232 protein-coding genes and 1 pseudogene (2 of these 233 cut by a window edge) are annotated in these 222273 nt (G+C 67.2%); 120 read left to right on the top strand and 113 right to left on the bottom strand.

Going from position 1 to position 222273, the window contains the following annotated elements; genetic code table 11:
- Both BV210_RS09255 and BV210_RS09250 read right to left on the bottom strand, forming a co-directional pair.
- Positions 1-716 carry the 5' portion of a diaminobutyrate--2-oxoglutarate transaminase gene (locus BV210_RS09255; protein WP_077206391.1) on the bottom strand. The gene continues 655 nt to the left of window position 1, outside the view, so the window shows 716 of its 1371 coding nt (coding positions 1-716); the start codon lies at positions 714-716; the stop codon falls past the left edge of the window.
- A 118-nt stretch (positions 717-834) separates the two neighbouring features.
- Positions 835-2313 (bottom strand): amidase, encoded by a 1479-nt coding sequence (locus tag BV210_RS09250; protein WP_077206390.1) that lies wholly within the window; start codon positions 2311-2313, stop codon positions 835-837.
- 236 nt (positions 2314-2549) lie between these two features.
- On the opposite strand from BV210_RS09250, the gene BV210_RS09245 reads away from it, so the two are divergent.
- Positions 2550-3242, top strand: a complete 693-nt coding sequence (locus tag BV210_RS09245) for a GNAT family N-acetyltransferase (protein ID WP_084802607.1) — start codon at positions 2550-2552, stop codon at positions 3240-3242.
- Between the two features lie 53 nt (positions 3243-3295).
- Here the strand turns inward: BV210_RS09245 and BV210_RS09240 are convergent, their stop codons facing one another.
- From BV210_RS09240 to BV210_RS09230, 3 genes are all read right to left on the bottom strand, one after another.
- The gene (locus tag BV210_RS09240; RefSeq protein WP_157525951.1) at positions 3296-4591 is read right to left on the bottom strand and encodes a HAMP domain-containing sensor histidine kinase; all 1296 of its coding nucleotides are present in this window, start codon (positions 4589-4591) and stop codon (positions 3296-3298) included.
- Between the two features lie 277 nt (positions 4592-4868).
- Positions 4869-5192 (bottom strand): hypothetical protein, encoded by a 324-nt coding sequence (locus tag BV210_RS09235; protein ID WP_077206387.1) that lies wholly within the window; start codon positions 5190-5192, stop codon positions 4869-4871.
- Positions 5192-5551: a helix-turn-helix domain-containing protein gene (locus tag BV210_RS09230; protein WP_077206385.1), complete on the bottom strand. Its 360-nt coding sequence runs from the start codon at positions 5549-5551 to the stop codon at positions 5192-5194. The genes BV210_RS09235 and BV210_RS09230 overlap by 1 nt, the downstream gene beginning before the upstream one ends.
- 371 nt (positions 5552-5922) lie before the next feature.
- Here BV210_RS09230 and BV210_RS09225 point away from each other — a divergent pair, with 371 nt between their 5' ends.
- Positions 5923-6915 (top strand): hypothetical protein, encoded by a 993-nt coding sequence (locus tag BV210_RS09225; RefSeq protein ID WP_157525949.1) that lies wholly within the window; start codon positions 5923-5925, stop codon positions 6913-6915.
- 2 nt (positions 6916-6917) lie between these two features.
- Positions 6918-8675 carry a carbamoyltransferase C-terminal domain-containing protein gene (locus BV210_RS09220; RefSeq protein ID WP_077206383.1) on the top strand — a complete coding sequence of 586 codons (1758 nt, stop codon included), beginning with the start codon at positions 6918-6920 and terminating at the stop codon, positions 8673-8675.
- Between the two features lie 116 nt (positions 8676-8791).
- Here the strand turns inward: BV210_RS09220 and BV210_RS09215 are convergent, their stop codons facing one another.
- A complete protein-coding gene (locus tag BV210_RS09215; protein ID WP_077206382.1) occupies positions 8792-9784 on the bottom strand; it encodes a radical SAM protein in 993 nt (330 codons plus the stop codon).
- A 105-nt stretch (positions 9785-9889) separates the two neighbouring features.
- Between BV210_RS09215 and BV210_RS09210 the strand changes: the two genes are divergently transcribed.
- Both BV210_RS09210 and BV210_RS09205 read left to right on the top strand, forming a co-directional pair.
- Positions 9890-10972, top strand: coding sequence for a DUF373 family protein (locus BV210_RS09210; protein ID WP_077206381.1), 1083 nt, complete (start codon positions 9890-9892; stop codon positions 10970-10972).
- A gap of 81 nt (positions 10973-11053) precedes the next feature.
- Positions 11054-11302 (top strand): HicB family protein, encoded by a 249-nt coding sequence (locus tag BV210_RS09205; RefSeq protein ID WP_077206380.1) that lies wholly within the window; start codon positions 11054-11056, stop codon positions 11300-11302.
- Between the two features lie 269 nt (positions 11303-11571).
- Here the strand turns inward: BV210_RS09205 and BV210_RS09200 are convergent, their stop codons facing one another.
- From BV210_RS09200 to BV210_RS09180, 5 genes are all read right to left on the bottom strand, one after another.
- The gene (locus BV210_RS09200) at positions 11572-12414 is read right to left on the bottom strand and encodes a polyprenyl synthetase family protein (RefSeq protein ID WP_077206379.1); all 843 of its coding nucleotides are present in this window, start codon (positions 12412-12414) and stop codon (positions 11572-11574) included.
- A gap of 84 nt (positions 12415-12498) precedes the next feature.
- A complete protein-coding gene (locus tag BV210_RS09195) occupies positions 12499-13560 on the bottom strand; it encodes a zinc-dependent alcohol dehydrogenase family protein (RefSeq protein WP_077206378.1) in 1062 nt (353 codons plus the stop codon).
- Between the two features lie 483 nt (positions 13561-14043).
- Positions 14044-15015 carry an electron transfer flavoprotein subunit alpha/FixB family protein gene (locus tag BV210_RS09190; protein ID WP_077206377.1) on the bottom strand — a complete coding sequence of 324 codons (972 nt, stop codon included), beginning with the start codon at positions 15013-15015 and terminating at the stop codon, positions 14044-14046.
- A complete protein-coding gene (locus BV210_RS09185; protein ID WP_077206376.1) occupies positions 15012-15806 on the bottom strand; it encodes an electron transfer flavoprotein subunit beta/FixA family protein in 795 nt (264 codons plus the stop codon). The genes BV210_RS09190 and BV210_RS09185 overlap by 4 nt, the downstream gene beginning before the upstream one ends.
- 109 nt (positions 15807-15915) lie before the next feature.
- Positions 15916-17118: a hypothetical protein gene (locus tag BV210_RS09180; protein ID WP_077206375.1), complete on the bottom strand. Its 1203-nt coding sequence runs from the start codon at positions 17116-17118 to the stop codon at positions 15916-15918.
- Positions 17119-17304: 186 nt separating this feature from the next.
- Here BV210_RS09180 and BV210_RS09175 point away from each other — a divergent pair, with 186 nt between their 5' ends.
- On the top strand, positions 17305-18570 hold the full coding sequence (locus BV210_RS09175; RefSeq protein ID WP_077206374.1) for a hypothetical protein: 1266 nt from the start codon (positions 17305-17307) through the stop codon (positions 18568-18570).
- 27 nt (positions 18571-18597) lie between these two features.
- On the top strand, positions 18598-19065 hold the full coding sequence (locus BV210_RS09170; protein ID WP_077206373.1) for a type IV pilin: 468 nt from the start codon (positions 18598-18600) through the stop codon (positions 19063-19065).
- An 18-nt stretch (positions 19066-19083) separates the two neighbouring features.
- Here the strand turns inward: BV210_RS09170 and BV210_RS09165 are convergent, their stop codons facing one another.
- Complete coding sequence (locus tag BV210_RS09165) at positions 19084-19707, bottom strand: methyltransferase domain-containing protein (protein WP_077206371.1); 624 nt, start codon at positions 19705-19707, stop codon at positions 19084-19086.
- Positions 19708-19878: 171 nt separating this feature from the next.
- Here BV210_RS09165 and ahaH point away from each other — a divergent pair, with 171 nt between their 5' ends.
- The 11 genes from ahaH (at position 19879) to BV210_RS09110 (ending at position 30154) form a co-directional block, all read left to right on the top strand.
- Positions 19879-20211 (top strand): ATP synthase archaeal subunit H, encoded by a 333-nt coding sequence (gene ahaH, locus BV210_RS09160; RefSeq protein WP_077206370.1) that lies wholly within the window; start codon positions 19879-19881, stop codon positions 20209-20211.
- The gene (locus tag BV210_RS09155; RefSeq protein ID WP_077206369.1) at positions 20198-22462 is read left to right on the top strand and encodes a V-type ATP synthase subunit I; all 2265 of its coding nucleotides are present in this window, start codon (positions 20198-20200) and stop codon (positions 22460-22462) included. The genes ahaH and BV210_RS09155 overlap by 14 nt, the downstream gene beginning before the upstream one ends.
- A 197-nt stretch (positions 22463-22659) precedes the next feature.
- Positions 22660-22920, top strand: a complete 261-nt coding sequence (locus BV210_RS09150; protein ID WP_077206368.1) for a F0F1 ATP synthase subunit C — start codon at positions 22660-22662, stop codon at positions 22918-22920.
- 22 nt (positions 22921-22942) lie between these two features.
- Positions 22943-23527, top strand: a complete 585-nt coding sequence (locus tag BV210_RS09145) for a V-type ATP synthase subunit E (protein ID WP_077206366.1) — start codon at positions 22943-22945, stop codon at positions 23525-23527.
- Positions 23524-24588, top strand: coding sequence for a V-type ATP synthase subunit C (locus tag BV210_RS09140; protein WP_077206365.1), 1065 nt, complete (start codon positions 23524-23526; stop codon positions 24586-24588). The genes BV210_RS09145 and BV210_RS09140 overlap by 4 nt, the downstream gene beginning before the upstream one ends.
- The gene (locus BV210_RS09135; protein ID WP_077206364.1) at positions 24585-24911 is read left to right on the top strand and encodes a V-type ATP synthase subunit F; all 327 of its coding nucleotides are present in this window, start codon (positions 24585-24587) and stop codon (positions 24909-24911) included. Before BV210_RS09140 ends, BV210_RS09135 begins: the two co-directional genes overlap by 4 nt.
- Positions 24912-24914: 3 nt before the next feature.
- Complete coding sequence (locus BV210_RS09130) at positions 24915-26675, top strand: ATP synthase subunit A (RefSeq protein WP_077206362.1); 1761 nt, start codon at positions 24915-24917, stop codon at positions 26673-26675.
- Positions 26675-28096: an ATP synthase subunit B gene (locus BV210_RS09125; protein ID WP_077206361.1), complete on the top strand. Its 1422-nt coding sequence runs from the start codon at positions 26675-26677 to the stop codon at positions 28094-28096. The genes BV210_RS09130 and BV210_RS09125 overlap by 1 nt, the downstream gene beginning before the upstream one ends.
- 96 nt (positions 28097-28192) lie before the next feature.
- Positions 28193-28912 carry a DUF998 domain-containing protein gene (locus BV210_RS09120; protein ID WP_077206359.1) on the top strand — a complete coding sequence of 240 codons (720 nt, stop codon included), beginning with the start codon at positions 28193-28195 and terminating at the stop codon, positions 28910-28912.
- A gap of 33 nt (positions 28913-28945) precedes the next feature.
- Complete coding sequence (locus BV210_RS09115) at positions 28946-29641, top strand: V-type ATP synthase subunit D (protein WP_077206358.1); 696 nt, start codon at positions 28946-28948, stop codon at positions 29639-29641.
- Positions 29642-29761: 120 nt separating this feature from the next.
- Positions 29762-30154, top strand: coding sequence for a DUF6276 family protein (locus tag BV210_RS09110; RefSeq protein ID WP_077206356.1), 393 nt, complete (start codon positions 29762-29764; stop codon positions 30152-30154).
- A 1-nt stretch (position 30155) separates the two neighbouring features.
- On the opposite strand, the gene prf1 is transcribed toward BV210_RS09110, so the two are convergent.
- Complete coding sequence (prf1, locus tag BV210_RS09105; RefSeq protein ID WP_077206355.1) at positions 30156-31409, bottom strand: peptide chain release factor aRF-1; 1254 nt, start codon at positions 31407-31409, stop codon at positions 30156-30158.
- Positions 31410-31676: 267 nt separating this feature from the next.
- On the opposite strand from prf1, the gene BV210_RS09100 reads away from it, so the two are divergent.
- Both BV210_RS09100 and BV210_RS20765 read left to right on the top strand, forming a co-directional pair.
- Positions 31677-32519 (top strand): AAA family ATPase, encoded by an 843-nt coding sequence (locus BV210_RS09100; RefSeq protein ID WP_077206354.1) that lies wholly within the window; start codon positions 31677-31679, stop codon positions 32517-32519.
- A gap of 84 nt (positions 32520-32603) precedes the next feature.
- Positions 32604-32729, top strand: coding sequence for a hypothetical protein (locus BV210_RS20765; RefSeq protein ID WP_256385535.1), 126 nt, complete (start codon positions 32604-32606; stop codon positions 32727-32729).
- Here BV210_RS20765 and argS read toward each other — a convergent pair whose 3' ends face one another.
- From argS to BV210_RS09085, 3 genes are read right to left on the bottom strand one after another with little or no spacing between them, the layout of a single operon-like run.
- Complete coding sequence (gene argS / locus BV210_RS09095; protein WP_077206353.1) at positions 32730-34493, bottom strand: arginine--tRNA ligase; 1764 nt, start codon at positions 34491-34493, stop codon at positions 32730-32732.
- Positions 34494-34547: 54 nt separating this feature from the next.
- A complete protein-coding gene (locus BV210_RS09090) occupies positions 34548-35111 on the bottom strand; it encodes an HTH domain-containing protein (RefSeq protein WP_157525947.1) in 564 nt (187 codons plus the stop codon).
- 41 nt (positions 35112-35152) lie between these two features.
- Entirely contained in the window at positions 35153-35671 is a 519-nt protein-coding gene (locus BV210_RS09085; RefSeq protein WP_084802606.1) for an HTH domain-containing protein, read from the bottom strand.
- Between the two features lie 186 nt (positions 35672-35857).
- Here BV210_RS09085 and twy1 point away from each other — a divergent pair, with 186 nt between their 5' ends.
- From twy1 to ribB, 3 genes are all read left to right on the top strand, one after another.
- Complete coding sequence (gene twy1, locus BV210_RS09080) at positions 35858-36823, top strand: 4-demethylwyosine synthase TYW1 (protein WP_077206350.1); 966 nt, start codon at positions 35858-35860, stop codon at positions 36821-36823.
- Between the two features lie 501 nt (positions 36824-37324).
- Positions 37325-38026, top strand: a complete 702-nt coding sequence (locus BV210_RS09075) for a DUF120 domain-containing protein (protein ID WP_077206349.1) — start codon at positions 37325-37327, stop codon at positions 38024-38026.
- Positions 38010-38687 (top strand): 3,4-dihydroxy-2-butanone-4-phosphate synthase, encoded by a 678-nt coding sequence (ribB, locus tag BV210_RS09070; protein WP_077206348.1) that lies wholly within the window; start codon positions 38010-38012, stop codon positions 38685-38687. Before BV210_RS09075 ends, ribB begins: the two co-directional genes overlap by 17 nt.
- Positions 38688-38847: 160 nt before the next feature.
- On the opposite strand, the gene BV210_RS09065 is transcribed toward ribB, so the two are convergent.
- Positions 38848-39717, bottom strand: a complete 870-nt coding sequence (locus tag BV210_RS09065; RefSeq protein WP_077206347.1) for a universal stress protein — start codon at positions 39715-39717, stop codon at positions 38848-38850.
- 261 nt (positions 39718-39978) lie between these two features.
- Here BV210_RS09065 and BV210_RS09060 point away from each other — a divergent pair, with 261 nt between their 5' ends.
- On the top strand, positions 39979-40908 hold the full coding sequence (locus BV210_RS09060; protein ID WP_077206346.1) for a branched-chain amino acid transaminase: 930 nt from the start codon (positions 39979-39981) through the stop codon (positions 40906-40908).
- Here the strand turns inward: BV210_RS09060 and BV210_RS09055 are convergent.
- The 3 genes and pseudogenes from BV210_RS09055 to BV210_RS09045 all read right to left on the bottom strand — a co-directional run bounded on the left by BV210_RS09055 (position 40905) and on the right by BV210_RS09045 (position 42841).
- Entirely contained in the window at positions 40905-41147 is a 243-nt protein-coding gene (locus BV210_RS09055; RefSeq protein ID WP_084802687.1) for a hypothetical protein, read from the bottom strand. The genes BV210_RS09060 and BV210_RS09055 overlap by 4 nt on opposite strands.
- Positions 41148-41300: 153 nt before the next feature.
- Entirely contained in the window at positions 41301-41975 is a 675-nt protein-coding gene (locus BV210_RS09050) for a DUF502 domain-containing protein (RefSeq protein ID WP_077206343.1), read from the bottom strand.
- 35 nt (positions 41976-42010) lie between these two features.
- Positions 42011-42841 (bottom strand): annotated as a pseudogene (locus tag BV210_RS09045) (proline dehydrogenase family protein).
- Positions 42842-42928: 87 nt separating this feature from the next.
- On the opposite strand from BV210_RS09045, the gene BV210_RS09040 reads away from it, so the two are divergent.
- Positions 42929-43471, top strand: coding sequence for a CDP-2,3-bis-(O-geranylgeranyl)-sn-glycerol synthase (locus BV210_RS09040; protein WP_077206341.1), 543 nt, complete (start codon positions 42929-42931; stop codon positions 43469-43471).
- Between the two features lie 78 nt (positions 43472-43549).
- Here BV210_RS09040 and BV210_RS09035 read toward each other — a convergent pair whose 3' ends face one another.
- Positions 43550-44761: an RNA-guided endonuclease TnpB family protein gene (locus BV210_RS09035; RefSeq protein ID WP_077206340.1), complete on the bottom strand. Its 1212-nt coding sequence runs from the start codon at positions 44759-44761 to the stop codon at positions 43550-43552.
- A 235-nt stretch (positions 44762-44996) separates the two neighbouring features.
- On the opposite strand from BV210_RS09035, the gene hemC reads away from it, so the two are divergent.
- Genes hemC through BV210_RS09020 form a run of 3 tightly spaced genes read left to right on the top strand, consistent with a single transcriptional unit; the run spans position 44997 to position 47678 of the window.
- Positions 44997-46133, top strand: coding sequence for a hydroxymethylbilane synthase (hemC, locus tag BV210_RS09030; RefSeq protein ID WP_077206339.1), 1137 nt, complete (start codon positions 44997-44999; stop codon positions 46131-46133).
- A 25-nt stretch (positions 46134-46158) separates the two neighbouring features.
- The gene (gene cobA / locus BV210_RS09025; protein ID WP_077206337.1) at positions 46159-46941 is read left to right on the top strand and encodes a uroporphyrinogen-III C-methyltransferase; all 783 of its coding nucleotides are present in this window, start codon (positions 46159-46161) and stop codon (positions 46939-46941) included.
- Positions 46938-47678, top strand: coding sequence for a uroporphyrinogen-III synthase (locus BV210_RS09020; RefSeq protein ID WP_077206336.1), 741 nt, complete (start codon positions 46938-46940; stop codon positions 47676-47678). Before cobA ends, BV210_RS09020 begins: the two co-directional genes overlap by 4 nt.
- Positions 47679-47690: 12 nt before the next feature.
- On the opposite strand, the gene BV210_RS09015 is transcribed toward BV210_RS09020, so the two are convergent.
- Positions 47691-49049, bottom strand: a complete 1359-nt coding sequence (locus BV210_RS09015) for a HEAT repeat domain-containing protein (RefSeq protein WP_077206335.1) — start codon at positions 49047-49049, stop codon at positions 47691-47693.
- A 140-nt stretch (positions 49050-49189) separates the two neighbouring features.
- Here BV210_RS09015 and BV210_RS09010 point away from each other — a divergent pair, with 140 nt between their 5' ends.
- The 8 genes from BV210_RS09010 (at position 49190) to BV210_RS08975 (ending at position 55119) form a co-directional block, all read left to right on the top strand.
- Positions 49190-50602, top strand: coding sequence for a DHHA1 domain-containing protein (locus BV210_RS09010; RefSeq protein ID WP_077206334.1), 1413 nt, complete (start codon positions 49190-49192; stop codon positions 50600-50602).
- A 287-nt stretch (positions 50603-50889) separates the two neighbouring features.
- Positions 50890-51180, top strand: coding sequence for a hypothetical protein (locus BV210_RS09005; RefSeq protein WP_077206333.1), 291 nt, complete (start codon positions 50890-50892; stop codon positions 51178-51180).
- 35 nt (positions 51181-51215) lie between these two features.
- Positions 51216-51542 carry a DUF5783 family protein gene (locus BV210_RS09000; protein ID WP_077206331.1) on the top strand — a complete coding sequence of 109 codons (327 nt, stop codon included), beginning with the start codon at positions 51216-51218 and terminating at the stop codon, positions 51540-51542.
- Positions 51543-51584: 42 nt separating this feature from the next.
- Complete coding sequence (locus BV210_RS08995) at positions 51585-51977, top strand: RidA family protein (protein ID WP_077206329.1); 393 nt, start codon at positions 51585-51587, stop codon at positions 51975-51977.
- An 88-nt stretch (positions 51978-52065) separates the two neighbouring features.
- Positions 52066-53517 (top strand): NCS2 family permease, encoded by a 1452-nt coding sequence (locus tag BV210_RS08990; protein ID WP_077206327.1) that lies wholly within the window; start codon positions 52066-52068, stop codon positions 53515-53517.
- Positions 53518-53759: 242 nt separating this feature from the next.
- Positions 53760-54125 carry a NifU family protein gene (locus BV210_RS08985; protein ID WP_077206326.1) on the top strand — a complete coding sequence of 122 codons (366 nt, stop codon included), beginning with the start codon at positions 53760-53762 and terminating at the stop codon, positions 54123-54125.
- A 165-nt stretch (positions 54126-54290) separates the two neighbouring features.
- The gene (pyrE, locus tag BV210_RS08980; protein WP_077206324.1) at positions 54291-54827 is read left to right on the top strand and encodes an orotate phosphoribosyltransferase; all 537 of its coding nucleotides are present in this window, start codon (positions 54291-54293) and stop codon (positions 54825-54827) included.
- A 7-nt stretch (positions 54828-54834) separates the two neighbouring features.
- Entirely contained in the window at positions 54835-55119 is a 285-nt protein-coding gene (locus BV210_RS08975) for a hypothetical protein (protein ID WP_077206323.1), read from the top strand.
- 32 nt (positions 55120-55151) lie between these two features.
- Here BV210_RS08975 and BV210_RS19840 read toward each other — a convergent pair whose 3' ends face one another.
- The 4 genes from BV210_RS19840 to BV210_RS08960 are packed head-to-tail and all read right to left on the bottom strand — an operon-like array spanning position 55152 to position 58076.
- Entirely contained in the window at positions 55152-55328 is a 177-nt protein-coding gene (locus BV210_RS19840) for a hypothetical protein (RefSeq protein ID WP_157525945.1), read from the bottom strand.
- The gene (locus BV210_RS08970; RefSeq protein ID WP_084802605.1) at positions 55329-56789 is read right to left on the bottom strand and encodes a cytochrome bc complex cytochrome b subunit; all 1461 of its coding nucleotides are present in this window, start codon (positions 56787-56789) and stop codon (positions 55329-55331) included.
- Positions 56790-56791: 2 nt separating this feature from the next.
- The gene (locus BV210_RS08965; RefSeq protein WP_077206322.1) at positions 56792-57412 is read right to left on the bottom strand and encodes a ubiquinol-cytochrome c reductase iron-sulfur subunit; all 621 of its coding nucleotides are present in this window, start codon (positions 57410-57412) and stop codon (positions 56792-56794) included.
- 1 nt (position 57413) lies between these two features.
- Positions 57414-58076 carry a hypothetical protein gene (locus BV210_RS08960; RefSeq protein WP_077206321.1) on the bottom strand — a complete coding sequence of 221 codons (663 nt, stop codon included), beginning with the start codon at positions 58074-58076 and terminating at the stop codon, positions 57414-57416.
- A 317-nt stretch (positions 58077-58393) separates the two neighbouring features.
- On the opposite strand from BV210_RS08960, the gene BV210_RS08955 reads away from it, so the two are divergent.
- Positions 58394-59149, top strand: coding sequence for a plastocyanin/azurin family copper-binding protein (locus BV210_RS08955; RefSeq protein ID WP_077206320.1), 756 nt, complete (start codon positions 58394-58396; stop codon positions 59147-59149).
- Here BV210_RS08955 and BV210_RS20875 read toward each other — a convergent pair.
- Entirely contained in the window at positions 59146-60168 is a 1023-nt protein-coding gene (locus BV210_RS20875) for a halocyanin domain-containing protein (protein WP_077206319.1), read from the bottom strand. The genes BV210_RS08955 and BV210_RS20875 overlap by 4 nt on opposite strands.
- Positions 60169-60288: 120 nt before the next feature.
- Between BV210_RS20875 and BV210_RS08945 the strand changes: the two genes are divergently transcribed.
- Positions 60289-60537 (top strand): glutathione S-transferase N-terminal domain-containing protein, encoded by a 249-nt coding sequence (locus BV210_RS08945; RefSeq protein WP_077206317.1) that lies wholly within the window; start codon positions 60289-60291, stop codon positions 60535-60537.
- A 175-nt stretch (positions 60538-60712) separates the two neighbouring features.
- Here the strand turns inward: BV210_RS08945 and BV210_RS08940 are convergent, their stop codons facing one another.
- Entirely contained in the window at positions 60713-60970 is a 258-nt protein-coding gene (locus BV210_RS08940) for a hypothetical protein (RefSeq protein ID WP_077206316.1), read from the bottom strand.
- Between the two features lie 44 nt (positions 60971-61014).
- A complete protein-coding gene (locus BV210_RS08935; RefSeq protein WP_077206314.1) occupies positions 61015-61977 on the bottom strand; it encodes a transcriptional regulator in 963 nt (320 codons plus the stop codon).
- Between the two features lie 145 nt (positions 61978-62122).
- Between BV210_RS08935 and BV210_RS08930 the strand changes: the two genes are divergently transcribed.
- Positions 62123-63427: a tRNA(Ile)(2)-agmatinylcytidine synthase gene (locus tag BV210_RS08930; protein WP_077206313.1), complete on the top strand. Its 1305-nt coding sequence runs from the start codon at positions 62123-62125 to the stop codon at positions 63425-63427.
- A gap of 15 nt (positions 63428-63442) precedes the next feature.
- On the opposite strand, the gene BV210_RS08925 is transcribed toward BV210_RS08930, so the two are convergent.
- The 3 genes from BV210_RS08925 to BV210_RS08915 all read right to left on the bottom strand — a co-directional run bounded on the left by BV210_RS08925 (position 63443) and on the right by BV210_RS08915 (position 65619).
- Complete coding sequence (locus tag BV210_RS08925) at positions 63443-63898, bottom strand: hypothetical protein (RefSeq protein ID WP_077206312.1); 456 nt, start codon at positions 63896-63898, stop codon at positions 63443-63445.
- A 109-nt stretch (positions 63899-64007) separates the two neighbouring features.
- Positions 64008-64469 carry a hypothetical protein gene (locus BV210_RS08920; RefSeq protein ID WP_077206310.1) on the bottom strand — a complete coding sequence of 154 codons (462 nt, stop codon included), beginning with the start codon at positions 64467-64469 and terminating at the stop codon, positions 64008-64010.
- Positions 64470-64662: 193 nt separating this feature from the next.
- Positions 64663-65619 (bottom strand): succinylglutamate desuccinylase/aspartoacylase family protein, encoded by a 957-nt coding sequence (locus BV210_RS08915; RefSeq protein WP_077206309.1) that lies wholly within the window; start codon positions 65617-65619, stop codon positions 64663-64665.
- Positions 65620-65967: 348 nt separating this feature from the next.
- Here BV210_RS08915 and BV210_RS08910 point away from each other — a divergent pair, with 348 nt between their 5' ends.
- Positions 65968-66846 carry a hypothetical protein gene (locus tag BV210_RS08910; RefSeq protein WP_077206307.1) on the top strand — a complete coding sequence of 293 codons (879 nt, stop codon included), beginning with the start codon at positions 65968-65970 and terminating at the stop codon, positions 66844-66846.
- On the opposite strand, the gene BV210_RS08905 is transcribed toward BV210_RS08910, so the two are convergent.
- The gene (locus BV210_RS08905) at positions 66843-68075 is read right to left on the bottom strand and encodes a potassium channel family protein (protein WP_077206306.1); all 1233 of its coding nucleotides are present in this window, start codon (positions 68073-68075) and stop codon (positions 66843-66845) included. The two genes, BV210_RS08910 and BV210_RS08905, sit on opposite strands and share 4 nt — an antisense overlap.
- A 277-nt stretch (positions 68076-68352) precedes the next feature.
- Here BV210_RS08905 and citZ point away from each other — a divergent pair, with 277 nt between their 5' ends.
- Complete coding sequence (citZ, locus tag BV210_RS08900; RefSeq protein ID WP_077206304.1) at positions 68353-69489, top strand: citrate synthase; 1137 nt, start codon at positions 68353-68355, stop codon at positions 69487-69489.
- Between the two features lie 82 nt (positions 69490-69571).
- Here citZ and BV210_RS08895 read toward each other — a convergent pair whose 3' ends face one another.
- The 4 genes from BV210_RS08895 to BV210_RS08885 all read right to left on the bottom strand — a co-directional run bounded on the left by BV210_RS08895 (position 69572) and on the right by BV210_RS08885 (position 71259).
- A complete protein-coding gene (locus BV210_RS08895) occupies positions 69572-70144 on the bottom strand; it encodes an L-threonylcarbamoyladenylate synthase (protein ID WP_077206303.1) in 573 nt (190 codons plus the stop codon).
- A gap of 45 nt (positions 70145-70189) precedes the next feature.
- The gene (locus tag BV210_RS19835; RefSeq protein ID WP_157525937.1) at positions 70190-70345 is read right to left on the bottom strand and encodes a rubrerythrin-like domain-containing protein; all 156 of its coding nucleotides are present in this window, start codon (positions 70343-70345) and stop codon (positions 70190-70192) included.
- 93 nt (positions 70346-70438) lie between these two features.
- On the bottom strand, positions 70439-70972 hold the full coding sequence (locus BV210_RS08890; protein ID WP_077208021.1) for a redoxin domain-containing protein: 534 nt from the start codon (positions 70970-70972) through the stop codon (positions 70439-70441).
- A 5-nt stretch (positions 70973-70977) separates the two neighbouring features.
- Complete coding sequence (locus BV210_RS08885; RefSeq protein WP_077206301.1) at positions 70978-71259, bottom strand: glutathione S-transferase N-terminal domain-containing protein; 282 nt, start codon at positions 71257-71259, stop codon at positions 70978-70980.
- Between the two features lie 238 nt (positions 71260-71497).
- Here BV210_RS08885 and BV210_RS08880 point away from each other — a divergent pair, with 238 nt between their 5' ends.
- Positions 71498-72829 carry a hemolysin family protein gene (locus BV210_RS08880; protein ID WP_253741659.1) on the top strand — a complete coding sequence of 444 codons (1332 nt, stop codon included), beginning with the start codon at positions 71498-71500 and terminating at the stop codon, positions 72827-72829.
- A 64-nt stretch (positions 72830-72893) separates the two neighbouring features.
- Positions 72894-74621 (top strand): histidine kinase N-terminal 7TM domain-containing protein, encoded by a 1728-nt coding sequence (locus tag BV210_RS08875; RefSeq protein ID WP_084802604.1) that lies wholly within the window; start codon positions 72894-72896, stop codon positions 74619-74621.
- 24 nt (positions 74622-74645) lie between these two features.
- Here the strand turns inward: BV210_RS08875 and BV210_RS08870 are convergent, their stop codons facing one another.
- The gene (locus BV210_RS08870) at positions 74646-75830 is read right to left on the bottom strand and encodes an inorganic phosphate transporter (RefSeq protein ID WP_077206298.1); all 1185 of its coding nucleotides are present in this window, start codon (positions 75828-75830) and stop codon (positions 74646-74648) included.
- A 129-nt stretch (positions 75831-75959) separates the two neighbouring features.
- Here BV210_RS08870 and BV210_RS19830 point away from each other — a divergent pair, with 129 nt between their 5' ends.
- The 5 genes from BV210_RS19830 to BV210_RS08850 all read left to right on the top strand — a co-directional run bounded on the left by BV210_RS19830 (position 75960) and on the right by BV210_RS08850 (position 79636).
- Positions 75960-76103, top strand: a complete 144-nt coding sequence (locus BV210_RS19830; protein WP_157525935.1) for a hypothetical protein — start codon at positions 75960-75962, stop codon at positions 76101-76103.
- Positions 76104-76183: 80 nt separating this feature from the next.
- Entirely contained in the window at positions 76184-77146 is a 963-nt protein-coding gene (gene cysK, locus BV210_RS08865) for a cysteine synthase A (RefSeq protein WP_077206297.1), read from the top strand.
- Between the two features lie 89 nt (positions 77147-77235).
- A complete protein-coding gene (locus tag BV210_RS08860; protein ID WP_077206295.1) occupies positions 77236-77721 on the top strand; it encodes a DUF6789 family protein in 486 nt (161 codons plus the stop codon).
- Positions 77721-78476 (top strand): ZIP family metal transporter, encoded by a 756-nt coding sequence (locus BV210_RS08855; RefSeq protein WP_077206294.1) that lies wholly within the window; start codon positions 77721-77723, stop codon positions 78474-78476. The genes BV210_RS08860 and BV210_RS08855 overlap by 1 nt, the downstream gene beginning before the upstream one ends.
- A 158-nt stretch (positions 78477-78634) precedes the next feature.
- Positions 78635-79636 (top strand): hypothetical protein, encoded by a 1002-nt coding sequence (locus BV210_RS08850; protein WP_077206292.1) that lies wholly within the window; start codon positions 78635-78637, stop codon positions 79634-79636.
- Positions 79637-79733: 97 nt separating this feature from the next.
- Here BV210_RS08850 and katG read toward each other — a convergent pair whose 3' ends face one another.
- The gene (gene katG, locus BV210_RS08845) at positions 79734-81902 is read right to left on the bottom strand and encodes a catalase/peroxidase HPI (RefSeq protein ID WP_077206291.1); all 2169 of its coding nucleotides are present in this window, start codon (positions 81900-81902) and stop codon (positions 79734-79736) included.
- Positions 81903-82031: 129 nt separating this feature from the next.
- Complete coding sequence (locus BV210_RS08840; protein ID WP_077206289.1) at positions 82032-82757, bottom strand: DUF5828 family protein; 726 nt, start codon at positions 82755-82757, stop codon at positions 82032-82034.
- 102 nt (positions 82758-82859) lie between these two features.
- Here BV210_RS08840 and BV210_RS08835 point away from each other — a divergent pair, with 102 nt between their 5' ends.
- Together BV210_RS08835 and upp are read left to right on the top strand one after the other, a co-directional pair.
- Positions 82860-83546, top strand: coding sequence for a type 1 glutamine amidotransferase domain-containing protein (locus tag BV210_RS08835; RefSeq protein ID WP_077206287.1), 687 nt, complete (start codon positions 82860-82862; stop codon positions 83544-83546).
- A 79-nt stretch (positions 83547-83625) separates the two neighbouring features.
- Complete coding sequence (gene upp, locus BV210_RS08830) at positions 83626-84300, top strand: uracil phosphoribosyltransferase (RefSeq protein ID WP_077206285.1); 675 nt, start codon at positions 83626-83628, stop codon at positions 84298-84300.
- Between the two features lie 108 nt (positions 84301-84408).
- On the opposite strand, the gene BV210_RS08825 is transcribed toward upp, so the two are convergent.
- Positions 84409-85011, bottom strand: a complete 603-nt coding sequence (locus BV210_RS08825; protein ID WP_077206284.1) for a YigZ family protein — start codon at positions 85009-85011, stop codon at positions 84409-84411.
- Between the two features lie 99 nt (positions 85012-85110).
- Here BV210_RS08825 and BV210_RS08820 point away from each other — a divergent pair, with 99 nt between their 5' ends.
- Positions 85111-86487: an ATPase domain-containing protein gene (locus BV210_RS08820; RefSeq protein ID WP_077206283.1), complete on the top strand. Its 1377-nt coding sequence runs from the start codon at positions 85111-85113 to the stop codon at positions 86485-86487.
- A 20-nt stretch (positions 86488-86507) separates the two neighbouring features.
- On the opposite strand, the gene BV210_RS08815 is transcribed toward BV210_RS08820, so the two are convergent.
- From BV210_RS08815 to hisB, 4 genes are all read right to left on the bottom strand, one after another.
- Complete coding sequence (locus BV210_RS08815; protein WP_077206281.1) at positions 86508-87890, bottom strand: PAS domain S-box protein; 1383 nt, start codon at positions 87888-87890, stop codon at positions 86508-86510.
- Between the two features lie 69 nt (positions 87891-87959).
- Positions 87960-88463: an amino acid-binding protein gene (locus tag BV210_RS08810; protein WP_077206280.1), complete on the bottom strand. Its 504-nt coding sequence runs from the start codon at positions 88461-88463 to the stop codon at positions 87960-87962.
- Between the two features lie 170 nt (positions 88464-88633).
- A complete protein-coding gene (locus tag BV210_RS08805; protein ID WP_077206279.1) occupies positions 88634-88813 on the bottom strand; it encodes a hypothetical protein in 180 nt (59 codons plus the stop codon).
- Between the two features lie 6 nt (positions 88814-88819).
- On the bottom strand, positions 88820-89407 hold the full coding sequence (gene hisB, locus BV210_RS08800; RefSeq protein ID WP_077206277.1) for an imidazoleglycerol-phosphate dehydratase HisB: 588 nt from the start codon (positions 89405-89407) through the stop codon (positions 88820-88822).
- 93 nt (positions 89408-89500) lie between these two features.
- On the opposite strand from hisB, the gene BV210_RS08795 reads away from it, so the two are divergent.
- The gene (locus BV210_RS08795) at positions 89501-89686 is read left to right on the top strand and encodes a hypothetical protein (protein ID WP_077206276.1); all 186 of its coding nucleotides are present in this window, start codon (positions 89501-89503) and stop codon (positions 89684-89686) included.
- A 53-nt stretch (positions 89687-89739) separates the two neighbouring features.
- Entirely contained in the window at positions 89740-90579 is an 840-nt protein-coding gene (locus BV210_RS08790) for a rhodanese-like domain-containing protein (RefSeq protein WP_077206274.1), read from the top strand.
- Here BV210_RS08790 and hisA read toward each other — a convergent pair whose 3' ends face one another.
- Entirely contained in the window at positions 90580-91302 is a 723-nt protein-coding gene (gene hisA, locus BV210_RS08785; RefSeq protein ID WP_077206273.1) for a 1-(5-phosphoribosyl)-5-[(5-phosphoribosylamino)methylideneamino]imidazole-4-carboxamide isomerase, read from the bottom strand.
- 118 nt (positions 91303-91420) lie between these two features.
- Here hisA and BV210_RS08780 point away from each other — a divergent pair, with 118 nt between their 5' ends.
- The 3 genes from BV210_RS08780 (at position 91421) to BV210_RS08770 (ending at position 94218) form a co-directional block, all read left to right on the top strand.
- The gene (locus BV210_RS08780; RefSeq protein WP_077206272.1) at positions 91421-92632 is read left to right on the top strand and encodes an inorganic phosphate transporter; all 1212 of its coding nucleotides are present in this window, start codon (positions 91421-91423) and stop codon (positions 92630-92632) included.
- 90 nt (positions 92633-92722) lie between these two features.
- On the top strand, positions 92723-93112 hold the full coding sequence (gene fer / locus BV210_RS08775; protein ID WP_077206271.1) for a ferredoxin Fer: 390 nt from the start codon (positions 92723-92725) through the stop codon (positions 93110-93112).
- 83 nt (positions 93113-93195) lie between these two features.
- Positions 93196-94218 carry an A24 family peptidase gene (locus BV210_RS08770; protein ID WP_077208020.1) on the top strand — a complete coding sequence of 341 codons (1023 nt, stop codon included), beginning with the start codon at positions 93196-93198 and terminating at the stop codon, positions 94216-94218.
- Here BV210_RS08770 and BV210_RS08765 read toward each other — a convergent pair.
- Positions 94215-94730: a hypothetical protein gene (locus BV210_RS08765; RefSeq protein ID WP_077206269.1), complete on the bottom strand. Its 516-nt coding sequence runs from the start codon at positions 94728-94730 to the stop codon at positions 94215-94217. The two genes, BV210_RS08770 and BV210_RS08765, sit on opposite strands and share 4 nt — an antisense overlap.
- 196 nt (positions 94731-94926) lie before the next feature.
- On the opposite strand from BV210_RS08765, the gene hisI reads away from it, so the two are divergent.
- Together hisI and BV210_RS08755 are read left to right on the top strand one after the other, a co-directional pair.
- Positions 94927-95301 (top strand): phosphoribosyl-AMP cyclohydrolase, encoded by a 375-nt coding sequence (hisI, locus tag BV210_RS08760; protein ID WP_077206268.1) that lies wholly within the window; start codon positions 94927-94929, stop codon positions 95299-95301.
- Entirely contained in the window at positions 95294-96430 is a 1137-nt protein-coding gene (locus BV210_RS08755; protein ID WP_077206266.1) for a hypothetical protein, read from the top strand. The genes hisI and BV210_RS08755 overlap by 8 nt, the downstream gene beginning before the upstream one ends.
- Here the strand turns inward: BV210_RS08755 and glmM are convergent.
- The 6 genes from glmM to BV210_RS20255 form a co-directional block, all read right to left on the bottom strand.
- Complete coding sequence (gene glmM / locus BV210_RS08750; protein ID WP_077206265.1) at positions 96427-97791, bottom strand: phosphoglucosamine mutase; 1365 nt, start codon at positions 97789-97791, stop codon at positions 96427-96429. The two genes, BV210_RS08755 and glmM, sit on opposite strands and share 4 nt — an antisense overlap.
- Before the next feature lie 41 nt (positions 97792-97832).
- A complete protein-coding gene (locus BV210_RS08745; protein WP_077206263.1) occupies positions 97833-98720 on the bottom strand; it encodes a ketopantoate reductase family protein in 888 nt (295 codons plus the stop codon).
- A gap of 9 nt (positions 98721-98729) precedes the next feature.
- Positions 98730-99029: a hypothetical protein gene (locus BV210_RS08740; protein WP_077206262.1), complete on the bottom strand. Its 300-nt coding sequence runs from the start codon at positions 99027-99029 to the stop codon at positions 98730-98732.
- Positions 99030-99351: 322 nt separating this feature from the next.
- Positions 99352-105030, bottom strand: a complete 5679-nt coding sequence (locus BV210_RS08735) for a DNA polymerase II large subunit (RefSeq protein WP_077206260.1) — start codon at positions 105028-105030, stop codon at positions 99352-99354.
- Positions 105030-105452, bottom strand: a complete 423-nt coding sequence (locus BV210_RS08730) for a PPC domain-containing DNA-binding protein (protein ID WP_077206258.1) — start codon at positions 105450-105452, stop codon at positions 105030-105032. Before BV210_RS08730 ends, BV210_RS08735 begins: the two co-directional genes overlap by 1 nt.
- Before the next feature lie 96 nt (positions 105453-105548).
- Positions 105549-105713, bottom strand: a complete 165-nt coding sequence (locus BV210_RS20255; protein ID WP_172824887.1) for a hypothetical protein — start codon at positions 105711-105713, stop codon at positions 105549-105551.
- 192 nt (positions 105714-105905) lie between these two features.
- Between BV210_RS20255 and BV210_RS08725 the strand changes: the two genes are divergently transcribed.
- The 3 genes from BV210_RS08725 to BV210_RS08715 are packed head-to-tail and all read left to right on the top strand — an operon-like array spanning position 105906 to position 109092.
- A complete protein-coding gene (locus BV210_RS08725; protein WP_077206257.1) occupies positions 105906-106757 on the top strand; it encodes a CBS domain-containing protein in 852 nt (283 codons plus the stop codon).
- Positions 106754-108520, top strand: a complete 1767-nt coding sequence (gene glyS, locus BV210_RS08720) for a glycine--tRNA ligase (protein ID WP_077206255.1) — start codon at positions 106754-106756, stop codon at positions 108518-108520. The genes BV210_RS08725 and glyS overlap by 4 nt, the downstream gene beginning before the upstream one ends.
- Positions 108520-109092, top strand: a complete 573-nt coding sequence (locus BV210_RS08715) for a dolichol kinase (protein ID WP_077206254.1) — start codon at positions 108520-108522, stop codon at positions 109090-109092. Before glyS ends, BV210_RS08715 begins: the two co-directional genes overlap by 1 nt.
- A 3-nt stretch (positions 109093-109095) precedes the next feature.
- Here the strand turns inward: BV210_RS08715 and BV210_RS08710 are convergent, their stop codons facing one another.
- The 3 genes from BV210_RS08710 to BV210_RS08700 all read right to left on the bottom strand — a co-directional run bounded on the left by BV210_RS08710 (position 109096) and on the right by BV210_RS08700 (position 111998).
- Positions 109096-110649, bottom strand: coding sequence for a response regulator (locus BV210_RS08710; protein WP_077206253.1), 1554 nt, complete (start codon positions 110647-110649; stop codon positions 109096-109098).
- The gene (locus BV210_RS08705; protein ID WP_157525933.1) at positions 110642-111256 is read right to left on the bottom strand and encodes a hypothetical protein; all 615 of its coding nucleotides are present in this window, start codon (positions 111254-111256) and stop codon (positions 110642-110644) included. Before BV210_RS08705 ends, BV210_RS08710 begins: the two co-directional genes overlap by 8 nt.
- Positions 111257-111398: 142 nt before the next feature.
- Positions 111399-111998 (bottom strand): PaaI family thioesterase, encoded by a 600-nt coding sequence (locus tag BV210_RS08700; RefSeq protein WP_216640617.1) that lies wholly within the window; start codon positions 111996-111998, stop codon positions 111399-111401.
- 138 nt (positions 111999-112136) lie between these two features.
- Here BV210_RS08700 and BV210_RS08695 point away from each other — a divergent pair, with 138 nt between their 5' ends.
- Positions 112137-114803 carry a DEAD/DEAH box helicase gene (locus tag BV210_RS08695; RefSeq protein WP_077206252.1) on the top strand — a complete coding sequence of 889 codons (2667 nt, stop codon included), beginning with the start codon at positions 112137-112139 and terminating at the stop codon, positions 114801-114803.
- A 26-nt stretch (positions 114804-114829) separates the two neighbouring features.
- On the opposite strand, the gene BV210_RS08690 is transcribed toward BV210_RS08695, so the two are convergent.
- On the bottom strand, positions 114830-115603 hold the full coding sequence (locus BV210_RS08690; RefSeq protein WP_077206251.1) for an Sjogren's syndrome/scleroderma autoantigen 1 family protein: 774 nt from the start codon (positions 115601-115603) through the stop codon (positions 114830-114832).
- A 69-nt stretch (positions 115604-115672) separates the two neighbouring features.
- Positions 115673-117403, bottom strand: coding sequence for a histidine kinase N-terminal 7TM domain-containing protein (locus BV210_RS08685; RefSeq protein WP_077206250.1), 1731 nt, complete (start codon positions 117401-117403; stop codon positions 115673-115675).
- A 330-nt stretch (positions 117404-117733) separates the two neighbouring features.
- Between BV210_RS08685 and mdh the strand changes: the two genes are divergently transcribed.
- Complete coding sequence (gene mdh, locus BV210_RS08680) at positions 117734-118648, top strand: malate dehydrogenase (protein ID WP_077206248.1); 915 nt, start codon at positions 117734-117736, stop codon at positions 118646-118648.
- Between the two features lie 96 nt (positions 118649-118744).
- Here mdh and BV210_RS19825 read toward each other — a convergent pair whose 3' ends face one another.
- The 4 genes from BV210_RS19825 to BV210_RS08665 all read right to left on the bottom strand — a co-directional run bounded on the left by BV210_RS19825 (position 118745) and on the right by BV210_RS08665 (position 120764).
- A complete protein-coding gene (locus tag BV210_RS19825; RefSeq protein ID WP_157525931.1) occupies positions 118745-118903 on the bottom strand; it encodes a hypothetical protein in 159 nt (52 codons plus the stop codon).
- 106 nt (positions 118904-119009) lie between these two features.
- A complete protein-coding gene (locus BV210_RS08675) occupies positions 119010-119738 on the bottom strand; it encodes a Zn-ribbon domain-containing protein (protein ID WP_077206246.1) in 729 nt (242 codons plus the stop codon).
- A complete protein-coding gene (locus BV210_RS08670) occupies positions 119738-120130 on the bottom strand; it encodes a DUF2073 domain-containing protein (RefSeq protein ID WP_077206245.1) in 393 nt (130 codons plus the stop codon). The genes BV210_RS08675 and BV210_RS08670 overlap by 1 nt, the downstream gene beginning before the upstream one ends.
- A gap of 4 nt (positions 120131-120134) precedes the next feature.
- On the bottom strand, positions 120135-120764 hold the full coding sequence (locus BV210_RS08665) for an Era-like GTP-binding protein (RefSeq protein WP_077206244.1): 630 nt from the start codon (positions 120762-120764) through the stop codon (positions 120135-120137).
- Positions 120765-122083: 1319 nt separating this feature from the next.
- Between BV210_RS08665 and BV210_RS08660 the strand changes: the two genes are divergently transcribed.
- Complete coding sequence (locus tag BV210_RS08660; protein WP_077206243.1) at positions 122084-123730, top strand: Cdc6/Cdc18 family protein; 1647 nt, start codon at positions 122084-122086, stop codon at positions 123728-123730.
- 19 nt (positions 123731-123749) lie between these two features.
- Here the strand turns inward: BV210_RS08660 and BV210_RS08655 are convergent, their stop codons facing one another.
- Positions 123750-124445: a S26 family signal peptidase gene (locus tag BV210_RS08655; RefSeq protein WP_077206242.1), complete on the bottom strand. Its 696-nt coding sequence runs from the start codon at positions 124443-124445 to the stop codon at positions 123750-123752.
- A gap of 109 nt (positions 124446-124554) precedes the next feature.
- Between BV210_RS08655 and BV210_RS08650 the strand changes: the two genes are divergently transcribed.
- Positions 124555-126255 carry a DNA-directed DNA polymerase II small subunit gene (locus BV210_RS08650; RefSeq protein WP_077206241.1) on the top strand — a complete coding sequence of 567 codons (1701 nt, stop codon included), beginning with the start codon at positions 124555-124557 and terminating at the stop codon, positions 126253-126255.
- 23 nt (positions 126256-126278) lie between these two features.
- Here the strand turns inward: BV210_RS08650 and BV210_RS08645 are convergent, their stop codons facing one another.
- Positions 126279-126662, bottom strand: a complete 384-nt coding sequence (locus BV210_RS08645) for a hypothetical protein (RefSeq protein WP_077206240.1) — start codon at positions 126660-126662, stop codon at positions 126279-126281.
- A gap of 153 nt (positions 126663-126815) precedes the next feature.
- Between BV210_RS08645 and BV210_RS08640 the strand changes: the two genes are divergently transcribed.
- Positions 126816-128006 (top strand): aspartate kinase, encoded by a 1191-nt coding sequence (locus BV210_RS08640; RefSeq protein ID WP_077206239.1) that lies wholly within the window; start codon positions 126816-126818, stop codon positions 128004-128006.
- A gap of 130 nt (positions 128007-128136) precedes the next feature.
- Positions 128137-129816, top strand: a complete 1680-nt coding sequence (locus BV210_RS08635; RefSeq protein WP_077206238.1) for a hypothetical protein — start codon at positions 128137-128139, stop codon at positions 129814-129816.
- A gap of 14 nt (positions 129817-129830) precedes the next feature.
- On the opposite strand, the gene BV210_RS08630 is transcribed toward BV210_RS08635, so the two are convergent.
- Positions 129831-130490, bottom strand: a complete 660-nt coding sequence (locus BV210_RS08630) for a metallophosphoesterase (RefSeq protein WP_077206237.1) — start codon at positions 130488-130490, stop codon at positions 129831-129833.
- Between the two features lie 78 nt (positions 130491-130568).
- Here BV210_RS08630 and BV210_RS08625 point away from each other — a divergent pair, with 78 nt between their 5' ends.
- Positions 130569-131591, top strand: a complete 1023-nt coding sequence (locus BV210_RS08625; RefSeq protein ID WP_077206236.1) for an AI-2E family transporter — start codon at positions 130569-130571, stop codon at positions 131589-131591.
- A gap of 12 nt (positions 131592-131603) precedes the next feature.
- Here the strand turns inward: BV210_RS08625 and BV210_RS08620 are convergent, their stop codons facing one another.
- Positions 131604-132242: an IMP cyclohydrolase gene (locus BV210_RS08620; protein ID WP_077206235.1), complete on the bottom strand. Its 639-nt coding sequence runs from the start codon at positions 132240-132242 to the stop codon at positions 131604-131606.
- Between the two features lie 73 nt (positions 132243-132315).
- Complete coding sequence (locus BV210_RS08615; RefSeq protein ID WP_077206234.1) at positions 132316-132789, bottom strand: histidine kinase; 474 nt, start codon at positions 132787-132789, stop codon at positions 132316-132318.
- 169 nt (positions 132790-132958) lie between these two features.
- Between BV210_RS08615 and BV210_RS08610 the strand changes: the two genes are divergently transcribed.
- The 4 genes from BV210_RS08610 (at position 132959) to BV210_RS08595 (ending at position 134962) form a co-directional block, all read left to right on the top strand.
- Positions 132959-133381: a hypothetical protein gene (locus BV210_RS08610; RefSeq protein ID WP_084802603.1), complete on the top strand. Its 423-nt coding sequence runs from the start codon at positions 132959-132961 to the stop codon at positions 133379-133381.
- An 88-nt stretch (positions 133382-133469) separates the two neighbouring features.
- On the top strand, positions 133470-134123 hold the full coding sequence (locus tag BV210_RS08605; protein ID WP_077206232.1) for a lactate utilization protein: 654 nt from the start codon (positions 133470-133472) through the stop codon (positions 134121-134123).
- Between the two features lie 178 nt (positions 134124-134301).
- Complete coding sequence (locus tag BV210_RS08600; protein WP_077206231.1) at positions 134302-134547, top strand: BolA/IbaG family iron-sulfur metabolism protein; 246 nt, start codon at positions 134302-134304, stop codon at positions 134545-134547.
- Positions 134548-134620: 73 nt separating this feature from the next.
- Positions 134621-134962 (top strand): glutaredoxin, encoded by a 342-nt coding sequence (locus BV210_RS08595; RefSeq protein ID WP_077206230.1) that lies wholly within the window; start codon positions 134621-134623, stop codon positions 134960-134962.
- A gap of 129 nt (positions 134963-135091) precedes the next feature.
- Here BV210_RS08595 and BV210_RS08590 read toward each other — a convergent pair whose 3' ends face one another.
- Positions 135092-135298 (bottom strand): cold-shock protein, encoded by a 207-nt coding sequence (locus tag BV210_RS08590; protein WP_077206229.1) that lies wholly within the window; start codon positions 135296-135298, stop codon positions 135092-135094.
- Positions 135299-135464: 166 nt separating this feature from the next.
- Here BV210_RS08590 and BV210_RS08585 point away from each other — a divergent pair, with 166 nt between their 5' ends.
- Positions 135465-135734 carry a hypothetical protein gene (locus BV210_RS08585; RefSeq protein ID WP_077206228.1) on the top strand — a complete coding sequence of 90 codons (270 nt, stop codon included), beginning with the start codon at positions 135465-135467 and terminating at the stop codon, positions 135732-135734.
- Between the two features lie 43 nt (positions 135735-135777).
- Here BV210_RS08585 and BV210_RS08580 read toward each other — a convergent pair whose 3' ends face one another.
- Positions 135778-136956, bottom strand: a complete 1179-nt coding sequence (locus BV210_RS08580) for an LLM class flavin-dependent oxidoreductase (protein ID WP_077206227.1) — start codon at positions 136954-136956, stop codon at positions 135778-135780.
- A 226-nt stretch (positions 136957-137182) separates the two neighbouring features.
- On the opposite strand from BV210_RS08580, the gene BV210_RS08575 reads away from it, so the two are divergent.
- Together BV210_RS08575 and BV210_RS08570 are read left to right on the top strand one after the other, a co-directional pair.
- The gene (locus BV210_RS08575; RefSeq protein ID WP_077206226.1) at positions 137183-137764 is read left to right on the top strand and encodes a hypothetical protein; all 582 of its coding nucleotides are present in this window, start codon (positions 137183-137185) and stop codon (positions 137762-137764) included.
- A complete protein-coding gene (locus tag BV210_RS08570) occupies positions 137764-139134 on the top strand; it encodes a cytochrome P450 (RefSeq protein WP_077206225.1) in 1371 nt (456 codons plus the stop codon). The genes BV210_RS08575 and BV210_RS08570 overlap by 1 nt, the downstream gene beginning before the upstream one ends.
- A gap of 16 nt (positions 139135-139150) precedes the next feature.
- Here BV210_RS08570 and BV210_RS08565 read toward each other — a convergent pair whose 3' ends face one another.
- On the bottom strand, positions 139151-139681 hold the full coding sequence (locus tag BV210_RS08565; protein WP_216640664.1) for a hypothetical protein: 531 nt from the start codon (positions 139679-139681) through the stop codon (positions 139151-139153).
- A 23-nt stretch (positions 139682-139704) separates the two neighbouring features.
- On the bottom strand, positions 139705-140157 hold the full coding sequence (locus BV210_RS08560) for a cupin domain-containing protein (protein WP_077206224.1): 453 nt from the start codon (positions 140155-140157) through the stop codon (positions 139705-139707).
- A 93-nt stretch (positions 140158-140250) separates the two neighbouring features.
- On the opposite strand from BV210_RS08560, the gene BV210_RS08555 reads away from it, so the two are divergent.
- Entirely contained in the window at positions 140251-141144 is an 894-nt protein-coding gene (locus BV210_RS08555; protein WP_077206223.1) for a DMT family transporter, read from the top strand.
- On the opposite strand, the gene BV210_RS08550 is transcribed toward BV210_RS08555, so the two are convergent.
- The gene (locus BV210_RS08550; protein ID WP_077206222.1) at positions 141136-141639 is read right to left on the bottom strand and encodes a hypothetical protein; all 504 of its coding nucleotides are present in this window, start codon (positions 141637-141639) and stop codon (positions 141136-141138) included. The two genes, BV210_RS08555 and BV210_RS08550, sit on opposite strands and share 9 nt — an antisense overlap.
- Before the next feature lie 83 nt (positions 141640-141722).
- On the opposite strand from BV210_RS08550, the gene BV210_RS08545 reads away from it, so the two are divergent.
- Complete coding sequence (locus BV210_RS08545; RefSeq protein ID WP_077206221.1) at positions 141723-142025, top strand: hypothetical protein; 303 nt, start codon at positions 141723-141725, stop codon at positions 142023-142025.
- On the opposite strand, the gene BV210_RS08540 is transcribed toward BV210_RS08545, so the two are convergent.
- Complete coding sequence (locus BV210_RS08540; RefSeq protein ID WP_077206220.1) at positions 142020-142967, bottom strand: TIGR03571 family LLM class oxidoreductase; 948 nt, start codon at positions 142965-142967, stop codon at positions 142020-142022. The genes BV210_RS08545 and BV210_RS08540 overlap by 6 nt on opposite strands.
- Before the next feature lie 133 nt (positions 142968-143100).
- On the opposite strand from BV210_RS08540, the gene BV210_RS08535 reads away from it, so the two are divergent.
- From BV210_RS08535 to BV210_RS08520, 4 genes are read left to right on the top strand one after another with little or no spacing between them, the layout of a single operon-like run.
- A complete protein-coding gene (locus tag BV210_RS08535; RefSeq protein ID WP_077206219.1) occupies positions 143101-143682 on the top strand; it encodes a biotin transporter BioY in 582 nt (193 codons plus the stop codon).
- Complete coding sequence (locus tag BV210_RS08530; protein ID WP_077206218.1) at positions 143679-144377, top strand: energy-coupling factor ABC transporter ATP-binding protein; 699 nt, start codon at positions 143679-143681, stop codon at positions 144375-144377. Before BV210_RS08535 ends, BV210_RS08530 begins: the two co-directional genes overlap by 4 nt.
- Complete coding sequence (locus tag BV210_RS08525) at positions 144371-145075, top strand: energy-coupling factor transporter transmembrane protein EcfT (RefSeq protein ID WP_077206217.1); 705 nt, start codon at positions 144371-144373, stop codon at positions 145073-145075. The genes BV210_RS08530 and BV210_RS08525 overlap by 7 nt, the downstream gene beginning before the upstream one ends.
- 50 nt (positions 145076-145125) lie before the next feature.
- A complete protein-coding gene (locus BV210_RS08520) occupies positions 145126-146064 on the top strand; it encodes a hypothetical protein (RefSeq protein ID WP_077206216.1) in 939 nt (312 codons plus the stop codon).
- Here the strand turns inward: BV210_RS08520 and BV210_RS19820 are convergent.
- From BV210_RS19820 to BV210_RS08515, 4 genes are all read right to left on the bottom strand, one after another.
- Positions 146061-146210, bottom strand: a complete 150-nt coding sequence (locus BV210_RS19820) for a hypothetical protein (protein ID WP_157525929.1) — start codon at positions 146208-146210, stop codon at positions 146061-146063. The two genes, BV210_RS08520 and BV210_RS19820, sit on opposite strands and share 4 nt — an antisense overlap.
- A 1-nt stretch (position 146211) precedes the next feature.
- Positions 146212-146337: a hypothetical protein gene (locus BV210_RS20760; protein WP_256385565.1), complete on the bottom strand. Its 126-nt coding sequence runs from the start codon at positions 146335-146337 to the stop codon at positions 146212-146214.
- A 1-nt stretch (position 146338) separates the two neighbouring features.
- Entirely contained in the window at positions 146339-146488 is a 150-nt protein-coding gene (locus tag BV210_RS19815; RefSeq protein WP_157525927.1) for a hypothetical protein, read from the bottom strand.
- A 96-nt stretch (positions 146489-146584) separates the two neighbouring features.
- Entirely contained in the window at positions 146585-147379 is a 795-nt protein-coding gene (locus BV210_RS08515; protein ID WP_077206215.1) for an enoyl-CoA hydratase/isomerase family protein, read from the bottom strand.
- An 89-nt stretch (positions 147380-147468) separates the two neighbouring features.
- Between BV210_RS08515 and BV210_RS08510 the strand changes: the two genes are divergently transcribed.
- Positions 147469-147750, top strand: coding sequence for a hypothetical protein (locus tag BV210_RS08510; protein WP_077206214.1), 282 nt, complete (start codon positions 147469-147471; stop codon positions 147748-147750).
- Between the two features lie 14 nt (positions 147751-147764).
- Here the strand turns inward: BV210_RS08510 and thiE are convergent, their stop codons facing one another.
- On the bottom strand, positions 147765-148403 hold the full coding sequence (thiE, locus tag BV210_RS08505) for a thiamine phosphate synthase (protein WP_077206213.1): 639 nt from the start codon (positions 148401-148403) through the stop codon (positions 147765-147767).
- An 88-nt stretch (positions 148404-148491) separates the two neighbouring features.
- Between thiE and BV210_RS08500 the strand changes: the two genes are divergently transcribed.
- On the top strand, positions 148492-149370 hold the full coding sequence (locus BV210_RS08500; protein ID WP_077206212.1) for a homing endonuclease associated repeat-containing protein: 879 nt from the start codon (positions 148492-148494) through the stop codon (positions 149368-149370).
- A 381-nt stretch (positions 149371-149751) separates the two neighbouring features.
- Positions 149752-150003, top strand: coding sequence for a hypothetical protein (locus tag BV210_RS08490; RefSeq protein ID WP_077206211.1), 252 nt, complete (start codon positions 149752-149754; stop codon positions 150001-150003).
- Here the strand turns inward: BV210_RS08490 and BV210_RS08485 are convergent, their stop codons facing one another.
- Both BV210_RS08485 and BV210_RS08480 read right to left on the bottom strand, forming a co-directional pair.
- Complete coding sequence (locus BV210_RS08485; protein ID WP_077206210.1) at positions 150004-150822, bottom strand: hypothetical protein; 819 nt, start codon at positions 150820-150822, stop codon at positions 150004-150006.
- Between the two features lie 98 nt (positions 150823-150920).
- Positions 150921-151643: a hypothetical protein gene (locus BV210_RS08480; RefSeq protein WP_172824885.1), complete on the bottom strand. Its 723-nt coding sequence runs from the start codon at positions 151641-151643 to the stop codon at positions 150921-150923.
- A gap of 151 nt (positions 151644-151794) precedes the next feature.
- On the opposite strand from BV210_RS08480, the gene BV210_RS19810 reads away from it, so the two are divergent.
- Together BV210_RS19810 and BV210_RS08475 are read left to right on the top strand one after the other, a co-directional pair.
- Positions 151795-151959: a hypothetical protein gene (locus BV210_RS19810; protein ID WP_157525925.1), complete on the top strand. Its 165-nt coding sequence runs from the start codon at positions 151795-151797 to the stop codon at positions 151957-151959.
- Between the two features lie 45 nt (positions 151960-152004).
- The gene (locus tag BV210_RS08475) at positions 152005-153252 is read left to right on the top strand and encodes a hypothetical protein (protein ID WP_077206209.1); all 1248 of its coding nucleotides are present in this window, start codon (positions 152005-152007) and stop codon (positions 153250-153252) included.
- 23 nt (positions 153253-153275) lie between these two features.
- On the opposite strand, the gene BV210_RS08470 is transcribed toward BV210_RS08475, so the two are convergent.
- Positions 153276-156212, bottom strand: coding sequence for a PAS domain-containing protein (locus tag BV210_RS08470; RefSeq protein ID WP_077206208.1), 2937 nt, complete (start codon positions 156210-156212; stop codon positions 153276-153278).
- 136 nt (positions 156213-156348) lie between these two features.
- On the opposite strand from BV210_RS08470, the gene BV210_RS08465 reads away from it, so the two are divergent.
- The 4 genes from BV210_RS08465 (at position 156349) to BV210_RS08450 (ending at position 158654) form a co-directional block, all read left to right on the top strand.
- A complete protein-coding gene (locus BV210_RS08465; protein WP_077206207.1) occupies positions 156349-156810 on the top strand; it encodes a 6-pyruvoyl tetrahydropterin synthase family protein in 462 nt (153 codons plus the stop codon).
- The gene (locus BV210_RS08460; RefSeq protein WP_077206206.1) at positions 156810-157619 is read left to right on the top strand and encodes a 7-carboxy-7-deazaguanine synthase QueE; all 810 of its coding nucleotides are present in this window, start codon (positions 156810-156812) and stop codon (positions 157617-157619) included. The genes BV210_RS08465 and BV210_RS08460 overlap by 1 nt, the downstream gene beginning before the upstream one ends.
- Before the next feature lie 2 nt (positions 157620-157621).
- Positions 157622-158353 carry a 7-cyano-7-deazaguanine synthase QueC gene (gene queC, locus BV210_RS08455; RefSeq protein WP_077206205.1) on the top strand — a complete coding sequence of 244 codons (732 nt, stop codon included), beginning with the start codon at positions 157622-157624 and terminating at the stop codon, positions 158351-158353.
- 106 nt (positions 158354-158459) lie between these two features.
- Positions 158460-158654, top strand: coding sequence for a hypothetical protein (locus tag BV210_RS08450; RefSeq protein WP_077206204.1), 195 nt, complete (start codon positions 158460-158462; stop codon positions 158652-158654).
- 1 nt (position 158655) lies between these two features.
- On the opposite strand, the gene BV210_RS08445 is transcribed toward BV210_RS08450, so the two are convergent.
- From BV210_RS08445 to BV210_RS08425, 5 genes are all read right to left on the bottom strand, one after another.
- On the bottom strand, positions 158656-160260 hold the full coding sequence (locus BV210_RS08445; RefSeq protein ID WP_084802602.1) for a spermidine synthase: 1605 nt from the start codon (positions 160258-160260) through the stop codon (positions 158656-158658).
- Between the two features lie 660 nt (positions 160261-160920).
- Positions 160921-161262, bottom strand: a complete 342-nt coding sequence (locus tag BV210_RS08440) for a helix-turn-helix domain-containing protein (RefSeq protein WP_077206203.1) — start codon at positions 161260-161262, stop codon at positions 160921-160923.
- Positions 161263-161321: 59 nt separating this feature from the next.
- On the bottom strand, positions 161322-162506 hold the full coding sequence (locus BV210_RS08435; RefSeq protein WP_077208015.1) for an MFS transporter: 1185 nt from the start codon (positions 162504-162506) through the stop codon (positions 161322-161324).
- Positions 162507-162590: 84 nt separating this feature from the next.
- Entirely contained in the window at positions 162591-163727 is a 1137-nt protein-coding gene (locus tag BV210_RS08430; RefSeq protein WP_077206202.1) for an acyl-CoA dehydrogenase family protein, read from the bottom strand.
- A gap of 99 nt (positions 163728-163826) precedes the next feature.
- The gene (locus BV210_RS08425) at positions 163827-164432 is read right to left on the bottom strand and encodes a bifunctional 2-polyprenyl-6-hydroxyphenol methylase/3-demethylubiquinol 3-O-methyltransferase UbiG (RefSeq protein WP_077206201.1); all 606 of its coding nucleotides are present in this window, start codon (positions 164430-164432) and stop codon (positions 163827-163829) included.
- Positions 164433-164541: 109 nt separating this feature from the next.
- On the opposite strand from BV210_RS08425, the gene BV210_RS08420 reads away from it, so the two are divergent.
- The gene (locus tag BV210_RS08420) at positions 164542-165648 is read left to right on the top strand and encodes an NADH:flavin oxidoreductase/NADH oxidase (protein ID WP_077206200.1); all 1107 of its coding nucleotides are present in this window, start codon (positions 164542-164544) and stop codon (positions 165646-165648) included.
- 316 nt (positions 165649-165964) lie between these two features.
- Here the strand turns inward: BV210_RS08420 and BV210_RS08415 are convergent, their stop codons facing one another.
- Positions 165965-166723 carry a hypothetical protein gene (locus BV210_RS08415; protein ID WP_084802601.1) on the bottom strand — a complete coding sequence of 253 codons (759 nt, stop codon included), beginning with the start codon at positions 166721-166723 and terminating at the stop codon, positions 165965-165967.
- A gap of 121 nt (positions 166724-166844) precedes the next feature.
- Here BV210_RS08415 and BV210_RS08410 point away from each other — a divergent pair, with 121 nt between their 5' ends.
- A complete protein-coding gene (locus BV210_RS08410) occupies positions 166845-167960 on the top strand; it encodes a hypothetical protein (protein WP_077206198.1) in 1116 nt (371 codons plus the stop codon).
- 48 nt (positions 167961-168008) lie between these two features.
- Here the strand turns inward: BV210_RS08410 and BV210_RS08405 are convergent, their stop codons facing one another.
- On the bottom strand, positions 168009-168620 hold the full coding sequence (locus BV210_RS08405; protein ID WP_077206197.1) for a VOC family protein: 612 nt from the start codon (positions 168618-168620) through the stop codon (positions 168009-168011).
- Between the two features lie 105 nt (positions 168621-168725).
- On the opposite strand from BV210_RS08405, the gene BV210_RS08400 reads away from it, so the two are divergent.
- From BV210_RS08400 to BV210_RS08390, 3 genes are all read left to right on the top strand, one after another.
- Positions 168726-169736 (top strand): NADP-dependent oxidoreductase, encoded by a 1011-nt coding sequence (locus BV210_RS08400; RefSeq protein WP_077206196.1) that lies wholly within the window; start codon positions 168726-168728, stop codon positions 169734-169736.
- A gap of 99 nt (positions 169737-169835) precedes the next feature.
- A complete protein-coding gene (locus BV210_RS08395; protein WP_077206195.1) occupies positions 169836-170969 on the top strand; it encodes a site-2 protease family protein in 1134 nt (377 codons plus the stop codon).
- Positions 170970-171093: 124 nt separating this feature from the next.
- Positions 171094-171822, top strand: a complete 729-nt coding sequence (locus BV210_RS08390; RefSeq protein WP_077206194.1) for an SDR family oxidoreductase — start codon at positions 171094-171096, stop codon at positions 171820-171822.
- Between the two features lie 12 nt (positions 171823-171834).
- Here BV210_RS08390 and BV210_RS08385 read toward each other — a convergent pair whose 3' ends face one another.
- The 3 genes from BV210_RS08385 to BV210_RS08375 all read right to left on the bottom strand — a co-directional run bounded on the left by BV210_RS08385 (position 171835) and on the right by BV210_RS08375 (position 174002).
- Positions 171835-172269 carry a PaaI family thioesterase gene (locus BV210_RS08385; RefSeq protein WP_157525922.1) on the bottom strand — a complete coding sequence of 145 codons (435 nt, stop codon included), beginning with the start codon at positions 172267-172269 and terminating at the stop codon, positions 171835-171837.
- 58 nt (positions 172270-172327) lie between these two features.
- Entirely contained in the window at positions 172328-173050 is a 723-nt protein-coding gene (locus BV210_RS08380) for a DUF4396 domain-containing protein (RefSeq protein ID WP_077206193.1), read from the bottom strand.
- A 148-nt stretch (positions 173051-173198) separates the two neighbouring features.
- Complete coding sequence (locus BV210_RS08375; RefSeq protein WP_077206192.1) at positions 173199-174002, bottom strand: N-acyl homoserine lactonase family protein; 804 nt, start codon at positions 174000-174002, stop codon at positions 173199-173201.
- A 99-nt stretch (positions 174003-174101) separates the two neighbouring features.
- On the opposite strand from BV210_RS08375, the gene BV210_RS08370 reads away from it, so the two are divergent.
- The gene (locus tag BV210_RS08370) at positions 174102-175823 is read left to right on the top strand and encodes an acyl-CoA synthetase (protein WP_077206191.1); all 1722 of its coding nucleotides are present in this window, start codon (positions 174102-174104) and stop codon (positions 175821-175823) included.
- Positions 175824-175826: 3 nt separating this feature from the next.
- On the opposite strand, the gene BV210_RS08365 is transcribed toward BV210_RS08370, so the two are convergent.
- Positions 175827-177044, bottom strand: a complete 1218-nt coding sequence (locus BV210_RS08365) for an acyl-CoA dehydrogenase family protein (protein WP_077206190.1) — start codon at positions 177042-177044, stop codon at positions 175827-175829.
- Between the two features lie 145 nt (positions 177045-177189).
- Here BV210_RS08365 and BV210_RS08360 point away from each other — a divergent pair, with 145 nt between their 5' ends.
- The 7 genes from BV210_RS08360 (at position 177190) to BV210_RS08330 (ending at position 186795) form a co-directional block, all read left to right on the top strand.
- Entirely contained in the window at positions 177190-177768 is a 579-nt protein-coding gene (locus BV210_RS08360) for a SprT-like domain-containing protein (protein ID WP_077206189.1), read from the top strand.
- A 205-nt stretch (positions 177769-177973) separates the two neighbouring features.
- Positions 177974-179149, top strand: coding sequence for a CBS domain-containing protein (locus BV210_RS08355; protein WP_077206188.1), 1176 nt, complete (start codon positions 177974-177976; stop codon positions 179147-179149).
- Positions 179150-179691: 542 nt separating this feature from the next.
- Positions 179692-182370, top strand: coding sequence for a leucine--tRNA ligase (gene leuS / locus BV210_RS08350; protein WP_077206187.1), 2679 nt, complete (start codon positions 179692-179694; stop codon positions 182368-182370).
- 120 nt (positions 182371-182490) lie between these two features.
- Positions 182491-183219, top strand: a complete 729-nt coding sequence (locus BV210_RS08345; protein WP_077206186.1) for a hypothetical protein — start codon at positions 182491-182493, stop codon at positions 183217-183219.
- Positions 183220-183251: 32 nt separating this feature from the next.
- Positions 183252-185669, top strand: coding sequence for a penicillin acylase family protein (locus BV210_RS08340; protein WP_077206185.1), 2418 nt, complete (start codon positions 183252-183254; stop codon positions 185667-185669).
- Positions 185666-186019, top strand: coding sequence for a hypothetical protein (locus BV210_RS08335; protein WP_077206184.1), 354 nt, complete (start codon positions 185666-185668; stop codon positions 186017-186019). The genes BV210_RS08340 and BV210_RS08335 overlap by 4 nt, the downstream gene beginning before the upstream one ends.
- 86 nt (positions 186020-186105) lie before the next feature.
- Positions 186106-186795 carry a GNAT family N-acetyltransferase gene (locus tag BV210_RS08330; protein ID WP_077206183.1) on the top strand — a complete coding sequence of 230 codons (690 nt, stop codon included), beginning with the start codon at positions 186106-186108 and terminating at the stop codon, positions 186793-186795.
- 103 nt (positions 186796-186898) lie between these two features.
- Here the strand turns inward: BV210_RS08330 and BV210_RS08325 are convergent, their stop codons facing one another.
- Entirely contained in the window at positions 186899-187648 is a 750-nt protein-coding gene (locus BV210_RS08325; RefSeq protein WP_077206182.1) for a ribonuclease H-like domain-containing protein, read from the bottom strand.
- An 87-nt stretch (positions 187649-187735) separates the two neighbouring features.
- Here BV210_RS08325 and BV210_RS08320 point away from each other — a divergent pair, with 87 nt between their 5' ends.
- Both BV210_RS08320 and BV210_RS08315 read left to right on the top strand, forming a co-directional pair.
- Positions 187736-188116, top strand: a complete 381-nt coding sequence (locus BV210_RS08320) for a universal stress protein (protein WP_077206181.1) — start codon at positions 187736-187738, stop codon at positions 188114-188116.
- Positions 188117-188161: 45 nt separating this feature from the next.
- Positions 188162-189676 carry a hypothetical protein gene (locus BV210_RS08315; RefSeq protein ID WP_077206180.1) on the top strand — a complete coding sequence of 505 codons (1515 nt, stop codon included), beginning with the start codon at positions 188162-188164 and terminating at the stop codon, positions 189674-189676.
- 190 nt (positions 189677-189866) lie between these two features.
- Here BV210_RS08315 and BV210_RS08310 read toward each other — a convergent pair whose 3' ends face one another.
- The 6 genes from BV210_RS08310 to BV210_RS08285 all read right to left on the bottom strand — a co-directional run bounded on the left by BV210_RS08310 (position 189867) and on the right by BV210_RS08285 (position 194032).
- Entirely contained in the window at positions 189867-190316 is a 450-nt protein-coding gene (locus BV210_RS08310; RefSeq protein WP_077206179.1) for a TIGR00725 family protein, read from the bottom strand.
- Between the two features lies 1 nt (position 190317).
- Complete coding sequence (locus BV210_RS08305) at positions 190318-191058, bottom strand: beta-ketoacyl-ACP reductase (RefSeq protein ID WP_077206178.1); 741 nt, start codon at positions 191056-191058, stop codon at positions 190318-190320.
- Between the two features lie 68 nt (positions 191059-191126).
- Complete coding sequence (locus tag BV210_RS08300) at positions 191127-192572, bottom strand: alpha/beta hydrolase (RefSeq protein ID WP_077206177.1); 1446 nt, start codon at positions 192570-192572, stop codon at positions 191127-191129.
- On the bottom strand, positions 192569-193111 hold the full coding sequence (locus tag BV210_RS08295) for a poly(R)-hydroxyalkanoic acid synthase subunit PhaE (RefSeq protein ID WP_077206176.1): 543 nt from the start codon (positions 193109-193111) through the stop codon (positions 192569-192571). Before BV210_RS08295 ends, BV210_RS08300 begins: the two co-directional genes overlap by 4 nt.
- 50 nt (positions 193112-193161) lie before the next feature.
- A complete protein-coding gene (locus BV210_RS08290) occupies positions 193162-193713 on the bottom strand; it encodes a hypothetical protein (protein WP_077206175.1) in 552 nt (183 codons plus the stop codon).
- Positions 193714-193720: 7 nt separating this feature from the next.
- The gene (locus BV210_RS08285; protein WP_077206174.1) at positions 193721-194032 is read right to left on the bottom strand and encodes an AbrB/MazE/SpoVT family DNA-binding domain-containing protein; all 312 of its coding nucleotides are present in this window, start codon (positions 194030-194032) and stop codon (positions 193721-193723) included.
- 235 nt (positions 194033-194267) lie between these two features.
- On the opposite strand from BV210_RS08285, the gene BV210_RS08280 reads away from it, so the two are divergent.
- The gene (locus BV210_RS08280) at positions 194268-194888 is read left to right on the top strand and encodes a MaoC family dehydratase (RefSeq protein WP_077206173.1); all 621 of its coding nucleotides are present in this window, start codon (positions 194268-194270) and stop codon (positions 194886-194888) included.
- 167 nt (positions 194889-195055) lie between these two features.
- On the opposite strand, the gene BV210_RS08275 is transcribed toward BV210_RS08280, so the two are convergent.
- The 4 genes from BV210_RS08275 to BV210_RS08260 form a co-directional block, all read right to left on the bottom strand.
- A complete protein-coding gene (locus BV210_RS08275; RefSeq protein ID WP_084802600.1) occupies positions 195056-195940 on the bottom strand; it encodes an alpha/beta fold hydrolase in 885 nt (294 codons plus the stop codon).
- A gap of 40 nt (positions 195941-195980) precedes the next feature.
- Positions 195981-196697: a hypothetical protein gene (locus BV210_RS08270; protein ID WP_077206172.1), complete on the bottom strand. Its 717-nt coding sequence runs from the start codon at positions 196695-196697 to the stop codon at positions 195981-195983.
- A gap of 217 nt (positions 196698-196914) precedes the next feature.
- Entirely contained in the window at positions 196915-197433 is a 519-nt protein-coding gene (gene cgi121 / locus BV210_RS08265) for a KEOPS complex subunit Cgi121 (protein WP_077206171.1), read from the bottom strand.
- Positions 197433-199838, bottom strand: coding sequence for an ATP-dependent DNA helicase (locus tag BV210_RS08260; protein WP_077206170.1), 2406 nt, complete (start codon positions 199836-199838; stop codon positions 197433-197435). The genes cgi121 and BV210_RS08260 overlap by 1 nt, the downstream gene beginning before the upstream one ends.
- 126 nt (positions 199839-199964) lie before the next feature.
- On the opposite strand from BV210_RS08260, the gene BV210_RS08255 reads away from it, so the two are divergent.
- Positions 199965-200633, top strand: coding sequence for a chemotaxis protein CheC (locus BV210_RS08255; RefSeq protein ID WP_077206169.1), 669 nt, complete (start codon positions 199965-199967; stop codon positions 200631-200633).
- On the opposite strand, the gene BV210_RS08250 is transcribed toward BV210_RS08255, so the two are convergent.
- Positions 200630-201748: a M48 family metallopeptidase gene (locus tag BV210_RS08250; protein ID WP_077206168.1), complete on the bottom strand. Its 1119-nt coding sequence runs from the start codon at positions 201746-201748 to the stop codon at positions 200630-200632. The two genes, BV210_RS08255 and BV210_RS08250, sit on opposite strands and share 4 nt — an antisense overlap.
- A gap of 93 nt (positions 201749-201841) precedes the next feature.
- Between BV210_RS08250 and BV210_RS08245 the strand changes: the two genes are divergently transcribed.
- The 4 genes from BV210_RS08245 to BV210_RS08230 all read left to right on the top strand — a co-directional run bounded on the left by BV210_RS08245 (position 201842) and on the right by BV210_RS08230 (position 204778).
- Positions 201842-202087, top strand: coding sequence for a ferredoxin (locus BV210_RS08245; protein ID WP_077206167.1), 246 nt, complete (start codon positions 201842-201844; stop codon positions 202085-202087).
- A 66-nt stretch (positions 202088-202153) separates the two neighbouring features.
- On the top strand, positions 202154-203620 hold the full coding sequence (locus BV210_RS08240; RefSeq protein ID WP_077206166.1) for an MATE family efflux transporter: 1467 nt from the start codon (positions 202154-202156) through the stop codon (positions 203618-203620).
- A gap of 129 nt (positions 203621-203749) precedes the next feature.
- Entirely contained in the window at positions 203750-204544 is a 795-nt protein-coding gene (locus tag BV210_RS08235) for a hypothetical protein (protein ID WP_077206165.1), read from the top strand.
- Between the two features lie 30 nt (positions 204545-204574).
- Positions 204575-204778, top strand: coding sequence for a hypothetical protein (locus tag BV210_RS08230; protein WP_077206164.1), 204 nt, complete (start codon positions 204575-204577; stop codon positions 204776-204778).
- Here BV210_RS08230 and BV210_RS08225 read toward each other — a convergent pair whose 3' ends face one another.
- Together BV210_RS08225 and BV210_RS08220 are read right to left on the bottom strand one after the other, a co-directional pair.
- Positions 204779-205357: an ATPase involved in flagella biogenesis gene (locus BV210_RS08225; RefSeq protein WP_077206163.1), complete on the bottom strand. Its 579-nt coding sequence runs from the start codon at positions 205355-205357 to the stop codon at positions 204779-204781. It lies immediately after the preceding gene.
- Positions 205358-205404: 47 nt separating this feature from the next.
- Entirely contained in the window at positions 205405-205842 is a 438-nt protein-coding gene (locus tag BV210_RS08220; RefSeq protein WP_077206162.1) for a DUF2391 family protein, read from the bottom strand.
- 87 nt (positions 205843-205929) lie between these two features.
- Here BV210_RS08220 and BV210_RS08215 point away from each other — a divergent pair, with 87 nt between their 5' ends.
- Together BV210_RS08215 and BV210_RS08210 are read left to right on the top strand one after the other, a co-directional pair.
- The gene (locus tag BV210_RS08215; RefSeq protein ID WP_077206161.1) at positions 205930-206610 is read left to right on the top strand and encodes a class I SAM-dependent methyltransferase; all 681 of its coding nucleotides are present in this window, start codon (positions 205930-205932) and stop codon (positions 206608-206610) included.
- Positions 206611-206745: 135 nt separating this feature from the next.
- The gene (locus BV210_RS08210; protein WP_077206160.1) at positions 206746-207756 is read left to right on the top strand and encodes an AI-2E family transporter; all 1011 of its coding nucleotides are present in this window, start codon (positions 206746-206748) and stop codon (positions 207754-207756) included.
- A 169-nt stretch (positions 207757-207925) separates the two neighbouring features.
- Here the strand turns inward: BV210_RS08210 and BV210_RS08205 are convergent, their stop codons facing one another.
- A complete protein-coding gene (locus BV210_RS08205; RefSeq protein WP_077206159.1) occupies positions 207926-208723 on the bottom strand; it encodes a sulfurtransferase in 798 nt (265 codons plus the stop codon).
- A gap of 265 nt (positions 208724-208988) precedes the next feature.
- On the opposite strand from BV210_RS08205, the gene BV210_RS08200 reads away from it, so the two are divergent.
- On the top strand, positions 208989-209855 hold the full coding sequence (locus BV210_RS08200) for a sulfurtransferase (protein ID WP_077206158.1): 867 nt from the start codon (positions 208989-208991) through the stop codon (positions 209853-209855).
- A 253-nt stretch (positions 209856-210108) separates the two neighbouring features.
- Here BV210_RS08200 and BV210_RS08195 read toward each other — a convergent pair whose 3' ends face one another.
- The gene (locus BV210_RS08195; RefSeq protein WP_077206157.1) at positions 210109-211362 is read right to left on the bottom strand and encodes an MgtC/SapB family protein; all 1254 of its coding nucleotides are present in this window, start codon (positions 211360-211362) and stop codon (positions 210109-210111) included.
- 117 nt (positions 211363-211479) lie between these two features.
- Between BV210_RS08195 and BV210_RS08190 the strand changes: the two genes are divergently transcribed.
- Both BV210_RS08190 and BV210_RS08185 read left to right on the top strand, forming a co-directional pair.
- Positions 211480-212103 carry a hypothetical protein gene (locus tag BV210_RS08190; RefSeq protein ID WP_077206156.1) on the top strand — a complete coding sequence of 208 codons (624 nt, stop codon included), beginning with the start codon at positions 211480-211482 and terminating at the stop codon, positions 212101-212103.
- Between the two features lie 263 nt (positions 212104-212366).
- Positions 212367-213644 (top strand): MFS transporter, encoded by a 1278-nt coding sequence (locus BV210_RS08185; protein ID WP_077206155.1) that lies wholly within the window; start codon positions 212367-212369, stop codon positions 213642-213644.
- Here the strand turns inward: BV210_RS08185 and BV210_RS08180 are convergent.
- The gene (locus BV210_RS08180; protein WP_077206154.1) at positions 213629-214375 is read right to left on the bottom strand and encodes a HEAT repeat domain-containing protein; all 747 of its coding nucleotides are present in this window, start codon (positions 214373-214375) and stop codon (positions 213629-213631) included. The two genes, BV210_RS08185 and BV210_RS08180, sit on opposite strands and share 16 nt — an antisense overlap.
- Before the next feature lie 147 nt (positions 214376-214522).
- On the opposite strand from BV210_RS08180, the gene BV210_RS08175 reads away from it, so the two are divergent.
- On the top strand, positions 214523-215839 hold the full coding sequence (locus BV210_RS08175) for an MFS transporter (RefSeq protein WP_077206153.1): 1317 nt from the start codon (positions 214523-214525) through the stop codon (positions 215837-215839).
- 4 nt (positions 215840-215843) lie between these two features.
- Here the strand turns inward: BV210_RS08175 and BV210_RS08170 are convergent, their stop codons facing one another.
- Positions 215844-216194, bottom strand: coding sequence for a hypothetical protein (locus tag BV210_RS08170; RefSeq protein WP_077206152.1), 351 nt, complete (start codon positions 216192-216194; stop codon positions 215844-215846).
- Between the two features lie 96 nt (positions 216195-216290).
- Between BV210_RS08170 and uvrB the strand changes: the two genes are divergently transcribed.
- Positions 216291-218351 (top strand): excinuclease ABC subunit UvrB, encoded by a 2061-nt coding sequence (gene uvrB, locus BV210_RS08165; protein WP_077206151.1) that lies wholly within the window; start codon positions 216291-216293, stop codon positions 218349-218351.
- A 76-nt stretch (positions 218352-218427) separates the two neighbouring features.
- Here the strand turns inward: uvrB and BV210_RS08160 are convergent, their stop codons facing one another.
- The gene (locus BV210_RS08160) at positions 218428-218613 is read right to left on the bottom strand and encodes a hypothetical protein (protein ID WP_077206150.1); all 186 of its coding nucleotides are present in this window, start codon (positions 218611-218613) and stop codon (positions 218428-218430) included.
- 217 nt (positions 218614-218830) lie between these two features.
- Between BV210_RS08160 and BV210_RS08155 the strand changes: the two genes are divergently transcribed.
- Both BV210_RS08155 and BV210_RS08150 read left to right on the top strand, forming a co-directional pair.
- The gene (locus BV210_RS08155; protein WP_077206149.1) at positions 218831-219916 is read left to right on the top strand and encodes a sulfite exporter TauE/SafE family protein; all 1086 of its coding nucleotides are present in this window, start codon (positions 218831-218833) and stop codon (positions 219914-219916) included.
- 39 nt (positions 219917-219955) lie between these two features.
- Positions 219956-220393 (top strand): universal stress protein, encoded by a 438-nt coding sequence (locus tag BV210_RS08150; RefSeq protein ID WP_077206148.1) that lies wholly within the window; start codon positions 219956-219958, stop codon positions 220391-220393.
- 2 nt (positions 220394-220395) lie between these two features.
- Here BV210_RS08150 and BV210_RS08145 read toward each other — a convergent pair whose 3' ends face one another.
- Positions 220396-221382 carry an SPFH domain-containing protein gene (locus BV210_RS08145; RefSeq protein WP_084802683.1) on the bottom strand — a complete coding sequence of 329 codons (987 nt, stop codon included), beginning with the start codon at positions 221380-221382 and terminating at the stop codon, positions 220396-220398.
- Positions 221383-221703: 321 nt separating this feature from the next.
- A protein-coding gene (locus BV210_RS08140; RefSeq protein ID WP_157525920.1) for a hypothetical protein crosses the window boundary here: on the bottom strand, positions 221704-222273 show its 3' portion. It continues 996 nt past the right edge of the window; only the last 570 of its 1566 coding nucleotides appear in the window; its start codon lies beyond the right edge, outside the window; it ends in the stop codon at positions 221704-221706.

Below are 222273 nucleotides of genomic sequence, written 5' to 3'. Positions count from 1 at the left end.
CGGAGCCACGGATCCGGGGCGGGAATCGCCCCGCCTTCGCCCTGTACCGGTTCGAGGATCAATCCGGCGGGCTCGGTGATCCCCCCTTCGTCGTCGTCGAGCAGGTTCTCGACGTAGTCGCTCGCGATCTCGTGACCTCGCTCGCCGCCGACGCCGAACGGACACCGGTAGTCGTAGGGATACGGGAGGTGATGTACGTCGTCCATCAACCCCGGGAGCGGCGCTTTGGCCTCGGTATCACCCATCAGGGCGAGCGACCCGCTCGTCATGCCGTGGTAAGCGCCCTGAAAGCCGAGGATGCTCCGGTTCCCGGTGGCCGTCTTGACGAGTTTGAGCGCGGCTTCGACGGCGTCGGTCCCCGCCGGACTGCAGAACTGTATCTTCGCCCGGTCGCTGAACTCGTCGGGCAGGCTCGCGAACAGCGAGTCGACGAACCGCTCTTTCGCGGGCGTCGAGATGTCGAGCGTGTGTATCGGACGGGAGGCCTCCAGCGCATCCTCCATGGCCTCGACCACGCGCGGATGATTGTGCCCCAGCGCGAGCGTTCCCGCCCCCGCGAGACAGTCGTAGTACTCGTTCCCGTCCATGTCGGTCACCGTGATCCCCTCCGCCTCGCGGATGGCCAGCGGCAGATAGCGCGGATACGTGCGCGCGTTCGACTCCCGACGCGCCTGCTGAGAGAGGATCGCCCCGTTTCCGTGCTCCAGATACGTCACGGCGAACCACCCCGTACGCCGTCCGCCGAACCTGTTCGCGATCGGTTTAATTTTTCCAGCTGCATGCGGATTTTAGGCTAGCCTAAACCACCATAAAGCTGGCGGGTTTTAGGCCGGCCTAAATTCTGGCGGCCGTCTCAGTGCGATATCGATCGGCCCACGGTCGGACGCGCTCGAACGCGGCGCTGGCGGCGATGACCTGCGTGTCCGCGAACCGGGGACCGGCGATCTGCAGCCCGACCGGAAGCCCCTCACCGACGGTTCCTGCCGGGACCGACGCGGCCGGGTGGCCGGTGAAGTTGAGCAGGAAGGTGGGGCACCAGCCGATTCGCGGGTCGACCGGTTCGCCGTCGATCTCGGCCGGACCGAGCGTCGACCCCTCCGTCGCGTTCTCGACGGGGGGATGACAGACCGTCGGCGAGACGAGCAAATCGTACTCCTCGAAGACGTCCTCGATAGCGTCGTGAACCGCCGTTCGGACCACGTGGTGGTGGAGGTACTCCGTCGCCGTGGTGCGCGTTCCGGACTCCAGCAGGGCGACGAGACTGTCGGTCATCTCCTCGCGGTGGTCCCGGAGCAGATCGACGTCGTCGTGTCGTGCGAGCCACTCGTTCATCGCCGCGAGATTCGCACCCACGAGCGTCGTCCAGGCGTCTGTCAGTTCCGCGTGGGTGTATCCGATCTGAACCTCGACCGGTTCGACCGTGGCCCCCGCGTCACCGAACGCCTCGACGGCGTCCTCGACCGTCTCTTGGAGTTCGCGGTCGACCGGAAAGGTTCCGTAATCCGGGGTGTAGGCGACGGTGAGATCGTCGATCGGGCGTTCGACGGCGGCCCGATAGGACGCCGGCCCGTCCGGCAGGCTCGACGGGTCCCGGGGATGGTGGCCCCCGATCACGTCGAGCACGAGCGCGGCGTCGCGAACGCTCCGCGTGATCGGCCCGTGCGTGGACCGGATCCCGAGTTCGTCGGCGAACCCGTCCGGTCGCGTCACGTCCGGGACGCGTCGAAACGTCGGTTTGAACGCGTACACGCCGGACCACGCCGCGGGGATGCGGAGCGATCCACCGGCGTCCTTCCCGTGTGCCACGGGTGCGAGTCCGTCGGCGACCGCCGCGGCGCTGCCCCCGGAGGAACCGCCGGCGTTCCGCGAGAGATCGAACGGGTTCCGGGTCGGGCCACGGAGCGGGTTGTCGGTCGTCGCCTTGTGATCCAGTTCCGGCGTGTTGGTCGTCCCCACGATCACCGCCCCCGCTGCTTCCAGTCGGGTGACGACGGTCGAATCTGTCCGGGAAACGGTGTCACGAAAGGGGACCGATCCCATCGTTCGCAGTAGGCCTGCCTTCGAGGCGGCGGACTCCTTCAGCGCCACGGGAACCCCGGCGAGCGGACCGACCGGACGGCCGTCGTCGATCGCTCGCTCGATGTCGGCCGCCCGCTCCCGGGCCGCGTCGGCCGCGACCTCGGCGTAGGCGTTCAGCCTGTCGTTTCGGCGCTCGATCCGGTCCAGCACCGCGTCGACGACCGCGACCGGCGAACGGTCCCCGCGACGAACCGCCGCCGCGATATCCGACGCGGACGCGTACGCTACGTCCATGACTGGGGCTTCGCTGTGGCGACCTCGTCGGTCGCCCGTTCGTTGAAATCGGTCGATGCGTCCGGCAGTGCGGTTCCGTCGTACTGCGAAGGGCCCACTGGCATTCGGTAATTCACGCACGGGACGACACCCTTATTATGTTTTAGGTCGGCCTAAAACATGATGACAACCGAACGAACGTATCGGGCGGTCGGCCGACTGATCGCCGCCCCGTTGGCCGTTCTCGGGGGAGACAGATGACACCGACGGACGAGATACAGGACCCGACGGAGGCCAGGTCCGAGGGGACGCCCACTCTCGGCCCGGACGCGACGATCAGGTCGAACTACGCGTTCCAGCGGTACGACCGGGCGATAGAGCGGACCGTCTCCGTTCGCCCGGCGACGATGGACCGTGATCTCGGCAGATTGCACGCCTGGCTCGGCTACGACCACGTGGCGGAGTTCTGGAACCTCGATCTCCCGTTGCCGGCGTTTCGGGACCACCTCGCCGGGAAACTCGCGGAGGAGCACCTGACACCGTACGTGGGCTACATCGACCACGTCCCGATGAGTTACTGGGAGCTGTACTGGCCGGCCGAGTACGAACTCGATGCGTACTACGACGCCGAACCGGGCGACCGGGCCGGACACCTGCTCGTCGGCCCCCCGGAGTACGTCGGCAACGGCTACGCGAAGGCGCTCTTCCGCGCTATAGCCCGCATGATGTTCTCACACCCCGAGACGAACCGGATCGTGGGCGAACCCGACGTCGACAACGACGTCGTCATCCACCTGCTGAAGCAGTTCGGTTTCGAGGCTCACCACGAGTTCTACTTCGAGGAGGCCGAGAAAGACGCCCTGTTGATGATCTGTGAACGCGACGATTTCGAGGACGCGTTGTCCGAAGACACGAACGCCGGGATCGGTCACGGAAGGACGGACGGATGAGCCACACCGTCCCTGAGAAGGGAGCGCCCGAAACCCGTCTCGTGACGGGCACGTTACCTCGAAGTCGATACATCGGCTGGTTGCGTGGTGACGTCGGTGTCCGCTCCGGAGTCGGTACGCCGGGAGATGTCGTCGGTCGCGCCGACGAACTCGAACCGGGCACCGCCCGCGTCGCTCGCCACGATCCGCGGTTCCCAGCCGTGGGCCCTGGCGACCCGATCGACGATGGCTAGCCCGAGCCCGGTCCCGGAGTCCGACGTCGTGTACCCAGCGTTCAGTATCGCGTCGCGCTCGTCTTCGGGAACACCCGGACCGTCGTCCTCGACGTAGAACCCGTTCGGGAGCGACCCGACCCGGACGACGACGCTCGTCCCGTCCTGTTCGTCGGTGTCGGTGGACTCCGACGGACCGCTCGTGGAACCGTGTTCGACAGCGTCCTCGGGAGCCTGCGACCGAGGGCTTGTCGAACCGTGTTCGACAGCGTCCTCGGGAGCCTGCGACCGAGGGCTTGTCGAACCGTGTTCGACACTGTTCCGGAAGAGGTTCTCGAACAGTTGCTGGAGTCGGTCGGTGTCGCCCTCGACCGAACCCGGATCGTCCACCACGAGCTCGGCGTCCGCAGTCGCGACGTTCCGCCAGCTCTGTTCGGACAGCTCCGACAGGTCGATCGGTTCGGTTTCGTCGATCGCCGTCCCGGATCGTGCGAGCGCGAGCGACCGGTCCACGATGGCCTCGATCCGTTCCAGCGACGACACGACGTGGTCGACGTGTTCACAGTCGCATTCCTCGGAGGCCAGTTCCAGCCGCATCTGCGCGACGTTCAACGGGTTCCGGATATCGTGTGAGACGACGCTGGCGAATTCGTCCAGTCGGTCGTTTCGCCGCTCGACTTCCTGTCGCTCGACCCGGTGTCGTTCGGCCGCGACCGCGCGGTCGATGCCCCGCGCCTCGAAGATACCGATACCGAGCCCGCTGGCACTTCCCACGGCCGCGGCGAACTCCGCCCACGCGAAGTACTCGTACAGTGAAACCTGGTCCCAGACCACCATGATGAGCACGTTGAGAAGCAAAAAGCCCACTAGCCCGGCCAGGAACCAGACCCCGATACGAGGATACCGCCGACTCGGCAGTCGATCCCCCCGGAGCCAGTAGCCGCCGTAGAGGATCGCCGCGACGAACGGGCCGATGGTGGTGATATTCAGGAGCAACTGTTGCCATTGCTCCGAGGTCGTCGGGACCCCCTGGAACGCCAAGGAGACACCGAACAGCAGGAACGTAAACAGGAGCCCGACCGCCAGAACCAGTTCCGGAAGGTGGTTCCGCATCCGGGTACGGACTGGCCCAATCACGGTAACTGAACTCGTTTCTCCAGCGGTTTAACTGGCCACCCCAGAATATCAGCAGTGATTCTTCGAGTGGCGTAAAGAACCCAGATCGCCGAACGTCGTGTATAGAGGTTCGTTTCGCCAGCGGTTAACTAGCCGCCTAAAATATCAGCAACGATTCTCTAGGTGACCTGAAGAAGTCGGGCTGGTGCATGTCGTGCATAGAAGAATCACGTGAAAGACTAGTTCCGGTCTGAAATGTTTGCTGTCGAGAGTCTGTTCGCCGTTCACGGGAGACCGATCAGTCGACCTGTCCCGGGACGCCGTCTGGTGGTTCATCGCTCTCGGTAGCGGCCGTTCCGGGGACGAACAGGGAAACGGCGATGAGCCCCATTCCGACCCCGGTCAAACAGGTCTGGATCGCCCCGGAGAGCAGCGTCGACAGGTGGAACACGTTGTAACAGACGCCTTCGATGACCGAGCCGATGCTGAGGAACGCGAACCCGCCGGCGACGATGAGCATCCGCTGGCTCCGCTCTCGCCTGAACGCTCGATATCCCTGGACGGCGACGAACAGGCCGAGGACGACGATCACCGCCTTCGCGAGGAGGAGTCCGACGAACATCACTCCGCCCCCAGTTGCATCGCGTCCCAGATCGTGCTGAACCGGTCCGGCGCGTCGTCGCGCCTGTCGACGTCGATCTCGAGTGTCCCGTCTTCGAGGGTGACGGCGAGACGGTCGAGGTTCGACTCGTATCGTTTGAAGTGGTTACCGTCGTCCTGGATCTCGACTCGCTCGCGGAGTAAGCCGTGTTCGAGCAGGTCTTCGATACGCCGATAGACCGTCGCGAGCGATGCGTCACAGTGGTCTTCCAGCCGCTTTGCCGACATCGCCTGCTGGTCGGTCACCGTGAGAATTCGTTTGCCGATGTCGTCACTGAGCATGTCGATGATCCGATCGTCCGGTCGCTCTGCTTCGGCCACGGGATGGCGAGGCTACGACTGTCGAGTATATACTTACTCGGCGGATAAACCGGCTCGCGATCCCCGGGAACCGCCGCGGAGTGAGCGTGTCCGACCCGGGCGGGGAAGGCGACCGATCGGCGCGTTTGCAGCCAGTGCGAACGCGCTGGTGCGTTTATTCTGAAACGGCTCCACTGTCCGGGTACAGTGACCGCCAGACACGACGACTCGACTGCTGTGACCCAGAGCGAGCGACGGAGTGCCGGGTGCGGATCGGCCGGCCGATCGAACCGCCTCGGCACAGTGGCGAACACCCACTCGGGCGGGAGACGAGACGCGCACCGCGTCACGGGCGAGGGGAAGCCGACCACATTCGGCCCGGAGGTGGGCCGATGACGGACCGACGTGCGTCCCGACGGCGTGTGCTGGTGGGTACCGGCGCCCTCCTCGGGCTTGCCGGCTGTACCGAGCTATCCGATTCGAACGCCAGTTCGACTCGCTCGTCACCGACGGAGAACGCTCCGACGGAGACGGACACTGCGGACACGACGACGACCTCGGAGACAGACACGGAAACCGAGGAGGGGCCCGGTTACAAGCAGTACCACTGGCACGGACGGCTCTTCTTCGAGATCGACGGCACGCTCGTCGATTTCGACCAGCCGAAATACTACCTCGACAACATCGAAGACGAGCGTCCGGAGACGGTGTACTTCCACTTCCACGACGGGGCACACGGCCCCAACGAGTGGAGTAACGAGAAGCGGATCGTCACGTTCCAGCGGGCGTTGAATCTGCTCCCGGACATCGGATACGAACGACGCGACGGCGCTCACCGGATCACCTACGACGGCACGACGTACGATGGCTCCCGATCCGGAACGGACGTCTCGATCCACCGCGGGACGGAACGGATCGACCCGACGACGTACGAGGTGCAACACGACGACAACTTCTGGATCAGCATCCAGACCGAGACGGCGTCCGGGTCCGGAACCGACGAACGCAGCGGCAAGCTAATCGTCGACGTGAACAACCGTCGGCTCGATTTCGGCGCGGACGCGCGGCAGGCGGGTTCGGACCGGTTCGAGTTCAGGGACGACGGCCAGCCCTACACCTGGTACAGCGCAGGCGACCCGGTGACGCTCGAACACGCACTCGCCACCGTTCCGAACGTCTCGTACGAACAGCGTGACGGGAGCCACGTGGTCAGCTACGAGTCCGGCGGCGACCACGCGGGAACCTACCACGAGACCGACGACGCGACCCAGATCATCGTCCGCGAGCGGACCACCCCCGTCGATCCCACCTCGTACACGCTGCAGGACGGCGACGTCGTCTGGGTGTACGTCCACACAGCGAACGCCCCCGACAACGAGCACTGACCATGTCCAGTTACGTACTCGCGTTCAAGCCGGCGATCGATCTGTACGGACAGCACGACCCGAGCGCCGCCCTCTTCGAAGACGGGCGTCTCGTCTACGGAATCGAGGAGGAACGGCTCACCCGCCAAAAACACGCGGTCGACACCTTCCCGGAACGGGCGATTCGGGCGTGTCTCGACCATCGCGACCTCGCACTGTCGGACGTCGACCGGGTGCTCCTCCCCTACGACCCGTCTCTCCAGTCGAAGCTGCTCCCCCACTACGTGCGGGACGCGGTCCGGGTGGACGGCCCAGTCCGGACGCTCGCATCCGTCGAGAACCTCGTGAAGACCCAGGTGAAAAGCCGGTACTTCCCGACGCGTGAGATAGAGTCCAGACTGGCCGCACTCGGCGATTCGGTGCCGCCGATCGAGACGCGGGCACACCACGCCTGTCACGCGGCCAGCGCCTTCCACCCCTCGGGCTTCGAGGATGCGCTCGTACTCACCGTCGACGCCAAGGGCGAGTACGACTCGACAGTGGTCTGGCAGGGCGACTCGGGGGGCCTCGAACGCGTCCGGACCTACGAACACCCGAACAGCCTCGGCCTCTTTTTCGCCGTCGTCACCGAGTACCTCGGCTATCGCATGTTCAACGGCGAGGGGAAAGTGATGGGACTTGCCCCCTACGGGAGTGCGAACCCGGACATCGAGAGCACGCTCCGATCGCTGATCGACCCGGGCGTCGACTACGACGTCACAGAACTCACCCGTCGGTGGGGGACGGGCCACGGCGTCCGTCGCCTGGAGGCTGCATTCGGCCGCGACCGGGTCGAGACGCCCGAGGCGTTCAGCCAGTGGGAGAAGGACCTGGCCTATACCGCGCAGAAACTCCTCGAGGAGACGGTACTGGACATCGTCGAGGAGTACGCCGGGACGGTGGGGAGCAGCAATCTCGCGCTCGCGGGCGGCGTCGCCCTCAACTGCAAACTGAACAAGCGACTCCGGGAGTCCGAGACCGTCGACGACATCTTCATCCAGCCGGTGGCACACGACGCCGGCCTCGCCCTGGGCGCGGGCTGGCTCGATCAACCCCCCGCAGACGTCCCCCGCCTCGACACGGTGTACTACGGCCCGGAGTACGACACCGACGCGATTCGCGACCGCCTGGACACGAACAAGATCCCGTATCACGAACCCGAGGACACCGAGCGCGTCGTCGCCGAGCGGCTGGCGGACGGCGACCTCGTCGGGTGGTTCGACGGCCGGCTCGAACTCGGCCCCCGGGCGCTCGGGAATCGGAGTATCCTCGCCGATCCCCGGACCACCGAGTCCCGCGACCGCGTGAACCAGTTCGTGAAACACCGCGAGGAGTGGCGCCCCTTCGCGCCCTCGATACTGGAAGCCGCCGCGGACGACTACCTCGTCGACGGCGAACCGGCCCCGTTCATGATCTCGGCGTTCGACGTCGACCCCGACAGGCGCGAGGAGATCGAGGCGGTCTTACACCCCGCCGACGACACGACGCGCCCCCAGACGGTCAACGAGCGGCAGAATCCCCGATACCACCGCCTCATCTCGGAATTCGCCGACATCACCGGGGTCCCGGTGCTGCTCAACACGTCGTTCAACGACCACGCCGAACCCATCGTCACGACGCCGACCGAGGCGGTGAAGGACTTCTTCGGGATGGGGCTGGACGTCCTCGTCCTCGAGGACCTCGTCGTCGAGAAATCGGCCGCGAAGACCGCGCGACAGGCCGCGCCCGTCGGGAGTGTGTGAGGGGACCGGCCCCGAAGAGACCGACGGCTATCGTCTGTGATCGGGTCCGTGCAGCCCACGGTAGCCGGCGCGCACACGCTCGCCTTCGCCTCGCGTCCGGGTGAGCAGGGCGCCGGTCAGACCGGCGTCCGCTCGACGACCTGCCCGTCGTAGGTCGGGTACTGCTCGACGATCTCGCCTTTCTCCAGGTCGCCGTCTTCGATCATCTCCTCTAACAGCCACCAGGCCACCTCGACGTGGTCGGATTTGACGGTGTAGAACTCTTCGGGCACGCCCAGGGCCTCGAACCGCTCTGGTTCGGCCCACGTCTTCCCGTAGACGAGCGTCCCGTCGTCGGTCACCTCGTCGAACGAGCGGCGGATCTGCCGGGCCATGCGCTTGAGTCGGCGGCGGTGCTGGGCGGCGTCCTTGAAGACGGAGGTACAGAAGTAGACCTTCTCGTGGTCGCCCATCACCTCCAGAATCTCCTCGCGGGAGTCCTCGACGGCGCTCATGTGGCCCTCTTTCAGCTCGTAGCCTGCTTCCTGCATCCGCCGGTAGTTGCCGTCGGACATCTCGAACTCGTTGATGTTGCAAAAGTCGGCTGCGCCCTCGTCGAGAAAGTCCAGGAACTCCGTCTCGGGGCGGATGCCGGGAATCTCGAACGCCGGTGTGAGGCCTTCCTCCCGGGCGATGTAGAGGATGTCCTCCCACTCGGTGCCGTGGAGGTCGCCCCACTGCTCGAACGGCGGGTGGAATCGTATCTCGTCGAGGCCGGCCTCGCTCAGACGGCGCATGTTCTCGCGGCCGCCCGTGATGCCGGTGTAGAGGTGGGTGTGGAAGTCCTCGCCGTACTCCTCCTTGAGCAGGGAGAGGTAGCGAGTCGTTCGCTCCATCGCCTCCTGTGGTTCGCCGCCGGTGATGGACGCACCGAGGGCGTCCATGCGTTCGGCCTCCTCGATCACGTCCTGGTCGTCCTCGACGAGGCGTTCGTTCGCGTACACGTCGGTGACGTTCTTGCGGTTCTCGCCGAGCGGGCAGTAGAAACAGTCGCGCTGATCGCAGTAACCGTAGACGAACAGGACGAGCTTGCCGCCCTCCGCGCACTGTTCACAGCCCTTCGAGATCATCGGTTACCATCCTTTTCCGGTCGAGCGGCAAAAGCCGTGCGATAGGCGTCCGGGACGAGTCGCGGCCCCAAAAGCTGTTAAGCGCCAGCGGCGAAGTGGCCACTGATGCTGCTGGTCCTGTGTGTGGACCTCGACGACGACCTCGGACGCAAGACCGGCGTCGACACGCCGGTGATCGGCCGTGACGCCGTCGAAGAGGCCGCCGTCGCGCTCGCGACCGCCGACCCCGAGGACTCCGACGTGAACGTCCTCTTCGAGGGCCTCCACCTCCAGAACTCCATCGAGGACGAGGACGTCGAAGTCGCCGCAGTGACCGGCGTCGACGGCAAGGACGTGGCGGCAAATCGCAAGGTGGGCGAGGAAGTCGACACGGTGCTCGCGAGCATCTCCGCCAGCGACGACGTGCGTGCCATCGTCGTCACCGACGGGGCACAGGACGAGAGCGTCGTCCCCGTCATCCGCTCGCGAGTCTACATCGACGGCGTCCAGCGCGTCGTCGTCCGCCAGGCACAGGATCTGGAGTCGATGTACTACACCATCAAGCAGGTGCTCGACGACCCCGAGACCCGCGGGACGATCCTCGTCCCCCTCGGCATCCTGCTTCTGATCTACCCGCTGGCGATCGTCGCCGACTACTTCGGGATGCCCGGCGCGGTCTTCGGGATGACCTCCGGGCTGCTCGGGCTCTACATCCTCGGCCGCGGGCTGGGTGTCGAGCGGGCGCTGGACGCGGCCATCGACCGTCTGCGATCGGTGTTCTACGCGGGTCGCGTGACGCTTATCACCTCCGTCGTCGCCGCCGCACTCTTGCTCGTCGGCGGCGTCGAGGGCGTCCAGTCGCTGGAGGCCACCCAGACCGACCGCGGGACGTTAGGCGCACTGGAAGTCGCGGCGGCGCTCGTGTACGGGGCCGTCCGCTGGTTCGCCGCCGCCGGCATCACCTCCAGTCTCGGCCGCGTCACCGACGAGTTCCTCGCCGGCGAGTTCAAGTGGCACTACCTCAACGCCCCGTTCTACGTCGTCGCCATCTCGGCAGTCCTCTACGGGATGAGTGCCTACTTCCTCGATATGGTCTCCCTCTCCTTCCTCGCGGCGACGCTCACCGGCGGTACCATCCTCGGCCTCGTCAGCACGCTCGCCTTCGCCGTCGTCGAGTCCCGTGTCCAGACGGATCGGCCCCCGGCCTGAGCCGGCGCCCGAAACCACCCGGCGACGTCATCGACCGATACCGACAGAACGCTTATTCGACCCCCGGTCGTATGCCACCTCATGTCAAGCCGGGAGATCCGTCTCATCGAAGAAGCCGACGGCGAGTGGTCCGCGGTCGACGTCGAAACCAGCGTCGTCAGCCAAGGCGAGACCCGTCAGGAAGCCCTGGAAGTCCTCGACGAAGCCGTCGCGCTCTACACCGACGACGACGGCACGGCGATCGGCGACGAAGTCGCGTACCTCGAAGACCACGGAATCAACCCGGCCGAGGTCACCGATCCGCGGGACCTTCCGGATTTCATGCAGTAGCGAGGGCGAGCGATGCGAGGACGAACGCAGTGAGTCCTCGGAATAGCGAGCGGGGAGGCACGACCCGCGAGAAAGCGAGCCCTCGGAATAGCGAGCGGGGAGGCACGACCCGCGAGAAAGCGAGCCCTCGGAATAGCGAGCGGGGAGGCACGACCCGCGAGAAAGCGAGCCCTCGGAATAGCGAGCGGGGAGGCACGACCCGTGAGAAAGCGAGTCCTCGGAATAGCGAGCGGGGAGGGCGAGCAGCGAGGGTCGAAACGGAACGTCCGTTATCGCTCTCTGACCACGACGAACTCCGCCAGATCCTCCAGATACGCGAGTGCCTCGGAGTCCTCGGCGTCGACCGTCGACAGCGACGCCAGTGCCTCGTCCGACATCGCGCGTGCGCGCTCGTTGGCCTCCTCGGGGGTGAGGTCGGTCACCTGCACGAGCGACGGGCGGTCCATCTCCGCGTCGTGGCCCGTCGGCTTCCCCAGGTCGTCGGCCTCGGCGGTCGCGTCCAGCACGTCGTCGCGCATCTGGAAGGCGATGCCGACGCGCTCGGCGTACTGCCCGAACGCCTCGACCGTGTAGGCGTCGGCGTCGGCCGCGATCGCGCCCAGTTCGGCGGCCGCACGGAACAGCGCCCCCGTCTTCCGGCGGGCCAGTTCCATGTACTCGGCCTCGTTTTCCGGCTGGGCGACCAGTTCCGTGGCCTCCCCCTCGCCGAGTTCGACCAGCGACTCCGAGACGGCCTGCATCGCCCGCTCGTCGCCGGAAAACAGGGCGAAGGCCTCGCCAAGCAGGCCGTCCGAGGCGATGATCGCCGGGCCGAAGCCGTATTCGGCCCACGCGCTCGGGACGCCCCGCCGCACTTCCGAGTCGTCGATGATGTCGTCGATCACCAGCGAGGCGTTGTGAACGAGTTCGACCCCCACGGCGAAATCGACCGCGTCGGCCGGGTCACCCCCCAGCGACTCACAGACCAGCACCGTCACCGTCGGCCGGACGCGCTTGCCCCCCGAGAGCGTGACGTGGCCGAGTTCGTCGGCCAGTTCCGCCGGCTCGACCCCGTCGAGGACCGCCTCCAGCCGCTCCTCGACGCGCGCCCGTCGGCGCTCCAGATACTCCATTGGCGGACCGTTAGGACCAGGGCCCAATGAGGCTGACGAACCTGCACGTGCCCGCGACGGCCCGCTCACCACCGTGGCGACCGCTCAGAACGAGTCGACGACCGGGATCCCGTCCGTCTCGAAGTCCGTCATCGCCGCCAGCTTGTCCGAGACGTCTTCGAGTCCCACGGTCTCCGAAACCACGGCGCTGGGGTCGAGTTTCCCCGTCGCGACCATGCGGAAGATCTCGTCGTAGCGGGTCGGCGGCATCCCGAACGAGCCGACGAACTCGATCTCCTGCATCACCATCGCGTCCGTCGGGACCGCGACCATCCCCTCCTCCTCCTCGGTCGTCAACCCGATCTGGAGGTGTTGGCCGCGATTCCCCAGGCTCAGGATGGAGTTCCGACAGGTCTCGGCGACGCCCAGCGCGTCGACGCTGATGTCCGCGCCGCCGTCGGTGATGTCCTTCACGGTCCCGGCCACGTCCTCGGTCTCGGCGGCGTTGACCGTCTCGACCGCGCCGAGGTCCTCGGCGTCGGCCAGTTTCTCGTCCTTCAGGTCGACGGCCACGACGTTGCCACCGAGGGCGTCGGCGATGTGGACCGCCGACAGGCCCACGCCGCCACAGCCGTGAACGGCCACCCAGTCCCCGGCCGCGAGGTCGGCCCGGTGGGCCAGCGCGTGGAAGGAGGTCATGAACCGACAGCCCAGCCCGGCCATGTCCACCGAGGAGACACCGTCCGGGAGCCCGACCGCGTTGTGGTCGGCGAAGGGCACGTGGACCTCTTCGGCGAAGGCCCCCTGGGCCTGCTTGACGAACCCCAGCGGCATGCCGTTCTCGCAGGTGTTCGAGAAGCCGCGCCGACACTCCGGACAGGCCCCGTCGCCGAGGTTGAACGGGATCGCGACGTGATCGCCCTCGCGGACCCCCTCGACCTCATCGCCGACCGAGACGACACGTCCCGCGGGCTCGTGCCCGAGGATCTGGCCCTGTTCGGTCTCGATGTCCAGCCACGCCCAGTCGCCCTGCCAGCCGTGCCAGTCGCTCCGACAGATCCCGCAGGCCTCCGTCTCGACCACGACGCCGTGTGGCTCCGGGTCCGGGGCGTCGACCTCCTTGATCGCGAGCGGTTCGCCGTGTTCCTCGAGGACTGCTGCGCGCATAACGTAACATACGTTGTCTCATCAGAGCATAAAGGTTAACACCGGATTCGAGAGCGGCCAAACTGTCGTCAGGTGGAAACCTCTGCGCCGCGGTCGAGCGGGACCGAAACCGCCGCTCAGGGCTTCGCAGTCGCAGGTGAACGGCGATCCGCGAAAAATGAAGCGTGGTTTCCGACTTACACGTCCGGCACGGCGCCACCCCACCTTTTTCCGCTCGGGTGCCCTCCGGGCACCGTCTGCTCACGGGCGCTTTGTGCCCGTTCGCATGGTATGCGGGAGTGGTTCGAGAGAGCGAAGCTCGCTCGTCATCACGAGGGACTTCGTCCCTCGAACGACTTCGCTCCCGCACTACTCGCGCAAAAACGTCCCCAGAAATCAGAGATTTCTGGCGGGCTGCCCAAGAGCTTCGCTCTTGTGAACGTGGGCGAAAAAGCGGCCGCTCACGACGTTCGCGGCCGTCGAAAAAACGGAGATATTACCCGATCAGATGTCCGGCGCTTCGCCGCCGAACTCCTCGATGAGGGCCGGCACGACCTCGAAGAGGTCGTCTTCGATGCCGTAGTCGGCGATGTCCCAGATGGGCGCGTTGGGGTCGGTGTTGATCGCGACGATGGTGTCACTGCCCTTCATGCCGGCGACGTGCTGGACCGCCCCGGAGATCCCGATGGCGATGTACACGTCAGGCGTGACGACCTTCCCGGACTGGCCGACCTGCCGGTTGGCGGGCAGCCAGCCGTTGTCGACGATCGGACGGGACGAGGACAGCGTGGCGTCGGTCGCCTCGACCAGCGCCTCGATCAGCGGCAGGTTCTCCTCCTCGTCGATCCCGCGGCCGATCGAGACGAGGAACTCCGCCTCGCTGATGTCCACGTCGCCGCCGGCGACCTCCTCGAAGCCGGTGACCGTGGACTTGATCTCGCTCTCGTCGATGTCGGCGTCGAAGGCGGACACGTCGGCGTCGCCGTCGCCTTCCGCGACGGGCCACTCGGCCGGCCGGATCGTGACGGCGGCGTGGTCCTCCTCGACGTCGATGGTCGTCTCGACCTTGCCACCGTACTGCTCGCGGGTGACGGTGAGGCCACCGTCGGCTTCCAGATCGACCGCGTCGGTCACGAGCGGCAGGGAGAGGCCCTCGGCGACGGCCGGGGCGTAGTCCATCCCGTTGACCGAGTTGGGTGCCAGCAGGTACTGCGGGTCGACCTCGGCGTAGAGCTGCTCGATGGCCTGCGTGTAGACGTCGTGGTTGAACTCCTCACCGTACTCGACGGTGTGGATGGCGTCGACGCCCTCGCGGTTGACCTGGGAAGCGTAGTCGTCCACGTCGCCGCTGATGACGGCGAGGTGGAGGTCGCCGCCGGTCTGGTCGGCCAGGTCGCGGCCGGCCGTGATCATCTCGAGACTCACGTCGCGCAGTTCGCCACGGCGGTGCTCGGTGACTGCGAGGACGTCGCTCATCCCTCGACCACCCCCTTGTCCCGCAGGAAGTCAGCCAGTTCCCCGGCCGTCTCCTCTGCGTCACCGCTCCAGACCGTCGCGTCGCCCTCGGACTCGGGCTCGTACATGTCGGTCTGGTTCAGCGGACTCTCGAGATCGCCGGCGTCGAGGCCGACGTCGGCGAGGGTCTGGACGTCCAGCGGCTTGCTCTGGGCCTGACGGATACCGCGCAGGCTGGCGTAGCGGGGTTCGTTGATCCCGGACTGGATCGTCAGCACGGCGGGGCTCTCGACCTCGGTGAGTTCCTCGACACCGCCCTCCAGTTCGCGGTGGACGTTGGCGACGCCGCCCTCGACGTCGAGGTCGAGCTGGTTGACGACGGCGGCCCACTCGAAGCCGATCTTCTCGGCCAGTGTGACGCCGGTCGCGCCGTTGGACTCGTCACCGGCCTGGACGCCGGTCAGGACGAGGTCGGGGTCTTCCTCCTCGACGACGCCGGCGAGCAGTTCGGCCTTTGTGTCGACGTCGAGCTTGCCCGCGCTCTCGATCTCGTCGTCCCACACGCGGATCGCGCGGTCGGCACCCTTCGCCAGCGCCATCCGGATGGTCTCCTCTGCGCGCTCCGGACCGATCGTCGCGGTGACGACCTCCACGTCGTCGACGTCCTCGCTGATCTGGACGGCTTCCTCGACGGCGTAGTCGTCCCATTCGTTGAGGTCGTATTCGAGATACTGCTGGGCGATATCGCCGCCGGAGATCTCGAACTCGTCCTCGACTTCCGCCACCTCCTTTACCGTTACGAGAATCTTCATGCTCACCCGACAGTCGGAATTACTCCCCGTTAAACGTTTCCGAACGGCGGAACCGCAGAAAACCGTTCATCACCTGACCGACGCCAGGGAAATCCGCTACGTGTGCCGTTTACTGGTCGTTTTCCGGCCCCTCGCCGTTCGTGTCAGTGATGTCCTCGTCCGGGAAGGAGATGAGGTTCTCCCGACCGATCCGGAGTTTGTCGATCCGGCCCTCCTCGTCCATCGCGGAGAGCAACTGCGACACCTTCGCGTTCGACCAGTCGGTCTCGTCGACGATGTTGGCCTGTTTCATGCGCCCACCGTTGCGTTCGAGCAGGCGCTCGATGCGTTCCTCGTCGCTGAGCAGTTCCGGATCGATCCCGGAATCGTCCGCCGCCGTCCCGCCGTCCGTCGTCGATGCGGCAGTTCCGGCCGTCGCTGCTGGGGGCTCCTCGCCCCCACCGTCGCCACCGTCGCCACCGTCGTCGCCGTTCCCGGTCGGTGACGCGGGCGACGGCAGGTCGACGTCCCGCGACACGAGCAGGTACGCGATCACGGCGGCGAGAACGAGTACCCCGAGGCCCAGGAGCACGAGCGGGGGAACGCCGCCGGACTGCGAATCGGGGCTCCCGTTGGGTGACGTGACGGAACCGCTGTGCTCGTAGACGACCGTGGGCGGACTGGAACCGAAGCGGTTCGGCTCGATCCCGCTCCAGCGGAGGGACCCGTTCGTCACCGAATACCCTCTCGGCGACGCGCTGACCAGATCGTACTCCGCCGGCGGGGCGATGGTGAGCGTCTGGTTCGAGCCAAGGGTCGGGAACCACGTCCCCCCGGGCAAGCGGAACACGTCGTCGACGGACAGTCTGGTACCGGATTTGCGAGCGAACTCGGTCCAGGTGAACGTCAAGACGAGCTGGCCGGTCGAACCCACGACCTCGCTCCGGCGGGTCACGCCGGTGATCTCCATCGACCGGCCGGTGACGGTGCTGGCTCGTTCGCTGGCCGCACGGGCCGTCTGTACCGTCTGATAGCCGCGGCCGTCCTCGAACTCCTGTGCGACCGAATCGAACGCCTCTCGTCGCGCCTCGGTACCGAGCGTGTAGTTGCGCCTGATCGTCCACACCGCATCGCCGTCGGAACGGACCTCGATCCGGAACCTCGTGTCTGTCCGGTTGAGTTCGGTGTCCTGTGTCTGGAGGGGGGCGGCACCGCTCGAAACCGCGGGCTGGTGTGTCCCGGCCCCGTCGGCGAGCGCCGGGGCAGCCACCGGACCTGCGGTCAGGAGGAGGGCGAGTGAGGCGAGCAGGGCGGCATGTGCCCGCGTCAACATTAATCCTCTCTGCTCGCGCCTCGGGGAAAACACTTTCCATCAGGTGAGAAAACGTCAGACGTGGCTGTGAAAGGTCTAAGCGCCGCTCACACGTCGATAGAAAGGTAGGCTCGACTACAGGTGCCGGAAATGGTGGGGATCGGTCGGGTTTTTTGTAGTCCCGTCTCCATGTCACATGTACCCGCTATGCGATACGCATTCCCCGCACTCGTGGCCGTGCTCGTCGTCACCGCGACGGTGACCGTCGGCACGCCGGCCCTCTCCTCTCCGACACCGGCGGACACGGTGGCCTCCGAGACACCCGACTCGGCCGCCGCGCCGATAGCGACGACCGGAAACACGAGTAACTACCTCGAACTGGACAGGACCACGCGAAGCCAGTTCGGCAACGCCTCGCTCGATCTCGGTGCCGCTGTCGCCGCCGACAGCGCGCAACTCCGGGAGACGTTCGCGATCGAGACGGGAGTCGAGCGATTCCGCTCGGCACCCAACACCTCGGCCAAAACCGCCGTCCTCCGGGACCAGTCCGCGGAGATCAGGAATCGTACTGCAGCGCTACGCCAGTACCAGCGCCGCACCATCCAGCAGTTCGACGACGGACACATCCCCGCCGAGGTCGTGTTCAGACGGCTCGCGATGATCGATTCGCGCGCCCGAACGATCGAGGACAGTGCCCTGCGACTGCAGGGCATCGCCCAGTTCACGCCCCGGTACACCATCCCGTTCGAGATCGACAACCAGCTCACCAACGCCAGGGAGCGTGCGGGGCTGTTCTACACCGATCCGCGGGAGAACCTCCGCGCGTCCCTCGTCGGGACGCGGGATACGAAGCAGTACCTCGTCCAGACCGGCGGCAGTGGGTTCGTGCTGGCCGGTGCCGACAGTAGTCGGCAGTCGTACACGCGCGAAGGGTACATCGACAACCGGTTCCAGCAAAGCGGGAGCGACCGGTTCGACGGTGACTTCGGTGCCGCGCTCGATTACGTGAGCGACCTGTACCCCTGGGCCGGCACCGACAGGAACCAGCGCGGCTCCGAGGACGACATCGACTCGCTGCTCGCGAGTATCTACCAGGTCTCGATCACCCACAAACACGGCGAGTTGGAGACCTACCTCGACGGATCGAACGCCGACGTGTTCATGGAAGTACAGGACAAGCGGCTGTCGCGGCTCCCGGTCACCAGCACGGTCAGCGAGACGAACGCGACCGCCGACCTCACCGTCGACGCGAACCTGACACACGAGACCGGGCCGATGGAACTCACAGTCAGAGACACGACCACCGACGACCCCGTCGACGCCCGGATCACCGTCGACGGTCAGTTCGTCGGCGAAACCGGTGCCGACGGCACACTCTGGACGATCCAGCCCGACGAGACGGTCGACGTCGAAGCCCGCACCGACGACGGCAGCGTGGCGTTCTCCGTCATCCACGACACGAGCGGAGTTTGAAGTAGGAAGCCGGGACCACCGACCCGCGTGTCGACCCGTGCTCTCGGCTCCGTCGTCGGCGTCGTCCTGCTGGTCGGCGTCGCCGTCATCGCAGCCGCCGCCGTCGGTGCGACCGCTCTCGGCGCGGCACCGACCGGCGACGACGGCCCGACCCGGGCCGCCTTCGACCTCCGGGCCGACGCCGACGCGGACCGGCTGACGATCGTCCACCGTGGCGGTGACACCGTCGCTATCTCCGAGCTCCGGGTCCGCGTCCGGATCGACGGCCGTTCACTCGCCCACCAGCCACCCGTCCCCTTCTTCGCCGCCACCGGGTTCGAGTCCGGCCCGACCGGCCCGTTCAACAGCGCCGCCGACGGCGACTGGCGGGCCGGCGAACGCGCGAGCCTCCGGCTGGCCGGGACGAACGAGCCCACGCTGGAAGACGGGTCACGGGTGACCGTCGAGCTGTATCTGGACGGGCGGAAACTGGCGGAGCTGGAGGCGATAGCGTAGCGTCCTCGGATACCTGTGCTACTCCGGCACCGTCGCAACCGTCGTAATTGCGATCTCCGGGTTGTAGTCGGGGCCCATCGTGTGGTGTTCGAAGTCGGTGAAACCGGCCTCGCGGAACATCCGGTCTGCCTCGCGCTCGTCGTAGAAGAGCATGATCGCGTCGGCGAGTTTCTGGAACACCGAGGAGTTGGGGTAGTTGGGGCCGACGATGAGCACCTGGCCGCCGGGTTTCGCGACGCGGCGACACTCCTCGAGGGCCTCGACGGGGTTGGGCCAGTACTCGATGGAGCCCGAGGACCAGACCACGTCGAAGGCGTCGTCCTTGAAGGGGAGCCGTTCGGCGTCGCCCAGGTGGAAGTTCACGGGGCCGTCACGTTTGCCGAACTTCTCGTAGGCCTTCTCGAGCTGGTGGGGACTCTGGTCGAGACCGTAGACGGTGTCGACTTCCTCGAGCAGGCCCTCGGTCCCGAAGCCGGTGCCACAGCCGATGTCGAGCACCCTGTCGTCGCGTTCGATGTCGAGCAGGTCGATGGCTGCCGTCCGCATCTCCTCGTTCCAGATGAAGGGGTTGATCCGGTCGTACACCTTCGAGAGGTACTTGTAGAAGAGCCGGGCCCGGGACTTGTCTTCGAGGACTCCCATTGGCCGACGGTTGGGTGCTGTGAGTGATAATTCCCCGGATTTCCGGCCGCCGGCAGGGACAGTGTACCTCCGATCGGCCGTGAACGTGTCACACAGAAACGAACGGGCCGGTTGTGGCGGCAAACTTCGCAACTACCATATAGCCGCTTCTGTAATCTCCGGGTGATTCAAATGCCAAGGCCAGAGGTTCTCGATCGGATCAAAGAGACCGAGGAGGAGGCCGACGAAATCGTCGCCGAGGCCGAGGAGGAGGCCGACGCGACGATTTCGTCGGCCCGCGAGGAGGCCGAGGAGATTCGCCAGCAGGCCCGCGAGGAGGCCGAGGAGATGGCCCAACAGCGCCTCGAGGACGCCAGGGAGGAGATCGAGGCCGAACGCGAGAAGCTCCTCGCGGAGGGCGACGAACAACGCGAGGAACTCGAAGAACAGGCCGCCCAGCATCGTGACGAGGTGATCGAACACGTGACAGACCTGTTCGAGGAGGCGGTGCATGCTCAGACCTGAGCGAATGAGTCGGGTCTCGGTGACCGGCTCCAAACAGGTCATGGAGCCGGTCGTCGAGACCGTACACGAACTGCGTCTGGTCGACCTCAGCGACTACGACGGCACGTGGGAGGGCTTCGAGCCCGGACAGCCAGCCGAAGGCGGCGACGAGGCCTCCGAGAAGCTCGTCACCGTCCGCTCGCTGAAGTCCATCCTCGGCGTCGACGAGGCCGACGCCGGCCCGACGCGACTTGTGACCGAGGAGGCTCTCGACGAGGAACTCGAGGACATCCGCGAAGAAGTCAACGAACTCGACGACCGCCGGGATGAACTGAAGGACGAGCTCCGGACGGTCGAAGAGCGTATCGACAGCGTCGAGCCGTTCGCGGCGCTCGGAATCGATCTGGACCTGCTGACTGGCTACGACTCGCTTTCCGTCGCCGTCGGGGAGGGCGACGCCGAGGCTATCGAGGACGAACTCGCCGGAGCCGAGGGCGTCGCGGCCTTCGAGGTGTTCTCCGAGGGTGACGCCGTCGCGGTCTTCGTCTACCCCGAGGCGGCCTCGCCGACCGAACCCGGCACCGACCTCTCCGTGCAGGATCTCCTGGTCGGGGCCCGGTTCCAGGCCTACGAGATCCCCGACGCCGAGGGCAGCCCCGAGGAGTACATCTCGGAGCTGAACCACCGCAAACAGCAGCTCGAATCGAAGCTCGATACGGTCGAGGACGAACTCGGTGACCTGCGACTCGACGTGGCCGGCTTCCTGCTGGCCGCAGAGGAGACGCTGGCCATCGAGGCCCAGAAGGCCGAGGCACCGCTGTCCTTCGCGACGACGGAGAACGCCTTCGTCGCAGAAGGATGGCTCCCGACCGACGAGTACGAACGCCTCGAATCCGGCCTGCGAGAGGCCGTCGGCGACCGCGTCGAGATCGAGGAACTCGAACGCGCCGAGTACGACTCCGACGGGCACGTCCACCACACCGAAGACGTGAACGAGGGCGGTTCGGGTGGGGCCGAAGTCGCCTCCCCGGAGACCACCGACTCGCCCGAGAGCGCAGAGAGCGCCGAAAGCGAACGGGAAAAGGAGAAAGAGCCGGTCGCAGACGGCGGAAGCGTGACGATGGGCGACGATCAGCCGCCCGTCGTCCAGAAGAACCCCGGCGCCGCCAAGCCGTTCGAGGCGCTGGTCGGCGTCATCAACCGGCCGAAGTACTCGGAGTTCGACCCGACCGTGCTGCTCTTCCTGACGTTCCCGGCGTTCTTCGGGTTCATGATCGGGGACCTGGGGTACGGGATCCTCTACGTGCTGCTGGGTTACTGGCTGTACAGTAGCTTCGACAGCGACATGCTCCGGAGTCTCGGTGGCGTCGGCATCTGGGCCGGTGCCTTCACCGCGATATTCGGGATCCTCTACGGCGAGATCTTCGGCTTCCACTACATCGCGGAGTACCTGTGGGGCGGCAGCGCACCGATCCACAAGGGGCTCCAGCCGTACCACAGCGCGTGGGCCCAGGCCTGGCTCGTACTGAGTCTGCTGGCCGGGATGGTCCACCTCGCGATCGGCTGGATTCTGGACTTCGTCCAGAACTTCCAGCACCACGGCCTCGGTGACGCGATCGGCGAGAGCGGTTCGTGGCTGCTGATGCTGTTCGGTATCTGGGCGTGGATCTTCGGTGGCGCGTTCGGCAGCGCACCGGACCTGCTCTACGGGTCCGACAGCGTCTTCAACGGCAACCCGCTCCCGCTCGGCTTCGCCGGGCTCCCAGAGACGGTCGGGCTGGCCGGCCTCGCCGTGTTCTTCGTGGGGCTGGTGTTGCTCGTCAACGCAGAGCCCGTCGAGGGCGTCGAGTTCCTGAACGTGCTGGTCAACGTGCTGTCCTACACCCGGATCGCCGCGGTCCTGCTGGCCAAGGCCGCGATGGCGTTCGTGGTCAACCTGCTCGTGTTCGGTGTCTACGTCACCCAGGAGCACGGTGGTGAGGCGTGGCACTTCGGGACCGGCGGGATGCCCGAAGCCGGCACGACCTACCACGGCTACGAGGTCGTCGACATCATGTTCGGCGGGCTCGTCCACTCCGGGATCGCGGGGGTCCTGGCCGGCATCCTGATCCTCGTGATCGGGCACGTCCTCGTGCTGGCGCTCGGTGTCACGAGCGCCGGTCTGCAGGGCGTGCGTCTCGAGTACGTCGAGTTCTTCGGGAAGTTCTACGAGGGCGGCGGCCGGAAGTACATGCCGTTCGGCCACGAGCGGGAGTACACGGCAGAGGACTGAACCCTCCCGTTTCCGCCGTCGGTCGCCGGGGCGAATGTTGACGGTATCGTAACGTACCGGCCTATTCTATCGATGAACGAGGAGCCGTGAGACCGTCTCGCACGGCTATCTCACGTACTGACGACGGTATTTGAGAAGTTTTATGGGGGCGCTAGGGCCATATCCGGTTGTTCGGAGAGCCACTTGAGGACCCAACCATGAACGGAGTACTCGAAGCCACGACGGTGCTGGTAACGCTTCTTCAGAATTTCAACCCGCAGCCTGCGATTCCGACTGGCGCGGCAGCCGCGCTGGCGGTCGGTCTGGCGGCCCTCGGTGCGGGCTACGCGGAGCGAGGTATCGGGGCGGCGGCCGTCGGGGCCATCGCCGAGAACGACGAGATGTTCGGTCGTGGGCTCATCCTGACAGTCCTGCCGGAGACGCTCGTGATCCTGGCGCTGGTCGTCGTCTTCGTCTAAACCGCCCTTCCCATTTCTAACGATGAGCCTTGATACAGTCGTAGAGGACATACGGGAGAAAGCCCGCGCGCGTGCGGAGGACATTCGGTCAGAGGCGGAAGCCGAAGCCGAGGAGATCCTCGCCGAAGCCGAACGCGACGCCGAGGAGATCCGTGACGAGCGCGAGGCCGAAGTGGAATCGACCATCGAACAGGAGCGCGAACAGCGCCTCTCCAGCGCGAAACTGGAGGCCAAACAGGCCCGTCTCGAGGCCCGCCGTGACGTCCTCGGTGACGTTCGGGAGACGGCCGAGGAAGAGATCGCCGACATCGACGGCGACGACCGCGAGGAGTTGACCGCGGCGCTGCTGGAGGGAACCGTCGCGGAGTTCGACGACGACGCGACGCTGGAAGTGCGAGGCCGGGCCGACGACGAGGAGCTGATCGAGTCGCTGCTTTCGGAGATGGACTACGACGGGGAGTACGTCGGCGAGTACGACTGTCTCGGTGGCGTCGTCGTCACCAGCGAGCAGTCCCGCGTTCGGGTGAACAACACCTTCGACGCCATCCTCGAGGACGTCTGGGAGGAGAACCTAGGCGAGATCAGCGACCAACTGTTCGAGCAATGATCGACACCGAAAAAACGAGCGGCCCCGGAAACTACGAGTACGTGATCGCGCGGGTCCGTTCGCGCCGGGCGTCGCTGTTCGACGACGACGACTACCGGAAGCTGACCCGAATGGGGCCGGGCGAGATCGCCCGGTTCATGGAGGAAAGCGAGTACGAAAGCGAGATGAACGCGCTCGGCGCTCGCCACTCCGGGGTCGATCTCATCGAGTACGCGCTGAACCGCAACGTCGCCAAACACTTCGAGGATCTGCTGCGCTGGTCGGAGGGTGAACTGTACGGGTACATCGCCCGCTACCTGCGGAAGTTCGACGTCTGGAACGTCAAGACGATCATCCGCGGGAACTACTCCGGCGAGAGCCGCGAGAACATCGAGACCGACCTGATCAGGGCCGGCGAGTTCGACGAGGGACTGCTCGACGAGCTGCTCGCGGCCGGCTCGATCCAGGGGATCGTCGAGCGACTCGGATCGACCCGGTACGGCGACGCCCTCGAGGAGGCCTACGAGGTCTACGAGGAAAGCGACGTGCTGGTGCCCCTCGAAAACGCGCTCGACCGGTCGTTCTACGAGGACCTCCTGACCGGGCTCCCGACCGAGCCCAGTCGGCCGATGGAACTCTACGTGGAGTTCCTCAGCGCCGAAGTCGACTTCCGGAACCTCCGGAACGCCTTCCGGATCGCCCGGAGCGGTGCGGACATGGAGGCCGCGGAGTACTACATCGAGGGCGGGGACCTGTTCAGCCCCACCGAGATCCGCCAGCTGGCCGGCGACATGGACCGACTGGTCGAGCACGTCCGACAGAGCCGCTACGGCGAGGAGTTGCGTGACGGGCTCGACGCGCTCGAAGAGGCCGGGAGTCTGCTGGAGTTCGAGCGCGCGGTCGACGCGGCGCTACTGGAGTACTCGCGGCGGCTATCCAGCCGGTATCCGCTGTCGATCTGTCCGGTCCTGGCGTACGTGCTGGCCAAGGAGCGGGAGGTCGACAACATCCGCGCCATCGCGCGCGGCCGGGAAGGTGGCCTCTCACAGGAGGAGATCGAAAACGAGCTGGTGATACTATGAGCCAGGAGATCGCGGTGATCGGCAGCCCGGACTTCACGACGGGCTTCCGGCTGGCCGGCGTCCGCAAGTTCGCGGACGTGCCGGACGACGAGAAGGCGGCGGAGCTGGACGACGCGGTCGAAGAGATGCTTTCGGACGACGAGGTCGGCATCCTCGTGATGCACGACGACGATCTGGAGCACCTCTCGCGAGGTGTCCGCAACGACGTCGAAACCAGCGTCGAACCGGTGCTCGTCACCCTCGGCGGCGAGGGTGCCGGCAGCGGCGGCCTGCGCGACCAGATCAAACGAGCTATCGGTATCGACCTCATGGAGGAAGATTAGATTATGAGTCAAGCGACAGAATCCGACGTCCGCGAAGACGGACAGATCGAGAGCGTAAGCGGTCCCGTCGTGACGGCTGTAGACCTCGACGCGAAGATGAACGACGTGGTCTACGTCGGTCACGAGGGACTGATGGGTGAAGTCATCGAAATCGAGGGCAATATCACGACCATCCAGGTCTACGAGGAGACCTCCGCGGTCTCGCCGGGCGAACCCGTCGAGTCCACCGGAGCGCCCCTCTCCGTCGACCTCGGGCCGGGCATGCTCGACGCCATCTACGACGGCGTCCAGCGCCCGCTCGACGTGCTCGAAGAGAAGATGGGATCGGCGTTCCTCGACCGCGGTGTCGACGCACCGGGGATCGACCTGGAGAAGACCTGGGAGTTCAACCCCGAGGTCGAAGAAGGCGACGAGGTCGAGCCCAACGACATCGTCGGGATCGTCCCCGAGACGCCCAGCATCGACCACAAAGTGATGGTCCCGCCCGACTACGAGGGCGGCGAAGTCGTCGACGTGCAGTCCGGCGACTACAACGTCGAGGAGACGGTCGTCGAACTCGACAACGGCGAGGAGATCAAGATGCGCCAGGAGTGGCCCGTCCGCTCCCAGCGCCCCGCCGACGAGAAGCAGACCCCGACGACCCCGCTGGTCTCGGGCCAGCGCATCCTCGACGGCCTGTTCCCCATCGCGAAGGGCGGGACGGCCGCGATTCCCGGACCGTTCGGCTCGGGGAAGACGGTCACCCAGCACCAGCTCGCCAAGTGGGCCGACGCGGACATCGTCGTCTACGTCGGCTGTGGCGAGCGTGGCAACGAGATGACCGAAGTGATCGAGGACTTCCCGGAACTGGAAGACCCGACCACCGGGAACGCGCTGATGGACCGGACCTGCCTCATCGCGAACACCTCGAACATGCCCGTCGCGGCCCGTGAGTCCTGTATCTACACGGGGATCACCATCGCGGAGTACTTCCGTGACATGGGCTACGACGTGGCGCTGATGGCCGACTCCACCTCGCGGTGGGCCGAGGCCATGCGGGAAATCTCCTCGCGGCTGGAGGAGATGCCCGGTGAGGAGGGCTACCCGGCCTACCTCGCCGCCCGCCTCGCGGAGTTCTACGAGCGGGCCGGCTACTTCGAGAACATCAACGGCACCGAGGGCTCGGTCTCGGCGATCGGAGCGGTCAGCCCGCCGGGCGGGGACTTCTCGGAGCCGGTCACCCAGAACACGCTGCGGATCGTCAAGACGTTCTGGGCGCTGGACGCCGACCTCGCGGAGCGTCGGCACTTCCCGGCGATCAACTGGAACGAGTCCTACTCGCTGTATCGGAATCAGCTGGACCCGTGGTTCGAGGACAACGTCGCCGCCGACTGGCCCGAACAGCGCCAGTGGGCGATCGACGTCCTCGACGAGGAGACGGAACTGCAGGAGATCGTCCAGCTCGTCGGGAAGGACGCCCTGCCCGAGGACCAGCAGCTCACGCTCGAGGTCGCGCGGTTCCTGCGTGAGGCCTGGCTCCAGCAGGACGCGTTCCACGACGTGGACACCTTCTGTGAACCCGAGAAGACCTACGGGATCCTCGGGGCGATCAAGACGTTCAACGACGAGGCCTTCGAGGCGCTCGAGGCCGGCGTCCCCGTCGAGGAGATCACGGACGTCGAGGCACTCCCCCGCCTGAACCGCATCGGCGTGCAGGAAGAGTGGGAGAGCTACATCGAGGAACTGGAAGACGACATCACAGACCAGATCAGAGAGCTCTACTAATGCAGAAAGAATACCAGACCATCACGGAGATCAGCGGTCCGCTGGTGTTCGCCGAAGTCGACGAACCCGTCGGGTACGACGAGATCGTCGAGATCGAGACACCCGAGGGCGAGACTCGCCGCGGACAGGTACTCGAATCGACGAGCGAGTTCGTCGCGATCCAGGTGTTCGAGGGAACCGAAGGGATCGACCGGAACTCGTCGGTCCGGTTCCTCGGCGAGACCATGCAGATGAAGCTCACCGAGGACCTGCTCGGGCGCGTCCTGAGCGGGACCGGTGAGCCCATCGACGGCGGCCCCGAGATCGAACCGGACGAGGAACGACCGATCGTCGGCGAGGCGATCAACCCCTACTCCCGGGAGTACCCCGAGGAGTTCATCCAGACCGGCGTCTCCGCCATCGACGGCATGAACACGCTGGTCCGGGGCCAGAAGCTCCCCATCTTCTCGGCGTCGGGGCTGCCCCACAGCGACCTCGCGCTCCAGATCGCCCGGCAGGCGACCGTGCCGGAAGAGGAGGAGGGCGACGACGACGAAGGGTCGGAGTTCGCAGTGATCTTCGGCGCGATGGGGATCACCCAGGAGGAGGCCAACGAGTTCATGGACGACTTCGAGCGCACCGGCGCGCTGGAACGCTCGGTCGTCTTCATGAACCTCGCGGACGACCCCGCAGTCGAGCGGACGGTCACGCCGCGACTGGCCCTCACGACGGCCGAGTATCTGGCCTTCGACAAGGGGTATCACGTCCTCGTCATCCTGACGGACATGACCAACTACTGTGAGGCGCTGCGCGAGATCGGTGCCGCACGGGAGGAGGTCCCGGGCCGCCGTGGCTACCCCGGGTACATGTACACGGACCTGGCCCAGCTCTACGAGCGGGCCGGCCGGATCGAGGGCAACGAGGGCTCTGTCACGCAGATCCCGATCCTGACGATGCCCGGCGACGACGACACCCACCCGATCCCGGACCTGACGGGCTACATCACGGAGGGGCAGATCTACGTCGACCGTGACCTCAACAGTCAGGGTATCGAACCGCCGGTCAACGTCCTGCCCAGCCTCTCGCGGCTGATGGACGACGGTATCGGCGAGGGCCTGACCCGCGAGGACCACGGCGACATCTCGAACCAGATGTACGCCGCCTACGCAGAAGGTGAGGACCTGCGCGACCTCGTGAACATCGTCGGCCGCGAGGCCCTCTCCGAGCGGGACAACCTCTACCTGGACTTCGCCGACCGCTTCGAGGAGGAGTTCGTCCAGCAGGGCTTCGAGACGAACCGCGACCTCGAGGAGACGCTGGACCTGGGCTGGGAACTGCTCTCGATGTTCCCCAAGGAGGAACTCAACCGCGTCGACGAGGAACTCATCGAGGAGCACTACGTCGAAGGCGAGTCGGCCGAAGCCGTCGAAGCCGAGGAGTAACACCGCATTTTCCTTTCGCTGTCCCGGTGTCACGAGTCATGAGTACCCCACGTCACGCCCGAAACGGTTTGCCCCTGGCCACGTGACTGGGTACCGATGGTGGATCCGGTGACCGGGGCCGTCGTGGTACTCGCACTCGCCGCTGGCACGCAAGTCCTCAGGGGACACGGACTTGCGCGACTGGACGCGCGGTGGCTGGCAACCGTGGGTCGAGTCTCCGGCGTCGCCGCGCCGACGATCGCGCTGGGCGGAATCGCGGTCGCGATAGCGCTCTCGCCGTCGTTTTCGGTCGTCCAGCACACGCTGTCGGATCTCGGGGCGGGTCAGGGGCCGGCGGCGACGGTGTTCAACTACGCGATGATCGGGACGGGGCTGGCCGCGCTCCCGTTCGGGGTCGCCTTGCTCGTCGACGGGAACCGATACGAGCGGCTCGCGGTCGTCTTCCTCGCGGCGTCGATGAACGGCCTCAATATGGTCGGACTGTTCCGGAAGGGGCAGCGACTTCACGTCGTCGGTGGGGTACTGTACTTCGTCTCGTTCACGGTCGCGTTCGTCGTCTACGGGCTGAGAACCGAGGACCCTCGGCGCGGGCGAGTAACGCTGTGGCTGGCGGCGGTCCACGTGGGGGTCTGGACGCTGTGGGGGGTCGCGTTGCTCGCGACGGGGCTGGAGGGGCCGGTGGTGTACGCGCCGGGGTCGCTCGCGCCGCAGGTGGTCGGGGCCGTCGTCCTCTCGGGGTGGACGGTCTGGACGGCACTGGAGCGACTCGGTTCCCTGTCGGCGTCGGCGGCGAACGCGGGGGAGAGCGGTCTGTAAAGAGTTAACCGCCTGGGTCGGTAATCCCCGGTAATGGCTAAGGACGTCAAACCGACCCGGAAGAACCTCATGGCGATCGAGGACCGGATCGAACTCTCCGAGCAGGGCCACGACACCTTGGAGAAGAAGCGTGACGGCCTCATCATGGAGTTCATGGACATCCTGGACCAGGCCCAGGACGTGCGCTCGGACCTCAACGAGAACTACGAGCAGGCCCAGCGCAAGATCAACATGGCCCGCGCGATGGAGGGCGACGTGGCCGTGCGAGGGGCAGCCGCCGCGCTCAAAGAGCACCCCGAGCTCACGACCGAATCGAAGAACATCATGGGCGTGGTCGTCCCCCAGATCGAGTCCTCCAAGGTCAAAAAGAGCCTCGACGAGCGGGGCTACGGCGTCCTCGGGACGAGCGCGCGCATCGACGAGACCGCCGAGGCCTACGAGGAACTCTTAGAGACGATCATCCTCGCCGCCGAGGTCGAGACGGCGATGAAGAAGATGCTCGAGGAGATCGAGACGACCAAGCGCCGGGTCAACGCCCTGGAGTTCAAGCTTCTGCCCGAGCTCAAGGAAAACCAGGAGTACATCGAGCAGAAACTCGAGGAGCAAGAGCGAGAAGAGATCTTCCGGATGAAGAAGATCAAGGCCAAGAAAGAAGAGGAGGAGAAGGAAGCGCGTGAAGCGGCCGAGGAGGCCCAGAGCGAAGCGGCGCAGGTCTCGGCCGACGATTAATCGGGATCGCCGGGAGCGAAGCGACCGGGATACCGATTCAAGCGAGTCCGCCGGGCGAGCGGTGTCATGAGGAGACGTGTATCGGGATAGCCTTTTCAGCCGGCCGGTCCTTTCTCCGGTATGAACTGTCCACACTGCCAGACGCCGCTGGTGCGATTTCCGGTGGCCGACGAGTGGCGACCACACCTCCCCGAGGATTCCCCGGGCGCAGCGATCTGCCCGACCTGTCTCACGCTGGAACCCGACCCCGATCCGCCGGCTTCGGACCCGGATTTCGGGGAGATCGGTGAGCCGTTCCCGGAGGGTGCGGCGGCGGTCCCGATGGCCATCGCGCTCGGGCTGCTGGACTCGCTGGCCTTGAACCGGGCGGAGATCGCGGAGCTGTTCACGGCCGTCGAGGAAGCCGGGACCGACCCGCTGCTGGTGCTCGATCGGCTCTCGACGACGGGGAGTGTCGACAGTCGCGTCGATCTGCAGGGGCGGCGACAGCAGCTAGAACAGCTTCTCGACTAGCTTAGACGCCGGTGTCGTACCGGAGGATGCCGGCGACGCCACCGAAGGCGTTCAGCAGTTGTTCGCCCTTCTCGAAGTCGGTGGAGATGAACTTCGTCTCGGTGCCGCGCTGTTCGGCGATGTTCATGAGGTGGTCGATGAGGTCCTCGCGGTCGTCTTCGTCCGCTTCGACGGTCTCGCCACAGCGCGAACAGTCGTGCTCGGGCGTGTCCTCTCGGCGGTCGACGATCTCGCGTTCCTCGTGGCCGTTGGGACACTCGAAGGTGATCACGTCCCGGCGCATGTCCTCGGAGATGAGCAGGCGGTCGACCGCGCCCATGACGAGGTTCTCGCGGGTGGCCTCGAACCCGTAGGTCGCGAGGTCGCCGTCGTGGAGTTCCTTGAAGAACTCCTCCATCTCCGATTTGTCCTGCATCACCTCGTGTTCGTCGAGGATGTCCTGGGCGGCGTCGACCAGGTCGTAGAGACCGGACTCGTCGGTGTAGGACACGTCGAACTTCCCGAGCACCATGTCCCCGAGTTCGTGGTGGAGGTAGTCGCCGTCGAGGAACTCGTCTTTCGTCGGGGAGGGACCGCCCACGAGGATGCCGTCCATCTCGTGGCGCTGGTCGACGAACAGGTCGTCGGCCATGCCGGCGACCTCCTGGTAGAAGTTGTCGATGGCCTCCAGTCGCAGGCGGGCGAAACGCTGTGCGGACTGGCCACCTTTGCGCTGCTTGCCCGGGACGAGCGAGGAAGCGGACTTGACGGGTTCGACGCGTTTGCCCCGGAGCCAGCCGACGTTGGCCTCCCGCCGGTCCAGCACGATCAGGCCGAACAGGCCCTTGTCGCCGAGCATCTCTTCGAGCGGTTCGGTGAGGAAGTCCGAATCGCAGTGGTAGCGGAACGACTCGATGGACTGGGGCGGCGATTCGAGCACCTTGGTGACCATCTCGGTGCGGCCGCCGCCGGAGTCGATGGCACCCGAGAAGATGACCATGCCGTTGTCGGGCGGGTAGACGTCGTAGTAGCGCAGGCGGTCCTTGATGGAGGTCAGCGCGTCCTGCACGGCGGTGCGGGTCTGCTTGGACTTGATGTTGGAGGCCTCGCTGTGCTCCTGGGTGACGTGTTCGACGACGGAGCTGATCTGGCGATCCTCGGGGATGTAGATGGTGACGAGTTGCGTCCCCGACCCCTCGTACTCTTTGAGGTCCTCGATGACCTTCTGGAACTCGTATTTTTGTTTGTCCGTCTGGTCCTGCTCGGAGCTACTCATTACTCCTGTATAGCCGAATGCGAGGTAAGTAACTGTTGACCGGGCCGGGCCGACCACGGAACGCCGTATATCACTTCACGTAATCACGTATTGAAATAGACCGTGGCGCTTTTCAACCATTCGGGCGTGTGTTCACCTAGCAGACGTCCGGGTGTCGGTGGCGGCGGGTCCGTCGCCCCGGGCAGGGATGGCGTGGACGAGGGGAGAAAACCCGGCAGACGCACGGGTTTATATGTTTCCCTTGTCTGTAGCAAGGTAACAGGAAGTATGACGGGATACGTCTACACAATCGCAGGCGGGAAGGGCGGCGTCGGGAAGACCACGACGGCGATCAACGTCGCCGTGTCGCTCCAGGACGCCGGCCACGACGTGGTCGTGGTCGACGCCGATCTGGGGATGGCCAACCTGGGAGCGATGCTCGACGTAGATCACGAACCGAGTCTCCACCAGGTGCTCGCCGGCAAGGCGGCCGTCAGCGACGCGATCATCGAGGGCCCCGGCGGGATCACGGTAGTCCCCGGCGAGCGCAACCTGGAGGCCTTCGCCGACGCCGACCCCGCGAAGCTCCGGAAGGTCGTCAAGGCGCTCTCGACGGCCTACGAGATCGTCCTCATCGACACCGGGGCCGGGTTGAGCCACGAGACGACCGTCCCCCTCGGACTGGCCGACGGCGTCTTGCTCGTCACCACCGCCGACGAGGTCGCCATCGGCGACACCGTCAAGACAGCCCAGCTGGCCGAACGGATCGACGGCGACGTGGTCGGTGCGGTGCTGACCCGGGCCGACGACGACACCAACGTCTCCGAAGTCGCCGACAAACTCGACATGGAGATGCTGGCCGTCGTCCCCGAGGACCAGGACGCCACCCGGAACGAACCGCTGCTCATCAACGATCCCGACAGCTACGCCGCCGAAGCCTACCGGCGGCTGGCGTCCACCCTCGAAGAGATTTACGAGGCAAACACCGAGGGCGGCGTCGAACCCGAACAGGAGTTCGAGCCGAGCGCGACGCCCGACACCGACGACGACGGGGACAGCGACGACGAGGCGGCCGACACCGACGACGAGGACGAGGACGACGAGGAAGGCGTGTTCGGCCTGTTCAACTGATCGTTCGACCGGTCTCCCGTCAGGACCGACCTGCCCTTCTTTCGAAGCGGTACATCTAAACCGTCCCTCCTGCCACGTCTCGGTATGGCAGACGACTCCATCCGACTGAGCTGGGTGCTGATCTTCCTGCTGTTGACGCTCGGGCTCGGTCTCGCGGCCGTACAGTTCGCCGGGGGATCGGTGCTTCCGACCCTCTTCGTCCCGGTGTAGTCACATCGACTCGGGCGCAGCGACACCGAGCACACCGAGGGCGTTGCCCACGGTGTGACGTGCAGCGGCGACCAGCGCCAGCCGCGCGTCACGCACTTCCTCGTCTGCGTCGAGTACCGGACACGCCCGGTAGAAGCCGTTGAACGCCTCCGCGAACTCCCGGGTGTAGGTGGCCACGACGTGTGGGTGGTGGTCTTCGGCGGCCTCCTCGATCACCGCCGGGAAGCGGGCGATAGTCGCGAGCAGGTGGCGGGCTTCCGGTGTGTCGAGCGCGTCGGCGTCTACCTCGGCCGGATCGGGCACCTCGTGGCCGGCCTCGCGAGCCTCCTCCTGAATTCCACATGCGCGCGCGTGGACGTACTGGACGTAGGGGGCCGACTGGGCCTCGAAGTCCAGCGCCCGGTCCCACTCGAAGGTGATGGCCTTGGCGGGCTGTTTCGAGACGATGTCGTAGCGCACCGCACCGATCCCGACCTGGTGGGCGATGCGCTCGACGTCCTCGTCGTCTAAGTCGTCGTTCCGGAGGCGGTCCTCCAGTCGATCCTCGACTTCCTCGCGGGCGCGGTCGATAGCCTCGTCGAGCAGGTCGTCCAGATCGATCCCGGTCCCTTCGCGGGTGCTCATCTTGCCCTCGGGGAGGTTGACGTAGGAGTACAGCACCTGATCGAGCGGCTCGGTGTCGTGACCGAGCAGTTCGAGGGTGGTCCGGACCTGCTGGGCCTGGAGTTTGTGGTCCTCGCCCAGTACTGTGACGGCGCGGTCGTAGTTCTCGAACTTCCACTCGTGGTGGGCCAGGTCCCGCGTGGCGTAGAGGCTGGTGCCGTCCGACCGGAGGAAGACGAGGTTCTTGTCGATCCCGTGGTCGTCGAGTTCTAACTGCCAGGCGTCCTCCTCGTAGACCGCCTCGTCCAGTTCCTGCAGGCGGTCGACCAGGTCGTCGGTCGAGCCGTCGCGCATGAACCGGGTCTCCTTGACGAACTCGTCGAACTCGGCGGGCAGGCGGGCGAGACACTCCTGCATGCCCCCGAGAACGGTGTCGACGACCTCGCTGACGCGCTCGTAGGTCTCCTCGTCGCCGTCTTCGAGGCCCTGCATGATCGACTGGATCTCGGCTTCGGCGGCTTCGACTTCGTCCTCGGGGGCCTCATCGAGGAAGGTGTTGCCCTTACGGTAGTACCGGACCATGTCGTACTCGGCGCGGTCGCGTTCCGGTTCGGGGAGGTCGCTCTCGTCGAATTTCTCGTAGGCCCAGGTGAACACGGCCATCTGGCGGCCGGCGTCGTTGACGTAGTAGTGGCGATCCACGTCGTAGCCGGCGAAATCGAGCACGTTCGCCAGCGCGTCGCCGATGATCGGGTTTCGCGCCCGGCCGACGTGAACAGGTCCAGTGGGGTTGGCGCTGGTGTGTTCGACGGCGACCGACGTGTCCTTCGGGTCGAGCCGGCCGTACTCGTCGTCCTGGGCGGCCTCGAGGGTGGCCGCGAAGTAGGCGTCGCTGGGCAGGAAATTGAGATAGGGGCCCTGCGTGGTCACGTCGCCGACGTACTCGTAGTCGGCGGGGTCGATCTCCGCGGCGATGTCGGCGGCCACCTCGGGCGGGGCAGCGCCGACCTCGCCGGCCAGTCGGAAGGCGACGCTCGAAGCGAGGACGGCGTCGACGTCTTCCGGCGGCTCCTCGATCCCGAGGTCGTCGGTGGGGAGGTCGAGCGCGTCGAGGGCATGCTCGACGGCGGCTTCGACCTCCCGGCGCGCGGCAAGGAACATACCCGCCTCTCCTCGGTCGCCGAATAAAGGGATGACGAACTGTCTGCCGGGTGTTCACCAGAGATTCTCAGCCGCCCCCGATGTCGACGCCGGGGGAGGGTCCGCCACGCCCGCCGCGGCTTCGAGGCGGGCGAGGCCGTCCTCGACGCTGTGGTGTTCGCCGTCGATCCAGCAGGGGTAGACGCCCGTGAGCCGACCGCTCCGCCTGATCGTGAGACAGATCACGGGGAACACGATGTCGCGCTCGCCGTCGGCGGCGGCCCTCTCGGTCAGATCGGCCGCGTCGAGGGATCGGTCGAGCGTCTCGCGCTCCTGGAAGAACGGGTGGAGGCGACCCCCGGCCTCGTCGACGGCGGCGTGTAACTCCTCGTAGAGGGTGACGGCTTCGACGTCCGCACTCCCTTCGGCGACGGGTACCCGCACGCGGTCGCTCCAGCGGCCGGTTCGAAGCGCCGCCACGTCGCCCTCGTCGGCCTCGTCGGCGACCGTTTCCAGTCGCTCGACGATGCGTCGCTGCCGGCGCTCGGCGACCGCCGACGGTCCCGAGCGGAGGCGCACCGTCACCGTCATCGGTTCGTCTGGAATGCTCGACGCGATATCGGATTTGTGTGTCGTCACGGAAACCAGCGCTCCGTCACAGTCACCGGTGACGCGGCCATTCAGAGGTTCTCCGGGTCGGCAGCGTCGGTCGCGAGCGCGTCGAGGGCGTCCTCGACGCTGTGGTGAGTCCCGTCGTTCCAGCAGGGGAACAGCCCGGTCACCTCGCCGTCCCGGCGAACGGTCAGGGCGACGACCGGGAAGACGATGACCCGATCCGTCGGCGGACCCGCCGAGAGCAGGCCACCGACGGCCTCCCGGGTCTCGAAGAACGGTTCGAGACGTGCGTCCGCGCGCTCGACAGCGGTCTCGAACTCCTCGTACAGCGCCACCGGGCCACGGTCGCCGTCGTCCCCGTCGGCGGAGACGGTCACCCGCGAACTCCAGCGCTCGACCCGGAGGTCGGGGACGACGCCGTCTGACGCGAGCGACCGCAACCGCTCCAGGATGTTCCGTTGCCGCCGCGTCGCCGCCGCCGGTGCCGAGGACCGCAAGTGGAGCGTCACCGTACAGTCGGCCGCCGCGTCCGTGTCGGTGCTGTGGTCCGCCTCACCGCGTTCGTTCACCACGTCGGTAGCCATACACAGACTTTCGGAAATAACACTAATAGTCTTTACCCAACACAGTCGTAGTATTTTACGCAAGAATGCACTACGATCGTTTCATCAGACGGCGTTTTGAGAGACAGGTACAGAGACGGGTTCGGCGAGGCCGGATGAGGCGACACCCGGGCGCTTTTGCCCGCGCATCCGAAACGTGGGGGCAACATGAGCGACTCCGAGTCCGGGAGCGGGGGCCCCAAGCAGGTCTCGAACCCCGACTACCACAGCGAGAACCACACGGCCGCCCAGACCTGCGGGTGGACCAAGAACGCACTCCGCGGCGAGGGGAAGTGTTACAAGAAGATCTTCTACGGGATCGAATCCCACCGCTGTATCCAGATGACGCCCGTGGTCAAGTGCAACGAGCGCTGTGTCTTCTGCTGGCGGGACCACCAGGGCCACGCCTACGAGATGGACGAGGTGGAGTGGGACGACCCCGAGGCCGTCGTCGACGCCAGCATCGAACTCCAGACCAAACTCCTCAGCGGTTTCGGCGGCAACGACGAGGTCCCCCGCGAGGTGTTCGAGGAGGCGATGGAGCCCCGCCACGTTGCAATTTCCCTCGACGGCGAACCCACCCTCTACCCCTACCTGCCGGAACTGATCGAGGCGTTCCACGACCGGGACATCACCACCTTCCTCGTCTCGAACGGGACCCGGCCCGAAGTCCTCGCCGAGTGTGACCCGACCCAGCTCTACGTCAGCGTCGACGCCGCCGACCGGGCGACGTTCGATAAGACCGTCAAGGCCGTCGAAGACGACGCCTGGGAGCGACTGATCGACACGCTGGACGTGCTGGCCGGGAAATCGGAGACCCGGACCGTCCTCCGGACGACCTGCATCGAGGGGCTGAACATGCACAACCCCGAGTGGTACGCCTCGATGTTCCAGCGGGCCGATCCGGACTTCGTCGAACTCAAAGCCTACATGCACGTCGGCCACTCCCGGGGTCGACTCGACCGGGACTCGATGCCCGACCACGAGCGCGTCGTCGAGTTCGCCGAGGACGTGATGGAGCACATGCCCCACAACGTGCTCAAACAGGTGCCGGCCTCGCGGGTCGCATTACTCGCCGAGGACCGCAATACGCTGGTGCCGAAACTGCAGAAAGATAGCGAGTTCTGGGAGTAGCGAGACGCGACTGGAAGGAGCGTCTCGAATCACGAACGGGGAGGCACGACCCGCGAGTAGCGAGGCCGATTGAAGGGAGGCCTCGGACTGGGGAACGGGGAGCGTGAGGTCTTCGACCTCGGCCGAACGGACGAAGTCCGTGAGAGTCAGCGACCCGTGAGCCGCGAGACGCGACTGGAAGGAGCGTCTCGGAATGAACGAGCGGGGAGGCACGACCCGCGAGTAGCGAGGCCGACCGGAGGAAGGCCTCGGACTGGCGAGCGGGGAACGTAGTGACCCGTGAGCCGCGAAACGCGACTGGAAGGAGCGTCTCGAATCACGAACGGGCGACTGAGCGAGGGTCGTGTGCCCCGCCCACCCCGAACTCGTTCGAAGCAACGCCTTTACAGTGTAACCCGCAAACACTGAGACAGGAAACGCTGTTTCCGTTCTTTAGCGTTCCAAAACCGTTACGCGTTCCATATTCGTTACGCTTATCCCCGAGACTGCGCAAGTGAGGGTATGGCACAGGCGAGCGAGGGGACGGTCGGGTACGACGAGTTAGCGACGCTGAAGCTGCTGGCGATCGAGGGCGCACTGGAGGGCCAGGAGAAGGTGTCGTGTTCGGCGCTGGCCGAGGACCTCGACGCGTCGAACCAGACCGCCTCCCGGCGGCTCCAGCGGCTCGACGACGCCGGCTACGTCGAGCGGGAGATGGTCACCGACGGACAGTGGGTCGAGATTACCGGCGAGGGCGAGTCGGCGCTGCGCCGCGAGTACGCCGACTACCGGCGGATCTTCGAGCGCGACGCCGCCATCGAGCTCCAGGGGTTCGTGACCAGCGGGATGGGCGAGGGTCGCCACTACATCTCGCTGCCGGGGTACATGGAGCAGTTCATCGAGAGACTGGGCTACGAGCCGTTCGCGGGTACGCTGAACGTCGATCTCACCGACGAGAGCGTCCGCGCCCGGGCCGGCATGGCCTCGCTGGAGCCGGTCACCATCGAGGGCTGGGAGGACGACGAGCGCACCTACGGCCCGGCGTTCTGCTATCCCGCCAGCGTCGAGGTGGGCGACTCCATCTACGAGCCAGCCCACGTCATCGCGCCGGAGCGAACCCACCACGACGAGGACCAGCTCGAAGTGATCGCCCCGGAGAAACTCCGCGAAGCGCTCGGACTCGCAGACGACGACGAGGTCACGATCAATGTCACGGAGCGATAAGATGCATCCCGAGTCGAAACACGGCGTCGAGGCGGCGCTGACGGCGTTTCGCGCCGGCGAGCCGGTCCTGATCCACGACGCCGCCGACCGCGAGGGCGAGACCGATCTGGTCTACCCCGCGAGCGCCGTCACGCCCGACGCCGTCGCCCGGATGCGCAACGACGCCGGCGGCCTGATCTGCACGGCGGTGAGCGACGGCGTGGCCGACGCCTTCGACCTCCCCTTCCTGCAGGACGTGATCGACCACCCGGTCGCGGCCGACCACGATCTCGACTACGACGAGCGCTCCTCGTTCTCGCTGACGGTGAACCACCGCGACACGTTCACCGGGATCACCGACGAGGATCGCGCCCTGACCATCACCGAGCTCGCCGATGCCGCCAGCGACCCCGAGGCGGCCGATTTCGCCGACGAGTTCCGCGCACCCGGCCACGTCCACCTGTTGCGCGCCGCACCGGACCTGCTGGACGATCGGCTCGGCCACACCGAACTGGGCATCGCGCTGGCCGCCGCGACCGACCAGTCGCCCGCGGTCGTCGTCTGCGAGATGCTCGACGACGAAACCGGCGAGGCACTCCCGCCCGCGGCCGCCCGCACCTACGGCGAGCGCAACGACATCCCCTACGTCGAGGGGAGCGAAATCGCGGAACGACTCCGCTGACGGCCGTTTTCGCGAGTCTTTTGCGTTCGAACCTGGCCCGATACGTTCCAGTACCCGCATCGAGCATAAATCAATAACCGCGATATAGAATTCGGAGGATCGGTGTCACCAGGGCCGTTTGCGATGGGGGAAGCGCAGATTGGGGGGCTGGGAAAAACAGTTACTCGCCGGATCCGACCGTGAGGACTGGCACTGGGGCGGCGCGGACGGTCGTCTCCGCGACGCTGCCGAGCAGGATGCGGTCCGTTCCGCGTCGACCCGTCGCTCCCATCACGACGGCGTCGATGTCGTGGGATTCGATCACGTCGAGGATACACTCGACCGGCGATCCGTGTTCGACGTGCCGGACAGTATCCGTGACGCCGCGGGCGGTAGCCTCGGACACGATGTCGTCGACGGCGGCGGTCGCGTCTCGTTCCCGCTGGGACCCCGATATCGTCGAGCGAACGGCCGCCCCGAGCGAGGAATCGTCCACGGCCGAGAGCGCGTGGACGGTCGCATCGAGTGCCGCTGCGAGTTCTATGCCGTGGTCGGCCGCGCGCGTGGCACCGGTGCTCCCGTCGGTCGGGACGAGGACGTCCTCGTAGGGAAAGCCCAGTCGCTCGTCGGGCTGCATCCGGACCGTGAGGACGGGAACGGAAGACAGCCGGACGACCTTCTCGGTGACACTCCCGGCGAGGTATCGTGACGTCCCCTCCCGGCCGTGGGTCGGCATCACGATCAGATCGTGGTCGTACCGCTCGGCGTACTCGGCGATCGTCGGGGCCGGATTCCCCTGGACGACGTCGGAATCGTAGTCCGCTCCGAGCCCCTGCAGCGTCTCTTCGGCGTCCGAGACGATGTTCTCACCCTCCCGGACGAGTGCGTCGACGACCCGGTTCTCGACGACGGTGACGCTGTCGCGTGTCGTATCTGCGACGAACAGAACCGTGATCGTGGCGTCGGCCCAGCCGGCGATCTCCACAGCGTGGTGCAGTCCCACCGCAGCTCCGTCGCTGCCGTCGTACGGGAGCAGAATGTCGTCGTACATACCCGAGGATACGGGGATCAGTGCCAAATGGTTTGGCACCCGTCAGGCGTGCACCACCGACCCAGCGTATTTCGTATCGCGGATTGTGGTTTATGGAAGATATGGCTCGAACGTGGTATCGAACTGCGGACGTTCGGATTCGAGCGTCGAGCGGGCCATTCGGAGCGGAAATCGGCTGGGACGGCCCATCGAGGATGGCGTGGTGAGAATCCCGGCACGGCACGAAAACTGTTAAGAGCGGATTGGGCCAACCAATCCCTAATGGGATTTGACGAGATGGACGTCGATACGATCTGGCAGGACGGTGAGTTCGTCGACTGGGAGGACGCACAGGTCCACGTCCTCACGCACGGACTGCACTACGGCACCGGGATCTTCGAGGGCGTCCGATGTTACGACACGGAGAACGGCCCGGCGATCTTCCGCTGGGAGGAGCACCTCGACCGGTTCTACCAGTCGGGCAAGCCCTACGACATGGACATTCCGTACAGCCGCGAGGAGCTGACCGAGGCCACCGAGGAGCTGATCCGCCGGCAGGATCTGCAGTCCTGTTACATCCGGCCGGTCGCCTTCTACGGCTACGAGGAGCTCGGCCTGAACCCCTCGAACTGTCCGGTCGAGGTCGCCATCGCCGTCTGGCCGTGGGGCGCGTATCTCGGTGAGGAAGCGCTCGAAGAGGGCGTCGACGTGTCGATCTCCTCCTGGCGCAAGTACGGCTCCGACCAGATCCCGACGAACGCCAAGACCACGGGACCGTACGTCAACAGCGTCCTCGCGAACCTGGAGGCGACGGGCAACGGCTACACCGAGGCAATCGTCCTCAACGGCGAGGGCAACGTCGCCGAGGGGCCGGGGGAGAACATCTTCCTCGTCCGGGACGGCGAGATCTACACCACCGGACTCGCGGAGTCGATCCTCGACGGCATCACGCGCCGCTCGCTCATCACGATCGCGGAGGATCTGGGCTATACGGTCCACGACGACGCGACGATCTCCCGGGGAGAACTGTACACCGCCGACGAGCTGTTCTTCACGGGGACGGCCGCGGAGGTCACGCCGATCCGGAGCGTCGACGACAACGAGATCGGTGCCGGCACGAAGGGGCCGGTCACCGACGAGTTGCAGTCGCGCTTCTTCGAGGTCGTCGAGCGCCGGACCGACGAGTACGCCGAGTGGTTCGACTACCTCTAGCGGTTCTGGATCATCCGCTCGACGGACTCCACGACGCCGCTGCGACCGGTCAACCGATCGAGGAGGCGGCCCGTCCGCCGCTGCTCGAAGTAGCTCGCGAACGCCAGGAAGGTCGGCGGCCAGAGTCCGACGAACAGGCCCATCTCCTTGTTGTCACGGAGGAAGAACTCGTACCACGAGAGGATCACGGACGCTCCGGCGGCGAGTATCCACGGGTCTGTGCCGGTCTTTTCCGCCATCTCGGCGGCTTCCTGTTTCTCGCTAGTGCTCGTTGCCATGCCCCCGGTGGTTTGGCGAGGACGGGTTTAGTTACCCACCGCGTTGGATCGCCCGTCGAGAGTAAGCCGCCCACCGGTCACAGTAAGCCCGCTGTCCTGGCGAGTAAGGTCGGCTTAGTCGTCGGCGTCGCCGTCGCGGTCGCCGTCTCGATTCGCGTCGCCCGACAGTTCCTCGGTGACGCTGATCGCGACGCTGCTGTCACGGGATTCGCCGAACCCGGCACTGAGGATGCGCGTGAGGGCGTCCTCGACGCGTTCGTCCAGTTCCTCGTACTCGTCGGGTTCGACCTCGACGACGAATCCGGTAGTGATGTTGGGTGCGGTCGGGAGAAAGAGCACGTCGCGGCCGTCGGGGGTCTGTTTACCGGTCTTGAAGGCGGTCATCCGCATCCCGTTCCACGTCTCGAGTTTGACCGGTTTCTGGAGTTCGTCGGTGCCCGAGACGGCGGTCTCGACGGCCATCTTCGAGGCGTTGTAGACGACCCGGAGCCCCGGTAGCCGGTTCATCAGGTTGTCCAGCAGGTCCTCGAAGATGTCGCCGAACGCCGTCCGGCTGAGATAGCCGACCGACAGCACCAGCAGGAAAAAGACCACGAGCGTCGTGAGCACGCGAATCAGTCCCAGCGCCTGCTGTGGCACGCCCAGACTCGTCAACACCTGAAAGTCGATATTGAAGATGGCCGTCGAACTGGCGATGACCCCGTAGAGATACGCGATGACGTACAGGGTGACGATGACGGGCAGCAAGACGATGAGTCCACTCGCGATGTCCCGCTTCCAGGAGGCCATATTGCGGTACGGTGTGGTTCTTGTCCCTCCCTTTACTAGTTGACGATTGCTCGGAGCGCGAAGGTCAGATTCCCCCGGCGCTCGGCGACGCGCCGGTAGAAATAGGAGAGCCACTGCCCCCCGTAGGGGACGTACTACCAGACCTCGCGGTCGGCGGCCAGTCGCTCCTGGGCGGGTTCGCGCACGCCCATCAGCATCTGGATCTCGTAGGGCGTCCCGTACTCGTCGTGGAGGGCCTCGGCGGCTCCGATCATCGCCGGATCGTGACTGCCGACCGCGATCCCGCCCGCCCGCTCGGCGAACGCCTGCGCCAGCAGTTCTCTGTATGCGTCGTCGACCTCGGCACGCGGCAGCGCCACGTCATCGGGCGGGTCGTAGGCCCCCTTCACCAGCCGCACCTTCCCCGGCAGGTCGGCCAGCCGCGAGAGGTCCTCGGGGGTGCGCCGGAGGTTGGCCTGGAGACAGACGCCGACCCCGCCGTCGTGATCGGTGACCTGCTCCTCGAACGCGTCGAGGGTCGCGTCGGTCGTCGTGTGATCCTCCATGTCGAGCCAGACGAACACGCCCGGCTCGCTCGCCCGGTCGACGATGCGGGCGAGGTTCTCCCGGAAGACCGACTCGTCCACGTCCAGCCCGATCTGTGAGGGTTTGATCGAGATGCAGGCCCGCAGATCCGTTCCCTCGAGGTCCGAGAGCAGCGTGCAGTACGCCTCGGTGTCCGCGTCGGCCGGGCCGCGCTCGTCGTAGTGTTCGCCCAGGTGGTTGAGAATCGCCCCGATACCGCGGTCGTTCAGCCGCCGCGCCCGCTCCAGCGCCGCGGCCTCGGACTCCCCCGCGACGAAGCGACTCGCTATCGGCGGGATCATACTGGCAATTTTTGCCCCCACGGTCCTGAGTCTGTCGGCGGCCGAACCCGGGAGGTTAAGGGACGCGCTGACCCAGACTCCGGCACGATGGACATCGTCGGTGTACTCGCGGTGGCGTTCTGGGCGATGTTGCCCGCGTACGTGCCCAACAACGCCGCGGTACTGCTCGGTGGGGGGCCACCGATCGACGGTGGGCGGACCTGGAACGGCAAACGGATACTCGGCGACGGGAAGACCTGGCTCGGGACCGCGAGCGGGATCGCGGCCGGCGCGGTGCTGGCCCTGCTTTTGAACGCCGTCCACCCGGCGGTCTCGGGTGCGGTCGCGGGGCTCCCGCGCTTTTCGCTCGTCGCCGCGATCACGCTGCCGACCGGCGCGTTGCTGGGTGACATCGCGGCCTCGTTCCTCAAGCGCCGGACGGGGCGGGAGCGCGGGGCGGCGTTCCCCGGCATCGACCAGCTCGATTTCGTGGTCGGAGCGCTCGGGCTCACAGTCCTGTTCGCTCCGGAGTGGTTCGCCGGGACGTTCACGCTCCCGATCCTGGCCGTGGTGCTGGTCATCACGCCCGTCCTCCACGTCGGGACGAACCTCGTGGCCTACAAGCTCTCGCTGAAGAGCGAGCCGTGGTAAACTACCCTACCCTACTTCGCTCGGGGGCAATGGCCCCACTCGCTCGTTGAGGGTAGGGCTTTCGCGTGGACTCCCGTTCTACGCCTCGGATGAGGCGGGAAGGTTATACTCTCCACTCACGTTCAACGTCCCGCGATTCAAGCGCACGTCTACGGGTGCGCCTCCGTCGTCTGCGTTTTGCCGACGCCGGAGATACTGAAGGCCAATATTCTTGGAAGCGTTGTAGTCGGCGTGGTTCTGGTAGCCGCAATCCAGACACTCGAAGTCCTCGCCGTGGCGGTTGTCGTCGTGGGTAAATCCACAGGTCGAACACCGCTTTGACGTGTTCCGTGGGTCCACTTGGACGGCTTCGACGCCCTGCTCTCTGGCTTTGTAGGCGACGTACTCGTAGAGGCGACGGAACGCCCACAGATGGTGCCACGACGCTTCTGGCACGTTCTCACGAATGTCGGTCAGGTCCTCGAACACGATATGCGAACAGTCGTGTTCGACGGCTTCGGCTACGATCTCGTTGGCGACACGATGCAGGAATATCTCGAAGCGTCCGTCCTCTTTGCGCTCGACGCCTGCTATCGCCTCGTGAGCCGCCCGCGTTCCACACTGCTGGAGGTCGCCACGCCGGTTCTCGTACTCTCGCTTCCAGTGGTTGAACTCGTCTGCTGACCAGAACCGCCCGGTCGAAGCGACCGCGAGTTGGTTCACACCGAGGTCCACACCGAGGACTGTTCTGTGCCCGGTGGTAGGTTCGGTGTCGTCGTCCTCGACTTTGAGCATCGACGCATGAAGATACCAGTCGCCGTCACGTCGATGCAGTGTTGCCCGCCGAAACTCGTAGTCCTCGTCTGTGACGTACTTTGTCGGCGGTGTGTCGGGATTCTCAGGGAGAATATAATCGCACTCGATTCGTCCGTCCGGTGTTGATAGCGAAACGTGGTCACGGTGGAACGTGGCACTTCGCTTGTCGTAGATAGCGGTATCAGCCGTGAACGTCGGACGAGACGTACTTTGGTCGTTTTTGAGTCGTTCGACGCCGCTTTTGATGGCTTCGACGGCCTGATGAATCCCCTTCTGGACGAGATTCGCGGTCAACTCTGTGTCCTCGCGTAGCTGGTCGTACAGCGCATCTTCGGCCTTCGCCTTGGATGTGACGTGGTAGCCGTCGTCGCCGTGCCAGCACCACTCGCTCGCGGTGTTGGAACAGTATTTGAATTGCTCGACAGTCTCCCGAAAGTGTGTATCCGCGCCTTCAGGCGTGTCGAGCTTGATAACGGCGGTTCGACGGTACTCCACGATATTTTCATATATCTGTTTGTAGTTACTTAATGATTGGGAGTTAGCAGGAAACAGTCTGGCGGCTGGTTGATACCGGGTCGGCTTCCTCCCCACCCTACTCGCTTGTGCTTCCGCCGGGGCCGGAAGCCCGGCACCCCTTGAGGGTGGGGCCTCCGCCTCGAATTGGGTGAGGCCGCCTCCGCAGTGATCCGGAACTGGTGTGCTTTTCACGCCGGACCGCCGAGGGGCGGGTATGACCACAGACAGGACGCTCCGGCTGGCGACCCGGGGGTCCGACCTCGCCATGCGGCAGGCCGCCACGGTACAGGAGGCGCTGTCGAGCCGTCGGCAGTCGGTCGAACTGCTCGAGGTCGAGACCACCGGCGACCAGATACAGGACGAACTGATCCACCGCCTCGGCAAGACCGGGGCCTTCGTTCGCAGCCTCGACCAGCAGGTACTCGACGGCGAGGTCGACGCCGCCGTTCACTCCATGAAGGACGTGCCCACCGAGAGCCCGCCCGATCTCGTCGTCGCGGGCGTGCCCGAACGCGGCCCGGCCGGCGACGTGCTCCTGACGCCGGACGGCACCCCACTGGAAGACCTCCCCGAGGGCGCGACCGTCGGCACCGCCAGCCTCCGACGCGGAGCCGAACTCCGGGCCGAGCGACCGGATCTGGAGATCGAACCCCTCCGGGGGAACGTCGACACGCGCGTCGAGAAGCTGCTCGCGCCCTCGATCCAGCGGGAACACGAGCGGCGACTGGAGAGAGCACAGGGAGATAGCAACGACGACGCGGACGCCGACGACCTCGACCCCGAGAACCTCTCGGCGGCCACGATGGCCGAGATCGAGGAGTGGTTCGACGGCCTCCACGAGATCGAGCGCCGCGCGACCGAGCGCGAGGTCGAGACCGAGTACGACGCCATCGTGCTGGCGGAAGCGGGGCTCGCCCGGACGGGCCTGCTCCACGCCGTCGAGTACGAGCGGCTGCCGACCGACCGGTTCGTCCCCGCACCGGGGCAGGGAGCGCTGGCGGTGACCGCCCTCGACGACGAGACCGGGGCCGCCATCCACGAGACGCTCGATCACCCGCCGACCCGGGTGGCGACCACCGTGGAGCGGATCGTACTGGACGAACTCGGCGGCGGGTGTGTCGCGCCCATCGGCATCCACGCGACGGTGCAGGGGACGGTCGTGCACACCGTCGTGCGGGTGCTCAGCCGCGACGGCACGGAGGAGCTAAACGCCAGTCGGGATCTGCCCGTCGAACACCACGCGCGGGCCGCCGCGGACCTGGCGGACGAGCTCCGCGAGCAGGGGGCCGCGGAGTTGATCGAGCGGGCCAAACGCGAGGAACCCGACGAACGGAAACGGGAGGACTCTTAATGGGGGGCTCGAAAGGCCGGTCATCATGACGAGCGACGCCGACATCGCACCGGGGACGGTCTACCTCGTCGGGAGCGGCCCCGGCGACCCCGACCTCCTGACGGTCAAGGCCAAACGCCTGCTGGAGGAGGCCGACGTGGTCCTCCACGACAAACTCCCCGGTCCCGACATCATCGGGATGATCCCCGAGGAGATTCGCGAGGACGTGGGCAAACGCGCCCGCGGCGAACGCACCTCCCAGCAGTACACCAACGAACGCATGGCCGAACTCGCCCACGAGGGCAAGACAGTCGTCCGGCTGAAAGGCGGCGACTCCTTCGTCTTCGGCCGCGGGGGCGAGGAGATGGTCTACCTCGCCAAACACGCCGTTCCCTTCGAGGTCGTCCCCGGCGTGACCGCCGCCATCGCCGGCCCGGGGGTCGCGGGGATTCCGGTCACCCACCGCGATTACGCCTCCTCCGTCTCCTTCGTCACCGGCCACGAGGACCCCACCAAGGAGGACTCAGCGGTCGACTGGGCGGCGCTGGCCGACACCGGCGGCACCATCGTCGTCCTGATGGGCGTCGGCAAGTTGCCCGAGTACACGCGCGAACTCCGGGAAGCGGGGATGGCCCCGGACACGCCCGTCGCGCTGGTCGAGCGCGGGACCTGGCCCGACCAGCAGGTCGCGACCGGGACGCTCGAAACCATCGTGCAGGCCCGCGACGACGCGGGGATCGAACCGCCCGCAGTCACCGTCATCGGCGACGTGGCACGCGAGCGCCAGCGCGTCGTCAAGTTCCTCGAGAACGGAGCGGATCAGTCGTGACCGACCGACCTCGAGTCGCCGTCTTTCGCCCCGACGACGAGCGCATCACCGAGGCGGTCGACCTGCTCGACGACCTGGGTACGGAGGCCGTCCCGGACCCGATGCTGGAAGTCGAGGCCACCGGGGCGAGCCCACGCACCGACGCCGACTACACCGTCTTCACCAGCAAGACCGGCGCGGAACTGATCGCCGAGGCGGGCTGGACCGCCGGCGAGAGTACCGTCTGTGCCATTGGCGACCCCACCGCCGACGCCCTCGACGCCGAGGGCTACGCCGTCGACCTGATCCCCGAGGAGTTCACCTCCGCGGGACTCGTCGATACCCTCGAAGGAACCGTCGAAGGCGAACGGGTCGAGGTCGCCCGGAGCGACCACGGGAGCGCGGTGTTGCTCGACGGCCTGAACGACGCGGGCGCGTACGTCCACGAGACGGTGCTGTACCGGCTCACCCGTCCCGATGCGGCCGGCGAATCGGCCGAGGTAGCGGCGGCAGGCGACCTCGATGCCGCGCTGTTCACCTCCTCGCTCACTGTCGAGCACTTCCTCGAAGCGGCCGCAGAACGGGGCCTCCGGGACGCGGCAGTCTCGGGCCTCGACGACGCCGTCGTCGCAGTCATCGGCCCACCCACGGCGGAGACGGCCCGAGAACACGGACTCCCCGTCGACGTGGTGGCCAGCGAGGCGGACTTCGAGACGCTGGCTCGCGAGGCCGTCGCGGCGACCGGTAGCGAACGGTAGCCTCCGAAGGAATTATTCCTCGGCCGTCAGCGAGACGTTTCGCGCCAAGAAGGCGCGGCCTTCCTCGAAGACGGCCATCATGGGATCGGTCTCGAACGGCCGGAACGTGATCCGGTACCCCTGATCCCGGTTCTCGCCGGTGACGCGGTAGCGGTCGTTCCGAAGGCCGGCCGTGATGATTCGCATCTCGTGGGTCGCGCCTTCCAGTTCGAAGGCGAGGCGGTCACCGGGTGTGGCGGCGAGCAGGCGTGCGCGGTCCGGTTCGAGCGCGAACGCGTCCGCGACGCGGTAGTCCTGGCACCCGTCGCCGTCGACGCGGCTGGCGTTGATGCCGCCGGCCGACCGGCGGAGTGTGACGCCGTAGTCGGCGGCGGGGTTGTGGAGGTGGACGGACGTACGGTCGCCAGAGGGTGGGATCCACGGGGCGGCGAACCACTCCGTTCGTGTCTCGAAGTCCTCGCGGCGGACGCCGTAGGAGGCCATCGCCGCCTCGTCGGTCGCGCTCCGGTTCCGGACGACGCCCGTGGTCCGACCGACCAGAAACGGCGGTCCGTCGCGGTCGACCCTGACGGCGGCCCACGTCCCGAGCGTCGCGCCCTCGAAGACGGATTCGGGGACGGCGGGGTCGTCGGCGGTCGTCGCGGCAGCCCGGATGGCCCGGGCCCGTTCCCGGACGAGCAGGTGGCTGTCGGTCCGAGTTCGTTCCCGGAGCGCCTCGTCCACCCAGGGCTGGTCGGTGGCGGCAGCGGCCCGGCATGCGGCCTGGCGGACGCTGGCCACGTCGGCGGTCACGAGTTCGTGGAGGCGGTCCGAAACCACGTCGCACAGGCCGGGATAGGCGCGTTCGAGCGGTATCAGCGTCCGGAGGATCGACACCTGAACGGGATAGTGATCGTCGAGCAACGCCCGGGTGAGTTCGTCGGCGTGTGGTTCGAGCAGTTCGGGATACAGCGGTGCCAGCGACGACAGCGCCCACGCGGCGTTGCTCCGGACGCTCTTGACGTCACGGAGCGGCGGGATCAGCGCCGGGACGGCGAAACGGAGCCGCCGCGGGCGTTCGGCGGCCAGTTCGGCCAGTGGACGCGCGACGCAGGCCCGCACGGCGGTCACCGCGTCGTCGAGTGCCTCGACCAGCGGGTCGGCCACGGGGGCGATCACGGCCGGTTCGTCGACACCGACCTCGAACAGGGCGTTGGCCACGTCCCGGCGCACCGGTTCCTGGCCGTCGCCGAGCGCGTCGACGATCCGGGCGAGTGATCCGTGCAACCGTACCGGCTGCCCGGCGGCCGCCTCCCGGATCGTCCGGGCCGCGAGCCGCCGATCGGTATCGCTGCCCTCGCCCAGTGCCTGCAGCGGGAGGTCGGTCGTCATGGCGTGGTACGTGATACCGCTATACGTGCCTAAGTCTTCCGGCGACGGGCCAAAACCGCACTACTGGAGTCGGACTCGCGGGCCGGGTCGTGATGAGCGGACCGGAGGTTTAAACCGGAGACCGCGATAAGAAACTCCCAATGGCCGGCCCAGTGACAGCACTCGAGGATCGCGCCGTGGCGTGTGCGAACCGCCTGGAATCGTCCGATCGCGTGTTGCTCGCCTCACACATCGACGCGGACGGGCTGACGAGCGCGGGGATCGCCGCGACGGCCCTCGAACGGGCCGGCATCGAGTTCGAGGTCGTGTTCAAAAAACAGCTCGACGACGCCGAGATCGCCACCATCGCGGCCCGCGAGGAGGAGACCGTCCTCTTTACGGACTTCGGGAGCGGCCAGCTGGACGCGATCGCCGAGCACGAGGCCGCCGGCGACTTCACGCCCGTCATCGCCGACCACCACCAGCCCGCCGAGAGCGAGACCGAGTTCCACTGCAACCCCCTGCTGGAGGGGCTCGACGGGGCCTCGGAACTCTCCGGTGCGGGCGCGAGCTACGTGCTGGCGCGAGCGCTCGAACCCGACGACGTCGACAACCGCGATCTGGCCCGGCTCGCGGTCGTCGGCGCGGTCGGCGACATGCAGGCGGTCGGCGGCGAGCTCGTCGGGGCCAATCGCGAAATCGTCGCCGAGGGCGTCGACGCTGGCGTCCTCGAAGAAGGGACCGACATCGCGTTCTACGGGAAACAGACCCGCCCGCTCCCCAAGCTCCTCGAATACGCCAGTGAAGTCCGGATCCCGGGCATCTCCAACGATCAGAACGGTGCGATCCGGTTTCTCGACGGGCTCGGGCTGGACCTGAAACGCGACGGCGAGTGGCGGCGCTGGGTGGATCTGAGCCACGAGGAACGCCAGACTGTGGCAAGTTCGCTCGTCCAGCACGCCATAGAGAAGGGCGTCTCGGCCGACAAGGTCGACGGTCTCGTCGGGACGACCTACACCTTGCTGACCGAACCCGAGGGGACGGAGCTGCGGGACGCGAGCGAGTTCTCGACCCTGCTGAACGCGACCGCACGCTACGAGCGGGCCGACGTGGGGCTTGCGGTCTGTCTCGGCGACCGCGCCGACGGGTTAGAGCGGGCGCGCAAACTCCTCCGGAACCACCGCCGGAACCTCTCGGAGGGGCTCCAGTGGGTCAAAGAGACGGGCGTCACCCAGGAGGAGCACCTCCAGTGGTTCGACGCGGGCGAGGAGATCCGCGAGACCATCGTCGGCATCGTCGCCGGGATGGCCGTCGGGGTCGACGGCGTCGACCGGAACCGCCCCATCGTCGCCTTCGCCCGGAAGAACGAGGAGGAGACGAAGGTGTCGGCGCGGGGCACCGGCCGCCTCGTGGCGAAAGGGCTGGACCTCTCGGCGGTGATGGGCGAGGCCAGCGCGGCCGTCGGCGGCGGCGGCGGCGGGCACGACGTGGCCGCCGGCGCGACCGTCCCCGCGGGTCGAGAGCAGGAGTTCGTCGAGTTGGCCGACGAGATCGTCGGGGAACAGCTCGGGTAGGCCACCAGCAAACAAGTTTGATATAGCGAAGTGAGATTTACTGCAATCACCCAGCGCCATCACCCAGAAGAGAGACGAAGCTCGAAAATACGCCTGAAACGGTCGTATTCGTCCGTGAGAGTGGATATCGGTGTCGGTGACCGGAGGCGGATCGAGCAGCGACTCGTGTCCGCGACCATTTCGGGGGAACGACGGCGTCACCCGCGACGCGAACGGCTGACCCTGCCGGCCGCGTGGTGTGGTACCGGCCACCAGACCTAAGCCGGTCGACCTGCCAGCTAGTTCGCATGATCGACCCGGACATCGACGAGCGGGCCGAGCGGGAGCGGCTCATCTTCGGCGCGGGCTTTGCCTTCGGCGTCACGTTCACCATGTCGATTCTGGCGGTCGTGGTCGCGGCGGTCGTCCCGCGACCGGTCGCGCTGCCGGACCTGCTCACGTCGGCTGTGGTGCTTCCGATCCTCGCCGCCATCGGTCTCGCGGTGGTGGCCGGTGTCGCGCTGTACGTGTTCGCGCTGCCCGAACACGGGTTCGGGCTCGCCGACGTCGCGCTGTCCGGTGACACCGACGGCGAGTGAGGGACGTTTTAGGCATGGCTCGCCGAGTGACGGGTATGGCCGAGTTCGACCCCGAGAAGTTCGAGGACAAGTACGCCAACTACTTCACGGAGCTCCAGCGGGCCTACAAGAACGCCTTCGAGACGATGAACGACCGGTTCGATTCGGAGTTGATCCACGGCATCGACCAGTTCGTCCTCTCGGAGAGCGAACCCTTCTACGAGGGCGACGGCCGGTTCCGGATCGAACTCCCCGAGGAGCCCTACGACCGCCTGCAGGGCGTCGTCGTCGGCGAGGAGAAGTTCGAGGAGATCATGGACCGATATCTCGACGAGATCGAGACGGAACTCCAGCGCGTCTTCGGGTTCGACACGAGCGAGTAGGCGGCCGGGTAGCTATTTTCCGCTGGCGTGCGACGGGGCCGTATGAGCCGACAGCACGTCTCTTCGGGGACCGAGTGGGAGGAACAGGTGGGTTACGCGCGGGCCGTCCGCACGGGCGACCGGGTCGTCGTCTCGGGAACGACCGCCACGGACGACTCGGGCGATCCGGTCGCCGTGGGCGACCCGTACGGACAGGCGAAACACGCGCTGGGGATCGTCGACTCGGCACTCGCCGAGGCCGGCGCGAGTCTCGACGACGTGATCCGAACCCGCATGTACGTCACCGACGCCGACGACTGGCCGGCGGTTGGGCGTGCCCACAGGGAAGCGTTCGGCGAGGCCCGTCCCGCGGCGACGATGGTGCAGGTCGACGGCCTGATCGACCCCGACCTCTGCGTCGAGATCGAGGCCGAAGCCGTGATCGGTCCGACCTGAGAGTGGCCGTCGAGAGATGTTACTGCCGAGACACTACCTCAGAAGTAATACATAACACCATGGAGAGATAGGTTGGCGACAACACAGCATGTCCGATGGACCGGCGGCTGACGACGCAGTGACGGACGGGGGCCAGGGGTCCTGGTTCGCGAACTACTTCGGGTTCGCCGAGCACGGCACGGACCTGCGGACGGAAATTCTCGCGGGGATCACGACTTTCCTGACGATCAGTTACATCGTGGTCGTGAACCCGGTGATCCTGACGGCGTACCCTGACGACGGGACGCCCGGCGGGATCGCACTCCCGGGGTACACCCCGGGCGAGGTGTACCAGATGCTCGCGGTCGTCACCATCCTCGCGTCGGCGGTCGCCATCTTCGTAATGGCCTTCTACGCGAACCGGCCGTTCGCGCTGGCTCCCGGACTCGGACTGAACGCCTTCTTCGCGATTACGGTCGTCGGCGTGATGGGCGTTCCCTGGGAGACGGCGCTCGCGGCCATCGTGACCGAGGGTGTCATCTTCATTATCCTGACCGCGATCGGCGCACGCGAGTACGTCATCAACCTATTCCCTCAACCGGTGAAGTTCGGCGTCGGGACCGGTATCGGGCTGTTTCTGGCGATCATCGGCTTCCAGGCGATGGGGATCGTCGTCGACGACCCCGCGACGCTCGTCGGCCTCGGAAACGTGGCCAGCGACCCGGTCGCACTCCTCTCGGTTGTCGGTCTCTTCATCACGTTCGCGCTGTACGCGGCGGGCCTGCGGGGTGCGATTATCGTCGGCATCCTCGGAACGACGCTAATCGGCTGGGGACTGACCATAGCCGGCGTCTTCCCGCAGGGCGTCCTCACACCCGCTTCGATCCCGTCGCCACAGTACGACATCACGCCGCTCGCGGGCGCGTTCGTCGAGGGATTCACCAACGTCGAACCGTTCGTGTTCTCGCTGGTCGTGTTCACCTTCTTCTTCGTGGACTTCTTCGACACCGCGGGGACGCTCGTCGGCGTCGGACAGGCCGGTGGCTTCCTCGACGAGAACGGTGACTTCCCGGACATCGACAAACCGCTGATGGCCGACGCCGTCGGGACGACCGTGGGCGGGATGCTAGGCACCTCGACGGTGACGACGTTCGTCGAGTCCGCGACGGGTGTCGAGGAGGGTGGGCGGACCGGGATGACCGCGCTCGTGGTGGGCCTGCTCTTTCTGGCCTCGCTCGTCGTGGTGCCGCTGGCGGCCGCGATTCCGCAGTACGCCTCCCACATCGCGCTGGTGGTCGTCGCCGTCCTGTTGATGCGCAACGTCACAGACATCCAGTGGGACGACTTCGCCCACTCCGTGCCGGCCGGGCTGACGATCATGGTGATGCCGCTGACCTACTCCATCGCCTACGGGATCGCCGCAGGGATCATCAGCTATCCGATCGTCAAGACCGCACAGGGCAATTGGCGCGACGTGCACGTCGGCCAGTGGCTGCTGGCGATCGCCTTCGTGGCCTACTTCGCGGTGCGGACCAGCGGCGTGCTCACGTCGGTGGCCTGATCCGGCCGCTACGCTACCTCGACGATTGGACGACACCAGCACAGCAACGGAACTCGCGCGCCGCGCGAGTTCCGCTTTTTCGCCCACGTTCGCGGGAGCGATGCTCCCGCGAGCCCGGCAGATATCTCCGATCTCTGGAGACGTTTTTGCTCGGGGGTGCGCGAACGGAGAGAGCGTACCCCCGCTGGAAAAAGGTGGGAGACCAAAAGCCTAAGCACGGTGACGACCAAAGGAGAGGTACCATGAGCACCGAAACCGAGGGCGGCGACGACGAACTCCGCGAGCGGGTGACGAACTTCCTGCGCCGGAACTTCCCCCAGATCCAGATGCACGGCGGGAGCGCGGCGATCCAGGACATCGACCGGGAGACCGGCGAGGTGTCCATCCAGCTCGGCGGCGCGTGTTCGGGCTGTGGCATCTCCCCCATGACGATCCAGGCGATCAAGACCCGGATGACCAAGGAGATCCCCGAGATCGACGAGGTCCACGCCAACACCGGCATGGGCGGCAACGAGGGCATGGCGGGCGGCTCGACCAGCCCCTCGTTCCCGGGCCACGAGTCCAGCGGCGGCGACGAGGACGACGAAGGCCCCGAAGCACCCTTCTAACCCGGGTTTTTCTTTCCGAGCGCCGCCGACCACGAGCGGCCAGTACGACCTGTTCGCGGCCCGGTTCGAGCCGACCGTCGTGACCGACGGCTGGCCCGGAGCGCCGGCGGTCCGTGCCGACAGCGATCCGGCGGGTATTAGTCCCGCCGGGCCCCCACTCGGGACATGGCCAACCAGCAGCTCATCGACGCGCTCAGGGACGCCGACGCCGTGAAGTTCGGCGAGTTCGAGCTGTCCCACGGCGGCACCTCGAACTACTACGTCGACAAGTACGTCTTCGAGACCGACCCGCGGTGTCTGGAACTGATCGCCGAGGCCTTCGCAGATCGGGTTGATGACTCGAAACTCGCCGGCGTCGCACTGGGCGCGGTCCCGCTGGTGGCGGTCACCAGCGTCGAGACGGGCCAGCCCTACGTCATCGCTCGCAAGCAGGCCAAGGAGTACGGCACCGGCAACCGAATCGAGGGCGAACTCGCCGAGGGCGAGGAAGTCGTCGTCCTCGAAGACATCGCGACGACGGGCCAGAGCGCCGTCGACGCCGTCGAGGCGCTGCGCGAGGCGGGCGCTGTCGTCGACCGCGTGCTCGTCGTCGTCGACCGGCAGGACGGGGCGACCGAGAACCTGGCCGACCACGACATCGAACTGGAGTCGCTGCTGACCGCCGACGACCTGCTGGCGGACGCCGACGAGATCGACGACTGAGGGACGAATGCGCGAGGAACCCCCCGGCCCCGAGGGGGCGGACGGCTTCTTCGACCGATTCGTCCACCCGTGGCTGGCCCGAACGGCGACGCTGGGTGTCGGGTGCTGGCTCGTCGCCTTCCTGCTGGCGGCGGCCGGACTGGCGGGCAACCGCATCCCGGGCGACCAGTACGAGGCGTGGCTCTTTCTCTACTCGGGCGTGATCGGAACCCTCGGAATTATCGTCCTCGGCGTCTGTACGCTCGTCCTCGCCGGCTTCTTCGTCCGGCGAGAACTGCGAGCGGGGCGGTGACTGGCGGGAGCCCGTCGATCGGGGTCCCGCTCTCACTCGGCGGGGTCCAGAAAGATCGTCCCGCCGCCGATCAGGAAGCCGGCGAGGCCGGCGACCAGCGACCACTCGCCGAGCGAGCCCTCCAGCGCGGCCGCGAGCAAGACGAGGCCGACCAGTTTGCAGACCCGGTCGAGCCAGCGGAGACCGCGCGGGGAGAGCGGGACCTCCATCTACCCGGCGAGCCGGCGCTGTCGGCGCTTGAGCACGGCGTAGACGATCAGCGTGTACAGGATCGGGACCGCGAACGTCATCGCGACCAGATAGGGGTAGAGCGCGTCGCTCGACATCCCGAGGACCTCCGCGACGGTCCCGCGCATCCCGTCGATCGAGAGGACGATGGTGAGCATGATCGCCCCAACGCCGAGGGCGGTCTGGGCGGGACGGTCGAGCGGATCGACGGTGAAGTGTTTGGGCTCGTCGGTGTTGTCGATCAGCGGCCAGACGATCATCACGCCGATGATCACCATCGGGATCAGGATACCGCCGATGAACTCGGCCCACCCACCGAGAACGATCGTACTCCCGGCGATCGATAGCTCCGCCGGGATCATCTTCAGCGAGCCGAACACCCACATGAAAAACCAGTCGGGGCTCGGACTGCTCGGGGAGTCGAGACCGATGGCGGCGATCCGCTGGACGGGGAAGAAGGCCGCCAAAAAGGAGATGGTGGCGGCCGTCAGCAGGAGCACGACCGTCGAGAGCAGGAACTGCTGGGGGAAGAGGGGCGACCCGACGACGAACGAATCGTCGTCGGCCTCCGGGGTGCGGTCGCCGCTCCGGGAACTGGGCGCGTGCTCGGTGTGTTTCTGGCGCATCAGGATCATCATGTGGAGGCCGATGATCCCCACCAGCAGCGCGGGCAGCAGGAAGACGTGCAGGAAGAACATGTGCGGGATCACCTGCTCGGCCTGCCCCGGGAAGGATCCGCCAAAGGCGAGCGCCTGTAACCACTCACCGACGAACGGCACCGCGCCGGTCATGTTGAACCCGATGGTGGTCGCCGCCTTGCTGAACCCGTCCAGCGGGAGCGCGTAGCCGAAAAAGCCCTCACCCAGAGCGAGCAAGAGCAGGACGCTCCCGACGAACCAGTTGGGCTCGTGGGGGTTGCGGTAGGCACCGCTGAAGAACACTCGGAACATGTGCAGGGCGATGGCGGCGATGAAGATGTACGCCGCCCAGTGGTGGGCCATCCGCAGGAACATGCCGAAGGGCGTGTCGTACGTGATCGAGAGGACGCTCGCGAACGCGCCCGGGACCTCCTGACCCGCCCACTCCGCGGCGTTGCCCTCGTAGGTGACTGTCTCGGCGACGGGTTCGTACATCAGCCCGAGGAAGGAACCGGTCACGGCCAGGAAGATAAAGGAGAAGAGGGCGATCTCGCCGAGCAGGAACGAACCGTACTTGTCCTCGGGGAAGGCCTTCCCGAGGATCTCGTGGTTGAGTTCGAGACGGTCGTCGAGCCACGTAAAGAGGCGGTTGTTCGGGTACTTCTGGCGGGTCTCGATCTCACGGCCGTGGACGGGTTCGCCGCCAGTGGTGCCGTCGTAGCCGCCCGTGTGGCCGCGTCCGTCCGTTGCGGTCTCGTCGGCCGGCGCGTCGTCGGGTCCGTCGGCTGCGTTGTCGCGTGTCATCGTTACTGGGGACCGACCGGGCCCTCGAAGGGGCCGGTCGCCATGAGCAGTTGTCCGTCCTCACCCTCGGAGACACCGATCGGGAGCTGTGGCAGCGGGCTCGGTGCCGGGCCGCCGGTCACCTTCGCGCCCTGTAGCGGGTCGAACTGCGACCCGTGACACTGACAGTAGAACTGGTCGCCCTCCGTTCCGTTGACGGCACAGCCCAGGTGGGTACACACCTTCGAGTAGGCCGCGTACCCCTCGACGGTCCCGTCGAGGTTCGTCGGATCCTGATAGCTGTCCTCGGGGAACCGGACGAGCAGGACCGCGGCGCGGTCCTCGGTGATCGCGCCGCCGCCTTCCTTCTCGGGGTAGACGGTCGTCGGCTCCAGTGTCTCGTTTTGCGGGATGGCGTCGGTGGTCGTGAGGGGTTCGCCCTCGGCGTCGACCAGTCGGACGCCCTCGACGAACAGCGGTTCGGGCGGTTCGATCTTCCCCGACTCGCCGAGGCCGGCGAGCGCGGAGACGCTGAACGCGCTGACGGCACCGGCACCACTGACCGCCGCCAGTACCTTCGCGACCTGTCGACGTTCGATCTCGATCTCCTCGTGTGGGTCCTCCGGCGGTATGTCCGTTGGCATATCAGTGATCCCTCCGTTCGGCGACGGTGATCGAGGGGGTGAAAAAGACCATATAGACCAGCACCGTGGCCGCCAGCGAGAGGAACAGCATGCCGGCGTAGACCCCGATGAACTGGTTGCGCGCCTGGCCGAGCCCCTCGAGGCCAAGCAGCGCCGCGAAGACGATGGTACTCCAGGAGAGCCCGGCGAGCGCGACCAGGCCCGTCCGGTTGGCTGGCGCGGGCCAGTAGTCGACGATCCAGCGGGTGTCGGTCTGGAGGTACGGCGGTACCTTCACGACCGGCCGCTCGGCCTCGGAGCCCCGGTCTGTGGCCTCGCTCGCCCCGCTCGCGAGGCCGCCGTCGGTTTCCGCGTCGCTCGTGGCCACCGACTCGCGTGTGTGCCCGAGGCGGTCGACGAACCGGGCCGCACCGGCCATCCCGGCGACGGTCACCAGCAACGCGACCCAGGTGACGACGCCGGACTGGTTGGGCCCGACTTCGACGGGCGTGGGCAGGAACTTCCCGGTCGGATCGATGTCCGCCGACTGGTTGACCGGGACGGGTTCCTCCCCTTTCCCGAGGCCGATACCGCCGCCCTCGGTGCCGCTGGTGAGCGCGACGTACCACATCGGGAGCAGTACCGAGGCGATCAACACGACGATGAGTACCGTCTCGCGTCTCATCCACGATCACCGGCGGCGAGCCGACGGACGGTCCGAAACGTGCCAGTGTGTACTGTGTGACTCATAGGTAGCGGGAGATTGCCGTGCCATCCACCCACACACGGTGGCGGCGAAGAACCGCCCGGAACCGTCGCCGCCGTCGGTGCGGGCCAGAACATTACCAATTCGAAGATGTTCGAGTCTGGCTTATGCCTCTTCCGTTCGCGTCCGACCAGTTGTCGCGAGTTGTTCTCCGTTGTTCGGGGTTTTCGCCGGCCGATTCCGACAGACATACTACCGAGACACCGGGAGATTCCGACGAAGGTTCGGCCCGACCCATGAACCGACGCACCTACCTCCGACGGCTCGGGGCCAGCGGTCTCGCGACGACCGCCCTCACGGCTCCGGCGGCCGCCACGACCCAGGAGAACGAGACCAGCACCGGGAACGGGACTGCGGCCAACGGAACCGCCAACGGCACCGAGACCGGGAACGGGACCGACTCCGGCGACCGACCGACGGTCCCCGCCGACGGCGAGACCTACGAGGTCGAGATGGTCACCGAGAGCGGGAGCTACTACTTCGACCCGGTCGGACTCCACGTCCAGCCCGGTGACACCGTCCGGTTCGTCAACGCGAGCGGGTCCCACAGCGCGACCACCTACTCGACGGACAACGACCGCGCCGAGACCCGCCGTATCCCCGAGGGTGCCCGGAGCTTCGACAGCGGCGTCCTCGAAGAACAGGGCGCGACCTACAGCTACACCTTCGCCACCGAAGGCACCTACGACTACTACTGTTCACCGCACAAGACGCTGGGCATGGTCGGTCGCATCGTCTGTGGCGAACCGGGCGGGCCCGCGACCGAGGGCTCGATTCCGGACGCTCCGGGCAGCGGCGTCATGCCCGACAGCGAGAAAATCGTCGAGGAGGAGAGTATCTCCTACCCGTTCGTCCCCGGCGGCCTGGAACCGCTCCCCTGGCAGTTCTGGGCCGGGGCGGGCGTGTTCGGGTCGGTGTTCGCATACCTGCTCTCGAGGTACGACCGCGAGTCCGGTCGCTACAGCGTCGAGAACGCCGACAATCAGGTCTAGACACCCCGATCCGTTTTCGGGGAGACTGGCGTCGCCGTGTCGCTTGTCTCTCGCTCCGGTGCGACCGAGATGGCGCCTTTCATCCCGAGTCCCTCGTGAGGGATACAGCCGTACATGTGGCTCCCGGACTCGGTGAAGGTGTACTCGAAGGACGCGCCGTCTCCGGCCTCGGGCGATCCGGAGTCGAACGTGTCGTTCCGGGCGACGACGTTGTGGGCACCGCCCTCGCCAGTCCACTCCCATCGGACCGTCGTCCCTACGTCGACGACGACGAGCGCAGGATCGAACGCGTAGCCCTTATCGCCTGCCCCGACGCGGATCGTCACCTCGTCCTGCCCGGTCCTGTCGGCGGGTTTCCCGTCGTCGATGTCGTTGGCGTCGTCGAGGTAATGACCCTGATCCTCGGCGATGTCGTCGCTGTCGTCGTCGCCGTGGTCGAACTCGTCGTCGGTACCGTAGGGTTCGGTCGTCGCCGGGTAGTCCGTGCCGACGACGACCGACCCGTGCATCCCGACGCTCTGGTGGGGTAGACAGGTGTAGTTGAAGATGCCATCCTCCGTGAAGGTGAACTCGTAGTGGACACCTTCGCTACCGACCACGGACCCTGAATCGAGGGGTCCGTCGTCGGCCGAGACGACGTTGTGGGCACCGCCCTCGCCGACCCACTCGAACCGGACGGTCGTCCCATTGTCGACGTGTACCGCCGGCGGAGAGAACGCGTACGCTCGCTCGCCCGCACCGACTTTCACCGTCACCGTCTCCTCGCCGGTCACGTCCCGAACCGTGCCGTCGAACCCGTTCGCGTCGTCCAGCCAGCCCCCGAAGTCGGGCCGTTCAGGTCGTTCGTCGCTCGACCGACCGGGCGCCTCTGTCGTCGCCGGTTCGTCCGTCTCTGTCTCAGGGTCCGGGTCGCCACCCCGCCCGGACGCAGTGCGGTCGACACAACCCGCGACGCCGAGGAGGGCACCGGCCGCCGTGACCCGGCCGCCACTGGAGAGCAGGGACCGTCGTGTCACCATACCAACTGCATCCACGGACCGTCATAAACCGTTTGCGGACTCCAGGTCGCTGTCTACAGGCCTGTGCGTGCCCCGCACATCACCGTTGGGCCTTTGAGGGCGTGCCTCATAGAACGGCCGATGGCAAACCTGGAACTCTACGAACTGGACGGCTGTCCGTACTGCGCGAAGGTCACGAAGAAACTGGACGAACTGGATCTGGACTACGAGTCTCACATGGTCCCGCGCAGTCACAGCGAGCGCACCGAAGTCGAGGAAGTCAGCGGCCAGACCGGCGTCCCCGTCCTCGTCGACCCCGACAACGGCGTCGAGGGGATGCCCGAGTCCGACGACATCGTGGAGTACCTCGAGAACACGTACGGCAACTAAATTTAGTTCAAAAACTACCTCGACGCTCGTTTCACTCGCGTTGAGTGTTCCCGCGAGTGACCGCAGGGAACGAGCGGGGGCTCGTCAGAGCCTCGCTCTGACGGTGAACCGGCGCGCGCTGCGCGCCGGATGCTAGTCGTGACCGCCACCGCACCGCTGCCGCACCGCGACATCCTTACTTCCGTTCGATCTGCAGATCCGTCTGGCTGATGGGGACGGCCGCAAGGCCAGTGTCGTAGGCGTAGACGATCACGCCGGCCTTGTGGTCGATGACGCGTTTGAGCGTGCCGTCCAGATTCTCGTCGTGGATACGGGCGAGTGCGAGATCCGGCCCTCCGTCGTCGGGATCGCCTTCGAAGGGCGACTCGTCGGTGACCTCGAACTCCTCGGGGTCGTAGTCGGACCCGGATTCGTCGGCGTCGAACAGTCCCATAGCGACCGTTCAGTTCGCTATCACAAAAGCGTCGCGTCCCGGGGTCAGGCCGGCGTCTCGTCGGCCCGTTCCTTGATGAGGTCCTTCAGGTCCTCGACGTCCCGGATGTTCTCGATTTCGTCGCGTTCGATGAGCGCGGTGCCGTCGACGGACTCCTGGCGGGCGCGGTCGACGACGTAGATCGATGTGGTCCGGGTGACCCGACCGACAGAGGACATGATCCGGGCGCGCTTCTCGGCGGTCTCGGTGAACTCCGAGTGGCCGGTGAGCATGCGCTGTTCCCGGTCTTTCTCCTCGCTGATCGTCTTGAACGGGGCGCGGTCGGTCGGGTGCACGTCGAAGCCGACGCGGGTGAGGACCGCGACGACGGGTTCGTCGTCGGGATCGACCGCGGGGTCGTCCGGCATCGGCTCGCCTTCGCGGACCTCGTCAGCGCCGTCGATCACGTCGACCGGCGAGGTCAGGGGCGCCTCGAACAGCTCTTCGAGCTGGGTCGCCACGTCGACGGAGGCGTCCATGCCGTCCTCGTACTTCGAGACCGTGCGGCGGGAGACGCCGAGTTCCTGAGCGAGACGACCGAGCGACCAGTCGCGGTCCTCGCGAGCGTCTGCCAGCACCTCGCTGTCGATGTTGACGTAGAGGCCGCCGGGCGCGGCGTAGATCAGCGGCGGCACTTCCTCGACGAACAGGTCCATGGCGGTGTCGGGCGAGAGGACCGGCACGCCGTGCCGGAAGTAGACGACGCCGGGCTTGAGGTCCTCGTCGCGCGTCCGGAGTCCGATCACCACGGGCGTCGCGCGCAGGTACTCGCCGAGGCGGCGCATCTCCGCGCCGGTCTTGGCGTCGAAGGCGTCGATGTTGCCGAGAATCTTCACCAGTACCGTGTCCTCACCGCGGCGGGCCGCGACGTCGAAGCTCTTTGGCCGGATCGCACACCGGTCGCTCACGAGAAAGCCCGCGTCCCGCAACATCGCGGTTACGTTGCCGACCAGTGCGGATCGTGACATCAGGGCATTATTAGTAAGGCCTCGCATAAAACGTTTGTGACGCCGGGACACGCCGCGTCCCGTGGTTTTCGGATTTCTTCGGCGATAGATTCATATACTAGAATTCGGCGAAACGCGTTACTCCGGCGGGCCGGAAGGGGTGGGCGTGACCATCGTCGGACTGGACGACACCGACTCCCGGACGCGGGGGATGTGTACGACCTACGCCGCCGCGGTGCTGGCCGAGCGTGTGCGCCGCGCGGGCGGCAACGTGGAGCGTCTGCTCCTGGTGCGGCTCAACCCCGCAGTCGAGTACAAGACGCGGGGCAACGCCGCGCTGGCCGTCCACTGCGACCTCCCCGTCGACGAGGCCTTCGAGCTCGCGACGGACCTGGTCGACGAAACCGCCGAAGTTGCCGACGAGCGAACGAACCCGGGTGTGGTGGCGACCACCGACGGCCTCGGGAGTCGGTCGGACTGGCTCCGGAAGCTCCCGCACCGAGCGATCCGGGAGGTCCTCGATCCCGAAAAGGACGTGATCGAACCGCTCGCAGACGGGGGATATCACTACAGCGGCTGGGGGTCGGGTCGGGGTCTCGTGGGTGCGAGCGCGGCCGCCGGCGCGTGGGCGGGACTGGGCGAAGACCCCGTGGCCCAGCCCGCGGACTGGACCTACGAGTGTCTGACCTACCGCGAACGCGACCGCTGGGGGAGCGAGCGCGACGTGAGTCCGGAGTCGGTCTTCTCGGTGGCCGACGAGTTCTACCCGGACATCTGGGACACGGTCGACCGCGGCGAGGGCGAAGCGGTCTGCGTCCCGAACACGCCGGGCCCCGTCCTCTACGGCATCCGGGGCGACGACCGCGAGAGCGTCGAGGAAGCAGCCGCAGCCATCGAGAGCGAGCCAGTCGCCCGCCGGGAGACCTTCGTCACGAACCAGGGGACCGATATGCACCTTCAGACTGTCGAGCCGGACGAAATCGCCGAGGACCGGGCGGTCCGGGTCACCGGCGAGGTCGTCGAGGCCCCCGAAACCCGCGAGGGCGGTCACGTCTTCTTCTCGCTGGGGTTCCCGGACGCGGCGGCCGACCCGCTCGCGTGTGCGGCCTTCGAGCCGACCAAGCGGTTCCGTGACCGCGTGCGCGCGCTGCGGGTCGGCGACCGCCTGACCGTCTGCGGAGAGGTCTCGGATGGAACCTGCAAACTGGAGAAGTTCGCAGTTCGAGACCTCGATACCACGGAACTCGCCACCCCGGACTGTCCCGACTGCGGGCGGTCGATGGAGAGCGCGGGCGCGAACGCGGGCTATCGCTGTCGGGACTGCGGGACCAGCGCCGAGGGGAAGGTCAAGCAGCCGATAGCGCGCGACCTCGAACTCGGGTGGTACGAGGTGCCGCCGTGTGCGCGACGGCACATCTCGAAACCGCTGGTCCGGGGTGGGTTCGACGCGGCGACGCATCCGGAGCGGTAACCGGGGCGACCGCGCTTAGTCGCCGATGACCCGGAGTCGCAGCAGGACTCCGGACACGCAAAGTGCCATACCGAGTAGCGTCAGCGGCGTAAATACGTACAACGTCAACAGTCCGCCGAGCATCCCCGGCGTGTCGCGATGCGTCGTGATCGCGTAGGCTCGTCCGTCGCGCTGGATCACGTACCATCCGGTCCCGAGATTGGTGTGGTCAGTCGTGTACGTGAATTCAGCAGCAGTCTCGGACTCGTCCTCGACGACGTACTCTCGGCGTTCGATGGTTCGGTCGACGACTGTCTGCCCGCGTTCGGAGAGATTCGCGTAGTAAAGATTCCCGTCTTCGGACGCGTTGAACGTCGCGTCCGTCGCGTCGAGAGAGTGGACGTAATCGGTGTCGGAAACGACCAGACTCCCGGCCGCAACCCCGCCGAGCACGGCAACACCGACAATCAGCACGAGCGTCCCCCGATCCATGTTCGTGCTGTAGCTGTCAACGGTAAGTACTTTCCGTGCAGTACGGACGCAGTCGCGGTGTCGCTGGTGAGAGGGGAGTTCGACGACGCATCCGGAGCGATAGAGTGCGTTAGTCGCCGTTCCGTTGCCGCCACGCACCGAACGCGAGCAGCGCGCTCCCGATCATCGCCAGTGGGAGGAGAACGACCGCCGAAATCACGAGTGGGCCGAGTCCCATTCCGGGACCGTCCCTGCTCGTCGTGATCTCGTAGGCCCGGCCCTCGCGCTGGACGACGTACCAGCCCCGGCCGAGTGTCGCACCGTCGGTCGTGTACTCGAACTCGGGTGCAGTCTCGCTCTCGCTATCGACGACGTACTCGCCGTGTTGGATGGTTCGCTCGACGGCCGTCTGCCCGCGTTCCGAGAGGTTCGCGTAGCGGAGGTGTCCCTCCTTTGAGGCATTGAATGCCGCGGAGTCGTTTTCGAGTTCGTGGACGTAGTCGGAATCGAAGACGGCGAACCCGCCGATTACGACGCCGACGATCAGGATAGCACCGACGGCGACCATCCACGTCCCGCGGCCCCAGTCCATACGGCTGCTGTAGCTGTCAGCGGTAAGTACTTTCTGCGCGGTGCGCGGCTGAAGCGGTTGCGGTTCGGTTGCGGTGGCGGTCACCATACCGCATCGTACCGGACGCGAGCCGCTGGCTCGCGTCCGGCAGTTTTTCCCCAAGTTTTTGCAGGAGGGGGTGCGCAGAGCGCACCCCCTCGCTGTAAAAAGTGGGCTAGTAAGAGTTGACGTCCGTCCCGACCGAACAGACGTATTCGCCGGTGGCGACCTGCGGGAGGCGGCGGGTGCGCCAGAACACGCCCTGTGAGTCGGCGGTGATTTCGGCTTTGACCGCACCGAACACGTCGGTCACCTCGAACAGGAGGTCGTTGCGGGCGACTCGCTCGCCCAGTTCTTTGTGGAAGGTGACGAGGCCGCCACTGGGTGCGCCGTACTGCTCGAAGCCGGTAGCGCGGGTCTGGGGGTCGGGGACGTGGGTGTCGTCGGTGAAGCCGTAGTAGGCGAGGACGTTCTCGACGCCCTGCACACCGGTCTGGATGGAGCTCTCGTCCCAGCCCACACAGCCCCCCAGCTCGGGGTCGATGGTGGGGATGCCGTTGTCGGGGCCGGCGCGGGCGAGCTGGCCGTCGGGGCCTTTCTGGTCGAGGATGTAGCCACACCCGAAGACTTTGGCGAGTTCGAGACACTCCTCGTGGAGGCGGTGGCGCGGGCCACACCGGACGCGGCACTCGTCGATCATCCGGGAGGTAGAGCCCTGGTGAAGATCGAGGATGAGGTCGGCACGGGTCGCGGCGTCGAAGGTGGCGGCGGCGATGCGCTCGCTCGAGGTCCCCCGGTCGTCGCCGGGGTAGGTCCGGTTCATCTTCGTGTCGTCGATGGGGTTGCGGTGCTCGGCGACCTGGAAGGCGTGGTAGTTGACGATGCCGACGATCAGAATTGTGCCGGCGATCGCCTCGGGGTCGAGCCGGGGGACGAGGCGCTGAATCACGCCGACGCCGTTGAGTTCGTCGCCGTCACTCGCTGCCTGCACGTAGAGCGTCTTCCCGCTGTCGGCACCGTTGACGACCGCGACCGGCAGTCCGACCTCGGTGCCGTCACGAGTCTCACCGACGAACAGCCGCCCGGTGTCGATCTCACCGGGGGCCGCAGTCGCCGTGCCGAGGCTGGTCATTATCACCACAGCGCGGTCGCACGGTCTTAGGCGGTTCGATATGTCCCATCCCCTGCCGGAACCGGGGCGGGACCGAAGCTCTCTGAAGCGAAAGAGACACTCAAGTGCGCTACGGGCCATCAGCAAGCATCCGGCGGCCCGCTGGCCGCCGGGTCACGGAATTCGCGCCGACTGCGCGAATTCCGCTTTTTTCGCCCACGTTCGCGAGAGCAAGGCTCTCGCGAGCCCGCCAGAAATTTCTGATTTCTGGAGACGTTTTTCAAGGAGTGGTTGCGCGCCAGCGGCGCGCAACCCGACGCGAAAAAGGTGGACCGACGCGATTTTGGGCGACGGCCCCCTAGCCCGGGTGTGACAGACGACGAGGCGGGCGCGAGTCCGGGCGGCGGTGTCGAGGTCGGCGCGAGCGCCGGGAGCGACGACCGCCCCGAGCGCCCGGGCGGGAAAGCGGCGCTGGTCGAGGCGCTGCACGTCCGAGCGAAGGCCCGACGTGGGCTCGTGATCGGACTGGTCGTCACCGTCGCGATCTTCGGCTTTTTCGTCGTGATCCCCGGCGTCGACCGGTCGCCGCTGTACTACGCGGCACTGGCGTTCGTCCTGTTTCTGACCACGTGGATGCTGGCGGTCGCGACGCTGGTCGGGCGGCGGGCACTCCACCTGACCGCGACACCGGCGGGGATCGTCCGGTGGAGCGCCCGCGGTGGCGTCCTCGCGGGCGTGCTCTGGTTGCTGGCGGCGGCCGACCTCGCGCTCGGTGGCTCGCCGACCGGCCTGACGGGCGTCCTCCTGTCGACCGCGCCGCTGATCGCGCTGTTCGGCGTCTGGGCGGTCCACACGCGGTACAAGCGGGCGACGCGGGTTCGACCGCTGGCCACGGCGGGCGCGTGGCTCGCGATCCCGGGGGCGCTCGGGCTCGCGGTAACCGTACTGGCACCCGACATCGGGACGGGGCCACTGGTCTTGCTCCCGGCGTCGCTGCTGGTCGTGGCGCAGGGACTGCAGGCGGTCACGGCGGTACTCGCCGACGCACGGTGGCAGGTGCCGGTACTGCTGGGTGGCGGCTCTGCTGCGGGGCTCGGCGTCGCGGCGCTGACGCTCCCGGCGACGACGGGCCACGTCGCGCTCGCGGTCGGGTTCGGGCTGCCGTGGCTCCTGATCGGTGTGTGGTTCCGAGGCGTTCGTGAGGAAGACGTTCCCGCCACGAGCGAGTCGGACCTCGCGACGCTCTAGCCGTCCGCAGGCTCGTCGCCGGTGAGATCCGCCAACCGATCACTGCCCGAACGGGTCCCCTTGGCGATCAACACGTCCCCGGGACGGAGTTCGGTCTCCGGGCCGGGCGAGATGACCCAGCTCCCGCCCTCGCGGCCGGTGCGCTCGCTCTCGGCACCGGCGCGCCGGACCGCGATGACGCGCATCCCGGTCTCGGTCTTGACCATCTGCTCGCCCAACGTGGTGCCCGCGAGGGCGCTGTCGGGGCCGACGGTCAGCCGGACGATCACCTCGTCGGATTCTCTGACTGCTTCGGCGACGACGGGGTGGGTGCCCAGCCCCCGCAACACGCCCTCGCTGATCTCCAGGGCGGCGTCGCTGATGACCTCGGTCGCACTGGCGAGCTGGACGAGTCCCCGGAGGTCGACGGGGTCGTCGACCCGGCTGGCGGCCTGGAGCGTCCAGGCCTCGAAGCGTGACTGGAGGGCGTCGACCTCGGCTTCGAGTTCGAGCACCTCCTCGGCCACCTCGTCGGAGTCGAAGAGGACCGCGCCGTAGGCCAGGTCGACGGCGAGTTCGCTCATGTTCTTCATGTGGACGATGGAGTCCACGGCGCGTTCGAGGTCGTCGATCCCGGGTTCCGGGGGTTCGGGCGGGACGTACGCCCGACCGCTGGCGTCCTCGTAGACCTCGGCGATGCCCTCCTCGGAGCCCCGGAAGAGGACCACATCGTCGGGCCGGAGCGTGGTCTCGGGGCCGGGATTGAACAGCCACTCACCCTCCCGGCGGATGGCGATCGCGCGCACGCCCGTCTCGGTTTCGAGGTTGATGTCCACGAGCGTCCGGTCGGCGAAGGGCGAATCTGGGACGATCACGGCCCGCACGACGGTCTCGACGGCCTCGGGGAGGGCGGCCCGCATCGCGTCGGGGAGGCCGATGTCTTCGAGGACGACCTTGGCGATGTCGCCGGCGGCGTCGGAGACTTTCTCGGCGGCACCGACGACGCCCAGCACCGGCGCGAGCGCTTCGGCGTCTTCGGGGTTACGGGCGGCCATGAGTAACCCCATCCGCGCGCGTAACTGGAGTACGTCCATCGTGGCCTCCAGTTCCAGCACCTCCTCGGCCACCTCGTCGGAGCCGAGCAGGACCGCCGAGTACGAGAGGTCGATCAGCAGTTCCGCGGTGTCTTTCATCTCGGCCAGCAGTTCCTTGACGCTGACCGGCTCGTACTCGACGTCGTCGACTGCCATACCCGAGGCTCCTCGTCGCCGAGGGAAAAGCGTTGCCCGGCGACAGCCGACCGCCGGCAGTGTCACGACGCCAACCATTTCGGCGGTACGCGGGCGCGACACGTCGGGGCGGCCAGTTCGGGGCGCAGTCCAATCACCCAGCGTCAGGCCGTGGTGGTGGATAGTTTTAACATTTCAGCGCGGATTTTATCCGCTCGTCCACCGAGCGGGCGGCGGGCGGCCGACCTGTGCCGGACAAAAGATAATGCTTTTCCCGGCAGGTAGAGAAGGCCGACGTATGTCCGACGAGCTCAAGAAAGGGCTTGAGGGAGTCCTGGTCGCCGAGTCGGAGCTGAGTTACATCGACGGTGACGCCGGCGAACTCATCTACCGGGGCTACTCCATCGACGATCTGGCGCGTGAGGCGAGCTACGAGGAAGTGCTGTACCTGCTGTGGCACGGCTACCTCCCGAACAGCGAGGAACTGGCCGAGTTCACCGAGTCCATGAGCGCCGAGCGCGAGCTCCACGACGACGTCAGCTCGCTCGTGCGCTCGCTCGCGGAAGCCGACGAGAACCCGATGGCCGCGCTGCGGACGGCCGTCTCCAGCCTGTCGGCCCACGACCCCGACGCCGACGCCGACCCGCAGGATCGGGAGGCCAACCTCCGGAAGGGACGTCGCATCACCGCCAAGATTCCGACGATCATCGCGGCGTTCACGCGGATCCGCGACGGCGAAGAGCCGGTCGCGCCCCGCGAGGACCTCGACCACGCCGAGAACTTCCTGTACATGCTCAACGGCGAGGAGCCCGACGACGTGCTCGCCGAGACCTTCGACATGGCGCTGGTCCTGCACGCCGACCACGGACTGAACGCCTCCACCTTCTCCTCGATGGTGATCTCCTCGACGCTCGCGGACCTGCACTCGGCCATCCCGGGCGGGATCGGCGCGCTCTCGGGCTCGCTGCACGGCGGTGCGAACCAGGACGTGATGGAGGCCCTGCTCGAACTCGACGAGTCCGGCAAAGAGCCGGTCGAGTGGGCCAAGGACAAGCTGGAAGCCGGCGAGCGCGTCCCCGGCTTCGGCCACCGTGTCTACAACGTCAAGGACCCCCGCGCCCGCATCCTCTCCGATAAGTCCAAGGCCCTCGGCGAGGCCGCCGGCTCGCTGAAGTGGTTCGAGTACTCCACCTCGATCGAGGACTGGATGAACGAGGAGAAGGGTCTAGCCCCGAACGTCGACTTCTACTCGGCGTCGACGTACTACCAGATGGGTATCCCGGTCGACATCTACACGCCCATTTTCGCCATGTCTCGGGTCGGCGGCTGGATCGCTCACGTCCTCGAACAGTACGACGACAACCGGCTGATCCGCCCGCGCGGCCGCTACATCGGCTCCGAGGACGAGGATTTCGTGCCGGTCGAGGAAAGATAGACGAGCGATCGCACCCGTCGCTCGCCGAGCAGGTTTTTCTGGAGCGGTTCCCTCGCGGCCGAGTGGGAGAACAACGACTGCCTTAGAGCCACGTCTCGATCTCGTCGGCCAGCGGCCCGCGCCTGTGGATTTCGCCGGCCTCGACGTCGACGACGGTGCTACCGCCACCCGGAGTCCGACCGCCGTCTAGCAGGACGGCGACGGCTTCGCGGATCGGTTCGCCGAGCGCGTCCAGTTCGCGGACGCTCCCGGTGCCGCTGACGTTGGCACTGGTCGAGGTAATCGGGTGGAAGGCGTCCAGCAGTTCCAGGGCGAGGTCGTGGTCGGGGACGCGGACGCCGACCGTCTCGCCGCCGGCGGTCAGCACGTCCGGGACGATGTCTTTGCGCTCGACCAGCACCGTGACGGGGCCGGGGAGGAACTCGTGCATGAACGCGCGTTCGTCGGCGGTGGGGTTAGTGTAGTCGAGGGCGGTCTCCACGTCGGGGACGGCCAGTGAGACCGGCTTGTCGCGGTCCCGGCCCTTGGCCTCGAAGACGCGCTCGACGGCGTCGGCGTCGGTGGCGTCAGCGCCGAGGCCGTAGACGGTCTCGGTGGGGTAGACCACGAGGTCGCCGGCGGCAAGCGCCGCGGCCGCATCGTCGAGATCGGTCATACTGGCCCCTCCGGTGGCGGCGGGGAAAAACGCCGCGTTCGACGCTCACTCGGGCCGGGGTTTCGTGAGGTTCTCCACGCGACCGTCGCAGTCCGGACACGAGGTGAGCCGGTCTTCGGTCCAGCGGCGTGCCCCGCAGTCCCGACACTCGTAGAGATCCTCGCCGTCCCCGCAGGGGGCCGGATCCGTCGGCGTTGGCATGGTAAATCTCGTCCATCTCTACCAGTATAACCGTTCGGTCGACAATCGGTCGATGAAAGGAGGAGAATCTGAACGTTTTCAACCCAGGCCGAGTCAGAGGTCGTCGATCGCGGCTTCGATCTCGTCGTAGTCGGGGAACTGGGGCCACTCCTCGGCGACCCAAGCGTACTGGATCACGCGCTCGGCGTCGAGCAGGAAGACCGCGGGCCTGGGTTCGCTGACGCCGGCCATCCCGTCAAGGTCGTGGGCGATGTCGTACCGCTCGGCCACGCCGTTCTGCGGGTCCGAGAACAGGCGGTAGTCGGTGTCCTCGATGTCGCGGTCGTCGATGGTCGTCTTGTGTTCGTATGGCGAGGAGATCGACAGGCCGACCACCTGGAGGTTGCCGTCTTCGTCGCGCTCGCCCCAGCCCCGATCCCGAACCTCGTTCCACAGGTAGGTCGTCGGGAACGCGCCGTCCATGGTGTGAAAGAGCAGGAGGACGGGTCCGTCCTCGGTCAGGTCGGAGAGAGCCGCATCCTCCCAGTATTCGGCGTTGACCAGCGGGCGTTCGAAGTCGGGGGCCTGCTCGCCTTCCTCGGGGTGGTCGGCGGGCGGGAGGTCGACGACCTCGAAGTCCAGTCCCATGACCATCAGGCCTCACCTCGGGCTCGGTCGGCGTCGGCGTTGCCGTAGGTACGGTCGAGGTAGTCGACGATGTTGGCGCTCTCCGACATCGTGATGCCGGTTTCGTCGTCGACGATGGCCGGCACGGTTCGCTTGCCCGAGATGCGTTTGACCACGTCACGGTCCGAGTGCATCGGCTCGACGAACCGCGACCGGTAGTCGAGGTCGTACTCGTCGAGTTTGCGGACGACGCGTTCACAGAAGGGACACGCCTGCAGCCGATAGAGTGTGATCTGTGGGTCGCTCATCGAGGGCGTATTGGGGCGAGGACCGGGTAAGCCCTTCGGGCGTCCGCGCGGGGAGCACACGAGCGGAGTCGGCCGAAACCGGAGGTGACAGGGGTCGAAGCCGCCACGGGACGCGCATTACGGCGATGACAAGTCTTAATCCCGCCCACGGCAAAGTCAGGCGGTAATGGGCGCAGCCTCGGCTGTCGCGCCGCTGGTCGCACCTGTACCCGTCGCGACGCAGGTACTGGGTGTACAGATGACCGACAGTCTCATCACCGGCGTCGGTGTCGCCGTCGTCTTCATCCTGCTCGTGCTGTCGGCGTTTTTCTCCTCCTCGGAGATCGCCATGTTCTCACTGGCGGCCCACCGCGTCGACGCGCTGGTCGAGGACGGCGTCCCCGGCGCGAAGACGCTCAAGAACCTCAAGGCGGACCCGCACCGCCTGCTCGTGACGATCCTCGTCGGGAACAACCTGGTCAACATCGCGATGACCTCGATCACGACCGGGTTGCTGGCGATCTACTTCGATCAGGGCGTCGCCGTCGCCATCTCGACGTTCGGGATCACCGCGCTGGTCCTGCTGTTCGGGGAGAGCGCCCCCAAGAGCTACGCCGTCGAGAACACCGAATCGTGGGCGCTGCGAATTTCCCGCCCGCTGAAGGCCGCCGAACGGGTGCTGTGGCCGCTGATCGTCGTCTTCGACTTCCTGACTCAGCAGGTCAACCGCATCACCGGCGGCCAGACCGCAATCGAGACCTCCTACGTCACCCGCGAGGAGATCCGCGACATCATCGAGACCGGCGAGCGCGAGGGCGTGCTGGACGAGGAAGAGCGGGAGATGCTCCAGCGCACCCTCCGGTTCAACAACACCATCGCCAAGGAGGTGATGACGCCGCGGCTGGACGTCGACGGTATCTCGAAGGACGCGACCGTCGAGGAAGCGATGGAGCAGTGTGTCCAGTCGGGACACGCCCGCCTCCCGGTCTACGAGGGGAGCCTCGACAACGTCATCGGCGTCGTCCACATCCGCGATCTGGTCCGGGACACGAACTACGGCGGGGCCGACGACGAGGACCTCGAACTCGAGGACCTGATCGAGCCGACCCTGCACGTCCCCGAGTCGAAAAACGTCGACGAGTTGCTGGCCGAGATGCGCGAGAACCGCCTGCACATGGTCGTGGTCATCGACGAGTTCGGGACCACCGAGGGTCTCGTGACGATGGAGGACCTCACCGAGGAGATCGTCGGCGAGATCCTCGAAGGCGAGGAGGAGGAACCCATCGAGTTCGTCGGCGACGACACCGCTATCGTCAAAGGGGAGGTCAACATCGAGGAGGTCAACGAGGCCCTCGACATCGACATCCCGGAGGGCGAGGAGTTCGAGACCATCGCGGGCTTCATCTTCAACCTCGCCGGCCGCCTCGTCGAGGAGGGCGAACAGATCGAGTACGACGGCGTCGAGATCCGGGTCGAGCAGGTCGAGAACACCCGGATCATGAAAGCCCGTGTCACCCGCAAGCACGAACCGGACGAACCCGAGTTCGACGAGGCCGACGGCGAAACCCAGCCCGAGACACAGCCCGAGTGACCGCCGTTTCTGCGCTCGATATCCACCCACCACTCATCAATGGAGAGACACCTATCGAGACACGATGGCTGGGGCTGCGGACGTGGTCGGCGTGGGGCTCGCGAGCGTCGCGATTCCGGCGTTCGGACTGATCGCCGTCGCGAGCAGGTACAGGGGCAAGCCGGGGGTGCGGGGGTTCGTCGTGGCGGTCGTCGGCATCGGCTGCTGGTCGCTGGCGACCGGCCTTCGCGCGCTGGTCGGCGACCCGTGGCTCCAGTTCGGGTCGGCGGTCGGGCAACTCACGGCCGCGAACGTGACGATCCTCGGCTGGGCGTTGCTGGTCGCGGAGTTCGACCGCCGACGCCGGATCGGACTGTGGTCGAAGCCGGTCGCGGCGGCGCTCGTGATCCCCACCTGTACGGTCGCACTCGCCGTGACCAGTCCCTGGCACCACCTGGTGTACACGAGCGGGACGGTCGTGACGGCGTCGGGATTCCGCCAGTTCGGACTCGGGCCGTGGTATCCGATCCACGTCGTCTACGTCCTGACGCTGAGTATCGGTGCCGCGGTGGTGTTGTTCCGTGAACTGCCTGGTTCGAGCGGGTTTCACCGGCGGCAAGTGACGCTGCTGTTTCTCGGGTGGCTGGTCGGCACGCTCGGCACGTTCGATTTCTTCCTCAAGTACTTCGGCCCGTGGCCGTTTCCGCCGTACGTCGACGTCACGCCGGTGGGATTCCTGGTCGGGAGCGCCGTCTGGGGGCTGGCGCTGTTCCGTCACGACCTGTTCGAGCTGGTGCCCGTCGGCCGGCAGACGGCCGTCGAAACGATGCCGGATGCGGTGCTGACGGCCGACGTCGAGGGACGGATCGTCGACGCGAACCCCGCCGCACGGTCCCTGCTCGCCTCGGACCCTATCCGGAAGCCCGTCTCGGTCGTGTTCGCCGACTATCCCGGGCTCCTCGAACACTACCGCGATTGCGAGGAGCGGACGACGGACGTGCAGATCCTCGACGACGGAACCGTCAGGCACTTCTCGGCGACGACGACGCCCATCGTCGAGCGCGGGCACCGAACCGGGACGGTGATCGTGCTACGAGACGTGAGCGCGCTGAAGCGCCGCGAGCAGGAACTCGACCGCCACAGGCAGGTCTACAACCGCATCGTGCGACACAACCTCAGGAACGAACTCACGGTTATCAGGGGAAACGCCCAGGAGATCGCCCGGCGGAGCGACGGCCGGATGACCGAGTTCGCCGAGACGATCCGCGACCGGAGCGACGAACTCATCGAGACGAGCGAGAAGGCGCGCCGCATCATGCGCATCATCGAGGCCGATAGCTACCTGCTGACGGTCGAGGCCCGGACGCTCGTCGACAGCATCGCGGCGGAGATGCGCGAGCAGTACCCGTCGGCGTCGATCGAGACGAGCGGCCCGGCCGAAGCCTGGGTCAGCGCCCACGAGGATCTCGAGGTCGCCGTGCGAAACCTCGTCGAGAACGCCGTCGTTCACAACGAGGGGACGCCGAACGTCGAGATCACGGTGGCGCAAGCCGATGAGACGGTCGAGATCACCGTCGCCGACGACGGGCCGGGCATCCCCGACAACGAGATTACCGTCCTCGACCGGCTCACGGAGACCGCCCTCGAACACAGCAACGGGGCGGGCCTCTGGCTGGTCAACTGGATCGTGACGAAATCCGACGGCGACCTCGATTTCGCGGTGACCGACCGCGGGACGACCGCCACGGTCACCGTGCAGGCTGCGACCGTCCGGGGCGAGGACGTGACGGACCCCCGTGAGATGGCCCACTGACGGGGCACCGAGAAGTCGCGATCGTCACACGACCGCCGAGACGGCGGCGAACACGCCGTAGCCCGCCGCGAAGGCGAGGACGAGCGAGCCGATCCACGCGAGGACGGTGTAGCCCATCTTCGAGCCACTTACGCCGCTCCCACCGGCGGCGAACCCGCTGCCGATGATGGCGCTGACGATGATCTCGTTGAACGAGACGGGGATGCCGAAGAAGACGGCGGTCTGGGCGATGGCGAAGGAAGGGATGAGCGCGGCGATGGAGCGGCGCGGCCCCAGCGCCGAGTAGTCCTGGCTGAGCGCCTTGATCATCCGGGGCGCGCCGGTCCAGGACCCGATCAGGAGCCCGAGACCGCCGCCCAGCAAAACCGCGACGAGCGGGATCTCGAAGGGGTCGAGCAGCGGGAGCAGGGGGCCCAGCGCCAGGCCGACCTGACTCCCGCCGGCCGAGAACGCGACGAGGCCGCCCAGCGCGAGCAGGAAGTGGCGCTGGCCGGCCTCGGGGTCTTCGCGGAGGTCCCACCAGAGGACGACGGCGACCAGTGCCGCGGCCGCGAGCGTCACGCCGACGGCGACGAGGAGCGACGGGTACTCGGGGAGGGCAGTGGCGGCGACGCCGGTGAGCGACGCGGCCTCGCCGGGCGGCCCGAGGACGACGAAGCGGACGTTCGCGAGGATCGCGCCGACGACGCCGGCCAGGAGGGGGACGGCGACCGACTCGGGGACCCGCTCGTTCCGGAGCGTCCGGGCGGTCCCGTAGGCGATGCCGCCGCCGAGGAAGGGGGTGGCGACCCACAGCGCGACGATCTCCTGGTATTTGGCCCAGGCGGGGTCGCCGCCCAGCGCCAGCCCGACGCCGACGACCGCCCCGGTGACGGTGAAGGCCGTGGCGATGGGGTAGCCGGCGAACACGCCGATCGCGACCAGCACCGCGGCGGTGATGAGCGCGACGACGGCGGCGGTCGGCGAGAGCGTGACGTTCAGGATGAGCTCCCGGCCGACCGCTTCCGTGACGTTCGCACCCTGGAGGACGGCTCCGGCCAGTCCGAGCAGGCCGACGAAGAAGCCGGCGCGCATGACCGAGATGGCGTTCGCTCCGACCGCCGGGGCGAAGGGCGTAGAGCCCGACGAGCCCGCGCCGATGGCCCAGGCCATGAACAGACTCGCCGCTCCGGCGACCAGAAACGTCGCGAGCGTCCCTCCAGCGACCATTCGGTCGACGGCTACAGCCGGCACACCTAATAACCTGCCGCCATCCCGCTGTCAGTGCGGATTAGTGTCGGTTTGTTTCACAGTAGTTGCCAAATTATTATACTCGATGGCGTGGACAGTGGGTCGTAGGTGGGGACAGTGGTACTGGATCGACTCCGGCGGTTCACCCGAGAGCACGGGGAGTACGAGTGTCAGCGCTGCGGGCAGCGGTACGAGGCCCAGCGACAGGTCTGTGCGGACTGTGGCGGGTTCTCCATCGAGCGGGAGTGGTGAGGGGGTCGTTCCCCGCACTATGTTGGCCCGCGATTGAGGCACGCACGCGGCGTACCTCTCGGGAGACCCGTCCGAAGACCATGAGTGAGACGACACTGGACGACGACGAGCGGAGCACAGCCGGGATCGACGCCGCCGATTCGGCGACCGAGCTGGTTGGCGAGACGCCCCTGGTAGATCTCTCTTCGTTCGCGCCGAACTGTTACGCCAAAGTCGAGGCGGCCAACCCCTTCTCGGTCAAAGACCGGATCGCTCGCGAGATGGTCGAGCAGGCCGAGCGCGAGGAGCTGGTCGACGACGGCACCCACGTGATCGAGGCCACGAGTGGCAACACCGGGATCGGTCTCGCTTTCGTCTGTGCCGCGAAGGGGTACGACCTGACGCTGACCATGCCCGAGTCGATGAGCGAGGAGCGCCGCCAGTTGCTCTCGGCGCTGGGCGCGACGCTGGAACTCACGCCCGCCGACGGTGGCATGGGTGGCGCGATCGATCGCGCCGAGGAACTGCAGGCCGAGGCCGACGACGCCTTCGTCCCCCGGCAGTTCGAGAACGACGCCAACCCCCGCGCCCACCGCGAGACGACGGGCCCGGAGATCTGGGCGGCCACCGACGGCGCGGTCGACGCCGTCGTCGCCGGCGTCGGTACCGGCGGCACCATCACGGGCGTCTCGAAACACATCGAGGGCGACCGCGGGGCGTCGCTGCGCTCGGTCGCGGTCGAACCGGCCGGGTCACCCATCCTCTCGAAAGGCGAAGGCGGGTCACACGGCATCCAGGGCATCGGTCCGAGTTTCGTCCCCGACACCCTCGATCCGGACGTGATCGACGAGGTGCGGACGATTCACGAGGGCGACGCGAAAGCGACCGCCCGCCGACTGGCCCGGGAGGCGGGACTGCTGGTCGGAATCTCCAGCGGCGCGGCCGCCGCTGCGGGCTTCGAGGTGGCCCGGGACTACCCCGACGAGGTGACCGTCGTGATCCTGCCGGACACGGGCGAGCGGTACCTCTCGACCGGGCTGTTCGCGGCCGGCGACGGGTCCTGAGATCGGTTCGACGTGTGATCTGTTCCGGCGCTGTTCTGTCGGCGAATCCGCCGCTCCGTTTTATTTCCGGAAACGTGGAACGGGGAGGCATGGAGCCAGTCAAAAGCAGTCTCGGCGGCGGCGTCGTGGCCACGGCGGCGTTGCTCCTCTTTCTGCTCGGTGCTGACACGCTGCTTGGCGGCACCGAACTCCATCTGTTCGCGACGTTCGCGTTGCCGTGTGCCGTCGGCGGGCCGCCGTTCTGTGCGGTCGAGAGTCCGGGCGCGCTGGCAGTGACGTTCCTGCTGCTGTTCGCGCTGTTCGGACTGGCGTGGCCGCTGTTGTTCGGCGGGTTCACGTGGGGGCTTCCCGGCGAGTCGGGCGCGGTTCACGGCGGGCTCTTCGGGCTGATCCTGTGGATCGGGTACACCGCGACGATCCTGTTCGGGGTCGCTCCCGGCGGCCGACTCGACCTGCTCAAACTGGAACTGCTCGGACTGACGTTCCTGGCGTACCTGGTGTATGGCGTCGTTCTCGGGAGCGTCTACGACCGCCTCGCCGGCCACCGGACGTTCCTGAGTCCCGAAACGGACTGATGGAGACGATCTGGCAGATCGTCACGGCCACGGTCGCCGTCAGCCTCACCGCCTGGATCGGTGTCCTCACACTGTTTTGCAGCGACGACCTGCTCGACCGGCTCTTGCTCGTCCTCGTCGCACTGGCGGCCGGCGCGCTCCTCGGGGGTGCGTTCCTGCATCTCCTCCCCCAGGCCATCGCCGTCACGGCCGCCGAGGACACCTTCGAGCTCTTCCTCGCGCTCCTCGGCGGGTTCTGTCTCTTCTACGTGCTGGAGCAGTTCGTCCACTGGCACCACCACCACGGCGCGACCCACGAACACGAACCGGTCACCTACCTCGTTTTGATCGCGGACGCGCTCCACAACTTCATCGACGGTCTCGTCGTCGCCGGCGGGTTCCTGGTGAGCACTCATCTCGGTGTGACGACGACCCTGGCCATCGCGCTCCACGAGATTCCACAGGAGATCGGCGACTTCGGCGTTCTCGTCTACGGCGGGTTCGGCCGCCGCCGGGCGCTCGCGTACAACTACCTCACACAGAGCACGGTCGTCCTCGGCGGTGTCGTCGGCTACCTGCTGGCCGGACTCGGCGGCGGCGTCCCGGCCGTGCTCCTCTCGTTCGCGGCGGGCAACTTCGTCTATATCGCCAGCTCCGATCTGATTCCGGAGATCAAAGACGAGCGAGACGTCCACCGCTCGATCCTGCACTTCTCGATCTTTCTCGCCGGCATCGGGCTAATGTTCGGTGTCAGACTGCTCCGGCACGGTGGATGAGACGGGCGCGAGTCGAAACGAGAGCCAGCGACTGTACCCACCGCTCGACCGCCACCGTGCCGCGCCGGCGGTAGCTCACTCCGCAGTCAGGTCATCTTCCTGACGGGTAAGCTGCCTTAGGAGGGCGTTTATTCGGCTCGCGGGTAAAGGTCTGGACCGTGCCCGAATCACGAGGGGAGACGGTCACCAGTGACGTCGGGAATCCGCTGACCCGATGGCTCTACATCACCGGCGATCGTCTGGTCGTCGCGAGTGTCTTCTCGCTGCTGTTCGTCGCCCTCGCAGCGCTTCTGGTCGGGTTCGGCCTCGTCTACGTCGGCCCCGGAAGCAACTTCGCGTCGGCGCTCTCGAGCGGCATGTTGTCCGGCCTGTTGACCTTACTGACGGTCGCGCTGTCGATCAACCAGCTCATCCTCTCGCGGCTGTTCGGATCCGCGGGGTCGCTCTCGGACCAGTTGTCGGGGACGCTCGAATACCGGCGCACCGTCGAGGCCGTATCCGGTGTGCCCGCGAGCCCGAACGATCCCAGCGCGTTCCTCGGCCTCCTCGGGGACACGCTGGGTCGCCGCGTCGAAGATATCCGACGTGAGGCGACGGAGACCGCAGTCTCACTGGCGGATGCGGAGGACGTCGACGACTACGCCGACGCCGTCTCCACCTACGCCGACCGACTGGCCGCGGCGGACGACCTCGGGGATACCTTCGAGGTCCTGTTGCTCACCCTCGGGACCGACTACGCCGATCACATGGACACGACCCGTGCTTTCGAGAACAAGTACAGCGAGACGCTCTCCGACGAGGCGACCGAAGCGCTCGACGACGTACAGACGCTTCTGAAAGCCGTCGCGACGATTCGGCAGTTCTTCAAGACGGTCACGCTCCAGCAGGAACTGGCCATGCTGTCGCGCCACCTGATTTACACCGGCGTCCCCGCCGTGGTGGTGACGTACTTCCTCTCGGCCGTCTACACCACCTCACCGAATCAGCCGCCGCCGATCGATCCGTCCTTGTTCCCCGTCGTGATGGTGCTCGCGACCGGGATCATCCTCGCTCCCCTCGCCGTGCTCGTCGCGTCCCTGTTGCGGGTGGCCACGGTGTCGCTGTACACGGTGTCGATCGGGACGTTCATCCCACCAGAGAAGTCGATCGAGAGCGACTGATCCCGGCGACGGCCTCGTGAGAGGGGCGCAGTGAGTACGGGGTCGCCCGGGCCACCGGCCGGCGTCGGGGAGTCCGGTGGGACCAGATCCGTGGTGATTACTCCAGGTCGAAGCGGTCCAGCGTCATGACCTTGTGCCAGGCGTCGACGAAGTCCTGGACGAACTCTTCCTCGCCGTCCTCGGACGCGTACACTTCCGCGATGGCCCGAAGCCGGGAGTTCGACCCGAATATCAGGTCGAAGCGGGTCGCTTCCCACTCGACGTCGCCCGTCTCGCGGTCGAAGCCCTCGTAGACCTGTGCTGCCTCGTCGGCCTGCTCCCACTCGTAGTCCATGTCGAGCAGGTTCGTGAAGAAGTCGTTGTCGAGGGTCTCCGGGTCGTCGGTGAGGACGCCGCGGTCCGACTCGCCGTAGGTCGCACCCAGCGTGCGCATCCCGCCGACCAGGACCGTCATTTCCTCGGGCGTCAGGTCGAGCAGGTCGGCCCTGTCGACCAGGATCTCCTCGAGTTTCCGGTCGTGCTCGCCGCCGACGTAGTTCCGGAAGCCGTCGGCCTCGAGTTCGAGCGCCTCGAAGGACTCCTCGTCGGTCCACTCCGCCTCGGCGTCGACGCGACCGGGCTCGAAGGGCACGTCCACGTCGTAGCCGGCCTCGCTGGCCGCCTGCTCGATGGCCGCGTTCCCGCCGAGGACGATCAGGTCGGCGAGCGAGACGGCCGTCCCGTCCGAGCGCGAGTCGTTGAACTCGGCTTTGATCTCCTCGAGAGTCTCGAGGACCGTCTCGAGTTCCTCGGGCTCGTTGACGTCCCAGCTCCGCTGGGGTTCGAGTCGGATGCGAGCGCCGTTGGCCCCGCCGCGCTTGTCGCTGTCGCGGTAGGTCGCGGCGGACGCCCAGGCGGTCTTGACGAGTTGCTGGGTCGTCAGCTCGGAGTTCAGGAGTTCGTCCTTGAGCTGTTCGGCGGCGTCCTCGCCGACGGGCTCGAAGTCCCGGTCCGGGAGGGGGTCCTGCCAGATCATCGTCTCGTCGGGCACTTCGGGGCCGTAGTACCGCTCGGGCGGGCCCATGTCGCGGTGGAGGAGCTTGTACCACGCTTTGGAGAAGGCCTCGAGGAACGTTCGGGGGTCGTTCTGGAACTCCTCGATGATCTCCCGGTAGTCGGGGTCTTTCTTGAGGGCGACGTCGGTCGTCAGCATCATCGGCGTCTGCTCGCCCTCGGGGTCGTGGGCGGCCGGCGCGTCCTCGATCGCGTCCTCGTCGACGGGTCGCCACTGCCAGGCACCGCCGGGGCCCTTGTGGGGTTCCCACTCGTGGTTCAGGAGGTTGTCGAGGTAGGAGGTGTCCCACATCGTCGGCGTGCTGTTCCAGGGGCCCTCGATACCGCTGGTGATCGTGTCGTCACCGTCACCGGAGCCGTAGTCGCTCTCCCAGCCCAGTCCCATGTTCTCGATGGGCGCGTCGGCGGGCTCGGGACCGACGTATTCGTCGGGGTCGTCCGCGCCGTGGACCTTCCCGAACGTGTGGCCGCCGGCGATGAGCGCGGCCGTCTCCTCGTCGTTCATCGCCATGCGGCTGAACGACTCGCGGATGCGTTCGGCCGACCACTCCGGATCGGGCTCGCCCTCCGGCCCTTCGGGGTTCACGTAGATGAGGCCCATCACGGTGGCACCGAGGTGGTCTTCGAGGTCGTCGTCCTCGTCGAACCGGTCCCAGGTCTCCATCTCTTCTTCGGGACCCCAGTCGGCTGCCTGGTCGGGCTCGAACTCGTCTTCGCGTCCGCCGGCGAAGCCGTACGTATCGAAGCCCATCGACTCCAGGGCGACGTTCCCGGCCAGGACGATCAGGTCCGCCCACGAGAGCTTGCGGCCGTACTTCTGTTTGACCGGCCAGAGCACGCGCCGGGCCTTGTCGAGGTTGGCGTTGTCGGGCCAGCTACCGAGCGGCTCGAATCGCTGGGTACCGCCGGACGCGCCACCGCGACCGTCGGTCGTGCGGTAGGTCCCGGCGCTGTGCCAGGCCATCCGGATGAAAAGCGGCCCGTAGTGGCCGTAGTCGGCCGGCCACCACTCCTGGGACGTCGTCATCACGTCCTCGATGTCGTCTTTGACGGCCTCGAAGTCGAGTTTCTGGAACTCCTCGGCGTAGTCGAAGTCCTCGCCCAACGGCCCGGCATCGCGACCGTTTTGGGTGAGCGGCGACAGGTCGAGCAGATCCGGCCACCAGCCCTCTGGGGACCTGTTCCCCGCGGGGAACGGCGTTTTCTCTGTCATGGATGTAGTCTACAACGGACAGTGGTGTTCTGCGAATACAAAGCTATTGGTTGCGAACCGTGTTCTTCCTTTCTCGTTTGCGAAAAGGGTTTGTTCGGAAGCAAAGAACCGCGTCCCCAGCGGAGGTCGTCACCCCTCGTCGTCGGGCGCGGGTTCGTTGGACTCGGCGACCAGATCGTCGCCCGGTTCGGGGGGTTCGACGCCCTCGACGGCTTCGACAGTGTCTGTGTCTTTGGGCGTGTCGACGTGCCAGCGGTCGACGGAGGACTCGTAGTCGGCGAGTTTGTTCGACACCCGAATTTTGAGGTCGTCGTCGTTGACGTTGACCTCGAAGACGTACTCGGGGGCCTCGCCACGGCCGACCCGCTGGAGGTTCGCCGAGACGAGTTCGTTGTCGAAGTAGTAGGGGGCGATCTGGGTCATCACCTTCTTGTAGACGGCTCCCTCGACGGCCCGGAGGGCCTTCCGGCCGGCCGAGTCGGCCGCGCGGGCCACGTAGTCGATCGACTCGCCCCACTTGTCGACGGCCTCGTCGGGGTCGTCGTCGAGTTTCTCGTAGGACTCGCTGAGCTTCTCGCCGGCCTTCTGGAGGTCCTCGTCGGGATCCTGGCCGGCCTTCTCGCCCTCGCCCTCGTCGACGCTGGCCTGTTCGGCGGTCTTCTCGTTGACGTGGTCGTCGAGGCGTTCGTCGGTTTTGGGCCGCCAGTCGTCGAAGTCGGCCAGTGCGTCCTCGTCGACGGCGTCGACGTCGGGGTCTTCTGCGAGGTCCGTGAGCGCGCGCGTAATGCGTTCACCGTGTTCCACCACGTCGACCCAGCGGCCGCGTTGCTTGAACCCCGAAACACTCTCTTCCATCGGTTCCCCGCACGTATGGGGTGACGCAATATACCTTTTCCCCCCGGCAGACCCGGCGTACTGTGGCGGGTTTTTCCGACTGGATCCCATAGGGCTCTCGCTATGACATCCGCACTGTTCGTCGTCAGCGAAGAGGGCTACTGGGGCGAGGAATGTATCGAACCGCTCACGATGCTCACCGACGCCGGCGTCGACATCGAGGTCGCCACGCCGAGCGGGAGCCAACCGGTGATCGACGAGCGCTCGGTCGACCCCGAAGAGGTCGGCGAGGAGACCGCAGAGCGCGTCCGCGAGGTCCACGAGACCGACGAGCGACTGGCCGACCCGACGCCGCTCGCGCAGGTCGACGCGAGCGCGTACGACGCGGTCGTGTTCCCCGGTGGCCACGGCACCGCCTGGGACGTGAACCAGGACCGCCACGCCCGCGCGGCGCTCCGGACGGCCGTCGAGGACGGCGACAGCAAGGCGCTGGTCGTCTGTCACGCCGCCGGCATCATGGCCTTCACCCGCGATTCCGACGGCGGATTCCTCGTCGAGGGCCGCGACGTGACCGGCTTCCCCAACGCCTGGGAAGAGGACATCGTCGACGAGAACGACAACATGCCCGACGGGCGAAAGCTCCCCTACTGGGTCGAGGACGAGGTGCGCGCGGCCGGCGGGAACTGGGACGCCGACCTCGGCGAGGACACGTCGGTCACCGTCGACGGCGACCTCGTGACCGCGCGGGGGCCGCCCTCCTCGCACGCGGCCGCGGTGACGCTACTGGACGAGCTGGGAATCGACCACTGACGACGGGTCGTCCAGGGCCGCCGACGGGTCGGCGGTCACGATCCGTCCGATTTTATGCGACCGACGGTGACAGGCTGGTATGGCTATCGAGCAACGCGGCGACGCGTATCTCGTCACGCACGCGCTGGCGAAGCACACGCTCTCGGACCTGCGTAGCGTCGAGACCGAACAGGTCGCCTTCCGCAAGGGACTGGTGAAACTCGGCCGGATCTGTGGCTACGATATCATCGACGGCGCGATGGACACCGAGTACGTCGAGATCGAGACGCCGCTGACCGACACGATGGGCGAGCGCGTCACCGGTCTCGACGACGTGGTGATCATCAACGTCCTCCGCGCGGCGACGCCGTTCGTCGAGGGGCTCCTGAAGGCCTTCCCGCACGCGAAACAGGGGGTCATCAGCGCCGGCCGCGACGAGAGCGCCGGCATGGACGATGACGGGCAGTTCCCTATCGACGTGGACTACGAGAAGATGCCCGAGATCACCGAGGACGACACGGTCATCGTCGCGGACCCGATGCTGGCGACCGGGTCGACCATGACCGCCGTGCTGGAACGGGTCACGGCCGCGGGCGACCCCGAGAACCTGTTCGTCCTCTCGGCGGTCAGCGCCCCCGCCGGCGTCACCCGCGTCACCGAGGCGTTCCCCGAAGTCGACCTCCTGACGGTCAGCATCGACGACCACCTCGACGACGACGGCTTCATCGTCCCCGGCCTCGGCGACGCCGGCGACCGCGCGTTCCGGACGACCTGACAGGTCAGGCCGTGTGATTCGTCCCCATATCGAAACCCCCTCGCTTCACCTGGAGAACCACCGGACTGCACCGACTTGTGATCTGCACCCGAACACCGATTCGAAGGGTTATCTATCTTCGATGACGGCCCGCCCGCTGGTCGCACTCCGGATGCGATCCCGGAGGCCGTCGGCGTCTTCGACCGGGACGCGCACGTCGAAGGACACGTCGGCTTCGTAGTCGGCGTCGAACTCGACGCCCTCGGATTCGAGGATCCCCCGAACGGTACCGGAGTCGTCGTATTCGACGGTGATCGAGACCGACTCGTGGGGGCGGCGCTCGACGATCCCGGCGTCCTCGATGGCGATCTTGACCCCCTGCGAGTAGGCCCGCGCCAGGCCGCCGACGCCGAGTTTCGTCCCGCCGTAGTAGCGGGTGACGACGGCGACGACGTTCTCTAGCTCCTCGCCCTGGAGGACGTTCAGCGCGGGTTTGCCGGCCGACCCGGAGGGTTCGGCGTCGTCGGAACTCCACTCCGTGAGCGGGTCGGTCCGGACGCGGTAGGCCGGGACGTTGTGGGTCGCGTCGGCGTACGCCTCCCGGATCTCCGCGACGAAGGCTTCGGCGGCCTCGACGTCGCGGGCGGGGGCGGCGTGGCCGATGAACTCTGAACCCCTGATCTCGAAGGCGTCCTGCCCGCGCCCGGCGAGGGTCCGGTAGCTGTCGGTCACTGGCCGGAATTGGAGGGGGGCGGTCAAACCCGTTACGCCGTCGTTCCCGGTGTCGAGCCGTGCCGACCTTATTTGTCACTCGGGCACCCTGTCGGTAGTATGTCACTGTCGACCGGGGACGCGATGCTCGACGAGATGCTCGACGGGGGCGTGCCCGAGGGGCGGACGCTCCTCGTGCGCGGGCCGTCGGGCGTGGGGAAGAGCCGGCTGGCGATCGGGTTTCTCGACGCGGGGGCCGCCGACGAGGACTGCCTCTACGTGACCACCGACGAACCGCTCTCGGTGGCGCGGTCGTCGCTCGACCCCGCAGCGGGCGTCACGGCCGCGGCGATCCACCGGGACGAGAGCGGCGGCGGCGTCCGCTTCGTCACCGACGAGGGAGCCGAGACGATTCCCTTCGGGTCGCTGATCGAGCGGCTCTCGGGCGACGACTGGGACCGCCTGGTCGTCGACGGAGCCGGCGGGCTGGTCGATCTCGCGCCAGACCGCGAGCGGGGCCGGCACGGCCGCTTTCACCTGCTCGAACGCCTCGACGAGCACGGGACGACGGCGGTGTTGACCGCCACGGACGACGAGCCGGCGTCGGTCGCCCGACTGAGCCACGGCGTCGTCGACTGCTGGCGCGAGGAGATCGAAGGGGACGCCCGGTCGTTCTGCCGGGTCGAGAAACTCCGGGGTCGGGACCACGACACGCGCCGGCACGCGCTCCACCACGACGACGACGGCGTCACGGTGGCCGCCCGGGAGTGGGCGACCCACGAGGACCCGTTCCGGACCGGCATCCCGACGCTGGACGAGTTGACCGGCGGGTTCGTCCGCAACGGCACGACCCTCCTCGAACACGACGAGACGGCCGACCACTGGCCGTTCACTGCGGCATTGGCCGCCCGCGCCGTCGAACAGGACGCGCCGGTCGTCCTCGTGACCGCGCCGGGGACGCTGGTCAACCGGGTGGACGACCTGCTCTCGGAGACGGTCGGCCCGGTGACCGAGCTGATGGACCGGAACCTGCTGTACCTGATCGACCCGATCAGCCGGAGCCCGGGTGAACCGGCCGTCGCCGGCCTCGACACAGACAGCGTGGTCTTACAGGAGGAGGAGGGCAGCATCCAGGAGGCGTTCCGGACGCTGGTGGCGGAACTCGGCGGCCGGGTCGAGGAGGCCGTCGCGATCATCGAACACGCCGCGATGGCCCACCTCGTCACCGAGAACGAGTCACGGCAGCTCTACTACTGGGCCGACGGCAACGTGATGCACGGCGAGTACGACCTCACGCTCGTCCTGACGGCCGACCGTTCTGTGGCCGGCGACCGGCTCACCTCCTTCTTCGCGGGCGTCGCCGACCAGGTGATGCGCACCTGGCGGGGCAGCGACGAACTCCAGTATCTGTCGGTGCCGAAATCGCCGGCGGGGACGCCGGGGCACACGCGCGTCGTCGAACCGCTCGAATCGTCGCCGTACGTCCAGTTGCGGTGAGGTGTCGCCGGTCGCGCTCGCTAGTCGTCGTGAATCGGGAGGTGCATCGTCACGACGTTGCCGTCGTCGTGGGTCTCGAAGGTGAGTCGTCCGTCCGAGAGGTCGGCGATCCAGTACGCGAGCCAGAGCCCGAGGCCGCTGCTGTGGAGGAGCGCGTCGTCCTCGTAGTCCTCGGTGAGGCTGGCGTACTCACGCTCGGGGATCGGTGGGGCCTCGTCCGTCACCGTGAGTTCGGCGGTGTCGTCGGCCACGGTGAGCGAGACGGTCACCGTGGGTGCCGGGTCCGTCGCGTGCTCGACGGCGTTCTCGACGAGTTCACGGACGCCCCAGACGACCTGTGGGACCGCGGACACCGTGACCGACTCGGGGAGGTCGCACTCGACGGTCGCGTCCGGGTAGGCGGCGGCGACGTTCTCGACCGTCTCCCGGACAGTCGCGGCCAGGTCGACGGGTTCGGACACGACACCCTGTTCGAGGACGTTGATGATTGCACGCTGTTTCTCCGCGTCGTCGACGACCTGCCTGGCCGTGCGATCGATGCTGTCGAGGTGTGTCGCCACGTCGTCGTCCTCGCGTGCGGCCTCCGTGCGGCCGATGACGACGTTCATGTCGTTGCGGAGGTTGTGGCGCAACTGCCTGTCGAGGACCCGCATCTGTTTGGTCCGTCGCCGTCGGTCGGTGATATCGCGGGTGAACCCCACGATCCGGGTGACGTCGCCGTCGACGATCACGGGCGTCGCCTGGATCCACACCCAGCGCTGGAAGTCCCGCTCGTCGTTGACCCGACACTCCAGTTCGACCGAGTCGCCGGCCGAGAGGCGTTTCATGTTGCGTCTGATCGTCTCGCGGTCCGCCGGGTGGACGGCCTCCATGAACTTCGTCGGGTCCGCACGGAGGTCGTCGGTCGGGATCCCCCAGATGTCCTCGAAAGCGGAGTTGACGAACAGTAACTCCTCCCAGTCGCTCGTGTACATCCAGAGGGCGTCGCTCGTGTTCTCGGTGAGCTGTCGGAGACGGCGCTCGGACTCGCGGCGTCTGTCGGCCAGTCGCTTGCGCTCGGTCACGTCCCGTGAGGTGACGACGTAGCCGTCGATCTCCGGACAGCGGGCGTTCGAGACGCGACTCTCGAGCCACACCCACGAGCCGTCGGCGTGACGGAACCGGTAGGTGGACTGTTCGGCCAGATCGTCGTCCGCCTCGACGACCCGGGCGAAACACTCCCTGACCCCCGCCTCGTCGTCGGGGTGGACGTGTTCGAATACACTGGTCCCGACCAGCTCCGCCGGCGCGTACCCGAGGAGTCGGTCGACCGCCGCGTTGGCGTACTCGAACACCCCGTCCTCGTCGAGGACGACGATCTTGTCCTGCGCGAGGTCGAGCAACGCCTCGGCGTCGGACGCCATACCCTCGCTTTGCGCAGGCACCCTCAAAGTAATTGTTGCCGATTCGACGGTTCAGCGGCGCTCAGCCCGTCACTGCAACTCGATCTTCCGGACGTAGTCCAGCTCCCGGATCGCGTTGAGCAGGTCGCCCGGGAGCGGATCCTCGGTGACGATGTAGAGTCTGGGGTCGACGGCGAACTCCGGATCCTCCGAGACCGTCTGGCGCATCGAGATGTCCTCCTCGGCGATCATGCCCGCGACCTCGGCGACGATGCCGGGCTGTTCGGTGTCGTAGACGTCGACCGTGAGGACGTGCAGGTCGAGCACCGGTGCGAGGTCCATCAGACTGGGGATCTGGGAGATGTTCTGGAAGATCCGCCGGAGCTGTTCGTCCGCGAGGATGGCGTCGGTCGTCGAGTCGACCACCCGCCGGTCCACGTCGATCTCCCGGGCGATCCCGGTGTTGGGGATCTCGATCCCCCCGGAGACCACCCGCCCGTCGTCGTTGACAGAGAAGCCGCGTTCGAGGAGCAGCCTGATGACCCGCTGCTGGGAGGGACTCCCCTCGAATTTCTCCATAATTTCTGCGAACATGGCGAACTCTGACACGCCGACGGGCTTAGGCGTGCTGGCTACAACTCGCCTTTCGTACTCGGCGTGTCGCTGCTCGCGGCTCACTTCGTTCACCGCTCGCATTTGGAGGCCTCGCACCGCTCGGCCTCCCGTCCGGCGCTCGTCGATCCGGGTCGCGTCGTCCAGCGCAGTCAAAAGTCGGTGGGTTTGGAATGGTACTCCCGTGCGAGGTCGTCGTAAATCTCCTCGTGGGCTTCCATGTCCTGACGGACGATCTGACGGATACGGTGGCGGCGAGCCTCCTCGGGAGAGAACTCGCTCAAGTCCATATCCGTGGTGTCAACGGCGAGATACCCGAAGTCGTCCGCCATCGCGTCCTACAGTTCGCCTTTCGTACTCGGCGTGTCGCTGCGGCGCTCGTCGATGCGTGTCGCGTCGTCCAGCGCCCGGGCCAGCGCCTTGAACAGCGCCTCGACCTGGTGGTGGGCGTTCTCACCCTCGACCGAGGCATGGAGGGTCAGCCCGGCGTTCGTGGCCAGCGAGCGCAGGAAGTGCTTGCCCATGTGGCTGGTGAACTCGCCGACCTGTTCCTGGGCGAACGCGCCCTCGAACTGGAAGAACGGGCGGCCCGACACGTCGACGACGACTTCGGCGACTGCCTCGTCGAGTGGGACCGTCCGGTCGGCGTAGCGGCGGATGCCGCGCTTGTCACCGAGTGCCTCCTCGAACGCCTGGCCGAGCGTGATCGCCACGTCCTCGACGGTGTGGTGGTCGTCGATCTCCAGATCGCCGTCGCAGTCCACTGTGACGTCGAACAGGCCGTGCTTGGCCAGCGATTCCAGCATGTGGTCGAAGAAGCCGATCCCGGTGTCGACCGTCGACTCGCCGTCGCCGTCCAGGTCGAGCGTCACCTCGATCTCCGTCTCGGCGGTCTCGCGGGTCACCGCCGCCGTCCGGTCGCTCATACCCCGACCGTCGCGGGCCGGCCTTAAGTAAGTCCCGCGGCGACGACGCGCGTCTGACTGAACTATTTGTGTATGACTGTCATTCACACGAGTATGCACAAACGCGACGCGCTGGGCGTGCTCGTGGCGGCCACGGGACTGCTGTTCGTCGGTGCCGGGCCGACGCTGCCCGTCGCAGTGGCCCTGTTCGTGGCCGGGGCGTATCTGCTCGCTGCCCCACGTTTCTCCGGGGCAGGGCGGCGCGTCGACCGGTCCGGCGGTCGGCGTGGCCGGACCTGATCGGGGTCGCGACAGTCGTCATCGTTTTGTCGTCTCGGACCGCGGATACTCGCATGGATCGCCGTCGATTTCTGGGGGTGGTGGGGGCCGCCACCGGACTGGCAGGTTGTATCGGGGGATCGTCCGACGGGACGCCGACCGGCGAACCCACTGAAACCGAGACGCCGGCAGGGACACCGACGGAGGTGGACGGCTATCCCGATCCGTCGGTGATCGACGAGACACCGCCGGCACCCGAGATCGATCCGTCGTCGTTCGAGACGCTGAGCTACGATCAGGGCGTCGAGATGCCGCTGGTTCCGGTGGGCGTCGCGTACGACTGGTTCCGCCGCCGCGAGGCGCGGTTCGTCGACGCGCGCGGGCCCGAGCAGTACGAGCGCTCTCACATATCGGGGGCCGTCCTGAGCCCGGCCAGCGGGCGGCGGAACGACCCCGTGACCGAGTGGGCGGAAGGCGACCGGATCATCTGTTACTGCGGGTGTCCACACCACCTCTCGACCGCCCGGGCCGGCGACCTGCTCGCGAACGGCTACGAGGAGGTGTACGCCATCGACGAGGGGTTCTGGGAGTGGAGCGCCCGCTCGTACCCCATCGCCGGCCGGAACCCCGACTTCCACCCGTCGGCCTACCAGTCCTACGTGATCGAGGGGAAGACGGATCCGAGCCACGCCGGGTCGCTCGCGTGGGCCCGGACCGCGAACGGCCGGCAGGAGGAGGCCACTCCGATCCGCGGGGACGGCTCCTACGAACTCGTCCTCCACTTCTCGCGGGTCACCGACAGTACAGATATCACCGTCGAGACGCCCGCCTACGACCTGACCGCGTCGCTCGGCGAGTTGACGAGCGGCGGGGTCACCGCGCAAGGACTGGTCGGCGGCGGCAGGCAGGCCTGACTACTCGATTGCGGCCATCGCTTCTTCCAGCGTGAACTGCCCCTCGTAGAGGGCACTGCCGACGACGACGGCGCTCGCGCCGGCCGCTTCGAGCGCCTGCACGTCCTCGATGGTCGCCACGCCGCCGCTGGCGATCACCGGGATGTCGACGGCCTCGACGACCCGCCGAACCGGATCGGTCCGTACGCCTTCGAGTTGCCCCTCCACGTCCACGTCGGTAAAGAGGATCGCGCCGGCTCCCAACTCCTCGTAGCGGGTCGCGGCCTCAGCGGGGTCCAGTCCGGTGCCCTCGGTCCAGCCCGAGACGACGACCTCGCCGTCCTTGGCGTCGAGGCTGACCGTCACGCTCCCCGGATGCTCGTCGCTGATCTCCGCGACGATCTCGGGATTTTCGACGGCCGCGGTACCCAGAATGACGCGGTCGACGCCGCGCTCCAAGAGGTCGGTGGCGTCGGCGACGGTGCGGATCCCGCCGCCCAGCTGTACGTCCACGTCCACGTCGTCGAGGATGGCGTCGACGGCGGGGGCGTTCTCGCGTTCGCCCTCGAACGCGCCGTCGAGGTCGACGAGGTGGAGCGTGGACGCACCGGCGTCGACCCAGCGGCGGGCGGCCTCGACGGGGTCGCCGTACTCGGTGCCGGTGCCGCGCTCGCCGCCGACGAGCTGGACGACCTGCCCGTCCTGCATGTCGACGGCGGGGACGACCTCGAACTCGGGGAACATGTCGGAGCCTCCGCGGGCGAGCGCGGAAAGCGTGTCGGTCGCGGGCGGCAGCGACACCGCTGGTGCAGGCATCACCCAAAGCGCCATCGTTTAATCGCACGCGTTCGGACTGCGGAATATGGTGTCGGCCCTCCTCGCGATCGGACTCCTCGTGGCGGTGTTCGTCGGGTTCAACATCGGAGGGTCCTCGACGGGCGTCGCGTTCGGCCCCGCGGTCGGCGCGGGGACGGTCTCGAAGATCGGTGCGGCGGGGCTGATGACGGTGTTCGCGCTGCTGGGCGGGGTCACCGTCGGGACGGAGGTCGTCGAGACCCTCGGCGGACAGATCGTTCCCGGGAGCGCGTTCACGCTGGTGACCTCGATCGCCGTCCTGTTTTTCATCGGGTTCGCCCTGTTCCTCTCGAACGTGGTCGGCGTGCCGGCCTCCACGTCGATGACGGCGGTCGGCGCGATCGCCGGACTCGGGCTGGCCCAGGGGAACCTCAACTGGGCCGAGATGGGCGAGATCGTCTCCTGGTGGCTGTTCGCCCCCGTCCTCGCGTTCTGGGTCTGTGCCGTCATCGGCCGGTACTTCTACCCGCGGCTGGTCGAGTGGTTCGCCATCTCCCAGTCTCAGGGTGCCCTGCTCGTGCTCGATCGGTCCGGGACGCTCCCGCGGCCGGCGCTGGGACCGAAGACGACCCGCCGGGAGTTCCTCGGGACGGTGTCGGTCGTCGCCATCGGCTGTTACATGGCCTTCTCGGCGGGGGCCTCGAACGTCGCCAACGCGGTCGCGCCGCTGGTCGGCAGCGGATCGCTCGGGCTCTACAACGGCGTCCTGCTGGGCGGGGCGGCCATCGGACTGGGTGCGTTCACCATCGCCCGGCGGACGATGGACACTATCGGGAACGACCTGACGGACCTGCCGATCCTGGCGGCGCTGGTCGTGGCCGTCGTCAGTTCCACGCTGGTGACGATGCTGTCGGCGCTGGGCGTGCCGGCCAGTTTCGTCATCATCGCGACGATGAGCATCGTCGGGCTCGGCTGGGGCCGGGCGACCCGGACGGCGACGATCGGCGACGCGGTCCGGGGCGGGGGTGATCAGGCGGCCGCCACGCCGGGCGCGCTGGCGGCCGACGCCGACGACGCGCCGACGGTCGGCGGGGAGGGCGGCACGCCCGAGGAGACCGACCGGAAGGCCATCGGCGAGGAAGAGCCCGAGGACCTGCCGAAGGCGTCGGACCTGTTCGAGCCGGCGACGACCGCCCGGGTAATCCTGCTCCAGAACGTCGTGCCGGCCATCGCGACGGTCGCGTCGTATCTCCTCTTCCGGTTCGTTCCCGTGTTCTGACCATCTGGCCGGAAAGATCGGGCATAATTGTTCACTGGGGGACCCGAAAACAGCAACATCTAACAGTCAGGGGGCCGAACCAGCGTGGTGATGCCCACGGTAGAGTACCTAAATTACGAAGTACTGGACGATCACGGTTGGGACATGTACGACAACGAGACGTTCGACAAGGCCGCAGAGGCCGACCTCGACGACGAGGACTACGGATCCCTCGATGTCAACGAGGGCGAGTACATCCTCGAGGCCGCCGAGGCCCAGGGCTACGACTGGCCCTTCTCCTGTCGCGCCGGCGCGTGTGCCAACTGCGCCGCCATCGTCGTCGAAGGCGAGATCGACATGGACATGCAGCAGATCCTCTCCGACGAGGAGGTCGAAGACAAGAACGTCCGACTGACCTGCATCGGCAGCCCCGACGCCGACGAGGTCCGCATCGTTTACAACGCGAAACACCTCGACTACCTGCAGAACCGCGTCATCTAAACGCGGCCCTTCTCCGTTTCGAGTCGTGCGCAAACGCTTTGCCCTAGCCGTCGCTGGGGCCGGGTGTGGTAGCGACCGATATCGTGACGGCGTCGATCCCGGACCTGCTGCGCCTGGTGGCCGTGCCGGCGCTTGGCTGGGCCGCCTGGCGGGACATCGAGACCCGCCGCGTCCCCAACCGGACGTGGCTCCCCCTGCTCGGGGTCGCAGTGCTCGCGCTCGCCGTCGAGGCCTGGCAGGTCTGGACCGGGACGACGGTGGGCTACGTGAACCAGCGGGCCTACTTCCTGCGGGTGACGATCAGCCTCGGGTTCGTGATCCCGCTCGCCTACGGCTTCTGGTGGATCGGCGGCTTCGGCGGGGCCGACGCCAAGGCGCTGATCACGCTCGCGGTCCTCTTTCCCACGTTCCCGACGTACCTGTTTCCCGACTTCGCCCTGCCGGTCGTCGTCCCGACACTGGGCGTGTTCGCGATGACGATCCTCTCGAACACGGTCGTCGTCGGCCTGTTCTACCCCGTGGCGCTGACCCTGCGCAACGCAGCGGGGGGCCACGTCGCCAAGGCGATGGTCATCGGACGACCGGTCCAGACCGACCGACTCGACGAGGAGTACGGCCGCCTGCTCCAGACGCCCGACGGGTTCACCCGGCGCGGCCTCGACCTGGACGCCCTCCGGATGTACCTCGCCTGGCGGGGTGCGAGCCTCGACGAACTGCGGGCCGCCCCAGACGAGTACCGCGACCCGTCGAGCATCCCGGCGGCGACGAACCCGCCCGGTGACGGCGCGATCGCGGTGACCGACGGGGGGACGCCGACCGACGAGTCCGTGGTGGAGTCACGTGATAGCGACGAGGCGGGCACACCTGACGAAGAGGGGATCGCCGACCCCTGGGGCGCGGAGCGGTTCTTCGAGGAGATCGAGGGCAGCGCGTACGGGACCACGCCCGAGCAGTTGCGGGAGGGGCTCACGGTGCTTTCGAGCGACGACGAGGTGTGGATCACGCCCGGCATCCCCTTCCTCGTCCCGATGTTCCTGGGTCTCCTGCTGGGGCTGACCTACGGTGACGTGCTGTACGCGGTGATCGAGGGACTGGGCGTCTTCTAGAGCCCGAACCGCTGTTTCGTGACGGTCAGATCGAGGTAGATCGACCGCCGGTCCGGCATCTCGGACGGGCGAGCGCCGCCGGCAGCCGGGTAGTCGGAGTGATCGAGGACGAAGTAGTAGGGCCCGCTCTCGTCGATCGACTGCCGACCCCCGTCGTTTTTCGAACTCGCCTTGAAGTCCCCGCTTGCGGTCTCGGTGGCCGTGCGGCCGATGTCCTGGTCGCCACTCGGCAGTTTCTCGGGGACCTCACCGCTCGTGTAGACGTCGTACCGCCGCATCTGTTTCCTGCTCGTGAAAAAGTACACGTCGAAGGGCGCCTTCGATCGGGAGATATACGAGATCGAACCCCCGGGGTCGGACACGTCGGGGATCTCCCGGATCCAGCCCGTGCCGGGTTCGACCGACACGTCCCGACTGACCGTCACGACGACCTCGCCGCCGCTCCCGAGACAGCCGACGGTCCCGACCGCCGCTCCGGTCACCGCACGCTGCAGAAACTTCCGGCGCTCCATCGAAACAGGCTCGGCCCCACAGCGGCTTCAATCCTCACACCCGATTACAGTTTCTGAGAACACAGAGAGCAAGTAAGACGGCGATTTCCGACGCTGTAATCAGTTCTGAAATCGACCGGGCGTCGGATTCACGGTTGATATCGCGTGCGGGCGGCGGTGACACAAAGCATATCGGGGCGACGGTCGGAGGAGTGGTATGGACAACGCCGACGTCGAGTTAGCCTTCGACGAGCAGGAGCTCCTCCCGGCGGTCGCCCAGGACGCCGAGTCGGGAGAGGTGTTGATGCTCGCGTTCGTCACCGAGGAGGCCGTCGAGCGGACCCGCGAGACCGGGCGGGCCCACTACTACTCGCGCAGCCGCGACGAGCTCTGGGAGAAGGGGGCCAGCAGCGGCCACACCCAATCTGTGGAGGAGATCCGCGTCGACTGCGACGGCGACTCGCTCCTGTACCTGGTCGAGCAGGAGGGCGGCGCCTGCCACACCGGCTACCGGTCGTGTTTCTACCGCACCATCGACGGCGAGGTCGTCGGTGAGCAGGTGTTCGACCCCGACGACGTATACGATGAGTGACGGCCCCGGACCGGACGACGTGGCGGATCTGATCGCGGATCTCGAATCGGGCCACCGGGCGGCCGAGGACGCACAGGCCCGGGTCGAGGAGCGCGGCGAAGGCGACCTCACGGCCGTCGCCGAGCAGTACGACCGGCTGCAGGAACTGTTCGACACCTACGAGGAGGAGGCCACCGGGGACGGCGACTTCAAGATCTTCATCGAGTTTCAAGAGGAGATGGAGAAGTTCGTCGACGGGTTGGCCGACGACCTGCCCCACCGCGAGTGTTTCGAGGAGGTCGACGACGTCATGCAGCAGCGACGGCTCACAGAATCGGACTTCGCCGAGGCCCGGGCGGCCCTCTCGCCGGCCGCCGACGACGCCGCGCTGCTCGAAGAGCGGGACGCGACCCGGAGTCGGTACGAAAAGCTCCGCACCCGCGCCGAGCGACGCGTCCGGGAACTGGACGAACGGATCGCAGACCTCGAAGCACTCGTCGCGATGGGCGAGGCCGACCTCGACGCGCCGGTCGAGCGACTCCGCGAACCGATCGAGGCGTACGACGACGCCGTCACGGACGCCTTCCGCGCGTTCAAAGGCGAGGCGAGCGCCCGCGACGTGCTGGAGTTCGTCGAAGCGACGGCGGCGTTCCCACTGGTCGAGTTCCGCCAGCCACCCGCCAAACTCACGGAGTACGTCGAGACCCACCCGACGGGGACCGAGCCGATCCCCTCCCTGCTAGAGTACGCCGACTACTCGAACTCGAAGCTCGACCACTACGTCGACGACGGGGCGGCGCTGAAGACGGCCATCGGAGCGAGCCAGACGTACCTCCGGCGACTCGACGGCGGCCCCCTGACCGTCTCCTGGCCGCCGCCGACCGCCGGGGAACTGCACTTTTTAGCCCGGGAGCTGATCCAGGTCACGGGACGGTTCGCTCCCGATGACGTGGTGGCGAAGGCCCGGACCGTCCGGTCGCTCGCCGACCGTGAGGACTACGACCGACTCCGGACGAGCGCACAGGCCCGCGAGCAACTCGACGACGAGGAACGGGAGCGGCTCCAGTCGGGCGCGGTGCAGGCGGATCTGGAGGCCACACGGGCGGCTCGGGAGGAACTGGCGGCGACGCTCGACGAACTGCCCGGTTAACTCACGTCGCGGGCGTCGACCATCGCTTCGTGCATCCGTTCGACGAGGTCGGCCGCTCGCTCGGGGTCTCTCGATTCGGCGTAGACCCGGACGACCGGTTCGGTCCCGCTGGGGCGGGCCAGCACCCAGCTGTCGCCGTAGTCCAGCCGGTAGCCGTCGGTCGTATCGAGGGTGGCGTCGGCGTCCCGGGCGACGGCCTCGACGGCGTCGAGCAGGCGGCGGCGCTCGTCGTCGGTCTCGTAGGGCACGTCGGTCCGGAGCAGCTGGTAGTCGTCGTAGGGTGCGATCACGTCACTGGCGGGCCGGTCTGTGAGCAGTTCGAGGAAGCGCGCGGCCGTGTAGGCCCCGTCGCGGGTGATCCGGTACTCTGGGAAGAGGATCCCGCCGTTGCCCTCGCCCGCGATGGGGACCGACTCGCCGTCGGCCTGGCGGTCACGGATGCGCGTGATGATGTTCGTGCTCCCGATAGCCGTCAGCGACAGGTGCGCGCCCGCGTCGGCGGCCACGTCGACCAGCCGCTGGGAGACGTTGACGGCGGAGACGGCCGAGTCGCCAGCGTCCAGTTCCGCGGCCGCGAGCGCCGCCAGTGCAGCGTCGCCCTCGATAAACTCCCCGTGTTCGTCGAAGAAGATGGCGCGGTCGGCGTCGCCGTCGTGGGCGATGCCGACGTCTGCGTCGGCCGCCCGGACCAGCCGTCCGAGGTCGGCCAGGTTCTCCGCGACGGGTTCGGGGTCCCGCCCGGGAAAGTGGCCGTCCGGCTGGGCGTTGACGGTGACCACGTCACAGCCGAGTTCCCGGAAGATCCGGGGGCTGGTGATCGACCCCGCGCCGTGGCCCGGATCCAGGGCCACCGTCAGGCCGGCGTCGGCGATGCGGTTGCGGTCGACGGCGGCCAGCAGTTGCTCGACGTAGCGGTCCTGGGCGTCGTCGATGCGTTCCTCGCGGCCCGTCTCGTCCCACGGCACCGCGGCGAAGTCCCCGGCGAGCAGGCGTTCCTCGACGCGTTCGAGGGTCCCCCGCGAGAGTTCGATCCCGTCGGCCCCGACGAGTTTCACGCCGTTGTACTGGGGCGGGTTGTGCGAGGCGGTGATCATCACGCCCGGCACGCTGACCCGCTCGCAGTAGGCCTGCAGGCCCGGCGTCGGAATGACACCGAGGCGGTGGACGTCCGACCCGACGCTGGCCAGTCCGCTCGCGGCGGCGTTGCCCAGCATCTCGCCGGTCGTCCGCGTGTCTCGGGCCAGCGCGACGGTCTCCACACCCCAGACGGAACCGGCCGCCTGTGCGATGTGGCCGACGAACTCGGGGTTGAGGTACTCGTTTGCCACCCCTCGCACGCCGCTGGACCCGAAGATTTCCATCACCAGTGGCTCCGAACGGCGAGCCACTAAACCTTTGCAACTTATCGAAGGCCGCGGTCCCGTTCCCAGGCCCGGATCAGCGCCGCGAGCGTCCGATTGACCGGCGCGTCGATCCGTTCGGCGACGGTCCCGTTGATCGCGTCGACCTCCGTTCGACGCTCGGCCAGCACGTCCTGGGACATCGAGGACGTGTTCTTCGCGGTCGCCTCGGCCACCCGGCGAACCGCCGCCACGGCCGCCTCGTCGGTCAGATCGACGCCCGCCTCGCGTGCGGCCCGGGCGGTCTCGCGAGCGGCCGCCTCGGCCACCTCGCTCGCTGGCTCGGACAATACCCCCCCGTTCTCGATCCGTGCGAGCGCCGTCACGCCGTTGATGCCGGCGTTGACCGCCAGTTTCTCCCAGGCTCGGCGGGGCATGTCCGCCGCGACGGTAGTCTCGATCCCCGCCTCGTCGAAGGCCATCCCCACCCGGTCGGCGGGTTCGGACTCGCCACCCTCCCGTGGTCCCAGCACGATCTCGCCGACGCCGGTACAGGTGACCCGACCCGGGTCGGGCAGCATCGCGCCGTAGGTACAGGTGCCGGCGAGCACCGGACAGTCCAGTCGTTCGGCGAGCAGCGCCTCGTTGCCGAGGCCGTTCTGGAGCGAGAGGGCGATCTCGGGGTCACAGTCGGAAAGCGCGTCGGCCGCTGCAGCCGTGTCGTAGGCCTTGACCGTCACGATGGCCAGATCGGGCGCGGCGTCGGCCGGTATCTCGGTGGTTGCCGCCGGGTCGACGTGGCACTCGATCTCGCCGTCGACGGTTAACCCGTCGGCGTCGACGGTCGCGGCGTGGGGGTCGCGGCCGACGAGCGTCACGCGGTGCTGTCGGGCGAGCAGGCCGCCGACGAGCGACCCGAGGCTGCCAGCGCCGAAGACGAGGACCTCCACGCTCGACGGTCAGTCCTCGGTCCAGTAATAGATGTCCTCTTTGGGCGCGCCGCAGTTGGGACAGGCCTCCGGGATGTCCTCGTCGATGTCACCCATCTCGCCACACTCCCAGCAGCGCCACATCAACTCGGCCTCGCCGAACTCCTGGCCGGACTTGACGTGTTCCTCCGAGAAGCCCTCGATTCCCTCGTCGAGGGTGACGTAGAAGCCGCGCTCGTCGAACCCGCGAATCCGCCCGAGTTCGTTCCCCTCGTCGTCGTAAACTGTCTGCCCGAACGACGGCGTCGTGCCTTGTGCCGAGTCGCTCATGCCCGCCCAAATTGGTCGCCCTCGCGGTTAAAACTACGGCCAGATCGGCACCCGGGTTACTGCCAGATGCTCTCGATGCCGGACGTACCGACGGGATAGCGTCAGCCCCGACGCAGGCGGACACGTCGAATTAGTGGGCGGGGCGGTCGCGGTGCGGTCGCGGTGCGGGGCGGTCGCGGTGCGGGGCGGTCGCGGAGGCCGCCAGCACAGCAACGGATCGCGCGCCACGGCGCGCGATCCGCCTTTTTTCACCCACGTTTTTTGCCGGGGGTTGAGCGCTCGCCGGAGGCGAGCGCGATTCCCCCGGCGAAAAAAGGTGGGTTTACATAAAGTCTCCAATCCCACTCTGTTTGTTGTTGTCGTTCTCGAAGATACGCTGGATGGACTTGTCGAGAATTTCCAGGCGCTGTTTGGTGTACTCGCGTGCGCCGTACTCCTCGGCGACCTCGAGGGCGGTGTCGATGTACTTGTTGACCGAGCCGTGATGCACGGTGAGGGTCATGTCGCCGCCACACTTTCGGCAGTCACCGGTCAGGGGGACGCGCCGGTACTTCTCGCCGCAGTCCAGACAGCGGGTCTCCTGCTGGGAGAACGCCCGCAGGTTGCCGATGATGTCGGGCAGGAAGTGGTACTCGATGACCCGCTCGGCCACGTCGGTCTCGTCGACGGCCCGCAGTTTCCGGGAGAGCTCAAGCTGGGCGTTCATCTTCTTCATCATGTCGTCCAGCGTCTTGTACGCCGACAGATCCGGGCCGAGCGCGATGTTGCTGGTGTCGTGACTGTGCCGGAAGTCGGTGTACTCCCGGTCGGTGCCGAGGTTCTCCTCGGCGATGGTCATGATGTCCTCGACGTCCTCGGGGTCGGCCATCTCCCGCGTGGCCTCGTAGAACTCCCGGGGGTACTGGTCCATCACGTCCATGTTGTGGGCCTCGTCGTCGATCTCGGTGGGGTCGATCCGGGAGGACATGACCAGGGGCGCGTCCATCGAGTTGTGGGCGTACAGCCAGTTGGCCGTAAAGATCGGGTCGCCGCCGACCTGCAGATCGTAGAGATAACCGTCGTAATCGATGCGGTCGACGTTCTCGACCCGCAGATACGAGAGATCGCCGTCGACGAGCGGACGGATATCGTCGAGTCGCGCCACGGCGGCGTCGGGCAGGTCCCGCGATTCGAGTTCGCGGACGACCTCGCGGAGTTTCTCCAGAGAGATGTTGTCCCGGCGTTTCAAATACTTCGGAATCAGTTGTTTGATCCCCTCGATGTCCATCTCCCGGACCTCCATCAGCGCGTCCGGAATCGAGACGACGAGACTCTTGGGGTGGTAGGGTTCCTCGCCGTCGAGGATGCGATGGAGTGGATTGTCCGTTGCACCGCCTGAAACCGTGATCGTGTGGATGTCCTGCCGGTTCCCCTCGCGGTCGGTCTGTTCGGAGATATTTGCGACGAGTCCGAGGCGGTGCAAGAGGAACACGATGCCGTCCTTCACGTCGTCGCTCGTGGTGTAAAACGCGACCGTCGTGACGTTGTCGTCGGTTTTGTCACTCCCGTCGCCGGCGACGAATCCTTGGAGGAACGGGAGGATGACTTCCCGCGGCGCATCGAGGATACAGTCGGGAACGACCTTCTCACTCGAATCGTACGAGTCAGCATCCTCGAACCCGAGTTCGTACAGCACATCACGGAAGACGGCCGGGAACCGGAGTTCGTAAGTTCGGTTCGACCACCGACGACCGGGTTCGTGGCCGAGTGTATTCTCGATGATCTCCGCAGCTCGGTCGACGAGTTCCTCGTCGGCGTTGTGGATCGCCGGGCAGACGCTCGAAGTCGTACCCTCGGCGACGAACAGGCCGAGCAACCACGCGAAATCCTCGTCGACGTCGACGAGACGGGAGACGCCATCCGACGACCCTTCGAGTCCGATCTGTACGTCGCGTGGGACCTCGAAGCCAGCACGGTCGAGGATTTCTTCGAACAGGTCGTAGGGAATCTTGCCTTTGTTCAGGCGGTACGAGAGGCCCGATTTGAACGCCTGATGGGTCGGACTCCCACGCTCGGTCGTCTCCCACGCCGTCGTCAGCAGGTCCTCTACGTGATCGTCGATGACGACGTACGGATCAGAAACGCATTCGGCTACGTCGATGGTCGTCCGCTCTTCCTCGACGTCGAGTTCGCGGGGCGCGACGACGAGATCACCCTCTTCGAGGTCAGCACCGGCTACTTCCTCAATTCCGTCGTCGTACCGGAACAGGCTGTGGTGATCGGTGATCTCGAGTGACCGCCCGAACTGTGTCTCGATCTCGACCAGCGACTCGTTCTCGTCCGCCCGGTACCGGATCGCCTTCTCGATTGGTTGCAGCGCCGCCTCGTGATTTTCGTCGTAGGCGTACGTTTCCCAGCCCTCGGCGTAGCAGGTCCGCTTTCGGAACTTCCCGTCGACCTCCAGCGGCGATTCGAGTTCGTTCCAGAACTCGTCGAAGGTCAGGAATCGAACGTTGTCGTCCGGATCGACGGCGACGAGTCTGGAGTCCTCTGCAACACTCCCGCCTCGCTTGTCGGGCAGGTACTTCTTGCTGAAGTTCAGGAGACCATCGAGCAGGAGCATCACACAGTCCTCGTCGCCGTCACACTGGCCGGTGAGGATGCCGTTCGCGACGACCCGGTTCGTATCAGCGACCGTGAGACAGTACGTGTGTTCGACATCGGACGGGCGGAACTGGACCCGGTCTACTACTTCAACGTTCGTGCCACCGTCACCGACCGCTTCGGGCGTCGTGGTGGCAGGTGTCGCGTGATCGCCTCCATCGACCGGAATCGCGTCGCCGGGTTCGAGTTCGTGCGCGCGAACGGACTCGATACCGCCCGTCCATCGGACCATCTCGTGGTCCGGCGTGACGGTGATCGACCGCCCGGCCTCGGTTTCGATCTCGACGAGGTGGTCGGGTGCGGGGTGTTTCGAGACCGCCTCGACACGCTTTCGAACCCAGTTGCCGTCGTCGTCGAGCGACTGAACTGGAACCCGCTCGTCGAGCTCCTGGAACTCGACTCCGAAGCCGTCGGTTTCGGGGTCGTCGAGTCGGCGTTCGACGAACGCTTCTATGGATACGTCTCGAAGTCGCCCACTCCCGTCCTCGTAGCGGATTTCGGTCTCGGGATGGAAACAGTTCCGACGCTTCGCGGCGTGGAAGTACGGATGCGCATATCCGACAGCAGCTGACGTAAATCCGATAATTCGCCCAACTGTCGCCGCGCTCGTGTGCGGAGCCATCCCGAAGACCAACTCCCCGACGAGTTCCTGCCGGTCGTCGACGTCGTAGAACGGTTCCAGTCCGTAGTAGCTCTCCAGCAGGTCGTCGACGAAGTCCGCGGTTTTGAGCATGTGCTCGGCCGCGCCGTTCGAGAGGACGATGTCCTGGACCTTGAGTTCGACCAGTTGATCGTCGTGGCGCAGGGGTTCACCCTGCATGTCCTCCTCGTACCCGAGCTGCCGGAACTGGTCGGCGCTCACGTCGAGTTCGGCGGGGCGGACGGCGGTGACGGGCAGGTCGGTCATGTCGTACCTGACCGTGCCGTCCTTGAACGCCGAGACGCCGTGTTTCGCTCTCAGGATCCCCTTCTCGATCGGTTCGGGCGTTTTCTCCTTCGAGGAGAGCCCCTGAACGCCTTTGACGATGTCGAAGGCGTTCTCGCGGAGGCCGACTTCGTCGAGCGCGTCGCGGAACTGCTCGCGGACGCTGATCGTCTTGGTCTGGACGGGCGAGGCGAGGCTCTCACAGCGGTGACACTCCGCGCGACCGGAGGGGTCGGGTTCGACCTCGATGTCGCAGTCCCGGCAGACGTAGACGGCGTCGGTGACGCCGTTGCAGTCGGGACACCGGGCCTCGAAGGTGCGGGTGCCACAGTCGGTACACTCCCGGCGGCCGACCTGCACCTCGACGTCGCCCTGCGTGCCCTCGACGGCGTCGCCGGCGTCGGCGGCCTTGGACACGTCGCGCTGGCTCCCGCCGGCTTCCCCGATGGGGAAGAGCGTGTGGACCGCCGGCGAGAGTTCGCGGGATTCGGACTTCTCGGGGCGACCCATCCGGTTGCCGATGCGGGTCGGCGCGCGTTCCCGAATCTCGAAGGGCGCGACGGCGTTGACCGCGCGGATGGCGTTCTCGCCGTCGGCGTACTCGCGGGCCGCGGTCGGGATGTCGTCGGGCCCCCACTCCCGTTCGAGACGTTCGGTGAGACCCAGCGAGCGGACGAGCGGCCTCCAGTCGGGGACGACCAGCCGGTCCTCGTACTGGTGGTGTTCCACGAGGAGGCTTTCGAGGACGCCGGACACGTCTTCGTCCTCGGCTTCGGGCCGAGGGACGATCAGGTCGCCCTCGGCGGGGTCGTCGTTACGATCCCCTGACATAACTGCGCCATCGGCCTCGGCGACCCGTCCCTCGGTCACCGCTCCCGCCAGCCGCTCGAACTCCGCGACCGAGATATCGTGCCAGCAGTAGGTGTATTTGGGATGTATCGGGGCGTCGTACTCGGTCGCCCACTCGATTGCCTCGTCGGCGCTGGGATCGTCGAGGTCGACCCGCACCGAGTCGCGCATCGCCTGCACGTCGGCCTCGGAGGCGGCGAAATCCTGTTCCCACCACTCGACGGTGTAGCTGGCCGGAGCCAGCGGGTGGTTGTTCTCGACGAACTCGCCGTAGTTCACGAGGTACTCCCCGAGGTCGAGGATGGCCTCGACGCCGTTGCGGACCTCCAGCGCCTCCTCGGGGTCGTCGATCCGGCGCACGTCGCCGTTGGCGAGTTTGACCGTCGGCCCCTCGATGGTGTCGACGGGGACGACGCCCGCGGCCTTGCCGGGGCGTTCGGTCTTGATCTGGGTCCCGGTCGCGAGGAAGTCGTCGACGAGATGCATCGTGGCGGGGTGGACGCCCGCGGTCGCGAACCCGTGGTTGCGCGCGCGACCGTAGCGCAACCGGAAGCCGCCGGGTTCGCTCGGGTGCGTAAAGACTGGTCGGCCGGCGATCAGGTCCCGCAGGAACTTCTCCGAGGGGTCGACGCGTGGTGGGCCGTCCGGTTCGTCGCCCTCACCGTCGTCCTCGGCCTCGTCGTCGCCCTCCGCTTCCTCGGCCGCCTCGCCGTCCTCACCTTCTCCCTCGTCGCCGTCGTCTTTGCCGATGGTGCCGTCGATGAGGTCCTGGAGCCAGGGCCACTCGACTTCGTCGAGGTTCCGGGTGTACCGCTGGATCTTCGGGGCCTTCAGGGCGATCCCCTCGGCGAAGACCAGACACATCCCGCCACGGGCGGAGTTGGTGTCGATCCGTTCGAGGTCCCGGTAGCCCGACACCTCGTCGTCGCCGGTGGCCTCCCCGTCCAGCATGATCGGCATGTGCTCGGCGATGAACTTGCTCTCTTTCTCCTTGGGGGAGTACTGCAGGCCCGTCTCCTGGTCGTAGAGGTCGACCTCCTCGGCGTACCGGCCGATCTCGTCTTTGCGGGCCTTGAACTCGTCCATGCCCAGTAGCGAGCGGGCGTAGTCGGCGACCAGCACGGAGAGTGCTTGCGCGGTCCCGCCCGCCGAGCGGATCGGGCCGGCGTAGTAGACGTTGACGAACTCCGTCCCGTCGTCGTTTTGGAGAACCTCGACGCGGTCGATCCCCTCGATAGGGGCCGCGACGACACCCTCGGTCAGGAGGGCGACGGCGGTCCGGACCGCGCCCTCGATCTTGCCGGCGTCGGTGTCGTAGTCCCCGACCGACCCGTCGACGAAGTCCTCGACGAGTTCGAGCGCGGCTTCTTCCCTGCTCATCTCGCCTTCGAGATCGCGGACGCGCTCTGCGACGCCGTCGATCCCGAGGATGTTCTCGACGCGGTCGGCCATGTCCCGCGCGGTCGGGATCTCGACGTCTTTCGTGGGGTCGCCGCCACGCTCGCGGGCCGCGGTGGCCACCTCGAAGGCGTCGTCGAGGTCGGCTTCCAGCCGGTCGAAGTACCGCTCGTCTGCCTCCCGCATTACAGCGGCCAGAGATCGAGGTCGGTCGTCTCGTCGTGCTCCCGATCCAGTTTCGTGTCGAACTCGCGCACGTAGAGTTCGCCCGCGAACGTCGTGGCTTCGTCCAGGTGGCCGGCGACGACCGAGCCGTCCTCACGCGAGAGCGTCATGTGGGTGTGCGCGAAGCGCTCGCCCTCCAGCCACGAGACGTTGCCGACCGCGGGGACGACCTCGAACGGTTCGTCGAACTCGACGTCGTAGTACTCCTGCTCGTCCTGGTCGTAGAACAGAAGCGTCGCGTCCTGCACCGCACCCAGCCCGAAGAAGAAGGCCGCGTCGATCTCCTCGTCGGCGGCGAACTCCTCGATCTGGCTGCGCCAGCCCACGCCGTGGTCGAGCCGGGCAACGTACTCCCGGGCGCCCTCGACTTCGCGATAATCCATGTAGGCTCACATGACGGGACGGGTCAAAAATTCACCGTTCAGTCCGAGGGACCCGATGCTGCCGGGGTGAAAATCAGACGAGAACGAGCGGCGACCTCAACACCACTCGTCGAGCGACGCGGCCTCTGTAAGCGGGATGGACGCCCAGGCGTCGTCCTGACACGGGTACGCGATAATGAACTGGTCGACTTCGCCGCTGTCGACCGAGCCCATCGCTTCGCAATCTGCGATCGATTCCCTGGCAGCGCCATCCTGTGCCATGCATGTGAGTCTTACACACGCCTATAAAAATGTGCCGGATTATTGCGGTCTCCTTTTTCAAAGGGGCGGCGAGTCGGGCCCGTGGGGCCGGTACACTCCCGCCGACGTCCGGGCGTGGTTCGCGAGCAGTCGCGGGCGCGGGCGGGCCCAATGTGAAGGCCTTAGTAGGAGCGGACAGGAGATGCACCCAATATGAAGGTCGCAGACGCCATGACGCCCCGTTCGGAGGTCGTCACGGTCGAGTTGCCAGGGACGCGTGACGACGTCCTCGAGTACCTCCAGGAGCGGGCGTTCTCGTCGGTCCCCGTCATCAAAGAGACCGAAGCGGGCGAGGAGTTCCGGGGGCTGGTCTCCCGAGACGCACTGATCGAACGGCCCGACGAGGACCAGCTCGCGCTCCTGGTCGAAGAAGTCCCCACCACCACGGCCGAGGCCGACCTCACCGAGGTCGCGGAGCTGATGGTCACCGAGAACGCGCGCCGTGTCCCGGTCGTCGACGGGCGGCTCGAAGGGATCGTCACCATCACCGACGTGATTCGCGCCATCGCCGAGGACGAGGTCGACGGCGATACCGAGGTCGGCGACCTCGCGACCCGCGAGATCAACTGCGTCTACGTCGAGACGCCCCTCCCCGTGGCTGAGCGGGAACTCTCCCACGCGGACGTGCCCTACGCGGTCGTCCTCGACGAGGAGGGCAACATGGACGGCATCATCACCGAGGTCGACATCCTCGACGTGGCCCGTGTCGTCGAAGGCGAGGCCGACACCGGCGAATCCATCGCCGACGACGACGACGACTGGAAGTGGGAGTCGGTCAAGGCCGTCGGCAACAGCTACATGCCCACTCGCAACGTCGAGATCCCCGCCAAACCCGTCCGGGAGTTCATGAGCGACGGCGTGATCACCCTCTCGAAGCGCAAGACGGCCCGTGACGCCGCACAGCTCATGATCGACAACGACATCGAGCAGCTCCCGCTCGTCTCCGGCGACACCCTGACCGGCATCGTCGAGGACGTGGACCTCCTGCGTGCACTCTACCGATGACCGACGACACCGCAACCCAGCTCACGGAACTGGCCAAGCGACGGGGCTTTTTCTTCCAGTCCAGCGAGGCCTACGGCGGTGTCTCCGGTTTCTACGTCTACGGTCCCGAAGGGGCGACGCTGAAGGAGAACCTCGAAGACGCCTGGCGCGACCGCTTCGTCCGCCGCGAGGGCCACATGGAGATCGAAGCCCCCAACGTGATGCCCGAACCCGTCTTCGAGGCCTCGGGCCATCTGGACGGCTTCGACGACATGATCGTCGAGTGCCCCGAGTGCGGCGCGTCCCACCGCGCCGACCACATCGTCGAGGACAACACCGACATCGAGGAGGCCGAGTCCATCGCCATCGCTGACATCGAGGAGATCATCGCAGAGAACGATCTGGTCTGTCCCTCGTGTGGCACGGAACTCGCCGGTGAACCCGTCGAGGACTTCAACCTCATGTTCGAGACGAACATCGGCCCCGGTAGTTCCTCGCCGGGGTATCTGCGGCCCGAGACCGCTCAGGGCATCTTCGTGGAGTTCCCGCGGCTGAAGGAGTACGCCCGCGGCCAGTTGCCGTTCGGCGTCGCCCAGATCGGCGCGGCCTACCGCAACGAGATCAGCCCCCGCAAAGGGCTGGTTCGGCTCCGTGAGTTCGCACAGGCCGAGCTCGAACACTTCGTCGACCCCGAGACCGACGAACCCGACCTGGAATCGGTCGCCGACGTGGAAGTCACCCTCTACTCGGAAGCCCGGCAGGACGACGAGGACGGCGAGCCCGTGACGATGACCGTCGGCGAGGCCGTCGAGGAGGGCGTCGTCGGCAGCGACTGGGTGGCCTACTATCTGGGCGTCGCCCAGGACTGGTACGAGCGGATCGGCGTCGACATGGATCGGTTCCGTTTCCGCCAGCACCGCTCGGGCGAACTCGCCCACTACGCCGCAGACTGCTGGGACGCCGAAGCCGAGATCGGCGGTGACTGGATCGAGATCACCGGGTTCGCCTACCGGGGCGACTACGACCTCAGCAAGCACGGCGAGTACGCCGACGACGACTTCACGATCTTCAAACAGTACGACGATCCGATCACCGTCGAGCGCGCCACGGTCGACCCCGACATGAGCTACCTCGGCCCAGAGTTCGGCGGCGACGCCGCCGCAGTCAGTGAGGCCCTCGAGGACCTCGCCGAGCGGGATCGGAGTACCTTCGAGGACGACACCGTGACGGTCGAGGTCGACGGTGACGCGAAGACGGTTCCAGTCGAACACACTGGCTTTTCCGTGGAGGAGGTCACCGAGTCCGGCGAACACGTCACGCCCCACGTCGTCGAGCCCTCGTTCGGTGTCGACCGGCTCGTCTACACGGTGCTGGCGCACAACCTGACGCGGGACGACGCTGGAGCGGCGGCCGAGGAGAGCGAGGACGACGAGGCGCGGACCGTCCTGACGCTGCCGCCGGAGCTCGCGCCCACCACAGTAGCAGTCTTCCCGCTGATGGACAAGGACGGCCTGGGCGAACGGGCCAGCGAGATCGCCGAACGGCTCCGCCGGGCCGGGTTCGAGGTCGCCGAGGACGACTCCGGGTCCATCGGGCGACGCTACCGCCGGCAGGACGAGGTCGGGACGCCCTACTGCGTGACCGTCGACTACGACACGCTGGAGGAAGAGACGGTGACGATCCGGGACCGGGACACGACGGCCCAGGCCCGCGTCGCGGTCGACGATCTGCCGGGCGTCGTGGCGGACCTGCGGGCCGGCGGGACGACCGTCGGCGATCTCTGATGGCCAACGAGGTCGCACGCCGCCTCGTCCACGCGAGCGGCGCGGGGGTACCCGGGCTCTACTTGCTCGACCTGTTTTCCTGGCCACAGGTCCGTTACCTGCTGGTCGCCGGACTGGCCGTCACGGTCGTGCTGGAGGTGGCCCGTCTCGGCTTCGGGTTCGAGTGGGTCGTCTACGACGTGCTGACCCGGGAGTACGAGCAGGACAACCTCGCGGGATACGCCCTGTACGTGTTCAGCGGCTCTGTAACGGGCCTGCTGTTCGGCCCTACCATCGCCGTCCCCGCGATCTTGATGCTCACCCTCGGGGATCCGATCTCCGGCCTGCTCGGCTCGGACGAGCTCCGGACGATCAAGCGGCCGCGCGTGCTGATCGCGATGTTTCTCGTCTGTACGGGGCTGGCGCTTCCCTTCGTGCCGCCGGTGGCGGCGGTGCTGGGCGGGCTGGCGGCAATGTTGGCCGACGGTGCCAAACCGATCGTTCGGGGGCACGTGATCGACGACAATCTGACTATCCCGCTGGTCGCCGCGGGCGCGATGACCGTCGGGACGACGCTCGCGCCGGTGTTTTGATCCTCACTCGGTCGGGATCCCGCTGATCAGGACTCGCGTGCCGGTGTCCGGGGTGTCGCCGTTCGACCGCGTTCCATCGGGATCGGTGATCTCGACCTCCCAGCCGTGCGCCCGGGCGATCCCGTCGACGATGGCCAGCCCGAAACCGCTCCCCTCCTCGGCAGTGGAGTAGCCCGACTCGAACACCTTCTCGTACTCCTCGTCGGGGATGCCGGGGCCGTCGTCCTCGACGTAGAGGTCGACGACGGAGCCGTCGTCGGACTCGGCCGCTGTGGTGCCGACGGCGACCGTCACGTCGGTGTCGCCGTGCAGAACCGAGTTGTGAAAGAGGTTCTCCAGCAGTTGCTGGAGGCGGCTCTCGTCGGCCCGGATCGTCGGCGCGTCCTCGATCCGGAGGGTCGCGTGATCGTCTCCGGCCATCTCCCAGGCGGCGCGGGCGACGAGCTCCAGGTCGACCGGTTCCGTCTCGGCCACGCGCTGGCCCTGCTCGGCCATCGTCAGCATGTCGCTTATGATGGCGTCCATCCGGTCGAGGGCGCGACCGAGCCGGTCGAGGTGGTCGGGGACGCCCCCACGGCGGTCGGGGTCGTCGAAGTCCTCTGCGGCCAGATCGAGCGTCGTCTTGGCGACGTTCAGGGGATTTTGCAGGTCGTGTGAGACGACGCTGCGAATGCGTTCGAGCTGTTCGTTCTGGTGGGCCAGCTCCTGTTCGTGTTCGCGGAGTTCGGTGATATCCCGCGAGTTGACGACAAAGCCCTGTACGTCGGGGTCGTCGAGCAGGTTCCGACCCCGGGATTCCAGCACGGGCCAGGAGCCGTCGGGGTGTTTGTACCGGAACTCCACGACGGGCTGGCGGTCGGGGTCCTGGACCGCCTCGAAGAACTTCTCCATGGCCTCCTCGCGGTCCTCGGGGTGGGCGTAGTCGAAGATGTACTCGCCGATCATCTCGGCCGGTTCGTAGCCGAGGATGTGTTCCGCGGAGGGCGAGAGGTACTCGAACCGCGCGTCCGGGCTGATGATCGAGATGGCGTCCGTCGAGTGCTCGATGAGCTTGCTGAACCGCTTCTGGGTCCGCTCGACGGCCTGCTTCGCGCGATACTGGTCGACCAGGTTGACGATGCGGTTGGCCAGCACCGTGTACTGGCCCTCGTCCGGTTCCTTCTGGAGGTAGTCGGTGACGCCCGCGGAGATGGCCTCGCTCGCGATCTCCTCACCGCCCTTGCCGGTGAAGAGGATGAAGGGGAGGTCGGGGTACTCCTCGCGGACGGCCTCCAGAAACTCCAGCCCGTCGGTCCGTGGCATCTCGTAGTCGCTGACGATACAGCCAACGTCGGCCTCATCGAGGTACTCCAGTCCCGCCTCGGCGCTGGTCCGGGTGGTCACGTCGATGTCCCGGCGTTCGAGCATCGTCTTCGACAGCGACAGCATGTCCGGGTCGTCGTCGACGTGGAGGATGGACACCCGGTCGTCGCCGTCCTCGCCGTCGCTCCCGTCGCTGGTGATCGCGGCGTCGGCCAGTGGCCCGGGGGAGAGTCCGGGCCCGTGATCCTCAGTCATGCGCCTCCAGAATCCGCTCGAAGTACGGCTCCATCACGTCGATCGCTTGCTGCCAGTGGCGATCGGTGTGCATGTCGTGCAGTTCGACGGCCAGTGCGTACCGGGCCGCCTCGGGACCGAACCCGGCCTGTCCGTAGCGGGGCTTGTGCGGGTACTCCTCGTCGCCCATCGCGGTGCGGAGTTCGATCACCTGCGCGTGCTGGATCGGCGTCCAGTAGTCCCGGCCCGTCTTGTGGTTGCGCCAGGCGGTCGTCGACAGCTGAGCGTATCTGGGGTCCATGCCGACGATCGAAGCGCGCTCGCGGAACTTCTCGCGGACCGGGTCCCAGTCGGCGGCCGCGAGGGCCTCGTCGTCGATCTCGCCGTCGGCCATGTTGTCGACCTCGACGGCGTCTTTGGCCCACAGCGCATCGACGTACGCCGTCGCAGCGTGCCTCGCGGCCTCCGCGTCGACGTGCTGGAACTGGAGCGCGTCGACCGTGCCGAAGGCCTCGATGGCCGCGTCCCGTTCTTTCCGGTCGTGGGCTCGGAACCCGCGACAGATCCGGTCGGCCATGTGCCGGGCCGCCTCCTGCGGTGTCCAGTCCCGGGTCTCGGACTCACGCATCGGTCATCACTCCGACCCCCCAGCCGGGGGAGACGCACGTCGCTCCCGAGTTCCGGACATTCGTGTCGAACAACCAGTACGGTGACGTAATTAGTATCTCGGCGCGTTTCGAAGTTCGATTTCCACGATCACTTCGCGGCAGCTACCGACCGTCGGCGTCGTCACCGCGCAGCGTCATGCAGACGCTCTCCAGGCTGGCGATCAGTTCGCCGTCGGGCCCGGTCACGTCGCACTCGACGAGGCCGACCGTCCGCCCGTCGTGGGTGATCGTCGCCTCCGCGGTCAGGGGCTGGTCCCACACCGGCCGCAGGAACTTCACGTCGAGTTCTAGCGTCGTGAACGACTCGTCGGGACCGAGCGTGCTGCCGTAAGCGTACCCCATCGCGGCGTCGCCCAGGTCACAGAGGACACCGCCGTGGAGCGTTCCCATCGGGTTCGCGTGTTCCGGCCCGGGCTGGAGGCTCAGCACCGCCCGTCCGGGCTCGGCGTCCTCCAGTTCGAACCCCAGCAACTGCCCAATGGGTGGGCCGAAGTCGGCCAGCGCCGCCATCGTCGCCGCCTGTCCCTCGCCCATCGGCGGCTCGCCGCCCTCGTCGGTGAACTGCGCGATGGATCGCTGTAACTCGGCGTGATCGGCCGCCAGCGTCTCCAGGGTCTCCGCCACGGCCTCGTCGTCGCCGCCCAGTCGCTCGTACACGTCGTCCGGCAGTGTAACCGTCGTCTCCCGCTGGTCGTCTGTCATGACTCCCGGTTCACACCGGGGGGTGCTAAACTGTGTGTTCGCGGACGCTCGCGGCGGCGCGACGGCCACCGACCGAGTAGGCTTCACTTCCGCCCCGGTACGCGAACGCTTAACCGGCGGTAGCGGGTATCCCGGACAATGGCAGCGACCGACGAGGTCGGACACGTCGACCACCCCATGCTGACCGAGGGGTTGCTCGAAGACCGGCGGTACCAGGTCGAACTGGCCGACGCCGCCGTCTCCGATCACACGCTGGTCTGTCTCCCCACGGGACTTGGCAAGACCACCGTGAGTCTGCTGGTGACCGCCGACCGCCTCCACGAGGTCGGGGGGAAGGCGCTCTTTCTCGCGCCGACCAAACCCCTCGTCACGCAGCACGCCGAGTTCTACCGCGAGGCCCTCCAGATCCCGGACGACGAGATCGTCGTCTTCACCGGCGAAGTCAGCCCCGACGACCGGGCCGCCCTGTGGGACGACGCCCGCGTCGTCATCGCCACCCCGCAGGTCGTCGAGAACGACCTGGTGGGGAACCGCATCTCACTCGCCGACGTGACCCACCTCACCTTCGACGAGTGCCACCGCGCCAGCGGCGACTACGCCTACAACTACATCGCCGAGCGCTACCACGCCGACGCCGACGACCCGCTGGTGACGGCGATGAGCGCCTCCCCCGGCGGCGACGAGGAGGCGATCCTGCAGGTCTGTGAGAACCTCGGCCTCCGGGAGGTGGAAGTGATGACCGAGGACGACGCGGACGTGGCCGAGTACACCCACGACACCGACCTCACGTGGGAGCGCGTCGAGTTGCCCGAGGAAGTCATCGAGATCCGGGACGCCCTGAACGACGTGATCTCGGATCGGCTCGGGAAGCTCAAGGAACTGGGCGTGACCAAGAAGACCAGCCCGGACCTCTCGGAGAAGGAACTCGTCCGCATCCAGGGGAAACTCCGGGAGCTGATGGACAACGACCAGTCGGAGGGATACCAGGGCATGAGCCTCCACGCCGAGATCCGGAAGCTCAACACCGCGGTCAACTACGTCGAGACCCAGAGCGTGGAGTCCCTGCGGCGCTACTTCGAGCGGCTGAAACAGGCCGCCCGCGCGTCGGGGGCCTCGAAGGCCGACCAGCGACTGGTCTCCGACCCCAAGGTTCGAGAGGCGATGCGCCGAGCGGAGGATTACGACGACCTCCACCCGAAGTTCAGGCAGACCCGCATCCTGCTGGCTCAGACGCTCGGTCTCGACGGCGGCGAGCGCGTCATCGTCTTCACGGAGTCCCGGGACACCGCCGAGACGCTCGTCGAGTTCCTGGGCGACCACTTCGAGACCCGGAAGTTCGTCGGGCAATCGGACACCGAGGGCAGCGAGGGGATGACCCAGACCGAGCAACAGGAGACGCTGGACGCCTTCCGCGCCGGCGAGTTCGAGGTGCTGGTCTCGACCTCCGTCGCCGAGGAGGGGCTGGACGTGCCCGAGGTCGACCTCGTCCTATTTTACGAACCCGTGCCGACGGCGATCCGCTCGATCCAGCGGAAGGGGCGAACCGGCCGCCAGACCGAGGGAGCGGTGGTCGTCCTGCTGGCCGAGGACACCCGCGACGAGGCCTACTTCTGGAAGTCCCGCAACGACGAGAAGCGGATGGAACGGGAGCTACGCGAACTCAAGTCCGTCGCCGGCGAGATCGAGTCCGAACTCGTCGAGGGCCGGACGCTCGACGACTACGCCGACGAGGACGGGACCGGCGATGATGGCGAGGGGGACACCGGCGAAGATGGCGACCGCGTCGGAGAGACCGACACGTCCGCCGGTGGAGACGAAACCGGGGGGTCCGCGAGCGACGGCACCGAAGACGGCGATGCATCGGCGAGTGGAGACGAAACGAAGGGGTCGGCGAGTGGCGGATCGGATGGGGACGGGGGGTCACGGACGGCAGGACAGTCGGGCCTCTCCGCGTTCGCCGTCGACGGGACCGACCGGTCTTCGAGTGGAGACGAAACTGGGGGGGCAAGCGACGGTTCGACGGGTCGTGGAGAGGAAACGGGGGGCGGTTCGGCCGACGGGTCAGTCGGTGGAGACGAAACCGGGGGGTCCGAGGGGGGTGAGGACGGCGACAGCGAGGACGGCGTCGTCGCCGAGGCCGAACCGGACGGCGAGACGGTCGAGATCGTTGCCGACCAGCGGGAACTCGATTCGACGATCGCACGAGATCTCTCGACCCGCGACGGGATCGAGACGCGACTGGAGACGCTGGCCGTGGGGGACTACGTGCTCTCGGATCGAGTCGCGGTCGAGCGGAAAACCGTGGGGGACTTCCTCGATACGCTGACCGGCGGGGACCGGTCGATGTTCGAGCAGATCGGCGACGCCACCCGCCACTACGCCCGCCCGGTCGTGATACTGGAGGGTGAGGACCTCTACGGCGAGCGCAACGTCCACCCCAACGCGATCCGGGGGGCGCTGTCCTCGCTCGCGGTCGACTTCGGCGCGAGCGTCCTCCGGACGGCGGGTGAGGACGAGACCGCCGACCTCATGGAAGTGATCGCCACGCGCGAGCAAGAGCAGGAGGACCGTGAGGTCAGCGTCCACGGCGAGAAACAGTCGAAGACGCTCGCCGAACAACAGGAGTACGTCGTCGCCTCGATCGCGGAGGTCGGGCCGGTCACTGCGCGGTCGCTGCTCGACCACTTCGGCAGCGTCGAGGCCGTGATGACCGCCGACGAAGAGGACCTGCAGGAAGTCGAGGGTGTCGGCGCGGTGACTGCCGAACGCATCCGGGAAGTCGTCGGGAACGACTACGCCGGGTGAGGCGGCCCGACCGGGCGAGGAGTCGACTACCGATCCGCGCGTTTGACCGCCGCGAGCGCGTCGGCGGCCTCCTCGACGGCCGCGAGGTAGGCCCGCGTCCGTTCGAGGTCGTCGCTGGCGTTTGCCTGTGCGGTCAGTCGCGTGACCGCATTTGTGAGTGTCGCGCGTGCGTCCGCGAGGTCACCCGCCCCGCTGGATCCTGTCCCGCTGGACCCCGCCGCGCCGGGCCCCGCGTCGGCGGCCGCCCGATCCGGTGCGGTGGACGGGGACTTGCCTGCGGACTGCCCCTCCGTTTCGACTGCGTCGGCGACCGACGGATCGATACTGGTGGTCCAGTCGGCGGGGGCGTTGTCGTCGGTGGCCGGTGTGCCGGTCGCGGAGTCGGCGGTACCGGGGTCTGCCCGGCCGTTCGCACCGGGTCGGGGCGTTCCGGTGTCGGCTCGATCCGGTTGCTCGTCAGGTGTGTCCGTCGGAGCGTCGGCGGCCGCGTTCGTTTCAGCGTCGGCGACTGTGTTCGTTTCAGCGTCGGCCGCTGCGTCCATCTCGGCACCGGCAGGCTCCTCGGGGGCCTGCTCGCCGCCCTCGTCGGCCTCGCTGACGACCTGCTGGCAGGTCGGGCAGAATTCCTGACCCTCGTAGCGGAAGATGGGGTCGCCACAGGTGCCACAGTGGGCGTTGGTCATCGTCGCGCCCTTCAGGAGGAGGTCGCTCATGCGCTCGGTCGCCTCGCGGTCGTCCTCGTCGCGCCCGTACTTCTCGCGCAACTTCTCGCGTTCGGCTTCCTTGTCGAAGTCGCTCATACACGAGTAGAGACGGCCGGGCGGAAAATGGCTTGCGGGCCGGGACGGGAACGTTTCGGGTCGAGTGGCTCACCGGGTCGCCGACGTGGAGCGGGGGGGCACGTCGATTCCGGTCGGCTCGGCATCCATCAGGTCCCCGTGGCCGTCGGTCCGGGGGAGCGAGATGGTGACGACGGAGCCGTCCTCGTCGACGTCGATGGACACGTCCCCGCCGGAGGCGGTGACGTGCCAGTAGACCAGCCAGAGACCCAGTCCCTGACTGTGTTTGAGTTGCGTTTCGGTACCGGAGACGAACACGTCCCGTTCGAGTTCCGGGATACCCGACCCGTTGTCGGCGACGGTGAGCCGCACCTGGTCGTCGTCCACCTCGACGGCGACGGCGACCACTGGGCAGTCGCCGTCGTTGTGCTCGACCGCGTTGTCGAGGAGGTTCTCGACCGCCGTCGCGAGCGATTCCTCCCCTGCCACCAGCGCGGTGGCCGAATCCGGAGCGTCGAACCGCCAGGACACTTCGGGGTGTGTGTCGCGAAAGCGCGCCAGCGCTCGCTCGACCACGCTCACGACGTCGACTGGTTCGCGGTCGAGATCGTCGAATCTGGTGTGTTGAATCATCTCGCGGGCCTTCTCGCTGACGTCCATGATGTCGTGGACGGTCTCGCGGATGATGTCGACCGCCGTCGTGTCGCCGTCGACGGCGGTCTCCAGCTGGTCGGCGCGCCCGAGGATGACGGTCATGTCGTTGCGGAGGTTGTGCCGGAGGACGCGGTTGGCGACCTCCAGTCGCTGCTCGTAGGCCCGGCGCTCGGTCACGTCCCGGAGGACGACGCCGCGGCCGGTGAGTTGCTCGTGGTGATCGTAGAAGGGGACGACGTGGCAGTCGTAGGTGCGTTCGGTGCCGTCGATGGTCGCGGTCACGGTCTCGCCGTCCAGCCCCGCCAGATCGGTCTCGGGGAAGACCGACCCGATAACGCGGCCTTCCTCCGGCGTCGGGTCGAAGACGCGTCTGGCCACGCCGTTGACCTCGACGATTTCGTCGCAACTGTCGGCGACTACCAGACCGTCACCCATCCGCTGGAACGCCTGTTCCCGGGCCACCGGGGAGCGGTCGACCAGATCCCAGTGGAAGATGGTGAGGCCGAAAAACAGCGCTGTGATCGACAGGGCAAACGGCGTCAGATCGAGGTCGGGCACCGGGCCCGCGCGGATCGAAAACAGGACGTGGGTCAGCATCGACGGGAACCCGCCGACGACGAGCAGACCGACCTGCCGACGGTAGAGGGCCGACGACTGGACGAAATCCCGCAGGAGAATCGCCAGCCCGATCGTGACGATCAGGTAGGCATAGCCCACGAGGACGATGTATCCCGGCCCGAGCGTGATGTCGATGATCGGCCCCCACGCCGTTTGGGTGAGCCCCGTCGCCGAGTACATGAGGTGGTGGTACCCGTTCGTGAGCACGAAGAGTCCGAACACGGCGGGTTCGATCGAGAGGATCGCAACGCGACAGCGGGTGAGCCAGTGGTCCGCGCCGACGTACCTGAGAGCGAACAGGAACCACAGCGTCGGAACCGGCCCCGCGAACAGCAGGGCGAGCGTCTGCCAGGGGAGTTGTCCGGACACGGTCGTGTGGCCGAGCTGGATCGCGTAGCTGAACGCCCACCCCGAGGCCGTGACCAGGAGACCGAGGAACGCCGGACCGTGCGGATCCGAGCGCGCGTCCCAGACGAACCACACGGTCCCGGCCGTTACCGCAGCGGCCACGAGCCCACAGATCGTATAGAGTGAGAGCGTCCACGCCATCGTATCGTCCAGACGACCACGCCCGCACGGTTCGACCCGAAATGCCCCCGCGTTGCGTGCGACTGAGTGCGTTACACTCTCGTCAGCAACGGGTTAAGCTTGACTCTCTGTTATCATACGTGAATCCAGTAACGATGTGATCCCCATTCTGAGGGCCAGAGATCGTATACGAGTGGTTCACGTCCCGCCTTCGTTCCGGAGGAATATCTGCGCTGATACTCACGTGTGTCCCACAGCGGGGTCGTGGGACGAGTCGGTGTCGGACGGGGGCGTCGCCGGGCGGACCAAAAAGAAGAGTTTAATTCGCCGGCGACGGGAGTTACGTGCGATATGACGAAAGTTAGCATAGTGGGCGCGGCGGGTACCGTCGGTGCCGCAGCGGGGTACAACATCGCCCTGCGTGACATCGCGGACGAACTCGTCTACGTCGACATTCCGGACCAGGAGGACGTGACCATCGGCCAGGCGGCGGACACGAACCACGGGGTCGCGTACGACTCCAACACGACGATCCGGCAGGGGACCTACGAGGACACCGCCGGCTCAGACGTCGTCGTCATCACGGCGGGACTGCCGCGGTCGCCGGGTCAGACCCGGATCGACCTGGCCGACGACAACGCCCCGATCATGGGCGACATCATCGGCCAGCTCGAAGACCACACCGACGACTTCGTCTCGATCACCACCTCGAACCCCGTCGACCTCCTCAACCGTCACCAGTACGAGGTCGGCGACCGTGACCGGCACAAGGTGATCGGCTTCGGCGGCCGCCTCGACTCCGCCCGGTTCCGCTACGTCCTCTCGGAGCGCTTCGACGAACCCGTCGGGAACGTCGAGGCGACGATCCTCGGCGAGCACGGCGACGCGCAGGTGCCCGTGTTCTCGAAGGTCCGCGTCAACGGTACCGACCCCGAGTTCACCGAAGACGAACAGGAGCAGATCCTCGAAGAACTCCAGGAGAGCGCCATGGACGTCATCGAACGCAAGGGCGCGACCGAGTGGGGGCCGGCCACGGGTGTGGCCCACATGGTCGAAGCCGTCATCAACGACACCGGCGAGGTCCTGCCAGCCTCCATCAAACTCGACGGTGAGTACGGCTACGAGGACACCGCCTTCGGTCTCCCGTGCAAACTCGGCGCGAACGGCGTCGAGGAAGTCGTCGACTGGGACCTGACCGCCCAGGAGGAAGACCTGCTCGACGACGCCGCCGACAAGCTCTCCGAGCAGTACGAGAAGATCGCCTGAGCCGTCGGCTCCGGACGAATCAGCGGCCCCGGTACCCTCGAACCCGATTTCTTCGACCCCGATTGTCAGTCGGTACCACGACGAGTGCCCGCCCGGTCAGTGGTCCGTCCCGACGCCCGCGTCGTCGCGGTATCGAAGCTCCGTCCGCTCGTCGTCACCGCCCGTTCGGACAGACGCGTCGATCGCCGAGTCCCCGACGTCTTCCCCCACGAGCGCGGCCCACTCGTGGATGTGGGAGTGTTCGCGGTGTCGCATGGTCCTCAGACGAGTGCATACTCGGCCATTTGTATAACGATTATGTCAGGGTCGTTTCCTGTAACCTAGCGAAGAGTCCGTCGAGCGTGACGAGTGGAGCGGGAGATCAATCGTGCCAGTTCTCGGGAACCTGAATCGTGTACCGACCGTCTTCCTGGAGGGCGATGATGTACTCCTCGCGGTCGTACAGCTCCATCAGGTTGAGTTCGTACTGTCCCGGACTCAGGACCTTGATGCTCTCGAACTGGTCGTTGAGTTCCTCGCGGAGGTCACTCAGGTCCGGGCGGTCCTCGCTGGGTTCGCTTGCGACGCGGCCGCCGGTACCGCCCGCCGAATCGGGGACGGGTCCGTCGCCGGTCGCGTCGGATTGTGCGTGTGCGTCGTCCCGGGTGTCCACGTCGGCATCCGTGGGAATCTCGTCCGGGCTGACGACTTCGCTGCGAGCGTCGGCCTGTGCGGCGTCTTCACGTGACGGAGGATTTTCGCCCGGGGTGCGTTCCGGGGCCGGGGCCGGTTCAGACGGAATCGAGTCGGCCGGCGTGTGTTCCGGGGCGGCGGACGACGCGTCGTCGTCGGGTGCGCCCGCGGACTTCGACCCGCCCGAGCCACCGACCAGGTCGCGGACGGTTGCGGCCGCGCTCCCGACGGTACGGGCCACGGAGCTGTCGGGCGCGGGCGGGTCCGGCGGTTCGGCCGACGGCTCCGGTTCGTCCGGGACGTCCTCGGTGGAGGGGTGAAACTGGAACTTGTTCCCGCCGCAGTCGGGACAGCCCGACAGCATCTCCTTGGAGCCGTCGTCGAACACCTGGCCGCAGCTCGTACACTGGTGGGGCATTATTTCCGTGAGACCAGGGCGCTGATCAGCGTCTCGTCTTTGTGTAGCGTCTCGATCTGGTTCGCCGGCCCGATCACCGTCAGCTTCTTCGTCTCGTTGTTGCCCATCAGCCGGTTGAGCAGTCCCGAGTCCGTGCTCCCGGACTGGGGATACGTCTCGATCTCGATCCCGTTGAACTCGTCGGGGCTGATCTCGGTCATCGTGACCTCGATGAGCCGGGACTCCTCGTCCGGTGACAGTCCCTCTTCGAGGATGACGATGTTCCCCTCGTGGACACCGTCGAGTATCATCCGGATCTTCTCCATGGAGGTCATGTTCTCCATGCGCTCACCGCTGATGAGGTCGATCTGCACGCCGTCGTCGCCGTCGTCTGCTTTTTTCACTTCCGGCATGAGATCACCCGAAATACTCCGCGATCTTGTCGTAGACCTCGTCCATGTTGTCGCCTTCCAGCGCCGACAGGGGCAGCGTCTCGTGCTGGGGGAAGGCGTTCTCGATGCGGCGGATGTTCGAGTCCTCGAGGTCGGTCTTGTTCGCGAGGATCAGGACGGGCAGGTCCTGACTCTCGATGATGCCGACGAGCATCGTGTTCACCTGCGTGAACGGGTCCTCGGTGGAGTCGAGCACGTAGAGGACGCCGTCGACGTCCTCGCGCAGCCAGTGCATGGCCTCGGCGACGCCTTCGGTAGCCTCGCGTGAGCGGCGCACGGCGTCGTCTTTCTCCATGTCGTGTTCGAGGAACTCGGTGTAGTCGACTTTCGTCGTCACACCGGGCGTGTCGACCACGTCGATGGTGACCGACTTGCCGTTGCGCTCGATCTCGACATTCTCCTTTCTGCGTGCGCGCCGTGTTTCGTGTGGAATGTGACTCTCCGGGCCGATAGCGTCACCTGTCCAGTCGCGAGCGATGCGGTTCGCCAGCGTCGTCTTCCCGGCGTTTGGTGGACCGTAGATACCGATTCGCTTCGGGTCCTGCGCCGAGAACAACGACGAAATACTGTCTCGGATGTCCGTGATCAGTCCCATCCTGGGCCTCCCGCTCTCTCCGTGAGAGAGCTTCTGCGGGTACTTCCCGACCGAATCGACTTAAGTGTACGTCAGACATACATAAATACTCCGATACTAATTCGGTGGGAGAGTGGCCGGTTCGTGGGGAAACGATGGGGTGAAACGATGGACGGGGCAGGATATGGCACGTCCGCTGGACGTGTCGGAAAGCAACCAACGGAAGAAACGGTCCCGTGAGCCGGGCAGAGGTAGTCGACGGGAAGGTGTCGATGGGAGAGTGTCGACAGGAGAGGGTCGATGGGAGAGTGTCGACAGGAGAGGGTCGGCGGGAGAGTGTCGACGGGAAAGTGTTGACGGGGGAGGGTCGACGGGAAAGTATTGGCGGATGATCGGGCTGGACCCGAAACGGAGCAGGGTGTAGATGACGAATGGGAATGCCACGGTACCAGTTACCACAGTGCGGTGAAAACCTGATCTGGACTGACCGGGATGGAAGCCCCCCACCCCCTTGTTTCGAGTGGAACGGCAGGAATGCCGGGGTGGGGGTGAGCAGCGAGTCGTCGATGGATATGGAGGTTACTCCACGGGAGCGTGCCTCTAGGCATACTTTCCACTAGTCTAGCTGATTTCGCTGACTCTAGCCACACAACATACTAGCTCCACTAGAAGAAAGGGTGTTTGGGTGTTCTACGGGTTTGATTGTTAGAGTGGTTACTTAATGCTTCCCCTCTCTAGAGAGGGGGTCCCCCCACCCCTCCTCCACACCGTTCCACCCGAAACGAAGGGGTGGGGGGGTCCCTCCCCACCCCATCCTTTCCCGTCGAACCGCTCTCCCCACCGGAACCGTTCTCCAACCTACGACGATCCCAGCTGGTGTTCCGGTTCTGCTCTCTCGTCTTTTGCTCTCTCGTCGATCCGCTCACTCGAAAACGTCAACTAGATCTCTCGATTCCGTTGACGCTATTGGCCGGAACTACTGCTCTCCTCTCTGGCTCGAATTGCACGTCACGTTCACATCGTTTCCCGGGTGAGACGGATCTATTCTCCGTTACACCTGAAACGGGGGTGTTCCCCGGTGTCAGCGGAGTCTTCCCACTCTCGTCGATCGCCGAGAACGCCGACTCTACGGTCTGATATCGGATGCAACGGCTCCATACTGTGGACTATTGATCATTCAACGATCGAAATATTTAATAGCTCGTCAACCACGGGTTCTTGTGGTTCAACTGGACGTCCTCGGAAAGCCCGATTTCCACCTACAGCGGATCTTCGACGACTCACGGGCCGTTTCTGGGACGCGTGGTGTTCCTCTCCACCCGAAACAGAGGGGTACGTTTATGACAGGGAGCGGAAACGAATCCGACGGACCGGACACGGGAGCGGGGAAGCGAGACGGGCAGAGCGGGCCCGACGGCCAGTCACCGCTCGACGATGCGGCGGGCGACGAGAGCCGATCCAGCGTCGACGTAGAGACGTCGATCTCCGACTCGTCGCTGGACGACGTGGTACTCGACGACGTCGAGGAAGACGGCGACCTCGACGAGGCGTCGCGCGGACTGTTCGACGACCTGCTCAGCGGCGCGCCCATCTTCGAGAACAAGGAGGTACTGCGCCCGTCGTACACGCCCCGGGAGCTTCCCCACCGACAGGAACAGATCAACAACATGGCGACGATCCTCGTCTCGGCGTTGCGCGGGGACACACCGTCGAACATCCTCATCTACGGCAAGACCGGGACGGGCAAGACCGCGAGCGCGAAGTTCGTCAGCGAGGAACTGGAGACCACCTCTCAGAAGTACGAGGTCCCCTGTGAGGTCCAGTACATCAACTGCGAGGTCACCGACACCCAGTACCGCGTGCTCGCGCAACTGGCCAACAAGTTCATCGAGCAGAACCGGTCGGTGATCGACGACCGTATCGCCGAACTGGAAGACCTCCGCGAACGGGCAGAAGACGACCCCTCCGCCCTGGCTTCCGCAGACGGGAGTGCACTCGAAACGGGGGTGTCCGTGGGCTCGGGGCCGGGGATCGACGAGATCGAGACCGTCGACGAACTGGACGCCCGGATCGAGGACCTGGACGACGACCGCGAGGAGTTCGAGGAGGTCCCCATGACCGGGTGGCCGACCGACCGCGTGTACAACAGCTTCTTCGAGGCCGTCGACTACCACGAGCGCGTGGTCGTCATCATGCTCGACGAAATCGACAAGCTCGTCGAGAAATCCGGCGACGACACCCTCTATAACCTCTCGCGGATGAACTCCGAACTCGACAACTCACGGGTGTCGATCATGGGCATCTCCAACGACCTGAAGTTCACCGACTTCCTCGACCCGCGGGTCAAGTCCAGCCTCGGCGAGGAGGAGATCGTCTTCCCGCCCTACGACGCCAACCAGCTCCGGGACATCCTCCAGCACCGCGCGAACGACGCCTTCGAGGAGGGGGCCCTCTCCGACGACGTGATCCCGCTGTGTGCGGCCTTCGCCGCACAGGAACACGGGGACGCTCGTCGGGCGCTCGACCTGTTGCGGACCGCAGGGGAACTCGCCGAGCGCGGTCAGACCGAACGCGTCGAGGAGGATCACGTCCGGCGCGCCCAGGAGAAGATCGAACTCGACCGCGTGGTCGAAGTGGTCCGGACCCTCCCCACGCAGTCGAAGCTGGTCCTGTTCGCGATCATCCTGCTGGAGAAAAACGGCGTCCACAACATCAACACCGGCGAGGTGTACAACATCTACAAGCGCCTCTGCGAGGAGATCGACGCGGACACGCTCACCCAGCGGCGCGTGACGGATCTGATCTCCGAACTGGACATGCTGGGCATCGTCAACGCCGTCGTCGTCTCGAAAGGTCGGTACGGGCGCACCAAGGAGATCAGCCTCTCGGTGCCAATCGACGAGACCGAGGCAGTTCTCCTGTCGGACTCCCGGCTGGGCGACATCGAGGACGTCCAGCCGTTCGTGCAGGCGCGGTTCGACAACTGACGACGCGAAAAGGCTCGTTTCAGGTCGCCGCCGCGGCGGCGTCGGCGGTCCCGACCGGCCCCGTCTGGAAGTTGAGGCGGAGCCAGCCCAGTCCGGGCATACGGAACTCGGCGGTGCCGATCACCCAGTCGGGTTTGACGGGCCTGGAGACGCCCTGTACCTGGTCGTACCGCTTGTTCGAGGTCGGGTTGTCACCGCGCGTGATGAACCCGTCGTACTCCGCGGGACAGTGCTGGAGGTCCTCACAGGAGTCGACGTCGTTCGGGAGATGTTCCGGGTCGGCCCGCTCGTACCAGTTCTCGCCCTCTTCGACGAAGAACTGGGCCCGGTGTATCACCGGTGTGGCTCGCTCGTTGCCGTTTGGCTCGTAGACGATCACGTCCCCCGGCCGGTTGAACTTCCGGTAGTCGCTCTGATTCGCGCTGTAGACGGTCGCGACACCGGTGTCCTCGATGGCATCGTCGCTGGGGAACCGCTCTTCCTCCATCACGAACACGAGGTCGCCGACCCCGATGTTCGGTTGCATGCTCCCGCTCTCGATGGCGACCATCGGCGGCCAGACGCCGCTGATGGCAAAGAGAAGGATGCCGATACCGACGACGGCCAGCACGCTCGTCGCGAAGTCGTCGAGGAACGACCCACCCCGCTCGGCAGAACTTCCTTCCGCCGGCGGATTCGGCCCCCGTCGCTCCCCCTCGTCGCTACGTTCGCTCATTGCTACCGGGTTGTGCCGAGCGACGCTTCAACTTTCTGGGTCCGCCCCCCTGTTGCTCGACGGTTTCGGGTCCGATACGCTTTAGCTTCGCCACCCGTTCTGTGGATCCGTGCCGCTGGAGACGCCCGCCCGCATCGTCAGCGTCCTCGCCCAGCGCGGCTACAACGCCGACCGCGAGGCCGTCACCTTGCTCGCGAACGCCGACGATCCAGCACGCGCCATCGAGCGCGCACTCGAAACCGCGCCCGACGACGCGATCAAGCTCTCGGCCGACCACGTCGAGTCGACCCTGGCCGACGCGGACCCTTCCCGCGAGCGCTCGACCGCCACTGCGACCACGGGTGACGCTGCATCCGAGCCACCGACTCCCGACCCCTCTGTTTCGAGTGGAACGGACCCCGCCACGTCGGCCGAATCCGGGGCTGGCGCTCCACCTGAAACGGGGGGGTCCGAGGGGTCCGTGAGAGCGTCGGAGGCGACCGGTCCGGCCGCCGCCGAATCGGCTGGCACCGGGTCCGACGCGACCGCGGAAACCGACCGGCGAACGACGAGCGACCCCGCGCCGACCGGCGAGCGGTCCATCGACACCGCCCTGCACGACGTAGAGATCGAGGGGGACATGACCGGGCAGTCGACGGGGACCGGCGAGTACAGCGACTTCGTGGCCGTGTTCCGCGACCGCTACGAGCGACTCAGCGGGCAGTTGCGCGGGCGGATCAACCACCGTCCGACGGACACGCTCTCGTCGATGGCCGGGGGGAGCGAGGCCGCCATCGTCGGGATGGTCTCGGACATCCGGTCGACGGCCAGCGGGCACTGGCTGATCGAACTCGAAGACACGAACGGGGTCTACCCCTGTCTCGTGATGAAAGACCGGGACACCGCCGAACAGGTCAGTGAGTTGCTCCACGACGAGGTCATCGCCGTCGAGGGCACCCTCTCGGACGACAACAGCGACGGCGACGGGATCCTCTTCGTCGACGACCTCTATTTCCCGGAGATTCCCCGGACCTACAAGCCCTCGACGGCCGACCGGGAGGTCAGCGCCGCCCTCGTCAGCGACGTGCACGTGGGCAGCCAGGAGTTCATGGCCGACGCGTGGTCGCGCTTCGCCGACTGGCTCCACACCGAGGAGGCCGAGCGGGTCGAGTACCTGCTGATCGCGGGCGACATGGTCGAGGGTGTCGGTGTCTACCCCGACCAGGACGAGGAACTGGACATCGTGGACATCTACGACCAGTACCGGGAGTTCTCGGAGTACCTGAAGGAGGTCCCCGGAGACATGGAGATCGTCATGATTCCCGGCAACCACGACGCCGTGCGCCTCGCGGAGCCCCAGCCGGGATTCGACGAGGAGTTACGGGAGATCATGTCGGCTCACGACTGCCGGATCACTGCCAATCCCTCGACGGTCACCGTCGAAGGCGTCTCCGTCCTGATGTACCACGGCGTCTCGCTGGACGAGGTGATCGCCGAGTTGCCCGACGAGAAGGCCAACTACGACGAACCCCACAGGGCGATGTACCAGTTGCTGAAGAAACGCCACGTCGCACCGCAGTTCGGCGGGCACACGCGGCTGGCTCCCGAGGAGGAGGACTATCTGGTGATCGACGAGGTGCCCGACGTGTTCCACGCCGGCCACGTCCACAAGTTCGGCTACGGCAAGTACCACAACGTTCTCACGATCAACTCGGGCTGCTGGCAGGCTCAAACTGCGTTCCAGGAGAGCGTCAACATCGATCCCGACACCGCGATGGCCCCCATCGTCGACCTCGATACGCTCGATCTGACGATTCGGAAGTTCGCCTGATCGCGAGCGGTTCGCTCGCTCTTTTAGCCGTCGAGCCGGTACTTCACGGTCGGTGTGCCCTCGAACAGCGGGCCGGAGCCGACGCGGTCGAAGCCGGCGTCGTCGGCGGCGGACTGCACCACGTCGTCGGGTTCGGGGACGAGCAACTCGACGGCCATGTCCTCGCCGCGGGCGAAGCGGACGGGTTCTTCGAGCAGGCGGTCACAGATCGCGGGCTCGCCCTCCAGTTGCGTGACGTGGATGGTCCCTTCGCGGGCGTCGTAGCTGACGAAGCCGACGATCTCTCCGTCGCGCTCGGCGACCCGGACCGTCCGGTCGTGGACGAGGTTGCACATTACGTCGGTCGGTGCACCGGTCAACTCCGCGAGTCGGCCGGCATCCGCCTCCACGGCGTCACGGACGTCCATGTTCCTGCATCGCGCTCTCCGGGGAAAATAGTTGCTCCGGGGCGGTCGTCGAAACCGGGCGTTCGGACGGGCATCGCTAATGAACACAGTTATCCCGGGCGCTGGTTAACGCCAGCACATGAGCGACGCACACACGCCAGCGGCGGTGATCGTATGCGCGTAGTCTCGAAGTTCGGTGGGACGAGTCTGGGAAACGGTGACCGGGTCAACCGGGCCGCGGATTCGATCGCAGCGGCCGTCGAGGCGGGCCACGAGGTCGCCGTCGTCGCCAGCGCGATGGGGTCGACGACGGACCACCTGCTCGACGAGATCCAGTACGAGGCCGACGAGGCCGACCGCGCCGAAATCGTCAGCATGGGCGAGCGGACCTCCGTCCGAATGTTGAAGGGCGCACTCTCCGCCCGCGGCGTCAACGCCGTCTTCCTCGAACCGGGCAGCGACGACTGGCCGGTCATCACCGACGAACACGGCGAGGTCGACGTCGACGAGACCACCCGCCGCGCGAAGGTGCTGGCCGAACAGATGCACAACGACGACGTGGTGCCCGTGATCACCGGGTTCCTCGCACAGGATCACGCCGGGAACGTGACGACACTCGGCCGCGGTGGCTCGGACACGACCGCCGTGATGCTCGGGAAGTACATGGACGCCGACGAGGTCGTCATCGTCACCGACGTCGAGGGCGTCATGACCGGCGACCCGCGCGTCGTCGAGGGCGCGCGCAACGTCGGCGAGATCACCGTCGACGAACTCCGAAATCTCTCCTTCCGCGGGGCCGAGGTTGTCGCCCCGAGTGCACTCACCTACAAGGGCGAGGACATGAGCGTCCGGGTCGTCCACTACCAGCACGGCGACATCATGACCGGCGGGACCTCCATCGAGGGGCAGTTCGAGAACCTCATCGACATGCAGGAGGACCGGCTGTCCTGTCTCACCGTCGCCGGCCGCGCGGTCCGGAACGAGCCGGGCATCCTCTCGAAACTGTCGACGGCGCTGTCCGAGGCCGGTATCAACGTCGACGCCGTCTCCTCCGGGATGGACTCGATCACCTTCTACATCGACGCGGACCACGCCGAGGAGGCCGAGACGCTGCTCCACGACGAGGTCGTCGAGTCGAGCACCCTCTCCTCCGTCACCGTCGACGACCCCTACGCCGTCATCCGGGTCACCGGCGGCGAACTCCAGACCGAACCCGGCATCGTCAACCGCATCGTCGCCCCCCTCGCGGACGAACGCATCAACGTCCACGACGTGATCACCAGCGCCACCTCCGTCGCCGTCTTCGTCGACTGGGACGAAGGCGAGGAGGCACTGGGTCACATCCAGACCGTCTTCGGCGACTGATCGCCGTCCGTATTCCGCCGGTTCCTGTTCGATATTCTGTCACTCGAACTGACACCAAAAGACATTCATACTCGCTGAATAGTTTCTCGGATATCCGCCCTGAACGAAACCCTCCGGGTGGGAGAGAGACATGAGTGCACGACGACAGCACGCAGCCGCCCTGGCCCTCTGTGCGCTCGCGCTCGCGAGCGTCGCGGCAGTCGCCACGGGGCCGGCCGCGGCCCAGACCGACGGCGTATCGAACACGACCGGCGCGACGAACGTCACTGACGACCTGACGCTGAACGCCTCGTTCGCGTCCCCGGAGTGGCCCTCCAGTGACGTGACGGTCCCCGAGACGCACAACCCGCTCCGACTCACGGCGAATCGGAGTAACTACACGGTGATGGTACGCAGCGAGCGCCTCGACGCCTCGTCGATCGCCGAGGTGCTGGACGAGGAACTGGAGACCGACGACCCCGACGTCGCGGACTTCGGCGAGACCGAGGGTGGCGTGTTCCGCATGCGCGTACTGGACCGGACGGCGACTATCCCGGCGAACTTCTCGACCGCCGTGACCGGCCCGTACACCTTCGAGTTCGCGGCGGGGAACACGACGGCGACAGCGACGACCGAGGTCGTCCGATGTGAGTGTGTCGGCGCTGGCTTCCTCGACGACGGTGGCGACGGTGCGACGTTCTCCACGGCCCAGTCCGGCGTCGTCACCGTCCCGGTCGGGCTAAAACACACCGACGAGGCCGAACTGGAGATAACCGGGGACGACCTGGATATCACCGCGACCGTCGTGGACGGGAACGACGACGGCCGCGTCACACTCTCGTTGAACACGCATCTGATCGGCCGAAATGCACCGTTCGACGGCAACGCTCGTCCCTACTGGACACGGCGGGGACTGAGCGTCCGTGCTCCCGAGGACAGCGTCGAGTCGATCCGCGTCCCGGAAGTGCCCGGCGGTGACTATCCGCTGGACACCGAGGAGTACGATCTCACGATCCGCGACCGCGACGACACGCTCGCGACCTCGACGCTGACGGTCACCGAGTCCTCGGATCCGGCCCTCGAAGCGCGGACCGGTCCGGCCGATGCTCTCACGAACGCGACGAGCGATAGCCTCCGGACGGCCGCCGCTGACGGCACGCTAGCAACCGCCGGGACCGTCTCGAACGGGTCGGCGCTGGTCTACGAGGCCGGGGGTGCGAGCCTGTTCGGACCCTTCCGGACGGCGGTGCAGGGCCACACCGGCCCCGACCGCTTCGTGCAGGCGTTTCTCGACCTCGCGACCGCCCGGAACGAGTCGGCGGTCCCCGGTGACGTGGTCGACTTCGGCATCGACGGCCCCGCTGACGCCCGAATCGAACTCCTGAACACGTCCCGGAACGGCGGGCTGACCGTCCGCCCCGACCGGGGCAACGACACGCTGTACGTCGGCCTGCGGACCGATCGGCTGGCCGTCGAGAACGGAACGGCAGTCGGTAGCGGCGCGTCGTTCGACGCGAGCCTCGCGGTCCACGGTGACACCGCCAGCCAGTCGGTGCAGTTCGACGAGGAGTCGACGACCGGCGACGACGAGTCCACTACGCCGGCACCGCCGTCCCCGGAACCGCCCGCGACACCGGAGCAGGGGACCACTCCGTCGCCGACCACGGGTGACACCCCGTCGCCCGAAACCGCGGCACAGCCCGCCGATGATCCGGGTGCGGAGTCACCCGACGCGACGACGACCGCCGACGGTCCCGGATTCGGCGTCGCGGGCGTCGTGCTGGCAGTGCTGGCACTCTGTGCGTTCGCGGTGGGCCGGAACCGCGACTGAGTGGCTCCCCGTCCTCACCGCCCCTTCCGCAGTCGCTTGCCGATCTTCTTGGGGAGGTCGGCCTCCGCGACGGCGTCGATCACGCGCTCGATGTCGTACTCGACACGGTGTTCCTCGACGGTCATGGCGTCGAGATCGAGGATCGAGTACGCCGCACGAGGGTCCTCGTCGCGCGGCTGGCCGACGCTGCCGGGGTTCATGACGATCCCCTCGTCGTAGACCTCGTGGGCCTGCACGTGGGTGTGGCCCATGATCAGCACGTCCTCGTCGTCGAGCATCGCGGGCTTGTAGAGTCCGGGGTAGGTGTAGCGGTCGGGGTCGTCGGGGTGGCCGTGGACGATCTTCACGCGGCCGTCGTGTTCGAGGCGTTCGTCGGGGAGGCTCCGGAGCCACTCGATCTGGTCGGCCGAGCAGTGCTCGCTGGCGTACCTGACGCCGGCGTCGGCCATGCTGTTGAAGCCGAAGCCGGTCTCGGTGGCGACCGCGCGGTCGTGGTTGCCCAGAACCGTCGGGGCCCCCAGATCCCGGACGCGCTCGACGCACTCGGCGGGCCAGGGGCCGTAACCGACCACGTCGCCGGCACAGAGGTAGCCGTCGACCGGCGGCATATCCGAAAGCACCGCCTCGAAGGCCACGCGGTTCGCGTGCACGTCGGAGATGACGGCGAGTCGCATACGGGATCGGAGTCACCGGAGCGGGTTAAGTGTGGCCGCGTCGGGAGCGCGTCGGGGTATTAAGCCGCCCAACGTTGAATGGGATGCGTGAACCGCAGCAAAGGCTCGCTCCTCGGACTGGTCACTGTGCTGGCCGTCCTCTCCCTGATGCTGGTACTGCCCTTCGTCCAGTACGTCCTCGGTGCCGTCCTCGTCGCGTTCGTGCTCTATCCGTTACAACGCCGGCTGGAGACCGTCGTCTCGTCGATGGTCGCCGCGGCCGTCCTGCTGGTTCTGGCCGTCGTAGGCTTCGTCGCGCCGTTTGCCGCCATCTTCGCGACCATCGCCGACGAGGCCTGGCGGATCTTCGGGAGTTTCGAGGCGAACGCGGTTCCGGTCGCGGAACTGGAGGCCCGGATCGCCGACGCGACCGGGCGCGAGGTCGACCTCGGTGGTACGATCGCCAACTCGGGGCAGGACATCGCGCAAGCCCTCTTCCAGCGGTCGCCGGCAGCTCTGGGGACCATCACTCACTTCGTCATCGGGATCTCGCTCGCCCTCTTTCTGGTCTACTACCTCCTGAAGGACGGCGGCGATTTCGTGGCCTGGCTCCACCGGACCGTCCCCCTTCCCCAGTCGATCCGGAACGACCTCGCGTCGGAACTCGAGGGCATGATCTGGGCCGTCCTGTTCGGCCACGTCTTCGTCGCGGTGGTCCAGGGGCTGATGGCCGGCCTCGGACTGTTGGCGGTCGGCATCCCCAACACGGCGTTCTGGACGGCAGTGATGATCGTGCTCGCGATGGTCCCGCTCATCGGCGCCATCCCGGTCTGGGGCGGCGCCGTGGTCTACCTCCTGCTCGTCGGGCGACCCGCGTTCGCCCTCGGACTGTTCGTCTACAGCGTCGTCGTGGTCGGCCTCACCGACGACTATCTCCGGCCGCTGGCCGTCGACCGCTACGCTCGCCTCAACCCCGCCGTCATTCTGGTCGGCGTCCTCGGCGGCGCGTACGCCTTCGGCATCATGGGGCTGTTCTTCGGCCCGGTCGTCCTCGGCGGACTGAAGGCGACCCTCACCGTGGTCTCGGAGCACTGGGAGGAACTGGAGACTGCGGATGGCTGACCTGTAGTTCGCTTACTCGCCGTTCTCGATGGCCGTCTCGATCCCGTCCCCGTCCCGGACGACGCCCGCAGCGCAGACGGCGTGTTCGAACTCGTGGTCGTAGACCTCGCTCGCGATGTCGGCGGCGTCCTCGCTATCGAGGTCGAAGGCGGTCGGACTGTCTTCCTCGTAGGTGGCGACGAGCGTGGGCTCCTCGACCTGCTCGACCAGCAGGGCGTCCTTGCGGACGGTGCCGATGTAGCTCTCGTCGTCTCGCGGGTCGCTGTCCTCCCCGCTCGACTGATTCGAGGCGCTTCGCGCCTCGCTACCCCCGACGACCCCGGCGATCCGGGGCGTGTCGTAGTCGTCTTTCTCGTAGTCCAGCGCGAGCAGCGACTCCGCGAGCGCGTCCCGTGCTGGGTAGCCGAGACCCAGCTTCTCGGCGATGGGATCGACGTGGCTGCCGTTGCCGACGACGACCGACCCGTCGACCTCGCGGACGCAGTTGTACGAGATGTACGGGTTGTCGGTCTCGGGGGCGTCCTCGGTGGGGCCGACGGTGAGGGTGGCACCGCCCTCGCGGGCGACGATCCGGCGGTTCGGGAAGGATCGGGACGAGACCCGATACGCGGCGCGGTCGGGTGCGACGACGACGAATCTGCCGACGTACATACTGCGTTCTCTACGGGTCGCCGGAAAGTAGGTGTCGATCCCCGCCGGGGACGGTCACGATGCTCCCGCCCGCTCAGCTGTAGGGATAGACGAGGCCGACGACTGCCCCGAACACCAGGTGGACGAGTAGACTCGTCGGGTTCAGGTTCGGGACGGGCGGTGCCATCGGGAACCCGACGGCGCTCAGCCAGATCGGCATGACGAATCCCGCGGCGACGATCCAGAGGACGGCTCCGTACGCGAGGCCGACCCCGACCAGCGCGAGCGGCCGGTCGGTGTAGTCGGCCAGCGGCGTCAGCGTCACCAGCGCGGCGAAGAGCACGCCGAAGACGGCGCTGATCGACATGTGGACGACCCAGCCCGCCAGCCCGCCGCTCAGTCCCACGAGCGCAGGGATCGCCACTTCGATCACGGGGGTCAGCAGCACCGACAGCAACACACCCATGACCGCGCCGCCGGCGATCCCGGCGACCGCCCCCGACACCCACGTTCGTCGCTCTCTGTACACGCGTCCACGCTCTACCGTGGAACCGGTTTCCTGTGCCATACATACTCTACCACGATTGGCGATTTAGGCCCCGCCGATCGTTCACAACTCCGTAGTTGTGGTAATGCACCCCATCCGCACGTGCGTCCACTGTGCACACGCGGACCGGGACGAGTAACGTCATCCTACCCGGACAAAGTACATCACACTCGGTCCCCTACCGTCGCCCGTGGCCCCAGGTTACGCGCCGGAGGAGGTCCCGATCTACCGGGACCTGGACACCCGAGACGAGCAGTACGAGCGGGCACAGGACAGTGCCGAACCGTTCTTCGCGGTCGAGCAGTACGAGGAGGGATACGCCGTCACCTACGATCTCCTCCCGACGGGCTTTCAGCTCGCCGGCCCTGCTCGTCGGGAACTGGACGAGCGGCTCACTCGCACCGTCGAGGAGATCGTCGGCGACGCCGACCGCCCGACGACGGAGGTGAGCCGGACGGTCGGTGACTCGCTGGGCAACGTCTCGTTTTTCGGCCGCGAGGAGAGCGCCCGCGAGGTCGCGGCGGTCGTCTCGACGATCGTCCTCGACGAGAACAACTGGGTCACCGGCGAGCCGCCGGACGTGACCGGCTCGAACCACCGCCAGAACGACTGACCCGATCCGCCCGGTAACACCGGTGTCACCCGCTAACACCGGCGTCCGCGATTCTTTATGGGTCTGGCGCGGGTAGGCAGAGACGAGAATGTCCCAGAAAGCAGACTACGCCGACGAGACAGAGATCGACGAGTCCCTCGATCAGGTACCCGACGACGAGACCGTCGAGGAAGCAGTCGAGAACCTCGAAGCCAACGGGTTCGAGGTCGTCGTGGTCGACTCCGCCGAGGAGGCGCTGTCGACGCTCAAATCCCACATCCCGGCGGGCGCGTCGGTGATGAACGGCCACTCTACCACGCTGGAGGAGATCGGCTTCGACGAGTACCTGACCGAGGGCGACCACGAGTGGGAGGCCCTGCCCAACGAGATCTGGAGCATCGACGACGACGCCGAGCGACAGGCCGCCCGCCGCGAGGCCCAGACCGCGGACCACTTCCTCGGCGGGATCAACGCCATCGCGAAGACCGGCGAGCTCGTCGCGGCCGACCGCTCGGGGAGCCGTATCGGTGCCTACCCCTTCGCCGCCGCGAACGTCACCATCGTCAGCGGCGTCAACAAGATCGTCGAGGATCTGGACGCCGCGCTCCAAAGGTTAGAATCGGTCGCCTACCCCCTCGAGAACGAGCGCGCCAAGGAAGCCTACGGCGTCGAGAGCGCCGTCGCCAAGCAGTTGATCTTCCGGCAGGAACTCGACGAGGGCCGCACGACGGTCGTGCTGATCCGCGATCAGTTCGGGTACTGAGTACCCGCGTCCCGTTTCTACGCTCCCACCCCTTTCGCTCCCCCTGTTTCAGGTGCACACTGCATTCGACAGCACTGCTCACGCCAGTCCGTGAGCGCAACGTCCCGGATCGGCAGGGCCGCGAACAGGCCACGCCGGGTGACGAAGCGGTTTTCCCCGCGGCGGTGTACTCCCGGGTATGGACGAAACCGCCGTCGCCGACCTCATCGAATCGGAACTTCCGGACGCGACCGCCGAGGTCACGACGCCCCGCGATCCCGACGACGACAAACACTACGCCGTCACCGTCGTCTCGCCTGCCTTCGAGGGCGAGAATCTGGTCGACCAGCACCAGCTGGTTCACGACGCGCTCGGGGACCACCTGACGCGGGACATCCACGCCATCGAACTGGAGACGTACACGCCCGAAGAGTACGAGGGCTGAGCGGAACCGGCGATCGGAAGCGGGCACTGTCCGCGGCACAACCCCTTTGGGCGTCGGCCCACTCTCCTGACCCATGAGTTTCGATCCCGAACCCGACCTGTCGCCCGAAGAGGTCCGCGAGCGCGTCGACGAGACCATCGAGGAGGAGGAGGTCGCGCTGTTCATGAAGGGCACCGAGCTGATGCCCCAGTGTGGCTACTCCCGGAAGGCCCTGGGTCTGATCCAGCAACACCGCGAGGACGTGGCGACGGTGAACGTGCTGGACGCGCTGGACGAACACCGCGAGGCATTGGAACGCCACAGCGGTCGCGAGACGATCCCCCAGACGTTCGTCGACGGCGAGTTCGTCGGCGGGAGCGACATCCTCGAACAGCTCCACGAGCGCGGCGAACTCGAAGCGAAACTGTCGGCCTGAGCCGGGACGTGCGGCCGCTGTGCTGCCGATCGACCGTTCTCTGGAGCGAGCAGCGAGCCGTCGCTACGGACGCGTGAAAAATGTGAAAACCGGGTCGTCGCTCGCGATGAGCGACGGGAAAACCGCGTCTTACTGTCGGACGAGGTTCGTCGCGCGGGGGCCCTTGTCGGCCTGTTCGATGTCGAACTCGACGTCCTGCCCTTCCTCGAGGTCGGGGCCGCCGACGTCTTCCATGTGGAAGAACACGTCCTCGTCGTCGTCGACAGCGTCGTCGTCAGTCGAAATGAAACCGTAACCGCCTGTGTCGTTGAAGAAATCAACCGTACCGTTTGCCATTACGATCAACTATACTGGCGAGCCGGGCATAACCCTTCCGAGGGTCGCGGTAGCACGCCGCGCCGTCGGTCGGACGGGTCGGGGCGCGCCGTCGGGAGCCACGTGAACGCGTCGATATCAGAGGCAGGTATTTACGGGGTGCTAACGTTTGTCACGATGCATCGCTATGAAACCGTGCCAACGCTGCCAGACGGTCATCGACGAGTACACTCTCGACAAACAACTCGACGGCCTGCGAGACCTCACGGTCGACGACTTCAACGTCTGTGCGGACTGCGTGACGATCGCCGCAGACGCGTGCGTGCAGTGCGGCGGCGCGGTGTACGTCCCCCGGGGCGAGTCGGACACCCCCGACTACTGCCCGGCCTGTCGGTCTGCCCTCATCGAGCGCACCGGGCAGGATCCCGGCTGGAACCGCGACTCGACGGCCCGCTGAGCGCTGCGGGTCCTTCGATCTCCGGCTGCCGTCGGCGCCCGTCTCAGGACTCGACGGCCGGCGGTTCGTCCAGCGGGTCGCGCTCCTCGCGGCGCTCGAACGCGGCCTCGATGTACGGTTCGAGTTCCGCCTCTTTCTCGGCGACGTGCGCTTCGTCGCGATCGTGGAACGCGCCCATCACCTCGTCGGCGAACAGTTCCAGCGAGTCGCAGATGTGTTCGTGGCGGTTGTCGCCGCCCTCCTGGACGAAGATGACCTGGTCGACGCCCGCGTCTTCGAGGGCCCGGAGGTGGTCGCGGATCTGGTCGGGCGTCCCGATCGCGCCGTCGCCCTGGTTGCCTTCGAGGATGGCATCCGCGCCGATCTCCTCGAACTGCTTCCAGATGTTCGTCTCGCCGGGCCGGTGGTCGCCGGCACCGTAGTAGTGGGCCAGCGCGTACTGGAAGAACGCGAACCCCTCCGCGCCGCGGTCCCACGCGGTGTCCTCGTCCTCGTGGCAGGAGAACCCGGTGACGATGGCGAAGTTGGGGTTGACGGTGTGGCCGATTGGCGTACACTCCTCCTTGAGGGTCTCGTAGTACAGGTCGACCCACTCGCTCGCTTTCTCGGGCGAGGCAAAGTCGAAACTCAGGACGCCGAGCCCGAGCCGGGCGGCCTGTTCGATCGTCGAGCGACCCGAACAGGCGACCCACAGCGGCGGGTGGGGGTCCTGAACTGGTTTGGGGACGACGTTGCGGGGCGGCATCTGGAAGGACGCCCCGTCGTGGCCCGGGTACGGCTCCATGGTCATCATGTCGCTCACCTCGGCGACCGTCTCCTGCCACATCGCCTCTTTCTCTTTTCGGTCGATGCCGAAGCCGTCCAGTTCCATGTTCGAGGAGGATTCACCGGTCCCGAACTCGACGCGGCCGTCCGAGACCAGATCCAGCGTCGCCACCTGCTCGGCGACGCGGGCGGGGTGGTTGTAGTTCGGCGGCATGAGCTTGATCCCGTGGCCAAGCCGGATCTGATCGGTCCGCTGGGCGGCGGCCGCGAGGAACACCTCCGGGGCCGCCGAGTGGGAGTACTCCTCCAGAAAGTGGTGTTCGACCTCCCAGACGTAGTCGTACCCGAGTTCGTCGGCCAGTTCGATCTGGTCGAGTGCGTCCTCGTAGAGAGCCTGTTCGTCGCCGTCGTGCCAGGGTCGTGGCAGCTGGTGTTCGTAGAAGATCCCGAACTTCATGATCTGGAACCTCGGGAGCCCGCTGAAGCCCTCGCCCCACCGCGCTCCGCGTGTCGTGGTAGCAGTCCACGTTCACCGCTGACCGGGCAAAGCGTTGCGCGTCAGTAGCGAGGCCGCTTTTAAGCCCCCTCAGATGCCGTGCGCTGCACTCATGTGTTCGGTCAGTGCAGTATGAACACAGTTACCACGGGGCACGCCGCACTCGCCCCAGGGGGAGCCTCCAGAGATGTCAGACGCTACCACACCGGACCTCGAAACGGTCGTCGACCAGCCGGACGAACAGTTCAGGGCGAACCTCGGTCCGGCACTCGCCGGACTCGACGACGAGGACGCGCTCGCGGAGTTGCTCGTCACCCGGCCGACGGTGTTCGAGCGGCTCACCGACCGGATGGCCACATTCGAGGGGATCACCGAGTTCGCCACCGACGAGCCCGAGACCGTCGAGCAGTACCTCCGGGTGCTGTGGGGCGGGATGGGCCTGATCGCCGAGAACATCTCCGCGGTCGGTGACGCCGTGACGGTCGACACCACCGTGAACTGGACGGCGACCGACTCACCCATCGCCTTCCACGCGACCACCGATCCCGAGACGGGATCGATCGCGGGCGGGCCGACCCTCGCCGAGGACGCCGAAATTACCTTCGAGGGACAGACCGAGGTCCTCTTCCGGATGCTCGGCGACGACGAGTTCAACGGTCAGCTGGCCTTCGTCCAGAACCGGTTCGACGTCATCGGCCCGCTCGAACGCTCCCGGGAGTTCAACGACATGATGGAGTCGGTCGGCGAGGCGATGGAGGCGCTGGTCTGATGGCCCGGAACCAGGGCTCCGGCGCGACCCCGCCCGGCCCGGGCGTGCTCGAGCGCCTCGGCCAGGCCCGGCGGCTGCTGAGCGAGGACGTGACCGGCGTGTTGACCCGCGCTCGCGAGCAGTACGGCCCGGTCGTCGACCTGACGATGCCAAACGGCGACCCGGGCGTCCTGCTGGCCGAGCCGTCGGCGGTCCAGCACGTCCTCGAAGGGAACGCCGGCAACTACCGCCGGGCGTCGGTGTACCGTGAGGAACTGTCGGAGCTGTTCGGCGACGGGTTGCTCACCAGCGAGGGCGACCTCTGGCACCGCCAGCACCGCCTGATCCGCCCGATGTTCGGATCGGGGAGCGTCCAGTCGTTCACCGATCTCATCGTCGACGAGACCGACGCCATGCTCGACCGGTGGGACGGGCGCGAGGAGATCGACCTGCTCGAAGAGATGGAACGGGTCACGCTGTCGATCATCGGGAAGGCGATGTTCAGCGCGGACGTGGAGCGCCACGCCGCGGACATCCGGGCGGCCCTGCAGGTCCTGCGCCGGGGCTTCCAGCGGGAGGTCGGCGTCGTGCCGACCTTCCCGGAGTGGGTTCCTTCGCCGCACAACCGGCGGATGCAGGGCGCCATCGACGACATCGACGCCGTCGTGCACGAGTTGATCGACGCCCGCCGCGGCCGGGCCGACGAGTACGACGACCTGCTGTCGAAACTGCTGACGGCTCGCACCGAGGAGGGGACGCGGATGGACGACGAGCAGATCCGGGACGAACTCGTCACCTTCCTTTTGGCCGGCCACGAGACGACGGCGGCGGCGCTGACCTGGACCGGGTACCTGCTGGCCTGCAATCCCGGCGTCCACGAACGCCTCCACGAACACGTCGCCGGTGCCGACCCGACCGACGTGGTGGGCTTCTCCGCGGGCGCGGCCGGCGACGAATCGTTCCTCAAACGGTGCGTGCAGGAGGCCATGCGGATCTACCCGCCGGTGCCCGTCATCACCCGTGAGGCCATCGATGGTGACCGGATCGAGGGGTACGAGATTCCCGCCGGTGCGGAGGTCGTCCTCAGCCAGTTCGTCGTCCACCGGGACCCCGACCTCTGGGAAGACCCGCTGGCCTACCGCCCCGAACGGTTCGCGCCAGGGGCGCGCGAGGCCCAGCCGGCCTACAGCTTCTTCCCCTTCGGCGGCGGCCAGCGCATCTGTATCGGCCGGCTGTTCGCGCTCGCGGAGGCCCAGTTGATCCTCGCCCGCGTGGTCTCCGAGGTTCGCCTCACCCTGCGCTCGCCGAGACACGACACGCCCGCCGTCGATTCCGCCGTCACGATGGTGCCCGACGAACCCGTCGAGATGGCCGTTACCGACTGGGCGTAGTCCACTCTCCGCCCGGTCAGTGCAGGGTTCCCTCGCGCACGTCGTCGTCGTAAGCGAACAGCGCGTAGCCGACCTCTGCGGCGCTGTGGCCGGTCTCGGCGGCGATCTCGCGGATCGGCTCGATCATCGTTACGTAGTCCGCGGCGTCGAACGTCTCCTTGCGGCCGTTCAGATAGTCCAGCCGATCCAGCGTCGCCCAGACCCGCGTGTCGACGACCGCGTGCTGCTCCGGGTCCAGCGCGGCCAGCACGCAGGAGGCCGTCGGCGCCTTGAAGCCAGACAGCCCGGTCAACAGCTGTATCTTCGAGAAATCGCCCTCGACCGCGAGGACGTTGGCGGTCACCTCTCGACACCGCGCTTCCGGATTCGTCTCGACGTGGTAGGCGCTGCGGGTCGAGGACTCGTAGGCGATGTCGTACAACTGCTCGCGAGTGAGATGGCCCTGCGCGCGGTAGGTGTCGCCGAACTCTGCCAGTCGCTCCGGCAGGAAGCCCTGTGTCTGCTCGTAGTAGTCCAGATACTCGTCGACGAGCGTCGGCAGGTCCATCGGTGGTGATGGCTCGTCGGCGGTCACATCTCGACTTCGTTCCCACACTCCGGACAGGTCAACTCCACACTGTCGGCGGTGACCTCCACGACGTGGTACTCCGCGCCACACTCCTGACAGGGCAGTGCCGAGCGGGTCTCGCCGTCGTCCTGCGGTGCGCCCATCGCGACCGCCCGGACGCGCTCCTCGCCGTCGTTGCGCCCCTCCTGGTACTCGCCGGGCGCGAAACGGACGATCTCGTTTTCGCCGACCTCGACCTCGTCTTCCTTCGTCTGGAAGGTCGCTGTCCCTTCCATCACCAGGAAGACCTCTTCCTGGTTCATGTGGGTGTGCAGGCCGCCGGAGAAGGAGTCGCCGGGTTCGAGTTCGTAGTAGTTGAGCGCCATGTCGGCGAGGTTCAGCGGGTCGGTGGCGTGTTTCTGCACGGCCGCGACCCGCGGGTGGTTCTCCATATCCTCCAGTGATACGTGGTCCATCGCGAACGGAGCCACGGACGGCCGAGTCAAAGTCTTTCTCCCGGGGTCGGACCGAATCCGTACTCTTTTCGGGAACAGACCGCTACGATGGCTGTGTCTTCCCTTCGTTCCGTCGCGCCCTTCCTCCTGCTGGCGACGCTGTGGGGACTGTCCTTCCCCGCCATCTCCGTCGGCCTCGAAGCCCTGCCGCCGGTGCTGTTCGCGGCCTTCCGCTACGACGTGGCCGCCGTCATCCTCCTCGGTGCGGTGGCGATCCAGGCCTCGGGGTGGTCCTGGCTGCCGACGACCCGCGGCGACTACGAGGCCGTCGCCGGCGGCGGCCTGTTCCTGATCGCGGGCAACGGCTTCCTCTTTCTCGGGCAACAGACCGTCCCCAGCGGCGTCGCGGCGATCATCCAGGGACTCGTTCCCATCGCCACGGTGCTGTGGGCGCTGGTCCTGCTGCCCGAAGAACGCGTCTCGGCCGTCGGAGCAGTGGGGATCGTGATCGGCTTCCTCGGTGTGGCGCTGGTGATCCGCCCGGACCCGGCGAACCTGCTGTCTGCCGATCTGGTGGGAAAACTCCTGATCTGTGTACAGGTCACGAGCGTCGCGCTGGGCGGGGTCCTCGTCCAGCGAGCGGACTCGACAGTCGGCGGGACCACGCTGGCGGGCTGGTCGATGGCGGTCGGCGGCGTCGTCCTCCACCTCGCCAGCGTCGGCATCGGCGAACCGCTCACGGTCCCGGCGGGAATCTCGCTGGCTGCCGTCGCCTATCTCGGCGTCTTCGCGACCGCGCTCGCCTTCTTCCTCTACTTCCGGTTGCTGGCCCGCTACGGTGCCACGGAGACGAGTCTGGTGGGCTACGTCGTCCCGGTGGTCGCGACGCTCGCCGGTGTCGTCCTGTTGAACGAGCGGATCACCCTCGCCTCCCTCGTCGGCTTCGCGGTGATCTTCCTCGGGTTCTTCCTGCTGAAGCGGTCGGCGATCCGGCAGCTGTTAGCCTGAGTCGTCGGCCGTGCCCTCGTCTCCACCGCCGCCATCGTCACTGGCGGCCTCCAGCACGGTCTGTCGGTCCGGAAAGTACGCCGGGGCGTCCCGCTCCTGCTCGAATTCGAGGACGCGTTTCAGCGCGGCCCGACCGTCGTCTGTATCGGCGAGGTCGGTCGCCAGTTCGGCGTAGCCCACCGCGAGTTCCCTGAAGGCCTTCATGCGGGCCTGTTTGGCGGCGGCGACGGTCTGGCGTTCCTCGAGGTCGGCCTCGAGTTCCTCGATGGCGTCGAGGTCGGTTCCCTCACCCGGGCCGGGCGTGACGGTGCCTTCGACGGTATCGGTGTGGCCGCCGAGGCGTTCCCGGAGGTCGGCCATCTCGTCGTCGAGGTCCGAGAGCAGGTCGTCGATCTCGTCCTCCATGGTCTCGACTTGCCCCCACAGCAGGCGCGCCTGGGTCTCGCAGTACTCGACGAACTCGTCGGCCGTCAACTCCGCGTCGCCCTCGCCCATACCGTCCGTTTCGTCTCCCGGGCGAAGTCAGTTTCCCACGCCCGGAGAGAAAACCCCATTTCCGTCGAGTCCATCCGCCCGGTATGGGCGAACGCCTCCGGGGGGAGGTCCTCCACGTCGTCGGCCCCGCCGAACTCGACGAGTACGACCTCGACGACGACGTCCGGGACCTCGCCGAGTCGCGGCACTTGCTGATCTGCTGGAGAGGGGGCTCGCCCTCCATCTTCCAGCGCCTGAAACTGATCCTCGCACGCTCGACGCTCGAACCCGTCACGCTCGTCACCGACGACGCCATCGCAGAGGGCGAGATCATCGACGCCACCGTCGCGGAGACCGACACCGCCGGCGTCTACGACGTACTCGAGATCGAGGTCGAAGAGTCATAACCGGTCGATCACGTCCTCGGCGAACCGCGTCAGATCGGCCTCGGGATTTTCGCCGGCCGGCGACACGAGGACGTGATCGACGCCCAGCTCCGCCAGCCGCCGGAAGTACTCCCGGAACCACGCCGTCCCCGCGCGGTACCCCTGGTGGATCGGTTCGGGCTCCGCGTCGGGGGCGTCGGCCAGCTCCGTCTGGATCGCCATCGCGTACGGCTTCTCGCCCGCTTCGGCCCGCCAGTCGTCGAGGTAGGTCTCCAGCGTCCGCTCGGGCAGGTGGTAGAAGAACCAGCCGTCGCCGTGCTCGGCGATCCACTCGACGTCCTGTCGGGCGTGCCCGGTCGGGAGGAGGGGGAGCGTCTCCGTGGTCGGCTCGGGGACCATATCGAGGTCGCCGTCGAGTTCGCCCCACGACCCTTCGGCCTCGGGGAACTCCTCGCGCCAGACGGTCCGCAGGACGTCGACGGACTCGCGAAAGAGCGCGCCCCGTTCCTCGCGATCGATTCCGAACGCGTCGAACTCGGGGTCGCGGTCGCCGGTGGCGACGCCGAGGACGAGCCGACCGTCCGAGAGGCGGTCGAGCGTGGCGGCGCTCTTTGCGACGTGCAGCGGGTGGCGAATCGGGAGGACGACGCTCGCGGTGCCGAGCGCGATGTCGTCCGTGCGAGCTGCGACCTGCGCGAGCCACGGCCACACGTCGAACGTCTGGCCCGCGTCGCCGAAGCGCGGCCAGTACAGCGGTACGTCCCGCGCCCACAGCGCGTCGAAGCCGACCGACTCGGCGTGGGCCGCCAGTTCGAGTTCCCGGTCGGCCGGGGGCATGGACTCCCGGTTGTCCGTGAGCGGGAAGCCGGTCCCGAAGGTCAGCCCGTCGCCGTCGAACAGCCGCCGATACCCGGCGTTCGCGTGGTCCAGCGTCACTGCCAGCCGTCGGGGCTGGACGGGCATGGGGGCTGTGGTTTCCGAGGCTGGGGCCTTCGAGTCCAGCTTCGATCCGGGACCGTCAACCGAAGTGTTCAATGTGGTAGACGGCACAGAGGGAGGAAATGACACGCGACTACGCAGGCACGGGGGGACGGCTGTGAGCACCGACACGGAGGACGTCGACCTCGTCGAGCCGGCGGTCGTCGAGAACCTGGGTCGGGTCGCCCTGTTCGCGGCCCTGATGGGCGCGTTCGCCTACGTCAGCTTCCCGAACCCGATCTCGCCGGCACCGGTCACGCTGCAGGTGCTCGGCGTCTTCCTCGCCGGCATCTTCCTCGGGCCGATCTGGGGCGGCGCGTCGATCGGGCTGTATCTGGTCGCCGGCGCGCTCGGTGCGCCGGTGTTCAGCGGCGGCAGCGCCGGACTCGCCCAGCTGGTCGGCCAGACCGCGGGCTACCTCTGGGGGTACCCGGTCGCCGCCGTGGTCGTCGGTCTGCTCGTCCACGGCGGGCTCTCGGTCCGTGACCCCCGCGAGGTCGGCGTCGTCCGTCTCGTCGGGTCGATGGTCGCCGGCACGGCCGTCGTCTACGCGCTCGGAATCGCGGGCCTGATGCTCGTCCTCGGACTCGGACCGGTCGCGGCGTTCACCGCGGGCGCGGCCGCGTTCATCCCCGCCGAGGCGTTCAAGATCGCCGCCGCGGTCGGGATCGTCCGCAGCGACGCCTTCGTCCCCGAATGATCGAGGTCCGCGAGCTGGTCGCCAGTCGTGGCGGGACCAGAGTGCTGGACGGCCTGGATCTGACTATCGACGACGGCGAGTTCGTCCTGCTGGTCGGGCCGAACGGGGCCGGCAAGACCACCCTCGTCCGGCAGTTCAACGGCCTCGAAGAACCCGATAGCGGCGAGGTCCTGATCGACGGCCGACCAGTGCAGGACGACCTGGTCGCTGCCCGCACCGCCGTCGGGATGGTGTTTCAGGATCCACGCGACCAGTTCGTGGCCGCGACCGTCAGCGCGGACGTGGCCTTCGGTCCCGAGAACCTCGGTCTCTCTCACGACGAGATCGACCGACGGGTGACCGAGGCCCTCGAAACCGTCGGCATGGACGGTCGGGGCGAGGAGCGAGTCGACCGGCTCTCGGGCGGCGAGCAGGCGCGAGTCGCCATCGCCGGCGCGCTCGCGATGGCTCCCGACCACCTCGTGCTGGACGAACCTCTCGCCAGCCTCGACCTGCCGGCCCGCCGAGCGGTCTGTGACCGGCTCGCGTCGCTCCACGAGAATGGCACCGGCATCGTCCTCGTCACCCACGACCTCCGGGACGTGACTGACCTCGCCGACCGGATCGTCGTCCTCTCCGGTGGACGGGTCGCGCTGGACGGCGACCCCGACACCGTCCGGGACCGTCTGGAGTCCTACGACGTGCGCCCATGCTGAGCTACGAACCGGGGACGACCTTCGCCCACGCGCTGGACCCGCGGGCGAAACTCGCCTTCCAGGCGGCGTTCGCCGTCGCCGCCTTCGCCTACACGACGCCACGCGGTCTCACAGTGCTGTCGGTGGTCGCCCTCGCGGCGCTGGCCGCGGCCCGTCGCTCTCCGCTGGCTGTGACCTACGACCTCCGCTTTGCCCTTCCGATCCTGCTGGCTGCGCCGCTTCTGGAGGGACTGACGATGGGGCCGCCGTGGTTCTCGCTCGCGCAGGCGCGGTTCCCGGCACTGGCGAGTTACCGGGTCCTCCTGCTCTTGTTCGTCAGCGCCGCTTACGTCTACACGACACCGGCCCGGGAGTCACGGGCGGCCGTCCAGTGGCTGGTTCCGGGCCGTCCCGGCCGCTTTCTCGGACTCGGCGTCGCCGTCGTCTTCCGGTTCCTGCCGGTGCTGGTCGCGGACTTACAGCGCGCACGGGCGGCGATGCAGGCCCGACTCGGGACCGAGCGCCCGCCCACAGAGCGCATCCGCATCGTCGCGACTGCTGGCCTCCGGCGGGTCGACGCCCGCGCCGACGCGCTCTCGCTCGCGTTGCAGGCCCGCTGTGTCGCGTGGAATCCCACTCTCCCGCGGCTCGGGCTCGGGCGGCGGGACGTCCCCGTCCTCGCTCTGGCGCTGGCGCTGACGGCCTCGCCGCTGCTGTGACCCCGCACGCAAATCGCAACGTTCTCACGTCCCCATCGGTGAGCGGAGGTGTGTACCGGACGGTCCAGTACGCCGGGTACTTCGCGCTCGTGGTGACGCCGCTGGCCCTGCTCGCCGGCGCGTTCGTCGCCCCGCCCGTGCTCACGACCGGGCGGCTCACGCTGGGCGGCGGGGTCGCCCTCGTCGGCGGGTTGGCCGCCGTCACCGAGCGGGAGCGAGCACTCTCACCGCCGACAGCGGCCGGGTTCGACCGCAGCGACGCCCGCGACGCGCTCGCCGTCGTCGCCGGTGCCGTCCTCGCGTACCTCCTGAGCGTCCACGCCGGGCTCGGGCCGGTCGTCGGTTCGGCCGCCGTGGGACTCGCCGCCGGTCTCGCCCCCACGGAGAGCGACGTGGCGGCCTACTGCGGTTCCTTCGTGGGAATGGCGTCGCCGGCGGTGTTTCCGGGTGTCGGTCCGGTCGCGGTCGCCGGAGTGATCTCCGGGCTCGCCTTCGTCGCGGCGCGGGACGCCTTCGGCGGCGTCGGGGGCAAACTCGGCACGCTCGCGCTCTTTGGCTGTGGCACGACCGTCGCGCTGACCGGCTTCGACTACGCCGGCGGGACCGCGCTCCCGTGGGCGATGGCCCCCGAAATCGTCGCCGTGGCGGTCGTCGGGGCCGTCGTGACCGTCGTCCTGAGCGTCCGGCTCGGCCTCGGGGGCGTCATCGGCTCCGCGGCGGTCGGACTGGTCGCCGGCATCGCGCTTCCCGCGCTCGTCGCCGGTGGGACGACGCTGGCGACCGTCGCGTTCTGTGCCTCCTTCGTCGGGATGTCCTCGACGGACCGGCTGGCCGACGAGCGACTGGTCGCGGTCGCGGGCGTGATCTGTGGGCTGGTCTTCGTGTTCGTCTCGCCGGCCTTCGTCGGATCCGGCGGCAAACTCGGCACTATCGCGTTCGTCTCCTGTGTCACCACCATCGGGCTGACCGAACTGGCCGCGCTCCGCTAGGCGAACTCGAAGGAGTCGATGCAGTGCTGACACCGGTCGGCGTCGATCGGGAGGTGATCCGTCTCGCCCTCCCGCTCGTCGTCGTCCGGCGAGTACTGACAGTCCGTCTTGTGCCACTTCCCGCTCGATGACTGGACGTATTCCATGCTAGTTGCTCCAGATACGTTCACGTGCCCACTCGTCCCCGCCCTTGGCCTCCCCCTCGTCGTCGTCCGGCGAGTACTGACAGTCCGTCTTGTGCCACTTCCCGCTCGATGACTGGACGTATTCCATGCTAGTTGCTCCAGATACGTTCACGTGCCCACTCGTCCCCGCCCTTGGCCTCCCCCTCGTCGCCGTCGCGTTCGACTCCCAGCCCCTCCGGGCCGTCGCGGCCGCCGCTGGCCACGGGATCGTCCCGCTGGAAGCCTCCGAGATCGTGCATACCTGTATGGTGACACTCGTCGCCATAATTAGATTGGCGGTCAGTTCGACGCGCCGGACCGTGCCGTCGGGGTCCTCCACGTGTCGGCACCCGGAATCACGACTTGTCGGTGCCGTGCACCCACTCCAGGGCGGCCTGTAAGCCCTCCTCGTCGCGGATCTCGCGGAACTCCGTCGCCGTCTCGCTCTCCATCGTCAGCGTCCCGAGCGACTCGTCGAGGCGACCGTACCGCCGATACCCCTGTGTCTCCTGCACGTCGTTGATCATGTCCTTGACCAGCGCCACCGCCGCGCTGGGGGTCTTGGTGATCTGGTCGATCTCCTCGTCGACCGCACCCTCCAGGTCGCCGTCGGGGACGACGCGGTTGACCAGCCCCATCCGGTGGGCCTCCTCGGCGTCGACGGACTTGCCGGTGTAGAGCAACTCGCGGGCGTGTTTCAGCGAGTCGGTGACGAAGGGAAGGACGAACTTCGGCGGCGGTTCGCCGAAGTGCATGTCGGGGTAGCCGAACTCTGAACCCTCCGTCGCGAACGTCAGGTCACAGGCCAGCGCGAGGTTGCACCCGCCGGCCAGCGCGGCCCCGTCGACGGCGGCGATAACGGGCACTCGCGCGGAGAAGATCGCTTCCAGGTGGGTCCGCTGGTCGAGCATTCGGTCGTCGACCGACAGCTCCGGCTCGTCCGCACCGATGTCGTACCCCGACGAGAAGGCCGTCCCGTTGCCGGCGACGACCACGACCCGTATCTCGTCGTCGGCGTCGGCCCGGTCGAGGGCGTCCTCGAACTCCTCGAGCAATCGCTCGTTCAGCGCGTTCATCGCGTCGGGGCGGTCGAGTCGGACGTGGGCGGTCACCCCGTCGACCTCGTACTCGATCGTGCCGTACTGTGTCACACCCGGACCCTCGCGGGGCGGACGGAAAACGCTTCCTGCGACCGCGACCGGACCCACAGGTACTAGCGGCTCGGTCCCCTAGCTGGACCGTGACTGATGCGCAGGCCTACCGCTGTTCGAATTGCCTCGACGACGACGTGACACGCGAGTTCGACGTGTCCCACCTCTCGCGGACCTGTGACGCCTGTGGCGAGTTCGGCCGGTTCGTCAACGCCGCCGTGCTCGACCAGTTCGACCGGTTCGAGGCCGACCCGCCGGCCGACCTGGACTGGGACCGACTCGACCGCCCGAAGAAACTGGTCGTCGCCGAACGACTCGTCCGCCACGGCAACACGCTCGACGATTTCGAGATCGAGGCAGACGCGGACTGACCGCGCTCGCTCGATCAGGTGCTCGACCGCCCGCGCTCGACCGCCGCGCCGAGGTCGCGGGTCGCCACTTCCGGATCCTCGGCAGCCGTGATCGCCGAGATGACCGCCACGCCGTCGGCCCCCGCCTCGATCACGGCCGCGGCGGTGTCCGGTTTCACCCCGCCGATCCCGACGACGGGAATCCCGACCGCCTCGGCCACCGCTTCGATCCGGTCGAGTCCGATCTCCGTTCCCTCCGGATCCGTGTCCTTCGAATTCGTGGGGTACACCGCGCCGACGCCGAGGTAGTCCGCGCCCGCCCGCTCGGCTTCGCGGGCAGCCTCCGGCGTCGAGACCGACCGCCCGACGACGGCCCCGGCACCCAACTGCTCCCGAGCGACAGCGATCGGCAGGTCCTCGTCGCCGAGGTGGACGCCGTCGGCGTCGACGGCCGCCGCGAGGTCGATCCGGTCGTTGACGATCAGCGGCACGCCCGCCTCACGGGTCAGCTCGCGGAGCTCCAGCCCGAGGTCGTACCGCTCTCGGGCGGGCATCTCCTTCTCGCGTAACTGCACCACGTCGATCCCGCCGGCGATGGCCGCCTCGACGATTTCGGTCGTCGAGCGGCCCTCGGAGATAGGTTCGGCAGTCACGAGGTACGTGTCGGGGTTCATGGGCGGCTACTCGGTGGCCCTGTGATATGTGGGTTGGGTTCGTGGCGGCCGCGCACTGAAATACGAAGCCGGGACCAGCGGGTCACGGATGGTCACCGAAGACGACTGCATCCACGCACTCAGGGAGGCTGCCCAGTTGCTCGGCGATTCCCCGACGAAAGCTCAGTACGAGGACCTCGGGCTGACACCGTCGGCATCGACGATCCTCCGTCAGTGTGGCGGGTGGAACGCGGCCAAGCGACGGGCCGGACTGGCGACGAACTACTCGCGGGGATCGCGGGTCGAACCGAAACCCGACGGTGTCGACCTGCCCGAGGGACTGGTGTGGGACGAACTGAGTCAGGACCAGCGCTGGCACTACCGGAATCGGGAGTGGAATACGGAGCGGTCGCTACAGCGGCGGCGGCGGTTGCGGCTGTGGGTGAACGAGCAGAAACAAGAGCGGGGATGTCGGGAGTGCGGTGAAGACGATCCGGAGTGTCTCGATTTCCACCACCCGGTGCCAGCGGAGAAGGAGATGGAAGTTTCCACGATGATCACGTGGGGCTACGGGAAGGATCGACTGGAACCGGAGATCGAGAAGTGTACCGTTCTGTGTGCGAACTGTCACCGGAAAAAACACCACGAGAAACCGGATGGTATCGAGTGGGCTAACCTGTCCACATGCTCTTTCGAACGGATAGTGAGTTCGAAAGAAGCAACCGAACGGCCAGTAGACTTGCGAGACAGACAACAGGCGTGGGTTTACGAATACAAACGGAGCCACGGCTGCCGAGACTGTGTAGTTGAGAATCCCGCCTGTCTCGACCTTCATCATACGGGTGATGTACCAAAGAGCCGTTCGGTCAGCCAGCTCATCGCCGACGGTTGTTCGTGGAAGGAACTCCTGCGAGAGGTACAGAAGTGCATCGTACTGTGTGCGAACTGCCATCGAAACGAACATTACGAGGGACCGGTCCCCGAATGAATTTCCACAATCGAGGACAACTGCTGTCTTCGTTTCTGCCTTTGAGCATGTGCTTGTTCTCGCGTGGGTGTGCGTTGCTGACAAGGAGACCAGTCGCCCGACTCCGCAACACATATAAATCGTAGTGGCCAATCCTGTAATACCTCGTGAGAGACCCACTGTGGGTGTCTGATGGGGAACATGTCAGTCCCCTGGGGTAGTGGCCAATCCTGAAGCCTTCTGGGGGCTTCGACACAGGTTCGAATCCTGTGGGGACTATTCCTTCGTTGATCGACGAACGAGCGATAGCCTCGTCCTTCGCCACGCTCCGTGGACTGTCACCCCGTCCCAATACTTCCGTGAACCGACGGATTTTGGAGCGGGAATCGCCTCCGCACAGACATGGACGCGTTCGTCTGGGTTGCCGCGGCGACGCTCGGTGCTGTGCTGTACCTCTATCGCGGGTGGAAACACGGCCAGCCGCTCCTGTCCGAGACCAGTCCGTACGGGATCGCCCGTGCCGAATCCCGCGAGGGGTCACATCTCGACCTCGCGCTGGGTGCGGACGGCGACGCGGTGGAGTGTCTGAAGTGTGGGACGGCGAACGAGGGGCAGTTTTCCTTCTGCCGGCGGTGTGAGACGCCGCTGTGTTGATCAGTCGTCGGCCGGGTGTTCCTTTGCTGGCCCGTCCTCGGCCCGTCGGTCCTGTGGGTCCGACCCGGTGTCGCGGGATCGTCGCCAGGTCGTGGGGTCGTACAGGCGCTGTATTTCGCCGCCTTGCTGGCGGATGGCGACGGCGGTGGTGAACAGGAAGGCCCCAGCGAGCACCGTGCCGACGAGGGCGAGGCCGTCACCGACGGCGGCGGCCGGGACGGAGAGCGCGACGGCGTGGTCGGCGACGGCGACGACGGCGAACGCGACCAGCGCGGGGGTGAACTGGCGGGTGAACGCGGCGATGCTGGTCCCCTCTTCGGCGCGGACGGTGCCGACGGCGTGATAGAGGGTGTAGGCGGTGGCGAGCAACAGGCCGACGACTTCGAGGCCGGCGACGGCCGTCGGGGTGGCGAACAGGTAGGTCAACCACCAGGCGGCGACGAAGCCGGCGACGACGGTCGGACCGGCCCACTGGAGGGTCTCGTCGGCGAGCAGCGAGTGGCCGTCGACCGAACGGTGGACTGCGCGAACGCCGATGGCGGCAAAGAGGAACACGAACAGCGTCGCGCCCCGGCGGAAGGACGCGGCGGGGGTGACGCCGGCGGTCTCGGCGAGGCCGGCGAGGCCGTAGACGGCGGCCGCGCCGACGCCGACGGCGAGGTAGCGCCACCGCTTCCGGTAGGGGCCGGCGAGAATCTGCTGGGCGTACTGTCTGAGATACCAGAGCAAACAGCCGGCGGCGACCGCGACGGTCAGAAAGCCCAGCGAGCGGGCGACCGTCAGTGTCGTCGCCGGATCGGACTGCGAGGCGAGGGGCATATCTCGACTGTCGGGCCCAACGGCTATCAACGAGTCGCGTGTTCCCAGTTTCCGACAACCGGAGGCGAAAGGAAGGTCGTGGTGTGGGCGGCGGTGGGCTACAGCGAGACGGTCGCCAGGTCGGATTCGAGGTCCGCGACGTACTCGTTGTAGGCATCGACGAAGCCCGAAAAGCGGGGCGCGTACTCCCGGAGGTCGGGGGCGGCCGGCGGTTCGTACTGGGAGATGAGGTAGACGCCGCCCTCGCCGCCGACGCGGAGGTAGGACGTGCCGTCTTCGTCGTATTTCAGTTCCCAGCGGGTGCCGTCGACGCGGGTGGCAAAGGTCCCGTAGTCGCCGCCCTCGTAGCGGGCGAGCGCGCGGGCGATGGCGTCGCAGGTATCGCGAATCGAGCCGACGACGCGGTCGCGCTCGGCGACCACGCCGTCGACGCTGGCGGGGGCGGGGAAGTCGGTCGGTGCCTCGTCCAGCACGCCGTCCAGACTCGCGACGTGGTCGTCGAACGCGGCGACGAAGGCGTCGTAATCGGTCAGCGCGGTGGCGAGGGGTTCGGGTTCGGGCGGCTGTTTCGTCGAGACGACGTACACCTCCGACCCCGACCTCGGATCGTAGCGGAGGTACTCCAGGTCGCCGGCCTCGTACTTGACCGTCCACGTGCCGCGGTCGGTGTCGAAGTCCCGCTGGCCGTAGTCGCCGCCCTGGAGGCGGGCGAGGGCGTAGGCGATCTGCCCCGCGTGGTCCCGCACCGCCGCAACAACTTCGTCGCGGCGCTCGGCGACAGCCTCGGCGTCCGTCGGATCGATGTCGGGCCAGCCGGTCATCACCGACGGGAGGGGGCCGGCGGGGATAACGACTGTGTTCGCGGCGGGCGCAGTACCGTGCTAGTGATACACTAACGTAATGAAAGACCATGAGGTTTAATATCCTGCGTGTGGCAGGGGAGTGTACGGACGTGAGTCCGTGAGTACCACCATGAGAGATCGACAGCGGACAGATGCCGACGGTCGACCAGCCCCGATGGTTCCGGAGATGCCGACGCGACGCGTCCAGCCCGACGGCGGACGCGCCGAGAGTGCAACGGACAGCAAAGTGGTACTCGCGGAACTCGACGCACCGGTCGTTCCGGACCTCTCCTGACGTAGCGGTCCAAGTTTTCATATCGGCGCTCGTCCAAGGCCAGCCATGGCTACCGCGGCGCTGACGGAACCGCACGTCCTCGCGAGCGCGAAAGCGCGTCTGTTTCCGGAGGACGGCACCGACACCTACGCCGTCGTCGACACCCAGTTCGCCCAGGACCGCTGGGTCGACGACCAGCCCATCGACCCCGACGTGCAGGACCTGCTCGCCCCGTTCAACCACGTTCAGGTGGGGTCGGGCTATCCGGATCTGGTGGGGGTCCCCGTCCCGGACGACGACCTGCTGGCCGTCGACCGCGTGGGCGACCACCCGCCGCTGCTGGCCGTCGAGGCCAAAGGACGGACGGCAACGGGGACCGCCGACGTGGAACGAGGTATCGTGCAGGCGTACGACCGACTACACGAGGCTAACGTCGCGTACGTCGCCGCGCCGGCGGGCTCGATCCCGCAGTCGGCGCGGACGCTGGCCCGTGAGTTGAACGTCGGCGTCCTATCGGTCGCCGGGGACGGCACGGTCACGCCCGAGGTCCGGCCCCGGGTCGTGGGCGCGCGGCCGAGCAGCGAGGCCGACGCCATCCGCTTCCAGGCCAGCGCGCAGGGCGTCGTCGACCGCAACTTCGGGCTGAACCACCCGAAGAACTACCTCGCGTATCCGCTGGCGCTGGTCCACGATGCCGACACCGAGGCGGTGCTGGAAGAGCGGGTCGTCGGCGCGACTGACGCCGCCCGGGCCGGCGCGGCCTTCCTCGACCTGATCGACGACCGCCACGACGGCCAGCGGCTGACGCCGCTGGGCGAGGAAGTCGTCCGTTTCGGCCTCCGGGAGTACGGGACCGTCGACGCCGCCCTGGAGCAGTTCCGGGAGTGGAAGCGGTTACGAAAGCGGTTCTGTGACCTCGCGCCTCGGTGGGGCCAGTTGACCCGGCGCGTGGTGTATCAGTATCCCGCGACGCAGCTGCTGGTCGAACGACTCCAGCGGCTGGCCGACGACGGCGTTCCCGAGCCGTCGCTGGTCGAACTGGTCGAGTACTGCCACGCGACCCATCCGACGTTCACGGTCGAACTGTTCCTCCGGGGGACCGACGACGTGCGCCAGCGGGTGCTGTCGGCCGAGGGCGACCTGCGGACAGACCCGCTCACCGAGGGCGGGGTGTACCACTCGCCGACGGTGTTCCAGCTGAAGACGATGCTGTATCACGCCGGGATCGTCACGGAGTCCGGAACCGAGCCCTCGAATCTGGATCCCAAGACGGACGTGTGGGCGCTTCGGGAACCGCTCACGCGGTTCCGGTAGCTCACCGGGCGACCCGCGGTAGTTTACCGCGGGAGTGTGATGGCGATCGTCGTCCCGTCCGGACCGCTCTCTTCGAGGATCAGGTCGCCGCTGTGTTTGTCGACGACCCAGCGCACGAGCCACAGCCCGAGCCCCTGGGTGTGCTGGAGCTGGGTAATCTCCTGTGCGCCGGACACCACGTCCCACTCCCCGTCGGGGAGCCCGGGCCCGTCGTCGCTGACCCGGATGGTGACGGTGTCGGGGCTCGGGCCGTCGACGAGTTCGAGCTCGACGCTGGGTGAGTCGTCGTCACTGTGCTCCACCGAATTCTCGACGAGTTCCTCGATGCCGACCAGCAGGTGGTGGCTGAAGGTCACGGTGCCGTCGGTCGCGGTCGTGAGGGACACGTCCGCGGCGGGATAGTCGCCGACGATCTCCACGCGGATCTGCTCGGCCACCTCCGCGACCGGGACGGATTCGACCTCGTCGCCGTCCATCCGGAGGACGTGCTGGATCGTCCGGGCGGTGTCGGAGGCGTCGACCAGCGACGAACTCGCATCGAAGATCCGGCCGGCGAACTCGTCGATTTGCTCGTCGGTGTCCATCGCGAGCAGCGACTCGGCGTACCCCTGGATGACGGTGGTCTCGTTGCGGAGGTTGTGCCGGAGCAGCCGGTGGAGCACCTGGAGGTGGGTCTCGCGCTGGGCCAGATCGGTCACGTCGGTCAGGACCACGAAGGCCCGCTTCCCGTCGGTGCTCTCGTAGGGCACCGTCTTCAGGATGTACTGCTTGCGTTCGGTGCCGGTCTGGGTCGTCACCTCGCGCTCGATGCTCGCGCCCGGCGTCGTGACGGGTTCCATGGCCGCGGCGACGCCGGCGGGCAGTGCTGCACGCACCTCGGCCAGCGGGCGGTCGGTGAGGTAGCGATCGGTCTCGTCACAGAGGGCGGCGAAGGCGGCGTTGGCCCGGCTGACGACCGCCTCGCCGTCGTCGTACTCCACGTCGGCGACCGGATCGGAGAGCGTCTCGAACAGTTCGGTGAACCGCCGGCGGTTGCGCGAGGCGGCCTGCTGGGCCGAGCGCAGTTCCGAGAGATCTCTGACGGTACCGACGACGCCGTCCCCGTAGGGGCTGGAGAAGCGAGCGGTCCGGATCCGGCTGGGGAGGCGGCCACCGTCCCGGCTCCGGAGGTCAGTCTCCACGTCGATCGGGCTCGCCGGATCGGCGATCTCCGTGGCGATGGCTTCGGGGACGAACTCGGCGATGTCGTGGCCGGTCAGTGCCTCGCGGTCGTACCCGACAGCGGTCGCGAACTGGTCGGTCGCGAGCGTGATCGTCCCCGCGGAATCGAGCGTGAACAGCTTGTCATCGGCGGCCTCGACGACGGCCTCGTAGCGCCTGAGTTCCTCCTCGCGGGTGACCATCTCGAAGGCTGCGGCGGCGGTCTCGGCCAGCAACTCCACCAGTCTGAGTTCGTCGTCGGTGAACCCCGCGTCGTCGCGGGAGCCGAAACTGAGCGTCCGCCGGTCGCCGATCGGACAGTAGCCGCCGATCTCGACGCCGCCGCGGTCGTACTCGTCCCGCTCGCCCAGGTCCTCGCGGACGACGAGACGCTCCTCGGTGTAGGCGGTGCCGACCGGTCCTTCGTCGGGGTCGTAGGCCGGCCGGTCGGTCATCACGTCGTCGACGCCCTCCGAGGTGGCGACGGGTACGAGCTGGTCAAATTCGTCGTCGTGTTCCCGGACGACGGCCAGATCGAACTCGAAGACCTCGCGGATGGTGTCGACGACCAGCTGACTCACCTCGTCGGTCGTGGTCGCGGCCATCATGTCCTGTGTGCTCGCGAGGATACCGCCGAGGATGTCCTGCCGGCGGCGCTGGCGGCTGATGTCCCGGAGCGTCCCGACGGTCCCGGTGAAATCGCCGTCCTCCGAGAGGGGACGGAGTGTCATCCTGTCGGTCGCCGGAACGCGGTCGCCGTCGCCCGTGATCAGTTCCACGTCGAGTTTGGCGATGGGCATCCCCGGCTCGTCCTGTCTCCGGAGCAGGTCACGGAGCGCGTCCTCGGCTTCCGCGACGGTCTCGTCGTCTTTGATGACGTGGACCGACGAGCCGAGCAGGTCCTCGCGGTCGTAGCCCGTCATCTCACAGAGTGCGTCGTTGACGAACGTGAACCGCCCGTCCTCGTCCAGGATGTAGACGGCGTCGCCGACGGTCTCGACGAGGTGTTCGTAACGAGCCTGCTGAGCCTCGCGCTGTTTGCGCTGGGTCACCTCCCGGCCGTACAGCGACAGTCCCTCCGCCGACGGGTAGGCGGTCACCTCGTACCACTGCTCGGTCTCCGGGGTCTGGACCTCGGTCGTGACGGTCGCGCCATCGGCCATCGCTCGTTCGAGCGCCGGCCGGAGCACCTCGGTCACGTCCGGCGAGAGGTGGTCCCAGAACCGATCGCCGCGAACGTCGCCGTCACCGTCCCGCAACACCGACGCCATCGCGTTGTTCAGGTAGGTGATACGGAACTCGTCGTCCAGTGCCAGCACCCCGTCGCTGATCCGCTGGAGTGCCTGCTCGGGGATCGCCCGCTCGTCCGCGGCTGCTTCCGTCCGCTCGTCCAGTCGGTGGTAAAGTTTCGCCGCCAGCATCGCCCAGCCGTCGGCTGGCTCCCAGTTGAACACGTCCGTGACGCCGCGTTCGGTCCCGGCGGTCACCACGTCCGCCGCCGTCGTGATCCAGATCGAGGGCGGCCTCGTCACCCGCTCCACGGTCCGTTCGTCGGGGACGCTATCGGTGAACACGAGCGTCACGCGGCTGTCGGCCGGCTCCACGGGGCCCTCCGCCAGCCGCTGTACCTCTGACACCGATAGCGACGACACCGCTTCCAGTCCCGCCCGCAACTCCTCCATCCCCGCCGGATACCCCTCGTCGCAGTAGACCGTTGCGTCGGGGCGTCTCTCGCGTGATACCGACTCGGGGACGGTCATTGTCCGTACATGGGGTCTGGCGTATATCAGCGTTGGCCGCCATTACCACGTCTGATACCGGTGTACCGGGGCCTGCCGGACGCGACACCGCTCGGACAGTGAGTAGCTTTTTGTATTCCTCGGATAATACCGAGATATGACCGAGACTGCTGTCGGAGAGCGACGGGACGCTGATGCTCTCGCCGACGCGGGCGAGCGGACACTCCACGTCGGCCGGGATCGTCCCATTCGCATCAGCACGGGCCACCGTATCCGTCATCACGACGGGAAGTGTTCGCGACCACACGGCCACAACTACGAGATCAGCGTCACTGTCACGGGTGAACTGACCGAGGAGGGATGGGTCGTCGACAAAGGTGATATTACCCAGGTAATCGACGAGTGGGATCATCGGTTCCTCGTCGAGCGGGACGATCCGCTGGTCGAGGCCTTCGAGGACAGCGGCGACGGCGACGCGCTCGTCGTCCTCGATCACCCGCCCACGGCAGAGGTGATGAGCCTCGTCCTCGAACGACGCCTCGAAGACCGCCTCCCCGAGACGGTCTCGGAGGTGGCCGTCGAGGTGGCCGAGACCGGCGAACTCTGTGCCAGTTACTGATGCCAGTCGACGCTGATCCCGATGGCGACGCGGCCGAATCGCCACCCGACACCGAGACAGCGCTCCCGATCAACGAACTGTTCCACTCGTTGCAGGGCGAGGGACGGCTCGCGGGCGTCCCGTCCGTGTTCGTCCGTACCAGCGGCTGTAACCTCCGGTGCTGGTTCTGTGACTCCTATCACACCTCCTGGGAGCCGTCCCACGCCTGGTTCGATATGGACGAGATCGTGGCGGAAGTCGAGGCGTTCGACGCCGACCACGTCGTCCTCACGGGCGGTGAACCGCTCCTGCACGAGGAGTCGGTGACGCTGCTCGAACGTCTCGACGCCGCGGGCTACCACACCACCGTCGAGACCAACGGGACCATCTTCCGGGACGCCCCGATCGACCTCGCGAGCGTCAGCCCGAAACTGGCGAGCAGTACACCCTCGGCCGACCTGATCGGCGAGGACGAGGGATCGATCCGGCCGGACGGCGAACCCGTCGATCCCGCCGCTGCGGAGCGCCACGAGGCCGACCGGCTCGATCTGGACGCGCTGGCTCGACTGGTCGAGACCTACGATACCCAACTCAAATTCGTCGTCACCGGCCCCGACGATATGGCCGAGATCGACCGGCTGGTCGACCGCGTCCGCGACGCCGCCGACGCGACCGTCCCCGACAGCGACGTCCTGTTGATGCCCGAGGGTACGACCCGCGAGGCGCTGGACGAGACCCGCGAGACCGTCGCCGAACTGGCGCTCGATCGAGGCTACCGCTACACGCCCCGCCTCCACGTCGATCTCTGGAACGACGCACCCGGAACCTGAGTATGACCCGAGAGACTCACACCGACACCGACGCATCGACCGACGACGACCGCCGCGCCGTGATCCTCGTCTCCGGCGGGATGGACAGCGCGACCGCCGTCTACGAGGCCATCGACCGCGGCTACGACCCGTACCTGTTGCACACCTCCTACGGCCAGGAGACCGAGGACAGGGAACGGGAGTGCGCCGAGGAACTGGCCGCCGAGGTCGACGCCGCCGACTTCCTCCACGTCGAGACCGGCCACCTCGCCGCTATCGGCGCGTCCAGCCTCACCGACGACGGGATCGAGGTTGCCGACGCCGATCCCGACAGCGACGAGATTCCGACCTCCTACGTCCCCTTCCGGAACGCGAACCTGCTCGCGATGGCCGTCTCCTACGCCGAGGCCACCGACTGCGAGGCCGTCTTCATCGGCGCTCACAGCGAGGACTTTTCGGGGTATCCGGACTGCCGCCCGGAATTCTTCGACACGTTCCAGCGCGTGATCGACGCCGGCACCAAACCCGACACGGAGATCGACCTCGTCGCTCCGTTCGTCGAGTGGTCCAAGACCGACATCGCCGAGCGCGGCCTCGAACTGGGCGTGCCCTACGAACTGACATGGAGCTGCTACCGCGAGGAGTCACCGGCCTGTGGCACCTGCGATGCCTGCGCGTTCCGACTCGAAGCCTTCCAGAACTGCGGCGTCCGCGACCCGATCGACTACACCGAACGACCGACGTACGCCGACTGAGCGAGCGCCGACACTACTCCGAAGCCGTCCCGCAAGTACCCGATAACTACAACGCCTGTTTGTCAATAAAGGAGATTTATGAGACCGTCCGGCGACGATTCACGTAATGGCGTCGCCCCTCCGCCCTGCCCTGCGTGCCCTCCCGCTCTCCGTGGTCGATTTCGTCGCGGCCGCCGCTCTCTACGAGTTCGTCAGCCCCGTTGCCGGCGTCCTGCTCGGCGTCCTCGGCGCGCTCGTCCTCGGCGTCGTCCTCGTCCGCCTCTACCACGTCGCCTCCAGGGACGTCCCAGCCCGGCACTGAGTTAGCCCGCGCCCGCGACGGTCCCGTTCGACCCGGTCTGGGAGACGACGTACCGCTGGCCGGCCATCGGCTCCAGCAGCGCGTCGACCGGTGCCTTGTCGTCGGTGAGCACCGGCACGTCACCGGTCTCGACCTCGGCCTGGTAGTCGTCGACCTCCGTCGAGAGGTCGATGCCGATGTCCCGCCGTTCGTTGCGCGCCTGAAGTTGCTCCTCGGTGAGTCGCCGGTCAGATTTGGTCGCGACCACCTCGATGTTCTGGACGACCGAGCCGCCGCTCGTCGGGAAACTGTACACCTGCGGGTACACCTCGTTCATCGTCTTGTACTCCGCGCGGTAGAACTGCGAGGCCGGCCCCGTCGGCGCGGAGATGACGTTCGCCAGCAGGACGCCGTCCTCGTCGAGCCGATCGGACGTCAACTGCATGAACTCCCGGGTGGTCAGCTGGAAGGGCACCTTGTCCTTCTTGTAGGCGTCCAGCACGATCAGGTCGTACTCGTGGTCGGTGTTCCGGAGGAACTCCCGACCCTCGGCGTTGTAGACGTTCATGTTCGGCCCCTCCTCGACGCGGAACCGTTCCTTCGCGACGCGGATCACCTCGGGGTCGATCTCCACCACGTCGACGGTGGCGTTGTAGTCGTTCACGAACCGCTTGGGGCCGGTGAACCCGCCCCCGCCGATGAACAGCACGCGGTCGATGTCGCCCGACTGGTGCGGCGCGCTCGTGCTCTCGTTCGCCCAGTCGGTCATCAGGAAGGGCACGTGGAAGTAGCGGGTGTAATCGAAGACGTGGCGGTTCGGCTCCGACAGGTCCATCGCGCTGTGGGGCTGGCCGTCCAGATAGAGCGTTCGGGTGTCGCCGGCATCGGCGACGACGAGCTCCTGATAGGGCGTCTGGGTCTGGTAGACGGTCTCCCCGCGGACGGAGTAGCCCGCCGAGGGGACGGCGACGGCTCCCACGAGCAACACGGCGACGAAGGCCGTCGCCAGCACCGTCCGCCGCGGGAACGACGGCGCGAGGATGAAAAGCGACGTGACCACCAGCAGGAGGCCGAAGACCAGCCCGATCATCGACACCGAAAGCGACGGAATCAACAGGAAGGTACAGCCGAACGCGCCGACGATGCTCCCGATGGTCCCGACCGCGTAGACGTGCCCGGAGGCCTCGCCCTTGCTCTCCTTCCGCGACAGTTCGGCCCCGTAGGGGCTGATAAAGCCCAGCAGGTAGGTGGGCGGGCCAAAGAGGACCGTCACCGCGGGCAGCGAGGCGAAGCGAGGCGGCAGCGGGAACCCCGACAGCCCCGCGATCAACAGGTCGCCCGCCAGGATTACCACGGCGACGAACGCACCCGTCGCGAGCAGGATTCGGACGAGCCGATCCTCGGTCGCCCGCCGGCTCGCCCGCTTACCGCCCTGATAGTAGCCCAGACTCAGCGCGGCCAGGAAGACGCCGATGATCGACCCCCAGGTGTAGATGCTGCTCCCGAACTGGGGGGCCACCATCCGCCCGGCCAGAATTTCGAGGCCCATGCTGACGACGCCGGAGACGAACACCGCCAGTTCCGGACTCGACACCCGCCCCGAGACCCGCTGGGACAACGCACTCATTCTCAGCCCCTATGGGGAGCAGCGTCTAAAGTTGCGTGGACGGCTTCGGTTTCGCCGGGAACGAGTCGGGTCGTTGTTTTCGGGTATCGTAGAACCCTTCGTGAGGTGATTGGTTTCGTGACCGTCAGGAACGACTCTCCCGCTCAGTAGACGTGCGTATTGCTCATTGAAGCTTTGATCAAGCACCGAAATGCTCAACAAGTCGTGTGTAGTTTTTATACTGACATGCCTTCCCCAGAATCCGAGACTGAACAATTAGCGTCATCACTTCACCGTGGCTCTTAGGGCTGCTTCTCGGAATAGTTGGTATATTTGCTATCGAATTAGCAGGGAGACTTCTGGTAGGGGATTACCTGATCGGTATTATCGGTGTGATCGTTACACTTGGAACAGGCTACTGGATACTCTCGCTCTTTTTCGAAGGCCTTCAGGAAAGATAAGCCGGTAGTCTGTTCAGCTGTATTGAGTACCAGCATCCGCGCGAGCGCAGCGAGCGCGGTTCACTGAAGCCGAACGAAGTGAGGCTTCAGCCTTTTTCGCCCACGTTTTTGCCGCGAGTGGTGGCCGTAGGCCACCCGAGCGGGAAAAAGGTGGATTTGAAGGGGTCCGGGGCGAGTACGACGTGTCCCCGTCGTAACTCGGCGAAATCGGGCGTCCCACTCACGGCTCTTCCTCGGCGGCGTCGAGCCACTCCTCGCGGCTCTCCGTCCCGAGTTCCTCGTCGAGAAACGCCGCGGTCGACTGGAAGACGGTCGCGTTCCGAACGCGGTCGAGGTCGCCGATCGCCCAGTACGGTTCTTTGTGCCGGACCAGATCACGCTCTTCGAGCCGGTTCAGAACGGGGTGGATCGAGTTCTCGTCGACGCCGGTCCGGTCGGCGACCTCGGCCGCTTTGAACGCCTGCTCGCGGTTCCGGACGAGAAACCGAAGCACTCGCTCGGCGTTGGTTACCGTCCGGTCGCCCGGATCGAACTCGTCGAACTCGTCGATGCTAATCGGCATCGCTCTCACAGCGGACTAGGACGGCTCGACTTAAAAATGTATGTCTGTATCATTGTATCTCAGTCCCGGAGTAACCCGCGAGCGAGCAGGCCGGCGCTCGCGAGCAGACAGACGGCGAGGCCGGCGAGGGCGACGGTGTAGTTTGCCAGGGCCGCGACCGACCCCATGTAGACGGGGCCGAACGCCCCGGCGCCCTGGAACAGCGCCCGGGCGGCCCCGAGGTCGCCGCCGGTGTTGCCGTCGGGTGCGGCGTCGAGCAACACGGCGTCGGTGACCGGGAAGAGCGACTTGTAGCCCAGCGCGAACAGGACGATGGCACCGGTCACGGCCCACAGCGCCGACGCGAGGACGAGGCCGGCGAGTGCCACCACGGCCAGCGAGAGGCCGGCAACGCCGACCGCCCGGCGGGGGAACCGGTCCGAGACGAGGCCGGCCAGCGGTTTCGCGCCGATGCCGACGACGAACATGACCGCGAACAGCCCCGCCGCCAGCGCCTCGCTCGTGCCCTTCCCCTGCGCGAGATAGGTCGGCAGGAAGTTGACCCACGCGCCGACGACGAAGAAGAAGATGGAGAAGGCCACGAGCGCCTCCCGCTGGCCGCGGGTCGCCCCGAGCCGCCGCACGGTCGCACCGAGTTCGAGGTTCATCCGGCCGAGCCGGTAGGGGTCGCGGTTCCAGCGGACGTAGATCACGCCGAGGACGAACAGCGCGGCGGCCACCGGGAAGAAGGGGGCCCGCCAGGTGAGTCCCGGAACCGACGGGACGAGCGCGCCCACGGGGCCGAGTCCGGCCGCGCCAGCGCCCGTGACCACCAGCGCCGCGAGCGAGGCGAGGACGCCGCCTACGTCGGTCCCCGCGGCGTACAGCCCGAGCGCCTGCCCGCGACGCTCGACGAACAGGTCCGACAGCAGGGCCCGGGACGGGATGGCGTACAGCCCCTTCCCGAGGCCGAGCGCGAGCGCGCCGCCGACGAACAGGAGCGGGGTGACGGCACTGGCCAGGAGCAGGCAGGCGAGGGTCAGCGCCGCGAGGCCGGGGACGATCAGCGCGGCCCGCGAGAACCGGTCCGAGAGGCGACCGCTGGGGTACTGGGTGATCGCGTAGACCGCCTGGAACCCGCCGAGGACGAACCCGGCCGCCACCGTGGTGATGCCGAGATCGTCGATGATGGCGGGCAACAGCGGGGAGAGCAGGAAGCGGCCGAGCTGGAGGACGGCCCAGCCGAGGGCGAGGCTGCCGAGCATCCGACCGCCGTAGCCGGCGAACAGCGACTCGTCGCGTGTCGTCACGGGTCGACGCAGTTGCGGGAAAAACTTGGGTGGCTCGTTCTACAGGCGGTCGGCGATGATGTTCTTCTGGATCTCGCTGGTGCCCTCGTAGATCTTGGTGATCCGGGCGTCGCGGTAGTAGCGCTCGACGGGGTGGTCGGTGACGTAGCCCGCGCCGCCGTGGACCTGGATGGCCTCGTCGGCCACGTCGACGGCGTGTTCGGAGGCGAAGAGCTTCGCCATGCTGGCGAACTTCGCGGCGGTCTGGTCGCGGCCGGCCTCGACCGTACTCGCGGCGCGGTAGGTGAGCGAGCGGGCGGCCTCGACGTTCGTCGCCATCTCGGCGAGCTTGTGCTGGATGGCCTGGAACCCGTCGATCGTCTGGCCGAACTGCTCGCGCTCACTGGCGTAGTCGATGGCGGCGTCGAGTGCGCCCTCCGCGGCCCCGACGGCCTGTGCGGCGACGCTGGTCCGGCCGGAGGCGAAGAAGTCCATCAGCTGGTAGAAGCCCTTGTCGACCTCGCCGATGACGTTGTCTTCGGGCACGCGCACGTCGTCGAGGACGACCTCCGCGAGGTCCGAGGCGCGAATGCCCAGCTTGTTGTCGATCTTCTCGGTCTTGACGCCGTCCGTGTCCATCGGCACGAGGATGGCGGTGATGCCGCCGTGGCCCTCGCCGGGTGTCGTCTTGGTCATGCAGACGCCCACGTCGGCGACGGTGCCGTTCGTGATCCACATCTTGTTCCCGTTGATGACCCACTCGTCGCCGTCCTTCTCGGCGTGGGTCTCGATGCCGGCGACGTTGGAGCCGTGGGCCGGCTCGGAGATCATCGAACAGGAGGCCGACTCGCCGTTGGCGATCGGCGGCAGGTACTCCTCTTTCATCCACTCGTCGCCGTACTCGACGATCATGTCCGTCCCGAAGCCGGCGGAGCCGACGGCGCTCCCGATGCCGGGGTCGGCCCGCCAGAGCTCTTCGGTGACGATGGTCGAGGAGAGCTTGTCCATCCCCGCGCCGCCGTACTCTAGGGGGATGTTCGGCGCGACGAAGTCGGCCTCGGCGGCCTTCCGCCGGATCTCCTCCGGATACTCCTTGTTCTGGTCGTGCTCTTTGGCGACCGGCTGCATCTCCTCCTCGCCGAACTCCCGAACGGCCTTCCTGATCGCGCGGTGTTCGTCCGATAGCTGGAACGACATATGCCACCCTAATGCCTGTTCTGTAAAATATATTCCGGGAACGGATTACGGTGTTAACCACCCACTCGGAAATGAAACTGTGTGTAAATAAACTCGTGTTCACGACGATGGGATTTCCGGGTAGGACTGGTGCTGGCCGGTCGAGTTGCGGGCCAGGACGCGGACGGTCGCGCCGCGGCGGCCGTCGCTGTGCTCGGTGCGCTCGTCGTAATACAGCACCGTGAGATCCAGACAGGCCCGGAGGAGTTCGTTGGCGGCGAAGCGGTAGCGGTCGGTGCTCGGCCCGCGGTCGACGTCGTCGCTCGTCCGGAGGTGGTGCTGGACGAACAGGTAGCCGCCGGGTTCCAGCGCGGCCTTGATATCAGAGAGGCGGTCGAGTGCCCGGTAGAAACTGGTGGTGACGACGGCGTACCGTTCCTTGGGAAACACGTGGCGCGGTACGTCCGTCTGGATCGGCTCGATCCGCTCGGCGACGCCGCGCTCGCGAGCGTTCTCCCGGGTGATCTCCAGTCCGGCGCGGGACTGGTCGAGGGCGTCGACGCGGTAGCCCTCCTCGGCGAGGAAGATCGCGTTGCGGCCGGTGCCGGTCGCCACGTCCAGCGCGCGGCCCTCGGGGAACGAATCCACGTAACGTTCGAGCAGCGGATCGGGGTCCGGATCCGTCGGGTACTCCCCCGTGCGGAACCGCTCGTCCCAGGTGGGCATGGCCGAGTCGAGGGCCGCCGGCACCGTCAAGGGCCGGGGTCGGGTTCCGGTAGCGGCCCGTCTCGCCGCGAGCGCCGACCGTTTCCGCCCCCACCCCTTCGTGTCCGTGATGACGGACGACCTCTTTACGCCGCTCGATCTCTCGGAAACAACGATCCCCAATCGCGTGATGGTCTCGCCCATGTGCCAGTACTCCTGTGAGGACCGCGACGGCCTCGCGACCGACTGGCACTTCCAGCATCTCACCAGCCGCGCCGTCGGCGGTGCGGGCGTCGTGATGACCGAGGCCACCGCCGTCGAACCCCGCGGCCGGATCTCCCCCGAGGACCTCGGCATCTGGAGCGACGACCATGCCGACGCCCTGTCGGATATCACCGACTTCGTCCGCGAGCAGGGCAGTGTTCCCGCCATCCAGCTGGCCCACGCCGGCCGGAAGGCCGCCACGTCCCGACCGTGGGAGGGCCACGATCCCCTCCAGCCCGACGAGGGCGGCTGGGAGACGCTGGCCCCGACCGACGAGCCCTACCCCTACGAGGACGACGCGCCGCCGATCCGCGAGGCCACGGAGGCCGACCTCGCGGACGTGCGCGAGGCCTTCGCCGACGCGGCCCGCCGCTCGCTCGACGCCGGCTTCGAGATCGCCGAGGTCCACGCCGCCCACGGCTACCTGCTCCACGAGTTCCTCTCGCCGGTCACCAACACCCGCGAGGACGCCTACGGGGGTGACTTCGAGTCCCGGATCCGGTTCCCGCTGGAAGTCATCGAGGCCGTCCGCGAGGTCTGGCCCGACGAAAAGCCCGTGTTCCTCCGCATCTCCGCGACCGACTGGCTCCCCGACCGCGAGTCCTGGACCGTCGCGGACTCGATCCGCTTCGCCGACCGCGCCAGCGAGGCCGGCGTCGACCTGATCGACGTGTCCGCCGGCGGGATCCACCCCGACCAGCAGGTGCCCGACGGCGGCCCCGGCTACCAGATCGGCTACGGCCGTCGCGTCAGGGAGGAGAGCGACGCCGCACCCGAGGACCTGAAAGTCGGGGCGGTCGGCGGCATCACGACGCCCGAACAGGCCGATTCTCTCGTGCGAAACGAGCGGGCCGACCTCGCCATCGTCGGCCGCGAGCATCTGCGGGATCCGTACTTCACGCTCCACGCCGCACAGAAACTGGGTCGGGAAGAGGAAGTGGACGTGCCGCCCCAGTACCACCGGGCGTTCTGAGCGGACGTCGGTGCCCTCCGGCCGCCAGTTTTCTGCCCTGCTATCCGATGGTGACTCCATTCGAAGTCGGTCACAGAACCGTTCAGGACGTCAGAGGAGAGAACAGGACAGCGTCGGGCCCACGTCCAGTGTGGGCGAGCTCCGTAGCTTCGACGAGCGACACCGCCACGGAACCGGGGACGTTGACCGATCCTGTAGCCCGTATCGTGACTGCCTGATCGACCAGTGGATACTCCTTCCAAACCAAGTATTGGTCGCAGACAGAGCGCAAACATGGGCCGACCCGTTCTGATACCTCGAACAGCAGAAACCAGTGCTATGGAATCTCGTCTACGACATTTCGTAAGTCGTCTCGACTAGACCACGCGTAGCATCGGCCGTGGAGTTCGAAGAGACGGAATTCGTTGAGGTGGACCCAGCTGTATGAGACAGGTGCCTGCTCACTGTCCTCTCGATCCTCTAATCGGTCGATGACGTCGGGTGGTGTGAGGCTGATGTCGTTCTGGTTGACTGCGGCGATGAGCGAGTCCAGTTCTTCTTCGGTAGCCGCTTCGTCGAGATCGTCGTTGAAGTAGATCGTCGCGGCAGCCGCGATGACGTCTGCTTCCGTAGCGAGATTCTGTTCAGTCATCCACGCGTAGTCTCGCGGCAGTACGTACGATTTGTCGAAGTATGGTGTCGTGCTGATCTTCCCGAGTTCGGTGACTTCGCCCCCGGCATCCTGTTCATACACAGCGACGATAGTATCGGCATGCGCGGCGAGGAGAGTGAATCGGATGCGGAAGACGGGGAGCCGGTCGATATCCAACTCGGGGAGATCGGCCATCAGGAACGGATATGTACCGAGGCGCTTGTCCAGTTCGTTCTGGACGATGCGGAGCCGTCGAAGGTACGGGTCGCGGTAGCTGCCGAGGATGAAGTACGAGTCTTCGGGCGTGTGGAGGTGCGGGAGTTCTCGGTTGGCGAACCCCAGTATTTCCGACGTCTCGTGAGGTTCTAATTCGAGACCCTGGAGCGCGTCGTTCACGCTCTCCATGATCTCTGTTGCATTCGGGGGCGGGCCGGGGTCAGCCATACTGTGTGCTCCTTGGGGGATGGATAAATAGGTTGCCAACCAGTATGACTAACGCGCCGATTAACCACACCAGTTGACCCAAAGTATTATTCGCGTCGCCGAGGTACTCTCAAGTGAGACTATGAGTGATGCGCCTGCCGCGGAGGGTGGCGGCCCGTTCGAAGAACAGCGGCAGATCTACGACCTTCTCTCCCAGGAGACACGGCACCTGATTCTGCAGTTCATCCTTGGCCACCCAGAGCATCTCCCATCACTCGACGAGCTGGCGTACATGATGCCGAAGAACAAGGCCGCAATCAGGGATCAGATAGCGGTTCTCAGTGACGACGATATCATCGACTGTTATCGGCACCCGCCGAACGAGGACGCGCGCGATCTCCCCAGTCAGTTCTACGGCCTGACTGAACACGGTGTGGAGATTCTCTACGAGTACAATTACCTCCGTGGGCTCCCCGTCGCGCGTGCCCTCTACGACAACACGCGCCTGTCGGAGAAAGCCCAGCGGCACCGTGATGCGCCGCGTCCAGAACTTCCAGACGCAGTCAGCGACGCACTCACGACTGACGAGGATGACGACACGGATTTCGACCGCCTGGAGCGGTATATCCGGGAACGAAAGGGGAACACACACAGCGTCGACGATCAGGTAACCGTTGCAAAGGCGTTCTACAACGCGGGGATCGGTCCCGAGCAAGAGGGACTCAAGCGAACAGAACTGCTGGACTCGCTCGATGTCGACATCGAGTACCAACCGCGAACAGTGCTGAATCACCTCGTCGATGCTGGCGTGCTTGCCCAGACCGCGCCGCCCGGACCGGACGTCTTTGCGATTAGTGAGCGGCTCGACGACATCGTGAATGGGCAGGTGACCGAGGAAGCGGAAGCGAACCTGGATGCGCTGATCGCGCATATCGACGACGAACTGCAGGTCACAGCGCTTTCTGACGACGCTGCAGAGCGGGACGGTCCGCAGACCCGGGTGTCAGCACCGTCTGTCGCCGTCGCTGACGGGGCGGGTCGAACGATTCGGAGCATCTTGGCTACGGAATTCGGTATCGCGCCAGAGCAGGTGACGGACTTTCTGCGGTCAGGTGACCCGGTGGATCGACTCAATACGGCTGTGGAAGCCATCGAGTCCTCCGAAGAAGTCACGAAATCGGAAGAGTACGGGCAAATCGTGTTCGTCCGACCGGCGTATCGCTATCGACTGACTGCCCAGGCAATGGATCTCGTCTGACAGTATCCGTCTGTACCGAGCGGAGATGCTGGGTGGCTCCGTCCTGCCTCAGAACTTGGAACCGCTCGGGGCGTCCGGCAGTTCCACTTTGTCGTACTCGATGTCCAGTTCGTTCAGCGCGGCCTCCATGTCCTCCTCGCGGGCGAAGTCAGCGCCGGCCTCCTCGCGGATGCGCTGGGCGGTCGCCAGCACCTCGCCTTTCCGCTCGTCGGGGATGGAGAACTTGTCCGTCGAGAGTTCCAGCAGGAAGCCGTTGTGGTCGCGGGTGTACAGCGAGTGGAAGATGCCGCGGTCGAACTCGTTGTAGTGGCGGTCGGCGTCGTCGAGAGCCTCGCGGATCTCGACGAACCGCTCGGGGTCGATGGAGAGCGCGAGGTGGTGGACGCCGCCGACGCCGCCCCGTGGCGGTTGCTCGTTCGACGGCCGGTCGCCGACGAAGAACGTGATGATCCGCCCGTCGCCGGTGTCGAAAAAGAGGTGCGTCGAGGATGGGTCGTCGAGATTGGGCTGGCGCAGCACCAGCGGCATCCCCAGCAGATCGCGGTAGAACGCGATGGTGTCTTCCTCGTTGCTGCCGACGAGCGTGATGTGGTCCGTGCCGGTCGTGTGGATGGGGCTGTCCGGGAGCTCCGCGGTCACCTCGGGGGCGTCGTCTGCCATAGCCCCCAGTAGGGACGGAACGGGTTTGGACCTGTCGGGCGTTCGGAGCCCAGCGCGGTGTCGAGACCCGAACACTCAACAGTGCGACGCCCATCCCACTGTGTCATGGCTGGCACCAACCGGCAGTGGATCCTGGAGAGCCGACCGACCGGCGAACCGACGATGGACAACTTCGAGCTACGGGAGAGCGAGATTCCCGAGCCGGATCACGGGGAGGTCCTCGTGAAGTCCCGCTACCTCTCGGTCGACCCGTACATGCGCGGGCGGATGCGCGACGCCGAGTCTTACGCGGAACCGTGGGACGTGGGCGACGTGATGCAGGCCGGCGTCGTCGGCGACGTGGTCGAGTCCAACCACCCCGACTTCGAGGAAGGCGACGTGGCCACGGGGAACCTCCGGTGGGCGGAGTACGCCACCGCCGACGGCGACGAACTCCAGCCCGTCGACCCGGACCTCGCGCCGGTCTCGACGGCGCTGGGGGTGCTGGGAATGCCCGGTCGAACGGCCTACTTCGGCACCCTCGAAGTCGCCGAACCCGAACCCGGAGACACCGTGCTGGTCTCGGGCGCGGCGGGCGCAGTGGGCTCGGTCGTCGGCCAGATCAGCAAGCTGGCGGGCGCTCGCGTCGTCGGCATCGCCGGCGCAGAGGAGAAGACCGACTGGCTCACCGAGGAGCTGGGCTTCGACGCGGCGATCAACTACAAGGAGACCGACGACCTCTACGCCGCGGTCGGTGAGGCCTGTCCCGACGGCGTCGACGCCTACTTCGACAACGTCGGTGGGGAGATCACCGACGCCGCGTTCGCCCACCTCAACGTCCGGGCCCGCGTCGCGGTCTGTGGCCAGATTTCCCTCTACAACGCCACCGAGCGACCGATGGGGCCCCGGAAGCTGGCGGGCCTGATCGAGACCCGCGCTCGCGTGCAGGGCCTGCTCGTCCGGGACTGGGCCGCACGCTTCGGCGAGGCGACCGAACAGCTGGCCGAGTGGGTCCAGAACGGCGACGTGCAGTACCGCGAGACCGTCACCGAGGGCTTCGAGAACATGCCCGAGGCCTTCCTCGGACTCTTCGACGGCGTCAACATCGGCAAGCAACTCGTGAAAGTCGAGGACTGAGGCGGCGAACGACCGGGGACGGCCGCGCCGGTCGCTGGTGCGGGAATCGCCCGCTGGCGGGCGAACAGGTATTTAGTGCTCGCGGCCCTAGCGCCGTCGATGTCGACCCCGCCGTCGACCCCGTCGTCCCTGCCGCCGGAGCTGCCGGACCCCGAGTCGCTGTCCGACGCCTTTCACGTCTACGACGTCGAGATGGCCGACGGGAACGCCCGGTACTACGGCGAGCCGCTGGACGCACAGGACGCCGTCGTCCGGAGACTCGCGCCGCTCTTTCGGGAACGGGGCTACCGCGTCCGGCTGGCCCGCGAGACCGGCGAGCACGTGCTAGTGGCGACCGAGCGGTCTCCGGAGGTCGACGGTATTCCCTGGACCAACGTCGCCCTGTTCGGGCTCACCGTCGCGACGACGCTGCTCGCCGGGGCGCAGTGGTACGGCATTCCCCTCGAAGGTAACCCGGCTGCGGTGCTGGGCGCGTGGCCCTTCGCCCTCTCCGTACTCTCCGTGCTGGCGGTCCACGAGTTCGGCCACTACGCCCTCTCCCGGTACCACGGCGTCGAGGTCTCGCTGCCCTACTTCATCCCGCTCCCGAACGTCCTCGGGACCCTCGGCGCGGTGATCCGGATGCGCGACCACATCCCGAGCCGTCGCGCCCTCTTCGACATCGGTGTCGCCGGCCCGCTCGCCGGCCTCGCCGCCACCGTCGTCGTCACCGCCGTCGGCGTCACGCTGCCGCCCATCGACGTGGGGGCCGCCGCGGGGACCTCCTTCGCCGAACAGTACCGGCTCGGCTACCCGCCGCTGATCCAGGGCATCGCCCTGCTGCTGGGCGAACAGCTCTACTACGGCGACCCCTCGCTGATCGCCAACCCCGTCGTGATCGGCGGCTGGGTCGGTGCGTTCGTCACCTTCCTGAACCTGCTTCCCGTGGGCCAACTCGACGGTGCACACGTCCTCCGGGCGCTGATCGGCGACCGGCTCGACACCGCGCAACTGCTCGTTCCGGCCGGCCTGCTCGGGCTGGCGGCGTACGTCTACCTCGTCGAGAACTCCGCGATGGTCGCCGTCCTCTGGGGGTTCTGGGCGTTCCTCGCACTCGTTTTCACCCGGATCGGCGGGGCCGACCCGCTCGATCCGACGCCGGTCGACCGCCGGCGACAGGCCGTCGCGGCCGTCACGCTCGGGCTGGCCGCCCTGACGTTCACACCTGTCCCGATCGTCTTCACCGGGTTCTGAGGACGATCTGGACTCGCCCCCTCGCCACCCGGTCGAAATGGGCGAACACGGACGCGAGCGGCGCGAGCCGACAGGGGATATCGGAACCCCGAAAATAATGTACGAACCGCACAGTTACTCTGGTATGACTGAGGCGAGACGGAGCGCGATGGTGGTGGGCGCGTCCTCCGGGATCGGCGAGGCGCTGGCGCGCGAACTCGCGGACGCCGGCTACGACGTGGGGCTGACCGCCCGCCGGCGGGAACTGCTGGAAGACCTGGGACGAGTCCTCCCGACGAAGGCGTACGTGGCGCGGATGGACGTGACCGACCTCGCGGCGGCCCGCGAGACCTTTCACGAGGTCGCCGACGCGATGGGCGAGATCGACGTGGTCGTGCTCAACGCCGGCGTCGCCTTCGACAACCCCGATCTGGAGTGGGAGCCCGAACGGGACACCATCGACACGAACGTCCGCGGATTCTCGGCCCTGGCGACCGCCGCGATGGACCGCTTCGAGGACCAGGGGCAGGGCCACCTCGTCGGTATCTCCTCGGTCGCGGCGCGGTTCGGCAACGGCGAAGCGCCCGCCTACGGGGCCTCGAAAGCCTTCGTCTCGAACTACCTCGACGGGCTTCGCTACCGGGCGGGTCGACTCGACGCCGACGTGGACGTGACGACGGTCGAACCCGGCTACGTCGACACGGACCTCGCGGGCGGGGACTTCTGGAAGGCAGACAGAGAGACCGCCGCCGAACAGATCCGCCGCGCCATCGAGAAGAAACGCCGCCACGCCTTCGTCACGCGCCGGTGGGTGCTGGTCGCGAAACTGATCGACTACATGCCCGATGTCCTGAAACGCCGGGTGTTCCGGTAGTCCGGCGCTGGTCTAGTCCAGCGTGTAGCCGATGTCTTCGGTGAGTTCCTCGTCGCTCTTCCGGAAGGTGCCGGTCCCGCGGGCGAGTTCGTTGCCGTCGTCGTCGGTGGCGACCGCGCCCGCGATCAACTGGCTGGGATTGTCGTTGAACACCTCTCCTTCGGCGGTGATCGTCCCCTCCGAGACGGGGCGTTCGAGGTAGAGGTCGAAGTCGGTCGTCAACACGAACACGTCCTCGACCAGCGAGTTGGCCGCGAAGAAGGCCGCGTCGTCGAGCGCCTTGAAGTAGAGCGACCCGTGGACGCCCCCGAGTGCGTGGTGGTACTCCTCGCCGACGGGGAGTTCGAGTGTGGCTTCCCCCTCCCGCACGGTTAGCTCCGCCGGGACGTGGTCGTTGACGTTCGTGTCGTGGTACATCGCCTCCAGCTTCCGGTAGTGATCCGACATGGCCCGTCACAGACGCGGCGGAGACAAAAACGGTCGGATGGGGTTCGAAGGGCCCCGATCAGGCGGCCTGTGCCGACCCGCCGGTACTTCCCATCTCGGCGGGGTTCTGCATGCCCTCCTTGACGCCGACCCGGACGAGCGCGACGTTCACGGGGAAGGCCGCGAGAAAGCCCAGCGAGAGCGACAGCGCCAGTGCCAGCCAGAACAACACGTCGGTCACGTGGGCCTCGGCGGCGAGCAGCAGGTCCGACCCGATGGCGACGATCTCCATCACCGTGATCGAGGGCGTCTCGCTGTAGAGGGCGTCGAGCACCGCCTCCCGGAACCCGACGCCCTCCTGCATCAGTGGTCCCACTGTGAGCCCGAACCCGAAGAGGTAGGCGAAGCCGAAGGTGACGGCGGCGACCCAGCCGACCGCGAGGCCGAGGATCGCCTGCGCGAGGGTGATGCCGACGATTTCGCCGGCCCCACAGCCCGAGTAACAGTGGGCGGTCGAGCGCAGGCCCCGCCGCCACAGCGAGTCCCGACTGATCTGGGTCCGCCCCGAGACCCAGTAGATCCCCAGCCCGAACGGGCCGGAGTACAGCACCACGAGCGTCCAGACGCCCTTCATGAGCGAGGGGAGTGCCGCGTTGCGTTCGCGCAAATCCCACCACAGGACCGCGACCGCGGCGGCGACGACGACCGCCCAGCCGATCAGGAGTCGCGGATCGGACAGGATCGGCGTCAGCAGTTGTCGGACCGGTTCGAGCGCGCGTTCGATCCGTGTGAGCAGACTCATGGATACACCGTGTGAACCGTATCGACTGCCGACCACCATGCACCCGTTCGGTCATCATGTTGTCACCGGGGACTCTATGGAGTTGTGGCTGTGAATCCGAAGCCGATTCGCGGGAATATCTGGAAAACCGAACCACCGCCCCTCTCGCTCAGGGCAACTCCTCGCGCATCCGCTCTACGTCGTCGCTGTCGTGCCCGCAGAAGACGGCCGCGTCGGTCCGGCGCTGCAGGTCCTTCAGGAACCGGAGGCTGTCGAACCAGTCGCGTTTGCTCCAGGTGAGCGAGCCCCCCATGGGTTGCTCGTCGTGGAAGTTCGCACGGGTGTAGGCCTCGTCGCCGGCGAAGACGGCCGTCCCGTAGCCGTCGAGATCGAGTTTCGTCCCGAGCAGCCCGGGCGTGTGGCCCGGGAGGTGGAGCAGTTCGAGGTCCCTGAACAACTCCGTGCGGTCGCGGTGGATCACCTCCCAGTTCAGGTCGTGGTCGAAATCGCCGCGGACGTAGGCCGTCGACCCCTCGTCGGTCTCGGTGCTGTAGTAGGCGTATTTCAGCTCTTCTTCGTGGACGTAGATCGGCACGTCCGTCCCGGCGAAGTTGTGGAGGCCGCCGGCGTGGTCCAGATGGAGGTGGGTCTGGACGACGGCGTCGATGTCCGAGAGAGTATAGCCCGCCTCGTCGAGCGCGTGGGGGAGGGCGTGTTCGTCGGCGTCGTAGTGCTCGAAGGCGTCGTACAGCGCGGCGGGCCAGTGACCCTCGCCGGCCTCGGGGTGGGAGCCGGTGTCCCAGAGGACTGTGGCCTCCGGGTGGTCGATCACCAGATTGTACACCGGCCCCTCGCCCATGACGGTGTCGGGGTTGGGTTCGGTGGCGGTGCCGACCGAGAAGTTCTCGACGATGTGGTTCACGTCCGTCCGGAGGCTCCCCCGGTCGAGGACCGTCACGCTCGCGTCTACCATGGCCGTGGCTGGGAGCGCGTCCTGTTAAAATTTCGTCCGGCTCTCGGACGTGTGTATGGGAAACGCGTATCACGGCCCCAGTCGACGATACCAGCTACCATGGCACGTGGCGACCGGCTCGACGCCTATCACTTCTACGAGGACGACTGGGACAGCTACGACCAGCTCAGGGAGACCTTCGAGTGGGAGGTACCGGACCAGTTCAACATGGCGACCTACGTCTGCGACCGCTGGGCGACGGACCGGCGACGGGTGGCCCTGTTCGGCGAACACGAGTCGCGGTCGGGGGCGTCGCCGACCGACGCGACGGGCGTCCCCGCGGGCGACCGCGAGACCTACACGTTCTGGCAGTTTCAAGCGATCGCGAACCGGCTGGCGAACTACCTGCGCGAGCAGGGGGTCGAGCGAGGCGACCGCGTCGGCGTGAACGCACCCCAGCGGCCGGAGACGGTGTTCGCCCACGTCGCGGCCTGGAAACTCGGCGCGGTCTCGGTGCCGCTGTCGACGCTGTTCGGCCCCGACGCCGTCGAGTACCGGCTGGACGACTGCGACGCCGTCGCCGCGGTGGTCGACGCGTCGAACCTCGACAGCGTCCGGGAGGCCCGCGAGTCCCTGCCCGAACTGGAGACGGTCGTGACAGTCGGGGACGCCGACCCGCAGGCCGACGAGGTCACGTTTCGGGACGCCGTCACCGACCAGTCCCGCCAGTTCGAGACGGTCGCGACCGACGCCGAGGACGACGCCATCATCATCTACACGTCGGGGACCACCGGCGACCCGAAGGGCGTCCGCCACGCGCACCGAATGTTACTGGGCCACCTCCCGCTGTTCGTGACGACGATGCTGAATCTGGAAGCCCCGGACGGCGACGTGTTCTGGACGCCGGCGGAGTGGGCCTGGATCGCCTCGCTGTTCGACGTGGTGTTCCCGGCCCTCTACTACGGTCAGCCGGTCGTCGCCTACGACGGCGGCCAGTTCGACCCGGGGGCGGCCTTCGAGGTAATCGAGCGCTACGGCGTCACGAACTTCTTCGCCCCGCCGACGGCCCTGCGGATGATGATGCAGGTCGAGGACACCGACCGGTTCGACGTGGACGGTCTCCGGGCTATCGCGAGCGGCGGCGAATCCCTCGGCCAGAGCATCGTCGACTGGGCGGCCGACACCTTCGGCGGGACGACCGTCCACGAGGGGTACGGCCAGACGGAGGCGAACATGCTCGTCGGCGGCTGTACCGCCCTCACGGAGTTCCGCGAGGGCTACATGGGCCGGCCCGGCCCCGGCCACGAAATCGCCATCGTCGATCCCCAGACGGCCGAACCGACCGTCGACCGCGGCGAGGTCGGCGAGATCGCCCTCCGGTACGAGGGGAACCCGGTCTGCTTCGTGGAGTACTGGGACGAACCGGAGAAGACGGCCGACAAAGTCCGGAACGGCTGGCTGCTCACCGAGGACCTCGGGCTGATGGACGAGGACGGCTACGTCGCGTTCAAGAGCCGCAAAGACGACGTGATCATCTCCGCGGGCTACCGAATCGGGCCCGAGGAAGTCGAGGACAGCGTCGCCGGCCACCCCGCGGCCGCCGACGCCGCCGTCATCGGCGTCCCCGACGACGAACGCGGGACGGTCCCGAAGGCGTTCGTCGTCCTCGCCGACGGCCACGAGCCGACCGAGGACACCCGCGAGTCGCTCCGCCAGCACGTCCGGGATCGGCTGGCCAAGTACGAGTACCCCCGCGACATCGAGTTCGTCGACGACCTTCCCAAGACCGCGACGGGGAAGGTCAGACGCGAGTCCCTGCGCGACCGGGAGGGACTGGAATGACGGTTACCCGTCGAAGCGGGTGAGCGCGTCGAGTTCCTCCTCGGGCACGTCAGCGAAGGCTTCGCGGGCCACCGTGCGCTTGTGGACCTCGTCGGCTCCGTCGACGATGCGGAACTGCCGGACGCTCTCGTAGAAGTCCGCCACGGGCAGGTCCTTGGCGATACCGTTGCCGCCGAGGAACTGTAAGGCGGTGTCGATGGCCTCCTGCGTGGCGTTGGCGGTGAACACCTTCGCCATGCTCACCTCGATCCGGGCCTCGTGGCCGGCGGCGATCCGGTCTGCGGCCTGTCGGACGAGCGACCGCGCGGCCGCGAGGTTGGTCTCCTGCTCGGCGATGACCATCCGGGGGTGCTGTTTCTCGGCCAACTTGGAGCCGAACGCGTCGCGTTCGCTCATGTAGGCCTTGGTCACGTCCAGCGCCCGCTCTGCCATCCCGGAGTAGCGCATGCAGTGGGTCAGCCGGGCCGGGCCGAGCCGTTCCTGGACGTGCTGGAACCCCTTGCCTTCCTCACCGAGCAGGTGCTCCTCGGGGACGCGCACGTCGTCGTACTTGATCTCGGCGTGCCCCATCCCGTGGACGTCGCTGCCGATGTGAGGGATGTTCCGGACGACCTCGACGCCGTCGGCGTCCTTGGGCACCAGGAACACCGAACAGCCCTCGTAGGGGTGGGCCTCCTGGTCCGTGCGGGCGAACACCAGCAGTACGTCGGCCTTGATCCCCTTGCTGGTCCACCACTTGTGGCCGTTGATGACCCACTCGTCGCCGTCCTTCTCGGCGGTGGTCTTCAGCATCTTCGGGTCCGAGCCGCCGCCCTGCATCGGCTCGGTCATCGAGAAACCCGAGGCGATCTCGCCTTTCACGAGTGGCTCCAGGTACTGCTCTTTCTGGAGTTCGGAGCCGTGGAGTTCCAGCAGGTGCATGTTCCCCTCGTCGGGGGCGTCGACCCGCATGGCGATCTGGCCCAGCGTGGACCGGCCGGCCTCCTCGAAGGTCGGGAGCGTGTCCCGGAAGTCATAGCCCATGCCGCCGTACTCCTCGTCGATCTGGGGCGCGTAGACGCCGTACTCGCGGGCGGCCTCCCGGAGTTCGTTGATCGTGCTGTCCGAGACCGCCATCCCGCCGGACAGTTCCCGCTCTTTCGGGAGAACCACTTCCTCCATCAGATCGTGTGCGCGGGACGCCAGTTCCTCGGCCGCCTCGGAGTCGTTGAACGAGAGCATGTCCCGATGATCCCGCGGAGACAACATAAATCCCGCGCCGAAACCTCACAATGTTAGAATATCGTCGGCGAACGTCGCACGTTGTTAGCCAAGGGCGGAACCGCAGGGCGCAACCGCTTAGGGGGACGGCTTCGAGGGGAGGGGCGTGACCACTGCGGACCCGGCGGCCGGCGAGGGCCCGACGACGCGCGAGGAGTTGCTGGCGCGGGCGGCTGACTACGCCGCGACGGTCCCGATCGACCTCGACGTGGACGCGCTGGACTGGGACATCTCCGAGCGCGCCCGGCGGCGGGCCGGCTGTTGCCGGTACGATACCGACACCGGCGATATCACCGTCGTCCTGACGTGGGACGCCTATCGGGAGTTCGGCTGGGCGGAGTTCACGGGGACGATCAGACACGAACTCGTCCACGCCTGGGAGTTCCACCACTTCGGCGAGTCCGGCCACGGCGAGCGCTTCTACCGGAAGGCAGACGAGATCGACGCGCCGCGACACTGCCGGTCGTTCACCGACGGCCGCCTCGAACTGGTCTGCACGGCCGAGGACTGCGACTGGCGGCCCGAACGCCACCGCGCCTCCAAACCCGTCCGGAACCCCGACGCCGGCTATCAGTGTGGCGAGTGTGGGAGCGAGTACGTCGTCGTCCACCGGGCGTCGGGTCGGACCTGGCGGACGACAGCGGGCTACGAACGCGCCCGCGAGGCGCTCGGCGACGACTGGTAATCTACCACACGGTACCGCTCCGGAATCTATGGAGGTCCGTTTCGCCTGCCGCTGGGGCCGGGTCGGTACCGGCGCAGTCCGTCGGTTCTCGACCCGAAGCGAACGGGTTGGCGGGACGCCTCTCGCCCGGTCGCGGGTGATGGTCCGGGGCCAGCATCGCCGTGAAGGGGGACGACTTATCCGGCCCATGGCCCTAGACACGTCCATGGCAAGTGTTCGGATCGGCTCGGCGTTCGGTATCCCGATTCGCCTGGGCGGATCGTTCCTGCTCGTTCTCCCGGTGCTCGTCTTCCTGATCGGTTCGCAGGTGGACGTGACCGCGGAGGTGCTGGCCGAGTCGCTCGGGACGACCATCGACGCGGCGGCGCTGACCGGCGGTTCGCTCCCGTGGCTGCTGGGACTTGCGGCCGCGCTCGGACTGTTCGCCGGGGTGTTGATCCACGAGTTCGGCCACGCGCTGGTCGCCCAGCGGTACGGCGTCCACGTCGACTCGATCACCCTCTGGTTCCTCGGCGGACTGGCCCAGCTAGAGGCGTTTCCCGACGACTGGAAACAGGAGTTCTCCATCGCCGTCGCCGGCCCGATCGTCAGCGTCGGCGTCGGTGCGATCTGTTACGCGGTCTTTCTGGCGCTCCCGGTCGGCCAGCCCGCGCCGCGGTTCGTCTTCGGCTATCTGGCCATCCTGAACGTCTTTCTCGCGGCGTTCAACATGCTGCCCGGGTTCCCGATGGACGGCGGGCGCATCCTCCGGGCGGTCCTCTCGCGCAACCGCTCGCGACTGGAGGCCACCCGCATCGCCGCCGGCGTCGGGAAGGGCTTCGCCGTCCTGCTCGGGCTGGGCGGCATCCTGCTCGGCCAGATCTTCTGGATCGCCATCGCCTTCTTCATCTACATCGGCGCGAGCGGCGAGACCCGTCAGCTCATCCTCGAGGCCGCCTTCGAGGGGCTCACCGTCGCGGACGTGATGACGCCCGCGGGCGAGCTCTCGACGGTCTCGCCGGAGACCAGCCTCGCCGACCTCGTCGACCGGATGGTCAGCGAGCGCCACACCGGCTACCCGGTCGTCACGGAATCCGGTGACCTCCGGGGCATCGTGACCCTCTCGGACGTCCAGCAGGTCGATCAGGTCGAGCGCGACGCGATGCGCGTCGAGGACGTGATGACGACGGATCTGCGGACGGTCACGCCCGAGACCGAAGCCGAGGACGCCGTCTCGACGATCCTCCGCCAGAACGTCGGGCGGTTGCTGGTCGTCGACCGGAACGGCGACCTGGCGGGGCTGGTCTCCCGGACCGACCTGATGACGGTCTTCGAGATCCTCCAGGAGAGCCGGTCGGCCGCGCTGGGCAAGCCCACCGGGGAGCCGCCCCTGCAGCGCTGACCGGCGGCGGGCACTGGGCTCGCCACGCGCGCAACCGAAGCGTCTTGTGGGTCGCGGTGCCAGAGGGTACAACGGCGAATTTCGATGTCCCGGCGTTACAACCCCTCGCAGGTCACGGTGTGCCGACCGTACGCTGGCCTTCTTGCGGTATGTTCGATAAAAACACACGACCGGAGTCGCGACTTCGCTGGGACCTATTCACGGAAGTAGCGGTCACGGCCGACGATGGCGGCGTCGATCAGTAGCACCGGCAAAAAAACGACAGCTCCGAATGCGACTCCATCGATCAGTGCCACAGGAGTCGGACCTTTTGTAGCGACTGCAAGCGCTGCTGTAACCACTATCGAAAGAAGGTATAGAACGGTCAATAACCTGCGATTCAGACGGTGTACTGAGCTCGAAGGCATGTTAGGATTCATTCGTGGTCCTTTCTCCCGACTCTTTCCTTTCAAAAATTGATCTCGCGGCGATAATTGGAAGTACCCTGAATAACCAAAACGTGATAGTGGTCCCTCTCTGAAGGGGCACAACGGCGAATTTCGATGTCCCGGCGCTACAATCCCTCACAGGTCACGGAGTACTGGCAACACGTCTGGGAAGAGGACGGGGTCTACGACTGTCCCGAGTCCCCCGCGGATCCCACCTACGTCCTCGGGATGTTCCCCTACACCTCCGGGGCGCTCCACATGGGTCACGTCCGAAACTACGCGATCACCGACGCCTACGCCCGCTACCGGCGGATGTGCGGCGACGACGTGCTCCACCCGATGGGGTGGGACGCGTTCGGCCTCCCCGCCGAGAACGCCGCCTTCGAGCGCGACACCGACCCCGAGTCCTGGACCCGCACCTGCATCGAGCGGATGCGCGACGAACTCGAACGGATGGGCTTTGGCTACGACTGGTCCCGGGAGATCACCACCTGCGACCCCGACTACTACCGCTGGAACCAGTGGCTCTTCACGAAGTTCTACGAGGAGGATCTCGTCGACTACAAGGGGGCCGCCGTCAACTGGTGTCCCGACTGCGAGACGGTGCTCGCCGACGCACAGGTAGACGAACACCAACACGAGGCCGACGACGGCACCACCGAGACCGTCGAGGTCTGCTGGCGCTGTGAGACGCCTGTCGGCCGCCGCGAACTCGACCAGTGGTTCTTCACGATCACCGACTACGCCGCCGAACTCCACGCCGGCCTCGACGACCTGGAGGGCTGGCCCGAGGGCGTCCGGGACATCCAGCGCAACTGGATCGGCCGTCAGGAGGGCACGCGCGTCGCCTTCGAGGTGGAGGGGGCCGGTGACGCCGCCCTCGACGACGAGTCGGTCGACGTGTTCACGACCCGCCTCGACACGGTCTTCGGCGCGACCTACCTCGCGCTCTCGCCGGGCCACGACCTCGCCGAGACGGTCGCCGCCGAAGACGAGGCCGTCGCCGAGTACGTCGACGCGGTCCGGGCGGCCGACCCCGGCGAGGCCGGCATGAGCGGCGTCGAGACGGACCTGACCGCGACGCACCCCTTCACCGGCGAGGAGCTCCCCGTCTACGTCGCCGCCTACGTGCTGGACGACGTGGGCACCGGCGCGGTCATGGGCGTGCCCGCCCACAACGAGCGCGACCACGCCTTCGCCGCCGAGCAAGACCTCCCCGTCCGGCAGGTGATCGAACCCATCGGGGACGCCGAGACCCGGCTGCCCGACGAACCGTACACCGAGGACGGGATGCTCACCGCGAGCGGGGAGTACGACGGGCTGGCCAGCGCCGCCGCCCGCGAGCAGTTGGGGGCCCACGACGCCGTCGAGAGCGACGTGACCTACCGGCTCCGGGACTGGCTCATCTCCCGCCAGCGCTACTGGGGGACCCCCATCCCGATCGTCCACTGCGAGGACTGTGGCCCCGTGCCGGTCCCCGAGGAGGAGTTGCCCGTGGAACTCCCCGAGTACGTCCAGACGACGGGGAATCCCCTCGCCGAAAACGATGAATTCGTCGAGACGACCTGTCCGGAGTGTGGCGGGCCCGCCGAGCGCGAGACCGACACGATGGACACCTTCGTCGACTCCTCGTGGTACTTCCTGCGCTATCTCTCGCCCGATCTGGACGAGGCTCCCTTCGACTCCGAGTTCGCCGACGAGTGGCTCCCGGTCGACGTGTACGTCGGCGGCGAGGAACACGCGATCCTCCACCTGCTGTACATCCGCTTCTTCACGCGGGCGCTGGCCGATCTGGATCTGCTCGACGCCCGCGAACCCGTCGAGCGACTGGTCAACCAGGGGACCGTTTTGAAGGACGGGACGAAGATGTCGAAATCGAAGGGTAACGCCATCGCGCCCCACGAGTACGGCGCGGAGACCACGCGCCTGTTCGTCCTCTCTGCGGCCCACCCCAGCCAGGACTTCGAGTGGACGGTGAAAAACGTCAAGACTGCCTACGAGTTCCAGCAGGAGCTGTACGGGATGGTCGCCGAATTTTCCGAGGGTGACATCGAGACCCGGACCGAGAGCGAACCCCACGACGCCTACCTCGAACGCGAGATCGACCGGACGATCGCCGCGGTCACCACCGAGTACGACCGCTTCCGGTTCCACCAGGTCGTCGGCGAACTCCGGCGGTTCGCCCGCTTGCTCCGGCGATACCGCGACTACGAGTCGCCCTACCGCTACGCCTACAGCCGCGCGCTCCGGGCGCTGGCGGCGATGGTCGCGCCCATCGCGCCGTACCTCGGCGAGGAACTGTGGCACCTGCTCGGCGAGGAGGGACTGGCCGCGAGCGCCGACTGGCCGACCGCGCTGCACGACGTGGAGGACTTCCGGATCGAGCGGGAACTCGTCCGGACCACGCTCGACGACGTGCGCGACATCACGGACGTGGTCGACATCGACGACCCCGAGGGGATCGAGATCGTCGTCGCCCAGGACTGGAAGTATCGGGCCTACGAGGTGGCGCGGGCGGCCGACGACACCACCGCCGTCGTCGGGGAGATCATGGACGACGAATCGGTCCGCGAGCACGGCGACGCCGCGGCCGACTTCGCCGCGTCGCTGGGCGAGCGCAGCGCCGAACTCGAACCGACGATGGCACCGGATCGCGAGCGGGAGATTCTGGAACAGGCTGCGTGGCTCTTCGAAGAGGAGTTCGGGGCCGCGGTCACGGTCCGGCAGGCCGAGGACGGCGACGACCTCGCGACGAACGCCGAACCCAACCGACCGGCGATCCACATCGTCTGAGAGCTGGGCGGTCCCGCTGTCAGTGGGTTTCACGACCCTGACACGACCGTCATATATTTCTGACACCTTCTCGACGCATCCGATAGGATGGCAGTTTCGGTACGAAATACGGTACGTGGTATGGGGACACGGGCGAATCCGGCGTTCGCGGTCGGGGCGGTGGCCGTTCCGGTCGCCGCGCTCGTCTACGCCGTGACACTCGGGACGCTCCAGCAACACACCTACGTTCACGTCATGGCGGGCGTGCTGTGGACGGGGACGGACCTGTTCATGGCGCTCGTGCTGGGGCCGGTGCTGGGCGGGCTGGCCGTCGAGGAACGGGCGAACGTCTTCCGGCGGCTCACGCCGAAGACATCGTTCCTGTTGCCGTCGCTGGCGCTGGTGACGATCGCCGGCGGGATCACGCTCGTCCTCCGCAGTCCGGTCTGGCCGTTCCCACACGCGCACGCCTGGCTGGCGCTGTTGACCGCGGCGACGCTGCTGCCCGCCCTCGTCCTGATCGGCTGGCAGTTCGACGCGTTCACCGACTGGCGGTGGCTCGCGGTCTTCGGCGTCGCGCTCCTGCTCAGCGGGGCCTATCTGGCCGTCGCCCTGCCGGACTTCGGGATGACGCGCCCGGTGTTCGTGGTCATCCTGGCCATCGTCACCGTCCTCAGCGTGCTGGGATTCGGCGTGTTGATGCCCGGCGAGGTGCGGATGTACCTGGAGATGCAGTCGGCGAACCCGGACGCGGACCTCATCAGCGAGATCGGGATGCGCAACGCGAAACTCAGCGCGATCCAGGGCCTCTTTCAACTGCTGATCATCGTCGCGATGGTCTACCTGCGGTGGGGCGGATTCGGGTTCTAGGCTTTTTCACGTCTCGGCCCGTCTGAGGTGTCATGGATAGAGAACGAACCCGCCGGACAGTGCTGGGGGCGCTGCTGGCGGGCGGCGTCGCCGGCGCACTCGGAACACCGATCCGGCGCTACCTCGACCGGTTCGCGCCGTTCAGCGGCGCCCTCTGGGACACCGTCGACGACGACCTCCCGGAGACTGTCGAGAGCCCCTACGGCGCGGCGACGCTACGCTACGACGACCGCGGCGTGCCCCACGTCTCGGCCGACGACGAGCGGGCGCTGTACTTCGCGGTCGGCTACGCGCAGGGGGCCGATCGGCTGTTCCAGATGGACCTCCAGCGTCGGCAGCTGCGGGGCGAACTCTCCGCGGTCGTCGGCGAGGCCACCCTCGACTCGGATCGGTTCCACGTCGCCATGGACTTCGCCGGGGCCGCCGAGGCGACGTGGGAACGACTCGACGGGAGCGAGACCGGCGACCTCGTCGAGGCCTACACCGCGGGCGTCAACCGCCACGTCGAGGGCGACCGTCCGCTCCCCGCGGAGTACGACCTGCTCGGGTTCGAGCCCGAGCCCTGGCGACCGGCCGACGCGATGCTCGCCGAGAAACAGATCGGCTGGACGCTCACGGGCAGCTTTCGGACGCTCCGGCGCGAGACGGTCCGGGCCGCGGGCATCGAGGGACTGTATCCGAACCGCCTCGATCACGACGCGGCCATTCTGGGCCACGAACCCGGGGACCATGGGGGCGGCACCGCGGCACGCCAGTCGACCGAGCCGTCCGACACCGGCGGCCGGCGCGCGACCCATCCCGATCTCGAGGGCTGGCTCTCGGGCTTCGGGTCGCCGCCGGGCGTCGGGTCGAACTCGTGGGTGATCTCGGGCGACCACACCGCCTCGGGCGCGCCGATCCTCGCCAACGACCCGCACCTGTCGCTGATGGCTCCGCCGGTGTGGTACGAGATGGGACTGGACGGTCCGGAGACGACCGTTCGCGGGGTCACCTTTCCGGGCGTCCCCTTCGTCGTCATCGGGGAGAACGACGGCGGCGCGTGGGGGTTCACCAACGCCGGCGCGGACGTGATCGACTTCTACGAGTACGAGACCCGCGACGGCCAGTATCGCTACGGCGAGGAGTGGCGCGACTTCGAGACCGAGGAGCGGACCGTCGCGGTCGACGGCGGCGACGACCGGACCGTGACCGTCCGCAAGACCGTCCACGGACCCGTCCTCTCCGCCGAGGCCGATGGGGACGACCTCCGGACCGAAGTCGGCGTGGCCTGGACCGGTCTCGGTGCCACCCGCACGACCGAGGCCGTCCACGACCTCAACCGGAGCGACGGGCTCGACGACGCGCTCGCGGCGCTGGAGCGGTTCGACCTCCCCACGCAGAGCTGCGTCTACGCCGACCGCGACGGCAACACCCACTTCCGGGTCGTCGGCAAAGTCCCGATCCGGCGCACCGACGGCGAGCAGGTCCGCGGTGACCGCGTGTTCGACGGCTCCGCGAAGGAGGGCGAGTGGGCCGGCTACCGACCCTACGACGAGACCGACTGGGACGGCGAGGGATTCATTCCGTTCGCGGAGATGCCCCACGCCGAGCAACCGGAGTATCTCGGGACCGCCAACCAGCGCGTCGTCGACGACGCCGACTACCCCTACTACTTCGCGGAAGCCTACGGCGACCCCTACCGGGGACTGCGGCTCTGGGATCGGCTCGACCGCCGCGTGGCGAGCGACGACCCCGCAGACCCCGCATTCGTGCGCGCCCTCCAGCGGGACACCTACGACGAGCGCGCGGCCCAGTTCGTCCCCGTGATGCAGGAAGCGGGGTCGGCCGTCGACGGTGACGCCGCGACCCTGCTCGCCGACCTCGCCGACTGGGACTACCGGATGGATCGAGATTCGCGGGCGGCGCTGGTCTTCGCCCGCTTCGTCGACCACTACCGGGACGTGGTGTTCGAACCCCGACTCGACGACGCCCTGGGCGACCGACGGGACGTGACCGAGTACTACGGGAGCGACTGGGTAGTGCTCGGGCTCCCGCCCGACTCGCAGTGGTTCCCCGACGGTCGGGAGGCGGCCATCGCCGAGGCGCTCGCCCGGGCAGCGACGGAACTCGACGAGGAGGGCTGGGAGACCTACGGTGACTACAACACGACCGCCGTCGATCACCCGTTCGACCGGTCGTGGCTGAACTACCCCCGCTATCCCACGGACGGCTCGGCGGCGTCGCTGAACAACTTCCGCCACGAGGAGGCCATCGGCAGTAGCTGGCGGATGATCTGTCCGATGGCCGAGTCGGCCCGTTCCGAGGGCGCGTTCCCCGGCGGCAACGACGGCTCGGTCTTCTCCGACCACTACCGCGACCAGCTCCGCGCCTGGGCCGACGGCGAGTACAAACCCATCCCGCTCGGGACGAACGGCACCGTAGCCGTGCGGTTCGAGGAGGGCGAGCGATGAGCGCGCGGTCGCCGACGCTCTGCACGCGTCTCGACGCGCTCCGCACCGACCTCCGCAGCCGCCGACTCGCGACTGCGGGGGCCGTCGTCGTCGGACTGGTGACCGTCCCCTTCCACTGGCTCGGGTTCGTCCTCGGCGGGGCACTGGTGGCGCTCGTCCAGCCCTCGATCCGTCGCGGCCTGCTCGCCGGACTGGGATTCGGCGTCCTCTCCTGGCTGGTCTTCGCCCTCTGGCTCGCGGGGCGGGGTGACCTCGTGCTCTACCTCGGGATGGGCCAGGTCCTCACGGTCAGCACCGCCGTCCCGCTCGTCGGAAGCCTCCTCGGCGCGCTGGCGCGTGGCATCCGTTGATTCGGGCCGCTCTCGACTGTGTGTCACGGGCCGGTACGTTGCGAGTACTTTTATTCGCGGCTCCGGTATCCCGGACAGGTCGTGCGATGTCGGACGTTCGCTTCCGTCGAGCCGAGTCGGAGGACGCCGAGGAGATCCTCTCGATCAAGCGGGCCGCGATCGAGGACCTCGAACACTGGCAGTACAGTCCAGAACAGGTCGACGCCTGGAAACCCAAGGACAGCTATCTCGACACCTTCGAGGAGGCCATCGACGACGACCGCTTCGTCGTCCACGTCGGGGAACGCGACGGGCGGATCGTCGGCTACGGCGCGCTGAACGTCCCCGACGAACGCATCGACGCCGTCTACGTCCACCCCGACCACCACGGGCACGGCGTCGCGACAGCGCTGGTCAAGCAACTCGAACTCTCCGCGCAGTTCCAGGGCATCGAGAAACTCGACATCGTCGCCGCGCGCAACGCCGTCCCCTTCTACGAGTCGGTCGGCTACTGGCGACTCGACGACGAAGTGACCACCATCGAGGACGTCTCCGTCGAGTTCGTCCGGATGCGCAAACACGTCGCCGACGCGGAACCGCTCGAGGCCGACCGGGACCCGACCGACACCCCCGACCTCCACGGCGGGACTGACACCGACGACCCCGTCGACGACCCCGCCGCGCCCGAACTCTCTGACCGCGAAGCGCCCGAGTGGTTCCGACTGGAGGAGTGGCTCGACGCCGACGCCGCCGACGTGGACGAACTGTTCGAATCCACCGAGGAGTCAGACGACTGACCACGATTTCGGGTGGAGCGATTCTCACCAGTAGTCCCACTCACACAAACTGGTTACGCAGTCGAAACGAAGGGGTGTCGGAAGGTGAGTGGAGAGACAGACTCTAGCGTTCGGCAACGGGGGCGAACACGTCGTCGTGGAGGCGGTCGGCGACGGTGTCGGTGAGCGTCCGGAGGTTGACGGCGTCCTCGCGGTTGTAGGAGATCAGCGTCTCGAGCGCGCCGTCGCGCCCGCGCTGGTGTTCCTTCCAGAGGCGGACGGCGTCCTCCCCGGTGATGTCCGGGCGGTCGCGCTCGACGCCTACCTCCCCCTCGATCCGCTTGAGTCCACCCGTGAGCCCGAGTTGCTTGCAGGGGTACATCAGGTCGAGATGCGGGTGATCCAGCGAGAGGTCGAAGGAGGTCTCGAGGAAGGGCACGTCGAAGCGTTTCCCGTTGAAGGTCACGAGCATGGCGGCGTCCTCGAACTGGGCTCGCAGGGCGTCGATGGTGAGGTCGTCGCCCCGGACGAGCGTCGTGGTCTCGCCGTCCCGGTGGAAACTCACCGTCGTCACCTCGTCCCGCTCCTGTGAGAGGCCGGTCGTCTCGATGTCGAAGAAGCACGCGTCCGATCGAAAGTTCTCGTAGATGCGCCACTGCTCGCCGCTGGGGAACTGCTCGCCGAAGTAGCGGGCGTCGCCGTCGGCCAGCCGGTCGCGGGCGGTGTCGATGAACGACTGGATGCGGTCGGCGGTGGTGTCGCCGACGACGGACCCGTCGAACTCGTCCCAGTGGGTGACGCCGGCCTCCCAGAGCCGGCGCTCCGTCGTCTCGCCCACGCCCCGGACCGGGATGAAGCTGTTCTCGATTCGCACACCGACACGGGTGAGTCCGGCGGACAAAACGCTGTCGGCTGCCCGCCGCGGCGACGATTTATGTCGGTCGCGTACGCACCGGTCAGTATGACCACGTTCCTCGTCGCCACCGCCTCGGTCCACACCACCGCGGCCGCCTGCGACTACCTCGGCGACCGCGCCACCGCCGACGACACCGTCATCGTCGTGAGTGTCACAGAACCCGACGGCGACCCCCGCGATGCAGGGGACGCGACGAACGTCGCCCGGACGCGGCTGGTCGACCCGACCGTCGAGACCCTCACCGAGGAGGGCCGCCCGAGCGAGGTGATCCAGTCGCTGGTCGCCGAACGGGGCATCGACGAGGTGCTGATCGGCTCCCGACGCGGCGACCCCGACGCCGCCCCCGGGCTGGGTGGGACCGCTGCCGACCTGCTGGTGAGTCTGGACGTGCCCGTCGTCGTGGTCCCGTTGCCCGACCTCGACTGAGCCGAGACCCCCGCGCTTTTCACCGAGGCCAGCACACGGAGGCGTATGTCCGGCTCCGAGCTCGCGGCACAGGTCAGGGAGGCACTCACGGTCGACGCCGAGGAGTTCCAGGAACGCGCAGAGGCCGAAGCCGAGGAACTGATCGAGGAGGTGTACGACGGCACCTTCGACAACTCCCAGGCCATCATCGGGCTCGAACAGGAGCTGTACGCCGTCGACGACCGGACCGACGCCCTGATGCGGGTCCCCCGCCAGCTCCTGGACCGCATCGGCTTCGAGAAGGAACTCGGGCTCCACAACGCCGAACTCCAGACCTCGCCGGCTCCCCTCTCTCGGCACGGGCTCGAAGCCCAGGAGGCCGAACTGCAGGCCCACGTCGCCGCCGCCGAGGAAGCCGTCGGCCGCGAGAACATCCACCTCGTCGCCGACGGCATGTGGACCGTCCCGCCCAACGGCGAGACGGCCACCGACTACCTCTGTGACAGCATCGAGGCGGACGGCGTTCGCATCGCGACCAACATGTCCGACTCGGTGCGCTACCACACGATGGCCAACACCGACTACCCCTCGGGCCTGCGGATCGACGCCCCGCACGTCACGCTGGAAGCCGACACGGTGATGCCCGAGAGCCTCATCACCTCGATCCAGCCCCACTATCAGGTCCCCCACGCCCCCGACCTGCCCGAGCACTTCACCTACGCCCTCCGGGTGGCCGGCCCGCTCGCCGCTCTCGGTGCCAACTCCCCCTTCTTCCCGCCGGAGATGTACGACGACGTGCCCGCCGGGCAGATCCTCGCCGACGCCTGGATGGAGAACCGCATCACCGTCTTCGAGGACGTGCTCAACCCGCCGACCGGCGAGGGCGACCCCAAGGTCTGCTTCCCGCCCGACTTCGACACCGTCGAGGACGCCATCCACGACATCGCACAGGACCGCACCATCGTCCCGATGGACGTGCCCGACGGCCAGCGCTTCGACGACCGCTTCCGACACTTCCGGCACAAGCACGGCTCCTACTGGCGGTGGGTCCGCCCCGTCTTCGACGGCGGCTCCCGGTCGGCGGCCAACGCCCGGATCGAGTTCCGCCCGCTCGCCGCCCAACCGACCATCCGGGACGCCGTCGCCTTCCAGGCGCTGTTCGGCGGCCTCATGGAGAGCCTGCCCCGCCGGGAACACCCCGTCCGCAACCTGGACTGGCAGACCGCAAAGGCCAACTTCTACGCCGCAGTCTGTGACGGCCTCGACGCGGAGTTCACCTGGCTCACCGCCGACGCGACGGAGACGGGAGCCATCGACGAGATCTACGGCGAGATCTTCGAGTACGCCCGCGACGGCCTCGAACTGCGCGGCCTCTCGACCGAGGAGGCCCGCCGGTACATCCGTCCCCTCCGGGAGCGCGTCGACCGCCGGACGACGCCCGCCCGCTGGAAACACGGCCTCGTCGAACGCCAGATCGAACGCGGCGTCCCCCTCACCGAAGCCATCTGGGGCATGCAGGCCCGCTACGTCGAGAACCAGACCGAGACGCTGATCGAAGGCTCCTTCGCCGACTGGCTCTAAACCCACTTTTTCCGTAGAGGGGGCGCCATAGGCGACCCCCTGCGCGAAAACTTGGGGAGAAAGCCCGAGCGCGGTGGTGCCGCGCTCGGGAAGGACCACGGCGTGGTCCGAGAGAGCAAAGCTCTCTCGTCATCACGAAAGGCGCGACGCGCCTTTCGACCGACTTCGCCCCGCGGGTGCTCGTTGTCCGCTACCGCCCGCCCACTGCCGACTCCACGTGATCGACCGCCGCGGCCGCCGATTCGACAGCCTCGATCCCCTCGATCTCGTGTGTGTCGATCCCCGCGACTGGCCGGCCGAAATCCAGCGCGTGCCCGATCTCCGAGAGCGTTCCCGTCGATCCGTCGATGGCGATGGTCGCGTCGCCGTTCAGCGCCACGAGGACGTTCCGGGCGTTGCCCATGTCCGTCGCGATGGCCGTGTCGACGTACTCGTTGGCCGCTTCGCGGTCGGGGCCGGGGACGATCCCGATGGTGTCGCCCCCCGTCTCCCGTGTGCCTTCACAGACCGCTTCCATCACCCCGCCGAGGCCGCCACAGACGACGGTGTGGCCGCGCTCGCCGAGTTCGCGACCAACCTCGCGGGCAGTCGCCGCAGTCGCCTCGTCGATCACCCCACCGCCGATCACGCTGACTCGCACGTCACCACTCCATGCCGCCGTTGACGGCCAGCACCTGCCCGGTCATGTAGCCCGACTCCCGACTGGAGAGAAAGCGGACGATCCCCGCGATGTCCTCGACCTCCGCGAACCGGTTGAGGGGAATCCGGTCGAGAATCTTCTGCTGGACGCGCTCGGGCACGTCTTCGAGCATGTCGGTCTTGACGAACCCGGGTGCCACGCAGTTGGCGGTCGAACCCGTCGAGGCGAGTTCGAGCGCCAGCGTCCGGGTGAAGCCGAAGAGGCCGGACTTGGTGGTCGCGTAGTTGGCCTGCCCGTAGTTGCCCTGCTGGCCCACGACCGAGGAGATGTTGATCAGTCGGCCCTGATCGGACGCCTTGATGTCCTCGAACAGGCAGTGCGTGCAGTTGAAGACGCCGCCGAGGTTCACGTCTACCACTGTCTCCCAGTCCTCCTTGGTCATGTGCTCGAACTTCTTGTCGATGGTGATCCCCGCGTTGTTCACCAGCACGTCCACCCGGCCGAAGGCGTCGTGGACCCGCTCACACATGGCCTGCACCTCGTCGTAATCGGCGACGTCACCCTGGACGGCGATGGCCGTCCCACCCGCGTCCTCGATGGCATCGACGGTCTCGTGCGCCGCCGCTTCCGAGGACCGGTAGTTGACCACCACCTCGGCCTCGTGTCGCCCCAGTTCCTCCGCGATACCGCGGCCGATGCCGCGTGAACTCCCAGTGACCAGGCAGGTCTGTCCGTCGAGCATACGTCACGTTCGACCCGCGGAACAAAAAGGATGTTCGCACACCGGCGCGATAATTGCCGTCGTGGGAATCAGGCGACCTGATCGATCCAGTCCCGTGCGCGGGACTCCGAGACCTCGGCGGCCTCGGCGACGGTGGCGGCGTCGGCCGCGGCCAGGTCGGCGGTCGTCTCGATGCCGGCGGCGGTGAGTCGCTCGGCGTAGGTCGGGCCGATGCCGGCGACCGTCTCCACACTTTCGGCGTTCTCGTCGGTGAGCGTCGCCTGTTCGCCGTCCTCGCTCTCCGTCGTCTCGACCTCTATTTCGGTGTCCTCGCCCGGAGACTCCTCGGCGTCGGACTCCTCGGCCTCGACGGCCGCGTCGGCCTCGTCGCCGATCTCGATCGCGGTGGCCTCGTCTTCCAGTTCCACGTCGTCGCTCTGTTCGTGGAACCACTCGGCGGCGCGGGGCCAGACGTCCTCGTGAGACGACCCCGAGACCGACAGGCCGATGTGGCCGGTCGGGTACTCGATGGTCTCGATGTCGTCGGAGCCGACCACGTCGTTGAACGGCTTGCTCGCCGCCGCCGGGATGAGGTGGTCGTACTCGCCCATGAGCTGGAGCAGGGGCATGTCGATCTTCGAGACGTCGACGTGTTTCCCGTCCAGGTACAGCTCGTTCTCGTAGAGCTTGTTGTCCTGGTAGATGTCGCCCAGGAACTGCTCGTAGGCCGCGCCGGCGAGGTCGATCCCTTCGTCCAGCCAGCGCTCCATCCGGGCGAAGTTCTCGACGAAGTCCTCGTTCTCGAGGTTGTCGTACAGCCGGACGTACTTCGAGACGAAGTTGTCGACCGGATCCATCAGGGCGAACCCGACGTCGAGCATCCCCGCCGGGACGTTCCCGAACGCGCTGGTCACGTCCTCGGGGTCGTAGTACTCGTCGCTCCCCCACTCCTCGAGGACGCCACCGGTATCGTCGAAGTAGAGACCGGCGGCCATCAGCGCCATCGCGTTGACTTTTTCGGGGTGGAGCGCGGCGTACATCGCCGTCATGGTACCGCCCATGCAGTAGCCCAGGATGTTGATCTTCTCCTGTCCGGAGCGCTCGGCGACCTCCTCGACGCAGTTGTGGATGTACCGGTTGACGTAGTCGTCGAGCGTGAGGAACTGGTCCATCCGGGACGGTTCGTTCCAGTCGATGAGGTACACGTCGTGGCCCGCTTCGAGCAGGCGGCGCACGACCGACCGCTCGGGCTGGAGGTCGAGGATGTACGGCTTGTTGATCAGCGCGTAGACGATGAGGATCGGCACGTCACACTGCTCCTCCTCGGGCACCTCGATGCCGGCGTCCTCGGGTTTGTAGTGGAGCAGTTCCAGCTTGTTCTCGGTGTAGACGACTTCGCTGGGGGTCTCGCCGACCTCGATGCTCGCCAGCGGCCCGGCCCGTTCGGGCGCGACGCTCGCCTTGTCGACGGCGTCGGCCATCGCCTCGAACCCCTCACGCTGGGCGTTCAGTGCGTTCGCGAACGGGTTGATCATAGTTCCTCGAGGATCTCGTCGAGCTTCTGCTCGACGGCGTGCTGACGCCGCTCCAGTTCGACCAGTCGTTCGCCGACCTCCATCACGTCGTCACGTGTCGGCAGCCCCATCTGCTGGATGGTGTCCTGTGTGACCTCGTCGGCCTCCTCCTGCATGTCCATCATCGCCTCGACCAGCTGGCCGTTGGCGGCGGCGAAGGCGGACGTGCCCATGACTTCCTTGAAGGCCTCGTTGGCCGACTGGAGCCAGATGTCGCGCATCTCCGAGGGGTCGACGTCCTCGCCCTGGGCCGCGTCGGTCGTGCGCTCGAACATCTTCTCGGAGGCGTCCATCCACACCTCGTAGGCGCGGTTGTACCCCTCGAAGCCCTCGGCGACTTCGTCTTCCTCGGGCATCGAGCCCTCGACGGCCTCGGCCCAGGACTCCATGAAGGCCGCCTGGGCCTTCATGTTCTGCTCGACGGAGTCCGCGACCGCGTCGTTCATCTCCTCTACCATCTCGTTCCAGTCCTCCATCGGATCGTTGGTTGTATCGCTCATGGTGGTAACGTATATCGCGGGCAACAAAAAATCGGGTCGTTCGTTCGAGGTCAGGCCTCGATCTGGTCGGCGGCCTGCTCCTGGACCTCCTGGACCTGGTCCTGAACCTGCTCGACCTGCTCCTGCATCTGCTCGATCTGGTCTTCGACCTGTTCGGCGGCCTCGATCGACTGGCCTTCGAGGTCCTCGTGGGCCTCGAGCACCATCTCGATCTGCTCGTCCATAGCCTCGAGGTAGTCCGCCGTCAGGTCCTCGTAGGCGTCGAGGCCGTCACGGGTCTCGGCCTCGATGTTCTCGAACAGTTCGGCGTGGTTCTCGAGCAGGAACTCGAACTGCTCGTCGACGGCCTCGCGGACCTCCTCGACGGAGCCGGCCGCGCCGGGGACCGTACTCTCGACGGCGTCGAGGTAGCTGTCGAAGGCGGTCTTCGACAGCTCGACGGTGCGGCGCTGGGCCGACTCCTGGCTGTCGAGGCTGTCGACGAAGGCCTCGCTGACGGTCTGCTGGAACTCGACGCCCTGCTCGACCGCGTTCTGTGACTGCTTGATCGCCTGGCGCTGCATCTCGAACGTCGTCGTGATGGGGGTGGTGTACTCTGTCATAGTGGGTTCACTCCTGGGAACGCTTGCGCTTGACCGGAACCACGACAGTCTGGACGATGTCGCCCTCCTCGATGTCGAGCGCCTCGCGCTCGGCGTCGGGAATGCTGATGCGTCCGCCGCTCTGGACGCGGGTCTTGAACGTCGCCATCTGACTCATCGCGCCCAGCTGGGGGACGCCAACGCCCGACGTGCTGGCACCGAGCAGCTGCTGGATGAACTCCTGTTGCTGCTCCATCGCCTGCTCGCTGGCCTGCTGGAATCCCTTCATCATCTGTGGGGGCCACATCAACCCGTCCTCGCTGTCGTGTTGCTCGGTCATCCCTTCACCCCTCTCTACGCCACCTGACACCATAAGGGTTATGCTTCTCACCACTGTTCACCATACAATGGTAGCAAATGGTAGCGACTGATCCCGCGGGGGCCGACTGCCGGCCCTCACCGACCACGGCGAGCGCGCGAGATTCGTACGGAGCGGCCCGCAGACGCCGTTCTGTAGCCGACGAGTCATGTGAACCATCACGCTTTAATAGAGCCACTTCCAACAACTGGTGCCAATGAGCTCCAACCCGCATCGGAGCGCGTTGCTGGACACGTGGACGGAGACCTCGTCGCACGTCTTCAACAGCGTTCTCGAGGCGAACAGAGCGGCGTTCGCGGCCTTCGGTGTCAACTCCGACGACGACGACACCGACGAGGACCCGGCGCTGCCGCCGCGAGAGCGGATCGAACCCGACGAAGACCTCCCCGAGTGGACCATCGAGCGAACGGAGGACGACCGGACAGAACTCGGCGTCGGGGATCGCATCCAGTTCACCAAGACAATCTCCGAAGACGACGTGACGAACTTCGCTGCAGCGAGCGGTGACACCAACCCGCTCCACCTCGACGACGAGTACGCCTCCGAGACCCGGTTCCGGGGCCGCATCGCCCACGGGACGCTCGTCGGCGGCCTCATCAGCGCCGCGCTGGCCCGTGTGCCCGGGCTCGTGGTCTACCTCTCGCAGGATCTCGAGTTCCACAACCCGGTCCGCATCGGCGACCGACTCACCGCCGATATCGAGATCGTCGAGGACCTGGGCAACGACCAGTTCCGGCTGACAACGCAGGTCAAGCAGGACGAGGAAGTCGTCATCGACGGCGAAGCCGTCATCCTGGTCGACGAACAGCCCGAATAACTCCAGCACGCGCGCTCCACTCCTCGCCCTACCGCGGTCCCCGGCCCCACCGCATCTCTCTACTGGTATGTTTTGTGCCATCGAGCACCACAATCCGATCCGTTCCAGTCACTGACTACCGTCACGGGTCGAGTGCCAGCGCCGAGAAATCGCACCGCGGACCGCCGTTAGCTCGCCAGAAAGTCAGCCAGGACGCGGTTGAAGGTGGCGGGGCGTTCCCGGGGTGGCCAGTGGCCACAGTCCTCGAACACGTGCAGTCTGCTGTCGGGGAGCCGGTCGTGGGCCCGCTCGGACCACGACGTGGGCAGGAGCGTGTCGTCGTCGCCGTGGACCAGCAGCGTCGGGACCGAGAGTTCGGACAGGTCGTCGAGATAGCAGGTCCGGAAGCCACAGGCTCCGAACTCGCTGCGCTGCCAGCGCCGAAGGGTCCGGCCACAGGCGTCGTCCTGCAACACGTCGTGGACTTCCGAGACGAATTCCTCGGAGGCGTTGGTCATGTACCCCCGCAGGGTGTCCCGGACGGTCCCCTCGTTGACGCCCATCGTGTTCCAGACGAACTGATCCATCACGGGCACGCGCAGGGCGACCGACGCCATCGGCCGCCAGCTCGCGTCCGCGCCCAGTCCGTAGCTGTCGACCAGCGCCAGCCGCTCGACGTCCTCCGCCAGCGCGTACCCCAGTGCGATGGCACCACCCATCGAGATGCCGGCGACGCTGGGCTGGTTCAGGTCGAGTTCCTCGACCAGTCCGGACACCACGTCGACGTAGTAGTCGGTCGTGTACCGGATGTTCGGCTTGTCGCTGTCGCCGTGGCCCGGCAGGTCGGGGGCGATCACGCGCCGATCGTCCGCGAGGTGGGGGATCGCGTGCTTCCAGGAGATGTGTCTCGCGTCGAGTCCGACGCCGTGTAACAGCACCAGCGGTCGCCCCTTCCCCGTGTCGCTGTACCGGACGGTCGTCGTCGTCGACCGTCCCGCCCCGTCCGTTGCCGTCACTTCGACTGTCTGTGGCCCGCCGGTACCGCCCGACGCGTCACTGCTCGAACTCGCCATTCGTCCGTAACTCGGGATCACTGACCTTGTGTCTTCGCACTCAGGAGGTGTCGATCCGCCGATTTCGGGGCGGCGACCCGGTGAGGTTCGTCTCCGAGAGGCCGACGACGAGCAGGCTCCCTCCGGCGAACGCCAGCGCCGCCACCCGCCCGGCCGGGGACAGACCGAACGCTCCGATCCCGAGCGCTGTCGCGGCCAGGAACACGCCCAGAATACCGACCGTCACGCCCGTCGCGCGGAGCCACCCGTCCTCGCGGCCGACCGCCGTCTCGACCGTGACGTGCCCGGCCAGTATCGCCGCGCCGAGCAGGCCCACCAGCGACCCGGCGGCGTATCCGGCCGCCAGCGTCGCGCCGCCGACGCCGCGTCGAACCAGCGGCCCCCGACCGTCGGCCCCGTCGGTCGCGCCGACGACGGCCCACGCCAGAATCGTTCCGAACGCCGCAGCCACGCCCGCGACGCCGGGGTTCTCGCCCGCCGCCGTCAGCATGGCGACCGCCCCGAGACTCGACAGCAGCGGCCCGACTCCCACCGCCAGCCAGTCGGCCGCCAGTCCGTCGTGACTCTCCAGCCGCTGGGTCGTCGCGATCCAGGCGACGAGCAACCCCGCGCTGATGGCCATGCCCGCGATGATAGCATAGCCCAGCGCGTCGCTGTCGGTCCCCGGCGCGGTCGCCGCTGCCCGACCGACGAGCGCCTGGCTCCCGAGGACACCGAGAGACCCCCCGCTCGCGACGATTCCCCACCACGCGCTCATACGTGTGGTGTGCGTCCGGACGGCCCCCGTTCGCGCCCGATATCTCCGGTTCCGGATCCGCCGAAACTCGTGTCACGATGTAGCATATTGTCGGGTGGGTACGCCGTGCGTTCGGATCCCGGTGCCGGTTCGTCGTCGCCCCGTCGACTCGTCGGTCACTGCGATCTCCCGAACGGACCGACCGAAGCCGGCCGTTTCAACCTTCCGGGCCGACAGATCACTTCTCGACGGCCAGTAGCGCCACCCGCTCGACGACCAGCGCCGACAGCCCGGCGTCGGTCGCCGCGAGTTCGCGGTCGGACACGTCGAAAAACTCCCGGACGCGGTTCTCGTCGTACGTACCGAGCGTCTCGGCCGGTTCCAGCAGGTCCGCGACCGCCGCGGCCGCTCCCGACTCGTCCGCGATATCCGACCCGTCCGCCCCGTCCGCCAGTCCGTGAACGACGGCCGCGACCGGGCACTCGCCCGCAGAGACCCCCATCTCGAGTGCCCGGGAGATCTGTCGTCGACCGGCCGCGTACAGCAGGATCTCCACGGCGGGATCGTCTGCGATGGCCTCGCCCTGGGCCCGGGCGCGCTCGGCGCACGCGACCGCGCGGTCGAGGTGCTCGCGGCCGACGACGTACCGGGCGTCGAACGCCTGCACCGCCGAGTCGTACTCGTCGCCGATCTCGCCCAGCTCCGCGACGAAGGCGTCCACGTCCGCGACCGTCGCCGTCCCCTCGATCACCTCCATCAGAAATCACCCAGGCTGGACTGATCGTCCGGTTCGTCGGAGTCGCCACCGGTCTCGCCGGTCCCGCTGGGGAGGGTCGCGTCGATCCCGTCGACGTCCGCGGGGTCGACATCGTCCATCGACGGGTCCTCGCGGCCGGCGTTCTCCAGTACGTTCTCGGCGGTCTTCTCCCGGCCCCGGAGCGCGCCGAGGACGACCGATTTGTCGGCCTCCCGCAGGTCCGCCCGGGTCCGGATCCCCGCGTCGTAGAGCCGTCGGGCGCGTTTCCGCCCGACACTGCGCACCCCCGCGAGGTCGACGAGTTCGCTCTTGACCCCGTGTTCGACCCGGGTGCGTGCCTCGCGGATCGCCGGCACGCAGTCGAGGTCGAGTTCGCCCGCCAGTGACTCGGCGGCCCCCAGCAACCACTGGGTGGTCTCGACCTTCCCGCGGATGTCCCCCGGGCCGACGCCGTAGCGGTCGGTCACCTCGCTCTCGTCGACCTCGCTGGCCCAGTCTTCGAGCAGGCGAGCGGTCTTCAGCGCCGACAACCAGTCGTCGAACCGCCCCTCCTCGTACTCGCTGGGCATCGGGCCGAGGAACTCCGTCTCCCGTTCGTAGGCCAGTTGCGTGTACTCCTCCTCGTCGCCGCTCCGGAGGTAGAGTTCGTACATGTCCGGCGTGCGCGCGACGAGGTGGTAGAGCCCCAGCGCCGACGGTGGCTCCCGGGGTCCGTCGTCCCCGTCGTCGTCGGCCGTCAGTTCGCTGGCCCGGGTGAACCCAGCGGGCTCTTCCTCGGCGTCCCTCTCGGCTCTATCGCCCCGTCCCGTCGACCGGCCGCCCGACCGCTCCCAGTCGCGCAGGCCATCGATGATCTCCGCGGCGCTCATCGGGTCGAGGTAGAGCCGCGAGACCGTGTGGCCCAGGCCCGTCGCCTGCAACTGGTCGCCGTCTCTGGTCAGAAAATCGTTCATCTCCAGATAGTCGAGCATCTGGTCGGTGACCCGCTCCAGTTCGCTCCGGTCGGCGTTCTGGCTGGCGTGCAGCGTCCGTTCGAGGAACTCCAGCACGCCCTCGCGGGAACTGGCGAACCCGGAGGCGACCGTCGCCAGCAGGTGCGTGCGGAGGGCGGGTTCGGCGGCGAGTTTCGACCGCACCGGCTCGGGGTCGGCCCAGACGTACCGCTCGAACAGTTCGTCGAGTTCGTCGTGGCTGTTCGCGAGCAGGACGGCCTCGCCGTAGGGGTCCAGCCCGGGCCGGCCGGCCCGTCCCATCATCTGGTGGACCTCCAGCACCGAAAGCGGGGCCATCCCGCCGGCCGAGCCGTCGTAGCGCCGCCAGTCCCGGACGACGACCCGCCGGGAGGGGGTGTTGACGCCCGCCGCGAGCGTCGGCGTCGCACAGACGACTTTCAGCAGGCGGTCGCGGAAGGCCTCCTCGACCAGCGATCGGTGGTCGCTCGCGAGACCGGCGTGGTGGAAGGCCGCCCCCTTCGCGACGGCGTCGGCCAGGTCGTCGCTGGTCTCGGTGTCGCTCACGTCACGGATCTCCGCTGCGATCTCGTCGAGTCGCTCCCGTTCCTCGCCGTCGAGGAAGTCACTCGTCGTCGAGGCGAGCCGGCGGGCCGCGGCCTCGGCGTTGCGCCGGGAGTTGACGAACACGAGCGTCGAGCCGTCGTCTTCGAGGGTATCCCGGACGATGGCGGCGGTCTCGCTCTCGCCGTTGCGGACTTCGAGGCGCTGCTGGCTGCCGTCCTCGAGGTGCAGTGCCTGCCCGAAGTGGACCCCCTTCTGGAGTTCGATGGGTCGCCAGTTCGAATCGACGAGTTCGGCGTCGAGCCAGTCGGCGAGTTCGTCGGCGTTGCCGATGGTGGCCGAGAGGGCGACCGTCTGCAGGTCGGCGTTGAGCTGTCTGAGCTTGGCGAGCGTCACCTCCAGCGTGGGGCCGCGCTGGCCGTCGTCGACGAGGTGGACCTCGTCCGCGACCACACAGGAGAGATCCTCGATCCAGCCGGCGTCGTTGCGCACCAGCGAGTCGACCTTCTCGCTGGTTGCGACGATGATATCCTTGTCGGCGAGCCAGCCACCGTCGGAATCGTAGTTGCCCGTGGTGACGCCGATCTCGATTCCATACTCCTCGAACTGCGCGAACTCCTCGGCCTTCTCGCTGGCCAGTGCCCGCAACGGGACGATGTAGAGTGCCTTCCCGGCCGCTTCGTTCTCCGCACCGGCGACCGCCGAGAGCATCGCCAGCTCGGCGACCAGGGTCTTCCCGCTGGCTGTCGGCACGCTGGCGACGAGGTTCTCGCCCTCGGTGACGCCCGCCTCGACCGCCTCGGCCTGTGGCGGGTACAGCGACTCGATGCCCTCGTCCTGTAGGTGTCCGGGCAGCCAGTCGGGAACCCCCGGAATCGCCGCGACGTCCATTACCGCTACCTTCGTGCGTCCCCGGATTTAAATTGTCGTCCTCGCTCCGGCCGAACGGGACGGGTGTTCAGTATCGACAGCCTAGTTGCCCCGTGGTTTCATGCCTGTGGACGCGAAGGATTCCGCATGGATTCCCTGAAGGTCGACGTGCGGAAGCTCCACCTGTTCAACGGGCTGGCCAAAGAGGGGGCCGAAACCGTCGCCGACAACCTCCAGCAGATGAGCGGGCTCGAAACCGCGGCGTCGGTCTCGAAACTGAACTTCCTCGATTTCGACGACGTGGGGACACACCTGCGGACCGAGACCGAATCCGATTCCCACGTGGGCATCTACACCGAACTCGAAGACGCGCCCCACGGCTATCTGCTCTTTCTGGTCTCTCGCGCCGAGGCCAAGCGGCTGGCGAACGCCATGCTCGGGCAGGGGGCGGAGGCGGAGGCCGACGGTAGCGGCTTCACGGACATGCAGAAATCCGCGATCCAGGAGGTCGGCAACATCATGACCTCGGCCTTCATCGACGGCTGGGCGAACGTGCTGGGGACGACCATCGCCCACTCGCCGCCACACTTCGCCTACGGCGACAGCGAGACGATGCTGTCGGAGATTGGGGGGTGGCCCGACACCGACATCGTGTTCGTCGTCGACTCACAGATCACCGCCGCCGACGTGGACTTCTCGCTGACCTGCTACACCTTCCCCGAACTGGAACCGCTCGTCGACCTCATCCACGACATCGACGTCGACTCCATCGCCGACGCCGAGACCGCCCCCACAGACTTCTCCGAACTCGTCTAGACCGTGGTCACCGGTGGCTCCCGCGTCGTCTCCGCTTCCAGCAGCGCGACCCGCGCGTGCAGCGGCGGATGCGCCGCGAAGGGGCCGGCGTGGGGGCCGGGCGTCGTCAGCAGGACGCGCCGGACGGCAAGTTCTTCCAGCGCCGCGGCGAGCGCTGGCCCGAGCCCCTGCCGGGCGGCGTAGGCGTCGGCCGCGTACTCCGTCCGACGGACGACGGCGAACGCACCGAGCGCGCCCACACACGCCAGTCCGACACCCACGAGCAAGGCGGTCGTCCCGCCGAGTTCCAGCGCCGCCAGTAGCGGAACGACCGCCGCCAGGAAGGCCCCGAACCGGAGCGGGACGTGGTGCCCGTCGTGGTGGCCGACCTCGTGGGCGACGATCGCCGCCAGTTCCCGCTCGGGCAGGCCGAATAGCGATTCGGCGACGAAGACGTACCGCTGGCCCGGCAGGACGCCGGCGGCCAGTGCCACGCCGAACCGCGTCCGGTCGTCGACGACCCGGAGCCGACAGTCCTCGGGTACCCGCGCGATCTCGCGTTCGCGCTCGGTCGCCGGCCGGTCCCGGACGGTGAAACTGATCGCGTAGGGCGAGAGCGCCGTCCCGAGACCGCCCAGCAGGGTCGCCACGGCGAGCCGGCCGACCGTCGAGTCGGCGGCCGTGACCACCGCCGTGGCCGCCGCGAGTGCGAGCACCGTGGCGGCGTACCGGCTGGTGAACCAGCCCGTCACGTCCCGGTAGGTCAGATCGAGCCGTCGGGAGTCCCGGCGGGACCGGAGCGTCCCGAGCCGCACCGCGAGCAGGCCCGAAAGTACCGGCCCGAGCAGGAGAACGACGGCGGCGATCACGCCGACGAGACCGGCCGGGAGCGGCGGTGCGACAGCCTGGACCGCAGCAACGGCCACCGACAGGGTTCCGATCTGCAGCGCGAGCGCGAGCGTCGCGAGGGTGGCCGCGACGTAGCCGACTTCGCGGAGTGTCCGGAGCCGTTCGGCGGTGCGGGCGGGGTCGGCGGTGATTCGGTGGACGTGGGTGGCCACCGTTCGGACCGTCGCGAGCACGACGGCCGCCAGCCAGCAGTGGGCGACGACCGCGATGGAGGGCGAGGCGGGCATCACGTCCGACTGCACACCTGTCAGTCAAAAATGTATCCGACGGCCGGCGCGTTCGTCGCCACACCTATACTCGCGTCGGTCGAACGCCCGGCCATGCGCGTCGAATTCGACCGCGACACCTGTATCGGGATGTTCCAGTGTACCGCCGAGTGGGAGGGCTTCGAGGAGGACAACGACGCCGGCAAGGCCGTCCTCGTCGACGGCGAGGAGATCGACGAGGACCTGTTCGCCCGCGAGATTCCCGAGGACGCCGAACTCGACGCGAAGTTCGCCGCCCGATCCTGTCCCGTCGACGCCATCGCCATCTACGACGACGACGGCGAGCAGATCATCCCCTGAGTCGGCCAATCCCGGGGGGCTCCGCGGTCGAAAACCACAGGGGGCTCCGGCCCGACGTGCGCGTAGATGGGTATCCGCGCCGCCGTGCGCGCCGCGCTGTTGGGGTTCCCCGCGCTCCTGGCCCGGCTCGGGCTCGTCGACCGCGAGAAGGGGACCGAGGCGTTCGACCTCGCGGTGCCCGTGATGGTCACCGGCGGCCTCCGGGTCCTCCTCCGGGTCGCGGACTTCCTGATGGTCGGGGTCGCCGTCGGCGACGCGGCCATCGCCGCGCTGGAACTGGGCTTTCAGTACTACTTCGTCGGATTCGGGCTGTCGCTGGCGCTGTCCTCGGGGACGATCAGCGTCGTCTCCCGGTTGCAGGGCGACGACAAACCCGGGCGAGCGGATCTCGCGGTCAAGCAGTCGCTGTGGCTCTCGCTCGCCATCTCGCTCCCGCTGACAGTTCTAACGTGGGTGTACGCCGGCCCGATGCTGGACGTGCTGACCGACGACCCCCGGACGATCGAACTCGGGGCGATCTACCTCCAGATCGTCATGCTGTCGCTGGCTTTCCGGTTCTGGAGCATGATCGCCGCGCGGGCGCTCGCGGGCAGCGCCGACACGCGCACGCCGATGTACGTCCGCCTGCTGACCCTGCCGACGAACGTCGTCCTCAACGCCGTCCTCATCTTCGGGTGGGGTCCGTTCCCCGAACTCGGCGTGGCCGGGGCGGCCTGGGGGACCGCCATCGCCAACACGCTCGCCGCGACGGTCTTTCTCGCCCTGCTGGTCTCCGGACGATACGTCGTCCGCCTGCCGCTCCGCGGGCCGCAACTCGACCTCTCGCTGTGTCGGGAGATCGTTCGTGTCGGACTGCCGCTGGCCGGCATGCGCCTGCTCCAGACGTTCGGTCGGTTCCCGTTCCTGTTCGTGCTGGGCGTGCTGGGGACGCCCGTCGTGGCGGCCTACGCCATCGGCCGCCGGGTGATGTTGCTGGCGCTGATGCCCGCGTGGGGGTACGCGACGGCCGCCAGCACGCTCGTCGGGCAGGCCGTCGGCGCGGGCGAGAACGGCGAAGCCACGGCCTACGGCTGGCAGACCATGCGGATCGCCCTGATCACGCAACTCGTCTTCGGCGCGGTTCTCGTGCTCGCGGCCCGCCCCGTCGCGCTGGCGTTCGGCACCGCCCACCCCGATCTGGCGGTGCAGTTCATCCGCGTGTTCGGCGTGATCGTCGCCGGCTTCTCGATCTCGCGGACGATGCGGGGGAGCCTGCGGGGCGCGGGCGACACGCGCTGGCCGCTCTACGGCACCTTCGCCGGGTCGTATCTGGTCCGCCTGCCGATCGCGGCGCTGGCGCTGCCGACTGGCTTCGCGGTTTCGATCGCCGGGGTCTCGGTCACGCCCGGGCTGGGGTGGGGGCTGCCCGCGGTGTTCGTCGCGCTCGTGGGCGATTACTACGTGAAGGCGGCGGTCAACATCACTCGGTTCTGGACGGGGAAGTGGCAGGGGGTCGCCCGGCGCGCGGGAGTCGGGACGACCGGCGACGATTGAATAGTCGGATTTAAACCGCTGCTGGCGGTAGTCGGGGGCATGAGTCAGGCAACCAAGATCGTCCTGTTGACCGTCGGCCTCACGGCGGTCCTCGCCGTCGCACAGATTCTCGGCGCCGCGCTGGCGTAGATGTTCGAGTCGCGTGCTCTCGGTGGTGACCTCGCGGCGGTCCGCGAGACCCACGCCCCCGACGCGCTCGTGGTGAACACCGAACGGGACTTCGAGACGCTGGACCCGGCCGTCGCCGAAGAACTCGGCCTGCTGGTCGACGGTCTCGACCCCGTCGGCTACCCCGACGAGTGGCTCCCGGCCGACGCTCCGGACCAGCTCGCCCACTACGCCGGGAGCGACTTCACCATCGGGCTGCCCGGCGACGGCGGCGTCACCTGGACCCGCCAGACCGAGCCACCGGTGGTGTTCGTCAAACCGCGCCTGCGCACCTCGCCAGACCCCTTCGTCGACTTCCTGCTCGCCGAGGGGCTCGTGGAGGTCGGGCTCGACCTGCCCGAGTCCTTCCTGGCCTTCTTCGGGGAGGGTTACCGCGAGCTGGCGGCCGCGGTGCCGCTGGACCCCGCGGGCGTCTACCAGCTGGCAGCCGCCCTCTACACCGCCTACTGCGGCCTGCACACGCGCGAAATCTTCGCAGACTGGGAGGGGACCCGTCCCGACCTGTTCGACGCGTGGGTCGACGCCGGCGAGCGGCTCGAACCGCGGCTGAGCGACCTCTCGACGGAGGTCGCGCGGGGGGAGACCGAGTTCCCTGCGGCCGCCGAACTGGCCTGTAGCGCGATCAAACACGCCGCGGACGACAGAATAGAGATTCCGACGCCCTTCGCCGCGCTGGACTCGAGCGCCTACGCCGAACACGGAGCCGAGTACGCCGTCGAGTGGGCCAGAAAGACCTTCGAGAAGTTGGACGACTGACTTTTTGGATATGGCGCGGACAGTGGCGATATGGCTGTCCCCACTGTGGTCGGTAGCGTCGTCCTCCAGATAGCTGCGTTCGGGCCGTTCGTCGCCGTCGTCGTCCCATTGTTCGTCGTCGTCCTGCTGTTCTCGCTCCTGTTCGACATCCGGAACAACACCCGTCGTACGGCCGCGGCGCTCGAACGACTGGCCGACCAGCGTGAGGCTGGCGACACTCCCGATGACCCCTGATCAGAACTCGCTGGTCACGGTGCCGTCCGCCGAGAGTTCGACGACGCCGTCGAACAGGTCGCGATAGCCGTCGACGATGGCCTCGTCGTGGACCTCCGGCGAGAGGTGAAAGAGGCCGACGGCGTCGTGTTCGGCCAGCAGGTCGAGCAGGTCCTCGACGGCCTCGCGGGTGCGCTCGTCGTCGGCGTAGTAGGCCATCTCGGTGATGGAGTCGACGGTGATGCGGAGTTTGCCGTCGTGGGACTCGATCCACTCGCGGGCGTCCTCGACGATGCCGGCGAGGTCGTCCGGTGAGGAGACGTAGTGGACGTTCTCGGAGCGCCGGCGGGTGTAGCCGCGTTCGATCGAGAGGGTGTCGAGGATGGTGGCGCAGGTTTCGTCCACGTCGTAGTACTCCAACTTCTGTTCGACCTCGCGGGCGGTGGTGCGGGTCGAGATGATGAGCATGCGGTCGGTGTCGGTCTTGAGGAAGTCGGTGTCGATGCGGTCGGTTTCGCCCGTGCTCGGATGCAGAAGGAGTACCCCTGTCCCCCCGGGGATGGTGTCCGGCGTGTTCTCGATGGCGAGTTCGTAGTCCATGCGGGCACCACGGAGAGGCCCGGCGTTAAATTTGCGGGTCGGAGAGCTCAAAAGACGCTGTCGGCGGTCGCCGCGCCGACGACGCTGAAGATCGCACCGACGGCGACGGCTCTGACCGTCGTCAGCGCGACCGTCCTCGGGGTCGGGTCGGCCAGAATACCGCTCTCGACCAGAAACGTCTGCGGTGCGGTCAGCGCCACGGCCAGCACCGCGACCGACCCGAACGCGACGATCATCAGCGAGACGAACCGGATCGGAATCCCGGCGACCTCGGCCTCGCGGTCGAGCTCGCGGCCGGCGTCGGCCTTGTACAGCGCGCCGTAACCGATGCCGAAGACGATGGCGACGACGGCGAGCGTGTGCCACCACGTCATCTCCGCCGCCAGCACCCACACCTCCTCGGTGACGACGAACGGCCCCGCCAGCAGGAACCCGCCGACGACCTGCTGGGCGGTGTCCGCGATCCGATACCGGCGGCGTACCATACTCCCACGGGAGCGCCCAGCCCCAAAACCGTCCCGACTCTCTGGCGGACCGAATCCGTTATGCCCATCCCGGCGCTGTCCCGTCCCATGAGCGTCCGCGAGGAGTTCGACCAGTGGGCCAACGAGGGCCGCGACAGGGGTATGGAGGAGCGCCACTGGCACACCGCGAAACACGCGCTGGCACGGATGCCGGTCCGGGCCGGCGACACCGTCCTCGATCTGGGCTGTGGCAGCGGCTACGCCGGCCGCGCGCTCCGGGACACCGCCGACGCCGGCCGTGTGTACGGTATCGACGCCTCCCCGGAGATGGCGACGAACGCCCGGAGCTACACCGACGACCCCGACGTGGCCTACCTCGTCGGCGACTTCGAACACCTCCCCTTCGAGGACGACAGCGTCGACCACTGTTTCTCCATGGAGGCGTTCTACTACGCGAGCGATCCTGACGCGGCGCTGTCGGAACTGGCCCGTGTCCTCCGGCCCGGCGGCACGTTCTACTGCGCCGTCAACTTCTACGAGGAGAACGTCCACTCCCACCACTGGCCCGATCTGGTCGGCGTCGAGATGACCCGCTGGTCCGAACGCGAGTACCGCGAGGCGTTCAGGTCGGCCGGCTTTCACGTCGCCGAACAGGACCGCATCCCGGACCGCGAGATCGAAATCCCACCGGCCGAGGAATTTCCAACCGAAGACTGGGAGTCGCGCGATGCCATGGTCGAACGCTACCGCACCTACGGCACGCTGCTGACGATTGGGGTCGTCCCCTGACCGCCGACTCCAACCCCTTCGTTTCATCTGCAAATAGTTACTATTGTGGCGTGGTGGCGTGCGCCGTGCTGTGGTCTCGGCCGGGCGACGTGTTTCGACAGCAGAGTTTTGTCGGGCGGCCCGGAAGTGATCGCCATGGCGGTAGATCGGCGTCGGCGTCGTGTGTTGCTGGGTGCGTTCGTCGTGCTGGTGCTGCTGACGACGTTCGTTCTCTCGGAGGTGCTGGCGACGGTGTTCTTCGCGGTGACGGTGGCGTACGTCCTCTATCCCGTGCGCCAGCGGGTCCGGGGACGGGGCCACGGCCGGCGGGTGGCGGCCGGTGTGGCGACGCTGGTGGGGTTCCTGGCGGTCGTCGCGGCGGCGCTGCCGATCGTCGGCGCGCTGTACGCCCGGCGACTGGAGTTCATCGCGTTCGTCCGGGAACTCCCCGCGGAGATCCCCGTCGCCGCGTTCGGGTTCGAGTTCGCGGTCGACGTGAGCGTGGTGCGCACGCGGGTCCAGTCGGTGCTGACGGAGGTGGCGGTCGATCTGGCCGCGGCCGCACCCGTCATCGCGCTGAAGGCGACGCTGTTCGGCCTCCTCGTGTACGCCCTGCTGTGGCGACCCCACGAGATCAGGGCGACGACCTTCGAACTCGTCCCCTCGGTCTACCACGACATCGTGGAGGGGTTCCACCGCAGGGTGCGGGACACGCTGTACGCGATCTACGTTCTGCAGGCGGCGACGGCTTTCGGCACCTTCCTGATCGCCTACGCCGTCTTCGCTATCCTGGGGTACGAATCGACGCTGGTGCTCTCCGTGTTCGCCGGCATCCTCCAGTTCATCCCCATCATCGGCCCGAGCGTCCTGGTGATCCTGCTGGCGATCTACCAGGTGACGCTCGGCAACCCCGGTGGGGCGCTGCTGGTCGTCGCCTTCGGCCTGCTCCTGATCGGCTTCCTCCCGGACGCGCTCATCCGGCCGCGGCTGGCGTCCTACACCGCCGGGATGCCCGGGAGCCTCTACTTCGTCGGCTTCGTCGGCGGCGTCCTCACCGTCGGTATCGTCGGCTTCATCGCCGGCCCGCTGGCCGTCGCCGTTCTGCTCGAAGCCGGCCAGCAACTCTCGACCGAGATGGGCGTCGAACCCGCAGGCCCTGAGGACTAGGTGCCGTGCTCGCGGCTCCCTTCGGTCACCGCTCGAATTTTCCCGAGGACTCGCTTCGCTCGTCCTCGCTATTCGCGAGTCACTCCGTTCTCACGGGCATAGCCCGCTCGAACCGAGGTCAAAGACCTCGCGTTCCCCGCTCGCTACCCCGAGTCCTCGTTCCCGCTGGTCACTCGGACTCGCCCGTTTCGAGTGGCCGCCCCTCTTCTTCCCACTCGGTGAGGCTTCCCTCGTAGAACTGCAGGTCGGGGTAGCCCAGATGGCGGAGGACGGTGTAGGTGTGGCTGATCCTGCGTGCGGTGTTGCAGTAGAGGACGACCCGCCGGTCGGGGGTGATTCCACGGGAGTCGAGGATTTCCTCCATCTCCTCGCGTGGTTTCAGCCCCCGGCTCTCGTCGTCGACGAGTTCCCGCCAGTCCAGTCGGACCGCGCCGGGGATGTGGCCCTCCTCGTACTCCCAGTCCTCGCGGGTGTCGACGACGACGGCGTCGGGGTCGTCGGCCGCCGCCGACACCGTGTCGGCGTCGACCAGCGGCGTCTCGATCTCCTCGGGATCGGTCACTTCGTAGGTCGTCGGCTCGACCTCGGTCGCGTCGCTCGTGGTCTCGCGCTCGCGCTGCCAGGCCGAGAAGTCCCCGTCGAGCAGGTGGAGCTTCGCGGGGTCGTGTCCGTACAGTTCGGCGGTCACGAGCAGGCGCGCGGCGAAGACGCCGTGGTGGTCGTCGTACGCGACGACGTGATCGTCCCTGCTGATACCGGCCTCGCCCACGAGGTCCGCGAAGGCCTCACCGCCGGGGAGCATTCCCGTCTCGTCGCTCTCGTCGTCCCGGAAGGAGTCGAACGGGACGTTCACCGCGCCCGGAACGTGGCCGATGCCGTCGAACTCCCAGGCGTCTCGGACGTCGACGAGGACGAGCTCGTCGCGTCGGTCGGCCACCCACGCCGCCGGAACCACTACCTCGCTCATACCTCCAGATACGCGAGCGGGCGTTTCAAGGCTTCTCTCTCGACCTCTCTCAGATAGGGGCAACACTGACCGGCATTTGCACGGACCGGTCGGTCGTCGACGCGGACGGTGGGCTATCGGCCGCGTTGCACGTTCCGCGGCGTGTGACGCGCTCGCACGGCCTTCGGGTGCTGAAGGGGTAAATACTGCCGGCACGGGGGAGGAGGGGCCGAATGTGCCGTGACGTGCAGGACTATATGGGTCGTGGACCAATAGGGGGATGCATATGAGCGACTACGCCAAGGACGTTCTCGTCTCTGCGGACTGGGTCGAGGACCATCTGGAGGAGTTCCAGAGCGACGATCCGGAGTATCGACTCGCTGAGGTCGACGTAGACACGGAACTGTACGAGGAGGAGGGTCACGCGCCCGGTGCCATCGGCTTCAACTGGGAGACGGACCTGCAGGATCAGCAGACGCGGGACATCCTCTCGAAGGAGGACTTCGAGGACCTGCTGGGCAGCAACGGCATCACCGAGGACTCCACGGTCGTCCTCTACGGTGACAACTCCAACTGGTTCGCCGCCTACACCTACTGGCAGTTCAAGTACTACGGCCACGACGACGTGCGCCTGATGGACGGCGGCCGCGACTACTGGGTCGAGAACGACTACCCGCTCTCCGACGAGGAACCGGACTTCTCCGCACAGTCCTACGACGCCTCCGGCCCGCGCGAGAGCATCCGCGCCTACCGCGAGGACGTCGAGAACGCCATCGAGCGCGGCGTTCCCCTCGTGGACGTTCGCTCGCCCGAGGAGTTCTCCGGTGAGATCCTCGCGCCGCCGGGCCTGCAGGAGACCGCCCAGCGCGGCGGCCACATCCCCGGTGCCCAGAACATCTCCTGGGCCGCCGTCACCAACGACGACGGCACCTTCAAGGACGCCGAGGAGATCGAGGAACTCTACGCCGAGAAGGGCATCGACGGCGAGGGCACCACCGTCGCCTACTGCCGGATCGGCGAGCGCTCCTCCGTGGCGTGGTTCGCGCTCCACGAACTGCTCGGCTACGAGGACACCATCAACTACGATGGGTCCTGGACCGAGTGGGGTAATCTGGTCGGTGCGCCGATCGAGAAAGGCGAGGCCGACGACTAAGCGTAGCGCAGGAGTCGGCCTCGAACGGAGCGGGGAGCGGATGCGACCCGCGGAGAAAGGCGAGGCCGACGACTGACGCGAGGTCGAGCGGAGCGAGACCCCGGTTTGGGGAGCGGGGAACGGAGTGACCCGCGAGCCGCGTAGCGAAGGAGGAGGCCTCGTGGCGAAGCGGTGAGCCCGGAGGGCGAACCGCAGAGCAGGGCGAGGCTGAGTAAGCGTAGCGCACGAAAACCACCGATTTTTGCGGCCAGTCTCACAGGAGAACGGCGATGCCGAGGCCGACGGCGGCGACGACGCCGAGGACGGCGGTGACGAGCTTCCCGAGTTGGCGCGTGCCGATGATCCAGGCGAGGCCGGCCTTGACGAGCGTGTTCGCGGAGGCGGCGATGACGATGCCGGTCGTGGCGACTCCGGGTTCGACCGTGCCCTCGGCGGCGAGTTTGCTCAGGGTGAGCGTCATCGCGTCCACGTCGGCCAGCCCGGAGACGAACGCCGTCGCGTAGATTCCGGAGGTCCCAAGCCACGCGTTCGCGTAGTCAGAGACCAGCAGGACGGCGGCGAACAGCGCCCCGAAGAAGAGTGCCGTCCGCAACTGGAACGGGTTCTCGATGTCGGCGTCGACGGTCGTCTCGACGGCCGAACGCCAGTAGACCACGACGGCGACGACCGCCCCGACGGCCGTCATCGCGCCCAGCGGGACGGCGACGGACGGCAGGAGCGCGGGGTTGACGACAGCGACCTCCACCAGCGCACGCGGGAACATCACCACGGCGGCGACGACCGTCGAGAAGGCACATAGCTGGTAGAGGCCCGGCGAGTCGCGGGTTTGCTCGGCCATCGAGACCGTCGTCGCCGTCGAGGAGACGAATCCGCCGAGGATGCCGGTGAGCGCGATGCCCCGTTCGGTCCCGACGACGCGGCTCAGCACGTACGCGACGAAGCTGAGGCCGGTAACGAACACGACCATCAGCCAGACGAACCGGGGGTTGAGGCCGAACAGGGCGTCGAGTTCACGATCCGGGAGGACCGGGAGGACGACGAACACGACGAGGACGAACTTCACCATCGCGCGCTGTTCGGCGTCGTCGATGCGGTCCGCGAACCGGTGGAGGTCCCCTTTCACCGAGAGCAAGGCGGTGACCAGTCCGCCGACGACGATGGTGACGACGGCACCCTCCGGGGAGTGGGTGGCCAGCGCACCCAGCAGGACGGTCACCAGCGCCGCCGTCAGCGTGGTGAGGCCGACGTCCCGCTCGATCCATACCTTGGCCACGTACGCGACGGTCAGCGGCACGACGATGGCGGCGATGGCGATGGGCAGCGCGTCCGGGTAGAACGCGCCGACGAGCGCCCCGTAGAGGGCGAACAGGGGGAATGTGCGACTGCCGGCGAAGGTCCCGCCCGACTCACTCTGCTCGCGCTCCAGGCCGATCAGGGCCCCGACGCCGACGGCGATTCCCAGTCGGAGGACGAGCGTCGGCAGCGACTCGACGGGTGGCACAGCCATCTCCTCGGTGGCTACTCACGACACCGAAGTGAACCTTCGGGACGGCGCGTGAGAGTATCGAGGTGTCACGCTGCCAGTGTCGATGCTTACAAGCGGCCACCCGTCGAATTGGCGGCCATGAACGCGGCAGACTTCCTCGACGGCATCCGCCAGGAACAGCAGACCGAACTCTCCCGACTCGGCTCCTCGAAGTCGCTGTACGCCGACACCGAGGGCGAGATGGAGGAGGACGCCGTCCTCGCGGCCGTCGCCGACGTCTTCTACCACGCCGACTCGATCTTCGAGGACTGGGCCGACGACGCCGACGGGGCCGCCGCCGACCTCCTCGCCGACGCCGCCGATCTGGCCGGCGAGCAGTACGGCACCGTCGCCGGCGAACTCGACGATCACGAACCCGGCGACCCGTCGCCGCTCGCCGAGTATCTGCAGGGCCTCGATACCGATCCCGAGCGCGTCGCCGGCGTCCTCGGGTGGGCGCTGGTCGTCGATAACAAGATCGGCCAGGCCGTCGGCTTCTTCGTCGGCCAGGCCTCGCCGGGGACCGCCAGCACCTTCCGCGACGTGCGCGGCACCGTCGAATCGCTCGTCGACGACGCCCCCGACGTCCTCGTCGACGTGTGTGACTCCTCGGACGACGAGGAGCTGGCCCACGACGCCGCCGTCGGCACCGTTCAGGCCGCCTACGACGACTACTTCGACACCCTCGAAGACCTGGGTGTGAACCCGAAACCCGTTTGCTAAATCACCTTTTTCTGCGTCGGGTTCGCGCTCGGCGCGAACCCCTCCTTGAAAAACGTGGGCGAAAAAGGCGCGAGCGGCGAAGCCGCTCGCGTTGAACCGCCTCGCGCTCCGCGCTCGGCGGATGCCCGTGCCCGACCGCACCGCTCCACTCGCTCGCCTCTGTCAGACACTACCAAACAATGTTTCGTCCGCCACTCCCGAACTGAACGCTGGTTGCTGCTCGACTACGAATACTTAACAATCAGTAGGTTCGACCGGGACGTGTGCGCATCTGGTCGGACCCGACGAAGCGGCGCTGGATCGTCTGGACGGCGCTAGCGGCGGCCTACGCGCTGGTCAGCGTCCACCGGCTCTCGACGGCGGTGCTGGCCGAGCAACTGGCGACGGCGTTCGACACGACCGGCGCGGCCCTGGGGACCCTGCACGCCTCGTTTTTCTACATCTACGCGGCCATGCAACTCCCGGCGGGGTTCGTCGCGGATCGGGTCGGGAGCCGCCGCGCCGTCACCGCCGGTACCGTCGTCATGAGCGTCGGCGCGCTCGTGTTCTCGGTCGCCGACTCCTATCCGGTCGCCTTCCTCGCCCGGGCGCTGATCGGCCTCGGCGGGAGTCTGCTGTTCATCGCCATCCTGCGTTTCTGTGCGAACTGGTACCGGCCGACCGAGTTCGCCCGCATGAGCGGGCTGACCATCGCTGCCGCCGGCTTCGGCGGCGTCCTCGCGACGACACCGCTGGCGGTTCTCGTTTCCGCCACCGACTGGCGGACGACGCTCCTGGGGCTCGGCGTCGCCGGCTTCGTGCTGGCGACGCTCGCCTACCTGCTCGCGCGGGACTCGCCCGCCGACGCGGGTCTCCCCGAGATCGACGGGGTGCCGCTGGCCCAGACTCCGTCGCTGTCGGCGGTGGCCGGCAACGCCGCGGCGGTCCTCCGGGAACGGGAGACCTGGCTCGTCGGCATCGTCCTGTTCTGTGGCACCGGGGTCAACATCACCGTCTTCGGGCTCTGGGGCGTCCCCTACGTCGTCCAGACTTACGGCGTCTCCGTCACCGAAGCCTCGACGTACACGCTCGCCGGCAGCGCCGGCCTGCTTCTGGGGCCGCCGCTGGTCGGCTGGCTCTCGGACCGCCTCGGTCGCCGGATGGGGCTGATGGTCGCCGCGCAGGCCGCCTTCGCCGGCGCGTTCGCGCTGCTCGCGGTCACGGGTCGACCGCCCCTGCCGGTCGTCGCCCTCGCCTTCTTCGCCGCGGGCTTTCTCGCCGGCGGGTACGCGCTGGGCTACACCGTCATCAAAGAGCGCCACGCCAGCGGCGCCAGCGGCGTCGCTACCGGGACGGTCAACACGCTCGCGTTCACCGGCGCGGCGCTGCTCCCGACGCTGATGGGGGTCGTGCTGGACGCCTACAGGACCGGGGAGACGATCAACGGCGCGCAGGTCTACTCGACGCTGGGCTACCGGATCGCGTTCGGGCTGGCGGCCGCTGCCGGCGTCCTCGCACTGCTGGCCGCGCTCGCGCTCGCCCGCGCTCAGGGGAACCAGTAGTCGCCGACGCGGTCGAGCCACCCGTCGGCGGCGTTTCTGACTTCCTGGGCCTCGTCGCCCGTCGCCGCCTCCAGCGTCGAGCGGATCCGCGGATCCGGGCGTTCGTCCGGCCGGCGGGCCGTCACAGCGAGGCGACCGAGCGTCGTCACGATGGCCCGGCGAACGCCGGCCTCGTCCTCGGCGCGGAACTGCGCGACCAGTCGGTCGACCGCGCGCTCGCTGCCACGATGGCCGAGGTGTGTCGCCGCCTCCCGGCGGGCGTCCGGGTCGTCGCTGTCGAGCTGGGAGAGGTACGCGTCGTAGGACTGCCCGGTCGGGGACATCTCCGTGACGTGGACGACCGGATCCGCGAGTTCGAGACAGTCGCCGACGTAGAGCCGCCGGTCGGTCGAACTCGTGTCGAACCGGACCGTCCCCGCGCCCACGTCGAGCAGCGCCGCCGTCCCCTCGACGGCGACGACGATACCGTAGAGGGTCACTGTGTCACCCCCGGACTGGGCGGCGATGCCGACCTCGCCCCCGGGGTAGGGCTCGACCGAGGGCACCTCCGCCGAGAGGTCGACCTCCCGCTCGGTGCCGACGGCGTCCGGTGTCACCACTGTCTCGGGGTCGTAGACGGCGATCGTCGCACGGTCGGCGACCTGCAGGCGGACGTGACGGCTGCGCCGCGGTCGACGGCGAACCGTGCCCGGTTCGATCGCCTCGACCTTGACGGGGAGGGCGGCGTCCATGTCTCCCGGCAGGGAAGCCACTCTAAAAACCGCTGGTTCCGTTTCCACCAGTGACCTCCCGGGTCCACGCGACCAGTCGGTTCGGATCCAACGAGAGTATACAGAACTGACACAACACTTTTTGAACTCGTACTGCTGGGTCGGGTGATGGGCGTCTGGTCGGATCCCGGTCGGCGGCGCTGGATCGTGTGGGCCGTCCTGGCGACGGCCTTCCTGCTGGTGAACGTCCACCGGCTCTCGACGGCGGTCCTCTCCGAGGACCTCATGGCTGCCTTCGACACCACGGGGACGGCCCTCGGTACGCTGCACTCCGCGTTTTTCTACGTCTACGCGCCGATGCAGGTGCTCGCGGGCGTGCTCGCCGACCGCCTGGGCATCCGCCGGACCGCCACCGTCGGGACCGCCGTGATGAGCGTCGGCGGTCTCGCGTTCGGACTGGCCGACACCTACGCCGTCGCCTTCCTCTCGCGGCTGTTGATCGGGCTGGGCGGCAGCGTCGTCTTCATCGCCATCCTGCGCTTCTGTGCCAACTGGTTCCGCCCGGACGAGTTCGCGACGATGAACGGCCTCACCGTCGGCATCGCAGGCCTGGGCGGCATCCTCGCGACGACGCCGCTCGCGGTGGCCGTGACCGCGCTGGGCGTCCGCACGACGCTTTTGGGCATCGGCGTCGGCGGCCTGCTGATCGCGACCGCGGTCTGGCTGCTGGCGCGGGACACGCCCGAGGACGCCGGCCTCGACTCGATCGAGAAGGTTCCCGCCGCACCGACCCTCTCGCTGGGAGAAGTCGGCCGTAACGTGCGGAGCGTGTTCGCCCAGCGGGAGACGTGGCTGGCCGGGTTCGCCCTCTTCACCTCGACCGGCCTCAACATCACCGTCCTCGGGCTGTGGGGCGTCCCCTACGTCTCGCAGGTGTACGACGTGTCGATCACCGTCGCGTCGACGCTGACGCTGCTGGGCAGCGTCGGCCTGCTCGTCGGCCCGCCGGTCGTCGGCCGCCTCTCGGATCGGTTGGGCCGGCGCACCGACCTCATGATCGCCGGCGCGGTCGCCTACACCGCGACGTTCGCCGCCCTCTCGCTGGTCGGGAAACCCCCGTTCGCGGTCGTAGGCCTGTGTTTCTTCCTGGCGAGCTTCCTCGCCGGGTCCTACGCCCTGGGCTACACGGTCGTCAAGGACCGCCACGGCGCGGGAGCCTCCGGCGTCGCGACGGGTGCGGTCAACGCCGTCGCCTTCGCCGGTGCGGCCGTCTTCCCGACGGCGATGGGCGCGATCCTCGACGCCTACTGGACCGGCGAGACCGTCGCCGGTGCCCGGGTCTACACCATGTTCGGCTACCGCGTCATGTTCGCGCTCGCCGCCGTCAGCGGCTTCGTCTCGATCCTCTGTGTCTCCTACCTCCACGTCCGGACCGGGGGGACGGGAGGGTCAGAGGGTTCGGACGCGACCGCCGCGGACGCCTGACCGATCATGGCGGTCCGCCCGACTCCGGTGGCCTTTCGCCGGGGCTTCTACCGGCGGAGTGGCCCCCGCGCTGTTGTCTCGCCCCCGGTGACTGTCCACCCTGTGGCGTCACCGATCCCGGCGGCCGACCCGGCGTCCCCTGGGACTGGGCCAGCGTCGGCGCAGCGGACCGGACGCCGTCGGGCAGGATGTACCACAACCGGTCGTGGGGCACGTATCCCATCATCTCCGGATCGTCGCTGTAGCGCTCCTCGCCGTCCTCGTCCGGCGGTGAGCCGTACAGCTGCACTCCGTGCTGGGTGACCTCGTAGCTCCCGCAGCGGAACACGGTGCCGTCCGTGCAGAACACCTGCATAGTGCTGTTGAGTACCACGGCCAGCCAGTTATGCTTCGGCCGACCGCCGATCCACGAGCGAGCGCCTGAAGGTCCTCCAGCCCCACTACACTGATAATGAGCGACACCTCCGGCAGCCCCCTCTCGCCCGACCGTCCAGACGTGGACCGGGCGTTCCGCGTCGACGCGCCGTTCGACCCCGCGGGCGACCAGCCCGAGGCCATCCGGAAACTGGCCGACGGGTACCGGCAGGGCATGGACGAGCAGACCCTGCTCGGCGTCACGGGGTCGGGGAAGACCAACACCGTCTCCTGGGTGATCGAGGAGATCCAGAAGCCGACCCTCGTCATCGCCCACAACAAGACCCTCGCCGCGCAACTGTACGAGGAGTTCCGGGAGCTGTTCCCGGACAACGCCGTCGAGTACTTCGTCTCCTACTACGACTACTACCAGCCCGAGGCCTACGTCGAGCAGACGGACACCTTCATCGACAAGGACGCTTCAATCAACGACGAGATCGACCGCCTGCGACACTCCGCGACCCGCTCGCTGCTCACGCGGGACGACGTAATCGTCGTCGCGAGCGTCTCGGCCATCTACGGCCTCGGTGACCCGCGTAACTACGTCGACATGTCCCTGAAACTCGAACAGGGCCAGGAGATCGAACGCGACGAGTTGCTCGGTCGGCTGGTCGATCTGAACTACGAGCGCAACGACGTGGACTTCACGCAGGGTACCTTCCGGGTGCGTGGCGACACCCTCGAGATCTATCCGATGTACGGCCGCTACGCCGTCCGCGTCGAGTTCTGGGGCGACGAGATCGACCGCCTCCTGAAGATCGACCCTCTCGAAGGCGAGGTCAAGAGCACCGACCCCGCCGTCCTGCTCCACCCCGCGGAGCACTACTCGATCCCCGAGGACCGACTGGACCGGGCTATCGAGGAGATCGAGGAGTTGCTCGAACAGCGAGTCCGATACTTCGAGCGCCAGGGCGACGCCGTCGCCGCCCAGCGCATCGAGGAACGCACCACCTTCGATCTGGAGATGCTGCGGGAGACCGGCTACTGTTCGGGCATCGAGAACTACTCGGTCCACCTCTCGGACCGCGATTCGGGCGAAGCCCCCTACACCCTGCTGGATTACTTCCCGGACGACTTCCTCACCGTCATCGACGAGTCCCACCAGACCGTCCCGCAGATCCGCGGCCAGTACGAGGGCGACAAGAGCCGGAAGGAGAGCCTCGTCGAGAACGGCTTCCGGCTCCCCACCGCCTTCGACAACCGCCCGCTCACCTTCGAGGAGTTCGAGGAGAAGACCAATCAGACGCTGTTCGTCAGCGCCACGCCGAGCGACTACGAGCGCGAGGTCTCAGAGCAGGTGGTCGAACAGATCGTTCGCCCCACACACCTCGTCGACCCCGCGGTGGAGATCGCCGACGCGACGGGACAGGTCGACGACCTCATGGACCGGATCGACGAGCGCATCGAGCGCGACGAACGCACCCTCGTCACCACCCTCACCAAGCGGATGGCCGAGGACCTCACCGAGTACCTCGAGGAGGCCGGTGTCGACGTGGCCTACATGCACGACGAGACCGACACGCTCGAGCGCCACGAGATCATCCGCTCGCTCCGCTTGGGCGAGATCGACGTGCTCGTCGGCATCAACCTCCTCCGGGAGGGGCTTGACATCCCCGAGGTGAGCCTCGTGGCCATCCTCGACGCCGACCAGGAGGGCTTCCTCCGGAGCGAGACGACGCTGGTCCAGACGATGGGCCGGGCCGCCCGCAACGTCAACGGCGAGGTCGTGCTGTACGCCGACGAGGTGAGCGGGGCCATGGAGTCGGCCATCGAGGAGACCAACCGACGCCGGGAGATCCAGCAGGAGTACAACGAGGAACACGGCTTCGAACCGACGACCATCGACAAGCCCGTCGGCGAGACGAACCTCCCCGGTGCCGAGACCGACACCGGCGGCGTCGCCGGGATGGACCCCGACGACGAGGGCGAGGCCGAGCAGTTGATCGCCGAACTCGAAGAGCGCATGACGGAGGCCGCCGACAACCTGGAGTTCGAGCTCGCGGCGGACATCCGCGACCGTATCCGCGAACTCCGCCAGGAGTTCGAGATGGAGACCGACGAGGAAGGCGTCGTCCCGGAACCGGCCGACGAGTTCTGACTGGCCGGACGGCCCCGCCGCTGGCGAGCGATTGCTCGACGGAAAAACGGATTCGCCGAATCGGACCGCGGAGTCGTTATTTCCGGGCTTCGACCCGCATCTCGACGTAGCGGCGCGACCACTCGCGACTGAATCGCGCCAGCTTCCCGCGGAGTCCAGTCGCCGGGGGCTCCGCTGTCGGTGGGAGAGACTCCGAGTCCGTCCGGCGGTCGGTCTCTGCGGACTGCTCGCTCTCGGTCGGAAGTCCCTCCTTAAGGCTCATTACACACATTAGTTTATCCGGGTCTGTAATAAAAATTCGGGGGCGGTGGCCGTCGCTGGACGCGTCGGCAACTAACGCCACACAGTGGGGCAGCGAAATTAACGGTCAGTCACCTCCGATAGAAAAATTGCCGGTTGTGTGCAGTTGTCACGGGTCATTCGCCGAACGAACGACAAGGTATTTCAGAGGCAATTCCCAAATCGCGGGCCAAGCTCAAATGACCGCGTCGTCAAGGTCCAGCAGGCTCCAGAAGACGTTCCTGAGGTATCAACACCTCTTCGTCGCCGCCGCACCGATCATCTTCGTGGCCGCGGTAGTGCTGTTCGCGCCGACGGAAGGCAGCGGAATGAGCTACTGGTTGGAGTACTGGTGGCTGTTCTTTTTCTTCCTGCTCGGTGCGATCATCGTCAACACGGTCGGCATCAGCGGGTCGGCCATGTTCGTGCCCTTCCTGATCTTCATCTTCCCGTTGATCGCGGGGTACGACCTCGATCCGCCCACACTGGTGAAGGTCGGTCTCATCAGTGAGTCGTTCGGCGTTGGAAGCTCGTCCATCGCGTTCATCCAGTACGGGCTCGTCGACCGCCGACTGGCGCTGTCCCTCCTTGCCGGCGCGGTCCCGTTCGTCGTCGGCGGTGCGATTCTGTCCTTCTTCATCCCCGAACCGCTGTTCCACTTCGCGCTCGGTGTCGCGCTGATCGCCGCGGCGTACCTCCTGTACGTCGCCGACCTCTCCCACGAGGAACCGGCCGAGAGCGACGAGGCGGTGTCGGCCGACGGCGGAGCCGACCCCGAACTCCCCGACGACGACGACAAACTCGGCCCGGCAGGCGTCGGCGTCGACGAGGACGGGGGCGTGACGCGCGTCGACCGCGACGGCGACACGTACGAGTACACGTGGTCGGGCTATCTCGAACGGTTCGCCAACTACGGCATCGGCGGCGCGTTCCAGGGCCTGGCCGGGTTCGGCATCGGCGAACTCGGGATCATCTCCCAGCTCCGGACGAAGGTCCCGGTCCGGGTCGCCATCGGGACGAACCACATCGTGGTCGCCAGCACGGCGGTCCTCGCGTCACTCGTCCACGTCTTCGGCGGTTCATTCGTCCCGGGCGCACACTCGCTGTCACTCGCCTCGACGCCGTGGAACATGGTCGTGTTCACCGTTCCCGCCTGTACGCTGGGCGGTCAGATCGCGCCCTACGTCTCGAACGCGCTGGACACCGACACCCTGACGCTGGGCGTCGCCGGCCTCTTCACCATCATCTCCGTCGCGCTGTTCCTGATGGCCGTCGGCGGCTTCTGACCCCCGGCCGTTTTACGCCCGGACCCGCATCCACGAACCATGTACCAGGACATTCTGCTTCCGACCGACGGCAGCGAGGGCGTCGCAGCGGCCGCCGACCACGCCGGTACCGTGGCCGAACGGTTCGACGCCACCGTCCACGTCCTCTCGGTCGCCGACTCGCGCAACCGCTTCGAGAGCCCCAGCAGCGGTATCTCGACCGAGGTCTGGGACGAGGCCGAACGCGAGCGCGCCGAGGCCGCCGTCGACGACGCCGTCGCCGTGCTCCCCGACGGCGTGCCCGTCGAAACCCACGTCGAAGCGGGCGTCCCCAAGACCGCGATCCTCGACGCCATCGACGACGTCGGGGTCGACCTCGTCGTCATGGGCACCCACGGCCGGACCGGCATCGACCACTACCTCATCGGCAGCGTCGCGGAGAAAGTCGTCCGCAAGTCCCCGGTCCCCGTGATGACCGTCAGACTCGACGAGGACTGAGTTCAGTCGGCCTCGGCTTCGGCCGCGGCCCCCTCGGCCCGCTCGGCCTCGGTATCGGGCGTCTCCAGCGTCTCCTCGATGTCGTCCAGCCCGAGGAGTTCGCGGGTCTCGGCGCCGAAGTCCAGGCTCTCCAGTGACTCGCCGTCCGCCGCCACGTCGCTGCCGGTGAGGTGTTTGCCGTACCGGCCGACCATCGAGGACAGTTCCTGTGGCAGGACGTACGTCGTCGACTCGCTCCGCCCGATGGAGTCGAGCGCGTCCATACCGCGGTCGATGATCGCCCGCTCGCCCATCGACTCGGCGGACCGCGCGCGCAGGACCGTCGAGATGGCGTCGCCCTGTGTTTCAAGGATCTGGCTCTGTTTCTCACCCTGCGCGCGGATGATGTCCGACTGCTTGTCACCCTGTGCGCGCTCGATGGCCGAGCGGCGCTCGCCCTGGGCTTCGAGGATCATCGCACGGCGGCGACGCTCGGCGGCGGTCTGTTGCTCCATCGCGTCCTCCACGTCGGCGGAGGGTTTCACCTCCCGGACCTCGACCGATTCGACCCGGACGCCCCACTCGTCGGTCGGCCCCTCCAGTTCCCGGCGGATGGCCGTGTTGATCTCGGTGCGCCTGCTCAGCGTCTCGTCCAGTTCCATGTCGCCCAGCACCGCCCGCAGCGTCGTCTGGGCGAGGTTCGAGACCGCCCGCGTGTAGTCCTCGACCTCCAGGAACGCCTTCTTCGCGTCCATCACCTTCACGTAGATGACGGCGTCCGCGGTGACGGGGGAGTTGTCCCGCGTGATCGCCTCCTGTGTGGGCACGTCCAGCGTCTGGGTCCGCATGTCGTAGCTGTGGGTCGACGAGACGAACGGCGGCACGAGGTTGAGACCCGGATCGAGTGTCTTCCGGTAGCTCCCCAGCACCGTCAGGACCTGTTTCTCGGTGGCCTGGACGATCACGACGGCGCTGTCGACCGCGACCACCGCGATCGCCAGCACGAGCATCCCGACGAGTTCCGTTCCGCCGATCGCGTCGAAGAGGAAGAGAACGATGGCGAAGCCCGCCAGCGTCGCTGCGAGTCTGCGGGCCGAGGCCGGCGAGCCACCGCTCGCGCTCGCCCGTCCGAGCCTGTACGCGAGACTCTCGCGGCCCCGGTCGCTCATGGGAGCGAGTTCGACGCCCTCCGGTTTAACTGTTAGTGAACGAACTGGTTTGGGCTGCCCGGCTCGCGGGCCGGGCCCGCTCGCGTTTCGAGACTCTCCCTACGGTCGAGTCTCGCACTCCCCGCTCGCACGATAGGAGGTCTCGCTACGCTCGACCTCCCGTCAATCGTCCGCCGGTTCACCACCCTCGTCGAGTTCGGGGCCTCCCTCGAAGACGAAGCCGGCGTCGACCTCCTCGTCGGCGACCGACCCGTCGCTGTCGAGCGTGATCACGTCTTCGTCGTCATTGTCGAAGACGAACCCGTCGTCGTCACCGTGCTCGTCGAAGGTGAACTCCGTTCCCGAACCGGCGGCACCGTCGGGATCGAACGCGCTCTCGCCGAACACGTCGTGGGGCTGGGCGCTCGCTTCGCCGGTCGCCACCGGTTCGGACGGCCGGGGCAACTCGTCGTCGGCCCCGCCAGACGGCCCGCCGTAGCGCCGGTAGACGACCCCACCGATGCCGGCGGCCAGCACGAGTAGCAACGCCGACCCCGCGGCGACCGGGATCTCGTCGCCGCTCCCGCCGCTCCCGTCGTCACTGCCGGGATCGCCGGCCGCCTGCACGTCGTTTTTCGATTGCACGTCGGGATCGCGGGGCGCGTAGTCGTACCGGTCCGGCACGCCGTCGTCGTCCGAGTCGGTGAGTTCGTCGCTGCTGACGGTCGCGGGGTCACCGCCGACCCCGGCACC

Origin of the sequence: Halorientalis sp. IM1011, assembly GCF_001989615.1 — an archaeon.
GTDB lineage: Archaea > Halobacteriota > Halobacteria > Halobacteriales > Haloarculaceae > Halorientalis.
Note: the sequence above shows the minus strand (reverse complement) of the source record. Positions and strands in the feature narration are given on the sequence as shown.

Bases quoted from the DNA above. Each gene is read 5' to 3' on its own strand.
- BV210_RS09250 (WP_077206390.1), bottom strand. From the start codon at position 2,313: ATGGACGTAGCGTACGCGTCCGCGTCGGATATCGCGGCGGCGGTTCGT.
- BV210_RS09245 (WP_084802607.1), top strand. From the start codon at position 2,550: ATGACACCGACGGACGAGATACAGGACCCGACGGAGGCCAGGTCCGAG.
- BV210_RS09235 (WP_077206387.1), bottom strand. From the start codon at position 5,192: ATGTTCGTCGGACTCCTCCTCGCGAAGGCGGTGATCGTCGTCCTCGGC.
- BV210_RS09225 (WP_157525949.1), top strand. From the start codon at position 5,923: ATGACGGACCGACGTGCGTCCCGACGGCGTGTGCTGGTGGGTACCGGC.
- BV210_RS09220 (WP_077206383.1), top strand. From the start codon at position 6,918: ATGTCCAGTTACGTACTCGCGTTCAAGCCGGCGATCGATCTGTACGGA.
- BV210_RS09215 (WP_077206382.1), bottom strand. From the start codon at position 9,784: ATGATCTCGAAGGGCTGTGAACAGTGCGCGGAGGGCGGCAAGCTCGTC.
- BV210_RS09210 (WP_077206381.1), top strand. From the start codon at position 9,890: ATGCTGCTGGTCCTGTGTGTGGACCTCGACGACGACCTCGGACGCAAG.
- BV210_RS09205 (WP_077206380.1), top strand. From the start codon at position 11,054: ATGTCAAGCCGGGAGATCCGTCTCATCGAAGAAGCCGACGGCGAGTGG.
- BV210_RS09200 (WP_077206379.1), bottom strand. From the start codon at position 12,414: ATGGAGTATCTGGAGCGCCGACGGGCGCGCGTCGAGGAGCGGCTGGAG.
- BV210_RS09195 (WP_077206378.1), bottom strand. From the start codon at position 13,560: ATGCGCGCAGCAGTCCTCGAGGAACACGGCGAACCGCTCGCGATCAAG.
- BV210_RS09190 (WP_077206377.1), bottom strand. From the start codon at position 15,015: ATGAGCGACGTCCTCGCAGTCACCGAGCACCGCCGTGGCGAACTGCGC.
- BV210_RS09185 (WP_077206376.1), bottom strand. From the start codon at position 15,806: ATGAAGATTCTCGTAACGGTAAAGGAGGTGGCGGAAGTCGAGGACGAG.
- BV210_RS09180 (WP_077206375.1), bottom strand. From the start codon at position 17,118: ATGTTGACGCGGGCACATGCCGCCCTGCTCGCCTCACTCGCCCTCCTC.
- BV210_RS09175 (WP_077206374.1), top strand. From the start codon at position 17,305: ATGCGATACGCATTCCCCGCACTCGTGGCCGTGCTCGTCGTCACCGCG.
- BV210_RS09165 (WP_077206371.1), bottom strand. From the start codon at position 19,707: ATGGGAGTCCTCGAAGACAAGTCCCGGGCCCGGCTCTTCTACAAGTAC.
- ahaH (WP_077206370.1), top strand. From the start codon at position 19,879: ATGCCAAGGCCAGAGGTTCTCGATCGGATCAAAGAGACCGAGGAGGAG.
- BV210_RS09155 (WP_077206369.1), top strand. From the start codon at position 20,198: ATGCTCAGACCTGAGCGAATGAGTCGGGTCTCGGTGACCGGCTCCAAA.
- BV210_RS09150 (WP_077206368.1), top strand. From the start codon at position 22,660: ATGAACGGAGTACTCGAAGCCACGACGGTGCTGGTAACGCTTCTTCAG.
- BV210_RS09145 (WP_077206366.1), top strand. From the start codon at position 22,943: ATGAGCCTTGATACAGTCGTAGAGGACATACGGGAGAAAGCCCGCGCG.
- BV210_RS09140 (WP_077206365.1), top strand. From the start codon at position 23,524: ATGATCGACACCGAAAAAACGAGCGGCCCCGGAAACTACGAGTACGTG.
- BV210_RS09135 (WP_077206364.1), top strand. From the start codon at position 24,585: ATGAGCCAGGAGATCGCGGTGATCGGCAGCCCGGACTTCACGACGGGC.
- BV210_RS09130 (WP_077206362.1), top strand. From the start codon at position 24,915: ATGAGTCAAGCGACAGAATCCGACGTCCGCGAAGACGGACAGATCGAG.
- BV210_RS09125 (WP_077206361.1), top strand. From the start codon at position 26,675: ATGCAGAAAGAATACCAGACCATCACGGAGATCAGCGGTCCGCTGGTG.
- BV210_RS09120 (WP_077206359.1), top strand. From the start codon at position 28,193: ATGGTGGATCCGGTGACCGGGGCCGTCGTGGTACTCGCACTCGCCGCT.
- BV210_RS09115 (WP_077206358.1), top strand. From the start codon at position 28,946: ATGGCTAAGGACGTCAAACCGACCCGGAAGAACCTCATGGCGATCGAG.
- BV210_RS09110 (WP_077206356.1), top strand. From the start codon at position 29,762: ATGAACTGTCCACACTGCCAGACGCCGCTGGTGCGATTTCCGGTGGCC.
- prf1 (WP_077206355.1), bottom strand. From the start codon at position 31,409: ATGAGTAGCTCCGAGCAGGACCAGACGGACAAACAAAAATACGAGTTC.
- BV210_RS09100 (WP_077206354.1), top strand. From the start codon at position 31,677: ATGACGGGATACGTCTACACAATCGCAGGCGGGAAGGGCGGCGTCGGG.
- BV210_RS20765 (WP_256385535.1), top strand. From the start codon at position 32,604: ATGGCAGACGACTCCATCCGACTGAGCTGGGTGCTGATCTTCCTGCTG.
- argS (WP_077206353.1), bottom strand. From the start codon at position 34,493: ATGTTCCTTGCCGCGCGCCGGGAGGTCGAAGCCGCCGTCGAGCATGCC.
- BV210_RS09085 (WP_084802606.1), bottom strand. From the start codon at position 35,671: ATGGCTACCGACGTGGTGAACGAACGCGGTGAGGCGGACCACAGCACC.
- twy1 (WP_077206350.1), top strand. From the start codon at position 35,858: ATGAGCGACTCCGAGTCCGGGAGCGGGGGCCCCAAGCAGGTCTCGAAC.
- BV210_RS09075 (WP_077206349.1), top strand. From the start codon at position 37,325: ATGGCACAGGCGAGCGAGGGGACGGTCGGGTACGACGAGTTAGCGACG.
- ribB (WP_077206348.1), top strand. From the start codon at position 38,010: ATGTCACGGAGCGATAAGATGCATCCCGAGTCGAAACACGGCGTCGAG.
- BV210_RS09065 (WP_077206347.1), bottom strand. From the start codon at position 39,717: ATGTACGACGACATTCTGCTCCCGTACGACGGCAGCGACGGAGCTGCG.
- BV210_RS09060 (WP_077206346.1), top strand. From the start codon at position 39,979: ATGGGATTTGACGAGATGGACGTCGATACGATCTGGCAGGACGGTGAG.
- BV210_RS09055 (WP_084802687.1), bottom strand. From the start codon at position 41,147: ATGGCGGAAAAGACCGGCACAGACCCGTGGATACTCGCCGCCGGAGCG.
- BV210_RS09050 (WP_077206343.1), bottom strand. From the start codon at position 41,975: ATGGCCTCCTGGAAGCGGGACATCGCGAGTGGACTCATCGTCTTGCTG.
- BV210_RS09040 (WP_077206341.1), top strand. From the start codon at position 42,929: ATGGACATCGTCGGTGTACTCGCGGTGGCGTTCTGGGCGATGTTGCCC.
- hemC (WP_077206339.1), top strand. From the start codon at position 44,997: ATGACCACAGACAGGACGCTCCGGCTGGCGACCCGGGGGTCCGACCTC.
- cobA (WP_077206337.1), top strand. From the start codon at position 46,159: ATGACGAGCGACGCCGACATCGCACCGGGGACGGTCTACCTCGTCGGG.
- BV210_RS09015 (WP_077206335.1), bottom strand. From the start codon at position 49,049: ATGACGACCGACCTCCCGCTGCAGGCACTGGGCGAGGGCAGCGATACC.
- BV210_RS09010 (WP_077206334.1), top strand. From the start codon at position 49,190: ATGGCCGGCCCAGTGACAGCACTCGAGGATCGCGCCGTGGCGTGTGCG.
- BV210_RS09005 (WP_077206333.1), top strand. From the start codon at position 50,890: ATGATCGACCCGGACATCGACGAGCGGGCCGAGCGGGAGCGGCTCATC.
- BV210_RS09000 (WP_077206331.1), top strand. From the start codon at position 51,216: ATGGCCGAGTTCGACCCCGAGAAGTTCGAGGACAAGTACGCCAACTAC.
- BV210_RS08995 (WP_077206329.1), top strand. From the start codon at position 51,585: ATGAGCCGACAGCACGTCTCTTCGGGGACCGAGTGGGAGGAACAGGTG.
- BV210_RS08990 (WP_077206327.1), top strand. From the start codon at position 52,066: ATGTCCGATGGACCGGCGGCTGACGACGCAGTGACGGACGGGGGCCAG.
- BV210_RS08985 (WP_077206326.1), top strand. From the start codon at position 53,760: ATGAGCACCGAAACCGAGGGCGGCGACGACGAACTCCGCGAGCGGGTG.
- pyrE (WP_077206324.1), top strand. From the start codon at position 54,291: ATGGCCAACCAGCAGCTCATCGACGCGCTCAGGGACGCCGACGCCGTG.
- BV210_RS08975 (WP_077206323.1), top strand. From the start codon at position 54,835: ATGCGCGAGGAACCCCCCGGCCCCGAGGGGGCGGACGGCTTCTTCGAC.
- BV210_RS19840 (WP_157525945.1), bottom strand. From the start codon at position 55,328: ATGGAGGTCCCGCTCTCCCCGCGCGGTCTCCGCTGGCTCGACCGGGTC.
- BV210_RS08970 (WP_084802605.1), bottom strand. From the start codon at position 56,789: ATGACACGCGACAACGCAGCCGACGGACCCGACGACGCGCCGGCCGAC.
- BV210_RS08965 (WP_077206322.1), bottom strand. From the start codon at position 57,412: ATGCCAACGGACATACCGCCGGAGGACCCACACGAGGAGATCGAGATC.
- BV210_RS08960 (WP_077206321.1), bottom strand. From the start codon at position 58,076: ATGAGACGCGAGACGGTACTCATCGTCGTGTTGATCGCCTCGGTACTG.
- BV210_RS08955 (WP_077206320.1), top strand. From the start codon at position 58,394: ATGAACCGACGCACCTACCTCCGACGGCTCGGGGCCAGCGGTCTCGCG.
- BV210_RS20875 (WP_077206319.1), bottom strand. From the start codon at position 60,168: ATGGTGACACGACGGTCCCTGCTCTCCAGTGGCGGCCGGGTCACGGCG.
- BV210_RS08945 (WP_077206317.1), top strand. From the start codon at position 60,289: ATGGCAAACCTGGAACTCTACGAACTGGACGGCTGTCCGTACTGCGCG.
- BV210_RS08940 (WP_077206316.1), bottom strand. From the start codon at position 60,970: ATGGGACTGTTCGACGCCGACGAATCCGGGTCCGACTACGACCCCGAG.
- BV210_RS08935 (WP_077206314.1), bottom strand. From the start codon at position 61,977: ATGTCACGATCCGCACTGGTCGGCAACGTAACCGCGATGTTGCGGGAC.
- BV210_RS08925 (WP_077206312.1), bottom strand. From the start codon at position 63,898: ATGGATCGGGGGACGCTCGTGCTGATTGTCGGTGTTGCCGTGCTCGGC.
- BV210_RS08920 (WP_077206310.1), bottom strand. From the start codon at position 64,469: ATGGACTGGGGCCGCGGGACGTGGATGGTCGCCGTCGGTGCTATCCTG.
- BV210_RS08915 (WP_077206309.1), bottom strand. From the start codon at position 65,619: ATGACCAGCCTCGGCACGGCGACTGCGGCCCCCGGTGAGATCGACACC.
- BV210_RS08905 (WP_077206306.1), bottom strand. From the start codon at position 68,075: ATGGCAGTCGACGACGTCGAGTACGAGCCGGTCAGCGTCAAGGAACTG.
- citZ (WP_077206304.1), top strand. From the start codon at position 68,353: ATGTCCGACGAGCTCAAGAAAGGGCTTGAGGGAGTCCTGGTCGCCGAG.
- BV210_RS08895 (WP_077206303.1), bottom strand. From the start codon at position 70,144: ATGACCGATCTCGACGATGCGGCCGCGGCGCTTGCCGCCGGCGACCTC.
- BV210_RS19835 (WP_157525937.1), bottom strand. From the start codon at position 70,345: ATGCCAACGCCGACGGATCCGGCCCCCTGCGGGGACGGCGAGGATCTC.
- BV210_RS08890 (WP_077208021.1), bottom strand. From the start codon at position 70,972: ATGGGACTGGACTTCGAGGTCGTCGACCTCCCGCCCGCCGACCACCCC.
- BV210_RS08885 (WP_077206301.1), bottom strand. From the start codon at position 71,259: ATGAGCGACCCACAGATCACACTCTATCGGCTGCAGGCGTGTCCCTTC.
- BV210_RS08880 (WP_253741659.1), top strand. From the start codon at position 71,498: ATGACCGACAGTCTCATCACCGGCGTCGGTGTCGCCGTCGTCTTCATC.
- BV210_RS08875 (WP_084802604.1), top strand. From the start codon at position 72,894: ATGGCTGGGGCTGCGGACGTGGTCGGCGTGGGGCTCGCGAGCGTCGCG.
- BV210_RS08870 (WP_077206298.1), bottom strand. From the start codon at position 75,830: ATGGTCGCTGGAGGGACGCTCGCGACGTTTCTGGTCGCCGGAGCGGCG.
- cysK (WP_077206297.1), top strand. From the start codon at position 76,184: ATGAGTGAGACGACACTGGACGACGACGAGCGGAGCACAGCCGGGATC.
- BV210_RS08860 (WP_077206295.1), top strand. From the start codon at position 77,236: ATGGAGCCAGTCAAAAGCAGTCTCGGCGGCGGCGTCGTGGCCACGGCG.
- BV210_RS08855 (WP_077206294.1), top strand. From the start codon at position 77,721: ATGGAGACGATCTGGCAGATCGTCACGGCCACGGTCGCCGTCAGCCTC.
- katG (WP_077206291.1), bottom strand. From the start codon at position 81,902: ATGACAGAGAAAACGCCGTTCCCCGCGGGGAACAGGTCCCCAGAGGGC.
- BV210_RS08840 (WP_077206289.1), bottom strand. From the start codon at position 82,757: ATGGAAGAGAGTGTTTCGGGGTTCAAGCAACGCGGCCGCTGGGTCGAC.
- BV210_RS08835 (WP_077206287.1), top strand. From the start codon at position 82,860: ATGACATCCGCACTGTTCGTCGTCAGCGAAGAGGGCTACTGGGGCGAG.
- upp (WP_077206285.1), top strand. From the start codon at position 83,626: ATGGCTATCGAGCAACGCGGCGACGCGTATCTCGTCACGCACGCGCTG.
- BV210_RS08820 (WP_077206283.1), top strand. From the start codon at position 85,111: ATGTCACTGTCGACCGGGGACGCGATGCTCGACGAGATGCTCGACGGG.
- BV210_RS08815 (WP_077206281.1), bottom strand. From the start codon at position 87,890: ATGGCGTCCGACGCCGAGGCGTTGCTCGACCTCGCGCAGGACAAGATC.
- BV210_RS08810 (WP_077206280.1), bottom strand. From the start codon at position 88,463: ATGTTCGCAGAAATTATGGAGAAATTCGAGGGGAGTCCCTCCCAGCAG.
- BV210_RS08805 (WP_077206279.1), bottom strand. From the start codon at position 88,813: ATGGCGGACGACTTCGGGTATCTCGCCGTTGACACCACGGATATGGAC.
- hisB (WP_077206277.1), bottom strand. From the start codon at position 89,407: ATGAGCGACCGGACGGCGGCGGTGACCCGCGAGACCGCCGAGACGGAG.
- BV210_RS08795 (WP_077206276.1), top strand. From the start codon at position 89,501: ATGCACAAACGCGACGCGCTGGGCGTGCTCGTGGCGGCCACGGGACTG.
- BV210_RS08790 (WP_077206274.1), top strand. From the start codon at position 89,740: ATGGATCGCCGTCGATTTCTGGGGGTGGTGGGGGCCGCCACCGGACTG.
- hisA (WP_077206273.1), bottom strand. From the start codon at position 91,302: ATGTTCCCCGAGTTCGAGGTCGTCCCCGCCGTCGACATGCAGGACGGG.
- BV210_RS08780 (WP_077206272.1), top strand. From the start codon at position 91,421: ATGGTGTCGGCCCTCCTCGCGATCGGACTCCTCGTGGCGGTGTTCGTC.
- fer (WP_077206271.1), top strand. From the start codon at position 92,723: ATGCCCACGGTAGAGTACCTAAATTACGAAGTACTGGACGATCACGGT.
- BV210_RS08765 (WP_077206269.1), bottom strand. From the start codon at position 94,730: ATGGAGCGCCGGAAGTTTCTGCAGCGTGCGGTGACCGGAGCGGCGGTC.
- hisI (WP_077206268.1), top strand. From the start codon at position 94,927: ATGGACAACGCCGACGTCGAGTTAGCCTTCGACGAGCAGGAGCTCCTC.
- BV210_RS08755 (WP_077206266.1), top strand. From the start codon at position 95,294: ATGAGTGACGGCCCCGGACCGGACGACGTGGCGGATCTGATCGCGGAT.
- glmM (WP_077206265.1), bottom strand. From the start codon at position 97,791: ATGGAAATCTTCGGGTCCAGCGGCGTGCGAGGGGTGGCAAACGAGTAC.
- BV210_RS08740 (WP_077206262.1), bottom strand. From the start codon at position 99,029: ATGAGCGACTCGGCACAAGGCACGACGCCGTCGTTCGGGCAGACAGTT.
- BV210_RS08735 (WP_077206260.1), bottom strand. From the start codon at position 105,030: ATGCGGGAGGCAGACGAGCGGTACTTCGACCGGCTGGAAGCCGACCTC.
- BV210_RS08730 (WP_077206258.1), bottom strand. From the start codon at position 105,452: ATGGATTATCGCGAAGTCGAGGGCGCCCGGGAGTACGTTGCCCGGCTC.
- BV210_RS20255 (WP_172824887.1), bottom strand. From the start codon at position 105,713: ATGGCACAGGATGGCGCTGCCAGGGAATCGATCGCAGATTGCGAAGCG.
- BV210_RS08725 (WP_077206257.1), top strand. From the start codon at position 105,906: ATGAAGGTCGCAGACGCCATGACGCCCCGTTCGGAGGTCGTCACGGTC.
- glyS (WP_077206255.1), top strand. From the start codon at position 106,754: ATGACCGACGACACCGCAACCCAGCTCACGGAACTGGCCAAGCGACGG.
- BV210_RS08715 (WP_077206254.1), top strand. From the start codon at position 108,520: ATGGCCAACGAGGTCGCACGCCGCCTCGTCCACGCGAGCGGCGCGGGG.
- BV210_RS08710 (WP_077206253.1), bottom strand. From the start codon at position 110,649: ATGACTGAGGATCACGGGCCCGGACTCTCCCCCGGGCCACTGGCCGAC.
- BV210_RS08705 (WP_157525933.1), bottom strand. From the start codon at position 111,256: ATGCGTGAGTCCGAGACCCGGGACTGGACACCGCAGGAGGCGGCCCGG.
- BV210_RS08700 (WP_216640617.1), bottom strand. From the start codon at position 111,998: ATGACAGACGACCAGCGGGAGACGACGGTTACACTGCCGGACGACGTG.
- BV210_RS08695 (WP_077206252.1), top strand. From the start codon at position 112,137: ATGGCAGCGACCGACGAGGTCGGACACGTCGACCACCCCATGCTGACC.
- BV210_RS08690 (WP_077206251.1), bottom strand. From the start codon at position 115,603: ATGAGCGACTTCGACAAGGAAGCCGAACGCGAGAAGTTGCGCGAGAAG.
- BV210_RS08685 (WP_077206250.1), bottom strand. From the start codon at position 117,403: ATGGCGTGGACGCTCTCACTCTATACGATCTGTGGGCTCGTGGCCGCT.
- mdh (WP_077206248.1), top strand. From the start codon at position 117,734: ATGACGAAAGTTAGCATAGTGGGCGCGGCGGGTACCGTCGGTGCCGCA.
- BV210_RS19825 (WP_157525931.1), bottom strand. From the start codon at position 118,903: ATGCGACACCGCGAACACTCCCACATCCACGAGTGGGCCGCGCTCGTG.
- BV210_RS08675 (WP_077206246.1), bottom strand. From the start codon at position 119,738: ATGCCCCACCAGTGTACGAGCTGCGGCCAGGTGTTCGACGACGGCTCC.
- BV210_RS08670 (WP_077206245.1), bottom strand. From the start codon at position 120,130: ATGCCGGAAGTGAAAAAAGCAGACGACGGCGACGACGGCGTGCAGATC.
- BV210_RS08665 (WP_077206244.1), bottom strand. From the start codon at position 120,764: ATGGGACTGATCACGGACATCCGAGACAGTATTTCGTCGTTGTTCTCG.
- BV210_RS08660 (WP_077206243.1), top strand. From the start codon at position 122,084: ATGACAGGGAGCGGAAACGAATCCGACGGACCGGACACGGGAGCGGGG.
- BV210_RS08655 (WP_077206242.1), bottom strand. From the start codon at position 124,445: ATGAGCGAACGTAGCGACGAGGGGGAGCGACGGGGGCCGAATCCGCCG.
- BV210_RS08645 (WP_077206240.1), bottom strand. From the start codon at position 126,662: ATGGACGTCCGTGACGCCGTGGAGGCGGATGCCGGCCGACTCGCGGAG.
- BV210_RS08640 (WP_077206239.1), top strand. From the start codon at position 126,816: ATGCGCGTAGTCTCGAAGTTCGGTGGGACGAGTCTGGGAAACGGTGAC.
- BV210_RS08635 (WP_077206238.1), top strand. From the start codon at position 128,137: ATGAGTGCACGACGACAGCACGCAGCCGCCCTGGCCCTCTGTGCGCTC.
- BV210_RS08630 (WP_077206237.1), bottom strand. From the start codon at position 130,490: ATGCGACTCGCCGTCATCTCCGACGTGCACGCGAACCGCGTGGCCTTC.
- BV210_RS08625 (WP_077206236.1), top strand. From the start codon at position 130,569: ATGGGATGCGTGAACCGCAGCAAAGGCTCGCTCCTCGGACTGGTCACT.
- BV210_RS08620 (WP_077206235.1), bottom strand. From the start codon at position 132,242: ATGTACGTCGGCAGATTCGTCGTCGTCGCACCCGACCGCGCCGCGTAT.
- BV210_RS08615 (WP_077206234.1), bottom strand. From the start codon at position 132,789: ATGGCACAGGAAACCGGTTCCACGGTAGAGCGTGGACGCGTGTACAGA.
- BV210_RS08605 (WP_077206232.1), top strand. From the start codon at position 133,470: ATGTCCCAGAAAGCAGACTACGCCGACGAGACAGAGATCGACGAGTCC.
- BV210_RS08600 (WP_077206231.1), top strand. From the start codon at position 134,302: ATGGACGAAACCGCCGTCGCCGACCTCATCGAATCGGAACTTCCGGAC.
- BV210_RS08595 (WP_077206230.1), top strand. From the start codon at position 134,621: ATGAGTTTCGATCCCGAACCCGACCTGTCGCCCGAAGAGGTCCGCGAG.
- BV210_RS08590 (WP_077206229.1), bottom strand. From the start codon at position 135,298: ATGGCAAACGGTACGGTTGATTTCTTCAACGACACAGGCGGTTACGGT.
- BV210_RS08585 (WP_077206228.1), top strand. From the start codon at position 135,465: ATGAAACCGTGCCAACGCTGCCAGACGGTCATCGACGAGTACACTCTC.
- BV210_RS08580 (WP_077206227.1), bottom strand. From the start codon at position 136,956: ATGAAGTTCGGGATCTTCTACGAACACCAGCTGCCACGACCCTGGCAC.
- BV210_RS08575 (WP_077206226.1), top strand. From the start codon at position 137,183: ATGTCAGACGCTACCACACCGGACCTCGAAACGGTCGTCGACCAGCCG.
- BV210_RS08570 (WP_077206225.1), top strand. From the start codon at position 137,764: ATGGCCCGGAACCAGGGCTCCGGCGCGACCCCGCCCGGCCCGGGCGTG.
- BV210_RS08565 (WP_216640664.1), bottom strand. From the start codon at position 139,681: ATGGACCTGCCGACGCTCGTCGACGAGTATCTGGACTACTACGAGCAG.
- BV210_RS08560 (WP_077206224.1), bottom strand. From the start codon at position 140,157: ATGGACCACGTATCACTGGAGGATATGGAGAACCACCCGCGGGTCGCG.
- BV210_RS08550 (WP_077206222.1), bottom strand. From the start codon at position 141,639: ATGGGCGAGGGCGACGCGGAGTTGACGGCCGACGAGTTCGTCGAGTAC.
- BV210_RS08545 (WP_077206221.1), top strand. From the start codon at position 141,723: ATGGGCGAACGCCTCCGGGGGGAGGTCCTCCACGTCGTCGGCCCCGCC.
- BV210_RS08540 (WP_077206220.1), bottom strand. From the start codon at position 142,967: ATGCCCGTCCAGCCCCGACGGCTGGCAGTGACGCTGGACCACGCGAAC.
- BV210_RS08530 (WP_077206218.1), top strand. From the start codon at position 143,679: ATGATCGAGGTCCGCGAGCTGGTCGCCAGTCGTGGCGGGACCAGAGTG.
- BV210_RS08525 (WP_077206217.1), top strand. From the start codon at position 144,371: ATGCTGAGCTACGAACCGGGGACGACCTTCGCCCACGCGCTGGACCCG.
- BV210_RS19820 (WP_157525929.1), bottom strand. From the start codon at position 146,210: ATGGAATACGTCCAGTCATCGAGCGGGAAGTGGCACAAGACGGACTGT.
- BV210_RS20760 (WP_256385565.1), bottom strand. From the start codon at position 146,337: ATGGAATACGTCCAGTCATCGAGCGGGAAGTGGCACAAGACGGACTGT.
- BV210_RS19815 (WP_157525927.1), bottom strand. From the start codon at position 146,488: ATGCACGATCTCGGAGGCTTCCAGCGGGACGATCCCGTGGCCAGCGGC.
- thiE (WP_077206213.1), bottom strand. From the start codon at position 148,403: ATGAACCCCGACACGTACCTCGTGACTGCCGAACCTATCTCCGAGGGC.
- BV210_RS08500 (WP_077206212.1), top strand. From the start codon at position 148,492: ATGGTCACCGAAGACGACTGCATCCACGCACTCAGGGAGGCTGCCCAG.
- BV210_RS08490 (WP_077206211.1), top strand. From the start codon at position 149,752: ATGGACGCGTTCGTCTGGGTTGCCGCGGCGACGCTCGGTGCTGTGCTG.
- BV210_RS08485 (WP_077206210.1), bottom strand. From the start codon at position 150,822: ATGCCCCTCGCCTCGCAGTCCGATCCGGCGACGACACTGACGGTCGCC.
- BV210_RS08480 (WP_172824885.1), bottom strand. From the start codon at position 151,643: ATGACCGGCTGGCCCGACATCGATCCGACGGACGCCGAGGCTGTCGCC.
- BV210_RS19810 (WP_157525925.1), top strand. From the start codon at position 151,795: ATGAGAGATCGACAGCGGACAGATGCCGACGGTCGACCAGCCCCGATG.
- BV210_RS08475 (WP_077206209.1), top strand. From the start codon at position 152,005: ATGGCTACCGCGGCGCTGACGGAACCGCACGTCCTCGCGAGCGCGAAA.
- BV210_RS08470 (WP_077206208.1), bottom strand. From the start codon at position 156,212: ATGACCGTCCCCGAGTCGGTATCACGCGAGAGACGCCCCGACGCAACG.
- BV210_RS08465 (WP_077206207.1), top strand. From the start codon at position 156,349: ATGACCGAGACTGCTGTCGGAGAGCGACGGGACGCTGATGCTCTCGCC.
- BV210_RS08460 (WP_077206206.1), top strand. From the start codon at position 156,810: ATGCCAGTCGACGCTGATCCCGATGGCGACGCGGCCGAATCGCCACCC.
- queC (WP_077206205.1), top strand. From the start codon at position 157,622: ATGACCCGAGAGACTCACACCGACACCGACGCATCGACCGACGACGAC.
- BV210_RS08450 (WP_077206204.1), top strand. From the start codon at position 158,460: ATGGCGTCGCCCCTCCGCCCTGCCCTGCGTGCCCTCCCGCTCTCCGTG.
- BV210_RS08445 (WP_084802602.1), bottom strand. From the start codon at position 160,260: ATGAGTGCGTTGTCCCAGCGGGTCTCGGGGCGGGTGTCGAGTCCGGAA.
- BV210_RS08440 (WP_077206203.1), bottom strand. From the start codon at position 161,262: ATGCCGATTAGCATCGACGAGTTCGACGAGTTCGATCCGGGCGACCGG.
- BV210_RS08435 (WP_077208015.1), bottom strand. From the start codon at position 162,506: ATGCTCGGCAGCCTCGCCCTCGGCTGGGCCGTCCTCCAGCTCGGCCGC.
- BV210_RS08430 (WP_077206202.1), bottom strand. From the start codon at position 163,727: ATGTCGTTCCAGCTATCGGACGAACACCGCGCGATCAGGAAGGCCGTT.
- BV210_RS08425 (WP_077206201.1), bottom strand. From the start codon at position 164,432: ATGCCCACCTGGGACGAGCGGTTCCGCACGGGGGAGTACCCGACGGAT.
- BV210_RS08420 (WP_077206200.1), top strand. From the start codon at position 164,542: ATGACGGACGACCTCTTTACGCCGCTCGATCTCTCGGAAACAACGATC.
- BV210_RS08415 (WP_084802601.1), bottom strand. From the start codon at position 166,723: ATGGCTGACCCCGGCCCGCCCCCGAATGCAACAGAGATCATGGAGAGC.
- BV210_RS08410 (WP_077206198.1), top strand. From the start codon at position 166,845: ATGAGTGATGCGCCTGCCGCGGAGGGTGGCGGCCCGTTCGAAGAACAG.
- BV210_RS08405 (WP_077206197.1), bottom strand. From the start codon at position 168,620: ATGGCAGACGACGCCCCCGAGGTGACCGCGGAGCTCCCGGACAGCCCC.
- BV210_RS08400 (WP_077206196.1), top strand. From the start codon at position 168,726: ATGGCTGGCACCAACCGGCAGTGGATCCTGGAGAGCCGACCGACCGGC.
- BV210_RS08395 (WP_077206195.1), top strand. From the start codon at position 169,836: ATGTCGACCCCGCCGTCGACCCCGTCGTCCCTGCCGCCGGAGCTGCCG.
- BV210_RS08390 (WP_077206194.1), top strand. From the start codon at position 171,094: ATGACTGAGGCGAGACGGAGCGCGATGGTGGTGGGCGCGTCCTCCGGG.
- BV210_RS08385 (WP_157525922.1), bottom strand. From the start codon at position 172,269: ATGTCGGATCACTACCGGAAGCTGGAGGCGATGTACCACGACACGAAC.
- BV210_RS08380 (WP_077206193.1), bottom strand. From the start codon at position 173,050: ATGAGTCTGCTCACACGGATCGAACGCGCGCTCGAACCGGTCCGACAA.
- BV210_RS08375 (WP_077206192.1), bottom strand. From the start codon at position 174,002: ATGGTAGACGCGAGCGTGACGGTCCTCGACCGGGGGAGCCTCCGGACG.
- BV210_RS08370 (WP_077206191.1), top strand. From the start codon at position 174,102: ATGGCACGTGGCGACCGGCTCGACGCCTATCACTTCTACGAGGACGAC.
- BV210_RS08365 (WP_077206190.1), bottom strand. From the start codon at position 177,044: ATGCTCTCGTTCAACGACTCCGAGGCGGCCGAGGAACTGGCGTCCCGC.
- BV210_RS08355 (WP_077206188.1), top strand. From the start codon at position 177,974: ATGGCAAGTGTTCGGATCGGCTCGGCGTTCGGTATCCCGATTCGCCTG.
- leuS (WP_077206187.1), top strand. From the start codon at position 179,692: ATGTCCCGGCGCTACAATCCCTCACAGGTCACGGAGTACTGGCAACAC.
- BV210_RS08345 (WP_077206186.1), top strand. From the start codon at position 182,491: ATGGGGACACGGGCGAATCCGGCGTTCGCGGTCGGGGCGGTGGCCGTT.
- BV210_RS08340 (WP_077206185.1), top strand. From the start codon at position 183,252: ATGGATAGAGAACGAACCCGCCGGACAGTGCTGGGGGCGCTGCTGGCG.
- BV210_RS08335 (WP_077206184.1), top strand. From the start codon at position 185,666: ATGAGCGCGCGGTCGCCGACGCTCTGCACGCGTCTCGACGCGCTCCGC.
- BV210_RS08330 (WP_077206183.1), top strand. From the start codon at position 186,106: ATGTCGGACGTTCGCTTCCGTCGAGCCGAGTCGGAGGACGCCGAGGAG.
- BV210_RS08320 (WP_077206181.1), top strand. From the start codon at position 187,736: ATGACCACGTTCCTCGTCGCCACCGCCTCGGTCCACACCACCGCGGCC.
- BV210_RS08315 (WP_077206180.1), top strand. From the start codon at position 188,162: ATGTCCGGCTCCGAGCTCGCGGCACAGGTCAGGGAGGCACTCACGGTC.
- BV210_RS08305 (WP_077206178.1), bottom strand. From the start codon at position 191,058: ATGCTCGACGGACAGACCTGCCTGGTCACTGGGAGTTCACGCGGCATC.
- BV210_RS08300 (WP_077206177.1), bottom strand. From the start codon at position 192,572: ATGATCAACCCGTTCGCGAACGCACTGAACGCCCAGCGTGAGGGGTTC.
- BV210_RS08295 (WP_077206176.1), bottom strand. From the start codon at position 193,111: ATGAGCGATACAACCAACGATCCGATGGAGGACTGGAACGAGATGGTA.
- BV210_RS08290 (WP_077206175.1), bottom strand. From the start codon at position 193,713: ATGACAGAGTACACCACCCCCATCACGACGACGTTCGAGATGCAGCGC.
- BV210_RS08285 (WP_077206174.1), bottom strand. From the start codon at position 194,032: ATGACCGAGCAACACGACAGCGAGGACGGGTTGATGTGGCCCCCACAG.
- BV210_RS08280 (WP_077206173.1), top strand. From the start codon at position 194,268: ATGAGCTCCAACCCGCATCGGAGCGCGTTGCTGGACACGTGGACGGAG.
- BV210_RS08275 (WP_084802600.1), bottom strand. From the start codon at position 195,940: ATGGCGAGTTCGAGCAGTGACGCGTCGGGCGGTACCGGCGGGCCACAG.
- BV210_RS08270 (WP_077206172.1), bottom strand. From the start codon at position 196,697: ATGAGCGCGTGGTGGGGAATCGTCGCGAGCGGGGGGTCTCTCGGTGTC.
- cgi121 (WP_077206171.1), bottom strand. From the start codon at position 197,433: ATGGAGGTGATCGAGGGGACGGCGACGGTCGCGGACGTGGACGCCTTC.
- BV210_RS08260 (WP_077206170.1), bottom strand. From the start codon at position 199,838: ATGGACGTCGCGGCGATTCCGGGGGTTCCCGACTGGCTGCCCGGACAC.
- BV210_RS08255 (WP_077206169.1), top strand. From the start codon at position 199,965: ATGGATTCCCTGAAGGTCGACGTGCGGAAGCTCCACCTGTTCAACGGG.
- BV210_RS08250 (WP_077206168.1), bottom strand. From the start codon at position 201,748: ATGCCCGCCTCGCCCTCCATCGCGGTCGTCGCCCACTGCTGGCTGGCG.
- BV210_RS08245 (WP_077206167.1), top strand. From the start codon at position 201,842: ATGCGCGTCGAATTCGACCGCGACACCTGTATCGGGATGTTCCAGTGT.
- BV210_RS08240 (WP_077206166.1), top strand. From the start codon at position 202,154: ATGGGTATCCGCGCCGCCGTGCGCGCCGCGCTGTTGGGGTTCCCCGCG.
- BV210_RS08235 (WP_077206165.1), top strand. From the start codon at position 203,750: ATGTTCGAGTCGCGTGCTCTCGGTGGTGACCTCGCGGCGGTCCGCGAG.
- BV210_RS08230 (WP_077206164.1), top strand. From the start codon at position 204,575: ATGGCTGTCCCCACTGTGGTCGGTAGCGTCGTCCTCCAGATAGCTGCG.
- BV210_RS08225 (WP_077206163.1), bottom strand. From the start codon at position 205,357: ATGGACTACGAACTCGCCATCGAGAACACGCCGGACACCATCCCCGGG.
- BV210_RS08220 (WP_077206162.1), bottom strand. From the start codon at position 205,842: ATGGTACGCCGCCGGTATCGGATCGCGGACACCGCCCAGCAGGTCGTC.
- BV210_RS08215 (WP_077206161.1), top strand. From the start codon at position 205,930: ATGAGCGTCCGCGAGGAGTTCGACCAGTGGGCCAACGAGGGCCGCGAC.
- BV210_RS08210 (WP_077206160.1), top strand. From the start codon at position 206,746: ATGGCGGTAGATCGGCGTCGGCGTCGTGTGTTGCTGGGTGCGTTCGTC.
- BV210_RS08205 (WP_077206159.1), bottom strand. From the start codon at position 208,723: ATGAGCGAGGTAGTGGTTCCGGCGGCGTGGGTGGCCGACCGACGCGAC.
- BV210_RS08200 (WP_077206158.1), top strand. From the start codon at position 208,989: ATGAGCGACTACGCCAAGGACGTTCTCGTCTCTGCGGACTGGGTCGAG.
- BV210_RS08195 (WP_077206157.1), bottom strand. From the start codon at position 211,362: ATGGCTGTGCCACCCGTCGAGTCGCTGCCGACGCTCGTCCTCCGACTG.
- BV210_RS08190 (WP_077206156.1), top strand. From the start codon at position 211,480: ATGAACGCGGCAGACTTCCTCGACGGCATCCGCCAGGAACAGCAGACC.
- BV210_RS08180 (WP_077206154.1), bottom strand. From the start codon at position 214,375: ATGGACGCCGCCCTCCCCGTCAAGGTCGAGGCGATCGAACCGGGCACG.
- BV210_RS08175 (WP_077206153.1), top strand. From the start codon at position 214,523: ATGGGCGTCTGGTCGGATCCCGGTCGGCGGCGCTGGATCGTGTGGGCC.
- BV210_RS08170 (WP_077206152.1), bottom strand. From the start codon at position 216,194: ATGCAGGTGTTCTGCACGGACGGCACCGTGTTCCGCTGCGGGAGCTAC.
- uvrB (WP_077206151.1), top strand. From the start codon at position 216,291: ATGAGCGACACCTCCGGCAGCCCCCTCTCGCCCGACCGTCCAGACGTG.
- BV210_RS08160 (WP_077206150.1), bottom strand. From the start codon at position 218,613: ATGAGCCTTAAGGAGGGACTTCCGACCGAGAGCGAGCAGTCCGCAGAG.
- BV210_RS08155 (WP_077206149.1), top strand. From the start codon at position 218,831: ATGACCGCGTCGTCAAGGTCCAGCAGGCTCCAGAAGACGTTCCTGAGG.
- BV210_RS08150 (WP_077206148.1), top strand. From the start codon at position 219,956: ATGTACCAGGACATTCTGCTTCCGACCGACGGCAGCGAGGGCGTCGCA.
- BV210_RS08145 (WP_084802683.1), bottom strand. From the start codon at position 221,382: ATGCTCGTGCTGGCGATCGCGGTGGTCGCGGTCGACAGCGCCGTCGTG.